The organism is Agrobacterium tumefaciens str. B6 (assembly GCF_001541315.1).
In the GTDB taxonomy this organism is placed as follows: Bacteria; Pseudomonadota; Alphaproteobacteria; order Rhizobiales; family Rhizobiaceae; genus Agrobacterium; species Agrobacterium radiobacter.
Genome location: NZ_LMVK01000001.1, coordinates 339,977 through 570,662, shown reverse-complemented (window position 1 = coordinate 570,662; position 230,686 = coordinate 339,977). Strand labels below are relative to the sequence as shown.

Annotated in this window: 209 protein-coding genes, 5 tRNA genes, 3 pseudogenes and 1 riboswitch (1 of these 218 only partly in view); of the genes and pseudogenes, 89 read left to right on the top strand and 128 right to left on the bottom strand. The window is 59.8% G+C overall.

The genetic code is table 11. From position 1 onward, the window contains the following. Together ASB65_RS02760 and ASB65_RS02755 are read right to left on the bottom strand one after the other, a co-directional pair. Positions 1-9: the start of a hypothetical protein gene (locus tag ASB65_RS02760; RefSeq protein ID WP_060722952.1), read on the bottom strand. Its footprint begins 438 nt before the window's first position; only the first 9 of its 447 coding nucleotides appear in the window; its start codon is at positions 7-9; its stop codon lies beyond the left edge, outside the window. After that, positions 6-635, bottom strand: a complete 630-nt coding sequence (locus tag ASB65_RS02755) for a DNA-3-methyladenine glycosylase I (RefSeq protein WP_060722951.1) — start codon at positions 633-635, stop codon at positions 6-8. The genes ASB65_RS02760 and ASB65_RS02755 overlap by 4 nt, the downstream gene beginning before the upstream one ends. Before the next feature lie 237 nt (positions 636-872). Here ASB65_RS02755 and ASB65_RS02750 point away from each other — a divergent pair, with 237 nt between their 5' ends. Both ASB65_RS02750 and ASB65_RS02745 read left to right on the top strand, forming a co-directional pair. After that, positions 873-1,652: a L,D-transpeptidase gene (locus ASB65_RS02750; RefSeq protein ID WP_060722950.1), complete on the top strand. Its 780-nt coding sequence runs from the start codon at positions 873-875 to the stop codon at positions 1,650-1,652. Positions 1,653-1,916: 264 nt separating this feature from the next. Further along, entirely contained in the window at positions 1,917-2,576 is a 660-nt protein-coding gene (locus tag ASB65_RS02745; RefSeq protein WP_060722949.1) for an outer membrane beta-barrel protein, read from the top strand. A gap of 224 nt (positions 2,577-2,800) precedes the next feature. Here the strand turns inward: ASB65_RS02745 and glcF are convergent, their stop codons facing one another. The 3 genes from glcF to ASB65_RS02730 form a co-directional block, all read right to left on the bottom strand. Continuing rightward, the gene (glcF, locus tag ASB65_RS02740) at positions 2,801-4,102 is read right to left on the bottom strand and encodes a glycolate oxidase subunit GlcF (RefSeq protein WP_060722948.1); all 1,302 of its coding nucleotides are present in this window, start codon (positions 4,100-4,102) and stop codon (positions 2,801-2,803) included. 3 nt (positions 4,103-4,105) lie between these two features. After that, positions 4,106-5,320: an FAD-binding protein gene (locus ASB65_RS02735; protein ID WP_060722947.1), complete on the bottom strand. Its 1,215-nt coding sequence runs from the start codon at positions 5,318-5,320 to the stop codon at positions 4,106-4,108. Positions 5,321-5,558: 238 nt separating this feature from the next. Continuing rightward, the gene (locus ASB65_RS02730; RefSeq protein WP_060722946.1) at positions 5,559-6,992 is read right to left on the bottom strand and encodes an FAD-linked oxidase C-terminal domain-containing protein; all 1,434 of its coding nucleotides are present in this window, start codon (positions 6,990-6,992) and stop codon (positions 5,559-5,561) included. Between the two features lie 110 nt (positions 6,993-7,102). On the opposite strand from ASB65_RS02730, the gene ASB65_RS02725 reads away from it, so the two are divergent. Beyond that, on the top strand, positions 7,103-8,002 hold the full coding sequence (locus tag ASB65_RS02725; RefSeq protein ID WP_003503202.1) for a LysR family transcriptional regulator: 900 nt from the start codon (positions 7,103-7,105) through the stop codon (positions 8,000-8,002). A gap of 62 nt (positions 8,003-8,064) precedes the next feature. On the opposite strand, the gene ASB65_RS02720 is transcribed toward ASB65_RS02725, so the two are convergent. After that, positions 8,065-9,339 carry a DUF3422 family protein gene (locus ASB65_RS02720; RefSeq protein WP_060722945.1) on the bottom strand — a complete coding sequence of 425 codons (1,275 nt, stop codon included), beginning with the start codon at positions 9,337-9,339 and terminating at the stop codon, positions 8,065-8,067. Between the two features lie 291 nt (positions 9,340-9,630). Here ASB65_RS02720 and ASB65_RS02715 point away from each other — a divergent pair, with 291 nt between their 5' ends. From ASB65_RS02715 to ASB65_RS02685, 7 genes and pseudogenes are all read left to right on the top strand, one after another. Beyond that, positions 9,631-10,404 (top strand): FadR/GntR family transcriptional regulator, encoded by a 774-nt coding sequence (locus tag ASB65_RS02715; protein WP_060722944.1) that lies wholly within the window; start codon positions 9,631-9,633, stop codon positions 10,402-10,404. Between the two features lie 103 nt (positions 10,405-10,507). Continuing rightward, positions 10,508-11,854, top strand: a complete 1,347-nt coding sequence (locus ASB65_RS02710) for a glycosyltransferase family 4 protein (protein ID WP_162266766.1) — start codon at positions 10,508-10,510, stop codon at positions 11,852-11,854. After that, positions 11,851-12,597 carry an HAD family hydrolase gene (locus tag ASB65_RS02705; protein ID WP_060722943.1) on the top strand — a complete coding sequence of 249 codons (747 nt, stop codon included), beginning with the start codon at positions 11,851-11,853 and terminating at the stop codon, positions 12,595-12,597. The genes ASB65_RS02710 and ASB65_RS02705 overlap by 4 nt, the downstream gene beginning before the upstream one ends. A gap of 252 nt (positions 12,598-12,849) precedes the next feature. Further along, positions 12,850-13,290, top strand: a complete 441-nt coding sequence (locus ASB65_RS02700; RefSeq protein WP_035212549.1) for an NUDIX hydrolase — start codon at positions 12,850-12,852, stop codon at positions 13,288-13,290. Between the two features lie 161 nt (positions 13,291-13,451). Continuing rightward, positions 13,452-14,958, top strand: a pseudogene (locus ASB65_RS02695) (inorganic phosphate transporter). Between the two features lie 14 nt (positions 14,959-14,972). Further along, complete coding sequence (locus tag ASB65_RS02690; RefSeq protein WP_060722942.1) at positions 14,973-15,710, top strand: 16S rRNA (uracil(1498)-N(3))-methyltransferase; 738 nt, start codon at positions 14,973-14,975, stop codon at positions 15,708-15,710. A 118-nt stretch (positions 15,711-15,828) separates the two neighbouring features. Next, the gene (locus ASB65_RS02685; RefSeq protein WP_060722941.1) at positions 15,829-17,202 is read left to right on the top strand and encodes a glutamate--cysteine ligase; all 1,374 of its coding nucleotides are present in this window, start codon (positions 15,829-15,831) and stop codon (positions 17,200-17,202) included. Positions 17,203-17,366: 164 nt separating this feature from the next. Here ASB65_RS02685 and ASB65_RS02680 read toward each other — a convergent pair whose 3' ends face one another. Then, on the bottom strand, positions 17,367-17,660 hold the full coding sequence (locus ASB65_RS02680; RefSeq protein WP_060722940.1) for a DUF1127 domain-containing protein: 294 nt from the start codon (positions 17,658-17,660) through the stop codon (positions 17,367-17,369). 203 nt (positions 17,661-17,863) lie between these two features. Here ASB65_RS02680 and ASB65_RS02675 point away from each other — a divergent pair, with 203 nt between their 5' ends. Beyond that, the gene (locus tag ASB65_RS02675) at positions 17,864-18,814 is read left to right on the top strand and encodes a LysR substrate-binding domain-containing protein (protein ID WP_060722939.1); all 951 of its coding nucleotides are present in this window, start codon (positions 17,864-17,866) and stop codon (positions 18,812-18,814) included. Between the two features lie 53 nt (positions 18,815-18,867). Here the strand turns inward: ASB65_RS02675 and ASB65_RS02670 are convergent, their stop codons facing one another. After that, positions 18,868-21,306 (bottom strand): DUF1217 domain-containing protein, encoded by a 2,439-nt coding sequence (locus tag ASB65_RS02670; protein ID WP_060722938.1) that lies wholly within the window; start codon positions 21,304-21,306, stop codon positions 18,868-18,870. Between the two features lie 367 nt (positions 21,307-21,673). Between ASB65_RS02670 and ASB65_RS02665 the strand changes: the two genes are divergently transcribed. After that, the gene (locus tag ASB65_RS02665) at positions 21,674-22,240 is read left to right on the top strand and encodes a DUF6101 family protein (RefSeq protein ID WP_003503226.1); all 567 of its coding nucleotides are present in this window, start codon (positions 21,674-21,676) and stop codon (positions 22,238-22,240) included. A gap of 77 nt (positions 22,241-22,317) precedes the next feature. Here ASB65_RS02665 and ubiA read toward each other — a convergent pair whose 3' ends face one another. From ubiA to ASB65_RS02645, 4 genes are all read right to left on the bottom strand, one after another. After that, entirely contained in the window at positions 22,318-23,271 is a 954-nt protein-coding gene (gene ubiA / locus ASB65_RS02660; RefSeq protein WP_060722937.1) for a 4-hydroxybenzoate octaprenyltransferase, read from the bottom strand. 268 nt (positions 23,272-23,539) lie between these two features. Next, a complete protein-coding gene (locus ASB65_RS02655; protein WP_003503231.1) occupies positions 23,540-24,340 on the bottom strand; it encodes a MipA/OmpV family protein in 801 nt (266 codons plus the stop codon). Between the two features lie 145 nt (positions 24,341-24,485). Then, a complete protein-coding gene (locus ASB65_RS02650) occupies positions 24,486-25,742 on the bottom strand; it encodes an SAM-dependent methyltransferase (RefSeq protein ID WP_060722936.1) in 1,257 nt (418 codons plus the stop codon). Positions 25,743-25,910: 168 nt separating this feature from the next. Further along, positions 25,911-28,235 carry a Tex family protein gene (locus tag ASB65_RS02645; RefSeq protein WP_060722935.1) on the bottom strand — a complete coding sequence of 775 codons (2,325 nt, stop codon included), beginning with the start codon at positions 28,233-28,235 and terminating at the stop codon, positions 25,911-25,913. A gap of 201 nt (positions 28,236-28,436) precedes the next feature. Between ASB65_RS02645 and purD the strand changes: the two genes are divergently transcribed. The 3 genes from purD (at position 28,437) to ASB65_RS02630 (ending at position 32,524) form a co-directional block, all read left to right on the top strand. Further along, entirely contained in the window at positions 28,437-29,708 is a 1,272-nt protein-coding gene (gene purD, locus ASB65_RS02640) for a phosphoribosylamine--glycine ligase (RefSeq protein WP_060722934.1), read from the top strand. A gap of 156 nt (positions 29,709-29,864) precedes the next feature. Beyond that, on the top strand, positions 29,865-30,374 hold the full coding sequence (locus ASB65_RS02635) for a plant virulence effector HPE1-like domain-containing protein (protein WP_060723030.1): 510 nt from the start codon (positions 29,865-29,867) through the stop codon (positions 30,372-30,374). 326 nt (positions 30,375-30,700) lie between these two features. After that, positions 30,701-32,524, top strand: a complete 1,824-nt coding sequence (locus tag ASB65_RS02630) for a methyl-accepting chemotaxis protein (RefSeq protein WP_060722933.1) — start codon at positions 30,701-30,703, stop codon at positions 32,522-32,524. Between the two features lie 215 nt (positions 32,525-32,739). Here the strand turns inward: ASB65_RS02630 and ASB65_RS02625 are convergent, their stop codons facing one another. The 11 genes from ASB65_RS02625 to ASB65_RS02575 form a co-directional block, all read right to left on the bottom strand. After that, a complete protein-coding gene (locus ASB65_RS02625) occupies positions 32,740-33,234 on the bottom strand; it encodes a DUF523 domain-containing protein (RefSeq protein ID WP_020813596.1) in 495 nt (164 codons plus the stop codon). Positions 33,235-33,464: 230 nt separating this feature from the next. After that, entirely contained in the window at positions 33,465-35,618 is a 2,154-nt protein-coding gene (glyS, locus tag ASB65_RS02620; RefSeq protein WP_060722932.1) for a glycine--tRNA ligase subunit beta, read from the bottom strand. Positions 35,619-35,718: 100 nt separating this feature from the next. Next, positions 35,719-37,656, bottom strand: a complete 1,938-nt coding sequence (locus ASB65_RS02615) for a DUF2207 domain-containing protein (protein ID WP_060722931.1) — start codon at positions 37,654-37,656, stop codon at positions 35,719-35,721. A gap of 22 nt (positions 37,657-37,678) precedes the next feature. Further along, positions 37,679-38,956, bottom strand: a complete 1,278-nt coding sequence (locus tag ASB65_RS02610) for a 3-phosphoshikimate 1-carboxyvinyltransferase (protein WP_060722930.1) — start codon at positions 38,954-38,956, stop codon at positions 37,679-37,681. 87 nt (positions 38,957-39,043) lie between these two features. Continuing rightward, positions 39,044-39,595 carry a LemA family protein gene (locus tag ASB65_RS02605; protein ID WP_020813593.1) on the bottom strand — a complete coding sequence of 184 codons (552 nt, stop codon included), beginning with the start codon at positions 39,593-39,595 and terminating at the stop codon, positions 39,044-39,046. 120 nt (positions 39,596-39,715) lie between these two features. Further along, a complete protein-coding gene (locus ASB65_RS02600; RefSeq protein ID WP_099085639.1) occupies positions 39,716-40,156 on the bottom strand; it encodes a hypothetical protein in 441 nt (146 codons plus the stop codon). A gap of 52 nt (positions 40,157-40,208) precedes the next feature. Continuing rightward, positions 40,209-41,171, bottom strand: coding sequence for a glycine--tRNA ligase subunit alpha (locus ASB65_RS02595; RefSeq protein WP_060722929.1), 963 nt, complete (start codon positions 41,169-41,171; stop codon positions 40,209-40,211). A 101-nt stretch (positions 41,172-41,272) separates the two neighbouring features. Continuing rightward, positions 41,273-41,467 (bottom strand): NfeD family protein, encoded by a 195-nt coding sequence (locus ASB65_RS02590; protein WP_020813590.1) that lies wholly within the window; start codon positions 41,465-41,467, stop codon positions 41,273-41,275. Positions 41,468-41,487: 20 nt separating this feature from the next. Then, positions 41,488-42,357 (bottom strand): S49 family peptidase, encoded by an 870-nt coding sequence (locus ASB65_RS02585; RefSeq protein WP_035212555.1) that lies wholly within the window; start codon positions 42,355-42,357, stop codon positions 41,488-41,490. Between the two features lie 88 nt (positions 42,358-42,445). Next, on the bottom strand, positions 42,446-43,246 hold the full coding sequence (locus tag ASB65_RS02580; protein WP_020813588.1) for a tRNA1(Val) (adenine(37)-N6)-methyltransferase: 801 nt from the start codon (positions 43,244-43,246) through the stop codon (positions 42,446-42,448). A 6-nt stretch (positions 43,247-43,252) separates the two neighbouring features. Beyond that, the gene (locus tag ASB65_RS02575; RefSeq protein ID WP_003503261.1) at positions 43,253-43,483 is read right to left on the bottom strand and encodes a DUF2007 domain-containing protein; all 231 of its coding nucleotides are present in this window, start codon (positions 43,481-43,483) and stop codon (positions 43,253-43,255) included. Between the two features lie 111 nt (positions 43,484-43,594). Here ASB65_RS02575 and ASB65_RS02570 point away from each other — a divergent pair, with 111 nt between their 5' ends. The 4 genes from ASB65_RS02570 to moaB all read left to right on the top strand — a co-directional run bounded on the left by ASB65_RS02570 (position 43,595) and on the right by moaB (position 48,092). Next, the gene (locus ASB65_RS02570; RefSeq protein ID WP_003503263.1) at positions 43,595-44,611 is read left to right on the top strand and encodes a polyprenyl synthetase family protein; all 1,017 of its coding nucleotides are present in this window, start codon (positions 43,595-43,597) and stop codon (positions 44,609-44,611) included. Between the two features lie 189 nt (positions 44,612-44,800). Then, positions 44,801-46,645 carry a tetratricopeptide repeat protein gene (locus tag ASB65_RS02565; protein ID WP_080868495.1) on the top strand — a complete coding sequence of 615 codons (1,845 nt, stop codon included), beginning with the start codon at positions 44,801-44,803 and terminating at the stop codon, positions 46,643-46,645. 6 nt (positions 46,646-46,651) lie between these two features. Continuing rightward, a complete protein-coding gene (locus ASB65_RS02560) occupies positions 46,652-47,536 on the top strand; it encodes a 4-(cytidine 5'-diphospho)-2-C-methyl-D-erythritol kinase (protein WP_060722927.1) in 885 nt (294 codons plus the stop codon). A 10-nt stretch (positions 47,537-47,546) separates the two neighbouring features. Next, positions 47,547-48,092, top strand: a complete 546-nt coding sequence (moaB, locus tag ASB65_RS02555) for a molybdenum cofactor biosynthesis protein B (RefSeq protein ID WP_060722926.1) — start codon at positions 47,547-47,549, stop codon at positions 48,090-48,092. A gap of 251 nt (positions 48,093-48,343) precedes the next feature. On the opposite strand, the gene ASB65_RS02550 is transcribed toward moaB, so the two are convergent. The 5 genes from ASB65_RS02550 to ASB65_RS02530 form a co-directional block, all read right to left on the bottom strand. Then, positions 48,344-49,219 carry a dienelactone hydrolase family protein gene (locus ASB65_RS02550; RefSeq protein ID WP_060722925.1) on the bottom strand — a complete coding sequence of 292 codons (876 nt, stop codon included), beginning with the start codon at positions 49,217-49,219 and terminating at the stop codon, positions 48,344-48,346. 118 nt (positions 49,220-49,337) lie between these two features. After that, entirely contained in the window at positions 49,338-50,366 is a 1,029-nt protein-coding gene (gene adhP / locus ASB65_RS02545; protein ID WP_060722924.1) for an alcohol dehydrogenase AdhP, read from the bottom strand. Positions 50,367-50,515: 149 nt separating this feature from the next. Further along, positions 50,516-50,917, bottom strand: coding sequence for an MAPEG family protein (locus ASB65_RS02540; RefSeq protein WP_031234389.1), 402 nt, complete (start codon positions 50,915-50,917; stop codon positions 50,516-50,518). A 115-nt stretch (positions 50,918-51,032) separates the two neighbouring features. After that, a complete protein-coding gene (gene guaB, locus ASB65_RS02535) occupies positions 51,033-52,538 on the bottom strand; it encodes an IMP dehydrogenase (RefSeq protein WP_020812622.1) in 1,506 nt (501 codons plus the stop codon). Positions 52,539-52,717: 179 nt separating this feature from the next. Then, entirely contained in the window at positions 52,718-53,719 is a 1,002-nt protein-coding gene (locus ASB65_RS02530) for an MBL fold metallo-hydrolase (RefSeq protein ID WP_060722923.1), read from the bottom strand. A gap of 209 nt (positions 53,720-53,928) precedes the next feature. On the opposite strand from ASB65_RS02530, the gene ASB65_RS02525 reads away from it, so the two are divergent. After that, positions 53,929-55,326 (top strand): MDR family MFS transporter, encoded by a 1,398-nt coding sequence (locus tag ASB65_RS02525; protein ID WP_060722922.1) that lies wholly within the window; start codon positions 53,929-53,931, stop codon positions 55,324-55,326. Here ASB65_RS02525 and ASB65_RS02520 read toward each other — a convergent pair whose 3' ends face one another. The 3 genes from ASB65_RS02520 to ASB65_RS02510 all read right to left on the bottom strand — a co-directional run bounded on the left by ASB65_RS02520 (position 55,327) and on the right by ASB65_RS02510 (position 58,041). Then, the gene (locus ASB65_RS02520) at positions 55,327-56,067 is read right to left on the bottom strand and encodes an RlmE family RNA methyltransferase (protein ID WP_060722921.1); all 741 of its coding nucleotides are present in this window, start codon (positions 56,065-56,067) and stop codon (positions 55,327-55,329) included. Continuing rightward, positions 56,064-57,692: a Ppx/GppA phosphatase family protein gene (locus ASB65_RS02515; RefSeq protein ID WP_060722920.1), complete on the bottom strand. Its 1,629-nt coding sequence runs from the start codon at positions 57,690-57,692 to the stop codon at positions 56,064-56,066. The genes ASB65_RS02520 and ASB65_RS02515 overlap by 4 nt, the downstream gene beginning before the upstream one ends. A 272-nt stretch (positions 57,693-57,964) precedes the next feature. After that, positions 57,965-58,041: transfer RNA gene (locus ASB65_RS02510), tRNA-His, on the bottom strand. 315 nt (positions 58,042-58,356) lie between these two features. Between ASB65_RS02510 and ASB65_RS02505 the strand changes: the two genes are divergently transcribed. Both ASB65_RS02505 and ASB65_RS02500 read left to right on the top strand, forming a co-directional pair. Continuing rightward, a complete protein-coding gene (locus ASB65_RS02505; protein ID WP_060722919.1) occupies positions 58,357-62,142 on the top strand; it encodes an ATP-binding protein in 3,786 nt (1,261 codons plus the stop codon). A gap of 80 nt (positions 62,143-62,222) precedes the next feature. Further along, positions 62,223-63,887: an ABC transporter permease gene (locus ASB65_RS02500; RefSeq protein ID WP_060722918.1), complete on the top strand. Its 1,665-nt coding sequence runs from the start codon at positions 62,223-62,225 to the stop codon at positions 63,885-63,887. A gap of 313 nt (positions 63,888-64,200) precedes the next feature. On the opposite strand, the gene ASB65_RS02490 is transcribed toward ASB65_RS02500, so the two are convergent. The 5 genes from ASB65_RS02490 to ASB65_RS02470 all read right to left on the bottom strand — a co-directional run bounded on the left by ASB65_RS02490 (position 64,201) and on the right by ASB65_RS02470 (position 69,895). Next, entirely contained in the window at positions 64,201-65,013 is an 813-nt protein-coding gene (locus tag ASB65_RS02490) for an ABC transporter permease (protein WP_060722916.1), read from the bottom strand. A 4-nt stretch (positions 65,014-65,017) separates the two neighbouring features. Beyond that, positions 65,018-65,926, bottom strand: coding sequence for an ABC transporter permease subunit (locus tag ASB65_RS02485; protein ID WP_003503296.1), 909 nt, complete (start codon positions 65,924-65,926; stop codon positions 65,018-65,020). A gap of 11 nt (positions 65,927-65,937) precedes the next feature. After that, positions 65,938-67,095 (bottom strand): ABC transporter ATP-binding protein, encoded by a 1,158-nt coding sequence (locus tag ASB65_RS02480; RefSeq protein WP_003503297.1) that lies wholly within the window; start codon positions 67,093-67,095, stop codon positions 65,938-65,940. A 134-nt stretch (positions 67,096-67,229) separates the two neighbouring features. Then, a complete protein-coding gene (locus tag ASB65_RS02475) occupies positions 67,230-68,327 on the bottom strand; it encodes a polyamine ABC transporter substrate-binding protein (protein ID WP_003503300.1) in 1,098 nt (365 codons plus the stop codon). 152 nt (positions 68,328-68,479) lie between these two features. Next, positions 68,480-69,895 carry a helix-turn-helix domain-containing protein gene (locus tag ASB65_RS02470; protein WP_060722915.1) on the bottom strand — a complete coding sequence of 472 codons (1,416 nt, stop codon included), beginning with the start codon at positions 69,893-69,895 and terminating at the stop codon, positions 68,480-68,482. Between the two features lie 255 nt (positions 69,896-70,150). Between ASB65_RS02470 and aceA the strand changes: the two genes are divergently transcribed. Next, entirely contained in the window at positions 70,151-71,440 is a 1,290-nt protein-coding gene (aceA, locus tag ASB65_RS02465) for an isocitrate lyase (RefSeq protein WP_003503303.1), read from the top strand. A gap of 85 nt (positions 71,441-71,525) precedes the next feature. After that, positions 71,526-71,783 carry a hypothetical protein gene (locus ASB65_RS02460; protein WP_003503306.1) on the top strand — a complete coding sequence of 86 codons (258 nt, stop codon included), beginning with the start codon at positions 71,526-71,528 and terminating at the stop codon, positions 71,781-71,783. 16 nt (positions 71,784-71,799) lie between these two features. Here the strand turns inward: ASB65_RS02460 and ASB65_RS02455 are convergent, their stop codons facing one another. After that, positions 71,800-72,672, bottom strand: a complete 873-nt coding sequence (locus ASB65_RS02455; protein ID WP_060722914.1) for a LysR family transcriptional regulator — start codon at positions 72,670-72,672, stop codon at positions 71,800-71,802. 86 nt (positions 72,673-72,758) lie between these two features. Between ASB65_RS02455 and ASB65_RS02450 the strand changes: the two genes are divergently transcribed. After that, on the top strand, positions 72,759-73,106 hold the full coding sequence (locus ASB65_RS02450) for a hypothetical protein (protein WP_060722913.1): 348 nt from the start codon (positions 72,759-72,761) through the stop codon (positions 73,104-73,106). Between the two features lie 109 nt (positions 73,107-73,215). On the opposite strand, the gene ASB65_RS02445 is transcribed toward ASB65_RS02450, so the two are convergent. Further along, on the bottom strand, positions 73,216-74,400 hold the full coding sequence (locus ASB65_RS02445) for an NAD(P)/FAD-dependent oxidoreductase (protein WP_060722912.1): 1,185 nt from the start codon (positions 74,398-74,400) through the stop codon (positions 73,216-73,218). Positions 74,401-74,523: 123 nt separating this feature from the next. On the opposite strand from ASB65_RS02445, the gene ASB65_RS02440 reads away from it, so the two are divergent. The 6 genes from ASB65_RS02440 (at position 74,524) to ASB65_RS02415 (ending at position 83,088) form a co-directional block, all read left to right on the top strand. Further along, positions 74,524-75,960, top strand: a complete 1,437-nt coding sequence (locus ASB65_RS02440) for a glutamine synthetase family protein (protein ID WP_060722911.1) — start codon at positions 74,524-74,526, stop codon at positions 75,958-75,960. 12 nt (positions 75,961-75,972) lie between these two features. Then, positions 75,973-77,259, top strand: coding sequence for an NAD(P)/FAD-dependent oxidoreductase (locus tag ASB65_RS02435; protein ID WP_060722910.1), 1,287 nt, complete (start codon positions 75,973-75,975; stop codon positions 77,257-77,259). A gap of 137 nt (positions 77,260-77,396) precedes the next feature. Next, positions 77,397-78,872, top strand: coding sequence for a glucose-6-phosphate dehydrogenase (gene zwf, locus ASB65_RS02430; protein ID WP_026363666.1), 1,476 nt, complete (start codon positions 77,397-77,399; stop codon positions 78,870-78,872). Positions 78,873-78,882: 10 nt separating this feature from the next. Continuing rightward, the gene (gene pgl, locus ASB65_RS02425) at positions 78,883-79,581 is read left to right on the top strand and encodes a 6-phosphogluconolactonase (protein ID WP_060722909.1); all 699 of its coding nucleotides are present in this window, start codon (positions 78,883-78,885) and stop codon (positions 79,579-79,581) included. Between the two features lie 125 nt (positions 79,582-79,706). Next, positions 79,707-81,527 carry a phosphogluconate dehydratase gene (gene edd / locus ASB65_RS02420; RefSeq protein ID WP_060722908.1) on the top strand — a complete coding sequence of 607 codons (1,821 nt, stop codon included), beginning with the start codon at positions 79,707-79,709 and terminating at the stop codon, positions 81,525-81,527. Positions 81,528-81,723: 196 nt separating this feature from the next. Continuing rightward, positions 81,724-83,088 carry a metallophosphoesterase gene (locus tag ASB65_RS02415; protein ID WP_003503328.1) on the top strand — a complete coding sequence of 455 codons (1,365 nt, stop codon included), beginning with the start codon at positions 81,724-81,726 and terminating at the stop codon, positions 83,086-83,088. Between the two features lie 19 nt (positions 83,089-83,107). On the opposite strand, the gene ASB65_RS02410 is transcribed toward ASB65_RS02415, so the two are convergent. The 6 genes from ASB65_RS02410 to ASB65_RS02385 all read right to left on the bottom strand — a co-directional run bounded on the left by ASB65_RS02410 (position 83,108) and on the right by ASB65_RS02385 (position 90,199). Further along, positions 83,108-83,464 (bottom strand): hypothetical protein, encoded by a 357-nt coding sequence (locus ASB65_RS02410; RefSeq protein ID WP_034501163.1) that lies wholly within the window; start codon positions 83,462-83,464, stop codon positions 83,108-83,110. A 240-nt stretch (positions 83,465-83,704) separates the two neighbouring features. Further along, complete coding sequence (locus tag ASB65_RS02405) at positions 83,705-84,793, bottom strand: ABC transporter ATP-binding protein (RefSeq protein WP_060722907.1); 1,089 nt, start codon at positions 84,791-84,793, stop codon at positions 83,705-83,707. Positions 84,794-84,814: 21 nt separating this feature from the next. After that, positions 84,815-86,470 carry an alpha-glucosidase family protein gene (locus tag ASB65_RS02400; RefSeq protein WP_003503333.1) on the bottom strand — a complete coding sequence of 552 codons (1,656 nt, stop codon included), beginning with the start codon at positions 86,468-86,470 and terminating at the stop codon, positions 84,815-84,817. 37 nt (positions 86,471-86,507) lie between these two features. Further along, positions 86,508-87,668, bottom strand: a complete 1,161-nt coding sequence (locus tag ASB65_RS02395) for a carbohydrate ABC transporter permease (RefSeq protein WP_003503335.1) — start codon at positions 87,666-87,668, stop codon at positions 86,508-86,510. Between the two features lies 1 nt (position 87,669). Then, entirely contained in the window at positions 87,670-88,683 is a 1,014-nt protein-coding gene (locus ASB65_RS02390; protein ID WP_003503337.1) for a carbohydrate ABC transporter permease, read from the bottom strand. Between the two features lie 154 nt (positions 88,684-88,837). Next, positions 88,838-90,199 carry an ABC transporter substrate-binding protein gene (locus ASB65_RS02385; protein ID WP_060722906.1) on the bottom strand — a complete coding sequence of 454 codons (1,362 nt, stop codon included), beginning with the start codon at positions 90,197-90,199 and terminating at the stop codon, positions 88,838-88,840. A gap of 273 nt (positions 90,200-90,472) precedes the next feature. Here ASB65_RS02385 and ASB65_RS02380 point away from each other — a divergent pair, with 273 nt between their 5' ends. Further along, positions 90,473-91,498, top strand: coding sequence for a LacI family DNA-binding transcriptional regulator (locus tag ASB65_RS02380; RefSeq protein WP_003503341.1), 1,026 nt, complete (start codon positions 90,473-90,475; stop codon positions 91,496-91,498). A gap of 18 nt (positions 91,499-91,516) precedes the next feature. On the opposite strand, the gene folD is transcribed toward ASB65_RS02380, so the two are convergent. The 29 genes from folD to motA all read right to left on the bottom strand — a co-directional run bounded on the left by folD (position 91,517) and on the right by motA (position 119,017). Beyond that, a complete protein-coding gene (folD, locus tag ASB65_RS02375; protein ID WP_060722905.1) occupies positions 91,517-92,416 on the bottom strand; it encodes a bifunctional methylenetetrahydrofolate dehydrogenase/methenyltetrahydrofolate cyclohydrolase FolD in 900 nt (299 codons plus the stop codon). 77 nt (positions 92,417-92,493) lie between these two features. Continuing rightward, complete coding sequence (locus tag ASB65_RS02370; protein ID WP_060722904.1) at positions 92,494-94,269, bottom strand: hypothetical protein; 1,776 nt, start codon at positions 94,267-94,269, stop codon at positions 92,494-92,496. Positions 94,270-94,383: 114 nt separating this feature from the next. Next, on the bottom strand, positions 94,384-95,058 hold the full coding sequence (locus ASB65_RS02365) for a WecB/TagA/CpsF family glycosyltransferase (protein WP_035212561.1): 675 nt from the start codon (positions 95,056-95,058) through the stop codon (positions 94,384-94,386). Positions 95,059-95,260: 202 nt separating this feature from the next. Further along, complete coding sequence (locus ASB65_RS02360) at positions 95,261-95,800, bottom strand: flagellar basal body-associated FliL family protein (RefSeq protein ID WP_003503346.1); 540 nt, start codon at positions 95,798-95,800, stop codon at positions 95,261-95,263. Next, positions 95,800-96,168 carry a hypothetical protein gene (locus ASB65_RS02355; RefSeq protein ID WP_003503347.1) on the bottom strand — a complete coding sequence of 123 codons (369 nt, stop codon included), beginning with the start codon at positions 96,166-96,168 and terminating at the stop codon, positions 95,800-95,802. The genes ASB65_RS02360 and ASB65_RS02355 overlap by 1 nt, the downstream gene beginning before the upstream one ends. Before the next feature lie 29 nt (positions 96,169-96,197). Then, entirely contained in the window at positions 96,198-96,755 is a 558-nt protein-coding gene (locus tag ASB65_RS02350; RefSeq protein WP_003503348.1) for a rod-binding protein, read from the bottom strand. Positions 96,756-96,870: 115 nt separating this feature from the next. Beyond that, a complete protein-coding gene (locus ASB65_RS02345; protein ID WP_003503349.1) occupies positions 96,871-97,290 on the bottom strand; it encodes a hypothetical protein in 420 nt (139 codons plus the stop codon). Between the two features lie 15 nt (positions 97,291-97,305). Further along, positions 97,306-98,061, bottom strand: a complete 756-nt coding sequence (gene fliR / locus ASB65_RS02340; RefSeq protein ID WP_003503350.1) for a flagellar biosynthetic protein FliR — start codon at positions 98,059-98,061, stop codon at positions 97,306-97,308. Then, the gene (gene flhA / locus ASB65_RS02335; RefSeq protein WP_003503351.1) at positions 98,058-100,145 is read right to left on the bottom strand and encodes a flagellar biosynthesis protein FlhA; all 2,088 of its coding nucleotides are present in this window, start codon (positions 100,143-100,145) and stop codon (positions 98,058-98,060) included. Before flhA ends, fliR begins: the two co-directional genes overlap by 4 nt. A gap of 157 nt (positions 100,146-100,302) precedes the next feature. Beyond that, positions 100,303-100,569: a flagellar biosynthesis protein FliQ gene (gene fliQ / locus ASB65_RS02330; protein ID WP_003503352.1), complete on the bottom strand. Its 267-nt coding sequence runs from the start codon at positions 100,567-100,569 to the stop codon at positions 100,303-100,305. Between the two features lie 48 nt (positions 100,570-100,617). Beyond that, positions 100,618-101,088: a flagellar hook assembly protein FlgD gene (gene flgD, locus ASB65_RS02325; protein WP_003503359.1), complete on the bottom strand. Its 471-nt coding sequence runs from the start codon at positions 101,086-101,088 to the stop codon at positions 100,618-100,620. Then, positions 101,079-101,528 (bottom strand): flagellar biosynthesis repressor FlbT, encoded by a 450-nt coding sequence (flbT, locus tag ASB65_RS02320; RefSeq protein ID WP_003503362.1) that lies wholly within the window; start codon positions 101,526-101,528, stop codon positions 101,079-101,081. The genes flgD and flbT overlap by 10 nt, the downstream gene beginning before the upstream one ends. Continuing rightward, positions 101,525-101,869, bottom strand: coding sequence for a flagellar biosynthesis regulator FlaF (gene flaF, locus ASB65_RS02315; RefSeq protein ID WP_003503365.1), 345 nt, complete (start codon positions 101,867-101,869; stop codon positions 101,525-101,527). Before flaF ends, flbT begins: the two co-directional genes overlap by 4 nt. 34 nt (positions 101,870-101,903) lie before the next feature. Further along, positions 101,904-103,007, bottom strand: a complete 1,104-nt coding sequence (locus ASB65_RS02310) for a flagellar hook-associated family protein (RefSeq protein WP_020010439.1) — start codon at positions 103,005-103,007, stop codon at positions 101,904-101,906. 3 nt (positions 103,008-103,010) lie between these two features. Further along, positions 103,011-104,489 (bottom strand): flagellar hook-associated protein FlgK, encoded by a 1,479-nt coding sequence (gene flgK / locus ASB65_RS02305; protein ID WP_060722903.1) that lies wholly within the window; start codon positions 104,487-104,489, stop codon positions 103,011-103,013. Between the two features lie 22 nt (positions 104,490-104,511). Next, complete coding sequence (locus tag ASB65_RS02300; protein WP_060722902.1) at positions 104,512-105,807, bottom strand: flagellar hook protein FlgE; 1,296 nt, start codon at positions 105,805-105,807, stop codon at positions 104,512-104,514. Positions 105,808-105,911: 104 nt separating this feature from the next. After that, complete coding sequence (locus ASB65_RS02295) at positions 105,912-106,583, bottom strand: response regulator transcription factor (protein ID WP_003503381.1); 672 nt, start codon at positions 106,581-106,583, stop codon at positions 105,912-105,914. 282 nt (positions 106,584-106,865) lie between these two features. Then, positions 106,866-107,432 carry a lytic transglycosylase domain-containing protein gene (locus ASB65_RS02290; RefSeq protein WP_060722901.1) on the bottom strand — a complete coding sequence of 189 codons (567 nt, stop codon included), beginning with the start codon at positions 107,430-107,432 and terminating at the stop codon, positions 106,866-106,868. Further along, positions 107,380-108,738, bottom strand: a complete 1,359-nt coding sequence (locus ASB65_RS02285) for a flagellar hook-length control protein FliK (protein WP_060722900.1) — start codon at positions 108,736-108,738, stop codon at positions 107,380-107,382. The genes ASB65_RS02290 and ASB65_RS02285 overlap by 53 nt, the downstream gene beginning before the upstream one ends. Further along, entirely contained in the window at positions 108,735-110,012 is a 1,278-nt protein-coding gene (motC, locus tag ASB65_RS02280) for a chemotaxis protein MotC (RefSeq protein ID WP_003503386.1), read from the bottom strand. The genes ASB65_RS02285 and motC overlap by 4 nt, the downstream gene beginning before the upstream one ends. Then, entirely contained in the window at positions 110,009-111,292 is a 1,284-nt protein-coding gene (locus ASB65_RS02275) for a MotB family protein (protein ID WP_060722899.1), read from the bottom strand. Before ASB65_RS02275 ends, motC begins: the two co-directional genes overlap by 4 nt. Beyond that, entirely contained in the window at positions 111,289-111,945 is a 657-nt protein-coding gene (locus ASB65_RS02270) for a hypothetical protein (protein ID WP_060722898.1), read from the bottom strand. Before ASB65_RS02270 ends, ASB65_RS02275 begins: the two co-directional genes overlap by 4 nt. A 313-nt stretch (positions 111,946-112,258) precedes the next feature. Continuing rightward, positions 112,259-113,551 (bottom strand): flagellin, encoded by a 1,293-nt coding sequence (locus ASB65_RS02265; protein ID WP_003503391.1) that lies wholly within the window; start codon positions 113,549-113,551, stop codon positions 112,259-112,261. Positions 113,552-113,859: 308 nt separating this feature from the next. Then, positions 113,860-114,297 carry a hypothetical protein gene (locus ASB65_RS02260; RefSeq protein WP_003503394.1) on the bottom strand — a complete coding sequence of 146 codons (438 nt, stop codon included), beginning with the start codon at positions 114,295-114,297 and terminating at the stop codon, positions 113,860-113,862. A 5-nt stretch (positions 114,298-114,302) separates the two neighbouring features. Continuing rightward, on the bottom strand, positions 114,303-115,385 hold the full coding sequence (gene flhB, locus ASB65_RS02255; protein ID WP_003503396.1) for a flagellar biosynthesis protein FlhB: 1,083 nt from the start codon (positions 115,383-115,385) through the stop codon (positions 114,303-114,305). A 129-nt stretch (positions 115,386-115,514) separates the two neighbouring features. Next, complete coding sequence (fliG, locus tag ASB65_RS02250) at positions 115,515-116,558, bottom strand: flagellar motor switch protein FliG (RefSeq protein ID WP_003503398.1); 1,044 nt, start codon at positions 116,556-116,558, stop codon at positions 115,515-115,517. 27 nt (positions 116,559-116,585) lie between these two features. Continuing rightward, positions 116,586-117,125, bottom strand: a complete 540-nt coding sequence (gene fliN, locus ASB65_RS02245) for a flagellar motor switch protein FliN (RefSeq protein ID WP_003503403.1) — start codon at positions 117,123-117,125, stop codon at positions 116,586-116,588. 63 nt (positions 117,126-117,188) lie between these two features. Then, positions 117,189-118,148: a FliM/FliN family flagellar motor switch protein gene (locus ASB65_RS02240; protein ID WP_060722897.1), complete on the bottom strand. Its 960-nt coding sequence runs from the start codon at positions 118,146-118,148 to the stop codon at positions 117,189-117,191. Next, positions 118,145-119,017 (bottom strand): flagellar motor stator protein MotA, encoded by an 873-nt coding sequence (gene motA / locus ASB65_RS02235; protein ID WP_003503407.1) that lies wholly within the window; start codon positions 119,015-119,017, stop codon positions 118,145-118,147. The genes ASB65_RS02240 and motA overlap by 4 nt, the downstream gene beginning before the upstream one ends. A 185-nt stretch (positions 119,018-119,202) precedes the next feature. Between motA and ASB65_RS02230 the strand changes: the two genes are divergently transcribed. From ASB65_RS02230 to ASB65_RS02150, 17 genes and pseudogenes are all read left to right on the top strand, one after another. Continuing rightward, on the top strand, positions 119,203-119,982 hold the full coding sequence (locus ASB65_RS02230; protein ID WP_060722896.1) for a DUF1217 domain-containing protein: 780 nt from the start codon (positions 119,203-119,205) through the stop codon (positions 119,980-119,982). A gap of 1 nt (position 119,983) precedes the next feature. Continuing rightward, positions 119,984-120,718, top strand: a complete 735-nt coding sequence (gene flgF / locus ASB65_RS02225; protein WP_003503411.1) for a flagellar basal-body rod protein FlgF — start codon at positions 119,984-119,986, stop codon at positions 120,716-120,718. 11 nt (positions 120,719-120,729) lie between these two features. After that, the gene (fliI, locus tag ASB65_RS02220) at positions 120,730-122,136 is read left to right on the top strand and encodes a flagellar protein export ATPase FliI (protein WP_060722895.1); all 1,407 of its coding nucleotides are present in this window, start codon (positions 120,730-120,732) and stop codon (positions 122,134-122,136) included. Positions 122,137-122,139: 3 nt separating this feature from the next. Next, positions 122,140-122,700 carry a hypothetical protein gene (locus ASB65_RS02215; RefSeq protein ID WP_003503413.1) on the top strand — a complete coding sequence of 187 codons (561 nt, stop codon included), beginning with the start codon at positions 122,140-122,142 and terminating at the stop codon, positions 122,698-122,700. 171 nt (positions 122,701-122,871) lie between these two features. Continuing rightward, positions 122,872-123,264 (top strand): flagellar basal body rod protein FlgB, encoded by a 393-nt coding sequence (gene flgB / locus ASB65_RS02210; RefSeq protein ID WP_003503414.1) that lies wholly within the window; start codon positions 122,872-122,874, stop codon positions 123,262-123,264. 3 nt (positions 123,265-123,267) lie between these two features. Next, complete coding sequence (gene flgC / locus ASB65_RS02205; protein ID WP_003503422.1) at positions 123,268-123,687, top strand: flagellar basal body rod protein FlgC; 420 nt, start codon at positions 123,268-123,270, stop codon at positions 123,685-123,687. Then, positions 123,684-124,022, top strand: a complete 339-nt coding sequence (locus tag ASB65_RS02200) for a flagellar hook-basal body complex protein FliE (RefSeq protein WP_003503424.1) — start codon at positions 123,684-123,686, stop codon at positions 124,020-124,022. The genes flgC and ASB65_RS02200 overlap by 4 nt, the downstream gene beginning before the upstream one ends. Before the next feature lie 18 nt (positions 124,023-124,040). Next, complete coding sequence (gene flgG / locus ASB65_RS02195; protein WP_003503427.1) at positions 124,041-124,829, top strand: flagellar basal-body rod protein FlgG; 789 nt, start codon at positions 124,041-124,043, stop codon at positions 124,827-124,829. 20 nt (positions 124,830-124,849) lie between these two features. After that, entirely contained in the window at positions 124,850-125,338 is a 489-nt protein-coding gene (gene flgA, locus ASB65_RS02190; RefSeq protein WP_020811270.1) for a flagellar basal body P-ring formation chaperone FlgA, read from the top strand. A 65-nt stretch (positions 125,339-125,403) separates the two neighbouring features. Next, a pseudogene (locus ASB65_RS02185) lies at positions 125,404-126,456 on the top strand (flagellar basal body P-ring protein FlgI); the annotation flags it as partial. Then, positions 126,453-126,989, top strand: coding sequence for a MotE family protein (locus tag ASB65_RS02180; RefSeq protein WP_003503433.1), 537 nt, complete (start codon positions 126,453-126,455; stop codon positions 126,987-126,989). The pseudogene ASB65_RS02185 and the gene ASB65_RS02180, both read left to right, overlap by 4 nt. Continuing rightward, positions 126,986-127,705: a flagellar basal body L-ring protein FlgH gene (gene flgH / locus ASB65_RS02175; RefSeq protein WP_003503434.1), complete on the top strand. Its 720-nt coding sequence runs from the start codon at positions 126,986-126,988 to the stop codon at positions 127,703-127,705. Before ASB65_RS02180 ends, flgH begins: the two co-directional genes overlap by 4 nt. Before the next feature lie 27 nt (positions 127,706-127,732). Next, positions 127,733-128,233: a flagellar basal body-associated FliL family protein gene (locus ASB65_RS02170; protein ID WP_020811291.1), complete on the top strand. Its 501-nt coding sequence runs from the start codon at positions 127,733-127,735 to the stop codon at positions 128,231-128,233. Next, positions 128,230-128,967 (top strand): flagellar type III secretion system pore protein FliP, encoded by a 738-nt coding sequence (gene fliP, locus ASB65_RS02165; RefSeq protein WP_003493833.1) that lies wholly within the window; start codon positions 128,230-128,232, stop codon positions 128,965-128,967. Before ASB65_RS02170 ends, fliP begins: the two co-directional genes overlap by 4 nt. A gap of 373 nt (positions 128,968-129,340) precedes the next feature. After that, positions 129,341-130,261, top strand: coding sequence for a flagellin (locus ASB65_RS02160; protein ID WP_003503439.1), 921 nt, complete (start codon positions 129,341-129,343; stop codon positions 130,259-130,261). 407 nt (positions 130,262-130,668) lie between these two features. Further along, positions 130,669-131,634 carry a flagellin gene (locus tag ASB65_RS02155; RefSeq protein WP_003503440.1) on the top strand — a complete coding sequence of 322 codons (966 nt, stop codon included), beginning with the start codon at positions 130,669-130,671 and terminating at the stop codon, positions 131,632-131,634. 238 nt (positions 131,635-131,872) lie between these two features. Continuing rightward, entirely contained in the window at positions 131,873-132,814 is a 942-nt protein-coding gene (locus ASB65_RS02150) for a flagellin (RefSeq protein ID WP_003503441.1), read from the top strand. 186 nt (positions 132,815-133,000) lie between these two features. Here ASB65_RS02150 and ASB65_RS02145 read toward each other — a convergent pair. Then, positions 133,001-133,075: transfer RNA gene (locus tag ASB65_RS02145), tRNA-Thr, on the bottom strand. A gap of 155 nt (positions 133,076-133,230) precedes the next feature. Between ASB65_RS02145 and ASB65_RS02140 the strand changes: the two genes are divergently transcribed. The 10 genes from ASB65_RS02140 (at position 133,231) to ASB65_RS02095 (ending at position 140,078) form a co-directional block, all read left to right on the top strand. Next, on the top strand, positions 133,231-133,497 hold the full coding sequence (locus ASB65_RS02140; protein WP_060722894.1) for a hypothetical protein: 267 nt from the start codon (positions 133,231-133,233) through the stop codon (positions 133,495-133,497). A gap of 102 nt (positions 133,498-133,599) precedes the next feature. Further along, positions 133,600-134,892, top strand: a complete 1,293-nt coding sequence (gene murA / locus ASB65_RS02135) for a UDP-N-acetylglucosamine 1-carboxyvinyltransferase (protein WP_003503445.1) — start codon at positions 133,600-133,602, stop codon at positions 134,890-134,892. Between the two features lie 114 nt (positions 134,893-135,006). Beyond that, positions 135,007-135,447, top strand: a complete 441-nt coding sequence (locus ASB65_RS02130; protein ID WP_003503446.1) for a DUF2948 family protein — start codon at positions 135,007-135,009, stop codon at positions 135,445-135,447. Between the two features lie 133 nt (positions 135,448-135,580). Continuing rightward, the gene (gene hisD, locus ASB65_RS02125; protein ID WP_060722893.1) at positions 135,581-136,879 is read left to right on the top strand and encodes a histidinol dehydrogenase; all 1,299 of its coding nucleotides are present in this window, start codon (positions 135,581-135,583) and stop codon (positions 136,877-136,879) included. Between the two features lie 3 nt (positions 136,880-136,882). Beyond that, on the top strand, positions 136,883-137,356 hold the full coding sequence (locus tag ASB65_RS02120; RefSeq protein WP_003503448.1) for a UPF0262 family protein: 474 nt from the start codon (positions 136,883-136,885) through the stop codon (positions 137,354-137,356). 2 nt (positions 137,357-137,358) lie between these two features. Next, complete coding sequence (locus tag ASB65_RS02115) at positions 137,359-137,847, top strand: low molecular weight phosphatase family protein (RefSeq protein WP_003503450.1); 489 nt, start codon at positions 137,359-137,361, stop codon at positions 137,845-137,847. A 143-nt stretch (positions 137,848-137,990) separates the two neighbouring features. Next, positions 137,991-138,209: a translation initiation factor IF-1 gene (infA, locus tag ASB65_RS02110; protein WP_003503453.1), complete on the top strand. Its 219-nt coding sequence runs from the start codon at positions 137,991-137,993 to the stop codon at positions 138,207-138,209. 33 nt (positions 138,210-138,242) lie between these two features. Beyond that, the gene (locus ASB65_RS02105) at positions 138,243-138,866 is read left to right on the top strand and encodes a Maf-like protein (protein ID WP_060722892.1); all 624 of its coding nucleotides are present in this window, start codon (positions 138,243-138,245) and stop codon (positions 138,864-138,866) included. A 3-nt stretch (positions 138,867-138,869) separates the two neighbouring features. Further along, entirely contained in the window at positions 138,870-139,094 is a 225-nt protein-coding gene (gene yacG / locus ASB65_RS02100; RefSeq protein WP_003503455.1) for a DNA gyrase inhibitor YacG, read from the top strand. A 147-nt stretch (positions 139,095-139,241) separates the two neighbouring features. After that, positions 139,242-140,078, top strand: coding sequence for a DUF6030 family protein (locus ASB65_RS02095; RefSeq protein WP_060722891.1), 837 nt, complete (start codon positions 139,242-139,244; stop codon positions 140,076-140,078). A 12-nt stretch (positions 140,079-140,090) separates the two neighbouring features. Here the strand turns inward: ASB65_RS02095 and galE are convergent, their stop codons facing one another. The 3 genes from galE to mscL form a co-directional block, all read right to left on the bottom strand. Then, positions 140,091-141,122 (bottom strand): UDP-glucose 4-epimerase GalE, encoded by a 1,032-nt coding sequence (galE, locus tag ASB65_RS02090; protein WP_060722890.1) that lies wholly within the window; start codon positions 141,120-141,122, stop codon positions 140,091-140,093. Between the two features lie 328 nt (positions 141,123-141,450). Further along, positions 141,451-142,617 (bottom strand): pyridoxal phosphate-dependent aminotransferase, encoded by a 1,167-nt coding sequence (locus ASB65_RS02085; protein WP_060722889.1) that lies wholly within the window; start codon positions 142,615-142,617, stop codon positions 141,451-141,453. Positions 142,618-142,771: 154 nt separating this feature from the next. Next, on the bottom strand, positions 142,772-143,200 hold the full coding sequence (gene mscL, locus ASB65_RS02080; RefSeq protein ID WP_003503459.1) for a large conductance mechanosensitive channel protein MscL: 429 nt from the start codon (positions 143,198-143,200) through the stop codon (positions 142,772-142,774). Positions 143,201-143,418: 218 nt separating this feature from the next. Here mscL and ASB65_RS02075 point away from each other — a divergent pair, with 218 nt between their 5' ends. Next, positions 143,419-146,928 carry a hybrid sensor histidine kinase/response regulator gene (locus ASB65_RS02075; RefSeq protein ID WP_060722888.1) on the top strand — a complete coding sequence of 1,170 codons (3,510 nt, stop codon included), beginning with the start codon at positions 143,419-143,421 and terminating at the stop codon, positions 146,926-146,928. Positions 146,929-146,978: 50 nt separating this feature from the next. On the opposite strand, the gene ASB65_RS02070 is transcribed toward ASB65_RS02075, so the two are convergent. From ASB65_RS02070 to ASB65_RS02010, 13 genes are all read right to left on the bottom strand, one after another. After that, on the bottom strand, positions 146,979-148,826 hold the full coding sequence (locus ASB65_RS02070) for a methyl-accepting chemotaxis protein (RefSeq protein WP_060722887.1): 1,848 nt from the start codon (positions 148,824-148,826) through the stop codon (positions 146,979-146,981). A gap of 145 nt (positions 148,827-148,971) precedes the next feature. Next, entirely contained in the window at positions 148,972-149,673 is a 702-nt protein-coding gene (visR, locus tag ASB65_RS02065; protein ID WP_003522758.1) for a transcriptional regulator VisR, read from the bottom strand. A gap of 53 nt (positions 149,674-149,726) precedes the next feature. Then, positions 149,727-150,458 (bottom strand): transcriptional regulator VisN, encoded by a 732-nt coding sequence (visN, locus tag ASB65_RS02060; RefSeq protein ID WP_003503463.1) that lies wholly within the window; start codon positions 150,456-150,458, stop codon positions 149,727-149,729. A 370-nt stretch (positions 150,459-150,828) separates the two neighbouring features. Continuing rightward, positions 150,829-152,511, bottom strand: coding sequence for a flagellar basal-body MS-ring/collar protein FliF (fliF, locus tag ASB65_RS02055; RefSeq protein WP_003503464.1), 1,683 nt, complete (start codon positions 152,509-152,511; stop codon positions 150,829-150,831). Positions 152,512-152,639: 128 nt separating this feature from the next. Continuing rightward, positions 152,640-153,023, bottom strand: coding sequence for a chemotaxis protein CheT (cheT, locus tag ASB65_RS02050; protein ID WP_003503465.1), 384 nt, complete (start codon positions 153,021-153,023; stop codon positions 152,640-152,642). Between the two features lie 14 nt (positions 153,024-153,037). Beyond that, on the bottom strand, positions 153,038-153,583 hold the full coding sequence (gene cheD, locus ASB65_RS02045; protein ID WP_060722886.1) for a chemoreceptor glutamine deamidase CheD: 546 nt from the start codon (positions 153,581-153,583) through the stop codon (positions 153,038-153,040). Beyond that, positions 153,580-153,969 carry a chemotaxis response regulator CheY2 gene (cheY2, locus tag ASB65_RS02040; RefSeq protein WP_003503467.1) on the bottom strand — a complete coding sequence of 130 codons (390 nt, stop codon included), beginning with the start codon at positions 153,967-153,969 and terminating at the stop codon, positions 153,580-153,582. The genes cheD and cheY2 overlap by 4 nt, the downstream gene beginning before the upstream one ends. Further along, the gene (gene cheB, locus ASB65_RS02035; RefSeq protein WP_003522763.1) at positions 153,969-155,024 is read right to left on the bottom strand and encodes a protein-glutamate O-methylesterase CheB; all 1,056 of its coding nucleotides are present in this window, start codon (positions 155,022-155,024) and stop codon (positions 153,969-153,971) included. Before cheB ends, cheY2 begins: the two co-directional genes overlap by 1 nt. Continuing rightward, positions 155,021-155,929: a protein-glutamate O-methyltransferase CheR gene (cheR, locus tag ASB65_RS02030; protein WP_060722885.1), complete on the bottom strand. Its 909-nt coding sequence runs from the start codon at positions 155,927-155,929 to the stop codon at positions 155,021-155,023. Before cheR ends, cheB begins: the two co-directional genes overlap by 4 nt. A 13-nt stretch (positions 155,930-155,942) precedes the next feature. Continuing rightward, positions 155,943-158,204 (bottom strand): chemotaxis protein CheA, encoded by a 2,262-nt coding sequence (locus ASB65_RS02025; RefSeq protein ID WP_003503479.1) that lies wholly within the window; start codon positions 158,202-158,204, stop codon positions 155,943-155,945. A 16-nt stretch (positions 158,205-158,220) separates the two neighbouring features. Beyond that, positions 158,221-158,586 carry a chemotaxis response regulator CheY1 gene (gene cheY1, locus ASB65_RS02020; protein ID WP_003493773.1) on the bottom strand — a complete coding sequence of 122 codons (366 nt, stop codon included), beginning with the start codon at positions 158,584-158,586 and terminating at the stop codon, positions 158,221-158,223. Further along, positions 158,583-158,882 (bottom strand): STAS domain-containing protein, encoded by a 300-nt coding sequence (locus tag ASB65_RS02015; protein WP_003503483.1) that lies wholly within the window; start codon positions 158,880-158,882, stop codon positions 158,583-158,585. The genes cheY1 and ASB65_RS02015 overlap by 4 nt, the downstream gene beginning before the upstream one ends. Next, positions 158,882-160,477, bottom strand: coding sequence for a globin-coupled sensor protein (locus ASB65_RS02010; RefSeq protein WP_233282984.1), 1,596 nt, complete (start codon positions 160,475-160,477; stop codon positions 158,882-158,884). Before ASB65_RS02010 ends, ASB65_RS02015 begins: the two co-directional genes overlap by 1 nt. 518 nt (positions 160,478-160,995) lie before the next feature. Here ASB65_RS02010 and ASB65_RS02005 point away from each other — a divergent pair. The 9 genes from ASB65_RS02005 (at position 160,996) to ASB65_RS01965 (ending at position 168,478) form a co-directional block, all read left to right on the top strand. Further along, positions 160,996-161,373: a hypothetical protein gene (locus ASB65_RS02005; RefSeq protein WP_003503485.1), complete on the top strand. Its 378-nt coding sequence runs from the start codon at positions 160,996-160,998 to the stop codon at positions 161,371-161,373. A gap of 106 nt (positions 161,374-161,479) precedes the next feature. Next, a complete protein-coding gene (locus ASB65_RS02000) occupies positions 161,480-164,398 on the top strand; it encodes a monovalent cation/H+ antiporter subunit A (protein ID WP_060722883.1) in 2,919 nt (972 codons plus the stop codon). Then, the gene (locus tag ASB65_RS01995; protein ID WP_003503487.1) at positions 164,398-164,733 is read left to right on the top strand and encodes a Na+/H+ antiporter subunit C; all 336 of its coding nucleotides are present in this window, start codon (positions 164,398-164,400) and stop codon (positions 164,731-164,733) included. The genes ASB65_RS02000 and ASB65_RS01995 overlap by 1 nt, the downstream gene beginning before the upstream one ends. Next, positions 164,730-166,376, top strand: a complete 1,647-nt coding sequence (locus ASB65_RS01990) for a monovalent cation/H+ antiporter subunit D (protein WP_060722882.1) — start codon at positions 164,730-164,732, stop codon at positions 166,374-166,376. The genes ASB65_RS01995 and ASB65_RS01990 overlap by 4 nt, the downstream gene beginning before the upstream one ends. After that, positions 166,373-166,861, top strand: coding sequence for a Na+/H+ antiporter subunit E (locus ASB65_RS01985; RefSeq protein WP_003503489.1), 489 nt, complete (start codon positions 166,373-166,375; stop codon positions 166,859-166,861). The genes ASB65_RS01990 and ASB65_RS01985 overlap by 4 nt, the downstream gene beginning before the upstream one ends. Continuing rightward, the gene (locus ASB65_RS01980; protein WP_003503490.1) at positions 166,858-167,139 is read left to right on the top strand and encodes a K+/H+ antiporter subunit F; all 282 of its coding nucleotides are present in this window, start codon (positions 166,858-166,860) and stop codon (positions 167,137-167,139) included. Before ASB65_RS01985 ends, ASB65_RS01980 begins: the two co-directional genes overlap by 4 nt. Next, positions 167,136-167,480, top strand: a complete 345-nt coding sequence (gene mnhG / locus ASB65_RS01975) for a monovalent cation/H(+) antiporter subunit G (RefSeq protein WP_035227592.1) — start codon at positions 167,136-167,138, stop codon at positions 167,478-167,480. Before ASB65_RS01980 ends, mnhG begins: the two co-directional genes overlap by 4 nt. A gap of 172 nt (positions 167,481-167,652) precedes the next feature. Continuing rightward, the gene (locus tag ASB65_RS01970; protein WP_153463473.1) at positions 167,653-167,871 is read left to right on the top strand and encodes a hypothetical protein; all 219 of its coding nucleotides are present in this window, start codon (positions 167,653-167,655) and stop codon (positions 167,869-167,871) included. Positions 167,872-167,893: 22 nt separating this feature from the next. Then, positions 167,894-168,478 carry a hypothetical protein gene (locus tag ASB65_RS01965; protein ID WP_060722880.1) on the top strand — a complete coding sequence of 195 codons (585 nt, stop codon included), beginning with the start codon at positions 167,894-167,896 and terminating at the stop codon, positions 168,476-168,478. A 79-nt stretch (positions 168,479-168,557) separates the two neighbouring features. Here ASB65_RS01965 and ASB65_RS01960 read toward each other — a convergent pair. The 5 genes and pseudogenes from ASB65_RS01960 to ASB65_RS01935 all read right to left on the bottom strand — a co-directional run bounded on the left by ASB65_RS01960 (position 168,558) and on the right by ASB65_RS01935 (position 175,013). Then, positions 168,558-168,633: transfer RNA gene (locus tag ASB65_RS01960), tRNA-Phe, on the bottom strand. A gap of 282 nt (positions 168,634-168,915) precedes the next feature. Then, positions 168,916-169,348, bottom strand: a pseudogene (locus tag ASB65_RS01955) (hypothetical protein). 149 nt (positions 169,349-169,497) lie between these two features. Beyond that, positions 169,498-171,714, bottom strand: coding sequence for a 3-hydroxyacyl-CoA dehydrogenase NAD-binding domain-containing protein (locus tag ASB65_RS01950; protein ID WP_060722879.1), 2,217 nt, complete (start codon positions 171,712-171,714; stop codon positions 169,498-169,500). A gap of 256 nt (positions 171,715-171,970) precedes the next feature. Then, positions 171,971-173,179 carry an acetyl-CoA C-acetyltransferase gene (locus ASB65_RS01940; RefSeq protein ID WP_060722877.1) on the bottom strand — a complete coding sequence of 403 codons (1,209 nt, stop codon included), beginning with the start codon at positions 173,177-173,179 and terminating at the stop codon, positions 171,971-171,973. 37 nt (positions 173,180-173,216) lie between these two features. Then, positions 173,217-175,013, bottom strand: coding sequence for an acyl-CoA dehydrogenase C-terminal domain-containing protein (locus ASB65_RS01935; RefSeq protein ID WP_060722876.1), 1,797 nt, complete (start codon positions 175,011-175,013; stop codon positions 173,217-173,219). Between the two features lie 377 nt (positions 175,014-175,390). Between ASB65_RS01935 and podJ the strand changes: the two genes are divergently transcribed. The 4 genes from podJ to ASB65_RS01915 all read left to right on the top strand — a co-directional run bounded on the left by podJ (position 175,391) and on the right by ASB65_RS01915 (position 181,744). Further along, positions 175,391-179,140 carry a cell division protein PodJ gene (podJ, locus tag ASB65_RS01930; protein ID WP_081088392.1) on the top strand — a complete coding sequence of 1,250 codons (3,750 nt, stop codon included), beginning with the start codon at positions 175,391-175,393 and terminating at the stop codon, positions 179,138-179,140. A gap of 265 nt (positions 179,141-179,405) precedes the next feature. Next, positions 179,406-180,332, top strand: a complete 927-nt coding sequence (locus ASB65_RS01925; RefSeq protein WP_035212569.1) for a sulfite exporter TauE/SafE family protein — start codon at positions 179,406-179,408, stop codon at positions 180,330-180,332. Continuing rightward, complete coding sequence (locus ASB65_RS01920; protein ID WP_003503505.1) at positions 180,329-181,156, top strand: TIGR02186 family protein; 828 nt, start codon at positions 180,329-180,331, stop codon at positions 181,154-181,156. Before ASB65_RS01925 ends, ASB65_RS01920 begins: the two co-directional genes overlap by 4 nt. A 159-nt stretch (positions 181,157-181,315) precedes the next feature. Continuing rightward, positions 181,316-181,744: a universal stress protein gene (locus ASB65_RS01915; protein ID WP_060722874.1), complete on the top strand. Its 429-nt coding sequence runs from the start codon at positions 181,316-181,318 to the stop codon at positions 181,742-181,744. Positions 181,745-181,822: 78 nt separating this feature from the next. Here the strand turns inward: ASB65_RS01915 and pdeM are convergent, their stop codons facing one another. Then, positions 181,823-182,551, bottom strand: a complete 729-nt coding sequence (pdeM, locus tag ASB65_RS01910) for a ligase-associated DNA damage response endonuclease PdeM (protein WP_003503509.1) — start codon at positions 182,549-182,551, stop codon at positions 181,823-181,825. A gap of 28 nt (positions 182,552-182,579) precedes the next feature. Continuing rightward, a complete protein-coding gene (locus tag ASB65_RS01905) occupies positions 182,580-185,171 on the bottom strand; it encodes a ligase-associated DNA damage response DEXH box helicase (RefSeq protein ID WP_245301381.1) in 2,592 nt (863 codons plus the stop codon). Positions 185,172-185,221: 50 nt separating this feature from the next. On the opposite strand from ASB65_RS01905, the gene ASB65_RS01900 reads away from it, so the two are divergent. Both ASB65_RS01900 and ASB65_RS01895 read left to right on the top strand, forming a co-directional pair. Beyond that, complete coding sequence (locus tag ASB65_RS01900; RefSeq protein WP_060722873.1) at positions 185,222-185,725, top strand: RrF2 family transcriptional regulator; 504 nt, start codon at positions 185,222-185,224, stop codon at positions 185,723-185,725. A 99-nt stretch (positions 185,726-185,824) separates the two neighbouring features. Then, the gene (locus ASB65_RS01895; protein WP_060722872.1) at positions 185,825-186,286 is read left to right on the top strand and encodes a carboxymuconolactone decarboxylase family protein; all 462 of its coding nucleotides are present in this window, start codon (positions 185,825-185,827) and stop codon (positions 186,284-186,286) included. A 26-nt stretch (positions 186,287-186,312) separates the two neighbouring features. Here ASB65_RS01895 and ASB65_RS01890 read toward each other — a convergent pair whose 3' ends face one another. The 3 genes from ASB65_RS01890 to ASB65_RS01880 form a co-directional block, all read right to left on the bottom strand. Continuing rightward, positions 186,313-186,954, bottom strand: a complete 642-nt coding sequence (locus tag ASB65_RS01890; protein WP_020010974.1) for a YitT family protein — start codon at positions 186,952-186,954, stop codon at positions 186,313-186,315. 72 nt (positions 186,955-187,026) lie between these two features. Continuing rightward, positions 187,027-187,638: a YitT family protein gene (locus ASB65_RS01885; protein WP_003503514.1), complete on the bottom strand. Its 612-nt coding sequence runs from the start codon at positions 187,636-187,638 to the stop codon at positions 187,027-187,029. A 134-nt stretch (positions 187,639-187,772) separates the two neighbouring features. After that, positions 187,773-188,714, bottom strand: a complete 942-nt coding sequence (locus ASB65_RS01880) for a class I SAM-dependent DNA methyltransferase (RefSeq protein ID WP_060722871.1) — start codon at positions 188,712-188,714, stop codon at positions 187,773-187,775. Positions 188,715-188,883: 169 nt separating this feature from the next. Here ASB65_RS01880 and ASB65_RS01875 point away from each other — a divergent pair, with 169 nt between their 5' ends. Then, entirely contained in the window at positions 188,884-189,150 is a 267-nt protein-coding gene (locus tag ASB65_RS01875; RefSeq protein ID WP_003493739.1) for a DUF6460 domain-containing protein, read from the top strand. A gap of 1 nt (position 189,151) precedes the next feature. Beyond that, the gene (locus tag ASB65_RS01870; protein ID WP_003503518.1) at positions 189,152-189,649 is read left to right on the top strand and encodes a CAP domain-containing protein; all 498 of its coding nucleotides are present in this window, start codon (positions 189,152-189,154) and stop codon (positions 189,647-189,649) included. Between the two features lie 173 nt (positions 189,650-189,822). Here the strand turns inward: ASB65_RS01870 and ASB65_RS01865 are convergent, their stop codons facing one another. Next, positions 189,823-190,914 (bottom strand): quinone-dependent dihydroorotate dehydrogenase, encoded by a 1,092-nt coding sequence (locus ASB65_RS01865; protein ID WP_060722870.1) that lies wholly within the window; start codon positions 190,912-190,914, stop codon positions 189,823-189,825. Next, positions 190,914-191,267 (bottom strand): DUF952 domain-containing protein, encoded by a 354-nt coding sequence (locus ASB65_RS01860; RefSeq protein ID WP_060722869.1) that lies wholly within the window; start codon positions 191,265-191,267, stop codon positions 190,914-190,916. The genes ASB65_RS01865 and ASB65_RS01860 overlap by 1 nt, the downstream gene beginning before the upstream one ends. Positions 191,268-191,519: 252 nt before the next feature. Between ASB65_RS01860 and ASB65_RS01855 the strand changes: the two genes are divergently transcribed. Then, entirely contained in the window at positions 191,520-192,170 is a 651-nt protein-coding gene (locus ASB65_RS01855) for a response regulator (protein ID WP_060722868.1), read from the top strand. 112 nt (positions 192,171-192,282) lie between these two features. Next, positions 192,283-192,933: a S24 family peptidase gene (locus ASB65_RS01850; RefSeq protein WP_003503527.1), complete on the top strand. Its 651-nt coding sequence runs from the start codon at positions 192,283-192,285 to the stop codon at positions 192,931-192,933. A 68-nt stretch (positions 192,934-193,001) separates the two neighbouring features. On the opposite strand, the gene ASB65_RS01845 is transcribed toward ASB65_RS01850, so the two are convergent. Then, a complete protein-coding gene (locus ASB65_RS01845) occupies positions 193,002-193,754 on the bottom strand; it encodes a polysaccharide deacetylase family protein (RefSeq protein ID WP_060722867.1) in 753 nt (250 codons plus the stop codon). Positions 193,755-193,780: 26 nt separating this feature from the next. Then, a complete protein-coding gene (gene uppY, locus ASB65_RS01840; RefSeq protein WP_060722866.1) occupies positions 193,781-195,076 on the bottom strand; it encodes a Wzy-type polysaccharide biosynthesis protein UppY in 1,296 nt (431 codons plus the stop codon). A 286-nt stretch (positions 195,077-195,362) separates the two neighbouring features. Between uppY and uppX the strand changes: the two genes are divergently transcribed. Further along, positions 195,363-196,655: a Wzx-type polysaccharide biosynthesis protein UppX gene (gene uppX / locus ASB65_RS01835; protein ID WP_060722865.1), complete on the top strand. Its 1,293-nt coding sequence runs from the start codon at positions 195,363-195,365 to the stop codon at positions 196,653-196,655. A 37-nt stretch (positions 196,656-196,692) separates the two neighbouring features. Here the strand turns inward: uppX and ASB65_RS01830 are convergent, their stop codons facing one another. Continuing rightward, positions 196,693-197,454 carry a transporter substrate-binding domain-containing protein gene (locus tag ASB65_RS01830; RefSeq protein WP_060722864.1) on the bottom strand — a complete coding sequence of 254 codons (762 nt, stop codon included), beginning with the start codon at positions 197,452-197,454 and terminating at the stop codon, positions 196,693-196,695. 170 nt (positions 197,455-197,624) lie between these two features. Between ASB65_RS01830 and ASB65_RS01825 the strand changes: the two genes are divergently transcribed. Next, positions 197,625-199,556, top strand: coding sequence for a glycosyltransferase family 2 protein (locus ASB65_RS01825; RefSeq protein ID WP_060722863.1), 1,932 nt, complete (start codon positions 197,625-197,627; stop codon positions 199,554-199,556). Positions 199,557-199,768: 212 nt separating this feature from the next. On the opposite strand, the gene ASB65_RS01820 is transcribed toward ASB65_RS01825, so the two are convergent. The 5 genes from ASB65_RS01820 to ASB65_RS01800 form a co-directional block, all read right to left on the bottom strand. Further along, positions 199,769-200,062 carry a hypothetical protein gene (locus tag ASB65_RS01820; protein WP_035212595.1) on the bottom strand — a complete coding sequence of 98 codons (294 nt, stop codon included), beginning with the start codon at positions 200,060-200,062 and terminating at the stop codon, positions 199,769-199,771. Positions 200,063-200,113: 51 nt separating this feature from the next. Continuing rightward, positions 200,114-200,839 carry an aquaporin Z gene (gene aqpZ, locus ASB65_RS01815; RefSeq protein ID WP_003503541.1) on the bottom strand — a complete coding sequence of 242 codons (726 nt, stop codon included), beginning with the start codon at positions 200,837-200,839 and terminating at the stop codon, positions 200,114-200,116. A 154-nt stretch (positions 200,840-200,993) separates the two neighbouring features. Then, on the bottom strand, positions 200,994-201,542 hold the full coding sequence (locus ASB65_RS01810; RefSeq protein WP_060722862.1) for an RNA 2'-phosphotransferase: 549 nt from the start codon (positions 201,540-201,542) through the stop codon (positions 200,994-200,996). 58 nt (positions 201,543-201,600) lie between these two features. Further along, positions 201,601-201,674 (bottom strand) — tRNA-Gly (locus ASB65_RS01805). Positions 201,675-201,729: 55 nt separating this feature from the next. Beyond that, on the bottom strand, positions 201,730-202,827 hold the full coding sequence (locus ASB65_RS01800) for a 2'-deoxycytidine 5'-triphosphate deaminase (RefSeq protein WP_060723028.1): 1,098 nt from the start codon (positions 202,825-202,827) through the stop codon (positions 201,730-201,732). A gap of 73 nt (positions 202,828-202,900) precedes the next feature. Beyond that, positions 202,901-202,979: riboswitch (SAM riboswitch) on the top strand. 43 nt (positions 202,980-203,022) lie between these two features. On the opposite strand from ASB65_RS01800, the gene ASB65_RS01795 reads away from it, so the two are divergent. Continuing rightward, positions 203,023-204,207, top strand: a complete 1,185-nt coding sequence (locus ASB65_RS01795) for an O-succinylhomoserine sulfhydrylase (protein WP_003503544.1) — start codon at positions 203,023-203,025, stop codon at positions 204,205-204,207. A gap of 233 nt (positions 204,208-204,440) precedes the next feature. Then, positions 204,441-204,833: a Co2+/Mg2+ efflux protein ApaG gene (gene apaG, locus ASB65_RS01790; protein WP_003503545.1), complete on the top strand. Its 393-nt coding sequence runs from the start codon at positions 204,441-204,443 to the stop codon at positions 204,831-204,833. Positions 204,834-204,886: 53 nt separating this feature from the next. Here the strand turns inward: apaG and ASB65_RS01785 are convergent, their stop codons facing one another. The 3 genes from ASB65_RS01785 to ASB65_RS01775 all read right to left on the bottom strand — a co-directional run bounded on the left by ASB65_RS01785 (position 204,887) and on the right by ASB65_RS01775 (position 208,288). Then, positions 204,887-205,876 (bottom strand): Hsp33 family molecular chaperone, encoded by a 990-nt coding sequence (locus ASB65_RS01785; RefSeq protein ID WP_060722861.1) that lies wholly within the window; start codon positions 205,874-205,876, stop codon positions 204,887-204,889. Between the two features lie 238 nt (positions 205,877-206,114). After that, positions 206,115-207,032, bottom strand: a complete 918-nt coding sequence (gene argF, locus ASB65_RS01780; protein WP_003503550.1) for an ornithine carbamoyltransferase — start codon at positions 207,030-207,032, stop codon at positions 206,115-206,117. Between the two features lie 56 nt (positions 207,033-207,088). Beyond that, complete coding sequence (locus ASB65_RS01775; protein WP_003503552.1) at positions 207,089-208,288, bottom strand: aspartate aminotransferase family protein; 1,200 nt, start codon at positions 208,286-208,288, stop codon at positions 207,089-207,091. 431 nt (positions 208,289-208,719) lie between these two features. On the opposite strand from ASB65_RS01775, the gene ASB65_RS01770 reads away from it, so the two are divergent. Further along, positions 208,720-209,253 carry a GcrA family cell cycle regulator gene (locus tag ASB65_RS01770; RefSeq protein ID WP_003503553.1) on the top strand — a complete coding sequence of 178 codons (534 nt, stop codon included), beginning with the start codon at positions 208,720-208,722 and terminating at the stop codon, positions 209,251-209,253. Between the two features lie 315 nt (positions 209,254-209,568). Here the strand turns inward: ASB65_RS01770 and phoB are convergent, their stop codons facing one another. The 7 genes from phoB to phoR all read right to left on the bottom strand — a co-directional run bounded on the left by phoB (position 209,569) and on the right by phoR (position 217,492). Then, entirely contained in the window at positions 209,569-210,252 is a 684-nt protein-coding gene (gene phoB / locus ASB65_RS01765) for a phosphate regulon transcriptional regulator PhoB (protein ID WP_003493692.1), read from the bottom strand. 30 nt (positions 210,253-210,282) lie between these two features. Continuing rightward, positions 210,283-211,008 carry a phosphate signaling complex protein PhoU gene (gene phoU, locus ASB65_RS01760; protein WP_003503555.1) on the bottom strand — a complete coding sequence of 242 codons (726 nt, stop codon included), beginning with the start codon at positions 211,006-211,008 and terminating at the stop codon, positions 210,283-210,285. Between the two features lie 96 nt (positions 211,009-211,104). Next, positions 211,105-211,920 (bottom strand): phosphate ABC transporter ATP-binding protein PstB, encoded by an 816-nt coding sequence (gene pstB, locus ASB65_RS01755; protein ID WP_003503557.1) that lies wholly within the window; start codon positions 211,918-211,920, stop codon positions 211,105-211,107. 14 nt (positions 211,921-211,934) lie between these two features. Beyond that, on the bottom strand, positions 211,935-213,257 hold the full coding sequence (gene pstA, locus ASB65_RS01750; RefSeq protein ID WP_003503558.1) for a phosphate ABC transporter permease PstA: 1,323 nt from the start codon (positions 213,255-213,257) through the stop codon (positions 211,935-211,937). Then, on the bottom strand, positions 213,254-214,738 hold the full coding sequence (gene pstC / locus ASB65_RS01745) for a phosphate ABC transporter permease subunit PstC (RefSeq protein WP_060722860.1): 1,485 nt from the start codon (positions 214,736-214,738) through the stop codon (positions 213,254-213,256). Before pstC ends, pstA begins: the two co-directional genes overlap by 4 nt. A gap of 261 nt (positions 214,739-214,999) precedes the next feature. Next, a complete protein-coding gene (locus tag ASB65_RS01740) occupies positions 215,000-216,034 on the bottom strand; it encodes a substrate-binding domain-containing protein (protein WP_060722859.1) in 1,035 nt (344 codons plus the stop codon). 195 nt (positions 216,035-216,229) lie between these two features. After that, positions 216,230-217,492 carry a phosphate regulon sensor histidine kinase PhoR gene (gene phoR, locus ASB65_RS01735; protein ID WP_050816415.1) on the bottom strand — a complete coding sequence of 421 codons (1,263 nt, stop codon included), beginning with the start codon at positions 217,490-217,492 and terminating at the stop codon, positions 216,230-216,232. 242 nt (positions 217,493-217,734) lie between these two features. Between phoR and ppk2 the strand changes: the two genes are divergently transcribed. After that, positions 217,735-218,616: a polyphosphate kinase 2 gene (ppk2, locus tag ASB65_RS01730; RefSeq protein ID WP_060722858.1), complete on the top strand. Its 882-nt coding sequence runs from the start codon at positions 217,735-217,737 to the stop codon at positions 218,614-218,616. Positions 218,617-218,668: 52 nt separating this feature from the next. Here ppk2 and ASB65_RS01725 read toward each other — a convergent pair whose 3' ends face one another. Beyond that, positions 218,669-219,814: a hypothetical protein gene (locus tag ASB65_RS01725; RefSeq protein WP_060722857.1), complete on the bottom strand. Its 1,146-nt coding sequence runs from the start codon at positions 219,812-219,814 to the stop codon at positions 218,669-218,671. A gap of 255 nt (positions 219,815-220,069) precedes the next feature. Between ASB65_RS01725 and ASB65_RS01720 the strand changes: the two genes are divergently transcribed. Next, entirely contained in the window at positions 220,070-221,032 is a 963-nt protein-coding gene (locus ASB65_RS01720; protein WP_060722856.1) for an NAD(P)H-dependent flavin oxidoreductase, read from the top strand. A 136-nt stretch (positions 221,033-221,168) separates the two neighbouring features. Beyond that, positions 221,169-221,244, top strand: a tRNA-Thr gene (locus ASB65_RS01715). Between the two features lie 109 nt (positions 221,245-221,353). Here the strand turns inward: ASB65_RS01715 and ASB65_RS01710 are convergent. Then, on the bottom strand, positions 221,354-221,542 hold the full coding sequence (locus ASB65_RS01710; RefSeq protein ID WP_060722855.1) for a hypothetical protein: 189 nt from the start codon (positions 221,540-221,542) through the stop codon (positions 221,354-221,356). Between the two features lie 323 nt (positions 221,543-221,865). Here ASB65_RS01710 and ASB65_RS26950 point away from each other — a divergent pair, with 323 nt between their 5' ends. Both ASB65_RS26950 and ASB65_RS01705 read left to right on the top strand, forming a co-directional pair. After that, entirely contained in the window at positions 221,866-222,024 is a 159-nt protein-coding gene (locus ASB65_RS26950; protein WP_003503579.1) for a YqaE/Pmp3 family membrane protein, read from the top strand. Between the two features lie 317 nt (positions 222,025-222,341). Next, complete coding sequence (locus ASB65_RS01705) at positions 222,342-222,584, top strand: DUF982 domain-containing protein (protein ID WP_003503584.1); 243 nt, start codon at positions 222,342-222,344, stop codon at positions 222,582-222,584. Between the two features lie 94 nt (positions 222,585-222,678). On the opposite strand, the gene ASB65_RS01700 is transcribed toward ASB65_RS01705, so the two are convergent. From ASB65_RS01700 to ASB65_RS01675, 6 genes are all read right to left on the bottom strand, one after another. Next, entirely contained in the window at positions 222,679-223,071 is a 393-nt protein-coding gene (locus ASB65_RS01700) for a PRC-barrel domain-containing protein (RefSeq protein WP_003503587.1), read from the bottom strand. Between the two features lie 129 nt (positions 223,072-223,200). Then, positions 223,201-224,082 carry a helix-turn-helix transcriptional regulator gene (locus ASB65_RS01695; RefSeq protein WP_060722854.1) on the bottom strand — a complete coding sequence of 294 codons (882 nt, stop codon included), beginning with the start codon at positions 224,080-224,082 and terminating at the stop codon, positions 223,201-223,203. Between the two features lie 107 nt (positions 224,083-224,189). Further along, entirely contained in the window at positions 224,190-226,379 is a 2,190-nt protein-coding gene (locus ASB65_RS01690) for a TonB-dependent siderophore receptor (RefSeq protein WP_081088391.1), read from the bottom strand. Positions 226,380-226,558: 179 nt separating this feature from the next. Then, positions 226,559-228,235 (bottom strand): ABC transporter permease, encoded by a 1,677-nt coding sequence (locus tag ASB65_RS01685; RefSeq protein ID WP_060722852.1) that lies wholly within the window; start codon positions 228,233-228,235, stop codon positions 226,559-226,561. Between the two features lie 73 nt (positions 228,236-228,308). Next, entirely contained in the window at positions 228,309-229,325 is a 1,017-nt protein-coding gene (locus ASB65_RS01680) for an extracellular solute-binding protein (protein ID WP_020810558.1), read from the bottom strand. Between the two features lie 155 nt (positions 229,326-229,480). Then, the gene (locus ASB65_RS01675) at positions 229,481-230,530 is read right to left on the bottom strand and encodes an ABC transporter ATP-binding protein (protein WP_060722851.1); all 1,050 of its coding nucleotides are present in this window, start codon (positions 230,528-230,530) and stop codon (positions 229,481-229,483) included. Positions 230,531-230,686 lie beyond the last annotated feature (156 nt).

The following is a 230,686-nucleotide window of genomic DNA, read 5'->3' as shown; positions in this document are numbered from 1 at the left end:
TACCTTCATGGACGTACAAACTCCCGCCGCATGACCTCTATCGGCTGGCGGCAATGACAGCCTTCGATATGATCGTTGACCATACCCATGGCCTGCATGAATGCATAGACGGTCGTCGGGCCGACGAAAGTCCAGCCCCGCTTCTTCAGATCCCTGGAAAGACGAGTGGAGGCGGCGCTGGTGGGGTTAGCCCTTAACGTCGCATAGTCGAGCCTTTGCGGCCTTTCTGCGGCGGCGGGTTCGAAACCCCAGAAATAACGCGCGAGCGAACCGAATTCGTCGCGCAGCACCACGGCGCGGCGGGCATTGTTGATGGTCGAAACGATCTTGCCGCGATGGCGGATGATGCCCTTGTCGGCAAGGCAGCGCTCGATATCGGCCTCGCCGAACTCAGCCACCTTTTCGAATTCGAAATTGGCGAAGGCAAGACGGAAAGCCTCGCGCTTGCGCAGAACCGTCAGCCAGGAAAGGCCGGACTGAAAACCTTCCAGACAGATCTTCTCGAACAGGCGGCGATCATCGGTGACGGGATAACCCCATTCCTCGTCGTGATAACGGCTGTAATCCTCCAGCCCCTGCTGCCAGAAACACCGCACAAGGCCATCCGCGCCCGTTTCAAGTCCCGCTTCGCTCATTGTGCCGACAATCCCTTTCGCTACCGCTCGCAAGCGGTGTGAACCTGCGCGCTTACCACTCATTCACCACGTTTCAAAACCGGGCGCTAACCTTAAATCCAGCTTTCCCTAATCAAGCGCTTTTTAATGAACAGCCATTTACGATTCGCTGGCGTCGAGGTGCGAACGTGTCCGGCAAAGCGGACGAACAGTCCCGCAAATTCATAGTTGCGACATCCCGCAGAGAGAGTCCACCCGATGCCGATGAAGTCCGTTTTTCTGGCGCTGAGCCTCGTTTCCACCCTCGCCGTCCCGGCCGCCATGGCCAATGAGCGTTATCGCGAGCGTCCGCCCGTCGTCGTCAGCCCGGACCTTTCTGCCCCTTGGGTAACCCAGCTCGGTGGCCGCGGCAATGTCCGACCCGTGGTCTATCCGCGCGCACCTGCCGCACGCCAGCCGCTGTTCCAGCAGCGCCAGGCGGCCGCCATGCCGCAGCGACCCAGCTCCGGCGTCACATCGCAGCGCCCGGCACGGGTGCAGAATGCCGCCGTCCGCCCGAACGCGCCGGTGCGCACCCAGATCGCGCCGCAATTCCTGCCGCAGATCGTGAGCTATGACACCGCTGAGAAGCCGGGCACCATCGTCATCGATACGCCGAACCGCTTCCTCTATCTCGTGCTCGCCGATGGCAAGGCCCGGCGTTACGGCGTCGGCGTCGGCAAGCCCGGTTTCGAATGGGCCGGAACCCACAAGGTGACCCGCAAAGCGGAGTGGCCGAGCTGGACCCCGCCGAAGGAAATGATCACCCGCGAGGCGGCCAAGGGACATTACCTGCCGGCCTTCATGGAAGGCGGCCCGGCCAACCCGATGGGCGCGCGCGCCATGTATCTCGGCTCGACTCTTTACCGCATTCACGGCACCAACCAGCCCTGGACGATCGGCAGCAACAATTCCTCCGGCTGCATCCGCATGCGCAACGAGGATGTCACCGATCTTTACGAGCGCGTGAATGTGGGAACCAGGGTCATAGTGATATGATGGCAACGGTTCAGTCATTCCGGCCGCTGCAGGGCCGGAATGGCGGCGTATCCGCTTGAATTGCCGCCTTGCAGCGGTACAATCCGGCTCACTTCAATGAAATTGAAACTTGGCGGGGGACGCCAGGCGCCGGACCTCTCTCAGGGGGATGACGGAACGGCCTTAAAACGGGTGGTCAATAGACCGCCCGTTTTTCGTTTCTGTCATTCAAATGTTATCAAAAAACGCTTTGGTGAATTACTGATATCAATCTGGATTCACTTCATGTCGCGCCATACTTTATTTGTTTGCGCCCTGCTCTGCAGCGGCGTTTCCTTCTCTGCCGCAATAGCGGGCGAATTTGAAATTTCCGGTTACGGCGGCTGGCAAAGCGCGCCGCACAGCGATGTGAAGGTTTCCGACGGGTCGGATTTCCGGGCCGGATGGGAAGGCAAGTCCTTTTCCAACCCGCCCTATTGGGGCGTGCGCGGCACCTACTGGTTTGATGAAGGCCAGCTCCGGAATTTCGGTATTTCGCTCGATTTCACACATGACAAGGTCTATGCCGACGACCAGACGCTTGCCCGTTCCGGCTGGTCGCATTTCGAATTCACCGACGGCCTGAACCTTTTGACGCTGAACGCGCTCTACCGCTTTCCGCTGGAATCCCTGCCGATCACCCCTTACGTCGGCGCCGGCGTCGGCATCAACGTGCCGCATGTGGAAGTATATCGTCCCTCGGGCAAGACCTTCGAATACCAGTTCGGCGGCGCAACCCTGCAGGCGCAGGCCGGCCTCAGCTACCGCATCACCGACAATTGGTCGACCTTCGTGGAATATAAGGGCACCTATTCCTTCGTCGACGTCGATATCGACAATGGCGGCTCGTTGAAGACCGACATCATCACCAATGCGGTGAATTTCGGCGTGGCGTATAAGTTCTAGTATCGGAGTAACCACCCTCTTCCCTCATTCCTGTGCTCGCCACAGGAATCCAGCCGTCGCGCGCGTCTGCGCGGCGGGGAGAGTCCTTTCAGCCCAAGTCCTTGGGCTGGCTGGATCCCTGTGACAAGCACAGGGATGAGGAGAAGCCTCCGAAAGGCGCACCGGCCCCGACCTGTCGTCACGCGCCGTCATTCCGGATCGCTGCCTTATCGGCAAACGGCGCTCTAAACCGAAAGCCTCGCCGGTTTCGGCCCGCCATAAGCCCAGTCCAGCAGTTCCACCGTATGCAGGATCGGCATATCAGTGCCGGTTCCGATCTGCGTGATGCAGCCGATATTGCCGGTGGCGATGACATCCGCCCGTGTGGCCTCGATGTTCTTCACCTTGCGGGCCTTCAGCTTGCCGGAAATCTCCGGCTGCAGGATGTTGTAGGTCCCTGCTGAGCCGCAGCACAGATGCCCCTCCGCCGGATCACGCACTATGAAACCCGCCGCCTTCAGCAGCTGTTTCGGTGCGAGCGTTATCTTCTGGCCGTGCTGCATGGAGCAGGCGGAATGATAGGCAACCGTCAGGCCCTGGCTCTGCCTTTGCGGCAGATCGAGACGGGCGAGATATTCGGTGATGTCCTTCGCCAGCGCCGAAACCCGCGCGGCTTTTTCCGCATAGGCGGGGTCAAGCCGCAGCATGTGGCCGGAATCCTTGATGGTGGTGCCGCAACCCGACGCGGTGATGGTGATAGCGTCAAGGCCGCCATTTTCCATCTCCCGGGTCCAGACATCGACATTACGCCTTGCTTGAGCGAGCGCCTCTTCCTCCCGGCCCATATGATGCACCAGCGAGCCGCAGCAGCCCTCGCCCTTCGGCACCACAACCTCAATGCCGAGCCGCGCGAGAAGCCGCAGCGTTGCCTCATTGATACCGGGGTCGAGCACCGGCTGGGCGCAACCGGTGAGGATGGCGACGCGCCCGCGCTTTTCGCCCTCCGCCGGTCTTTCTCCCGGACGGGTGGAGGCGGAGGCAGGAGGCACGGCAGCAGGGGCGAGTGCGAGCATGGATTGCAGCGGTTTCAGCGCCGGGGCTTTGGCAAGCAGGCCCGCGAAAGGCCGCGCCAGCCTTGCCAGCTGCAAGGCCAGCCGGAAACGGGTGGGATGGGGCAGAACCGCGACCAGAAGATTGCGGATCAGCCGATCCATGAAGGGGCGCTTGTACGTCTGTTCGATATGGGCGCGGGCATGATCAACCAGATGCATGTAATCCACGCCGGAGGGACAGGTGGTGGTGCAGGCAAGACAGGAAAGACAGCGGTCGATATGGGTGACGACCTCACGGTCGGCCGGGCGGCTGTTTTCCAGCATGTCCTTGATGAGGTAAATGCGGCCGCGCGGGCTGTCCAGCTCGTTGCCGAGTGTCACATAGGTGGGACAGGTGGCAGTGCAGAAACCGCAATGCACGCATTTGCGCAGGATTTTTTCGGATTCCGCCACATGCGGATCGGCCAGTTGCTGCGGCGTGAAGGATGTTTGCATGGTTCAGACCGCCCTTTGCATCGTTACGGCCATCTTGCCGGGATTAAAGATGCCCGTCGGATCGAGTTTTTCCCTGATACGCGCCGACAACAAGGCCTCCGCCGCCGGGCGCGGTTCGAAGGCCGCCACAGTGGCGCGCACGGCATCGCTTGCCCTCACCAGCGTGGCATGGCCGCCGCCCAGCGCCTTGATAGCGCCGCGCAGCAAAGCGGCCTCCGGGTCCGCCTCCATCTGCATCCAGACAAGACCACCCTGCCAGTCATAAAAGGCATCGATGCCCGCTTCCATGCGCAGCGCAGCGACGAGTCGGTGGCCGGCGGCAGGTGCAACGGAGACTTTCCACAGCGGCTTGGTATTCTGACCGGCATAGGGCGCGACATCACGCACCTGCCGCCATAAAAGCCCGCTCTCTTCGCCCTCCAGCAGCGCCCATGGCCCGACCCGGTCCATGACGGAGAGGAGCTTGCGGGCGCGCGCTTCCACCGAGGCGGGCAGCCCTTCCAGCCGCAGAATTGTCGCCGGACCTTCCGGCAGGTTGCCATCGATGAAGCGGGAACGCACGCTTTCCGGCAGATGCGCCGCTCCGGAGACCTCGACGCTCAGCGCCATCGCCGCGGCCATGATGCGTGTCGCCGCCTCATCGTCGAGACCGGAAACGACCACGGTTTTTTCTGCAAGCGGTTTCGGCAATACGCGGAAAGTCACCTCCGTGAGAAAACCGAGCGTGCCGAAAGATCCGGCAAGGAACTTCGACAGGTCGAGCCCGGGGACATTCTTCATCACCCGGCCGCCGGCCTTGATGATCTCGCCGCTGCCATTGACGAAACGGATGCCGAGCAGGCTGTCGCGGGCGGCACCCGCCACATAACGGCGCGGGCCGGAGGCATTGGCGGCAAAGACGCCGCCGATGGTCGGCTCACCTTCTGTGCCCATGATCGGGCGGTGGTCCATCGGCTCGAAGGCCATCGTCTGCCGGTTTTGTGCAAGGGCGGCTTCGATGGTGGCAAGTGGCGTGCCGGCCCTGACGGTCATGACCATTTCGGCGGGGACGTAGGAAACGATGCCAGCCATTGCGCGGGAGCTCAGCCCGGTTTCCGCCGCCACGGCATTGCCGAAACCGGAGCGGGTATTGCCGCCGAAGATTTTCAGCGGGATTCTTCGGGTCGCGTGGTCGCGGATGATATCGGCGACCTGGGTTTCTGCGTACGGCGTCAGCATGGGGTTGCGGGCTCCGGGCATGGGACAGCGAAGTTTTCGCAAGGGATACCCCCCTCCGCCCTGCCGGGCATCTCCCCCTCAAGGGGGGAGATCGGCAAGGCGCACCTGCGTCGCTTTATCTCGACCGATAAGAAAGACGAGACCTTGCTGCGAGTCGATCTCCCCCCTTGAGGGGGAGATGCCCGGCAGGGCAGAGGGGGGTAAACCACACCCGTCAACGTCACAAAACTCAAACCCATCATCCCCTCCCCTCCAGCGGAAACACCTTGGAAGGGTTCATCAACCAACCCTCGTCAAAAGCCGCCCGCACCGCCATCTGCTGGGCAAGATCGGCCTCACCATATTGGTGGCGCATCAGATCGCGTTTTTCGATGCCGACACCATGCTCGCCGGTCAAACAGCCACCCGCATCCACACAGAGCTTCAATATTTCATTGCCTGCCTCTTCCGCGCGGGCCGCGTCTTCAGGATCATTGGCATTGAACAGGATGAGCGGATGCATGTTGCCATCACCGGCATGGAAGACGTTTGCGACGCGCAGGCCGAGACGGTCGGTGATCTCGCTCGTCTTTTTCAGCACATAAGAAAGCTGGGAAAGCGGCACCGTGCCATCCATGCAGATATAATCCGCGATGCGGCCCGTTGCGCCGAAGGCGGATTTGCGGCCTTTCCAGATCGCCGCAGCCTCCATGGCCGACTGGCATTCCTTCACCGTCTTCACGCCATGTTTTCGGGCAATGGTGACGATATCGGCAAGCATGGCGTCCATTTCCGCCTCGGAGCCTTCGACCTCCACGATCAGAAGCGCGCCGACATCCAGCGGATATCCCGCTTTGGCGAAGGCCTCGCAGATCTCGATGGCCGGCTTGTCCATGAACTCAATGGCAACAGGGATGATGCCCGCACCGATGATATCGGCCACGCATGAACCCGCTTCTTCCGAGGTTTCGAAACCGAACAGCACCGGGCGCGCGCCTTCCGGCTTGGCGATCAGCCGTACCGTCGCCTCGGTGACGATGCCGAGCTGGCCTTCCGAGCCGCAGACGAGGGCGAGCAGGTCGTAACCGCCGGCATCGAGATATTTACCGCCCAGTTCGAGAACAGTGCCATCCACCAGCACCATTTTCACGCCGAGCAGATTATTGGTGGTGACGCCATATTTCAGGCAATGCGCGCCGCCGGAATTCATGCCGATATTGCCGCCGATGGTGCAGGCAAGCTGCGAGCTTGGGTCCGGCGCATAAAAGAAACCTTCAGCGCCGGCCGCATCGGAAATGGAGAGATTGGTGACGCCCGCCTGCACCCGCGCCGTGCGATTGTAAAAATCAAGCTCAAGGATCGCGCTCATCTTCGAAAGGCCGATCACCACCGCATCCTCCTGCGGGATCGCCCCGCCGGCGAGCGAGGTGCCGGCGCCGCGCGGCACGACCGGAATGCCGTAGCGATGACAATATTTCATCACCGCCGCCACGTCCTCGGTCGTCTTCGGCAGCGCCACGGCAAGCGGCAGGCGGCGATAAGAGACAAAGGCATCGGTTTCAAAAGGCACGAGTTCGCGCGGCTCGTGCACAAGACAGTCCGCCGGCAGAATATCCTTGAGATCAGCTATGATGCGGTCGCGATCTGCGACCACCTTCGCGCGCGGCTCCAGAAACTTTATCGGCTGTGTCACCGCCCCTCCTCCATGCCATTTCACCAACTGGTATTGTTTCTTTACCACTTTGAAACGGCGCAATCAAATGATATGGATTTTTTCCATTCTGGAAATAATCAAGGGCAACTATGACAAATCTGGGCGATCTGGAAGTCTTCGCAAGCGTTGCCGCCTCCGGCAGCATGTCGCTCGCCGCCAAGGAGCTTGGCTATTCGCCCGCCGTCATTTCCAAGCGCATCAAGCGGCTGGAAGAAAAGCTCGGCGCACGACTTTTCCAGCGCACCACGCGGCAGATTTCTTTGACCGAAGCGGGACAGGGCTTTTACGAGCGAGTGCTGGCCGTACTGGAAGGGCTGGAGGAAGCGGAGGATTTCGTCTCCGGCCGCGCCAACACCGTCAACGGCACACTGAAGGTTTCCGCACCCACCTCCTTCGGGCGCATGCATATCGCGCCGCATCTGAAGACATTCATGGAGCGGCATCCGGACCTCTCGGTCCATCTGGTGCTCAGCGACGAGTTCATCGATATCATCGAGGGTGGTTACGACCTGGCTATCCGTATTGCCGATCTCAACTCCTCCAGCCTCGTCGCCCGCCGTCTGGCGCCGGTGCGCCGCGTGCTCTGCGCCTCGGCGGACTATGTGGCGGCCCACGGCATGCCGGCGACAATCGAGGATCTGAAGAAACACCGCTGCCTGCCGGCGCACAATAACGACGTGTGGCGACTGGAGGGGCCGGGCGGTGCGCTCAGCATCCGGCCGGAGGGAATGCTGGTCACCAATTCGAGCGAAGTGATCCGCGAGGCGGTGATATCAGGACTTGGCATTGCGCTGCGTTCCACCTGGGATATCGGCCATGAATTGCGCAGCGGGAAGCTGGTACAAGTGCTGCCCGGTTATGAGGGATCGCGCAATGTCACGCTGTCGGCGGTTTATCCGAGCCGGCAGTTCCTACCCGCGAAGGTGCGGCTGTTCATCGACTATCTGGCCGGACTTTATGGGCCTTCGCCCTATTGGGAGCAGGGTTGAAGGCGCCGCCGCCTTCCTCATCCCTGTGACAAGCACAGGAATGAGGGAGACTAGGTGGTCCCTTAGTGCCCGCCCTCTGCATGGGAGCGGCGGATGCGGCGCACGACCCACCACACGCCAAGCACGGCGAAGGGAACGGAGATACCGGTGACCACGGCCGGATCAACCGGAAGCACATCATGGCTGATCGCCTTGGTGAGATAACCGATGAGGCCGACGACATAATAGGAGATGGCGGCGACCGAGAGGCCTTCGACCGTCTGCTGCAGGCGAAGCTGCATGGCGGCGCGTTTGTTCATGGTGTTGAGCAACACCGTGTTCTGCCGCTCCAGTTCCACATCGATCCAGCTTCGAACCAGAGCCGTGGCGCGATAGAGCTTGCGCGACAGGTTGGCCTGCCGCTCCTCCACCGACTGGCAGGTGCGCATGGCGGGCGCCATGCGCCGTTCCAGAAAGCTGCCCATGGTCTCATGGCCCTGCACCGGCGTTTCCGCCAGCGCCCGGATGCGTTCGCGCACGATGCCGTCATAGGCGCGGCTGGCGCCGAAACGATAGAGACTGAGCGCGGCATTGGCTTCGAGTTCCGCCGCAAGCCGGGTCATCTCCGCCAGCAGCGCATCGGCCTCGTCGCGCGCACCGTTTTTCATGCGTTGGGTGATGCCGGTCAGACCATCCTCGATGCGGCGGATTTCCGGCGACAGCGTCTGCGCCATCGGCAGGCCCAGCATGGCGAGCGTGCGGTAGGTCTCGATATCCAGCAGCCGCTGCACCAGCGCGCCGCGGCTGTAATCGGTGAGGCCCCGGTCGATCACCAATATCTGCGTCAGCCCGTCGCGATCCTGGCGGAAATCGGTGAGGATAGCGGCCTGCCCGTTGCGCACATCGCTGTGACAGAGGCTGGTCGGTTCGAACATCGCTTCCGCCTGGGAGGTGACACCGTTCTCAGGACGGATTTCCAGCCGCACGCCCGAGATTAGCGAGCCGGGTGGCGAAAAGCCGTCGCCGAAGGGATCGCCCGCGATTTCGCCGCCAAATTTTTCCGGTGCGGGGCCATCCCAGAACCAGGTCGAGAACTCGGTATGCCGCTCCCAGCGAAGAGTCCCCTGCCCCCAGGGCATTGCATGGTGGCGGGCATCTCGTTCCGGTGGTGCGACACCACGGCTGCGCGACATTTCCGCGATGACCGAGTGATGCACGGCCGAGCCGCCATCCATCATGAAGGCGAGCTGGATGATGATGCGCGATGGGGCGAGCAGCACGGTCGGCCGCGCATGCACCTCGCCCAGTGCCAGCGACCTTTCCGGCGCGCTTGCGAATGCAAATCTACCCTTGGCCATTGCGATATCGTCCCCGCTTCTTGTCCCGGATTTCTAAGCCATCGATCGCAATGAAAACACCGCAATCGAAGCCAATGTAATTGTTTTGATCCATCTGGCGGAAAAATCCGCCATCATCACCCTGTCCAGCTGCTGCTTTAACAAAAGCCAGTTTCAAAGGGCAGATGCCGTGTTGCCGCAGGCAGGAAAAGGCACACGAAGAACTGGATAGAATATTTGACCAGTGCGACGCTTCGCTGGTACTTTGCACGGCATCAAATACGGGGCGGCATCTCGCCGGAGACTTCTGCGATGGACGAAACGCTTTTTGCGCGCATCGAGCACAGCCGCACATCGCAGGAGGTCGTGCTGCGGTTTGAGGAACTGATCCTCGACGGCATCTTGCGGGATGGCGACCGGCTGCCGGGCGAACGGGAACTGGCGCAGAAGCTGGATGTATCACGCCCGATCCTGCGGGAAGCGCTGAAGGAGCTTGAGACCCGCGGCCTTCTCGTGAGCAGGCATGGCGGCGGCACCTATGTCGCCGATATCGTCGGCGCGGTCTTTTCAGACCCGTTGAGCGCACTGATTACCCGCCACAGCCGGGCGACGCGGGATTTCCTCGAATATCGCCGTTATATCGAAGGCATGACCGCCGAACTTGCCGCACAGCGGGCGACGGAACCGGACAGGCGCAACCTTGCCGCCATCGTCGACCGAATGCGTGAGGCGCATGAGGCGGGCCGCTTCGAAGAGGAACTGTCAGGCGATGTGGAATTTCACAATGCCATCGGCGAGGCAGCGCATAATATCGTGCTGATGCACACGCTGCGCTCCTGCTACAAGCTTCTGAGCGACGACATCTTCTATAATCGCCATCTCATCTTCACCGTCGCGGGCGCCCATGACGAGGTGTTGAGGCAACATATCGCCATCCACGATGCCATCGCCGCCGGCAATCCGGCAGCAGCGAGGGCGGCGGCGGAAGCCCATATCGACTTCATCGTGGAGACAACCTCCAAGGCCCATCAGGCGCGGGAATGGGACCGGATTTCCCGTTTGCGACAGCAGCAGCGCAGCGGCTGAAAACACCGTCTGGTGAAATGCGCCATCCATTTTATTCGGTTTTTGATGGAACCTTTTGTGCTCTTCGGTCTTTTTATCGGGTTAATTGGAAAAATTTACCAAGATGGGACCCATGACAACCACGAGCGAAACTGAACGCTATCCGCGGATAGCTCTCATATCGACGCATGGCTATGTCGCCGCGCATCCGCCACTGGGCGCGGCCGATACCGGGGGACAGGTGGTTTATGTGCTTGAGCTTGCACGCAAACTCGGCCAGCTCGGTTACACCGTCGATCTTTATACCCGCCGCTTCGAAGACCAGCCGGAATTCGACGAGGTTGACGAGCGCGTCCGCGTGGTGCGCATTCCCTGCGGCGGACGCGATTTCATTCCCAAGGAATATCTGCACCGGCACCTTATGGAATGGTGCGAAAACGCGCTGCGTTTCATCAAGAAGAACGACCTGAATTATTCTTTCATCAACAGCCATTACTGGGACGCCGGCGTGGCAGGCCAGAGGCTCTCCGAAGCGCTCAAAATCCCGCATCTGCACACGCCGCATTCGCTTGGCATCTGGAAGAAGCGCCAGATGGAGACGGACTATCCGGAAAAGGCCGACACGTTCGAACTGGAGTTCAACTTCAGGGAGCGCATCCAGCACGAACTGATCATCTATCGAAGCTGCGACATGGTTATCGCAACCACTCCGGTACAGCTGGATGTCCTGATCGAGGATTACGGGCAAAAACGCAAGCATATCCACATGATCCCGCCGGGTTATGACGACAACCGTTTCTTCCCGGTTTCGGATGCGACGCGGCAGATGATCCGGCAGCGTTTCGGCTTCGAGGGCAAGGTGGTGCTGGCGCTCGGGCGGCTCGCCACCAACAAGGGTTATGATCTGCTGATCGACGGCTTCTCCGTTCTTGCGGAGCGTGAACCGGAAGCCCGTCTGCATCTCGCCGTTGGCGGTGAGAATATGGACGAACAGGAAACCACGATCCTCAACCAGCTGAAGGAGCGGGTGAAAGCGCTCGGTCTGGAAGACAAGGTGGCCTTTTCCGGTTATGTCGCGGACGAGGACCTGCCGGATATCTATCGCGCTGCCGATCTTTTCGTGCTTTCCAGCCGCTACGAGCCGTTCGGCATGACCGCGATCGAGGCGATGGCGAGCGGCACGCCAACTGTCGTCACCATCCATGGCGGGTTGTTCCGGGCCGTGAGCTATGGCCGCCATGCGCTGTTTGCCGATCCTTTCGACAAGGAAGACCTCGGCATCACCATGATGAAACCGTTCAAGCACGAGCGGCTTTACGGGCGGCTTTCCCGCATGGGGGCACACAAGGCGCGCAGCCTGTTCACCTGGACCGGCATTGCCCAGCAGTTGCTCGCCCTTGTGGAAGGCAGGACCATGATGCCGGTTCTGGAAGAAGCCGACTGGGCCGAACCATGGAATGACGGCGATTGAAACCGCTTCGTCTTTTTTCCACCGATCTCGACGGAACCGTTGTCGGCGACAATGACGCCACGCGGCGGTTTCGCGATTTCTGGCACTCATTGCCGGAGGCAAAGCGTCCCCTCCTCGTTTTCAACAGCGGCAGGCTGATCGACGACCAGCTTGCCCTCCTGGAAGAGGTGCCGCTGCCGCAGCCGGACTACATCATCGGCGGCGTCGGCACGATGCTGCACGCCAAAAAGCGAAGCGAACTGGAAAGCGCCTACACACAGTCCCTCGGCACCGGTTTCGACCCGCGGAAGATTGCCGAGGTCATGGCCGGAATTCCCGGTGTGACGATGCAGGAGGAGCGTTACCAGCACGGCTTGAAATCGAGCTGGTTCCTGCATGACGCCGATGACGCCACGCTCGGGGAGATCGAAGCAGCGCTTGTAGCGGCTGATATCGACGCCCGTCTCGTCTACTCCAGCGATCGCGACCTCGACATCTTGCCGAAAGCCGCGGACAAGGGCGCAGCGCTCACATGGTTATGTGGACAATTACGCATCGGCCTCGACGAATCAGTGGTTGCGGGCGATACTGGCAATGATCGGGCGATGTTCGAGTTGAAGAATATTCGCGGCGTGATCGTCGGCAATGCCCTGCCGGAGCTTGTCTCGCTGGCACATCAGGATACGCGCTTTTTTCACGCGGCTGCGAGAGAAGCGGACGGTGTGGTCCAGGGCCTCCGGCACTGGGGTATAACCCCTGATTAAAGCAGCCCCGGCCACAATTCATAGCGGCTTTGCATTCTGAATGGCTTGAAGGCAGGCAGAGAGAGTATTACCGCATCGGCTGTCCGGCCGCGGGGAACCGCCCGGTCAGAACTTTGTTCGCAAATCTACCACATGGGTAAAGGGGGATTGGCGGAATCTGCGGCATCTCTATATTAGCAATTATCACTACCCGGCAAAGAGGATTTATTCGGATTGAAGATTTTGAATCGATTGGCGACAGATGTTGGCTTGATGTTGCGCAGACCGCCGCGACAGCAATATGCGGCGCTGTGCTATCGATTGTCGAAAAAAAATCCGGGGCCGGAAGTCTTGCTGCTGACCAGCAGGGATACGGGCCGATGGGTCATTCCCAAGGGCTGGCCGATGGCCAACAAGAAGGCCCATGCGGTGGCCGAGCAGGAAGCCTATGAGGAAGCCGGTGTCAAAGGCACGGTGGAAAAGGCGCCCTTCGGTTATTACGACTACGAGAAAAAGCTGAACAGCGGCGTCAACGTGCCATGCAGGGTGCAGGTGCATCTGCTCGAAGTTTCGGAAATGCAGGAAAGCTTTCCCGAGAAGGAATCGAGACGTTTGGAATGGGTCAGTCCGCAAGAAGCCGGCAAGCGCGTCAACGAGCCGGAACTGAAGGCGCTTATGCTCGCTTTCGACAAGCGGATGGCGCATTCGAAATAGCGCGCCCGCCCCTGATGTGGCAATGTGCAGTTTGTTTTTCCAACATGGCTTTTATCGTCTTTCCTTTTGGAAAGATGTGCGAGATGTAACAGTCTTTCTGTAAATTGCCTTCAACCTGCGACGCTGCCGGACGAAAGGGAATGCTGGCAAACGAGGTGTGAATGGCAACGAAGCCGCCATCAAACATGAAGCCGACGCTCGACAAGGATCTCGACAAGTTCACCCGTGTCGAGGAGGCGACGCTGCACGTCACGCAGCAGCTTGCCGGCCTTGGCGCGGGGTTCATGTTCGTTGTTCTCGCGGCTGTCTTCGCAGGCGCTTTCGTCACGGGCACCGCGGGTGCCGTCATCATCATCGCCGCCGTCGCCATCGGCGCCTATATGGCCATCAATATCGGCGCGAACGACGTGACGAACAATGTCGGCCCGGCGGTCGGCGCCAAGGCCATGCCGCTTGCCGTTGCGCTCATCGTCGCCGCCATCTGCGAGATTGCCGGGGCATTGATCACCGGCGGCAATGTCGTGGAGACCATTTCCAGCGGCATCATCAACGTCGAGACCATCCCCGACAGGACCGCCTTTTCCTGGGCGATGCTGTCGGCGCTTCTCGCCGCCGGCCTTCTCGTCAATATCTCGACCTGGACAAGAGCGCCGATCTCCACCACCCATACGGTGGTCGGCGGGGTTGCGGGCGCCGGAATGGCCGCCTATGGGGCGAAAGCGGTCGACTGGCTTTCGCTCGGCAGCATCGCCTTCGCATGGGTACTCGCACCCTTCATCAGCGCCTTCATCGCCGTCGCCATCCTTGCTTTCATCAAGGAATTCATCATTTACCGCAAGGATAAGATCGGCTCGGCCCGGCTGTGGGTTCCGGTTCTCATCGGCCTGATGGCGGGCGTCTTCATGGCCTATCTCATCTGGGTCGGATTGCGGCAGCTCATGCATGTGTCGCTTGGCCATGCCAGCCTCATAGGGCTGGTGACCGGGCTTGTGGCGTGGCGGCTTTGTGTGCCGATCATCCCCAAACAATCGGGAGGGCTGGGGAACCGCAACCGTCGCCTCGAATCCTGTTCCAATGGCCGCCCGTTCTCGCCGCCGCCTTGATGTCCTTCGCGCATGGGGCCAATGACGTTTCGAACGCCATCGGCCCTGTCGTGGCCATCGTGCGCGCCCTGCATGCTGAGGCGGTGGGCACCCCGCCCGCGCCCCGCTGTGGGTGATGCTGGTCGGCGCCTTCGGGCTTTCCTGCGGTATTCTTCTTTATGGCCCGCGCCTCATCCGCCTCGTCGGTGAACAGATCACCAAGCTCAATCCGATGCGCGCGTTTTGCGTTTCCGTGGCCACGGCGCTCACTGTCCTCGTTGCATCGCGCTTCGGCCTGCCGGTCAGCACCACCCACACCGCCATCGGCGCGGTGTTCGGCGTTGGCTTCTTCCGTGAATGGTATACGCAATCGTCACGGCGGCGGCAGGAGCTCGTTCAGGCGGGAGCCGGCCAGACAATCCGCCGCGCCCAAAAATATGCCGACAATCCCTCGGAGGTGCGCCGCCGTTATCTCGTCCGGCGCTCCCACTTCATGACGATCATCGCCGCCTGGCTGGTCACCGTTCCCTTAAGTGCAACGCTTGCGGCGCTGCTCTATTGGCTCATGTCCTTCCTCTTTCTCTGAAACCGAAAAATCCCATGCGCGCTAATTTCCGGATGCAACGCCTGTACATCGAAGCCAATCTTGCCGAAGGCGTCGCGCAGGAGGCAACAACCGAACAGTTCAACTATCTCGTCAATGTGCTGCGCATGACCGACGGCGCGGAAATCCTGCTGTTCAACGGGCGGGACGGCGAATGGAAAACGGGCCTTTCCTTTCCGAGCCGCAAGAAGATCATTCTCGTGCCCCTCGAGCAGACACGTCCGCAGCCGGATGCACCTGACCTGCATTATCTTTTCGCACCGCTGAAAGTCGGGCGCATGGATTATGTGGTGCAGAAGGCGGTGGAAATGGGCGCCGGCCTGTTGCAGCCGGTGATGACGCAGCATGTTCAGGGCAAGATTCACAACACCGAAAAACTGCGCGCCAACGCCATCGAGGCGGCCGAGCAGTGCGGCATACTGTCCCTGCCCGACGTGGCCGAACCTGTGAAACTGAAGGACATGCTCGAGTCCTGGCCTCACGACCGGCGCATCATCTATTGTGACGAAGGCGATGCGGGGCAAAATCCGTTGCCAATCCTGCAATCCGTCACGGAACGCAAAATTGCCCTGCTGGTCGGCCCGGAAGGCGGATTTTCCGAAGAGGAGCGGGAGCTTCTGCGCGGCCTTTCCTTCGTCACCCCCATTCCGCTCGGGCCGCGAATCCTGAGGGCCGACACGGCCGCCGTCGCCGCACTTGCAGTCATTCAGGCTGTTATCGGCGACTGGAACTGAGAGGCACCATTGCGCTTCATGCATCTTTAAAAGAAATTCATTTGCCTCCGGATACGATCCGGCCCTATCTGCCAATCATATGCCTCGCCGCAACAGAGACGTCATAACAAGGTAAGCCATGGCACGCGACACGACCGACCAGACACCCCTCTCCTCCGTCACGGAGCTTACAGATTATCTGGCAGGCGGTTGCAAAGCTGAAGCCGATTTCCGCATCGGCACCGAACACGAAAAATTCGCCTTTTTCCGCAAGGATAACAGTCCCGTTCCCTATTTCGGCGAAGCCAGCATTTCGGCCCTTTTGAAGGGCATGCAGGAAAAGCTCGGCTGGGAGCCGATCATGGACGGTGAGAACATCATCGGCCTTGGCGAACAGCACGGCATGGGGGCCATCTCCATCGAGCCGGGCGGCCAGTTCGAACTGTCAGGCGCGCCGCTCGAAAACCTGCATCAGACCTGCAAGGAATCCAATCAGCATCTGGCGACCGTGCGCGAAGTGGCCGAGCCGATGGGCATTCGTTTCCTCGGCATCGGCGGCAGCCCGTTGTGGAGCTATGACGAAACGCCGCATATGCCGAAATCGCGTTACGCGATCATGACGCGCTATATGCCGAAGGTCGGGACCAAAGGTCTCGACATGATGTACCGCACCTGCACCATTCAGGTTAATCTCGATTTCTCCTCTGAAGCCGACATGCGCCAGAAGATGCGCGTTTCCATGAAGCTGCAGTCGCTGGCAACCGCGCTCTTTGCCTCTTCGCCCTTCACCGAAGGCAAGCCGAACGGTCTGCTCTCCTGGCGCGGCGATATCTGGCGCGACACCGACAATCGCCGCTCGGGCGTGCTGCCCTTCACCTTCAAAGATGACTTCGGCTTCAAGGACTATGTGGAATGGGCGCTTGATGTGCCGATGTATTTCATCGTGCGCGACGGCAAATATCACGATTGCACCCATGTCACCTTCCGTCAGTTCATGAATGGCGCGCTAAAGGGCGAAATCGCCGAGTGGCAGCCGACAATGGGCGACTGGACGAACCATCTTTCCACCCTGTTCCCGGATGTGCGCCTGAAGCGCTTCCTCGAAATGCGCGGTGCGGATGGCGGCCCGTGGAGGCGCATCTGCGCCCTGCCGGCGTTCTGGGTCGGACTTCTCTATGATCAGGAAGCGCTTGATGCTGCCGATGCACTGACGGCCGGCTGGAGTTTCGATGAGGTCATTGCGCTACGCGACGCCGTACCGGCCGAGGGTCTGGCCGCAGAGATCGCCGGCAAGCCACTCCTCGGCATCGCCCGTGAGGTGCTCGACATTTCCCGCACCGGCCTGAAAAACCGCAAACGCCTGAATGGCGAAGGCCAGGATGAGACCGTGTTCCTGTCCTCGCTGGATGAGGTTCTGGCCAAGAAGACCACCCTCGCCGAAGACCTGCTTGCGCTTTATAATGGCCGCTGGGGCGGTTCGGTGCTGCCGGTCTTCGAGGAATATCAATATTGAGGCATTGGCACTAAAGCTGCACCGCCATTAAAAAAGCCCGGCGCGGCCGAGGGGCCTGACACCGGGCAAAGGCAGGGCTATTGGCAAATCACCCTGCGGGGAAAACTTTTCAGCTCGGAGCAGTTCCGGCAGCTGGAGGTCTGCCGGAGTTGCGCGAACAAAACTTAGAGCGCCTCAAACCGCGTGACCGAGCGTAGCTGTGCAGCCCGGGTCAGATGGGCGGTCGGGTCATCGAAAAGGCCGGTATTGAGCGCGTTCGTCACATCCGATCGCACCAGGCCGACATCCGCAAGCAGGCGGTCATCGAGTTCCGTCAGCTCATTGGCGCAGATACGGTTATAGATGCGCTGCAGAAAGGTTTTCACGGTCGAAGCAACACCGACAACGAGGCGACGAAGCGCATCGCTTTCCCTGCCGGTTGCGAGTTCCAGTTCCATTCTCCGTTCTGCCGTGCGCATGACACTTATCCTTCCGTAACGGCACGATGCGGCACCGCTCCCGGCGCACCACGCGCGAGAAGCTGCCTCGGGTTGAGGGCTCGACATCTCGTCGGCCCGGGGTTGATATTGATTTGCTTGGTGTCAAAATGTCGCAAGACTATTGATCAGTCCAACGAATGTTTCTAATGTGAGGCATCAATCATTCTGATGGATGACCATCCATGTCCGCACCTCTCGACATAGACCAGCTGCACACCTTCATCGCCATCGTTGATACGGGCAGCTTCACCAAGGCCGCAGATCGCGTCTTCAAGACGCAATCCGCCGTCTCCATGCAGATGCGCCGGCTTGAGGAACGCATCGGCAAGCAGCTTTTCGCCAAGGACGGGCGCGGCAACCGCCTGACGGCGGAGGGCGAAAAACTGATGAATTACGCCCGCCGCATCATCCGCCTTAATAACGAGGCAATCGCCGCCTTCGACGACAACAGGCTGGAAGGCACGCTGCGCATCGGCACACCTGATGACTATGCCGACCGCTACATGCCTGAGATCATCGGGCGTTTTGCCAAGACTCACCCCAATGTCGAGCTCTATATCGTCTGCGAACCCTCGGTCAGCCTGGCCGAAAAAATGGCGCGCGGGGAACTGGATATTGCCCTCGTCACCCATAATCCACGCGCGCGCTCTTCGGATGTGGTGCGCACTGAACCGCTCTGCTGGGTGGCCTCCGCCAACCATCCGCTGAAGGATGACGCGCCGGTGCCGCTCGCCGTGGGCCGGCGCGACTGCCACTGGCGTCAGCTCGCCTGTTCGGCCCTCGATGCCGATGGGCGGGATTATCAGGTACTGTTTACCAGCTGGTCTTCCACCGTGGTCGCCGCCGCCGTGCTGGCCGGTATGGCCGTCTCGGTGCTGCCGGAATCGGCGCGGCCCCCCGGCATGAAGGTTCTGACTGCCGCCGATGTTTCCCCGCCGCTGCCGCCGGTGCAGATCGGCCTGATGAAACGCCCCGGTCTCTCGCCTTCGCTGGTGAATGCCATTCCCGCCCACATCACCGCCTGCCTCGACAATATCTCGCCGATGAGCGTTGCCGACGAGATGGACAATGATGTGAAGACCTACCCCAAGATGCCGCGCCTGCGCGCCGGGCATATGCTGCCGGGGTGGTGAGGGGATAGTGGGTATGGCAAAGGCCGGACATGTCCGGCCTTCCTCTTTTCGAGCTATCGTGCCCGTAGCGTCGCGACCGCCAGCAACGTATCGCCGCTGATACCCACCGAGCCGCTGCCATTGAACAGGGTCATGATGGGATCGGCGACGTTCTGCTGATTGTCGTACATGATGGTGAAACGGGCGATCAGCTTCTTGACCTTATCCGGGTCCTGAAAATCCTTGATGTCGAAATATTTCTTCATCATCGCCACCTGGGTATCGACGCCGGCATTACCGAGTTCATCGGGAATGCCAAAGGTAGTCTTGATGAAGTTCTGGATCGCGGTATCGGCAAGGATCGAATAATAGGATGTCGTCCCGGCCGCCATGCGCTTGAAATAGAGCGCCAGTCGCACGCCGGCGTTTTCTTCGCCCGCCTGCGTTTCCAGCGTCTGGGTCAGATAATTGTCGAGCGTTTCATAAAGTCCGCGCCGGGTCTGGATCAGGCTGCGGTCTTCATGAAGGAGCTTGCCGTCCGTGTCGAAATTGAAGGCGGTGACGAGGCGGCGGAAGACCGGATCCATCTCCTTGTTGACGTAGCTGTCCTTGTCATCAAGATTTGACGTGAATATCTTCTGCAGCTGTTCTTTCGTCACGCTCGTGGGGTCAATGCCGAGCGATTCCATCGCGAATTTGGTCAGGCGGTCATTGGCCAGAAATTCACTGAGCGTCTTGATCTTCTGCATTTCGCCCGAGAAATATTTCGCCTCGGCCGTGGCGGCCTCCTTGTCCTTAGCTGTACCGAAAGCCGATTTCTTCTTGATGTAGTCGGCCGACATGGTCTGCAGCTCGATTTCCGACTGCGCGAGAATGGGTGCACCGACCGAACCGTCCTTGGTGAAGTTGAAGAGTTCGGCAAGCTTCACATACCGATCATCCTTCAACGTATAAACGTAGCTCTTCTTGTCCTGCAGGTCGCTGGTCAGCACCCTCTGGATATCGGAGATGTTCACCTTGGCGGGATCGAGGCCGACAGCCTTCAGCGCATAGGTATAGACCGCATTGGTTCCGAGGAAATCATTGACGCTTGTGACCTTGCCAATGCTGCTCTTGAACAGCGTGAGCGCCTTTGCGTCAGCTGCCTCGTCCGCATCATTGTAATGGGTCATGTAACCGCTGGTGGTCGTCGCGGTCTGTGTCGTTGTCTGCGGCGTCGTGCCGGCCGCGAGCGTCCCGTCGGGTAGAAAGTTGAACGCGTTTTTCAGGGCGAGGTAACGCTTGTCGTTCTTGCCCATGGTCGCGATATAATTGTTCGGATCGCTGAGATCGCTTGTGAGGATGTTCTTGATCGTTGCCGGCACGATGGTCAGGTCGTTCAGGTCGAAGGCCGTTCTGATGTAATTGACAAGCCGCGCATCCGACATCAGTTCCTCTACTGTCGTGATGGAACCAATCTTCGATTCGAAGTAATCGCGGTTCAGCGTCGCGACGGTCGGCGTCACACGCGCTGCGCTGCCGATATAGGAGTCCGTGATGGCTTTCAGATTGTCCGCCGTCTGTGCCCCGCCAGCAGTTACCGTGCCGTCATTCTTGAACTCGAAGGCGTTAGCGATCTGCGCCATCTTGTTATATTGGGTGACGGTGTTCGACAGCGTCGTCTGTTCCGCCTTGATCGCCGCAAGCTTCGCCTCCCACTCATCCTTTGGTGGCAAAACGGCCTCAAGCTGGGTCAGCTGGTCCTGGCGGGTCACCTTTTCCGCCTCGAGTTTCGTGCGCTCTTCGTTTGTCAGACCCGTGCCCGCAAGTTCGGTATCGATGGCCGTAATCCGGGTGGTGACCTGCGCATGCAGTTCGATATTACCCTTCATCGTCAGTTTTTCGACCGCGTCATTATAGGCCGCGCCGTATTTTTGGTTGATGTAGCTATTGGGATCGTTGACGTCGCTCGTCATCAATCCCTTGATATGGGCATAGGAATAGGTCTTCTCATCGACGCCGAAGACCTGGAAGATATAGGCGCGGGTGCGGTCGTTGCGCAGCAGCTGGTCGGCATTCGTCACCGTGCCGATGATTGCCTTGTAATAACGTGTCTCTTCCGCAAGGCTGCTGTTCAGATTGGTGATCGACGTATCATAAAGCCCGATCATCTTGTCGAGCTGTGCGTCTGTCTGCACGGTCTTTGTCGAAGAGCTGAAATTGAAGGCGGCGGCGAATTCCCGATAACGCTCGTCGGTCAGCTTGTTGGCGAAGCTGTTCTGGTCGTTCAGGTCGCTGTCGAGCACCTTTTTCATGAAGGCCTTGGCATAGGTCATCTCGCCCAGACCGAAGGCATCCATGGCATAGGAATAGAGCTGGTAGTTATCGAGGAATTCATCGACGCTTTTCACATTGCCGATGTTTTCCTTGTAATATTTCGTCTGCCGCTCCACGAGCCCCTGCTGCGACACGCGCGAGATGCTTGCCTTCATATCGCGGTTGATGAGGTCGTAGCTGAGATAAGTCGATACCATCCGTATGCCCCCTGGAGCACAGCGCATCCCCTCGGGGACACCAAAAGCTCCGGTTTTGAACCACCCATCGCGCGCCCATCCGGACGCACGGCAAGCCTTGGCATGACTATGCATGACGCGCCTTGCCCGTAGCTTGAAAGAGCACAATTCCGATCGGGATAAAAACCGCATTGTCTCGATCTGCTTTACCTAAGCGAAACCATGCCACAGTGTGTTTTGCTAACCATTTGGGAATGCAAAGTTTTCTTAACCGCGATTTTTAAGCAGTCTCGAACATGCGGCGGATATTCTCCCGACATCAGAGGACGAAAAGTCCCGATGAGAAGACCGGAAACCGGCTCTCAGGTAAAACAAGGGTAGAATAAACATGACCAAGACCGTTCTGAAGCCCGACTGGGCCGTCGCCACTCTCAGACTCGACCCGGCACGTTTTCCGCAACAGGTCACCTATGGAAAAGGCAATGGCGCGACCGATGTCGCCGTCACTCTCGATGAACGGGGCGCCGTTCTGCGAAAGGTTCTGTCCTCTTCCGGCCTGCCTCTGTCCTTCGCCCTGCCTGCCCGCGCTTTCAAGGGTGTTGCCGCCCGCGCCATCGACCATGGCGACGGACAGGTGACGGTGACCCTGGAACTGCACCATGACGATCCGGATCTCTGCGTTCCGCTTCTCGTCGCTCACGATCTCTGCGATATCGCCGCCGACTGGCGCAGCTGGTCTGAAGCCTACCGCATTCCCATGCTGATGGTGGAAGCCGATGGCGTTGCCCGTCCGCTGGAAGAACATCTCGGCAAGGTGCGCACCCAGAATACCCGTCCGCGCCGCCGCCATTCCTATTTCGCGGAACGCCGTCCCCGCTTCCTCGTTCGCCGCTCCACCGGTTCGCTCGGCATGAGCATGAAGATCGAGGGCAAGGAAATCATCGCCCGCAGCTGATAATCTTCAGCCAGACAAATCAAAAAGCCCGGCGCGGATGACGCGGCCGGGCTTTTTCCATTCCGTATTTTCACGGCTTACGCCAGCAACAGCGACAGGATCAGGCCTGCGAAAATCAGCACGCCGACGCGGTTGTTGGATTTGAACAGCACGAGGCACTGGTCCACGTCATCGATATCGAGCACCCAGACCTGGCGGAACAGCATGAGCGCGGCAGCGGCAAGGCCGCTATAGGCAATGATGTTAACGTCCGCCATCCAGAACGACAGGAACATCATGGCAAGGGCTGTGCCATAAAGGAAAACCAGCCAGCGATGTGTGTTCTCGCCAAACAGCAGGGCGGTCGAACCGATGCCCACCGCGGTGTCATCTTCCTTGTCCTGATGGGCGTAGATTGTATCATAACCGATCGTCCAGGCGATGGAGCCGACATAAAGCAGGACAGCCGGCCAGGCGAGCGATCCGAATTGCCCGGCCCAGCCCATCAGCGCGCCCCAGGAAAAGGCAAGGCCGAGGAAAAATTGCGGCCAGTTGGTGAAGCGCTTGGCGAAGGGATAGATCGCCACGAAAACCAGCGAGAATATGCCGGTCGCGATTGCGAAACTGTTGAACTGCAAAAGCACGACGAGCCCGGCAAGCGCCTGCAGGACGATGAAGACCTTGGCCTGCATCCGGCTCACGCGGCCGGAAGGCAGCGGCCGCGAACGGGTGCGCGCCACGGCCATGTCGATCTTGTGGTCGGCCAGATCATTATAGGTGCAGCCCGCACCACGCATCGCCACCGACCCGATGAAGAACAACGCCAGATGCCAGATCAGTGTCGCCCAGGAAAAGCCGCCGCTTGCCACCGCCACATTGGCCGCAAGGGCCGCGGACCAGAAACACGGCCACATCAACAATTGCCAGCCGATGGGGCGATCCCATCGTGCAAGCTGCGCATAGGGCCAGAGGGACCTCGGCAAAATCCGATAGACCCAGTTGTTGGATGGCGCGTCGGAAACGCGGTCTGACAAATCGCTGTGGTGAACCATAAGGATGGTTCTACAGCATCGGCGGAAAAATCGGAACGGTTTTCAAAGTGCAAAGATGCGCGGTTCTTGGCGGATTGCAACACGCCACCGGCAAAGCGAAAACCTCACCGACGTCATCCTCGAGCTTGACCCTAGGATCCACAACCCGTTGAAATCAATGGATCCTCGGGTCAAGCCCGAGGATGACGTCGAACGCGGATTGGCAGAAACATCAAGGCCCGCAACGGTTTCCTGCGGGCCATCAACCTCAGACATTCGGTTTCTTGTCTCAGGGCAGCGAAAAATTGAATTTATAGCTTGCCTGAACACCGATGATGAACTGGTTTTTCGAGCCGCGCTCGCGCACCAGCGAGCTATCGGCGGCATCACCGGTCAGGCGGCGATATTCCGCAAACGACCCGACTTCGGCGTTCTCGGTGACCTTCCAGGTGATGGCGGCGCCGATGCCGGCGGAATGCAGGCCGCCGCCCGGGCTATAGGGCGATGGCGCACCGGCGGCCGTCTGTGCGGCACTGACGCCGTAATAACGCTCATTGTACTTGCTGCTCACCCACGTGGCGCGCGGGCCGGCGGAAATCTGGATACCGGGGGCGATATCGGTGAAGGCATCGACGGCAACATCGCCGACCACGCCGCTATGGCTGCGGATACCCTGACGGACTTCGCCGCGAACGCGCAGCCAGTCGGTCGGATAAGCCTCGGCGAAACCACCAAGCTCGCCGCCGCGCTTGATGCGGGTCATGCCCTTGAGATCGGCGGAATCGCCCTCGTCACGTGGGGAAACCAGCTTGCCGGCCAGACCCATGCTGATCGGGCCATTGTCCAGAAGCGAAATCGAGGCGCTGTCGTTGCGCGAGGTAAAACGTGCGCCCTGCCCCTGACGGCCGAGCGAAATGATGGGCGAAAAGCCGAATTCATTCTTGTTGTCGCCCTGATATTTCGGCGCGGTGAAACCCGCACCACCGAGCTTCAGATACCAGTCGCCCGAAAACCAGCCTTCCGCATGGGCATTGCCCACGGCAAAAAGCGACAGGACACAGGCGGCGGCGGCCGCTGATGGCTTGAACATGAAAGAACCCCAGAAACGCAATACAGACAAGGTGCCCGTAGAATTAGAGGGATTGTCTTTCCATTTCATTAACCAGAGCGGGAAAGCAAACCGGCGGCTACTTCCCCGTCATTCCGGCCCTGAGCCGGCATGACGGGGAAACACCTTAGAACGTCACCTTCTCGAGTGGCGCACGGGTCTTCTCGAACTCCAGCAGCTTCGCCTCGTTCTGCGCAATGTAGTCGCGATTATGCGGAACGGCATCGCGGTCCTTGGCGAGCTGGATCTGGAAGATATGGAAATTTTCGTGGGTAAAGGCCATTTCCGACCCCGCCAGATAAAATTCCCACATGCGGAAGAAACGTTCGTCGTAAAGCGCTATCGCTTCCGCCTTGCGCGCCACGAAACGCTCACGCCAATGCCTGAGCGTATGCGCATAATGCATGGGCAGGATTTCGATATCCTTCACCAGCAGCCCGGATTTCTGGATCGACGGCAGCACCTCGGCAAGCGAGGGTATGTACCCACCGGGGAAAATATATTTTTCGATGAAGGGATTGGTCGCCAGTGCAGGGCTGGGCTGGCCGATGGAATGCAGCACCATCACGCCCCTGTCGTCCAGCACCTCCGCCACCTTGTCGAAATAATCGCGATAATGCGTCGGCCCGACATGTTCGAACATGCCGACGGAAACGATGCGGTCATATTTCTTCGAGGCCGGCAGATAGCGGTAATCCTGCAATTCGAAGCGGACATTACCGGCAAGGCCCCGTTTTGCCGCACGATCGCGGGAAACGCGCAGCTGTTCCTCGCTGAGCGTGATGCCGGTCACGTCGGCACCGGCGCTTTCAGCGATATACATCGCCATACCGCCCCAGCCGGAGCCGATTTCCAGCACGCTCTGGCCCGGCTCGGTCATCAGCTTGGCCGCTATATGCCGTTTCTTGGCGACCTGCGCCTCATAAAGGCTGATGCCGGGCGGATTGAAATAGGCGCAGGAATATTGCCAGTCCTCATCAAGGAAGAGATCGAACAGCTTGGCGCTCAGGTCATAATGATGGGCGACATTGCTCTTGTTGTGATTGACCGGCAGATGCATCTTGATGCGGGCGGCGATGATGCGCGCCATGCCGCGCCAGACCATGCCGAAGGACAGCGCCTCGCTCAGCGTGTTGCCTTTGACCAGTGCGAGGAAATCGTAGATGTCGCCTTCTGCGACCTTCGCCCGGCCCTCCATGTACATTTCAGCGAGCTTCAGCGCCGGATCGGCGGCTATCTCCTGCATGGCGGCTTCATCGGTGAAGTTCAGAACCACCTTTTTTCCCGTGCCGTTGCCGAAAGTGCGGCTGCCGCCCGGGCTGTTGACGGTGAGATCACCGATCTTGATTATCTTTTCGAGAAGAACATGCAGAGACGACGCCATGGCACCCCCAATTGCTAAGTCTCACTTATCAATTTTGCAGACCGTATTCCTTTCGGCACAAGTTTCAAGATAGTCTTATTTCAAAAAAATTGAACGATTTCATCAAGGAAAAAGCCCCGCCGGGGTATACGGCGAGGCTTTTTGGTAAAAAATCATTTCAACCCAGGGTCAGCGCCGCTTCATGGCTTCAGCCAGCGCGGCGGCAAGCGCACCACCGGTTTGCGACCCCTCGTTGCGCTCTTTCGGTTTTGATGTCGCGTGGCGCATGGCGCTGGCATTGCCCTTTTCACGCATCGGCTGCGGCGCTGCCTCGCCGCCATCCTTACGCATGGTGAGGCCGATGCGCTTGCGCTTCACGTCCACTTCCACGACTCGTACCTTGACGACATCGCCCGCCTTGACGACCTCATGCGGGTCTTTCACGAAACGATCGGCAAGCTGCGACACATGCACAAGCCCGTCCTGATGCACGCCGATATCCACGAAGGCGCCAAAGGCGGCGACATTGGTGACCGTACCCTCCAGCAGCATGCCCGGTTTCAGATCGGTGATCTCGTCCACACCTTCGGCAAAGGTCGCGGTCTTGAAGCTCGGGCGCGGGTCGCGGCCGGGCTTTTCCAGTTCGGCGATGATGTCTTTTACGGTGGGCAGACCGAATTGCTCGTCGATGAACGTCTTCGGATCAAGCGCCTTCAGCGCGGCGCTGTCGCCCATCAGCGAACGCAGATCGCGGCCGCAGGCGGCAACGATCTTTTTCGCCACGCCATAGGCCTCCGGGTGAACCGAGGAAGCATCCAGCGGCTCCTTGCCGTTCGGGATGCGCAGGAAGCCCGCGCATTGCTCGAAGGTGCGCTGGCCGAGGCGCGGCACCTTCAGCAATTCCTTGCGGCTGGCAAACGGCCCGGTCTGGTCACGATGGGCGACGATGGCATCGGCAATCGAGCTGCCGAGACCGGAGACCCGCGCCAGAAGCGGCGACGAGGCCGTGTTGAGATCGACGCCGACGGCGTTCACCGCATCTTCCACCACAGCATCGAGTGAGCGGCTGAGACGGCCCTGATCGACATCATGTTGGTACTGGCCGACACCGATGGATTTTGGCTCGATCTTCACCAGTTCCGCCAGCGGATCCTGAAGACGGCGGGCGATGGAAACGGCGCCGCGCAACGAAACGTCGAGATTGGGGAACTCCGCTGCCGCCCGCTCCGAAGCGGAATAAACGGATGCGCCCGCTTCCGAGACGATGACCTTGGTGGGCTTTGCACCGGAAGCGGAAGCCGGCATCTGCGCCAGAAGATCGGCCACCAGCTTTTCCGTCTCGCGGCTGCCCGTGCCGTTGCCGATGGCGATCAGCTCGACATTGTGTTTGCGAATGAGCAAAGCGAGTTCCGCCTGCGTACCGCGCACGTCATTCTTCGGCGGGAAGGGATAGACCGTGCTGGTGTCCAGGAGCTTGCCGGTACCATCCACGATCGCAACCTTCACGCCGGTGCGGATGCCGGGATCAAGCCCCATGGTGGCGCGGGAGCCGGCGGGGGCTGCCAGCAGCAGGTCCTTCAGATTGCGGGCGAAGACATTGATCGCCTCCTCTTCCGCCCGCTCGCGCAACTCGCGCATCAGATCGAGCGACAGCGACATAGAAAGCTTCACCCGCCAGGTCCAGCCAGCGACCTCCATCAGCCATTGATCGGCAGGCCCCGCATTGCGGATATCGAAGGCGGCGGCGATGGTGCGCTGCGCGGGTTTCACCGGTGAGGGATCATCCGCATCGACATCGATCGTCAGCGTCAGAATTTCTTCGTTCCAGCCGCGCAGCATGGCCAGCGCGCGGTGGCCGGGCACCGTCGCCCAGCGCTCGAAATGATCGAAATAATCGGAGAATTTTTCGCCCGTCGCCTGTTTGCCGTCCACGACCTTGGCGCGGAAGGTGGCGTTCTGGCGCATGTAATCACGCAGGCGGCCGAGCAGATCGGCATTTTCCGTCATGGTTTCAGCCACGATGTCGCGCGCGCCCTCAAGCGCCGCCTTCACATCGGCCACTTCGCCCTGCACATAAGCTTCCGCCAATTTCGCCGGATCGGCAGCGCGGTTTTCCCAGATGGCTTCCGCAAGCGGGCCGAGACCGCGTTCACGGGCGATTTCCGCGCGGGTGCGGCGCTTCGGCTTATAGGGCAGGTAGAGGTCTTCCAGCTCCGCCTTGGTCCCGGCCTGCATGATCTTGACCATCAGCTCGTCGGTCATCTTGCCCTGACCGGTGATGGAATCGACGATGGAGGCGCGGCGCGCATTGAGTTCGCGCAGATAGACGAGACGTTCCGAAAGCGTGCGCAGCTGGGTATCATCAAGTCCTCCGGTCACTTCCTTGCGGTAACGGGCGATGAAGGGAACGGTCGCGCCCTCGTCCAGCAGGGCCACCGCCGCCTTCACCTGATCGGCGCGGGCGTTGATTTCGGAGGCGATGAGCGTGGTGAGGCGGGCATTATCTGCGGTCATGAGGTTCTCTGATGTCACATCTGGAGCGGCGAACATAATGTCTGATTGTGGCGTGACAACAAGAGGCGGGAACGATTCCACAGGAAAGGCTGACTTCAAGGGAAAGACGGGCATTTGCGGCGCTTTCTCCTTGACCTTTCGCCCCCCTGCCCTTAACGCCCCTGACACAAGGTTACTGGCGAATTTGCAGGGGTATTGACCATGAAAGTTCTGTTGATCGGTTCCGGCGGACGCGAACATGCGCTGGCGTGGAAAATCGCCCAGTCTCCCTTGCTTGAAGAATTTTATGCCGCCCCCGGCAATCCCGGCATCGCCGACCACGCGACACTCGTTTCGCTTGATGTGGAAGACCATGCGGCCGTCATCGCCTTTACGAAAGAAAAGGCAATCGACTTCGTTGTCGTCGGCCCGGAAGCGCCGCTGGTTGCGGGTCTGGCGGATGATCTGCGTGCCGCCGGCATCGCCACCTTCGGACCGTCGAAAGCGGCGGCCCAGCTTGAAGGCTCCAAGGGCTTCACCAAGGATCTCTGTGCGCGCTACGATATTCCGACCGGCGCTTACCAGCGTTTCAAGACTGCCGAACCGGCCAAGGACTATGTTCGTGCACAGGGTGCGCCGATCGTCATCAAGGCGGACGGACTTGCCGCCGGCAAGGGCGTAACCGTGGCTATGACGGAAGCGGAAGCGCTTACCGCGATCGACGACTGTTTCGACGGCGCTTTCGGTGCAGCTGGCGCCGAAGTGGTGGTGGAGGCCTTCCTCGACGGCGAAGAAGCCAGCTTCTTCTGCCTTTCCGACGGCAAGACCGCGCTGGCGCTCGCCACCGCGCAGGATCACAAGCGTGTCGGCGATGGCGATACCGGCCCGAATACCGGCGGCATGGGCGCCTATTCTCCCGCCCCCGTCATGACATCGGCCATGGTGGAGCGCACTATGAAGGAAATCATCGAGCCGACGATCTCGGGCATGGCCAAGGATGGTAATCCCTTCTCCGGCGTGTTCTTCGCCGGCCTGATGATTACCGCCAAGGGCCCGGAACTCATCGAATATAACGTCCGTTTCGGCGATCCCGAATGCCAGGTGCTGATGATGCGCCTGAAAAGCGATCTGCTGCCGATCCTCTACGCCACCGCCACCGGCACGCTGGACAAGGTTGAGGCGGAATGGAGCGACGACGCAGCGCTGACTGTCGTTCTTGCCTCGAAGGGTTATCCCGGCGCTTACGACAAGAATACGCCGATCGCCCATATTCCCGAGGCGAGCGAAGAGGCGAAGGTCTTCCATGCCGGAACCGCGCTGAAGGACGGCAGTCTGGTGGCGACGGGTGGACGCGTGCTGAACGTCACCGCCCTTGGAAAGACAGTGACGGAAGCGCAGGCCCGCGCCTATGCGCTGGCGGACAAGGTGGAGTGGGAAAACGGCTTTTGCCGCCGCGATATCGGCTGGCAGGCTGTCGCGCGCGAAAAGGCCTGATCCTTAAGGAAAATGGGGTTGGGAGCGAATATTTCGTTCAATTTTTACCAAGTTTGCTGACCCGATGGAAACGAAACATCGGTAATACTTGCCGGAATATTGAATGGCGCACTGTGCCTCGATCACGAGGCCGCGCCGTCATTTCGGGGGTTTTCGATGCGTCGTCTTTTTCTGACAGCTGTTATCGCGCTGACCGGCGGGTCGGCGATGGCATCTTCCATCGAATATATAAACGGCGTGCACGTGGCCAATGGCAGCTTCGTTCGCCGCGATTGCGCGGGCTGCCAGCCCGTGAAGGGCAAAGCCGTAACGCAGGGTTATGCGGTTCCCTCCATTGAGCCTGGCACGCAGCACACGGAAATGCGCGAAGTCGACGGCAAGCGCACCCTGGTGCGCACCGAAGCCTGGCTTGGCGGTGCGCCCGTCACCTTCGTCAGCACCAATCCCGCATGGATGACGGAAACCTCCAGCACCGCCATCGCGACCTATGACGAGTCGGAACCCGCGGCACATCCGGTTGAGACGGTTTCGACACCGGCCGGCATCGACGTGACGACGACCACGGCAGCCGTCAAGGAACTTTCCACCGAAAATGCAGCCGAGCCTGCCAGCGCCTCGGTGATCGGCGCGCCCCAGTTCCCGGATTTCAAATTGCGCGGCAACTGACCGGCCGAAGACGTTTTTGATGACGAACGTCAAATAATCGCGTCATCGCTGTATTCCCGAAATGACGCTGCAACCATGCGGGGAATGTTGCTTTCTCCGCCGCGTATTCTGCCTATAAGGCCTGATAAAGCCTTCGCTAATTAAATATTTATTCAAATTTTTAGCCGCTAAGTGGGTTTATAGTGCGATGCAGCACAGGATGAGGCCACGGCGGGGACACGCGCTTTTCTGGCCTTTTATCGCGCATCATGCGCCTCTCCCTTCTCTGAAACATCGGTACCGCGCGGCATTTTCAGGCGCGCGATTCCAAACGCTTGTGAGCGCCCATGAAGAACCTTTCCATTTCCCGTCAACTGATCGTTCTCGTGGTGGCCCTGATGGCCGCCTTCGCCGTGGCGACGTTTTACCAGCTGAAATCCGCCACCGATGCTATCTATGAGGAACGCTACGGCATGCTGCGGACGCAGGTGCAATCGGCGATCTCCATCCTGCAATCCTTCCACGACAAGGAAAAGGCCGGAACGCTTTCGCGCGACGAGGCCATGAAGCAGGCTTACGCGACTGTCAGCGCCATGCGCTTCACTCCCGACGGCTATCTCTTCGGTTACGACTACGACGTGACGATGAAGTTCCACCCCGATGCCAAGCGCGTCGGCGAAAGCTTCAAGGGCAAGCCTGACAGCAAGGGTTTCGCCTATCGTGACGAATTGGTGCGGCTTGGCCGCAATGGCGGCGGCCCAACGGATTTCTACGGTCCGAAGCCCGGTATGGAAGGCAATGATTACGCCAAGAGCTCCTATGCCCTTGCCTTTGAGCCCTGGCAGGTGGTGGTCGTGACCGGCGTTTACATCGATGATCTGAACGCGCAGGTTCGCGGCGATGTGATGAAGGCGCTGTCGATCGGCGCGCTGATCTTCGTGCTGGCGCTTGCCGCCGCTTTCTACGTCATCCGTGGCATTTCGAAGCCGCTCGGCGACATCCACCGCGCGCTTGGCGAAGTGGCCAATGAGAACGTCTCGCTTGCCATTCCCCATACCGGCCTCACCAACGAAGTGGGCATGATGGCGAAGGCCACCGCCTCGCTTCAGGACAAGGTGCGCGAGCGCCACGCCATGCAGCGCCGTGAGGAAGAACAGCAGCGGCAGCTCAATGCCGAGCGCCAGAACAATCTCGACATGCAGCGTGACGAGGCCGAATTGCAGGCACGCGTCGTCGCCACCATCGGCGAGTCCCTGGAGAAGCTCGCTGGCGGCGATCTGACCGTGCGTTGCGGCGATCTTGGCAGCCGTTACGCGGCGCTGCGCGACAATTTCAACGAGGCGCTGACCCATCTCGATGCCGCCATGGCCAAGGTGAACTCCAAGAGCATCGATATTGGCGGCTCCAAGGAAGAAATCCGCAAGGCTTCAAACGAGCTTTCACAGCGTACCGAACGGCAGGCCGCCAATCTGGAAGAAACCTCCGCAGCGCTCGACGAGCTGACCGTTGCGGTGCGCCAGACGGCGGAAGGGGCGGCCGACGCTGCCAAGCGCGTCACCACCGTCAGCTCCGAAGCCATGCGCAGCGACCGGGTGGTGGAAGAAGCGATTACCGCGATGAGCGGTATCGAGCAGTCCTCCGACCAGATTTCGAACATCATCGGCGTGATCGACGACATCGCCTTCCAGACCAACCTTCTGGCGCTGAATGCCGGTGTTGAAGCGGCGCGTGCCGGTGAGGCTGGCAAGGGCTTTGCCGTGGTGGCGCAGGAAGTGCGCGAATTGGCGCAGAAATCCGCCGCCGCCGCCAAGGAGATCAAGGACCAGATCGCCCGCTCTTCCGCCCAGGTGGAAAATGGCGTGCGGCTTGTCGGCGAGGCCGGCGATGCGCTGAAGCGCATCTCGGACCAGATCAAATCCGCCAACGAGATCGTCAGCAAGATCGCCCACTCGGCTGCCGAACAGGATACGACGCTACGATCGATCTCTTCGTCGCTCAACCAGCTCGATGTTGCCACCCAGCACAATGCCGCCATGGCGGAAGAAACCACGGCTTCGGCGGAAGCGCTGGCGGTGGATACCGAAGAGCTGCTGAACCTCATCCGCGGCTTCCGCGTCTCCTCCGGCCATCAGCTTCATGGCATGGCGCACGAGATGCGCATGGCGGGGTGACCACGAACGGTCTCATGCGATTGAAACAAAAATGCCGGGCACAGACCCGGCATTTTTACGTGCTCCAACATGTTCCCCACACATTCGGCGTCATCCTCGGGCTCGACCCACCCACATCTTCAGCGGGGAATGGATCTCGCCTCAAGGGCGAGAATGACGGAGGAGAGTATCAGCACGTTCGGAAATGAGCCATGCCATGTCTGCGTGGCCTCGTCTCAACGAGAAAGCGCATCCAGCCGGTCGATATCGGCAGGTGAAAATACGGCAATACCGGCCTTTTCGAGCAGGGCGGCCGTCACGCCATTGCCTGCGTGCTTGATACCCGAAAACGAACCATCGTAAATCGCAAGCGACCCGCATGACGGGCTGCCGTCGATCAGAAGCGCGTGGGTGCAGCCATTGGCCCTGGCGAAGGCGAGCGCCTTTTCCGCACCGGCGATGAACTCAGCCGTGACATCGCCACCGGTTACTTCCAGCACACGGGCGCGGCCTTCGAGCACATCGAGGCCGGAGGCCCCTTTCTCGATTTCCGCCGGCGGGCGCGGCACGGGCATGCCGCCCGCCATTTCCGGACAGATTGTCACCAGCCTGCCCTCGCTCTGCCAGCGCTCGATTGCCGGGTGAGAGAAGGGTTTGCCTTTTCCGTCATAGCGTACGGGTTGGCCGAGGAGGCAGGCGCTGATGAGAATTTTGGGAGGCGCGTGGGTCAATGGTAAGTCATCCTGCGAAAGCGCAAGCCTCAAAGTACCCCCTCTGTCCTGCCGGACATCTCCCCAACAAGGGGGGAGATCGGCAAGTGGGACGCTCCCCGCCAAAGCCGTAACATAAAGATAATCGAGAGGTCGCCACGATTCGATCTCCCCCCTTGTGGGGGAGATGTCCGGCAGGACAGAGGGGGGTGAACCGCGCACACTGACATGTACGGCTACCCCGAAACCCCTCACCCCGTGATCTTCGAAAAATCCGCAACCGTTCCGGTGGCTTCACGGATGGCCTTCAGCAACGCCAGACGGTTTGCACGGATGGCCGCATCCTCGTCATTGACGAGCACATCCTCGAAGAACTTGTCCACGGGCGCGCGCAACGTCGAAAGCGCCTGCATGGCCGAGCGGAAATCTTCGCCCGCAACAGCCTTCGCAGCATCTGCAGACGCGGTCCTGATCGCCGCATAGAGCGCCTTTTCAGCATCGAGTTTCAACAACTCTTCCGAAACGCCATCGGCTACCACGGTGCCCTTCTTTTCCTCGGCGGCCAGAAGCTGGGTGGCCCGCTTGGCGCCTGCCAGAAGGTTGCGGCCATCCTCGCCGGTGATGAAGGCGGTGAGCGCCTCGACACGGCGAGCGATCATCAGCAGATCGTCGGACTCAGGTGTGAGGACGGCGTCAATCAGGTCGTAACGCGCGCCGAGGTCGCGCAAGTAGACTTTCAGGCGGTCATGGAAGAAGGAGAGAAGGTCCGCATCCTTCGCAACGCTCAGCAGCGAAAGGCGCACGTTTTTCTCGAGCAGAATGCGCACGACGCCGAGCGCAGCGCGGCGCAGCGCGAAGGGGTCCTTCGAACCCGTCGGCTTTTCATCAATGGCCCAGAAACCGACGAGCGTGTCGAGCTTATCGGCCAGAGCGACCGTGATCGCCACCTTATCGGCCGGCAGGCGGTCGGAGGGACCCTGCGGCTTGTAATGGTCTTCGATCGCGGCGGCCACGCTCTCGTTTTCACCCTGCAGCGTCGCATATTTGCGGCCCATCAGGCCCTGAAGCTCGGGGAATTCGCCGACAGCTTCGGTACGCAGGTCGGCTTTCGCCAGCACCACAGCGCGGTCCACCAGAGCGGCATCGGCGCCGACGACCGGGGCCAGCGCCTTCGCCAGTTCGCGAATTCGCGTTACACGCTCGCCCTGCGATCCAAGTTTGGCATGGAAGGTGACATTGAGCGCATCGAGCTTCGCCATGCGCTGGTCGAGCGGCTTCTTGAGATCGAGGCCGAACTTCGCAGCCGATTCCTTCAGCGTTTCCAGATCGGGCAGATCGCCCTGGTCGCGGTTCCAGAAATGGCGGGCATCCGAAAGGCGGGCGCGCACGACCTTGCCATTGCCATGGATGATTTCCTTACCGCCGTCGCTTGCCTCGATATTCGAGATCAGGATGAAGCGGTTGGAAAGCCCCTCTTCCGCACCCTGATTACGGGTGACGAAACACTTCTGGTTGGTCTTGATGGTAAGCCGGATGATTTCCGCCGGAATTTGCAGATAGTCTTCCTCGAAGGTGCCCATCAGCACCTGTGGCCATTCGACGAGGCCGGAAACTTCTTCCAGCAGGCCTTCGTCTTCCACCAGGTCGAGACCATTGGCGAAAGCAAGGTCCTTGGCGTCGTGCAGGATGATATCCTTGCGGCGCTCGGCATCGAGAATGACCTTCGCCTTTTCAAGGCTCGAGACATAGTCCTCGAAACGGCGCACGGTGATCGGGCCGGGCGCATGGAAACGGTGGCCATAGGTGACGTTGCCGGCAACGATGCCGTCGATCACAAAGGGAATGACCTGCGTTTCGTCATGTTCGGGGCCGAACAGGCAGACGATGGATTGCAGCGGGCGCACCCAGCGCAGGCTCTCCGAGCCCTTGCCTTCAATGCCAGCATAGCTCGAGCCCTTCGGCATGGAGGCCGGGCCGGAGCGCATGGATTTCGGCCAGGGGAAAGAGCGGATGATGCCGGGCATCACCTCGGCGATGATCTCTTCCGCCGGGCGGCCGGGTTTGTTGATGATGGCGATATAGAAATCGCCCTTCTTCGGATCGGAAACGACCTGCGCTTCCGAGATATCGTTGAGGCCAGCGCCGCGCAGAAAGCCCTCGATGGCCTTTTCATTGGCATCGGTGCGCGGCCCCTTCTTTTCCTCGCGCACATCGGCGGAGCGGGCGTTGAGGCCGCGAATATCCAGTGTCAGACGGCGCGGCGTCCAATATTCGCGCGCACCCTCATAGGTCAGCCCTCTCTCCACAAGCGCGTCGGTGACGAGTTTCTTCAGATCGCCAGCCGCCTTGCGCTGCATGCGGGCGGGGATTTCCTCGGAGCGGAGTTCAAGCAGAAGATCAGGCATGGGATCAGGACTTTATCTGTTGTCGGACGATTGCGGTCGGCTTAGCAAGCAACGCGGCAAAAGTCACCAAGGCATTCGGTTAAATTACCGCCGGCGGGCGTTACCAGCCGCCGCCACCACCGCCGCCGCCGCCCGAGCCGGAGAAACCACCACCGCCACCGCCGGAAAAGCTGGAACTGGAGGAACTGACGGGCTGGGGAATGGTGGAGGCGATGGTATTTGCCATGGAGGTGGAGAAGCCGCCGATCCTGTCGCCAAAGCTGCCGTAATTGCCGCCCAAATACCAGCCGGGCGCATAACTTGCAGCAACGGCACCGGCAGCGGCTGTCGCAAGCCAGGTCTCGAAAGTGCGGCTCCACGGTTTTTCGACGCCGAGCGCCACCGCATAGGGCAGCAATTTCTCGAAATGCTGCGGCGACATGGCGGGGGCGCCAGCGGGGTTCATCCAGTCCTTTTCCGCCAGCGGCAGATAGGTTCTGAGACCTTCGATGCCATCCATCAGCTTGCGGCCAAGCGGCGTCGGCGCGCCCATCAGGAACAGGAAAAGCGCATTGGTGAGCACGATGCCGCCAATGGCGGCCAGCGCCAGCGACTTGGTGTCATGTGTCACATCCAGCAGGATTTGCGTGGCAATGCCGCCGATGGCGGAAAAGGCCACAAAACCGGCAAAGGCCAGCATGACGATGCCGCCGATGCGTTTGCGCAGCGGTGCGCCACGCGAGAACTGCCGGCCGATGCCGATCGACAGGATGCTGAAGAAGAATGCGAAAAAGCCGAAGACCAGAACGGCGGCAATGGCGCTTTCATCGAGATCGCCGAACACCAGCGTCGCAACGATGATGGCGATGCTGAAGAAGATGCCGAACACGGTGTAACCGGCGTTGCTGCGGTAATATTTGCCGCGATGTTCTTTCTCTATCGCCGCGCGGAACTGCGTTCCGACCTTTTCGACCTCCGCACCATGGGCCTTGTCGATGGTCAGCGTCTCCCCCGCACCGCCGATGGAGGCAAGCAGCGTCTTCTGCCCGGTCGGCAGATCGGCAGCGGTTGCCTTTTCCGTGCGCCTGATGACGATGGCGTTCTTCAGGTCTTCCAGAACGACGAAACCCTTCACCGCAAGATCAAGGGCCGAGGCGGAGAGCGCCGTCCAGCCCGCGCCGGAAAAACCGCGGTTATCGACATAGTTGACCAGAGCCGGGGAAAGCCCCTCCGGCGCATCCCAGCGCGGCACGACTACGCCTTTTGCGGGATCACGGCCGACGGCGAACCAGGCCCTCAGATAATAGAGGAGCACGGCGAAAAGCCCGCCGCCCGAAAGCAGAATGGCGAGATTATCCCGCAGCCACCAGCCTGCCTCCTGCGAGGTATCAGGTGCGGCGATGGCGCCCTTGGGCAGCTTGACGGCAACCGTCATGCCCTCGCCCACCGAAAACGGGCGGGTGGAGGCGAAGAACACCTCGTTGCCTTCGTTCAGAATCCGCGCATCCTTGCCCTTGGCGCCAAGCGGGCCGGTGAAGACGGCGGTATCCGTGGCCTTGACCCCCTGCGGCAGAGTGATGGTCGCGGAAATCTCGCCCATGGGGAATTGCCAGCCATTACCGGTGACGTTCCAGGTCAGCTCGTCATAATCGCTGAAATAACGGATCTGCCGGGCGGTGGTATAGGTGATCTGGAAGATATGCTCACCAGTCGGCAGAAAGCGGTCGGCGCTGCCGGTATAGATGCGGATGCCGCCATCGATATTTTCGGTGCGCCAGTTTTCAGGCGCGCCATCGCGCTCCACCGAAACGACGTTGAAATCCACCTTGGTGCGGCGGTTGTTCGCATCCAACGCATAAAGCGGGAAATCGCGGAAGATGCCGCGCTTGATGTTCCGGCCCTCGGCGCGGGCGGTGATGGTTTCCGTCACCGCCAGCTTGCCATCCGCCGCCACCTCGATGACGGAATGGTAGGAGCGGATGAATTCCTCCGCAAAAGCCGGGAAGGCCGCGCCCAGGAAGACGAACAACGCGAGAAGTCTTGCGGCGATGGTCTTCACGGGCGGTCCCTCCTCAATGGCTTCAGTGCTGCGGCTCGGCAGCGCTTTCCTTTTCGGTATAGTCGACGCCCAGCGAGGCGAGCGCTTTCCAGTAGGCGGGATAGGTTTTGCGCACGCAGGCGGGGTTCTGGATGGCGATACCACCGATCTTCAGCGCCGCGAGCGCAAAGCTCATGGCGATGCGGTGGTCGGCAAAGGTATCGATGGAAGCATCGACCGTCTGGCCCGCGAGAGCCGGATCGGAATGCACGATCAGGTCGTCGCCTTCTTCATGCGCCAGACCGTCGCGGATTTCATTGAGGCCGAGCGAGACAGCGCGGATGCGGTCGCATTCCTTGACGCGCAGATTGGCGATGCCGACGAAACGCACTGGCGTCTCGTTGAAGGCGGCCAGAACCGCGATGGTGGGAATAGCGTCCTGCATCTGCGAGCCGTCGATTTCGGCGGGCAGATGCGGGAACTTTGCCATGACCTCATAGGCCTTGGCATCCGGCTGGGTGAATTTGTCGGCGGGCGTGCCGATATCGATGGCACCGCCGGTCAGAAGTTCCGCGCCCCAGAGATAGGTGGCGGCGGAGGCATCCGGCTCGATGTGGAAATCGGTTGCCGTGTAACCCGTCGGATGCACGCGCCAGATGGCGTTGCTGACCCGCTCAATCTTCGCGCCGAAAGCTTCCATGGCGGATGTAGTGAGATCGATATAGCCCTTCGCGCCGATTTCCTCGCCTTTGAGAATGATATCGACAGGCTTGTCGCCGCAGGCAGCAGCCATCAGAAGTGCCGACACATACTGGCTGGAGAGGTTGGCGTCGATGGTGACGCTGCCTTTCGGGAACCCTGTGCCCTTGCCGCAGACGGTGACGGGCGGGCAGCCGGTCGGCGCTTCCGCTTCGACGCCGAGGGAGCGCAGGGCTTCCACCAGCGGCATGATCGGGCGTTTGCGCATGTGCTCGTCGCCATCGATGATGACGGCGCCATCCACAAGTGCTGCCGCCGCAGTGAGGAACCGCGTGGCGGTGCCGGCATTGCCAAGGAAAAGCGGCTTTTCCGGCTGCTGCAAAACACCGGTGCCTTCCACCACGAAGGTGGTGGCATCCGGTTCGGTTACCTTGACGCCCATCTCGCGCAGGGCTTCGGCCATATAAAGCGTGTCATCGCTTTTCAGCGCACCGGTCAGCCGGCTTTTGCCCTTGGCGAGGCCAGCCAGCAGAAGCGCGCGGTTGGTGATGGATTTGGAGCCGGGCGGCTCGACCTTGCCGGAAAGCGGGTGGCCGGGCGGTGTAATGGTCAGTTCGATCATGATTGTCGTCTTGTCAAAGAATGCGGCGAAGAGCCGGATTATCGGAATTTGAACGGGAGGTTTTAAGCCGCCGAAGAAGCAATGCGCTTAGAATTTCACGGTCGGCACGGCGCGGTCGGCCGGGTTCTCGATCTCGAAATAGGGCGCCTTGGAAAATCCGAACTGGCCTGCAACCAGATTGGACGGGAAGCTTTCCACCTTGACGTTGAGATCGCGGGCAGCGCCATTGTAATAACGGCGCGACATCTGGAGTTCACCTTCGATGGTTTCCAGCGACCGCTGCAATTCCAGAAAGTTCGTATTGGCCTTGAGATCGGGATAGGCTTCGGCCAGCGCAAAGAGCTTGCCGAGCGCCTGCGACAGCAGCCCTTCGGCCTGGGCACGACCTTCAACATCCCCCGCCGGCACGGCCTGCGCCCGGTTGCGCATGGCGATCACCTCTTCGAAGGTGCTTTTTTCATGCGCCGCGTAACCCTTCACGGTCTCGATGAGGTTGGGAATGAGATCGGCTCGGCGCTTCAGCTGCACGTCGATGCCCGACCACGCCTCTTCCTTCATCTGCCGCGCCTTGACCAGACCGTTATAGATGAAGACGACATAAAGCGCGATTGCCGCGATGATTGCCAGCGTGATGAACATGAATTGCGATTCCCAGCTTCGTTGCGCGCACGATAGCCGCTCATTACCGCAAAGTCATGGGGCTTCGCTCATTCTGTCCGTTTTTGCCGGAAGCGACACGCTGCGGTAAGCAAACACCCGTTATTTATAAAAGACGGTACAATATAATTTCAGACCGGATACCTTGCGTACAAAAAGAGTATAGGAGGCAAGCCTGTAGCCTCGCTCGGCCCAATACTCCTTGTTTCCCTCCAGATGATTCCAGCCGTCTATGACCCAGTCGAGCATTTTCGTATTGCGCGTGTAGTGCATGCGGACGAGCGCGCTGCCCACATCGAGAGAGCGCTGGCCGCTGTCCTTGCACTCCATGCGGGTGACGATCATTCCGAAAGAACGCAGCTTGTCGGCGCGGGCAAAGGCATCGTTGCCGCTCATCCAGTCCGTCGTTTCCGCAGCCGCGCTGTTGCCGAGAATGGATCCGAGTGTAAGCACAAATAAAAAACAGAAATTTCTAATATTATTCACGGTTAAACCCATCGTTATATTCAGCATACCAATCCACACAAAATAAAAGGCCGTCAAGATCGGCCTTTCAAATTCATCAAAACTTTGGACAACAGCTTACCACCAAAAATCAGGCAGCCCGGTTCCAGTTCAGCCCGCCCGCATCCGTCAGCAGGAAGGCCTCGCCGCAGGATTTCGCCAGCGTGCGCACGCGCAGGATATAGCTCTGGCGTTCCGTGACCGAAATTACGCCGCGCGCATCCAGAAGGTTGAAGACATGGCTTGCCTTGATGCACTGGTCATAGGCCGGGAACACGCATTTATGCAGGCGCTGATTGTCGTTATCACCGGGCGCACCGGCAGCGAGAAGCGCCAGGCACTCCTTTTCGGCGTCGATGAAATGGCGATGCAGCATGGCCGTATCGGCAAATTCGAAATTATGGCGGGGATATTCCTGCTCGGCCTGCAGGAAGACATCGCCATAGGAAATCTTCTCTTCACCCTCGCGGCCGTTAAAATTCAGGTCGTAGACATTGTCGACGCCCTGAACATACATGGCGAGGCGTTCCAGACCATAGGTCAGCTCGCCCGCAACCGGCGAGCATTCGATGCCGCAGACCTGCTGGAAGTAGGTGAACTGCGACACTTCCATGCCGTCGCACCAGCATTCCCAACCGAGACCCCAGGCGCCGAGCGTCGGGCTTTCCCAGTCGTCTTCGACAAAGCGCACGTCATGCAGCAGCGGATCGAGGCCGATCGCCTTCAGCGAACCGAGATAGAGTTCCTGCAGGTTGGACGGGTTGGGCTTCAGGATGACCTGATACTGGTAATAGTGCTGCAGGCGGTTGGGGTTTTCGCCGTAACGGCCGTCGGACGGGCGGCGCGAAGGCTGCACATAAGCGGCCTTCCACGGCTTGGGCCCAAGCGCACGCAGGGTCGTCGCCGGATGAAACGTGCCCGCGCCCACTTCCATATCGTAGGGCTGCAGCACCGCGCAGCCCTTGTCGGCCCAGTAGTTGTGCAGCGTCAGGATCAGCGCCTGAAAGGAACGCTTCGGGTTCATGTGGTCGGGAACATCGGTCATTGCAGTCATCGCGGCGTTAGGAGGACAAGTAAGCATTTGACTTACTTCGGATGCGGACTGGTGCCACGGCATGGCGTAAGGGTCAAGGTTTTATGCGTGGAGACGCCGCCTTACGTCTCATCCTCGCGCTTCACGCGGTATTCGCCGGTTTCCGGGTCCTTGATCAGCGTGCCAATGGCGCCGGTTTCTCGTTCCTTCTCGCGCTGTTTCGATTTCGCGGAAAGCTTTTCCGCATCGCGGACGAAGCGGCGGTAAAGGATGACGGATCCCACCACCAGAAGAATGATTGTAATAATCTGCGCCATAAGGCTCTATTCCCGCGACATCATAGACCGAAACGCGACCACAATGCCTTTTCTTCGGCAACTTCCGCAAGCCCCGAGACGGCGCCTGCCGCAAGCCTTTCGGCATTGAGGCCGAGGGCCGTATTCACGCCCGGCACTTTTTTGCCGAACAGGCTGCGCCCGCCGCTAACGAGCTGGAGCTTGACCTTTTCACCGTAACGGCGGCGCAGAATCTCGCGCATGTCGCCCAGCCCGTCGATCAGCCCGAGGTCGAGACCACGCATGCCGGTCCAGAACAGGCCGGAGAATATCGCCTCATCGTCCTTCAGCTTCGAGCCGCGGCGCATCTTGACCATGTCGATGAAAACATTGTGGATTTCGACCTGGAGCGACTTCAGGTAGTCGATATCGCCTTCCTTTTCCGGCTGGAAGGGATCAAGGATGACCTTGTTCTCGCCGGCCGTATAGACACGGCGCTCCACGCCGAGCTTCTTCAGCATTTCCGGAAAACCGAAGCCACCGGAAACGACACCGATCGAACCGACGATGGAGGTGGGATCGGCGATGATCTCGTCGCCGGCAAGCGCGATCATGTAACCGCCGGAGGCTGCAACGTCCTCCACGAAGATCAGAACCTTCTTTTCCTTCTCCTCGGCAAGCTGGCGGATGCGGTTATAGATCATCCTTGCCTGCACCGGCGAACCGCCGGGCGAGTTGAGCGAAATGGCGACGGCCGGCGCATCCTTGACGGCGAAGGCCTTCTCCAGAAGGGGGGCGTAGGAAGCGAGATTGAGCGCGGGGCGGAACTGGTTGCCGCCGGCCATGATCGCGCCATGCATGCGCACCACCGGGATGACGAGCTCTTTTTTACGAAAGCGTTTCGGCACCAGATACTTCAAAAAACCCACTATTCAATCCTCGCAGCATTTATCCGTTCGTCACGGATGTATGTATCGCCCCGCAAAACACAATGGTTTGCGGCTGGCGGAACCCCGATATTTATGGCGCCGGCCGGATTGCCCTTACATTACGCGAATAGGCGGCGCGGCCATTGTTCAGGTCATCCACGAAGGGGGTGAAGGCGTGACTGCCGTTTTCATGCATGATGAGCGGTGCGCGGAAGGACAGCCGCGCACGCGAACCCTTGATGGCGGTGACGAGCATGCGCACCGCGTCCTCACGGGCACGCGGATGGATGAGGGTGATTTCGATGCCGCCGAAACGGCTGCCGCAGGCGGCGATGATCTCCGCCACCGATTGCGGCCTTGAAATCAGGGAAAGCTGCCCGCCCGAAACCATGATCGCACCCGCGGTCCTGATCCAGTCTTCAAACAGACCCTCCGTCATGGCGTGGGCCTCGGCCTTCAGGGCATCCGGCGTGCGGCGGTCGCCTGCGTCATTATAGGGCGGGTTCATGATGACGTGATGGAAATAGTCATCGGGCAATCCCGCCTCAATGCGTGCTTTCGCTCGCAGGGTCACATCGGCCTCGCGCACGCTGACACGGGCGGAAAAAGCAGCATTTTCGGGCAATTCGAGACTGCGATGGGCAAATTGCGCCATTTCCGGCGCGCGTTCGTAGAGCGTCACCTCGGCCTTTTCGAGCCGCGCCGCAACTGCCATGCCGGCAGCTCCCGCACCCGCGCCGAGATCGGCGATCCGGCAGGCGCGATCGTCCGCCACCAGTGACGCCAGAAGCATGGCGTCCATTCCGGCCCGGTGCCCCCTGCCCTTCGGCTGGATGATGTGAAACCGGCCCCGGTGAAAGGCATCGATCGTTTCAGAAATGCCGCCGCCCACCGCCGTTCAAGCCTCTTCGTTGCGCAACTCGTCGCCCAGCCCGGCATCGATGAGAATGCGGCGGGCCTGGTCCGCCCGATCTTCCTCCACCAGAAACCGACGGGGCAAAAGGCCGAGCGATCCCTCCAGAATACTCATCGCCTGATCGGCAATGAGGCAGTGGATGCCGGCATCCTTCATCAGGCTTTCAGCGAAGGACAGAAGCACTGCATCGTTGGTACGGATCAGTTCACGCATGGATAAGCCCTAAATTCCCATCTTTTTGAATGGCTAGCGGCAATTCGCCCCTTGCCGCGCAAGGCGTCAGTTTTTATTGTCGAATTCAAATTCGAACTGGAGTCCTGTCCCTTGGGCGTCGTCATACCGCTTGAAGAAAGCAAAAACAAACTCGCATCCGTCAAGCCGCTTGTCGACCTGACCCGCCCCGACATGGAACGGGTGAACCAGCTTATCCTTTCCAAGGCCGGTTCCGATGTCCAGATGATACCCGAAGTGGCCAATCATCTCATCTCCTCCGGCGGCAAGCGCCTGAGGCCGATGCTGACGCTCGCCTCGGCCTCGATGTTCGGTTACGAGGGCGACAACCACATCAAGCTCGCCACCAGCGTGGAATTCATGCATACGGCGACGCTTCTGCATGACGATGTGGTCGATGAGAGCGATCTGCGCCGCGGCAAATCCACAGCCCGCACCATCTGGGGCAACCAGGCGAGCGTTCTCGTCGGCGACTTCCTGCTCGGCCAGGCGTTTCGCATGATGGTGGATGTCGGCTCTCTCGATGCGCTCGACGTGCTGTCCACCGCCGCCTCCGTCATCGCCGAGGGCGAAGTGCTGCAGCTTTCGGTCGCCAAGAACATGGAAACGACCGAAGACGATTATCTGCAGGTGATTCGCGCCAAGACGGCCGCACTTTTCGCGGCGGCGGCGGAAGTCGGCCCCATCGTCGCCAAAACCGACAAGGCGACCCGCAGCGCGCTGAAATCCTACGGCATGAATCTCGGCCTCGCCTTCCAGCTTGTCGACGATGTGCTGGATTACGGTGGAAAGTCCGCCGATCTCGGCAAGAATACCGGCGACGATTTCCGCGAAGGCAAGATCACGCTGCCGGTCATACTGTCCTATCGCCGCGGCACGCAGGATGAGCGCGCCTTCTGGCGCACCGCCATTGAAAAAGGCGAAAGCAGCGACGAGAACCTCGAAAAGGCGCTTGGGCTGATCACCAAATATAACGGTCTTGGCGATACGATCGGCCGCGCCACGCATTATGGCACCATTGCCCGTGACGCGCTCGCGCCGCTGCCGCAGAGCCCGTGGAAAGACGCGCTTCTGGAAGTGATCGACTTCTGCATCGAGCGTCTGAACTGACGCTAGAGGCCGGGCAAACGGCGGATGGAAAAGACCATCCGCCCGAGGTTCCGGGCCAGCTTCTCCGCAAGGTGTGATTGTGGCCGAGGCCATAATTTCTTGCGGCGTTGCTTCAAAAAAGCCATTCTATCGTGACCAACAATGGAAACTGATTTTTCCGTGCTTCTGCACAAAGGCAAAGGTTCCCTCATGCGGCGTAAACCAGCACTCCGTCTTCTCTGCAGCGCGGCTCTCGCCGCTGCTCTCGCAATCGGCGCGGGTGCAAGCCCCGGCTTTGCGGAGACGAAGGCGAAACCGGAAGACAAAGCCGTTACGTTCGATCCCGGCAAGGTAAATACCTTCTCCGGCGCCTTCCTCGCCGGGCGCAATGCCGATGTCGATCAGGACTATCCGACCGCGATTTCGCTCTACAAGAAGGCGCTTGAATTCGATCCGGCCAATACGGAAATCCGCCAGCGGCTGATGATCGCCGAACTTCTGAGCGGCAATTTCGAAGCCGGCGCCAAGATCGCCGATTCGATGAAGGACGATACCTCGGTGGAGCGTGTCACGACCATCGTGCGCGGTCTGGACGCCATCAAGGACAAGGAATTCGCCAAGGCCGAGAAGATCCTGAAATATACCGGTCCGAACGATCTCGACCGCATGGTCAATACGCTTTTGACCGCCTGGGCGCGTGCCGGTTCCGGCAAGCCGAAGGAAGCGCTGGCGCTCGTCAACAATATGAAGGGCCCGGGCTGGATTTCGATCTTCCAGAAATACAATGCGGCGGCCATCGCCCTTGTTTCCGGCAATACTGAAGCCGCCCGCAAGAGCCTGAACGAAGCGGTGACGGACCGCGAAGGCGGGGCAACCGCCTCCGACACCTATATGCGGGCGGTCATGGCGCTTGCCCGGCTCGAAGCTTCCGCCGGCAACAAGCAGAAGGCGCTGGACGCGATTGCGGTCGGCGACACTTTCGCGCCGAACTACGCGCCGCTGAAAGCACTTCGCCAGTCCATCGAAAATGGTGAAAAGCCGGAGCAGCAGATCACCAATGCCGTGGAAGGTGCGGCCAGCGTCATGTTCTCCATCGCCGGCGCGTTGAACCGCGAAGGCGCCGAAGAGATAGTGACGCTTTATCTGCAGACGTCGCGCGCGCTCGATCCCAAGAGCCCGGATACGCTCATCCTTCTCGGCGGCCTTTCTGAAGCCCTGAAACAGCCTGACCGCGCCATTGCGTTCTACCGCGAGGTGCCGAAAGATTCCCCGATGTATCGCATCTCCGAGCTGCAGCTCGGATTGACGCTTGCGCAGACGGGCAAGGTGGATGAGGCGCGCAAGCATCTCAAATCCCTCCTCGAATCCGATCCGAAGGACATCCGTTCCTATCTCGCCTATGGCAGCGTGCTTTCCGATGCCAAGGACTACAGGGCAATGGCCGAAAACTACGACAAGGCCATCGAGGTGATCGGCTCCGTGCCGCAGAAATCCGACTGGACGGTCTTCTTCCAGCGCGGCATCGCCTATGAGCGGTTGAAGCAATGGGACAAGGCCGAACCGAATTTCAAGCGGGCGCTGGAGCTGAACCCCGAGCAGCCGCAGGTTCTGAACTATCTGGGGTATTCCTGGGTGGACAAGGGCATCAATCTCGATGAAGCCATGAAGATGATCAGCCGCGCGGTCGAGCTTCGGCCGAATGACGGCTATATCGTCGATTCGCTCGGCTGGGCGCATTATCGCCTCGGCGCTTTCGATGAGGCGGTAACCGAGCTGGAACGGGCAATCGAGCTCAAGGCCGGCGATCCGACCATTAACGACCACCTTGGCGACGCCTATTGGCGCGTCGGCCGCAAGATCGAGGCGGTCTATCAATGGAACCGCGCGCTGATCGGCGACAATGATGATGTGGACAAGGCCAAGGTGAAGGAAAAGATCGCCAACGGCCTGCCGCCGGTGGAGAAGGACGCCGAAAATACCGCCAAGAAGGATGCAGCGCCGCAACCGCCGGCTCCTCCTGCCCCGGCGGCCCCTGCTCCGGACAAGAAATCCTGACGCCATATGCCGACGCAGGGCATCACCGGGGCGGCTGAGACAATCGAGGCGGCCCCGGCCAAGATCAATCTGGCGCTGCATGTGACCGGCCAGAGAGCGGATGGTTATCATCTGCTTGAAACGCTGGTGACCTTCACCGAAGCCGGCGATACGATCCGCATCCGCGACGCCGATGCCGATAGTTTCTCCATCTCAGGCCCCTTCGGCGATCTTCTGCGCGCCGGGGATGGCGGCGACAATCTCGTCACCCGCGCCAGAGATTTGTTGCGCGATAGACTTGCGTCGACGGGTCAGCCAGCACGCCCGGTCGCCATTCACCTTGAAAAGAACCTGCCGGTGGCATCGGGCATCGGCGGCGGTTCGGCGGACGCGGCGGCGACGCTGCGAGGGCTTTTGCGGCACTGGCGCGCCGGGGTGGCACCGGATGCGCTTTCCTCCATGGCCCTGAAGCTTGGAGCGGATGTGCCGATGTGCCTTGAGAGCCGACCCCTGATCGCGCGCGGCATTGGCGAGGACATTGAACCGGTCACCAATTTGCCGGAACTGTTCCTGGTTCTGGCCAATCCGCTGAAGGCCGTCTCTACACCGGAGATTTTCCGGCGATTGCGGAACAAGGCCAATCCGCCCCTGCCCGCCCATGCGACAATTGGCTGGATGGATTTTCTCGCCCGGAGCCGTAACGATCTGCAACCACCAGCACAGGCGCTGCTTCCGGAAATTGGGGAGATTGCCGGGTTACTCTCGCAGGAAGGTGCTGCGCTTGTCCGCATGTCCGGTTCGGGTGCAACCTGTTTCGGGATTTTTCATTCCCTTGAAGCGGCCCTGATAGCGCAAACATCGCTTCGAAAGAAACGCCCCGGCTGGTACTTTCAGGCGACTCGGACCATTTGAGGATTAGGCTATGGCAGGCGAACGACCCTTCATCCCCTTGGGCATTGCGGTTTTGACCGTTTCGGACAGCCGCACGCTGGAGAATGACAAATCCGGCGATACGCTCGTCGCAAGGCTGGAAGATGCGGGCCACAGGCTTGCCGCCCGCGCCATCGTGCCTGATGACAAGGAAGCGATTGCCGGCACCGTGCGCGAGTGGACGCTCTCTGAAGGCGTGGATGTGGTCATCACGACGGGCGGCACCGGCTTTACCGGCCGCGATGTGACGCCAGAAGCGCTGGAACCGCTGTTCGAAAAGCGCATGGACGGGTTTTCCGCCCTCTTTCACCGTATCTCCTATGACAAGATCGGCACCGCCACCATCCAGTCACGCGCGACCGGCGGCGTGGCGAACGCGACCTTCATCTTTGTGCTGCCCGGCTCTCCGGGGGCGTGCAAGGATGCGTGGGACGGCATCCTCAAGGCTCAGCTCGATTATCGCCACCTGCCCTGCAATTTCGTGGAAATCATGCCAAGACTTGACGAGCATTTGAAGCGCGGGGCTGGCGGCGTTTAGAGCGGGATTTCAGGGGTTGTCCGTTCACAGCGGATCGAGGTGCACGGGGTTTTACCCCCTCTGCCTTGCCGGGCATCTCCCCCTCAAGGGGGGAGATCGACCCGAGGCTAGGTCTCGGCCATCTTCAAGGTTGAGAGAGAACCGGCGATAGCGCGTCTTTCCGATCTCCCCCCTTGAGGGGGAGATGCCCGGCAGGGCAGAGGGGGGTAAGCCCCACGCATCTTCGGTCCGCTACGTGGCCAAAACCCCCATCACGCCAGATATTTCTTGAAGAACTCCGTCGTCCGGCCCCAGGCGAGATCGGCCGCCGCCTTGTCGTAACGCGCCGAGGACGTGTCATTATTGAAGGCGTGGTTGACGCCGTCATAAACGAAGATTTCGAAGGTCTTGCCGTTTTCCTCCAGCGCCTTCTTGTAGGCGTCGATGCCGGCATTGATGCGCTCGTCGAGACCCGCGTAATGCAAAAGCAGCGGCGCTTTGATGGCAGGCACATCGGCCGCCGGGGCCTGCTGGCCGTAATACGCGACGCCGGCATTCAAACCTGCCGACTTGGTCGCGAAACGATTGACCAGCCCGCCGCCCCAGCAGAAACCGACTGCACCGACCTTGCCATTCGCCCCCTGCCGAGCCGACAGCCACACCCGGCCCGCTTCGGCATTGGCGACGGTCGCATCCATGTCGAGACCGCTGAACATCTGCCGTGCCTTCTCCTCGTCAGCGGGCGTGCCGCCCTGCGGGGAGAGGAAATCGACCGCAAGCGCCCGGAAACCGGCAAGCGCCACCCGTCTGGCCACGTCACGGATATGGTCGTTCAGACCGCGGTTCTCATGGATGACAATGACCGAGCCGATGGGGCCGGACGCCGATTTCGGTGTAACGAGGTAACCCTTCATCTCGCCGGCGGGGCCGGGATATGTCACCTCTTCCGCGACGATCCCCGCATCATCGGGTGCTACGATTGCCGCACGGGCGCTGTTGGCGGAAAGCAGCGGGGCGATTGCCGCGGCGGCCGCACCGGAGCCGGCCAGCACGGTGAGCTTTTCCATGAATTTGCGGCGGTCGAGGCTGAGATGGGTATATTCATCATAAGCGTCGATCATGGCCTGCGTAATCTTGGGCTTGTCCATCGCTCTATCCTCCTTGAACGCACGGATGCGGAAGGATAGCGCAGATCGCCCCGCGGGGAACGATGCGGGCGGAAGCGGCGTCACACATTTGCGTGAGCGCCGCGGCCGCATTTTCACATCAGGCGGCGAGGTCCACGACAATACGGCCGTCGATCTTGCCCTCTTCCATGCGGTGGAAGATATCGTTGATGTTTTCGAGCTTGTCCCACGAGAAGTGGGCGGCGACCTTGCCTTCTCCGGCAAAGGTCAGCGCCTCCTCCAGATCCTGCCGTGTGCCGACGATGGAGCCGCGCACCGTGATGCGCTTCAGCACCGTGTCGAAAACCGGAATGGAGATAAAGCCCGGCGGCAGGCCGACAAGCGCCATCGTCCCCTTGGAGCGGAGGAAACCGTAGGCCTGCTCCATGGCCTTGGGCGAAACCGCCGTCACCAGCGCGCCATGGACACCGCCGGTTGCCTTCTGCACCTGCTCAACTGCGTCAGGCGCACGGCCATTGACGACGACATCGGCTCCGAGTTTTTTCGCAAGCGCCAGCTTTTCGGCGAAAATATCGGCAGCAACGACATGCATGCCCATCGCCTTCGCATATTGCACGGCCATGTGGCCAAGCCCGCCAATGCCTGAAATGACCACCCACTCACCGGGCCTGACTTCGGTTTCCTTCAGACCCTTGTAGACGGTGACACCGGCGCAGAGCACGGGTGCGGCGGGACCGAATTCTAGATTATCCGGCAGGCGGCCGACGAATTTCGGATCGGCAAGGCCATATTCGGCAAAGCTGCCATTGACAGAATAACCCGAATTCTTCTGGCTTGGGCAAAGGGTCTCCCAGCCGGTACGGCAGGGAATGCAGCATCCGCAGGCGGTGTAGAGCCACGGTGTGCCGGCGCGGTCGCCTTCCTTGATACCGGTGACGCCTGCGCCGATCTTGGCGACATAACCGACACCTTCATGGCCGGGAATGAAGGGCGGGTTGGGCTTGACCGACCAGTCGCCCGTTGCTGCGTGCAGGTCGGTGTGGCAAATGCCCGTCGCCTTGTAGTTGATGAGAATTTCACCGGGACCGGGATCCGGTATCGCCACTTCCTCGATGGTCAGCGGTTTTCCAAATGCGCGGACAACCGCCGCCTTCATTGTCTTAGCCATGACATACTCCCTAATCTCTGCTCGCCTGAAATCCTCGACGGCAGGCAGAGATTAACGGGGATGCGGCGTCATGGAATTGACCCATCGCAAATCGGAGTATTTTGCCAGGCGGGATTGTCTCACTTATGAGGCAACCTCACGGTGCTGATTTATTCCAGCGCCAACCATATGGCGAGCCATGCCCACAGGCAGACGACCAGTGCAAAGCCGATGCCGAACAATGCGCCGCGCTGACGCAGGCGATTGCTGGTGACGTGGACATAGGAATGGGCGTAGCGCGAAAGCACGAACAGCCATGCCAGAACAACGGTGACGACATTATCCGCATCCGTGATGTAAAGCAGCAGGCAGGCGATGTGGAACAGGACCGGCAGCTCGAACTGGTTGGCAATATTGCGGTTCACCAAACGGCTTTCGTGCGCCTCCTCGCCGTGATCACGCAGCTTGATCGCCGATTCGCGATCCTTGAAGGTGTATTTGTTGCGCCGGATGATCAGCAGGCCGTAAAGCAAGAAGACGAGAAAGACATGGGCGATCATCGGCCAGAACATTGCGGTCGTTGGTGACATGCTTTCTCCCCCAATCGTGAAAACGCTCCCCGATCCGGCTTGAGATCGGGGAGCGCCAAATAACTAGCCTATCTTTTTACGGATTCGGCTCGAAAGATCAAACCGCGCCGGGATAGTTCGGGCTTTCGCGGGTGATCGTCACGTCATGGGCATGGCTTTCGCGCAGGCCCGCGCTGGAGATGCGAACGAAGGTGGCGCGCTCCTGGAATTCCTTGATGTTGCTGCCGCCGACATAACCCATGGCGGCCTTGAGGCCACCGGCCAGCTGGTGCAGCACGCCGGAAACCGGACCCTTATAGGGAACCTGGCCTTCGATGCCCTCGGGAACGAGCTTCAGCGTGTCGCGCACTTCCGCCTGGAAATAGCGGTCGGCGGAACCGCGGGCCATGGCGCCAACGGAACCCATGCCGCGATAGGCCTTGAAGGAGCGGCCCTGGTAGAGGAACACCTCGCCCGGGCTTTCATCCGTACCTGCCAACAGCGAGCCGATCATGACGGCGGAAGCACCGGCGGCGATTGCCTTGGCCAGATCGCCCGAGAACTTGATGCCGCCATCGGCGATGACAGGAATGTCAGCCGCATTGGCCACCTCGACCGACGACATGATCGCGGCAAGCTGCGGAACGCCGACGCCGGCGACGATGCGGGTGGTGCAGATGGAACCGGGGCCGATACCGACCTTGACGCCATCGGCGCCGGCATCGATCAGCGCCTTGGTGCCGTCAGCGGTTGCGACATTGCCGGCGATGATGCGAACCGAGTTCGACATCTTCTTGACCACCGAAACGGCATCGAGCACGCGCTGCGAATGGCCGTGTGCGGTATCGACGACCAGAAGGTCTACACCAGCATCGATGAGGCGCTCGGCGCGCTCGATGGCATCGGCACCAACGCTGATGGCGGCGGCGGCGCGAAGACGGCCCTGCGCATCCTTGGTGGCATTGGGATTAAGCTGCGATTTTTCGATATCCTTGACGGTGATGAGGCCGACGCAATTGCCCTTTCCGTCCACAACCAGCAGCTTTTCAATGCGGTGCTTGTGCAGCAGGCGGCGCGCTTCCTGCTGATCGACGCTGCTTTCCTTGACCGTGACCAGATTTTCGCGGGTCATCAGTTCATAGATTTTCTGCTGCGGATCGGAAGCGAAGCGCACGTCGCGGTTCGTCAGAATGCCGACGAGGCGGCCGTTCTTGTGGCCGCCGGAGCCGCCATTTTCAACCACCGGAATACCGGAAATGCCATGCGCCTTCATCAGCGCCTGCGCTTCTGCAAGCGTCGCATCCGGGCCTATCGTGACCGGGTTGACGACCATGCCGCTTTCGAACTTCTTCACCTGCCGAACTTCTTCAGCCTGTTCGATGGGGGTGAGGTTGCGGTGGATAACGCCGATGCCGCCGGCCTGGGCCATGGCGATAGCGAGACGGCCTTCGGTCACCGTGTCCATGGCGGAAGAGAGGATTGGAAGATTGAGATCGATATCGCGGGCGATGCGGGTGGCGATATTCGTCTGTCCCGGCATAACCTCGGAATGTCCGGGTTGCAGCAACACATCGTCAAATGTGAGAGCGTCCAAACCAGTGGGTGTTTGAATGATGCGTGCCATGACCAAATTCCTTCATAATGAAAATGCGTGGCCGTTCCGGAACGAAAAGTTCACCCCGGCGCCCTGCAAGGATTGCTTGGAAGTTGGCGAGGGCTGGTAACACGTTCATGACAGGAAGGGAATAGAAAAAACCCGGAATTGCCTTCCGGGTCCCCTCTGTTGCTGCATTGCAGCAGATATCAGATATCGAACTGATAGGATTTCGGCACGAAACGGTAACCCGTCTCCAGCTTTTCCGCGTAACCGACAGCCGGAAAAGGCATGTGATACCCGAGGAAGGGCAGCCGGTCGGTAGCGATCATGTCATAGACTTTCTTGCGGGTCGCGGCCGCCGCCGCCTTGTCCATGTCGAACTTGACCTCCCAGTCCGGCCTTTGCAGTGACAGGACAAAATGATTGGCCGTGTCCGCCGTCAGGATCAGCTGTTTGCCTTCCGATTCGACACGGAAGATCATATGGCCAGGCGAATGGCCGAAAGCCGCAATGCCGGTGATGCCCGACACCACATTGGCGCCATCGCCAATGAAGGTCGCCTTTTCCGCCAGCGGCTTGACGCTGGCCAGAACACCCTTATGGCCGCCCTCGGCAGGTGTGCCGACACGCTTCTCGTCCGCCCAGAAATCATATTCCGCCTGTCCGAAAACATAACGCGCCTTGGAGAACGCAGGCGCCCCCTTTTCCATCAGCCCGCCTATGTGGTCGCCATGCATATGGGTCAGCACCACCACGGTTACATCTTCAGGCGAATAACCGGCCGCCGCCATGCCCTCGGTCAGGCGGCCATTGCCGGCGCCGCGACCGGCCTCACCAAAACCGGTGTCGAACAGCACGAGGTCCGTGCCTGTATTGACGAGAACCGGCGAGAAGGAATTGACGAATTGGTCCTTCGGCAAAAAATTGTCTTCCAGCAATTTGCCGACCGTTTCCGCCGACTGATCCGTGCCGAAGGTCTCGCCGGGATTGGGTGCGGCGCGCGAGCCGTCCTTCACCACGAGCACTTCGAAATTGCCGAGCTTGAAGCGGTTGGTTTCCGGCGGCATGGCGTGTTTGATCTCCATGGAGGTCTGCGGCTGGTTGGTCTGGGCATTTGCGCTGCGCGCCATCAAAAGCGGCGCGCCGAGAACGCTTGCACCGGCCGCACCGATGAGGCCGCGTCTGCTCATGCTCAAGGATTGGGTCATCATCTTTCTCCCGATATCGCCAACTGGCCGTGATCGCCAACTGAACTCACCCAACGGACAATAGAGCGAGAAAGTTGCAAGGAAACCGGCCTCACGCAGGTTTGATCGGAACTTGAGAAATTGATAATTAACGTGTTGGCAAGCCCGCTTATCAGGCGTAGGAGGAACGGCGATATCCTTTGTCGCAGCGGAAAGCCGCAGGCAGCCTCATGAACCGCATCATTCCCCTCATCCTGGCAGTCGCTCTCTTCATGGAGCAGATGGACTCCACCGTCATTGCAACCTCGCTTCCGGCGATTGCAGCCGACCTCAATGTCGGCCCGATCACGCTGAAGCTCGCGCTGACCGCCTATATGGTGGCGCTGGCGATCTTCATTCCCATCAGCGGCTGGATGGCCGACAAATACGGTGCGAAGAAAATCTTCCGTTTCGCCATCGGCGTCTTCGTCGTGGGGTCGATCTGCTGCGCGGTGTCCTCGTCGGTGTTCGAATTCGTGCTTTCGCGTTTCCTGCAGGGCATGGGCGGTGCGATGATGACGCCCGTCGGCCGCCTCGTGCTGCTGCGCACGACCAAGCGCAGCGAGCTCGTCTCAGCCATGGCGCTGCTGACGATACCCGGACTTGTGGGGCCACTCACCGGCCCGCCCATCGGCGGCTTCATCACCACCTATTTTTCATGGCACTGGATTTTCCTGATCAACGTGCCCATCGGCGTCATCGGCATCTGGCTCTCGACGATCTTCCTGCCGGAAATCGAAACCACCAACCCACCGCCGATGGACGGCAAAGGGTTCGTGCTCTCCGGCATCGCCGCTTCCGGGGTCGTATTCGGCCTCTCGGTCGTCAGCCTTCCGGCCCTGCCGCCCGCCATCGGCATCGCCTCGACGATCATCGGTTTCATCTGCGGTTTTCTTTACATGCGCCACGCCGCACGCCACCCTGCCCCCATTCTGGATTTCCGCATATTCCAGAACGCGACCTTCCGGGCGGCTTCTGTTGGCGGCACCGTTTTCCGCATTTCCACGGGCGCCATTCCCTTCCTGATGCCACTGATGCTGCAGATCGGTTTCGGGTTGAACCCGTTCCAGTCAGGCATGATCACCTTTGCAGGCGCGATCGGTGCGATCACCACGAAATTCATGGCCACGCGGGTCTTTGCGGCGACAGGCTTCCGATCAACGCTGATTGGGGCCGGCATCGTCGGCGCCTTCACAACGCTCGCCAACAGCTTCTTCACGCCGGAAACGCCCTATCCGCTGATCATGATCTTCCTTGTCACGGCGGGGTTTGCCCGTTCCTTCTTTTTCACGGGGTCAAACGCGCTCAGCTATTCCGATATCGAGGACAGCCAGGCCAGTCAGGCGACCTCAATGGCGTCTGTACTGCAGCAGATCAGCCTGGCGCTGGGCGTGGCTTTCGCCGCCTCCATTCTGGAAGTCAGCAGCATGATGTCAGGCTCGCATCTGCAGCTTGCCGATTTCCACGTCGCCTTCACCATCGTGGCGCTGGTATCGCTGTTCGCCATCGTGCCGATCATCCGCATGGACGGCAATGCCGGGGCGGCCGTCTCCGGCCACCGCGGCAAGGTCTCGCAACCGGCGGAGTAATCAGTCTTCCGCCGCCTCGTCGGCTTCGGATGCGTCAACCGGCTCGCTCTTGCGGCCCTTGAAGTGCTTGGCAAGCAGGAACATTTCCACCGATTCCGAGCGTGAGGACGCCGGCTTGACGTGCAACACCTGCTTGAAGTTCTTCTTCAGCATGTCCAGCAACTGCTTTTCCGTGCCGCCCTGGAAGGTCTTGGCAAGGAAATGGCCGCCTTCCGCCAGCACCTGAACGGCGAAATCGGCAGCGACTTCACACAGATGCATGGTGCGGATATGGTCGGTCTTCTGGTGCCCGGTGGTGGGCGCCGCCATATCCGACAATACCAGATCAGGCGTGCCGCCAACGGCCTCCATCAGCTTTTCGGGTGCTGTCGGATCAAGGAAGTCGAGCTGCAGGATTTTTACGCCGGGAATGGGGTCGATTTCGAGAAAATCGATCGCCGCGACGCGGATATCGTCCTCGGTGGAATCCGTCACCTTCGAAGCGATCTGCGACCAGCTTCCTGGTGCCGCACCAAGGTCGATGATGCGGGTCGCGCCCTTCAATATCTGATGCTTGTCGTTGATTTCCAGCAGCTTGAAGGCGGCGCGGGCGCGATAGCCTTCAAGCTTGGCGCGCTGCACATAGGGGTCATTGATATGACGTTCAAGCCAACGGCGCGATGAGGCCTTGAGCTTGGTCTTCTTGACCTTCTGGCCGATCTTTCGGCCGGTGCGATTGGTGCTTGTCGGCGCCTTGCTCATGTCAAACCTTCCGTCCTGTCCTGCCGTGTCATCTGCATGCGCCTTATGCGGTTACGCCGCCATGCGCCGTCATCCGCCATCATATCCGTCAAGAGGCCTTCGCGCAGACCGCGATCGGCCACCCGCATACGCCGCGCCGGCCAGCGGCGGCGAATGGCCTCGAGAATGGCGCAGCCGGCCAGAACCAGATCGGCCCTGTCAGGCCCGATGCAGGCATTGGCGGCGCGGCCGGCGAAATCCCAGGCCAGAAGCTTGTCCTGCATCGCCGTCACCTCGGCGTCGGAAAGCCAGAGGCCATCCACCTTGCGGCGATCGTATCGTGGCAGATCGAGATGGACGCCGGCAAGCGTCGTCACCGTGCCCGACGTTCCGATCAGGTGAAAATCCTCGTGATGCATCTGCGGCGCCAGAGGCGGGCAATGGAAGGCATCGAGCAGCCCTTCGACTTCCCGCACCATGGCGGCAAAGACATCCGGCGTCACATCACGGCCGCCGTGACGTTCCGAAAGCGTGACGACGCCAACCGGCAGCGAGGTCCAGTGGGTGATGTGATTGGCGAGCCGGTTCGAGCGATTTTCCCCGACCTTGATAACGGCGATTTCCGAGGATCCGCCACCGATATCGAACAGCACGACGGAGCGTGCTTCACGCCCGACGAGCGAGGCGCAGCCAGACACCGCAAGGCGGGCTTCCGTCTCGCGGCTGATGATTTCAAGCTTCAGTCCCGTTTCCCGCGTGACACGCGCCAGAAACTCTTCGCCATTCGACGCAGCGCGGCAGGCCTCGGTGGCGATGGGACGCATGCGCCTGATCGGGCGGCCCGAGAGTTTCGCGGAGCAGACTTTCAGCGCCTCGACAGCACGATCCATGGCATCGTCGGACAGCCGGCCGCTCGACACCAGCCCCTCACCCAGCCGGACGATACGCGAAAAGGCATCGACGACTCGGAACTGACCGGGCCGCGTCGGCTGCGCAATCAGGAGGCGGCAATTATTGGTGCCGAGATCGAGCGCGGCATACATATCCGCCGGCGGCTCCTGGCCATGCTCGTGCTGGCGGCCTGCGTGGCGGGCGGATATTTCGGATTGCCGGTGCGGTTCCTGTCCAGCCCCGTTGGCCCGGCCATTCTGCTTGCCGACATGTTTCGGCGCATGGGTAGGAACCAGCGGACGACCCTGTGGATCACGGCTACGCGGATCGCGATGCCCACGCTTGCGGTGGCGCGACTTTCGCCCGCCGCCCGGCGGCACGGAGGATGGATTGGCCGCATCTGTTGCGGCTGGAGCCTGCGGCTGCGCGCTGGAAGCTGGGGCAGCCTGTTGAGACGTCCCCTTGCCGCGGGAGCGCCTGCGGCGCTTTCTCTTGCGCGGCTCGGCATCCGGCTCGAGAGCCGATACGTAGGAGGAACCGGCCGGAACATCCGCGGCAACATCATGCGACAGCACAACAGCGTCACGGGGCTGACCGTCACGCTTGTGTTTCTTGCCACGACGGGATCGCTTCGCTTTCCCTTTGTTCGCCACCGACGCCCCTTGTTCCGACGGCTTTGGGCCGTTTCCGGGGTCGATCACTGTCTTGTCCATTTCGCCGCGCACAAGCGTAGACGCTATGCTGCTGGCTTTCATAAGGTTTCGTTGGGCGGACAATACCAGCGCAAGAGATTTTAGCCAAATGGTTTTTGCCGGGCTGCATGTGGCCCAGGGTTCATGCGTTACCCATGCTGCATGGGAACGACACGGTCACGACAATTATTTTGAGGGTTTTCGGAAATCGGAAGCAGCCTGCGCGGCGGCAGGGCTTCAGGAGGGATCCGCAGGCATGAACAACATCAGAGGAAGACAATGTTCCCCTCTCCCGGTAAGTCACTGTGACATATAGACTTATCGGGAGAGGGGAATGGTACGGTTGAGTGGGGTCGAACCACCGACCTCAGGTGCCACAAACCTGCGCTCTAACCAACTGAGCTACAACCGCACATGAAACGCCGAAGCGGCGTCACGGGGGGTGACATAAAAGGTGTTTCCCCCATTTGCAAGTGCCTCTTCGAATTTTGCGAAAAAAGGCGTCGAAAGGCAAGTGCTTTTCGATTGGCCGGGCTGGCATGAGGAGGCGGAAGCCACCTGTTGATGTTAACTCTATTTGGCGATTCATCCCGCAGATGGTGGACCCGGCAGCGCTGTGAAGTTATTTAAAATTCTGTTAACGTGATGCCTCGGCGGGTTTACGTTTCGGGCTTCATGAGGAAGCCGAAAGCCCGCAAGGTCCGGTAGTGCCAGAATAGGTTTCGACATGCCCGCCGTCCAGTATCCCTTTATCGATATAGCAGTACATGAACGGGTGCGTGAAGGTTTCGGGCGTGGCGCGGCCATGGCGCTGTTCTCGCTGGACCTTAAAAATGCGCTTTGGGCCAATGGCCGGGGTGCGGCGCTGTTCGGCACGCCGATGGTTTATGATTTTCTGGAACAGGGCCCGAAACCGCAGGACGTGACCTTTCGGCAACTGGCGGCCACGGCGGCGCGGCTTTCCAAAGCGGGCGACAGCCTGCCGTTTACCATTCGCATCACATCGGGTTTCCGCAGCCTTGCCGTCACCGCGCGCGTAGAGATCATCGAGGCCGAGCCCGGTCAGCCGGCCATCCTGTTTTCGGCCCTTACCGATCAGGCCGCACCCGACACGGCAGAATGCGCCCGGCGCATGATCGAAGGTTTTGACGATCCCGATATCCATATGGCGGTTCTGAACGGCGAGAACGAGATTATCGCCGCCTCGCCCGGCTTTTCGTCGCTCGGTATTACGCCGCACACGGCGCGGACGCTGGTGAAAATGGCAGCCGGCCAGTCCGGCCATCTCGTCAAGCGGCCGGTGCCGACCGGCAAGGGCTATCTGCCCGCCGCCACCGGCCAGATCGCGGCATCGCCCGAACTGAACCTGATGTTCGTGGTCGAAACCGCGCTGGGCACACTCGACCCTGTTAATGGTTTTGCGGAAGACAGGCCGCAGGAAACCCCAGCCGCCGCGGAGCCCGCCTTGCCGGTTGCGGAGACCGCGCCTGTTGTCGCAACAGCCGCCTCCTTTGATTCCGTGCTCGATGCCGTTGCGGGCATCGAGGATATGGAAGAGGTGCAGGAACTGCCGGCCGATCCCGAAGACGAAGTGGCCGCGGAGCAGGATGAGGACAGCCTCCTAACGTTGCCGGAAGACGGAGCGGAGACCCCGGCGGAGCTTTCCGCACAGGATGCCGACGCCGCTGCTGATATGGCGATGACTGACGACATCGCCGATCTTTTCGAACTTGATGAAGATGAAGCAGAGGCTCCCTTAACTGAGCGGGCGATCGTCGGCGCCCCTGCCGAAGAGGCCCGGGCCGAAGAAAGCGCAGTTGCGAACGATGAAATCCTCGAAACCGCAGCGGCAGAGGCTGCTCCTGCGGCGGATGAGGAGATAACGACGGAGACGGAGACGGAAGCGGAGACCGACCTCGGCGCTGGCGCGGAAGCGCAACCTTTTGTTTTCAATGCCGGTGCGCGCGCCTCCCGTTTCGTCTGGAAAATCGATGCGGAAGGGCGCTTCAGCTCCATCTCGCATGAGTTTGCAGAAGCCGTGGGCGCGAAGGCTGCTGCCGTGGAAGGCATGGGCTTTGCCGATGTCGCGGCCCTGTTCAATCTCGATCCCGACGGCAAGATCCGCGAGCTTCTCGGCCGTCGCGACACCTGGTCGGGCAAGACGATCTATTGGCCGGTGGAAGGCACATCGCTGATGGTGCCGATCGATCTCGCCGCCCTGCCCACCTATACGCGCTCACGCGAATTCGACGGTTTCCGCGGTTTCGGTATCGTGCGGCTTGCCGATGCCACCGAAGACCCGCATGCCACGGGCCTTACCTTCCTTGATGGCGAAGAGGCCGATCCGGCAGAAGCACTACCGCAGCCGTCTATCGAGGATGAAAGCCACGAATTGCTGGCCTTTATCGATGAGGATGACGACGAAGGCGGCGATTCCGGTGAGGATGAGGCCCCGGCAACGGACCTCGATGCGGCAGACGGCGCATCGGATGCGGTCCCTGTCGAAGAACCGCACCTTGATTATACCCCGCCGGAATTCGAAGCGCCTGTCATAGCGCCGGCGCTGGAGCCAACCTATTCCGACAAGGTCGTCCATCTGGAGGAGCGCCGTTCCCGCTCCCGCGAGGGCCTGACCGCAGGCGAGCAGGCCGCCTTCCGCGAAATCGGCCGGGCCCTGGCGCCTGCGGATTCTGCTTCGGAGGAAAATTCGGACGCGGATGCGGGGATCATTTCCGCCGAACCGGCAGGACAGGATATCCAGCAGGATATCGTTGCGGATGCGCCGGAAAGCGCACCCTCAGACACGGAAACCGACGAAAAGACGACCGAACCGCCTGATGAAGACGATCTTTTTGCGGACTACGTTCGTGGCGAGCAGCCCGCGGCTATTCGCGCAGCGGCGGGTGAAAGCGGCTCTGAAGAAAAGCAGGAGACTGCAATTGACGAGCAGCCGACTGCCGATATTGCCGCCTCCATGGTCAGCCCGTCCGTTCGCCCCGCAAATGCGTTGACGGCCGAAACGCTGGACCAGATGCCGGTTGCGCTTCTGGTGCATGCCGGCGACAGGCTGATCCACGCCAATCCGGATTTCCTGCGCTTGACGGGCTATGGGTCTCTCGCCGAACTGCAAGATGTTGGCGGGCTGGAAGCGTTGCTGCAGCGGCAGGATCTGGAACAGATGCCTGACAATGAGGGCGGCATGGTCGTCGTCAGCGCCGAAAACGACATCATTCCGGTCAAGGCGCGGCTGCAATCCATCCGCTGGGAAGAAACCAAGGCGCTGATGCTGTCGCTGGTGCCGCTCGAAGAAAAGCAGGCGCCGGTTGCGGCCGCCAACGAAAATATTGCGGCCGGTGACGTCGAAAATGCGGAAGCAGGCAGCCTCTCCCTCCTGCAGGGCGAAGTGGAGGAACTGCACTCCATTCTGGAAACCGCCACCGATGGCGTGGTGCTTCTGGGAGACGAAGGCGAAATCCGCTCGCTCAACCGTTCCGCCAGCGCGCTGTTCAATTATGATAATGGTGAAATCGCCGGAAAACCTTTCGTCACCCTCTTTGCCCATGAGAGCCAGCGCGCCGTGCTGGATTATCTTTCCGGCCTTGCCAATAACGGTGTCGCGAGCGTGCTGAATGATGGCCGCGAAGTGATCGGCCGCGAGGCATCCGGCGGCTTCCTGCCGCTGTTCATGACCATCGGCCGGCTTAAATCCTCGCATGGCTATTGCGTTGTCATCCGTGACATCACCCAGTGGAAGCGCACGGAAGAGGAACTGCGCAACGCCAAGCGCGCGGCGGAAACCGCCAATGCCCACAAGACCGATTTCCTCGCGCGCGTCAGCCATGAAATCCGCACGCCGCTCAACGCCATCATCGGCTTTGCCGACATGATGGCGACTGAACGCTTCGGGCCTATCGGCCATTCGCGCTATGTGGAATATTCCAATGATATCGGCCGCTCCGGCCGGCATGTGCTCGATATCGTCAATGATCTCCTCGATATTTCGAAGATCGAGGCCGGGCAGATGGATGTGGATTTCATCGCCGTGCCGCTGAACGAGACGGTGGCCGAGGCGGTGTCGCTGGTGCAGCCGCAAGCCAATAACCAGCGTGTCATTATCCGCACGGCCCTTGCGCAATCTGTGCCGCAGATCGTCGCCGACCTGCGCTCGATCAAGCAGATCGTGCTGAACATCCTGTCGAACGCCATCCGTTTCACGCCATCAGGCGGCCAGATCGTCGTTTCCACAGCCTATGAAGCCAATGGCAGCGTGTCGCTGCGTATCCGCGATACCGGCATCGGCATGACGCGCGCAGAACTGGAGCAGGCCATGAAGCCGTTCCGGCAGGTGGCCTCTTCCGGCAAACGTGTGCGGGGCGACGGCACCGGACTCGGCCTGCCGCTGACCAAGGCCATGGTGGACGCCAACCGTGCGAATTTCTCCATCACCTCAACGCCGAATGAGGGCACGCTGGTGGAAATCAGCTTTCCGTCACAGCGGGTTCTTGCCAACTGAGGTCATGCGGGCGTAGCAATGCGAAAGCCGCCGGCTGAAGGATCAGCCGGTTAAGGCTTTTTGCAAGACAGCAGGCTCGCATGCCCATGACGGCTCCCCTTCCCGCGACAAAACGCGTTTCGCTATTGCCGATTGCGGCCATCATTGTCGCAGCCATTGCCGCCATGCCCATTCTGGCGATCTTCTGGCTGGCGCTGACCGGCAGCACGGAGGGGTGGCAGCATCTTCTCGCCAATGTTCTGCCGCGCGCCGGCTTTCGCACCTTCATGCTGCTGGGGATGACGGCCGCGACGACGGCATTTTTCGGCATTGCCTGCGCCTGGCTCGTCACTACATTCGAGTTTCCGCTGCGGCGGCTGTTGTCCGCAGCACTTGTCCTGCCGCTTGCCATTCCGTCCTACCTGGCAGCCTATGCGTTCGGTGAGTTTCTCGACTTTACCGGCCCGGTGCAGAGCGCCCTTCGCGCGGCCTTCGGTTATCACAGCATCCGCGATTACTGGTTTCCGGATATACGCTCGCTCGGCGGTGCTGTCATCGTTCTGAGCTCGGTACTCTATCCGTATGTATATCTCTCGGCGCGCGCCGCCTTTTCCATGCAGGGACGTTTTGCGGCTGACGCGGCCCGCACGCTTGGCGCAAGGCCTCTGAACGTGTTCTTCTCCGTGCAATTGCCGATGGCGCGGCCGGCGATTGCCATTGGCCTGTCTCTGGTCTTGATGGAGACGCTGAACGATATCGGCGCGGTCGAATATCTTGGCGTCCAGACGCTGACCTTCACCATTTACGAGACCTGGCTTAACCGCGGCAATCTTGCCAATGCGACCCAGATCGCCGCCGTCATCCTCATCATCGTCGGTGCACTGATCGTCATCGAACGCAACGCCCGCGAAAAACAGCGCTTCGGCGCGCCGAAGGCGACAAGCATGGCGCAGCGCCATCGGCTGAAGGCGCTGACCGGCTGGCGGCGCTGGTGCGCCGGCCTGTTCTGCTTCGTACCCGTGGCGAGCGGATTCTTCATTCCGGTGATCGTGCTCGGCGGTTACGCAGCAAAGAGGCTCGATGCGCTGTTCTCCCCGAAGCTTCTGAAAGCGCTCGGACACAGTCTCGAAGTCTCGCTTTCCGCCGCCTTCGTGACGCTGATTGCCGCTTTTGTGTTTTCCTATGCCATCCGCACCGAGCGCTCGCGTACCTCCAAGGTCGCCGCCCGCTTCGGCTCAATGGGATATGGCGTGCCGGGAACCGTGCTCGCCATTGGCGTGCTCATTCCGCTGGCCAGCCTCGATAACGGCGTCGACGGGTTCATCCGTTCCCATTTCGGCTTTTCCAGCGGCTTGCTGCTATCAGGCACCGCCTTCGCCATCATCTATGCCCATGCCGTGCGCTTCATGACCATGGCGGAAGGCACGCTCGATGCCGGTTTCCAGAAGCTCTCGCCGCATATCGACATGGCCTCGCGAACGCTTGGGCGCAACCGGGCACAGACGCTGTTCAAGGTGCTGTTGCCGAACATGCGGCCGGCCGCGCTGACTGCTTTTCTTCTGGTGCTGATCGAATCCATGAAGGAATTGCCGGCCACCATCCTGCTCCGGCCTTTCGGTTTCAACACGCTGGCAACGCTGGTCTATGAGGATGCATCCCGCTCAAAGGTGCAGGATGCTGCCGTACCGGCGATCATCATCATTATCGCCGGGCTTGTTCCTGTGCTGCTGGTCTCGAAATCGATGGATCATCCGGAAAATCGCTGAATGGCATCGGCCGTCGCGGCAAAAAGAAAGGCGGCCTTGCGACCGCCTGTATTAGTTGTGCTTTTTTTCAACGAGAGAAAGGGGGACAACCTCGCGATATGGAAATTATCAATCCCGGCCATCAGAAATTTGACAGCCCTGCGTTGGGTTTACTTTCCGCCAACTCCTATTAACAAGCGGTTAAAACCAAAATCGAGCAATTACCGACGAAAATTCCTATTCTGAGACCGTAAAGCGCCGAAACTAAATTAAAAGTTCCTGAATTAATCGCGATTTCAACAGTAACGCGAGAAAATCGAAGAGGTCCGTTTGATCAGTGTCGGGCGGCGGCGTGTTCATCCCGCATCCGCTGCAACTCCGTGCGTTTGGATGCGATGGAGGCAACGATAACGCCGATGGTCACAAGCCCGATGAGGATCGTGCAGATGGCGTTGATTTCCGGTGTCACGCCAAGGCGGACCTGCGAGTAGATCTTGATCGGCAGCGTCGTCGCACCGGGGCCGGTGGCGAAGCTGGCGATGACAAGATCATCAAGCGACAGGGTAAAGGCCAGCATCCAGCCGGCGATAACGGCGGGGAAGATCAAAGGCAGGGTGATGCGGAAGAAGGTCTTGACCGGCGGGCAACCGAGATCGAGCGCCGCCTCCTCCAGACTGCGATCGAAGGTCAAAAGACGAGACTGCACGACGATCGCCACGTAACACATGGTGAAGGTGGTGTGCGCAATGACCACGGTCCAGAACCCGCGATCCCCCCCGACCGCCACGAAGAGCAGCAGCAGCGACAGGCCGGTAATCACCTCCGGCATGACGAGCGGCGCATAGATCATGCCGGAAAACAGTACCCGACCCGGGAAGCGGGCAAAGCGGGTGAGCGACAGCGCCGCCAGAGTGCCGAGGATGGTGCCGATGGTGGCGCTGAGGATACCGACGCGCAGCGTCACCCAGGCAGCGTCCATCAGCCCCTGGTTCGACCACATGGAGCGATACCATTGCAGCGAAAACCCGCCCCAGACGGTGACCAGCTTGGAGGCGTTGAAGGAATAAACGATCAGGATGATGATCGGGATATAGAGAAAGGCAAAACCAAGGGTGAGGACGGTGATGTCGAATTTTCCGCGCTTCATGGCCTCACCCCACCTTCTTCTGCTGGTTCTGGAAGATGGCGATGGGCACCACCAGCAACAGCAGAAGCAGCACGGCGACGGCGGATGCCAAAGGCCAGTCGCGGTTGCCGAAGAATTCCGTCCACAGCGTCTTGCCGATCATCAGCGTCTGCGCGCCGCCCAGGAGATCGGGGATGACGAACTCGCCTGTTATCGGGATGAAGCAGATCATCGAACCGGCCACGACGCCCGGCAGGGAGAGCGGAAACGTGATCTTCCAGAAGGCCTTCCATGGCGGGCAACCAAGATCGGCGGCGGCTTCCAGGAGCGTATTGTCGAGCTTTTCCAGCGCCGAATAAAGCGGCAGCACCATGAAGGGCAGATAGGAATAAACAATGCCGATGAAGATCGCCGTCTCGGTGCGGAAGATATTGACCTGCTGGTCCGGCCCCAGAAGGCCGATCGACTGGAACAGCACCGTCAACAGGCCTTCGGGCTTCAGAATGCCGATCCAGGCGTAAACGCGGATCAGGAACGAAGTCCAGAACGGCAGGATCACCAGCATCACCAGCGTCGGGCGAATGGATGACGGTGCGCGCGCCATCGCCAGCGCCATGGGATAACCGATCAGCAGCAGCAGGAAGGTGGAGATGAAGGCGATGCGCAGCGACGACAGATAGGCGTCGATGTAGAGCGGGTCTTCCGTCAGGAACAGGTAATTTTCGAAATCCAGCTGCGAAAAGAATTCGCCGAGCTTCGAAAACCCTTCGAAGACCGGCGTATAGGGCGGCATGGAGATCGCCGTATCCGACAGCGAGATCTTGAAGATGATTAAGAAGGGTGCTGCGAAAAACAGCAGCAGCCAGAAATAGGGAACCGCGACGACCAGCCAGCGCCAGGGGCTTTGCCGGTTTTCGGGAGTGGTGATCGCCATGAAAGCCTCCCTCAGCGCGTCAGGACAAGGCCGGAATCCGGCCTCCAGTTCAGCCACACCATGTCGCCGAAGGTGATCGGGCGATCCACGAGACGCGAGACATTCGCCTGCGCTGCACGGATGACGCGGCCATCGGCAAGCTTGACGATGAAGACCGAGAAGTCGCCGAGATAACCGATATCCCAGACCTCGCCATAGGCGGAGTTGACGCTGCTGTCGGCGGGCTGGTCTAGCGAGATGCGAACCTTTTCCGGGCGGATGGCGTAAGCGACCTGACTGCCGGTCGCGGCAGCACATTCCTGCTCCACCGCCACTTTCAGCCCTTCGCAATCCAGCGTCACCAGGCCAGGCTTGCCGATATCCGAGGCATTGGCGACGACCTTCGCGTCGAAAATATTGATGTCGCCGATGAAGTCAGCCACGTAGCGGCTGTTCGGCGCCTCGTAAATCTCGGCCGGTGTCGCCACCTGCACGACATTGCCCTTGTCCATGACAGCGATCCGGTCCGAAACCGTCATCGCCTCCTCCTGGTCATGGGTGACGATGAGGAAGGTGAGGCCGAGATTGGTCTGGATATCCATCAGCTCGAACTGCGTTTCTTCGCGCAGCTTCTTGTCGAGCGCGCCGAGAGGCTCATCGAGAAGAAGCACCTTCGGCCGCTTGGCAAGCGAACGCGCGAGCGCCACGCGCTGGCGCTGGCCGCCGGAAAGCTGGCTGGGCTTGCGCTTGGCGAATTCCGTGAGCTTGACGAGGCGCAGCATTTCCTCGACGCGGGCGGCGACGTCCGCCTTGGGCAGACCATCCTGCTCCAGACCGAAAGCGACGTTCTTTTCCACCGACATATGCGGGAAAAGCGCATAGGACTGGAACATCATGTTGGTGGGGCGCTTATAGGGCGGAACGCCGGAAATATCCTTTCCCTGCAGCAGGATGCGGCCCTCAGTCGGTTCCTCGAAACCGGCGAGCATGCGCATCAGCGTGGTCTTGCCACAGCCGGAGGGACCAAGCAGCGAGAAGAACTCGCGCTCGTAAATATCGAGCGTCAGATTATTGACGGCGACAAAATCGCCGAAACGTTTGGTGACGTTTTCAAAGCGGATGAAGGGCACCGCATCGGGATTGTCCCAAGGGCTAAATTTGCGTTTGACCGGCCCCAGAGTTTTCGCCATTCACCCACCCTCAAATCCCGTTGGTCTTTCGAACGATGCTTCGGGGCGGGCGACACCGGCAGGTCGTGGGACCTGCCGGCAAAGGATTTGAGAAACAGGCCCGCCGGCCGTTCCTCAACCAGCGGGCGGAGGTCTTAGCTGCCGGTCTTGATCTGCGTCCAGACGCGGTTCAGCACACGCTGTTCCTTCGGTCCGTAGGGCGAGATGGTGAAGAGCTTCTTCATCGTCTCCGCATTGGGATAGACCGCCGGGTTCTTGGCGACGGACTCATCCATCAGCGCCTGCGAAGCGAGGTTGCCATTGGCATACTGAACGTAGTTGGACGCCTTGGCGATGACTTCCGGCCGCATCAGATAGTTGATGAAGGTGTGGGCTTCCTCGACATTCTTGGCATCCGCGGGGATGGCAAGGTTGTCGAACCACATATAGGTGCCTTCCTTCGGGATGATGTAGTTCACCTCGACGCCGTTCTTGGCTTCCTCGGCACGGCTCTTCGCCTGGAGGATGTCACCCGACCAGCCGATGGTGATGCAGCTGTCACCATTCGCGAGTTCGTCGATATAGGCGGAGGAGTTGAAGGTCTTCACGAAAGGACGGATCTTCGAATAGACCTCGCCGCCGGCTTCCAGGTCGGCCGTTTCCTTGCTGTCGGGATTCTTGCCGAGATAATTCATGGCGATGGCGAAGGTTTCGTCCGACGCATCGAGAATATTGATGCCGCAGGATTTCAGCTTTTCGGCATTTTCCGGCTTGAAGAGAATATCCCAGCTATCGACGGGAACATCGCCAAGCGCAGCCTTCACCTTGGCGACGTTATAACCGATGCCAGTGGTGCCCCACATGTAGTTCACGGCATATTCGTTGCCGGGGTCGTATTTCGCCAGACGCTCGGAGACCTCGGGCCACAGGTTCTTCAGATTCGGCAACTTGGACTTGTCGAGTTTCTGGAACACGCCGGCATTGATCTGGCGGGCGAGGAAGGGGCCGGTCGGCACCACGACATCATAACCGGAGCTGCCGGCCAGAAGCTTGGTTTCCACAAGTTCGTTGCTGTCGAACACGTCATAGACGACCTTGATACCGGTTTCCTTGGTGAAATCGGTAAGGATCGATTCGTCGATATAATCCGACCAGTTATAGACGTGGACGACCTTCTCCTGGGCCATTGCCGAGCCTGCTGCAACGAGCGCGGTGGTGAGAGCCAAGGTCAGACGGAGAGAACGGTTTTTCATGATGTCTCCTGTTAACGCATCCTCACGGTGGAAGCGTGATCCCCTTTTTTTGGAGAGACTAGAAAGGAAAACAAAAGGGAGCAAGCGGGAAATGTGCAGCACAGCATTTTCAACCAAATGTGTTCCGGCCGCAAAAAAGCGGATGGAAACACCTACTGGAAGTCGAAAACACTAAGGCCGGTCACCATTTCATCCAGCCCCAGCGGCCGTGTCAGCGGCGCTTCGGCGCGCGACAGACAGCCCTGTCTTTCGCACAGCCGGCACGAGGGGCCGACGGCAACAGGCGACGCACCCGAGGCGGCTGGGCCATAGACCGTCTCTCCCGCCTGAGCGAGATCGCAGCCGACAAGCACGGCCGTTCGCCGCACCCTCTCGCCGAAACCCGCCTGCGGGCCTTCCAGTGTGCGCGAAACCGTGAGGAAGGCATCACCGTCAGGCATCTCCACCGCCTCCACCAGCACCTGCCCCGGCTGGGCGAAGGCGGCATGGATATTGAGCCGCGGACAGAGGCCGCCGAACCGCGCCCTCGGAAAACCACCGGCCCCTGCGAGGCGGAACCGGTTGCCGGCATTGTCGATCTCCATCAGGAAAAACGGTATTGCCGCAGCCGTTGGCCGTTGCAGGCTGACGAGGCGATTGGCGGCCTGCTCGAACGACACGTTGAAGCGCGACCGCAAAACATCAAGATCGTATTTCGCGCGCTGGGCGGCAGCAAGGAATGCGCCATAAGGCATCATCAGGGCATGGGCGGCATAACGCGCCAGCTCGAAGCGGGCGATGCGCTTTGCCTCCTCCCCTTTCAAACCAAGCCCGTGAAGCTCCGCGCCTATCTCTTCGCGAAGGGCCAGAAGACAGGTCTCCATGGCCATTTCCCTCAGCTGATCCGGCTGCGACAGGCGCTCGGATAAAAACAGCCGCATCGAATGGCGGTCATAACGCCTCCTGAGGTTCGGCATGGCGTGTACAGGCAAGGGTCTGACCACGATACCGTGGTTTTTCTGCAGCCATGCCCTCAGCCCGGAGGCGAGATCATCGCCCGCCGCCAATTGTTTATGGAGCTCTTCCACCGCCGCATCGATGGCGTGGAAATAGGCCGACCGGTTTTCAAAGACATGCCGCACCTCGTCGATCGGCAGGCGGGTGGAGGAGAGCGCCGTTTCGTGCCCTTCCCGCGCCAGAAGATCGGAAAGGTCGGAAAGGCGCTGCGCCTGTTCCCGGTAGGCCCGGTAAAGCTTGAGGACACCGCTTGCCGCATTGGGCGCCGCATCTGCGACCTCGATCAGCTCCTGCGGCGACGGCACCTCACCCACCAGCAGCGGATCGGCGAAGACTTCACGCAATTGTCCGGCGGAACCGGCGCTCTCGCCCTGCAGATCATCAAGATCGACCTTATAGACAGAGGCGAGCTTCAAAAGCAGCTGCACGGTCAGCGGTCGCTGGTTGCGCTCGATGAGATTGAGATAGGACGGCGAAATCGCCAGCGCCTCGGCCATGGCCGTCTGCGTCAGCCCCAGACCATTGCGAATGCGGCGCACGCGCGGGCCTGCAAAAATCTTGTTTTCCGACACCGTCTTGCCTCTCCATCCCGACGACTCATACAAGCCTGTTACAAACTCTCGGGGTGAATAGCTTTTACAAAATTTACAATTTTACAGCTCCACCCTGTCATGCATCCTACAGGATAACCTCTTTCAAGTCACTGTTTTTATGTTTGTTCTGGTGCTCAAATCTCCAAAAATGTAAATGTAGTCACATCGAACGGCGCTTCACAAAGTTGAAGGCAGCGCGTTTCCGAAACGGCATTTGTCAAGGGAGAGAGAAGTATGACGGATTTTTACAAACTTGTTCCGGGTGCACCGCAGGGACGCTTCGACGGCATCGAGCGCACTTACACCGCCGCGGATGTGGAGCGGCTGCGCGGCTCCGTCGAAATCCGCCATTCGCTGGCCGAAATGGGCGCGAACCGGCTGTGGAAGCTGATCAACGAGGAAAATTTCGTCAATGCGCTCGGCGCGCTTTCCGGCAACCAGGCCATGCAGATGGTTCGCGCCGGGCTGAAGGCGATCTATCTCTCGGGCTGGCAGGTTGCGGCGGATGCCAATACGGCGTCGGCCATGTATCCGGACCAGTCGCTTTATCCCGCCAATGCGGCGCCGGAGCTTGCAAAGCGCATCAACCGCACCCTGCAGCGCGCCGACCAGATCGAGACGGCGGAGGGCAAGGGCCTTTCGGTCGATACCTGGTTCGCGCCGATCGTTGCCGATGCGGAGGCCGGTTTCGGCGGGCCGCTCAACGCTTTCGAAATCATGAAGGCCTTCATCGAGGCGGGTGCGGCGGGTGTTCACTATGAAGACCAGCTGGCATCGGAAAAGAAGTGCGGCCATCTCGGCGGCAAGGTCCTGATCCCGACGGCGGCGCATATCCGCAACCTCACGGCGGCGCGGCTTGCGGCTGACGTCATGGGTGTGCCAACGCTGGTCATCGCCCGCACGGATGCGGAGGCCGCCAAGCTTCTGACCTCCGATATCGATGAGCGCGACCGTCCCTTCGTGGATTACGATGCCGGCCGCACCGTCGAGGGCTTTTATCAGGTCAAGAACGGTCTTGAGCCCTGTATTGCCCGCGCGGTGGCCTATGCACCCTATTGCGACCTGATCTGGTGCGAGACATCAAAGCCGGATCTCGAGCAGGCGCGCAGGTTTGCGGAAGGCGTGCACAAGGTGCATCCCGGCAAGAAGCTCGCCTACAATTGCTCGCCGTCGTTCAACTGGAAAAAGAACCTCGACGACGCGACGATTGCCAAGTTCCAGCGGGAACTGGGCGCAATGGGCTACAAGTTCCAGTTCATTACGCTCGCCGGTTTTCACCAGCTGAATTTCGGCATGTTCGAACTGGCGCGCGGTTACAAGGACCGGCAGATGGCGGCTTATTCCGAGCTTCAGGAAGCGGAATTCGCAGCAGAGGCCAATGGTTACACCGCCACCAAACACCAGCGCGAAGTCGGCACCGGCTATTTCGACGCCGTGTCGCTCGCAATCTCCGGCGGCACGTCTTCGACGACAGCCATGAAGGAATCCACCGAGCACGACCAGTTCCGGCCGGCGGCCGAATAAACCTGCAAAAAACGCCCTTCCCGGCCGCGGGAAGGGCTTGCAAACCGGATCAAGAACCCCAACCAATAATGAGAGGAGAAATGCCATGAATGCCCACAACCCCATCAAGACCCACGTCAAGGAACGCGCCGAGGAGCAGTCCTCCGCCATGACGCAGGAGCAGCAGGCCGCCATCCGCATGCTGGCCAATGATCTGCACCGCCTCAACCAGGCCGTCATGAAAGCCGTCGAGGCCGGTGTTTCCGTCGAGCTGGTCCGCTCGGCCCGCCACCATGGCGGCGGCGGCAACTGGGGAGATCTTCTGATTCCCGTCATCGTCGCGCAAGGGCGTGACGCCGCCTGAAGCGACAGCCTTTCTTTTATGCCGGGCGGCTCTTGCGCCCGGCATAAAGATCGGAATGCCCCTTGATCAGACGGGTCATCCGATCCGCCACCGTCCTGATATCGCGGCGGTGGCGATCGTCATTGTTCATGACGATCCATTGATTGTGGCGAAGGGTTTCCATCTCGTCACCTTCCCGGGCAAGCCGCGCATCCGCATCGCCCACGAAGCATGGAAGCACGGCGACGCCTGCCCCAGCCAGCACAAGATCGAGAAGCGCCGTCGGCCGGTTCACCGTTACCGCGATATCATTGCGGCGGTTCTCATGCGGCCAGCGCAGATAGGTTGAAATGGCGTTTTCCTCCGCCACCGCCAGCCAGCGGTCGGCGACGGCAGTGGCGGCGTTGCGCAGCCTGTAGGGCGCATAAGCCACCTCTCCCGTCTTGATGGCGGCGAGGTTCTTTTCCTGCGGCTCGAAAGCGCGAATGCCGATGTCATTCTCGCGATGCGCCAGAGACGCCCTCTGTTCGGCAATGAAAAGATCGATGCGGAAATCGTCGCGGTCGGTGCAGATGGCGGAGAAGTTGCCGGTCAGCAGCCAGGCGTTCCAGGTGCCGACGGCGATGCGCACCACGGATGAGGCGGACGACGCCTTCTGCCATCCCTCGATATCCCTGGCTGCATTCTCCATTGCCATAAGCCGGTCGAACAGCGCACGGCCATCCGCCGTCAGGGCGTATCCCGTCTGGCTGCGCAGAAACAGAGCCTTGCCGATACGCTCCTCCAGTTCGATCATGCGCCGTCCGATGGTCGCGGGGCTCAAACCCGTTATCACCGCGGCCCCGGTCAGGCCGCCGCTGCGTGACACATCGAGGAAAAGCTGGTAGGAATCCCAGGTGACGTTTTTCATGGATGAAAAACGTAGCGCATTTTCTTGCGCAGATAAATCAAAAAACGGCGCGCATCATGGCCCCTCCGCATTAGAAGGAGAGCGACATGCATGCGATTTTTGCAGCACGGGCCATCATCGAAAACCAGCAGCCGCGCACGCGGCGCGAAGCCATTCTGCAGGAAGAGAAATTTTATGCCGATATGGCCGAGGCATCTCGGCCGTGGCGGTTTTTCCGCACAGTCATCGGCTTGATGAAGACGACGAGCCGCCGATCAATAAAAGAGGGCGATCAGGGCTGCCATAGCACCGGCTGCGATAAGGCTCAAGCGAAAGGCCAGCTGCCGGCTCTCGCTTTCGGCGCGGGCGATGGCAATGGCGTGAGGGCGGCGATGTGCTGTTCTGTTCATGCGCGGGTTCCTGACGAAAAACTCAACCGACCCATGCCCTGTTAAGGCGTCCAGCATGACTTCATGTGCAGCGGGATCATAGGGCGATCCGGCTTTGCTGGCATCTGGTCAGGATGCCCCCACGCCCGTTAACAAGGTCTTAACGGGTAAGGTCTCAGGCGAATTCGCCTGCCGCCTGACCGGAAGCCCAGGCCCACTGAAAATTATAACCGCCGAGCCATCCGGTCACATCAACACATTCGCCAATGAAATAAAGCCCGGCCACGGATTTCGCCGCCATGCTGCGGGAATCGAGGCCGGTCGTATCCCCCCCGCCGAGTGTGACTTCCGCCGTGCGATAACCTTCGGAACCGGCGGGCTTGATCTGCCAGTCCTGCACCTCGCCCGCAAGCTTCGCCAGCACCTTGTCGGACATATCGGCCAGATGGCCGGTGAGGCCGGATTGTTCGACGACATGCTGGGCAAGACGCTTCGGCAGGATTTCCGACAAAGCGGTCTGGGGTGACTGCCGACCGTTCTTCTGTTTCGCCTGCTTCAGAAGCGCGGCTATATCGCGATGCGGCTCAAGCTTCAGGCTGACCACATCACCCTCGCGCCAGTAGGATGAGATTTGCAGGATCGAGGGTCCGCTCAAACCGCGATGGGTGAAGAGCAGTGCTTCCTCAAACGAGGTCTTGCCATGGAAAACCTCGGCCGGAACGGCAACGCCGGCAAGCGGGCTCAGCTTTTCCAGCAAAGCGGGATCGAGCGTCAGCGGCACGAGGCCGGGGCGCGTCTCGATGAGCTTGAGGCCGAATTGCTCGGCGATCTGGTAGGCGAAACCGGTCGCGCCCATTTTCGGGATCGACTTACCGCCCGTCGCCACAACGACGCTTTCCGCCTCGATGACGCCGCCTGATGTCGTGACGCGAAACCGCCCGCCGTCATGGGTGACGGCCGAGACTGACGTTTCGAGCCGCAGCTTCGCATTGACTGCCTGCATTTCGCCAAGCAGCATGCGGATGATATCCTTGGCGCTGTCGTCACAGAAAAGCTGGCCGAGCGTCTTTTCATGCCAGGCGATGCGGTGTTTTTCGACAAGGGCAATGAAATCGCGCGGCGTATAACGAGCTAGAGCGGATTTGGCGAAATGCGGATTGGCGGAGAGATAATTCTTCGGCCCGGCATGGATATTGGTGAAGTTGCAGCGGCCGCCGCCGGAGATACGAATCTTTTCGCCCGGCGCCTTCGCGTGGTCGAGAATTATGACGGAGCGGCCGCGCTGGCCGGCGCGGATGGCGCACATCATGCCGGCGGCGCCCGCCCCCAAAATCAGCACGTCACATTTCTCTGTCATCATTCCATCCGATCCGTTTCCTTTCCTCTTTTCGAAGTGCCGCCGCTTGTCAATGGCGCTTTCCCCCTCGCCAATTGCCAAACTACGGTTATGATGGCGCCAGTCGAAACACAGACCCGGTGATACATGCCCCCGAAGAAAACCATGCTCCGCCCGAAGAAACAGGCAACCATGGCAAAGACACCTCCCCTCGACCTCTCCTCCACCCGTGGCGTTTCCTCCTGGCGCGAAGCCGCGCAATGGCTGAGGGCGCGCGGTATCGAAGACATAGAATGCATCACCCCCGATCTTGCCGGCGTTGCGCGCGGCAAGATGATGCCGACGGCAAAGTTCACGGGCGACACCTCGCTTGCCCTGCCCTCCGCGCTCTACCGCCATACGATTTCAGGCGAATATCCTGATGAGACCGCGAATTTCCGTTACGAGCCGCGCGACAGCGACCTGAAGCTGGTGCCTGATCTTTCCACACTCTCCGTCGTGCCGTGGGAGAGCGACCCGACCGCGCAGGTGATCTGCGACGTCGTGGATGCGGAAGGCAATTTCGTCCCCTATACGCCGCGCAACGTGCTGAAGAACGTGCTGTCGCTTTATACGGAAAAGGGCTGGAAGCCGGTCGTCGCACCCGAAATCGAATTCTACCTCGTCGCCATGAATGACGACCCGGATTATCCGCTGCATCCGCCGAAGGGCCGGTCCGGCCGCTCCATTGTCGGCGGGCAGAGCTATTCCATCGCCGGCATCAACGAGTTCGACGAGCTGATCGACGATATCTATCACTTCTCGGAAAAGCAGGGCCTCGAGATCGACACGCTCATCCACGAGGAAGGCCCGGCGCAGCTGGAGATCAACCTGCGCCACGGCGACCCCATCGAGCTTGCCGATCAGGTTTTCCTGTTCAAGCGCACCATCCGCGAGGCGGCGCTGAAGCACGGCATCTACGCCACCTTCATGGCCAAGCCGATGCAGGGCCAGCCGGGTTCTGCCATGCATATTCACCAGTCGGTGGTGGAAATCGACAGCGGCCGCAATATTTTCTCGAACAAGGATGGCGGCCCTTCCAAGGAGTTCTTCTCCTTCGTCGGCGGCATGCAGCGTTACGTTCCGAACGCGCTTGTCATGCTCGCGCCCTATGTGAATTCCTATCGCCGCCTGACGCCTGATATGGCCTGCCCGGTCAACAATGCCTGGGGTTACGACAACCGCACGACCGCCTTCCGCGTGCCGATTTCCGGCCCGCAGGCGCGGCGCGTCGAAAACCGCCTGCCGAGTTCGGACGCCAATCCCTACCTCGCGCTTGCCGCCTCGCTCGGCTGCGGCTGGCTCGGCATCGTCAACAATATCGAACCGACCGAACCAACCGCCGAGACGGCCAATGAAGGCTCCATCGACCTGCCGCGCGGGCTTCTGGAGGCCGTGGCGCTGCTGGCAGGCGAAGAACAGTTCGAGCGGGTGTTTGGCCATGAATTCGTGGGCCTTTATGCGGGCCTGAAACGCGGGGAGTTCGAGACCTTCATGCAGGTCATCAGCCCCTGGGAGCGCGAGTTCCTGCTTCTCAACGTGTGAGGAACCACGAGCATGACATGGCAAAGCCCGATTGCGCCGGGAATTTCCTGGTATCAGGCAACCGTCGGCGAGCGGCCGGACTATCCTGCCCTCGATGGATCGAAGCAAGTTGATGTCGCGATCATCGGCGGCGGTTATACCGGCCTTCAGGCCGCCTGTAACCTCGCCGAAAACGGCGTCTCCGTCGCCCTCATCGAGGCGCATCGTTTTGGTGATGGCGCTTCCGGCCGCAACGGCGGCCAGTTCGGCACCGGCCAGCGCTCCTTTCCGGACGAAATGGAGGCCGAGATCGGCTTCGAGCAATCGAAGCTGCTGTTCGACATTGCCGAGGACGCCAAGAATTACGTGCGCGATTTCGCAAGCAGCCGCGGCATCGACATGGAATATCTGCCGGGGCAGCTCTATGTGGCGCACAAGGCGGCTTACGAGGACGATTATCGCAGAAGCGCGGACGCGATGAACAATCGCTACGGCTATCCGCATATTTCCTATATGGAGCGTGGTGAAGCGCGCAAACGCGTCGGCTCCACCCATTATTTCGGCGGCACGCGCGACACCGGCACCGGCCACATTCACCCGCTGAAGCTGCTGGTCGGGCTGGCGAAGGCGGCGCAAGCGGCAGGTGCCGCCATTTATGAGATGACCCCCGCCAAGTCCATCCGGCAGGCGGGCGGCAAGACCATCATCGAGACGCCCTTCGGCACGATCACCGCGCCGCGGGTACTGATCGCCACCAATGCCTATATTGGCAATCTGGAACCGGTAACGGCCGCCCACATCATGCCGATCCGCTCCTTCATCGGCGCCACCGCACCGCTCGACGCCTATCCTGATATCATCCCCGGCAAGGAAGCGGTCGCCGATTCCCGCTTCGTGGTGCGTTATTTCCGCAAGACGGCTGACAACCGGCTGCTGTTCGGCGGGCGCGAGGCCTATACGGCCGATGCGCCACGCGATATTTCCAGCCATATCCGCCGGCAGATCGCCGAGATTTATCCCGAGCTGAAGGCTGTCGAAATCACCCATTCCTGGGGCGGCTCCGTCGGCATTACCCTGCCGCGCAAGGTCTTCGTGCGCGACGTCATGCCCGGCGTCACTTCCATCGGCGGTTATTCTGGCCATGGGGTGATGCTGTCGAATTATTGCGGCAAGCTCTATGCCGATCTGGTTCTCGGCAAAAAGGACATGCTGGCGCCCTTCGCACGGCTGAAGGTGCCGTCTTTCCCCGGCGGGGCATCGCTGCGTGCGCCGCTGCTTTTCCTGGCGCTCTCGTGGTACGCGCTGCGAGACAGGTTTTAGGGCAATGTTTATAGACTGTTACCGGCGGCGGGCGAGTTGGCGGAAGCAAAATTCATAATTTCACATAACTGAGTCTGGCATTTTTAAATCGATTAGATTATTGATGCCCCCAACCCTTGAAGATCGAGAGAATCGATATGAGCAGTCAGATCATTCCTGTTGAACCTTTTGATTGTGTCGTTTTCGGCGGCACGGGCGATCTTGCCGAGCGCAAGCTTCTGCCGGCCCTTTATCACCGGCAGGTCGAAGGCCAGTTCACGGAGCCGACCCGCATCATCGGTGCGTCGCGTTCGGTCATGACCCATGAGGAATATCGCAAATTCGCGCAGGACGCTCTGAAAGAGCACCTGAAGGCCGGCGAATATGACGACGCACAGGTTGCCGTGTTCCTGAACAGGCTTTTCTACGTGCCTGTTGATGCCAAGGGCAACAATGGCTGGGACGTGCTGAAGAAGCTGCTGGACGAAGGCAAGGAGCGCGTGCGCGCCTTCTATCTGGCTGTCGCGCCGGGCATTTTCGGCGATATCGCCGACAAGATCCGCGAACACAAGCTGATCACCCGCTCGACCCGCATCGTCGTTGAAAAGCCGATCGGCCGCGATCTGGCCTCTGCCCAGGAACTCAACGACACGATCGGTCACGTCTTCAAGGAAGAGCAGATCTTCCGTATCGACCACTATCTCGGCAAGGAGACGGTGCAGAACCTGATGGCGCTGCGTTTCGCCAACGCGCTTTATGAGCCGCTGTGGAATTCCGCCCATATCGACCACGTCCAGATCACCGTTGCCGAAGCGGTGGGCCTCGAAGGCCGCGCCGGTTATTACGACAAGGCCGGCGCGCTGCGCGACATGGTGCAGAACCACATTCTGCAATTGCTTTGCCTCGTCGCCATGGAACCGCCCGCTTCCATGAAATCGGAGGCGGTGCGCGACGAGAAGCTGAAGGTCCTGCGCTCGCTGAAGCCGATCGACACCAGCAACGTCGAAAAGCTGACTGTGCGCGGCCAGTACCGCGCTGGCGCTTCCGCAGGTGGCCCGGTCAAGGGCTATCTGGAAGAGCTCGAAGGCGGCGTTTCCAACACCGAAACCTTTGTCGCCATCAAAGCTGAAATCGCCAACTGGCGCTGGGCCGGCGTTCCCTTCTACATCCGCACCGGCAAGCGACTTGCGACCCGCGTTTCGGAAATCGTCGTCACCTTCAAGCAGATCCCGCATTCGATCTTCGACGATGCGGCCGGCAAGATCGAGGCCAACAAGCTGGTCATTCGCCTGCAGCCGGATGAAGGCGTCAAACAGTCGCTCCTCATCAAGGACCCCGGCCCGGGCGGCATGCGCCTGCGTCAGGTTTCGCTGGACATGAGCTTTGCCGAAGCCTTCAACGTACGCAGCCCCGATGCCTATGAGCGGCTGTTGATGGACACCATCCGCTCCAACCAGACGCTGTTCATGCGCCGCGACGAGGTCGAGGCCGCGTGGGACTGGATCGATCCCATTCTCAAGAGCTGGGAAGAGCTGGGACAGGGCGTGCAGGGTTATACCGCTGGCACCTGGGGCCCGAGCGGCTCGATCGCACTGATCGAGCGTGACGGTCGCACCTGGCACGATGCCGATTGAGGGCGCACCGATGAGCGAAACGATCCACGTCTTCGACACCGCCGCCGAACTGGCAACCGCGCTTGCGGTGGAGGTTGCCAAACGCCTTGATGCGGCAACGAAGGATCGCGGTACGGCGAGCATCGCCGTATCCGGCGGTTCGACGCCCAAGCTGTTCTTTCAGGCGCTTTCCAAACACGATCTCGACTGGCCGAATATCAGCGTGACGCTGGTGGACGAACGTTTCGTGCCACCGGAAAGCGACCGTTCGAACCACCGTCTCGTTGCGGAGAACCTGCTGCAGGACAAGGCGAAGTCGGCCTATTTCGTGCCGCTGTTCCAGCCGGCGGCCTCGCCCGAGGATGCGGCGACGCTTGCGACCGTCAAGACCGAGGCGATCTGCGATCCCTTCGATGTCGTCATTCTCGGCATGGGAACGGATGGCCATACGGCATCGTTCTTCCCCGGTGGAGACAATCTCTACGAAGCGCTCGACCTTGATGAACCGCGCGGCGTCCTGACCATGGCGGCGGAGAATGCGGGAGAGGAGCGGTTGACCTTCAACTTCTCCAGCCTGCACGATGCCGATTTCCTCGTGCTGCATATCGAAGGTGCGGCCAAGAAGGCGACGCTGGAGAAGGCGCAGTCTGGCGAGGATGAGGATGAAATGCCGATCCGCGCCGTGCTGAACCGGGCCGAGACGCCTGTGGATATATACTGGGCGCCATGAGCCAACGCGGTTGCCGCCTCTGCGGCCCCGCGACAAGCGCCCGAAGACATGAAGACTGAAACACGACAACCGGCCGCTCACCTCCCGGAACGCCGGTTGCCGACCAACGAACAGGATGAACGCCCATGTCCGCCGATTCCCGCATTCAGGCCATCACCGCCCGCATCGTCGAACGTTCCAAGCCCTACCGCGAGACCTATCTCGAGCGGCTGCGGCTGCAGGTTTCAAAAGGCGTTCACCGTTCCGTTCTGTCCTGCGGCAATCTCGCGCATGGATTTGCCGTCTGTTCCCCCGCCGACAAGGACATCCTTGCCGGCGACCGGGTTCCCAATCTCGGCATCATCACCGCCTATAACGACATGCTTTCGGCGCATCAGCCCTATGAGACCTTCCCGGCGATCATCCGCGATGCGGCAAAAGAAGCGGGCGGCATAGCACAGGTGGCGGGCGCGGTTCCCGCCATGTGCGACGGTGTAACCCAGGGCCAGCCCGGCATGGAGCTTTCGCTGTTTTCCCGCGACGCCATCGCCATGGCGGCCGGCATCGGCCTGTCGCATAACATGTTCGACGCCACCGTCTATCTCGGCGTCTGCGACAAGATCGTGCCCGGCCTCGTCATTGCCGCACTCGCCTTCGGTCACCTGCCCGCCGTCTTCGTTCCTGCCGGCCCGATGACATCGGGCCTGCCGAATGACGAGAAGTCGCGCATCCGCCAGCTTTATGCGGAAGGCAAGGTCGGCCGCGCCGAGCTCCTGGAAGCGGAATCGAAATCCTATCACGGTCCCGGCACCTGCACCTTCTACGGCACCGCCAATTCCAACCAGATGCTGATGGAGATCATGGGCTTCCATATGCCCGGTTCCTCCTTCATCAATCCCGGCACGCCGCTGCGCGATGCGCTGACGCGTGAAGCTGCAAAGCGCGCACTGGCGATTACGGCGCAGGGCAATGAATTTACCCCGGCCGGCGAGATGATCGATGAAAGGTCTGTTGTCAACGGCGTCGTCGGCCTGCATGCGACGGGCGGTTCCACCAACCACACCATGCATCTGATCGCCATGGCGCGCGCCGCCGGCATCATCCTTACCTGGCAGGATATTTCCGATCTCTCGGACATCGTGCCGCTGCTCGCCCGCGTTTACCCCAACGGTCTTGCCGATGTGAACCATTTCCACGCCGCCGGCGGCATGGGTTTCCTCATCAAGCAGCTTCTGAAACAGGGCTTCGTGCATGACGATGTGCGCACCGTCTTCGGACAGGGGCTAGAGGCTTACACCGTGGATGCCATGCTTGATGAGAAGGGCGCAGTTGTCCGCCAGCCCTCCCCCGAGCAGAGCCATGATCCGAAGGTTCTCTCCAGCGTCGAAACACCGTTCCAGCCGACGGGCGGCCTGAAGATGCTGACCGGCAATCTCGGCAAATCGGTCATCAAGATTTCCGCCGTCAAACCGGAGCGCCACATCATCGAGGCACCGGCGATCGTCTTTAACGATCAGCAGGAGCTTCAGGACGCGTTCAAGGATGGCAAGCTCAACCGCGACTTCATTGCGGTCGTCCGCTTCCAGGGCCCGAAGGCCAACGGCATGCCGGAACTGCACCGCCTGACGCCGCCGCTTGGCGTGCTGCAGGATCGCGGCTTCAAGGTGGCGCTGGTGACCGATGGGCGCATGTCCGGCGCCTCCGGCAAGGTGCCGGCGGCCATCCACGTTACGCCTGAGGCTTCCGATTGCGGGCCGATCTCGCTCATCCGCGACGGCGACATCATCCGTCTCGACGCCATTTCCGGCTCGCTCGAGGTGCTGGTTTCCGCCGCCGAGCTGGCAAAACGCGAACCGGCGCGCGCCGACCTCTCCGGCAATGAATGGGGCATGGGCCGCGAACTTTTCGCCCCCTTCCGCCGCAATGCCGGCCCGGCCGATCAGGGCGCCAGCGTCCTCTTCCATTGATTTTGTGGAGGCGATGGCCTGATGCGGCCTTCGCCTTTCAACCCTACTTTGCGGTGTCACCCGGATGCCGCCAGAAACCGCTTTATTTCCCATATCTTAAACGTCAAACTTGTCATGCGACTGTGATGATCGCCCTATAGGGCCTTCTCCAGCCAGCCGTGGGACGACGGCGCAGTTTCGGATGATGGGGCCTGACATGACGATTTTCTCAAGCAAACGCCGCGATGTGCTGAAGCTTATGGCCGGCACCGCCATGCTGCCGCTGATGGTGGCGGCAACGTCTGTCATGGCGCAGGACGTGGCCCTGCGTGCAATCGTCATCTCCGACCTGCATTCGGCCTATGAGCGCATCGGCCAGCTTCTCGCGGCCATCGAAACGCGCATCGCCGCTGACAAGGCGCCCCACATCATCCTGCTGAATGGCGATCTTTTCGAACTGGGCAACGCGGTGGCTACACGTTCGGCCGGCGAGATCGAATGGACCTTCCTCACGGCGCTGGCCAAGCTCGCTCCCACGGTCATCAATATCGGCAATCATGAGCCCGATATCGACAATGACCTTGCCAATTTCGTCAGCCGCGCCCGTGCGCTCGGCATCACCGTGCTTTCCAACATCATCGACAAGCGCAGCGGCAAACCCTATGCGCCCGAAAGTGCCGAGGTGAGCGTTGGCCAGCGGAAGGTCATCCTCACGGGTCTCGCCACCAATGCGATCAACACCTACCCGAAGGCCACGCGCGAAATGCTCGACATTCCGCAGCCTGTCGAGTGGGCCAAGGCCAATCTTCCCGGTATCGTCAAACCGGACGCGATCAACATCGTTCTCAGCCATGCCGGCGTCGTCGCAGACCGCGATATCCTGCCGCTGCTGCCGGATGGCACCCTGCTTGTCGGCGGCCATGACCATCTGAACTTCGTGCATGAACAGGGTGCTACCCGCTATGTCCACACCGGCTCATGGTGCACCTCCATGACGGTGGCGACCTTTGCGGCTCCCGGCAAGGCTGCGGCCATCGAGACGATCGCCATCGATCGCGGCGCTCCCGCATCCCCTGCCCTCAAGGCCCTGATCGAGCAGACGCTTGAAAAACACCTGACTGCGGAAGAACGGGAAGTTGTCGGCAAATCGGCGAAGGCGATGACCGTCGACGAGGCGGGCCGCCATGTGGCGCAGCTTATCGCCGCAAAAACCGGCGCAGATGTCGGTTTCGTCGGCCACACCTCCTTCGGCGCGGGCCTACCTGAGGGCGATATTCGCCGTTATGATTTCAACGCCTCGCTGCGTTTCGACGGCAAGCTGATGGTCACGGAAGTGGACGGCGAGGCGCTGGCGCAAATCCTCAAACGATGCAACCAGGATGGCGACATTCCGCTCGCCGCACGTACCGGCGACTATCTCTACGCCATGCCGGAGAAGCCCGGGAAGAAAGAGCGCTACAAGCTGGTCTGCAACGACTGGTCCGCGACCAACCAGAAATCCTATTTCGGGCGCGGTGACCTTACCTTCACCGAGGTGCCCGATGTGAAGCTGAAGCAGACGGCTCTGGGCGGGCTTTCTTAAGGCCGCAGATCATCAGGTCTCAGAACGACCTGATATCGAGCTTCCGGTCCCTGTGTGCCGGATGTGTGCTGAACACGAAAATGCGGTCCAGTTCCTTCTGCGTCAGCATGCGCAGGAAACGGACATGGATCGTGTTGTTGGCGTTGACGCGCAACATCACGCAGCCGATCTTGGTGATGCGGGCGTCGGGAATATCGAGATAGAACTGGTTCGGCAGGTTATATTTCGTCAGCAGCGCCAGCACCGCTTCCGTCTGGGAGATGCGGATGACGTCGCAGCGACGCGCCGCCATGTGCATCACGGCCTTTTCGGTATATTCGATGCGTGCGGCGTTCATGGTATCTTCCATGCGGAACCGGTTTTCGCGGTCATACATGAAGGATTCTTCCTTGCTCAGGTAATGGTTCCTGATGACACCCGTACCGCTCTGCACGCCCAGACTCCCATGCTCAGTCAATGGATCGAGACTAGGCCATAGTCTTTAACAATTCATATCAGCGCAGGCTTAAACAGACCGGACGCGGGACATTTCCGACATTTTTCCACAGCCGTAAAAAGGTCAGAAAAAACCCCGGAACGCGAACGTTCCGGGGGATGTTTTTGAGGTCGATAGCAATTAGACGCGGTAGGTCTTGCCCTCGGCATTAAAGAGGTGAAGCTTTTCCTGCGGAGCGGCGAAACGCAGGGTTTGCCCCTTGGCGACCGAAACAATGCCCGGCGCCTTGACGATGATGGGCTCCTGCCCCTTGGGTGCTTCGAGATAAAGCAGGGTCACTTCACCGAGAGCCTCGACGATCGATACTTTCCCTTCGAAAAGATAATCATCGCCGGTGACGATGCTCAGATCTTCCGGCCGCACGCCAAAGCTGGCGGACTTGCCCCGCTCGGTGGCGGGGGTCGGAACATTGAGGGCGAGCGTCTTGCCACCCGCCAGTTCGATCGACGTCCGCTCCCCGGTCCCGACAATCTTCCCAGCGATGATGTTCATGGCGGGCGAGCCGATGAAGCGCGCCACGAAGAGGTTGGCGGGGTTTTCGTAAAGTTCGAGCGGCGCACCGACCTGCTCCACGCGACCCGCATTCAAAACGACGATACGGTCCGCCAGCGTCATCGCCTCCACCTGGTCGTGGGTGACGTAGATCATCGTCGTATCGGCCATCTGCTCATTGAGCTTGGCGATCTCGATACGGGTTGCGACGCGCAGTGCGGCATCAAGGTTCGAAAGCGGCTCGTCGAACAGGAAGACCTTCGGATTGCGGCAGATCGCGCGGCCGATGGCAACACGCTGGCGCTGGCCGCCGGACAGAGCCTTCGGCAAACGCTCCAGATATTGCGTCAGCTGCAGGATTTCAGCGGCGGCGCGGACGCGGCGGTCGATCTCCTGCTTGTTTTCCTTGGCGATCTTCATGCCGAAGGCCATGTTGTCGTAAACAGTCATATGCGGATAAAGCGCATAGGACTGGAACACCATGGCAATGCCCCGACGCGAGGGCGGGATTTCATTGACCAGCTGTCCGTCGATGAACATTTCGCCGCCGGTGATTTCCTCCAGACCCGCAATCATGCGCAGCAACGTCGATTTCCCGCAGCCGGACGGCCCGACGAAAACGATGAATTCGCCCTGTTCGATCTCCAGATCGATGCCGTGCAGGACTTTTACCTGCCCGTATGATTTGCGGATATCCTTGAGAACGAGACTTGTCATGGGTTGTTCCTCCCTGCTCTATCAGGCGTAACGGGCGAAGAAAGCGCCCCATGCCGGAAGTTCTACGCTTCTGCCGTCCACACCGCTTGTAAAGCCGTGGCCTTCGAGAATCTCCCAGTTCCCTTCCGGCAACGTCGCCTTTGCTGACGTCGCGGACAGATTGAAGAGGCACAGAACGGTTTCGTTGCCGAGCGTGCGGGTGTAGCTCAGCACATCGCCCTCCACTGGCTGGAATTCGATGCCGCCCTTGGCAAAGGCGGGATGCTTTTTGCGGAAGGAAAGGAAGCGGCGGTAGTGCTCCAGCACGGATGCCTCATTGCCCTGCTGGGCGCTGACGGCGCGCTGCTTGTGTTCGGCCGGAATGGGCAGCCAGGTCTTGTCCGAGGTCGAGAAGCCGGCCTGCGCATGGCCCGCATCCCACACCATCGGCGTGCGGCAACCGTCGCGGCCCTTAAATTCCGGCCAGAACTGGATGCCGTAGGGGTCCTGCAAATCCTCAAAAGCAATATCGGCTTCAGTAAGGCCCAGCTCTTCACCCTCATAGATGCAGACGGAGCCGCGCTGCGTCATCAACAACGCCGAGAGCACCTTGGCGAAAGCATCCTTATCCTCGACATGCTCGCCCCAGCGGCTGACATGGCGAACGACATCGTGATTGGAGAAAGCCCAGCAGGCCCAGCCTTCCGGTGCGGCCCTGGCAAAATCCGCCTGCACATCGGCAACACGCTGCGGCGTGAGCGCATCCGGCGCCAGGAATTCGAAGGCGTAGCACATCTGCATCTTGTCGTCGCCGGAGGTGTATTCACCGACGATTTCGAGTCCGCGCTGGCTGTCGCCCACTTCGCCGACGGCGGCGATGTCCGGAAACTCGTCCAGCACGGCGCGGAAGCGTTTCAGGAAGGCGATGTTTTCGGGGCGGTTCTTGTCGTAGAGATGTTCCTGGAAATTGTAGGGATTGACCGCAGGTGCCGTAGAGGCGTTGCGGCGCTCCGGCGCCAGCGCCGGGTTGTCGCGCAATTCCAGATCATGGAAATAGAAATTGATGGTATCGAGGCGGAAACCATCGACGCCGCGCTTCAGCCAGAAGCGGGTGATATTGAGCAGTTCTTCCTGCACTTCCGGATTATGCAGGTTGAGATCCGGCTGCGAGGTCAGGAAGTTGTGCATATAATATTGCATGCGGGTGGGGTCCCACTGCCAGCCGGAGCCGCCGAAGATCGACAGCCAGTTGTTGGGCGGCGTGCCATCCGGCTTGCTGTCCGACCAGACATACCAGTCCGATTTCGGATTGTTGCGGCTGGCGCGGCTTTCCACGAACCACGGATGCTGGTCCGAGGTATGCGACATGACGAGATCGATCATGACGCGGACGCCGAGACGGTGGGCCTCAGCAATCAGCCCGTCGAAATCGGCAAGCGTGCCGAACATCGGATCGACATCGACATAGTTCGAGACGTCGTAACCGAAATCCTTCATCGGCGAGGTGAAGAACGGCGAAATCCAGATGGCGTCGGCACCGAGATCGGCAATATGCGCCAGCCGGTCGGTGATGCCCTTGAGATCGCCGATGCCGTCGCCATTGGAGTCCTGATAGGAGCGCGGGTAGATCTGATAGATCACGGCGCCGCGCCACCAATCCTTGTTGGGCGTCAAAGCGGAAGTCACCGGAGCGGTCATAGTCTCATCCTGTCTGGTATGGGCGTTCATGGAATTATCAGCCTCCCTTGACGGAGCCGGCGAGCAGGCCACGCACGAGATAACGTTGAAGGGCGAAGAAGACGCCAAGCGGCACAACGATGGTGACGAAGGCCGAGGCAGTGAGGATTTCCCAGTTGCCGCCGCGCGAACCGAGCAGCGCGTTCAAGGCACCGGTCAGCACCAGCTCGTCCTTCTGCGTACCGAGGAAGACCATGGCGACGAGCAGGTCGTTCCAGGTCCACAGGAACTGGAAGATGGCGAAGGAGGCGAGTGCCGGGAATGACAGCGGCAGGATGATCTTGACGAAGATTTCGAAGTCGCTCGCGCCATCGACACGGGCGCTTTCGATGATCTCTTTCGGCAGGCCGGAAATGTAGTTGCGCAGCAGGTAGATGGCGAGCGGCAGACCGAAGGCGGTATGCGCCAGCCAGATGCCGGCATAGGTCTTGGACGGCACGCCGAAGATGTTGCCGATTTCGTTGTAGAGTTTCAAAAGCGGGATCAGCGACATCTGCAACGGCACGACGATCAGGCCCACCACCATCGCAATCAGAAAATTGCGGCCGGAAAAGCTCATCCATGACAGCGCATAGGCGGCAAAGGCAGCGATGAGAATGGGGATGACAGTCGCGGGCACGGCCACCGTCAGCGAGTTGACGAAGGACTGGCCGATGCCTTCCGAGGTCAGGACCGTTCGATAATTATCGAGCGTGAAGACCGGTGGCGTTCCAACGGAAATATAGACACGCTTGCCACGGGAACCCTCGAAGCTCGAAGCCTTGCTGTATTCATAGGTGCCATCAGCATTGACGAGAAGCGTCTCGCCATCGCCGATATCGGCCGCCTCGCCAGCTTTGAAGGCTCTCGGCTCCTGCACGCGCACGCCGAAGGCGGAGACCTTTCCGCCGGCGCCGTTTTCGAAGACATTGCCTGATATGACATAGCGGCTGCCGTCCTGCTTCTGCACGGAAGCATCAGCGAGACGCACGGCCGCCGTCTGTTCGGAGCTGGAGAAGGCCGTCCACCAGCCGGATACGGTGATCTGGTCCTTGTCGCGCAGCGAGCTGACGAGAATGCCGAGCGTGGGCAAAAGCCAGAGAAGCACGACGACGAGGACGCTGGCGTGGACGATGAGGCGCGGCAGGCCGACGCGGCGAAGGCGTTTTACGATATTCATCTCAGCGGCCCTCCATCTCGCGGTTGGCCTGGCGGATGTTCCAGACCATGATCGGGGTCACGGCCGCCATGATGATGAGTGCTATGACCGCACTTCGGCCACTGTCGCCGCCACCACGGAACATCCAGTCGAACATGAGATTGGCGAGAACCATGGTGTTCCACTGGCCGTTGGTCATGGTCAGCACGATGTCGAAAACCTTGAGCACGAGAATGGTGATCGTGGTCCAGACAACGGCGATGGTGCCCCAGATTTGCGGAACCATGATCTTCCAGAAAATCTGCCAGCCATTGGCGCCATCGATGACCGCCGCCTCAATGGTCTCCTCGGGAATGCCCCGCAGCGCCGCCGACAGGATGACCATGGCGAAACCAGTCTGAATCCAGATGAGGATGACCATCAGGAAGAAGTTGTTCCAGAGCGGCATGGAAATCCACACCTCCGGGCTACCGCCAAAGAACTCGACGACCGCGTTCAAAAGGCCGATCTGCACCTGACCTTCGGCGCGATATTCATAGATGAACTTCCAGATGACGGAGGCACCGACGAAAGAGATCGCCATCGGCATGAAGACGATGGATTTGGCGATATTGCCCCACCAGATGCGGTCGGTCATGACGGCGATGACGAGGCCGAAGAAGGTGCAGGCGGCCGGCACGACGGCCAGCCAGAGAATATTGTTGAAGATCGACTGGCGGAAACCGGCGTCAAAAAACGCCCAGCGATAATTGGCGAGACCGACGAATTCGCTGCCTGTGCGGTCATAAAAGGACAGGATCAGCGTCGCGATAACGGGATAGACCAGATAAACGAGCAGAAGGATCAGCGCCGGGCCGATGAACAGCCACGGCCGGACGGCGGCGCGGCGGTTGAGGTTGCGGGAGGCATGAATGACGTCTCCCGAGCGGACGGGAAAGATTGCCTGCAGCGCCTTGTCGGATAGCCAGTAATAGGCAGCGCAGGCGAAAACACCTGCTACCATGACGCCGATGGCAGACACGAGTTGTTGAGCCATGTTCCCTCCCTTGATCCTCTCCGCGCCGCGCTGATTTATACGGTCGTCGGGCCGTTCCGTTGGTAAGGCCCGGCAGCGAGCCGCCGGGCCTTTTTACCGCAGATTCTGATCGGAAAACCGCAGAACACTTTTCCGGAATCTGTTCGGCCGATTGTTACTTCAGGCCGTCCCAGGCCTTCTGGATATCGGAAGCGACCTGATCGGCGGACTTGCCGCCGACGAAATCGATCATGCCGGTCCAGAATGCGCCGGCGCCGATCTTGCCGGGCATCAGGTCGGAACCGTCGAAACCGAAGCTTGTCGCGGTCGTCAGGATTTCGCCCTGGCGCTTCATCTGCTCGTTGGCATAAGTCTCGACATTCACGCCCTTATACGGCGTCAGGAAGCTGGACTGCGCCATCCACACTTCGTGCGCGATCGGGGTCTGCAGGAATTCGACGAACGCCTTGGCGGCCGGTGCTTCCTTGGTGATGGTGACGAGCGTGCCGGCGCCGAGAACCGGCTTGCCGAGTTCAGGCTTGGACGCGTAGGTCGGCATGTAGAAGAAATCCGCATCCGTCCCCACCTTGGTGCCCTCAGGGAAGAAGGACGGAATGAACGACGCCTGATGGTGCAGGTAGCACTTCGGCGGAATGTCGAAGAGGCCCTTCGGGCTGTCGCGGAAGTCGGTGGAGGCCACGGCCGCAACACCGCCGCTCACATATTTTTCGTTCTTGGCGAATTTGCCGAACTCGTTGATCGCCTCGACCACGGCCGGATCGGTGAATTTGACCTCGTTCGTCGTCCATTTCTGGTAGACATCGAGCGGCTGCGTGCGCAGCATCAGCTCTTCCACCCAGTCGGTTGCCGGCCAGCCGGTCGCGCCGCCAGAACCGAGACCGATACACCAGGGCGTGCCGCCATCGGCAACGATCTGGTCCGTGAGCTTGAGCAGGTCTTCCATGCTCTCGGGCACCTTGTAGCCCGCTTCCTCAAAGTTCTCAGGCACGTACCAGACGAGCGACTTCACATCGGCCTTGAAGGGGAAAGCGAAATAGGCCTTGTTGCCGTCCTTGCCCTTGTAGCTGCCGAGGTCGACCCAGGACTGGCCCGCACCGTAATTTTCCTTGACCCAGCTGGCGGTCACATCGCCGAGCGGCACGAGGAAGCCCTTGGCGGCGAGATCGGCCAGAAGGCCGGGCTGCGGCAAAATGGCGATATTGGGCGGCGAACCTGCCTGCGTATCGATGACGATCTGCTGCTCGTAGTTTTCCGACGAGGAATAACGGACATTCACGCCGGTCGCGTCAGCGAAATAGGCGAGCACCGACTGGAACAGAGCCTCGTCCTCACCACGCCAGGGGCCGAAAATCGTCAGCGTCTGGCCCTTCAGGTCGGCATGGGCCGCCTTGAAGTCCTCGTAGCTTTTCCAGTTGAACTTGGCGTCCCCGCCGGGTGCAAATTTCAGGTCGGCGGCAAAGGCCGCACCGGACAGCAATGCCATGACAGCAGCCGTCGCCAAAAGAGTCTTCCGCATGTGATTTACCTCCCATCACATAAAAGGCTCAAAGCGTCCTCTCCAATCAAAGCGCTTTGGCTGCCTATTCATCTCATTGTCATTAAGACAGAGTCAAGAGGCTCTTTATTCGGAAACGTTGCAGCACCTTATGAATAGTCATATTTAATTAGGAAGGCGGCTATCCTTTTCGATTGAGAAATGCGGTGGAGGCTGGTAAAAATCTAAAGCGCTTTGGGAAGTGAGGAGCGGCCTTGCCGTATTCTCGGGCGCGCGCATGGAGGAATGACAGACATGAACCTGAAACAGTTGTCGCAACTGCTGGGCATTTCGCAGACGACCATCAGCAGGGCGCTCAACGGCTATCCGGAAGTCAGCGCCGAAACGCGCCGCCGTGTCATGGAGGCTGCCGAAAAAACCGGATATCGCCCGAATGCGGCAGCGCAACGGCTGGCGACAGGCAAGGTTGGCTCCATCGGACTTGTGATGCCGATTGGCGAGCATCATCGTTCGGATGTGCATTTCGGCGAATTCCTGAGCGGCCTCGGTGAGGAAGCGTCGCGCAGCGGCTTTCATCTTGTCATCATGCCGACGGAGCCGGAAAAGGAGCGCGAAGCCCTGCGGGGTCTGGCGGCCAGCGGCAGCGTCGACGGCATCTATCTCGCCTATATGAAGAATAACGATCCACGCATCGCCATGATGCAGTCGCTCTCCCTGCCCTTCCTCGTGCATGGCCGCTCCATCGGCGTGGAGGAGGACTATCCCTATCTCGACGTGGACAATGAGGGCGCCTTCCGCGATGCGACCCAGCTTCTCCTCCAACTCGGCCATACGCGCATCGGGCTGCTGAACGGCCCGGCGGGTTATGATTTCACCTTCCGCCGCTGTCTCGGGGTGGAAAAGGCGATGGCGGCAAATGGTCTGGCATTGCATGCGGAAAATGTAAGGCACGGCAGCATGACCGACGAGGAAGGTTATCTCGGCATGGAGGCGCTGCTGTCACGCCCGGAAAAACCGACCGCCATCCTCTGCGCCAGTACCGCGCTCGCGCTCGGCGCGATCCGCTCGCTCAATCAGCGGGGCTTAAAACCCGGCAAGGATATTTCGCTGATCGCCCATGACGACGTGCTGCCGCTGCTGAAACCCGATAATTTTTCTGTGCCGCTCACCACCACCCGCTCGTCGCTGAGGGCTGCGGGGGTGCGTGTGGGCCAGCGCCTGATCAACCGGATCAAGCTCAACCAGACGGAACCTCATCAGGAACTCTGGAAGGCGGAACTGGTGGTCCGCGCGTCGACGGGGCCGGCTCCGAAAGCGTAGCTGGCCATTTTAAACCGCTTAGAACTTCGGCGCGGTCAAACCCTCTGCGCGATGGGCGGCGATGACGGTGTTGGCCATCAGCATGGCGATTGTCATCGGGCCGACACCGCCGGGAACGGGCGTGATGGCCGCGGCAACGGCGCTTGCTTCATCATAGGCGACATCGCCCACCAGCTTCGACTTGCCTTCACCTTTTTCCGGTGCGGGGATGCGGTTGATGCCGACATCGATGACGGTCGCGCCTGATTTCACCCAGTCGCCCTTCACCATCGCCGCCCGGCCGACCGCCGCGACGAGAATATCGGCCGTCTTGCAGACGGTGGCGAGATCCTTGGTGCGCGAATGCGCCATCGTCACCGTAGCGTTGGCATTCAGCAGCAGCTGGCCCATGGGCTTGCCGAACAGGTTCGAGCGACCGATGACAACAGCGTTCAGGCCAGAGAGATCATCGCCGTGAATGCCGCGCACCAGAAGCATGGCGCCGGCGGGCGTGCAGGAGATGAGACCGGTGGCGAGATCGCCGGTCGCGAGCTTGCCGGCATTCAATACGCTCAGACCATCCACATCCTTTTCGGGCAGGATCGACTGGATGATTTCATCGGAATTGAAGTGTTTCGGCAGCGGCAGCTGCACCAGAATGCCGTGAATGGAGGCATCGGCGTTCAGTTCGCCGACCAGCTTCAGAAGGTCAGCTTGCGTGGTTTCTTCAGGCAGCGTGTGCTGGATGGAGTTGAAACCGCATTGCTTGGCCATCTTGCTTTTGGAGTTCACGTAAGCGTGGCTGGCCGGATCATTTCCGACGATGACAACCGCGAGACCGGGCTTTGTGCCCTTTTCCGCCTCAAGCGCTTCTGCCGATTTGCGGACCGCCTCCGTTACCGAAGCCGCCTTCGCCTTCCCGTCAATCACAACTGCCATGCGTCCTGCTCCTGCTGGGTTACGTAGGCTCCGTATGGTGCCCCCTTCGCAGGAATGCAAGCTAAAATGCGGCGTTTTCAGGCTGTTTTGCGGTAGTCTTCGCGGTGATCGGCGTAATCGGTAAGACGCTCTCTCAGGAACGCCAATTGACGTCGCAATTCCATCAGTTCCTCGGCTTCGGCCTGAGCATGATCGAAGCGCCCGGCAAGGGCTTCCGCCAGGAGCGGAGGAAGCCCGGAGGATACCGGATCAGCAGCCCTGACCGTGCGGCTGCCCATCAGGACCTGCCGCACACGCTCGTCCAGCGGCATATCGTCGTCGTCATTGACGGCCTCGCCGTAATAATCGGCAAAGCTGTCTTCCTCCGGCTCGATGTTACCCTCTGCGGCAAGATCCGGCAGATCTTCAAACACAGCCGGCTCGATCGGTTCGAATTCCGAAATCTGCAGAAACTGGACCGGTGGCTCGACGGAGGATGGAAGTTGCGCGCCGTCTTCGACGATCAATGCGCCCTCTTCTTCTTCGTCATGGCGACGGTAGCTCAGGAGATAGAGACTGCCCAACAGGCCAATTAATGCGCCGCCGCCCGCCAGCATGGCGGCCTGAGTCAGGTCGCGGGTCAATTCTCCCGGCGCTGCCTTCTTGGTCAAACGCGTTTCGACCGCAGGCGTGGCGGATGCGGACAGGTCACGGCGTTCGCTTGCCTCCAGATAGGCATTTCGCGCTGTTTCCAGTTCACCCTGTAATCTCGAGAATTCGCCGGGGGCGACACCGAGTTCGCTCAGGCGGTCTAGGTATTTTCTGTGCTCGCCATTGGCGGTCGTGACCTCCTGAGCGATGCGCTTTTCATCCGCCCGCAGGCCTTCGAGTAACTGTCGCAATGCGGGGGCAGCAAGTGCCTGTGCCGCGTCCACGGCATTCTGGGCGGCGATGCTGCGGGGATGTTTCGGGCCATAATCGACCGAAACGGCAGCAAGCGCCATGCTGGCGCTCGCATGCTTTTGCCTGACATCCTCAAGCGCCGAAAAAGCCACGCCGGCCGGCAGAGGCTTCACAAAGACATCATTCGGCTTCAGGGCCGAAGCCGCCGTCAAATCAGCCTGGACGGACTGTTGCTGCGGGGTAATTCCGGCAAGCCTGTCGTTTACATCGCGCAGCTGCTGCTCAAGTTGCTGCACCTCGGACATCACGGCATCACCGTGACGCATCTGGAAACCGTTCAGTGCGGCTTCCGCCTCATCGAGCCTTGTCCGCGCCCTCTCCGTCTCGCGCATGGCTGGTGTCATCGTGCCGGCCTTGCCATCCGCGATCACGCGCATCGAAAGATAGTCAGTCAGCCGCATGGCGGTTTCCGGCGTCGCGGCCTTGCCGGTCACGATCAGCGTATTTTCATCCGGTGTCAGTTCCAGCCGGATCGCCTGGCCCACCGCACCGTTCAACGCCTCACGCGCGGACAGCGGACGCGCATCCGCGCCGGTCAGAAGGTCGAAAAGCAGGCCAAGCTCACCCTGATTGCGAACGCCGACCATATCGGCGGACTTCAGTTTGAGATCGGCGGTTATACGGTCAAGCCCGGAGGGTGAAAGCAGGGTGCGGCGTGCCATCGCCAGAAAACGGGCCGCGTCGGGGGCATCGTAAGCGGTCTGGGAGACCTCGATCCGGGCCTGCGAAACATAACCGCGAAAGCCGGAATCGATGAGCAGAAGCGGAAGGGCTGCCCCGGCAACGGTGGCGGCGGCGATGCAGCCGGACGTCAGGAGCCGCAGCCAATGTCTGCGCCATTGCGATACGGGCGCGGCGACATCATCCTCGTCAGGGCGGATCGCCATCATGTCCGGATTGTCATCAACCATCTGAAGCCGTCTGCCGCTCTCGGTGCCGCCCGCCACGGGCGACTGTCAAAACCTTACGAGAGGTTAAAGGATCGTGGCAAACAAATGGTTAACGCGGCGCTTGCGGACGTTGTCTCAGCTCTTGCCGAGCGCGATGTGCCAGGGTTCAGCGCAGAGGCTGTAGAGCCAGCTCATGTGAAGCTTGCGGAAAATTTCCGGCATGCCGGCCACTTCCGATGACAGGACCTTGAACAGGGGCCCAACCGCGATGGTGACCCGCGCATTCTCGCGACTGACGGTGCGGTGCAGCCATGTCTCCTGGTTTTCCTTCAACATTCCCGCCAGCAGAACATCCACCTTAACGCCCGATGCATCGCGGTTCAGCATGACGAAATCGTGCCAGGGCGCGTGCGCCCGCAACTTGGCGAGAACCTCGCCGATCTGCGCCGCATCATCTCCCGCCACACCGATCCGCTTCGGCACCGCCATATAGGTCAGAAGCGCCATGGTAAAGGCGACGCCGTCGATGGCGGCAGGCAGAGGCTCGCCATTCTCGTTGCGCGCGGCGGCCCTCATTGCCTTGCCCTGCGGCAGAAGCAGGCAGCTTTCCAGAATCTGTCGGTAGGCATTGTCCTTGAGCGAAAGCTTGGCTTTTTCGAGAGTAAGAAAGGACAGCATCGTGTGCCCTTCACAGGCTGAAGCCCTGCCGCTGACCAATTCCAGCGCCCCATTCCAATCGAGATCACAGACGCGCAGTCCGTGGATATTCCGTTGCGATCCCGGCCGCGCGAAACCTGACGCGAAACTCATTGCCAACCCCCAATACCAAACCCATCGCCACCGATCCGAAGCATGGCCTGCGGGATGGTGGTTCATGGGTCTGTTTATACAGGTGCAGGTTGAATTTAGCTTGAAAGCAATCTCTCGAATGCTTGGGGATACGGCAAGAGACAATTAACCAGAAAGATGCTCCGCATCCTGCAGCAGGCCGAAGCCCCTCGCCCCTTGGCCATCAATGACTTGGCGCCGCAGCCGCTTCTTTTCCGACTTCGGCCTTCTCGCCCTCTACCAGCTTGACCGAGCGGGGCGTACCGTTACCGTTCTGCTCGCGAATATCGGCCTTCGACAGATAATCGAGCTGTTCGATCAGCACATCCTCGACCACCTCGTCATCGAGCCTCTTGTTCAGCCCCTCGCGGATGCGCTGCTTGAAGGCTTCGGGATCGAAGGTGGAGATGTTGGCAATGTTGACCATGGAAGAACCCGCGAGCAGCGTGAACAATTCATCGGTCATCAGCTGCGTTGCCGGCAGCTCGATCTTCGCCATCTTGGTCTTGTCGACGCGGAGCGAAATCCGGCTGAGGAAATAGCCGTTCACCCCGCCGTCATTGATGACGGGGATCGTGATGCTTTCGCCCTTGACCAGTTGCAGACTGGCTTTTTTCGCCCCCGCCTCATCCGGCGCGGGCGCCGTCGCCAACTGGACGGAGAAATACACCGCGCCGAGCGTGACGGCGCAAACCCAGACGCCGGTGAGAAGAAGCTTCAACATCAGGAGGCAGCGCCGTACATGAACTGTTCCTGCGAATAGGTGCCGTCCGTATCGGCCTCCTGGATCGCGCTCTTCAAGAGGTCCGCAACGGCGCGAACCGCGTTCAGATGCGCCTCGACGCGGCTGGCATTGGTCGCAAGCTTGGACTTGATGCCCTTGACCTGTTCCATATAGCCAGCGGCGATTTCCTCGCGCGGCGTATCGCGGAACAGCATCGTCAGCTCATAAAGGCAACGGCTCTTATGGGCATTGGAGACCTTGAAGTCGAACTGTGGGTCCTTACCGATATTGTCGTTCTCATTGTCGATGATCATCTCAAGGCGGCCGAGAACGGATTGGATACGGTGGTCGTTCGACATAAGGTCCATGCTTGTCTCCTCGTTAAGGTTTTTCATTCTCAAGCCTCGTCTGTTTTCTCATTGGAAACACCGAGGACCTGCCGCTCGAACTCCGCCACCATCCGAATTGCAGCATTATGGTCTTTTTCATTCATCGATACGTCGGTAATACCTTTGCTTTCGGCCTTCCGCAGCGCATCCTTGTAAGCTTGTTCCGCAATGCCGACGCCGCCATTTCTGGAGATCGTGTCGGCAAACTGTTCGGCCATCATGCTTTTCCAGATCTCGCCGGCATTACCCTTGCCGTAAACTTCCTCGCTGTCTTTCGGCAGCATGTTGGCCACGAAGGTCTGGAGTACCGAGGCTTCATATTTGCGATAGGTTTCCGGGATTTCGGTGCGGGCCGCGCGGATATTGGTGTCGCCGAGGCCAGCCTTCGAGGAAGCGCCATCCAGCATGTCGACCGCGGCGCCAAAACCCTTGCCGGCATCGGCAAGGCTGGTCGCGGCAAAAGCCGCCTTGTTCGCCTTGAGTTTCTCCTGGGCAACCTGAACTTCCTGGGGATCCGCAGCGCGAACCACATCCATCACCAGATCACTTATCACCGATATCGCCACGTCCAGATCTCCCGAGCTGACGAATGGGCGGCACAGAAAGCCGGCACATCCGCTCAATCAAGAAACATCGCCGGAGGCGTCCTCAAAAACGCCCGCGATGCAACAATGGGACAGATTATGGATCGCCAACCTTGCTGGAGGCTGGTGTGTGGGAAACATTCGTAATTTCTAACAAATCATAGATTGCATTATCATCGGCCTCGCGATCTTCTAGATCGCGGGCAATATGCATCCTGTCCTCGAGCCTGTCGGCCTTGGTCTTTTCCTTCAGGACCTTGTTTTCCTGAAATTGCTGGACGCCTTCAAGCTGGCGGTCCTGGACAACGAGACGGCCGTAGCGGTCCGAATAATGCTTGGAGAATGTCTGATGCACCGGCTCCATGGAACTCATCGCCTCCAGCACGTTCTCCATGGATTGCGCCACTTCGGTGCGGGTGCGGGTGGTGTCGGCCAGCTCCACCTCGGCCATTTTCTCCATGTGCCGCTGAACCGTTACCAGACGTTTGAGTTTGGCCGAGCGCTTGTCCGAAGCCATGGCGTTTTCTCCCGATCAAAAGCCGATGAAGACCGGGCCGAAACCATCCACGAATTGCCGGATGAGGGCCGCGACCGACAGATAAAGCATGAAAATGCCGCCCGCGAGAATGAAGGGCGTCGATATGAAGAAGACCGGGATCTGCGGCGCAAGCTTGTTGATGAGGCCAACCGCGACGTTGAACATCAGGCCGTAAATCACGAAGGGGCTGGCGAGCCGCAGCATGATCGAGAAGGAGGCTCTCAGCGTATCGGTCAGCGTAATCAGCATCTTCTGGCCGCTGATGAGCGCGCCGACCGGTGTGGCGGTGTAGGAATCCACCAGCGCCTTGAGAACGATGTGATGGAAATCGAATATGAACAGCACCAGCAGGCCGCCCAAAGTGATGAAGTTGGATATCTGGTTTTCCTGCACGTCTTCGATGACATCGGCACCGCCAGGCGCACTGAGGCCAATGGAAGCGCCGATGAGCGCGCCGGTAAACTGAAAACCCAGCGTGTAGAACCGCGCGATCAGGCCATACATCGAACCGATGACGACCTCGGTGAAGATGAGGCCGACGACCGTACCCTGGCTTGCGCCGGAGACTTTCGGATAGATCGTGTCCCATAGCACCGGCAGAAGCGCCATGGATACCGCGACGCACAGAAGCATGCGAATCTGCGGCGAGATGCGCGAACTGGAAAAGCCCGGCATGGTCATGAAACAGGCGCCGATACGGCAAATAGCAAGGAACAATGCGATAATTGTCCCTTGCGGGTCGGTTATCATGAAATGGCGCCCAGAATCTTGATCTCGAGACCCTTGGCAAGTTCCACGTGCGAGAGAACCGGCAGGGTCGCAAAGAGTCGCTCGATAATCATGCGCACATAGGACCGCGTTTCCGGTGAGGTTACAAGGACAAAGGGCAGGCCGCGATCCATGAATTCACGGATAACTTTCGAGGCCTGCTCCGAAAACTCCTCGAGATGGCGGGGATCGATGTCGAATTCGACGATTTCGCCCTTCTGGTCACGCTTGAGCGCCTGATGGAAAACCATGTCCCACTTGTTGCCGAGACGCAGGACACGCAACACGCCATTGTCGGCCAGATCGCCGCAGAGCTGCTGCGACATGCGCACCCGCACATGTTCGACGATCTGTTCCGTCTTGCGCACATGCGGCGCGAGTTCGGCGACGGCTTCGAGAATGAGATGCAGGTTGCGGATCGACACGCGCTCGGCGAGCAGCAGTTTCAACACCGCCTGCAGGCCGGAATAGGACATATGCGACGAGCAAATCTCGTCGGCCAGCTTCTTGTATTCGGGATCAAGCCTGTCGATGAGGATTTTGACGTCCTTATAGGACAGGAGCTGCGGCAGGTTGTTGCGGATGACTTCGCTCAGATGCGTCAGCACCACCGAGACGTTGTCGATCGGGTGGAAACCTTCGCGCTTCAGATCCTCGGTGAAGGTTTCGAGGATGGAGACGGCGGGCATGCCGAAAGCGGGTTCGCGGATTTCGTCGCCCGGAATGCTCGGCTTGCGCCCTGCACCCGTCACGACAAGAACATCGCCGACGCGCAGGCTGCTGGAGGCGATGGTCGTGCCGTGGACGCGGATCTGATAGGCCTTTTCCGGGATCATGATGTCGTCGGCGACCTTGATCTCGGGCACCACGAAACCGTATTGGCTCGCGAATTTCTTGCGCATCTTGCCGACGCGGAAAGCCAGCTCCTGATGCGCGCCGAGAAGACGGGTGGAAACCTGCTTGCCGAGCGCCAATTCGATCTCGGCCGTCTTCAGCACCTGCTTGACTGAATCCTTTTCCGCCTCGGTGGTCTGGAGAACCTTGTTCTCCTCTTCCTGACGCCGCAGCGCGCTTTCGGCTTCCGCCTGGCGTGGAATATACCAGCTGCCGAAGGCCATGATGCCGCCGAGGAAGATGAAGGGCAGGAAGGGAAGGCCCGGAATGACGGCGAGCAGTCCCATCAACATGGCCGAGACCATCAGCGCGCGCGGATAACCGCTCAGCTGATTGACGACCGCCTGATCCGTCGAGCCGGCGGTGCCGCCGCGTGATACCAGAAGGCCGGCGGCCAGCGATACGATCAGGGCCGGGATCTGCGAGACGATACCATCACCGACCGAAAGCTTGACGAAGACGTCGGCCGCTTCGCCGATCGGCATGCCGTGGCGGAAATAACCGATGATGATGCCGCCGAAAATATTGATCGCGGTGATGATGAGACCGGCGATCGCGTCGCCGCGCACGAATTTCGAGGCACCGTCCATCGAACCGAAGAAGGAGCTTTCCTCTTCCAGTTCGCGGCGGCGGCGCTGCGCTTCCTTTTCGTCGATGATGCCGGCGGACAGATCCGCATCGATCGACATCTGCTTGCCGGGGATGGCGTCCAGCGTGAAGCGGGCGCCGACTTCGGCGATACGCGTTGCGCCCTTGGTGATGACGATGAAGTTGACGGTGATCAGGATCAGAAAGACGATGAGACCGATGACGAAGTCGCCGGACATGACGAGGCTGGAGAAGCCCGCAATCACGCCGCCGGCCGCCGTCGGCCCTTCATTGCCGTGGGACAGGATGACACGCGTCGTCGCAATGTTCAGCGACAGGCGGATCATGGTCGCGATCAGCAGCACGGTCGGGAAAGACGAGAAATCCAGCGGCCGCTGAATCCAGAGCGCCACCATGAGGATGAGCACCGAAAGCGCAATCGAAAACGCCAGGCCAATATCCACCAGAATGACCGGAATGGGCAGGAAGAGAACGCAGAGGATCGCCACAATGCCCAATGCGAAACCGATGTCTCGCATGCTCGGACTTACCTTGGGCAAGGAGATGACTGGTGGTTGCGCCATAAAATCGTCCTGTCTCTTCATGAGAAGGGCGACGGAAAAGCCGCCGCACGGTTCCGCGGCACCGGTTTTCGAAAAGCGAACGCAATTCGGCCCGATGCTTCAACCTATCCCTAGCCGCCGAAGCTTGCGCGAAGGTGGCATCCATAGCGGACGGGCGTCAGAAGCCAGATTGAATGCGGGAAAAGACGAGATTGGAAAAGAGCGATATCTGCGCGCCCACGAAGGGGGCGGCGACACCGAGGACAAGCATGATCGTGACGATCTTGGGAACGAAGGTCAGCGTCATTTCCTGAACCTGGGTCAGGGCCTGAATGAAGGCAATGACGACACCGACGATCATGGCGGCGAGAACCGCCGGACCGGCCGCGACGAGAACCGTCCAGACTGCCGCCTGCATGATATCAAGCGCATCGGCCTCGTTCATCGTCGCATCCTTATTCCGGAAAGGCGGCGTCATGCCGCCTCTTCAATATCAGGAACCAGCCGGCTTATTCGAATCGGTCCCACCATCAGCTGTACTCTTGATTGGACCATTCGAGAAGGTCACGCCGGCCTGCAGCAGTACCTTGTCACCAGCTTCGGTGATGGCGACAACGCCGTCCGAATAGACCTGCACTTCCTTGACCACGCCGGTGACCTTGTCGTCGGAGCTCATGACGGTCTTGCCGACGAGATCGGACGCGCGCGTCAGGGCTTCCGCCTGCAGCATGCTCTTCAGGTGGGTGTTGGTCTTGATGGTCTGCTCGACCTGCGAGAAGCTTGCCAGCTGCGACATCTGCTGACCCGCATCCATCGGGCTGGTCGGATCCTGGTTCTTCATCTGGGCGATGAGGAGTTTCAGGAAGCTGTCATAGTTCAGCGAGGCCGCGTTCTTGTCACTGCTGCTCGCCCCGGCATTCGCCCAGGGGTTTGCCGCTGCCGCATTGACTGCATCTACCGCCATGGTGCGATCTCCTTGCGAATCTGTTCAATCGTTGCCGGGGTCATCTCCTGATTGTTGAGGATTTTTTCCTCGATCGGATAAAGACCGCGAATAGCTTTGAGCGCTTCGAAAGCCTTGCCTGACGCAACCAGCCCGTCGATCCGCTTGAGTTCCGCCAGAACCTCGTCATGCTGGAAGCAATTCAGCAGCATGCTGACCGACTTGCGGAACATGTTGGTCGACTGATCGCGCCCTTCCGGGTTGATGAGGATCATCTGCGCGATGAAATAAAGCTGTCTGAGCGGCGTCGTCGCCTGGTCGGGCTGCAGAACGTGGTTTTCAAGCAGGAACGTGACATCGTTCAGGAATTCAAGCGCCACCTTGCGATCCACACGCAGAACCGCGCCGTTGATGAAAATCTTTTCGCCCGATTTCAGCGAAATTCGAAGTGTACTTTTCATTTCAGTCCATCCCTGATGATGGTTGTCACGTCAATTATGCCCTGGAAATTCGTCGACTGACGTTTCCGGATCAGTTCGCACTCTTTCAAAATCCAGATCGCGATGGAGATCAGATTGGCTCTGAGTTCCATGGCCAGCTGGTTGTCGGGTTGCTTGAGATCCTCAATGAAGCGGATCCAGACCCGTCGAGTGTAAAAAAGTGCTTCGATCGTGGGCCGCTGCGAGGAGGAGTCCCTTGCCTCCACCAGAAGGTCGATCGATTTGGTCAACGCCTGCCGCTCGCGATCTTTCGCGTTGGCGACACCATCCTCCATGATTTCGGCGTAGGAAAACTGGTACATTCATGTATCCTTTATCTGCCGCCACCTCTGTTCATCAGAGGTAGTTTACCAGACTCATTTTTTGCAGACGCGACGTGAGGCTGTATGCGATTTCAATCTGCTGCTGCAGCAGATCGAGACGGGTCTTCGCCTCGTAGGTATCGATCCCCTCAATATCCAGCAGATGCGTTTCGATGATCTTCTTCTGGGCCTCCAGCGAATCATTGGCTTTCGAGACACGGCTTTCGGAAAGACCGAGCTGGCTTTGCTGCTGGTTCAGACCGTTGATGGCGGTGCCGATATTGGTCACCGACTTCATCGCCACCATTTCGCGGATGCCGCTGTCCACCTTCGCGTCGAGGAAGGTCATGGACGTCATCGCGGTCAATGCGAAATAACGCATGCCCTGCGAATTGCTGTTGCTCGACGTTTCGACAACCTCGTTCTGGCTGATGCGGCTCGTCATGTTGGTGTCGCTCGCCTTCGAACCGAAGGTCGTCCAGAAATCATAGTTCTGGCCGGCCGTCAGGCTGCTATGCGGCGGGTTCGTGACCGTGGTCGTGCCGTTGAACACGCCTTCGATATGGGTCATGAACGCTTCGACCTGCGGTTTCGACAGGCTGGCGAAATCACCCACCGGCGGCGTCTGCGCCGCCATGAATGCGTTCAGCTCCGTCTCATAGGCTTCCTTCAGCGGAGATCCATCCGCGAAATAGTCATCGACAGGCTTCACATCCGTATTGATGCCGGAGAACAGATACTCGCCATTGACCGCTGTATTGGCGAAGCTGGTGAAGTTGTTGAACGCATTCGAGATGGTCTGGGCGACCGTCGACAGCGTCGGTGCTTCACTGCTGGTATTGGGGACCAGAACCTTCTGAATCTCCTGCGCGGCCTTCGCCATGCCGTCCAGCGCCGTCTGCGAGGATTTGAGGCGTTGCGTTGCAATCGAATTGACGCTGACCAGCGAGGTGATGCGGTCGATATCGCGATTGAGATCGAGGCTGCGGGCGGTATTGGCGCCCAGCGTCACGCCGAGATCGGCATGCTTGCCCGTCGTCAGCTCGGTATTGAGATTGGTCATCTCAAGCTGAGCCTTGAGGATGGTGCTGCGCATGCTGTTCTGCATCGCCAGCGATGAAATGAATGACGTTTTCATCGTTTACCTCACCATGTCCATCAAGGACTTGAGCATTTCATCAACGGTCGTCACCAGTTTGGTCGCGGCCTTGTAAGATTGCTCGATATCCATGAGCAGTGACAGTTCCTCGTCCAGGCTGACCGCCGTGCTGTTCGAATAGGAAGTGGCGGAGCGCTCATAAAGCGCGCTTTTCGCTTCGTTTGCCGAAGTCGCGCCGGAACGTTCCTGTTCGAGCCACCCCATCGAGTTGGTGCCGTATTTCAGGATGCTGGTATTCGTATCGATACGTGTCGACGCGGCAAAATTCATGGGCGCGTCAAAAGCAGTGACATAGCTGCGGATCAGGGCGGAGAAACCGGTTCCACCCGATGTTGCGGTATTGATCACGTAATCGGTACCGTTGATACCGCCGTCACGCAACAATTCCGGATTGCCACCTTTGGAAATAATTAACGCCGGGTTGACGGTAATGCTGGCCGCGAGCCCCGGAGAGACAGTTCCGTCCGGCGGAATTGTCGTCGCCAACGGCGAACCGTAGGTGAAGAGGCCAGGCATGTCTGGCAGACCGCTGGTCGGGTCCGCGGGCTTTTCCGCAAACATGGTGATGAGGCCGCGCGCGATTTCGTCGAGCTGGCTCTGCATCGTCGGCGCCAGATCATCACGCACCTGCATCAGGCCCTGAAGCGATCCTTCCGCCGTTGTGTTGCTGCCGCTGCCCGCCTTCAGCGTTACGCCATCGACATAAATGGCGTTGCCCGTGGTCGTCGCATCGTAGCCCGGCTGCGTCTTGAAGGTCACGCTGCGCGGCACGATCTCGAACAGCGTCGCACCGTCAGTCGTATAAAGCGCCACATCGTTGTTGGGGCGATTGACGACATTGATGCCGATGATGGAGGAGATGTCCTTCAGAAGCGCTTCGCGCTGATCGAGAGCGTCGCTTGGATCGCCGCCGATCGCCGTCTGCGCCTTGACCTCGTTATTGGCTTCCTCGAACTTCGCGAGCAGCCCGTTCAGCTTGTCGACCTGGAGGGAGATTTCCTTGTCGGCGCGCAGACGCATCGCCTGCAATTCGCTCGAAGCCTTGTTCAGGGAACTGGCGACATCCGTGGCCGAGGTGACGGCCGTCGCCGCCAGAGCGGCATCGCTCGGCTTGGCCGCGTAAGCGTCCAGGCTTTTCAGCAGTTCCTTCATATAGGTGGCCGGCGAACTCTCGTAATCGTTGCCGCCGAAAACGCTCTTCATTTCCTGAAGGCCGTTGAGCACGGTGCTCTGGCCGGAAGCAAGAGAAGAGCTGGAGATTGTCTGCCTGAGAAGACTTTCATTCTGGGCACGACCGTTGGAGACGATACTCGCTCCAGCCATGGTCGTGCCGAGAATGGCGGTTCGCTTGACGTAGTTCGCATTGCCGACATTGGCAATGTTTTTCGAGGTAACGTCCGTCTGCTTACCTGTATTATTGAAAATCGACTGCGCAGTATTCATTGCTGACGTGAGCGACATTCATCTGTCCTCGTGAGAAGTATTATCTCTTCAGATTGATCAGGACGTCCATCAAATCCGATCCAGTCTGGAAGACTTTCGAATTCGCTGTGTAGATACGCTGGGATTCAATCATGTCGGTGAGTTCGCTGGCGATATCGACGTTCGACCCTTCCAGCGCACCCTTCTGGATGTAACCGAAGCTGCCCGACTGCGGGAAGCCGATGGTGACGACACCCGACTCGTTGCTCGGCAGATAGACGTTGCCGTTCTGCGGGCTCAGATTGTCGACGCTCGGTACGGTGGCCAGCGCCAGCTGGTAGATGTTGCGGCGACCGCCATCCTGATAGACCGCCGTCACCAAACCATCCTTGCCGATTTCGACATCCTTGATCTGGCTCGGACCGTTACCGTTCAGAACGGCCGTACCGGGCGTGAACTTCGAGGAAAACTGCGTCATCTGCGACATGTCGATATCGATCGCCTGCGCCACACCGCTGTTGCTGTCGTTGATCGTTATCGATTTATCGGATCCGCTGGTGAGCTTATTGGTAGCCGGGTCGAAGGTCAGCGTGACACTTTCCTTGACAAGCGTCGCCGGCGCGGTTGCCGTATAAGGGAAGCCGCCATCCGTTGACTGGTCCTGACGATATACGCTGACTTCCCACTGGGGGTTACCGGAAGCGTCGTTGTCGATCCGCGTGTAATAGAAGTCGTAGAGAACCTTGGCGCCGCCGCTATCAAAAGCTGTCAGCGAAGTCTTTGCGCCAACCGTCGAGGTCGCAACGTTGTCGCTCGGACGCGATCCCGCGGCAACGATTGCCTCGTCACGATTGAGGTTGGCCGGGAAACTGCCCTGCGTGGAAGGCGAAGCCGTCAAACCGAAGTCGTTGATGTTTATGGCTTCGAGGCCGGTAAAGCCGTTGACGACGGCAGCCGGCGGATTGGCTCCGTAGGGATAGCCCATCAGCTTGAAGCCGGCCGCATTCTCCAGGAAGCCTTCGGAATTCTTCTGGAAGGAGCCCGCACGTGTGAGATAAGGCGTGCCTGCACCATCCTGAACCACGAAAAAGCCGTTGCCCTGAACCGCAAGATCAGTGCTCGAGGTGGTGTAGGAGAGGTTTCCCTGCTCCGAAATGCTGTAGCGAACATTGGACTGTACGCCGCCTGAGGCGTAGCTGCCCGATGAGGAGGGCAGAACGAGCGAGGAGAACGACGTGGATGCACGCTTGTAACCGGTGGTGCTTGCGTTGGCGATGTTGTCGCCCACGGTCCCCAGCTTGTTCGCCTGCGCATTCATGCCGGACACACCGGTTCGCATAGTGCCGAAAATACTCATTCAAAAACCCTCGTGGTCATCTTCAGGGAGAAGGTAAAGCGTTTGGCTTGCGTGAAGCTGTCGGAAATACCGCGTTTGAAAAAGACCACGCGGGTCAATGAAAATCATTGCCAATCAATGCTGTAGCCGAGGAACCGCTTGGAATCGACCGGATCGTAGCCAAGCTTCTTGCGCAGCTTCTTGCGCAGCTTGCTGATGTGGCTTTCGACAACGTTTTCTTCGACGTCGTCATCAAAGATGCCGTAGATGGCATTGAAAATCTGCGCCTTGGAAACGCGGCGTCCGCGATTGGCGATCAAATATTCGAGGATACGGCGCTCACGGCGCGGCAAGGGAAATACCTCGCCACCCACTTCGGGGTCGCGGCCGTCGGAGAAAACCCGAATCGGCCCCGCATCTGTGAAGTTCGAGATGACCTGCAGCCGGCGGCGGATAGCCGCCGCACGTGCAAGGATTTCACGGGGATGAACCGGCTTGCGCACGACGTCGTCGACGCCGCTGTCGAAAAGCGCCAGCGTGGATTCCAGCGAGGGTTGGTCGCTGACCGCGATGACAGGCGCCGTCGTGCGATCCCTGATCGCCTTCGGCAAAGCAAAGCTCCGGTCGCCCTGGCCGATCAGGAAGGCTTCCACAGCCGCCAGATCGCTTTCCGCTGCCGTCGAGACCCACTCCCCGAATTCGACCGGATCGAACCCGGTCGAGGGAATGCCCTCACGCCCAAATAGAGATGTATAGCCGTCTTTAACGAGCTCGCGCTCATCAACCACTACGATCATTCGTCCGCCTCCGAATCAGTGTGGTGTTTTCCAATGAGGCATTGGTACGAATCGGGGGATTCAGCGACAACTGTAGGAAATCATCGATAGTTATTAATAATTGATTAACCATTTTGTGCCGATTTGATCTATATATAGTGGGTATTAACCATATATGGCACAAAATTTTTGTGTAGAAATTTCAAAATTCCGAAAAAACCGCTTGAAATGCCTTTTTTTGATCAATCTATCGCCACATTTCAAAATACGAGTCCTGCGGCGCCTGAAGGCAATTTCAGGTTGTTACCCGTCGCAGAAATTTTTCGCGTTGGGAGTCCATTTCCCGTAGCCCGTCGCCACCAGATTAGCGATGACGCGGCAAACATATTTCTTCTGCGCCGGGTCATTGTTGGGGCCGGCGTGATAACGGGCGACCGCCATGGTCCAGGTTTCATGCCTGTTGTGAAGGTTGCGAAGGAACATGGCGGCATATTCCACATTGCGACGCGGATCGAACATTTCCCGCGGGGATGAGAAGTTTTCGCCGTGGAAATAATGATTTATCTGCATGCAGCCGAGGTCGATCAGCTTGGCGCCGTTGCGCTTCGCCGCCTCGAAAGTCATCAGGGCTTCCTCGGTGGAGGTCGCAAATACCGGTTTTCCCTCGATATTCATGGCATTGGGGTCGAGCCGCCCCTTGCGGCCCGTCTCGGTCAGGCCCACCGAATAGAGAATTCCCTCCGGCACGCCATATTTGCGTGCCGCCGACTGGATCTCTCTTTCACAGACGCCTGATGTCGCCGAGGCCGACGCGTTTTCAGAGGTAGACGCCATTGTCAGCAGAAGAGCGGGCAGAGCCAGGAGCGCCATCCATGCCTTCATTATGCACCCCCAAATTATCGCCATTGCCTTGCCGACTGCCCCGTGCTCCGGACTCGTCACGGTTGCGCCCGGCGGCGGCCTGCTGGCCCTGCTGCTGCGCCTGCTGATTTTGCTGATTGTTGCCCTGTGTGCCCGTTTGGTCACTCTTGTCGGAAGAAGCGATGCTGATGGTGATGTTATCGACCGTCAGACCCTGCGCCTTGAGACCCTCAAGGATGTTCTTGCTGTCGTCCTGAAGCTTTTTATAGGCTGCAACGCTCTCCACCGTCATGTGAACGGCAAGCTCGTCACCGGCAAGACGCAGCGACATCGTCACCGATCCGAGCTCGATCGGCGTCATGTGCAGCTTCAGCGTATGCACAACCTTGCCGGTGCTGCTCTGGGCCGCCGCATTGGAAAGCGACGAGCCGGGCTGCATGGCGCTCACCCATTCCGGATCATTGACGATCAGGCCGGTCAGGGCCGAAGCGTTGGTCGAAGGCGCCAGACCGATGAAACGCCGCGAATCGAGGACCGTGATGGTTTCTGCCGCTTTGCCGGTGCTTTCCCGTGCATCGAACTCGACCCGCCCCTCACGCTGCACCGTGCTCATATCGAGAGCCCGGGCCGCGCCCGAACGCGGAGACGAGAACCGGAATGCCGAGGCATCGCCTTCGTTTTCGGAAGCCGAACCCGCCTCGTTACCGGCAGGGGCAATGCCTGTCGGCGGGGCCTTGACCAGATGCACGGCCTGGCCCCGGACAGGTTCAGCCCGGGCTGTTTTCACCGTGTCGGTCTTGCCGGCAATCGCCTGTGCAATTTCCTCAACCGGCGTCTTGGCTGTCGCCCCATCGGCGGCGTTGGCCACACCCAGCTGCGGTTCCGCCAGCTTCGGATCGATCACATCGGCTACCGCCTCGGCATCCTTGTCGGTGTCGTCCTTGGGCTTCTTGCCTGTTTTGCCGTTATCGGGTGTGCGAGCCGTTTTCACGGCGTTCTGAAATTCGGCCAAAGTCTCATGGGCACGACCTTCGCCGGCATGCTCGTTGACGATCGCATTCAGAAAGGTTGCGGGCCGCTTGACCGGGACATCCATCTTTTCCGCCTCGCTATCAGCCTGTGCCTGCTGTTCTTCAGCCGGGTTCTTGTCCTGCTGATGCCGCGAATGCAGCGCCTGCGGCGGCCGCTCGTCCCGGACCGTGGAAAGGGCATCGCCGAAACTGCCGCCCTTGGCGTCGTCCCTGACGCTGGCGCTGCCGGCGCGCGGATCGGATGGTGGCGCATTCATTATCGCGTTGATGGTTGCGTCGATCATGGTGCCCCCTCGCCTTTCTTCAACAGGCTGTCGATTTCATCGAGCTTGCTACGGCCGCTCGTCACGAGTTGCCGGACGTTATCGCCCTCATCGTCAGCCTTCTGGGTTTCGACCCGCCATATGCTCTTTGCATCAGCAGCGGTCGCCTCGTTTTCGGGCGCATTCCGCCCGGTATCCTTCGTAGCCGCAGTGTCTGCACCGACACCGGACTGCAGGGAAGGAGGACGAACCACCTGCTCTGCAATCGCCCTTGCCGCCTCCCGCAGGGCCCTGTCCCGATCCGAAAGCTGCGCTTCGGGGATTTGCCCGATTGTCTCGATCGCGCTCACCACATCTGGTGTGCCGATGTTGGAAAGGCTTTCATAGAGATTTGCCTGGACTTCAGGCTCACCCGGCAGCGACGGAGACAGCGCCTTCGCCTTCAACGCCGCCATACGCGCCAGCGAATCCTTGCCGCTGATCGCCGCGAGGCGAGAAAGGCGCAGATAGGCTTCCTTCTGCCTCTCGGTATCCATCATGGCGAAGGTTTCCTGTATCGCCTCCTCACCGATGGAATCGGCGCGTTTGACCACCAGCGAGACCAGAAGGTCGGCAAACTGGCTGGCATAGGGCGAATGCAGGAAGCGCCGCGCATAACGCTGCGCATAGTCGACGCCGCGCGCAGCATCGCCGTCTTCAACCGCGATAGCGAGCGAGCGGCGCAATGCCGCCTCCTCAACGATTGTGCCGGGCGCTTCGAGCCGGGCTATGTCGTAAAAGCCGAGTGCAGCCAGCGGATCGCGCGGTATCGTCACATTGCCGCCGATCAGCGCCAGATAGGCGCCAATCCGCTTGCCGCGATATTCAGGCACCATGGCCGCGATGCTCTGTGCGACCAGCGTTCCCTTGCCGGACAGGTATTTGCGCAGGATATCGGCAACGCGGCTATCGAAATTGCCATCCACATCGCGCGCGACCAGCAATTCCAGCGTCGCCGGGTTGCCGCCGCTCATCGCATAGATGAGCGCCGCATCGACATTGCGCGGATCCTTGAAGATCGCCGAGGGCGCGCTCTTCAGCCGCTCATCGATCGTCTGCAGCAGAAACCGCTGCATTTCAGCGGCGGAATGGTCGCCCATGGCCACCGAATCCTGCACGAACTGCAGGGAGCGCAGCATGGCATAGGGCATCAGATTGTCCTGCGACTGCGAAAACGCCTTGCTCGGCTCGGAGCCGAGACCGCAAAGCGTCGCCGCAAGAAGAAGCCAGCGTTTCGAGGTTTTCGTCACACTCACCCCCGATCGGCCTCAAGCAGAATTTCGATGCGGCGGTTGGCGTCTGCCAGAGGGTCCGCCGGCACCTGCAATCTGCGGTCCGCGAAACCCGAGACCTGCTTTACCCGCTCTTCCGACAGGCCGCCGCGCACCAGCATGTAATAGGCGCTGTGCGCACGGTCCATGGAGAGCCGCCAGTTGTCATTGGCCTCGCCCTTGAACTGCCGTCCGTCGGTATGGCCGCGGATCACCACGCTGCCGCCCCGCTCCTGAAGCAGTTTGCCGATTTTTTCCATGGCCAGAACCATTTCACGCCGGGGAACGGCCGATCCGATATTGAACATCGGCGTTTCCGTCTGGTCGGAAATGGTAAGCAGCAATCCGCCTTCGGCCGGCGTCACCACCAGACCTTCGGAAAGCTTGCCGGTAATGCCTGAGATCTGCTTCTCGATTTCCTCGCGCAGGGTATCGGCCTTTTCCCACTCGGCATCGCTGGCCTTTTGCTGCTCCGGCTTGGGCTGAGAAAGCGCTGCCTGCTCTGCGGCGTCCGGACGCTGCTGCGGCACCACGGCGGCGACTTCCATCGGCTTGCCGTCTTCCGTCTTGTCGGCCGGTGTCTCGGACGACTTAAGCGCGACCGCCTGAGCGTTTTTGGCCGCATCCTCCTGCTTGTTCTCCGCGAGCTGCTGCTGTTCAACCGGCTTCTGCGGCTGATCGGCGCGGGTGATTTTCACCTGCTGGGTCCAGAAATCGGGATCGAAGGGGTCGCGATAGGCTTCACCGCCGCTCGCGCCCGTCGCCGGGCCGGAATCAGCAGCGCCGCCCTCGCCCTTGGCGCTGACATTGGCCTGCTGCCCCACCTGCTGGGCAATTTCAGCCAGCACGGAATAGGGATTTTCGAAGAAGTCCGCTTCGGAGAAATTCGACTGCTCACCGGTCTGGGAGGTCAGATCTTCGCCCGTCGCCGCGGCGGAGCCTTTGGTGACTTTTTCCGCCTGGATGTTGGACTGATCCTTCTTCTGGACGCCCTCTTCCTTATCGACAGGCTTTTCCAGTCCCTTGGACGAGGGTTTCTCATCGGACAGCTTGATCGGATTGAAATAGCTGGCGACCGAGGCTTTGGTTTCCTCGTTGGCGGCATTGACCAGCCACATGACGAGGAAGAACGCCATCATCGCCGTCATGAAGTCGGCATAGGCGATCTTCCAGGCGCCGCCATGGGCGCCGTCGTGCCCGCCCTTGTGGCGCTTGACGATGATGATCTCGTTCTTGCCGTGGTGGTGGTTCTCGCCTTCACTCATTTCATCACCTTGCGAAGACTGGAGGCCCAGGCGGACATGCGCGTCACGAACACGCTTTCACCCAACTCGACGGAAAGATCGATATCGGTGGTCTCGGTAAATTTCATCGTTTCTTCTTCAAAGCCCGGCTGCGTCATCAGTCGCTCGAACAGATCTTTCGGGCCTTTCACGACAAGCGTAACCCCTTCGCCATCCGGCATGGCGGCGCGCACCACATCGGCCAGCGCCGTAACCGCCTTGAGCGACAGCTTTTCCGTCAGGAGGGGGGCAAGGATATTGGCTGTCTGTTCGCTGAGATTGGCCGCGATCGCGTCGATACCCTCGCGCAGACCACGGGACAGGGACGCCGCAATTTCTTCAAGATGGCCCGAACGCAGGGTCTCCAGCTCGGCCGCATGGGCAGCGATCAGCTCTTCCCGCTCCGCCTGCATCTTCTCGGTGATCTCGCGGGTGGCGTCTTCGCGGCCGCGGTCGTAGGCCGCCTGTTTCTCGCTCTCCACGTCAACGGGGGCAAATTCGTCGAAAGCGGAAGCGCCATCGGCAAAACCGGACAGGAAATCGTTGTCGGCCAACGGGTCGCCGAAGGCCGGCGCCGCCGATTGCGGTTGCGCTTCACCGAAGTCCTTGAGAAACCGTGCAATGGACGCGCTCATGCCTGCCTCCGGCAAAACAGGAGAAAGGGGCCAGACATGTTTTGTTGCCCGCGCGAATCGCAAAAGCCTCGCCGCATTTCCAGACGGAAAACCGGGGTCCACTTTTCCTGGAAATGCTCTAAGCCGTTTGGCGGCACCACCGTCATCCTTGCTACCCTGCCCGTCTCTTCCACGTTTCCCGGCCGGATCACGCCATGTGATCCGCCCCATACTGACCCGACGTTAGGTGTTCAAACTTGTGCGAGGATGAAGGCGGGCATGATCGGCAAGCCTGCGCCCATTCATCCCCGCGCGCCCACGCCGGTCGAACCCGTTACTTGAAGAGCTGGAGGATATTTTCCGCGTTGGCATTGGCGATGGAGAGAGCCTGGATGCCGAGCTGCTGCTGCGTCTGCAGCGCTTTCAGCCTGGTCGATTCCTCATTCATGTCGGCATCGACAAGACGGCCGATGCCCTTGTCGATCACATCCATAAGGCTGGAAACGAAGTTATCCTGCATGCTGATGCGGCTCTGCAGCGAACCCAGGCTGGAAGCCGTGCTGGTCATCGCCTCAAGCTGCCCGTCGACGAAGGACATCATCATGTCGATGGCGTCGGCATCCGTATAGGTCGTGCCACCACCGGCAAAACCGCCCATGGCTGCGGCGACAACATCGAGATTGCCGAGATTGAGGGTGGATACGGAAAACCCGAGGGAACGATCGGCGGAAGCCGCCCCGCCGCTGAGGTCGTAAAACCAGTCGTTGCTGCTGGTGTCGCGATAGGCGGGAGAAACAGTGGTGCCACCGCTCGACGGATCTGTCGCCGTCACCTTCACCCATACGTTTTCGGCAAGGCGGAGATAATTGGCGGTCCCGTCACTATAGATATTCGGATCCGTATTCGTATCCGCAGTCGCGGCATTCAGCGCGCCGATCTGCGCATCACTGAGCTTCTCGACGACATGACCGGCGTTCGTCGCCTTACCCGCAGTCGTCGAGGTCTGAGTGACTTCATATTCCGTTTTGCTGACGAAAACGGCGTTCTTGTCGAGAATCCCGAGCTTTCCACCACTGAGGTCGAAAAGCACCGTACTGCCATCGAGCACATAATCAACGGTGGTAACGCCGACATTGCCTGCGCCCGTGCGGGTGAAGGATGCAACGACCTTTTTCGTGATCGATTCTTCAACCGGCGGCGTGCCACCGTTGCTGATGCTGGCCTGCAGCCAGTTTTCGCCCGAGAAGGAGGCCGATTCGGAGATGCTCTTCAGCTGTTCCTGAAGCTGCTTGATTTCATCCTGGATCTTGCCGCGGTCGGCGCCAACGCCGTAAGCGGCGACGAGCTTGGCCTTGATCTGCTTGACGACCTCGATCGTGCTTTCAAGCGCGTCGTAGGCGGTGTCGACTTTGGCGGCTCCCAGACCCAAAGCGTCCTGCACGGCCGAAAGCGCGTTATTGTCGGAGCGCATCGTCGTTGCAATGGACCAGTAGGCCGCGTTATCCGCCGCAGTCTCGACACGGTAGCCGGAAGACACGCGCGCCTGTGTTGTCTCGAGGCTCTTGTCGATCATGCGCAGGGTTTGCAGCGCGGCCATCGCCGCCGCATTGGTCAAAATGCTGGTCATGGGGTCCACCCAACTCAAAATTTAAGAAAAAATCCGGCGCTGTGCCGACAACGAGCAGAAGCATCATGCGAATCGGCAATGGCCTGAACCGACCACCGCGACCTGCTGTTCGTTAACAAATCGTTAATGCGATAGGTAACAAACAACAGGACTGATTTGCAAGGCGTTCCTGCCTTTCACAGCCGGGTTTCGCATAAACCGGCAGGCTTCAGGCAAGCTCTGGTCAAAACGCACCGGAACGAGGCCGTTGCGCCCGCGATTTCGGCGGGCGCAACGGACATGACGGCAATATTCAGCGGATGATCCGGTTAAGCCGCTTCACCCTGACGGGTGGGCACGAATCGGGCAGCCGTCAGGCTTTTCCGAAGAAACTCGGTGTTTTCGTCCGGGTTTTCGGAAGGGTTCTGAAACGAGACGTGATTGATCTCAACCGCTGCATGTTCGTTGGCGAGCGTCAACCGCGCATAGACCGTGGCGCCCTTTGGCTTGAGCTCGAGATCGAGGACGATCTCCGGCGCGCCTTCCCATTCGAGCTTGTATTCGCCGCCGGCGCCGAAATTGATCGTACCGGGATGATAATAAAGCTCAGCCGCCGACGAAACGAGGTCGGCGATACTGCTATAGCACTCAAATCTGAGCAGCGAAATCAGGTCGGCCGGGTCTAACAATCGAAGTTCGGTGGCGATCGGGTTGATCGCCTCTGCGACGATCATTTCCCGCTGTTCGGAATAGGCGGATTTTTTCATTGGTTTTATTGAACCCGTATTTTCGATGACTTCATGGCGTAAACCCGATGAACGAGCTCAGCCACAGCCTTGTAAAAGACTGGTGGAATCACACTATCTACCGAGACTTGCGCAAACATGGAGCGTGCAAGCGGAGGGTCCTCAAAAACGGGGATATTGTTTTCTTCCGCAATCTCGCGGATTTTCAATGCGATAAGGTCCTGGCCCTTGGCCACGACAACAGGTGCGTCGCCTTCTTCGCGAACATAACGCAGCGCCACCGCAAAGTGTGTGGGGTTGGCGATGACAAGCGTTGCGCGCGGCACATTGTTGATCATGCGACGGCGGGCACGGTCGCGGGCGATGGAACGCTGGCGGGATTTGACCACGGGGTCGCCCTGCGACTGCTTGTATTCTTCCTTCACCTCATGCTTCGTCATTTTCAACTGGCTGAACCAGTGATGGCGCGTCCACAAAACGTCGACGGCAGCAAGCAGCGCGGTGGAAAGCAGAATAACGACCATCATTTTTTTGACGATCTCGACCACCCGGACGAAAATGACCTGCGGATCGGAGAACATCAGATCGATGAGGCTGTAAAAATCGCCACGCAAAGCAAAGAACATGATGACCGAGACGATCATGATCTTGAATACGGATTTGCCGAATTCCACAAAACCCTGCTTGCTGTAGATGCGCGTGAAGCCCTTCGCCGGTGAGACGCGTGACCATTGCGGACGCACCCGCTCAAGCACCGGCGACGGCAGGTTCTGGAAAAACGACGAAGCAAGCCCGAAAACCATGAACATGATCATCGCCGGCATGAGCAGATAGGCAATCGACGTGCCGAGAAAATACAACAGCGACAGGGCATCCGGCCGGGTGCTGAGGTCCCACTGTTCGGGCTGGCCGAACAGGTCCTTCAATGTGACGCCAAGGCGACCGGCGCCATCGGGCAGGAAGAAGACCAGGTAACAATAAAAAGCGAGTGAGGAGGCAAAGATCGGCACTTCGCGGGAAAAGGGAAGATTGCCCTTTTCCGCCGCATCGCGGAGTTTTTTCTCCGTCGGGGCTTCTGTTTTACTGTCCTTGTCCTGATCGTCTGCCAAGGCACGTTCCCGGGATCAAAAAAAAGGGCCCGCCGATCCCGGCAGGCCGTCATCCCGAAACTAGCGTCCGTGACCGGCCATCGCAATGGCCGGTTCCGCCGTAAGGGCGGGTTATCAACCGGCTTCCGCTTAAGCGGCGGCCGGTTGTTCCTCCGCAGAGGCTTCCTTCAGCTGGATCTGGCCGGAATTGGCCAGCCGGATCGCCTCCTGCGCCACCGCGCGGCGGGCAATCGCCACTTCGCGGGTGTTGATCGAGGCCTGCGGCACCGCAAGGTCCGATTCGATCATGCGGCGCTGGCGCGGGCTGATGCTGGAGAGCACACATTCCTTGATTTCCATCGTGGCGCCGCGCAGCGCCATCGTCATGACATCGGCCGAAACATCGTTGAGCAGCAGGACGCGGCTGCGCTGCGGCATGAACATGAGGTCGTCGAAGAGGAAGATCTTCGGCTTCACCTTGTTTGCGGCTTCCTTGCTGAGCGTCTCGAGAGAGCTGAGCAGCGTATCGACCTGCGGCTTGTCCAGTTCGTTCATCAGATCCGCAACCTTCGTGGAACCGCCCGCATTGCGCTCGGCCTCTATTTCGTTGATGAGGTTGACCACACGCTTCTCGATGATCTGGGCAGCCGTCGGGCTGACTTCCTTCATGTTGACGGTACGGTTCATGATATCGGCGCGCTGCTCTTCCGGAATGGTGAGGAGAACCTTAGCGCCGAAGGAGGAAGGCAGCATGGAGAGAATATAAGCGATGGTCTGCGGATGTTCGCGCAGCAGGAACTTGCCGACGAATTCCGGCTCGGCTTCCTGCAGGCGGTCCCAGATCGATGCTTCATAGGCCTGGAAAGCCGCGCGGCGGCCGAGAAGGCTGTCCACCTCTTCAGGGGTCAGGCCCTCTTCGAGAATGCTCTCGATGGCCTTGGCATTGTCCATCAGACCCGTTCCTTCGGTGAACAGGTCCTCGAACTCGGCTACGATCTGTGCAAGCTCATCGGGAGGAATGACGCGCAGGGTCTGGGCCGAGGAAATGATCATCTGCAGTTCGTGCTGGGTGAAAAACTTCAGCAGCTTGCCGGCGACGCCCTTGCCCATGGCAAGAAGCACCGCGGCCGCCTTGTCGGCCTGAGACAACGGCTTGCCCGCAAGGGGGTTACCGAAATCCTCGAAGTCCATCATGGTCTTTCCTCTCCGTCCCCACAGGGATCAGGCTTTTCGCGTACTCAGTACTTCAATCAATTTTACGCCGAAGCGCGTATCGTCGTCTTCCAGAACCGTTATTTCACCGCGCGCAATACGGCGGCCATTCACCATGATCTCGACCGGCTCGCCAATCTTGCGATCAAGCGCGATCGTTGCGCCCTCTTCGAGGCTCATCAGCCCCGAAACGAGCATTCTGCTGGTGCCGAGAACGATCTGGACATCGATCGGGATATCCATGATCATTTCCATATTCTCGGACAATCCGCTGCCAAGCGGCGCCTTCACGCCCGCAACCTGCGGGGCGGCGGCAAAATCGTCCATCGCAAAGTCGGCCGCTCCGCCACCAAAGGCGGAAAGGTCGGTTTCGGTCGAAACCTCGTCCGTGCTTCCGAAATCGCCGAAGTCGCCAAAATCGGAGAGCGAGCCTTCCGCATCCGTCTTGAGGACGCCACGCAGATCGCCGATAGCCTGGTCGAGGTCGCCGCCGTCTTCAAACGACGGCAACGCCGCATCATCGGTCACAGGTGTTTTCTTCGTAGCCATGCGCTGATTATTCCCTTTGAAACTTGCGTCAGCCTGCCCAGAACCCGAAAGGCCGGGCAGGATTTAACCCATCAAATGTCGTAAGATCTCGTCGTCCGTGCTGACATTGTTCTTCACCCGAACCATGTAGCGGTCGCCGGACTTGCCGAATTCGCAATTATAGAGCTTGGAACCGTTGGCGCTGACCTCGACGCCGATATCGTCCTGCTTCAGAGCCTGGAACGGAATGACATCACCGGCCACCAGCTTGGAAATTGTCCTGAGCGTCAGCGTTTCGAGCTTGATGCGCGCCTCGAGCGTTACCTGCGATCGCTTCACCTGCTCCGAAATCATCTCCATCCATTCCTCCTGCTTCTTCAGCGCCTGGGCGGAAGCCTTGGGAGCGACGATGGAGGTTCTTAGCAGGGGGCGCTGCGGCACGATGAGGGTAAATTCCGACGAGACCTTGCCGATATCGATCTTCATGCGGATGGTCACGCCGTAAAGACCGGCGATCATTTCCTCGAAGGCGCTTTTACCGTTGGAGTTGAACGGCGGCTCGATCGTCGCCTCAAAACCGCCGGGCGCGTTGACGCCGGAGCGCAGGGCACCGGCGATGCGGCCAAGAACCATGGCCGCGAGGTCGAGCTCGATATGGGACAGGCTGCGCTCATCCGGTTCGCCGATCATGTCCGGCGACGCGCCCAGCATGCGCTCCATGAGCGCGATGACGAAGCCGTTGCCGACAGTCATCATGAAATTGGGGCACCAGTTGCGCAGGGAACAATCGGCAACCGCGACATTGCTCCCAACATTGGCGATGAGATCGGTCATCAGGCCCGATTCGGAGCTGACATATTCCACATCGATCGCGATGCCGGTCTCGCTGTGGAAGATGTCAGGCAGGAATTCGCTGTAGAGATGGCCGATATCGGAACCGATCTTGGCGATCGTCTTGCGGTCAGACAGCCCTCCCGTCAATTTTGCGAGAAGGGCGGTGTCGATGGCGGGTGCTTGTTGCGCTGCAGCTTTTGCCATCGTCATGCCGCCTTGTTTTCGCCGCCGGGGTTCATCATCTCCTGTTCGACGGCGTCAATGGACGGCCGCTCGTAGTTGGAGATGGTCTTGCGGCCGTATTCGAGCGCGACCTGCGGCACCGAGCCGTTCATGTAAGCGATCAGCGTCTGCTTGACGATGATGTAGAGGCGGTGCTGCTTGGTGCGGACGATCTTGACCTGCGAAGCGAGCGGGTTGCAGATCGAATAGGACAGGATGATGCCGAGCATGGTGCCGACGAGTGCGGCGCCGATCAGGCCGCCGAGCACTTCAGGCGATTCGTTGATCTTGCCCATGGCCTTGATGACGCCGAGAACCGCCGCGACGATACCGATGGCGGGGAAGGAATCGCCCATGGTGGTGATCGCGTGATAGGGCTTCAGCTTGTCATGCAAGATGGTTTCGATTTCTTCATCCATCAGCGCCTCGATTTCGTGGCTGCGGGCATTGCCGATGATGATGAGACGGACATAGTCACAGATGAACGAGGTCAGTTCCTTGTTCTTCAGGACCGACGGCGCGCTCTGGAAGATCGAGGATTCCTCGGGATTGTCGATATGGGCCTCGATCTCGTTGCGCGATTTCGTGCGCAGATCGCGCATCAGCGAATAAAGCACGCCGAGCACGTCGAGATAGTTTCGCTCCTTCGGGACCGAATGCTTGAAGGCCTCGCCGAGCGCCTTGCCCGAATCCTTCACGACCTTCATGGGGTTTGCCATGATGAAGCCGCCGAGGCCGGCGCCGCCAATGATCATCAATTCGAACGGCTGAACCAGCACGTCCAGATGACCGCCCATCGCCATATAGCCGCCGATGATGCAGCCGAAGGTGATTATAAGTCCAATTACAATATTCATTGATCGACCACGCCCGAACAGTGTTCCATGCCGCCATGTCTAGAAAATGTGGCTTGCGTGAACCTGTCCGCAAAGCCTCCCCATGCTCCCGCCTCCAGCCAGTTTCGCACAAGCAAGCCACGGCAATATGCCGGCAAAGGCGGACGTGCGCCTTGAGATCGGGATCAAACGAGAGCGGCGGTTCAGTGACTTCCACCTATACCAGCTACAGACTGATCAGTCAGGATATCGGCAAATCGCTTGAGCGGGTGTCGAAGCAGCCCGACGTGGCGCGCGAGACCGAATATTACCGTGCAAAGATCGGCGATGTGAAATCCATCGACGACTTCATGGCCGATACGCGCCTTTATAATTACGCCCTGAAAGCCCACGGGCTCGAGGATATGGCCTATGCGAAGGCCTTCATCCGCAAGGTGCTGACGGAAGGCGCCTCGGACAAGAACGCCTTCGCCAACAAGCTTTCCGACAACCGGTATGCAGAGCTTGCAAAGTCCCTGGATTTCGCAGGCCTGGGTGCGGCAGCGACCTCCACCGAGGCAGCCAAATCAGGTGTCGTCAGTAAATACACGCGCCAGACGCTGGAACAGGAAGCGGGCGACGACAATAACGGCGTCCGGCTTGCCCTTTATTTCGAGCGCAAGGCGCCGACAATAAAATCCGGCCTCGATTTCCTCGCCGACGACGCGCTTGCGCAGGTATTCCGCACAACGTTCAACCTGCCCGACGCATTTGCGGCGGCCGATGTCGACAAGCAGGCCGCGCTCATCGAAAAAAGCATCGATATCAAGGATCTGCAGGATCCTGAAAAGGTCGGCAAGCTGCTCGAGCGTTTCACCATCATGTGGGAAATGCAAAATCCCTCTACGACCTATGACCCCTTGGCCGTTTTCGGCTCCTCCAGCGGCTACGGCATTTCCCCCGACCTGCTGATCTCCATCAACTCCCTGAAACTCGGAGGCAAATGATATGCAATCCGGACTATACGTCGCCCTGTCCTCGCAGATCGCGCTGGAGCGCCGTCTTACCACCATTTCCGACAATATGGCGAATGTGAACACGGTCGGCTTCCGCGGCTCCGAAGTGAAATTCGATGAGATGGTCGCCAAGAACCACAATGACATGAACGCCAGGGTGGCTTTCGTTTCCCAGGGCAACGACTATCTCTCCACCCGCCAGGGTGCATTCGAGCAGACCGGCAATTCCTTCGATTTCGCCATCAAGGGCGATGCCTGGTTCTCGCTGGATACGCCTGATGGTCAGATCTTGACCCGCGACGGCCGTTTCACCATGCGTCCGGACGGCGCGCTCATCTCCTCGAGCGGTTATCCCGTTCTCGATGCCGGCGGCGGCCCGATCCAGCTCAATCCGAATGGCGGTCCTATCACCGTCGGTCTCGACGGAGCCATCCGCCAGAACGAGAACATCGTCGCCACGCTCGGCATCTACCAGGCGGATTTTTCGCAAGGCTTCCTGCGTCATCCCAATAGCGGCGTGAAGCCGGTGGCGCAGCCGGTTCCGGTCGTCAACAATCATGAAGTCGGCGTCGTTCAGGGTTACCTCGAGCAGTCGAACGTCAACGGCATTTCCCAGATGACGCAGCTCATTCAGGTCAACCGCGCCTTTGAAAGCATCTCCTCGCTGATGCGCGACACCGAATCGACCTTCGGCGAGGGCATCAAGACGCTTGGCGGCGCGCGTTGAGGAACTGAGTGATGACAATGCCGGAATCCATGCTCTCGGCTGGGGCCATTTCACCGAAGCTCGCGCAGCTGGCGAGCCTTGCCGGGCATTATGCCGATCCGGAGTTCTCGGTGGCGCATGGCGGTCATGTCCGCACCATCGCCGCCGGGCACTATACGGTTTCCGGCCTGTCGCGGCATGTGAGGCTCGGCGAATTCGTCGCCCATCGCAGCACGACCGGCATCCATCTCGGCGAAGTGGTGCGCGTGGAACCGGATATCTGTTACGTCTGCCCCATCGAACCGGGCGAGCCTATCGGCATTCACGACACCGTCATCCGCAAGGGCGCCTTCCGCGTCTCGCCCGACGACAGCTGGTGCGGACGCACCATCAATGCGCTCGGCGAGCCGATTGACGGCCAGGGGCCTCTTGCCGCCGGCATTGAGCGCCGTTCGATTTCCAACAATGCGCCGCCCTCGATGACGCGCAAAAGGGTGGAGACACCCTTCAAGACGGGTGTGCGGGCAATCGATATCTTTTCGCCGCTTTGCCTCGGCCAGCGCCTCGGCATTTTCGCAGGTTCCGGCGTCGGTAAATCCACGCTGCTGTCCATGCTCGCCAAGGCAGACGCCTTCGACAAGGTGGTGATTGCGCTTGTCGGCGAACGTGGCCGCGAAGTGCGCGAATTCATCGAAGACACGATGGGCGAGAATATGAGCAAGTCCATCGCCGTCGTCGCGACGAGCGATGAGAGCCCGATGCTGCGCAAGTTGGCCCCGCTTTCCGCCGTTACCATCGCCGAGCATTTCCGCGATCAGGGCGACAATGTCCTTCTCATCATCGACAGCGTGACGCGATTTGCCCATGCGATCCGCGAAGTGGCGGTCGCTTCGGGCGAGCCGCCGGTGGCGCGCGGCTATCCCGCCTCGGTCTTTACCGAACTGCCGCGACTGCTGGAACGGGCGGGACCGGGCGCGGAAGGCACCGGCACCATCACCGCCATCGTCTCCATTCTGGTGGATGGCGACAATCACAACGATCCGATTGCCGATTCGACCCGCGGTATTCTCGACGGCCATATCGTGCTGGACCGCAGCCTTGCGGAAGAAGGCCGTTATCCGCCGATCAATCCCCTCGCCTCGATCTCCCGTCTCGCCAAGAAGGCCTGGACGCCGGATCAGGAAAAGCTGGTGTCACGCCTCAAGGCGCTGGTGCACCGCTTCGAGGAAACGCGGGATCTTCGCCTTATCGGCGGTTATCGGCCCCGCCCCGCCCCCGATCTCGACATGGCGGTGAAGCAGGTCCCGATCATCTATGAAACGCTGAAACAGCTGCCGAGCGAACCGGCAGCGCAAGACGCCTATGCCGACCTGGCGACCGCGCTGCGCGGGGGAGCACAGAATGGCCAGCCCCAGGTAAACCCGAGAGTGAGAGGCTGACCCGTGAACAAGCGGAATGACAATAGCCATGATGAAGACGTGCTGCCCAAGCCTGTTTTCTTTACGCCTGACCGTATTCTCGCATGGACGGGCATCGGACTCGCCGCTGCAGCAGCCTTTTTCCCATGGTACGTGTTCTTCAACGAAGACAAATTCGGCATGAAAGTGGCGGGCGGCGACCGCACCCGCGATCTGCCCCATACCGGCCCGCGGGAAGTCTTCAGCGTTTCGCCGATGGCCATGACCAACCGCAACAAGGAAGACACCCCGCCGCCGGCGGAGCTGCCCGACATGCTGACGACGGCAACCGTCAACGCGGGCGGCAAGGAAAAACAGAACAATCTGGCAGCCGGGATCGAGGACCAGCCCTTCCCCGGCCAGACATCCTTCCGTCTGCTGCATGTTTCCAATGGCCGCGCCCTGATCGAGGACGGTTCGGGCATGTATATGGTGCGAGTCGGTTCGACCCTGCCGGACAATGCATTGCTGACAAAGATCGAGCAGCGCAACGGCGAGTGGCTGATAGAGACCTCCTCCGGCAAGACCTACCACCCCGAAAAATAACGGTTTTTCTCTCAACGGAAGGGCGCGCCGCATCTGCCGGCGCGCCTTTTTTGTTTTGTGCGGGCCGCCTGCGCACGCCCCTTTCTCCGTCGTTATGCAGCGCCATCCCTCCCCGCAAGTCTGACGCAAGATTAGCCCCGTAGGTTCGGGCCATACGAGATGGAGAAGTCTATGCAACCGATTCAACTGTTCGAACTGGCATCCCGCCAAGCGGAATGGCTGAGCGTGCGGCAGGAAGTCGTGGCGACCAACATCGCCAACGCCAACACACCCAAGTTCCACGCCAAGGATGTCAACCCCTTCGAAGCGGTCATGCAGGCCACCAGCCAGCAGGTCGGTATGGCGAAGACTCATCCCGCCCATTTCGGGGCGAGCGAGCTAAGCGAAAATATCGCGGTGCGCGACAACCCGATCAATAACGAGATCGGCATGCAGGAGTCCGGCAATTCGGTCGCGCTTGCTGAAGAAATGACCAAGACCGGCGAGATCAAGCGGCAGTACGACCTGAACGCCAATCTCGTCAAATCCTTCCATCGCATGATGCTGATGACGGTAAAGAGGTAATCCATGGATCCCTTGAGTGCGGCGAGCAAAATCGCCGGCAGCGGTCTCGAAGTGCAGTCCACACGCCTGCGCATTGTTTCGGAAAACATTGCCAACGCCAGATCCACCGGCGACACCCCCGGCGCCGACCCCTATCGCCGCAAGACCGTCACCTTCGGCTCCGAGCTCGACCGTGTCAGCGGTGTGGAGCGCGTGACGGTGAAGAAGCTCGGCGTGGACCGTGGTGATTTCGTCAACGAATACGATCCCGGCAATCCGGCCGCCGATAGCAACGGCATGGTGAAGATGCCGAACGTCAATATCCTGATCGAAATGGCTGACATGCGCGAAGCCAACCGCAGCTACGACGCCAATCTTCAGGTCATCCGCCAGACACGCGACCTCGTCGCCTCCACAATCGACCTTCTGAAGGCATCGCAATGATCGACGGTATCAAGCAAGTCAGTTCCCTCTCGCTTACCCGCGGCGCAAGCGGCGTCTCCTCGCTGACGGAAAGCCTTTTCGGCGATCAGCAGCAGACGACACCCGCGCAGCAGACAGGCGCAAGCTTCGCCAGCGTTCTCGGCAACGTATCGATTGATGCGATGAACAATCTGAAGAAGGCGGAAGTCGCTTCCTTCGAAGGCATTCAGGGCAAGGCGAATACGCGTGAAGTGGTCGATGCCATGCTTTCGGCCGAACAGTCACTGCAAACCGCCATCGCGCTCCGAGACAAGATCGTGTCGGCCTATCTCGACATTACCAAGATGCAGATCTAGCCCAGCAGGAATATTGACATGAGAGCTCTTGCCATCGCTGCCACCGGTATGGACGCCCAGCAGACCAATCTGGAAGTCATTGCCAACAACATCGCCAACATCAACACCACCGGCTACAAGCGCGCGCGTGCGGAGTTCACCGATCTTCTCTACCAGACCGAGCGCATGCAGGGTGTGCCGAACCGCGCCAATCAGGCGATCGTGCCCGAAGGCGCCAATATCGGTCTCGGCGTGCAGACCTCGGCGGTGCGTAACATCCACACCCAGGGTAACCTGATCGAGACCGGCAACAAGCTGGACGTTGCGATCATCGGTCAGGGCTGGTTCCAGATCGAAGCAGCTGACGGTTCGACGCTCTACAGCCGCGCCGGCGCCTTCAACAAGAATGCCGACGGCAATCTGGTGACTGTCGATGGCTACAACGTCATTCCCAACATCAATATCCCGACCGACGCGCAGGACATCACCGTTACCCGCACGGGTCAGGTGACGGCCCGTATCGGCAACGCCGCCGACTTCACCGAGCTTGGCCAGCTGACCATTGCCAACTTCGCCAACGAAGCCGGCCTGAAGCCGCTCGGCGACAACCTCTTTGCCCAGACGCCGGCATCCGGCGACGCTGTCATCGGCGTGCCTGACGATCCGAGCTACGGCTACATCAAGCAATCCTACCTCGAAGGCTCGAACGTCGATGCCGTCAAGGAAATCACCGACCTGATCACGGCGCAGCGCGCTTATGAGATGAATTCCAAGGTCATCACCACCGCTGACGAAATGGCTTCGATTGTCAGCAAGAACCTGAAGTAAGAACGGAAAGGCAGGCGAACATGAGGTTTGTCCGGAACAATAGCAGCTGCAGAACGGCGCTCGTCCGTATGTGCCTGGCGTCTGCCTTTTCACTGGGGGCTCTGGCTCCCGCGCTTGCTCAGGCGCCGATGGCGCTGGTTCCGACGCGCACCATCTATCCGGGCGAGACAATCACGCCTGAACAGGTGAAGCCGGTGGAAGTGACCAATCCCAATATTTCCTCGGGTTATGCGAGCGACATCAGCGAAGTGGAAGGCATGATCTCCAAGCAGACCCTGCTTCCCGGCCGCACGATCCCCGTTGCCGCCTTGCGCGAACCGTCGCTCGTCACGCGCGGCACCAGCGTCAAACTCGTCTTCACAATCGGCAACATGACGCTGATGGCTTCGGGAACGCCAATGACCGACGGCTCGCTTGGCGAAGTCGTCCGGGTACGCAACATCGATTCCGGCGTGATGGTCAGCGGCACGGTCATGAAGGACGGAACCATTCAGGTGATGGCGAAATGAGAGTGATTCGTATCCTGGCCGCGGCCATCCTGTTTTCGGCCCAGCCTTTCCTCTCCCTCCCCGCAGCCCATGCGGATACATCCCGCATCAAGGATATCGCATCGCTGCAGGCGGGGCGCGACAACCAGCTGATCGGTTATGGTCTCGTGGTCGGCCTGCAGGGCACGGGCGACAGCCTGCGCTCCTCGCCGTTTACCGAGCAATCCATGCGCGCAATGCTGCAGAACCTCGGCATCACCACACAGGGCGGTCAGTCCAACGCCAAGAACATCGCCGCTGTCATGGTGACGGCCAACCTGCCGCCCTTCGCCAGCCCCGGCAGCCGTGTCGACGTGACGGTCAGCTCGCTGGGCGATGCCACCTCACTTCGTGGCGGTACACTGATCATGACCTCGCTTTCCGGCGCGGACGGACAGATTTACGCGGTCGCCCAGGGAGCGCTGATCGTCAACGGCTTTTCCGCCCAGGGTGACGCTGCAACGCTGACGCAGGGCGTCACGACTTCGGCACGCGTGCCGAACGGCGCGATCATCGAGCGCGAGCTGCCGTCCAAATTCAAGGATTCGGTCAATCTGGTCCTTCAGCTGCGCAATCCCGATTTTTCGACCGCGGTGCGCGTAGCCGATGTCGTCAACGCCTTTGCCCGCGCCCGTTATGGCGATCCGATCGCCGAGCCGCGCGATTCGCAGGAAATCGCGGTGCAGAAGCCCCGCGTGGCTGATCTCACCCGGCTGATGGCGGAAATCGAAAACCTGACGGTGGAGACGGATACGCCGGCCAAGGTCGTGATCAACGAACGCACCGGCACGATCGTCATCGGTGCTGATGTGCGCATTTCCCGCGTGGCAGTGAGCTATGGCACGCTGACCGTGCAGGTGACGGAATCGCCGCAGGTCATCCAGCCCGCACCCTTCTCGCGCGGTCAGACGGCGGTGCAGCCGCAGACGGATATCATGGCAATGCAGGAAGGCAGCAAGGTCGCCATCGTCGAAGGTCCTGATCTTCGCACGCTGGTTGCCGGTCTCAACAGCATCGGGCTCAAGGCGGATGGTATCATCGCCATTCTGCAAGGCATCAAATCCGCCGGCGCCCTTCAAGCGGAGCTTGTGCTGCAATGATGGACAATCAGAAGAAAAACGCTTTCCCGAATGGCCTTGTCCGCTTCGCGGCTGTCGCCTCGCTGCTTTTCCTGCTTCCCGCCGCTGGCGCCGAAAGCCAGCAGAACGTGGTCTCGGAACTCAGCACGCAGGATGAAATCCAGAAATTCTGCACCAACATCGCCGATGCGGCCCGCGACCAGCGTTATCTCATGCAGAAGCAGGAGCTGGAAAAGCTGCAGTCCGACGTCAATGAGCGCATTGCCGTGCTGGAAGACCGCAAGGCGGAATATGAGGACTGGCTGGCGCGCCGCGAGCATTTCCTCAATCAGGCGAAAAGCAATCTCGTCGACATCTACAAGACGATGAAGGCCGATGCCGCCGCACCGCAGCTTGAGAAGATGCATGTGGAGATTGCGGCCGCCATCATCATGCAGCTGCCGCCGCGCCAATCGGGTCTCATTCTCAGTGAGATGGATGCGCAGAAAGCCGCCACTGTCGCCGGCATCATGTCGCAGGCAACCGATAAAAACACTTCGAAGGATCCTTCATGAGCACGCGTCGTCTTCCGGCCCTCCTCCTGCCGCTCGCTCTGCTTGCCGGCTGCCAGAACAACCAGACCCTGAAGGAAATAGGCAACGCACCTGCGATGAGCCCGATCGGCAGCGGCCTGCAATTCAGCCAGACGCCGCAGATGGGTATGTATCCCAAGCAGCCGAAGCACATGGCCAGCGGCTATTCGCTGTGGAGCGACAGTCAGGGCGCGCTGTTCAAGGATCTGCGCGCGCTCAACATCGGCGACATCCTGACCGTCAACATCCAGATCAACGACAAGGCCGATTTCGACAACGAGACCGAGCGCAACCGCACCAATGCCAGCGGCCTGAACTGGAAGGCCAAGGCCGAAATCTTCGGCTGGACCCCGGAAGCGGACTCGAGCATCAAATACGGCTCCGACACCGACACCCAGGCGAAGGGCAAGACCAAGCGTTCCGAAAAGCTGACGCTGCTGGTGGCCGCCGTGGTGACCGGCATTCTGGAAAACGGCAATCTCATCATCAGCGGCTCGCAGGAAGTGCGCGTGAACCACGAAATCCGCATCCTCAACGTCGGCGGTATCGTCCGTCCGCAGGATGTCGATGCACAGAACATCATCTCCTACGAGCGCATCGCCGAAGCACGCATCTCCTATGGCGGTCGCGGACGTCTGACGGAAGTACAGCAGCCCCCGGTCGGGCAGCAGGTCGTCGACCTGTTCTCGCCGCTCTGACGCCGGTACACGGGAACGGACTGACCCATGGAAAACGAACAGGTAGAGGGCAAGAAAAAATCCTCCCCTCTGGTCATGACCATCGCAGGCGTTGCGATCCTCACCCTGCTCGGTGCGGGGGGCGGCTGGCTCGTGGGTGGCATGATCGCGCCGAAGATCGCCGGCGCGGAGGCGCATGCACCGGCTGCTGCCGGCGGGCACGGTGAGAAAAAGGAAGAGGGTATCGAGAAAATCTCGGCTGAGGCGAACGGCATCGTCCAGCTTGATCCCATCACCACCAACCTCGCTTATCCCTCGACGAACTGGGTGCGGCTGGAAGTAGCGCTGATGTTCAAGGGACCGGTCGAGGTGGGTCTGGCGGAAGATATCCACCAGGACATCATGGCCTATATCCGCACCGTTTCCCTTCAGCAGCTGGAAGGGCCGCGCGGCTTTCAATATCTTAAGGATGACATTCAGGAACGAGTTGACCTGCGCTCTCAAGGGCGCGTATCCAAGGTCATGTTCCGGACCTTTGTCATCGAATGATTCGATTTCTTGTAACCATCGCCGTCCTCCTTGCTTTGCCGGGCCTTGCCAATGCCCAGCAATTTCCGTCCGATCTGTTCAACACGCAGATAGACGGCTCTGTTGCGGCATGGATCATCCGCACCTTCGGTCTTCTGACGGTTCTCTCCGTCGCACCGGGCATCCTGATCATGGTCACGAGCTTTCCGCGCTTCGTGATCGCCTTCTCGATCCTACGGTCCGGCATGGGGCTTGCCTCGACACCTTCCAACATGATCCTGCTGTCGATGGCGATGTTCATGACCTTCTATGTCATGTCGCCCACCTTCGACAAAGCCTGGACCGACGGCGTGCAGCCGCTGCTGCAGAACCAGATCAACGAGCAGCAGGCGGTAGAGCGCATCGCCGAACCCTTCCGCACCTTCATGAACGCCAATACGCGTGACAAGGATCTGAAACTGTTCGTCGACATTGCCCGCGAGCGCGGACAGGAAGTCATGACCAACAACGTCGTCGACTATCGAGTGCTCGTTCCGGCCTTCATGCTGTCGGAAATCCGGCGCGGTTTCGAGATCGGTTTCCTCATCATCCTGCCGTTTCTGGTCATCGATCTCATCGTCGCCACCATCACCATGGCCATGGGCATGATGATGCTGCCGCCCACCTCCATTTCCCTGCCGTTCAAGATCCTGTTCTTCGTGCTGATCGACGGCTGGAACCTGCTCGTCGGCAGTCTCGTCAGATCGTTCAACTGACGGGCATTCGTGCCGGATTGACACCCGTTAACCCTGTTTTTTAACCCCGCGCGCCCAAGGCCGCGGGGTTTGCGCGTTTTAACGCTTTGATTACCAGTTTTTCTGGCGACTTGGTAACTATCTTTCTAAATAGAAAAGTTACTATTTAAATAAATCGAAAAATAACCATAAGTATCTTCCAATTTTTCTTAGCGCTCAAATTAATAATTGTGCAATTTTTCGCTGCGAATTTCTTTTCACACGCAGCGGGTTTGGTTTCTGAAACTAAGTATTTCCGAACCGAGTGACATGAAGCCGAAACGTTGCGACCGGTAATACCAAACCCGGTATGTCCCCACTCCAGTATCTCGTAAAAACAAGGGACACATTTATTATGGCAAGCATTCTCACCAACACCAACGCAATGGCCGCTCTCTCGACCCTGCGTTCCATCGCTTCCGACCTTTCGAGCACGCAGGACCGCATTTCTTCCGGCCTGAAGGTTGGCTCGGCTTCGGACAACGCTGCCTACTGGTCGATCGCGACCACCATGCGTTCCGACAACAAGGCTCTCGGCGCCGTCTCCGACGCGCTGGGCATGGGCGCCGCCAAGGTTGACACCGCGTCTGCCGGTATGGACGCCGCCATCAAGGTCGTCACCGACATCAAGGCAAAGGTCGTTGCCGCCAAGGAACAGGGCGTTGACAAGGCCAAGGTTCAGGAAGAAGTCACGCAGCTGCTCGACCAGCTGAAGTCGATCGGCACAAGCGCGTCTTTCAACGGTGAAAACTGGCTCGTTTCCAGCGCCAACGCCACCAAGACGGTTGTTTCCGGCTTCGTTCGTGACGCCAGCGGCAACGTCAGCGTCAAGACGACGGACTACGCTCTCGACGCCGCCTCCATGCTTTACACGGAAGCTACGCCCGGCACGATCGACGCAAACTCCGGTATCCTGAACGCTACCGGTGCGACGACGACTGTCGGCGCCAAGACCTACACCCAGATCTCCGTTCTCGACATGAACGTCACCACCGACGATCTCGACAACGCCCTCTACTCCGTTGAAACCGCTCTGACGAAGATGACCAGCGCCGGCGCCAAGCTCGGTTCGCTGTCTGCCCGTATCGACCTGCAGACCGACTTCGCCGACAAGCTGTCCGACACCATCGAAAAGGGCGTTGGCCGTCTCGTTGACGCCGACATGAACGAAGAGTCCACCAAGCTGAAGGCTCTCCAGACGCAGCAGCAGCTGGCAATCCAGGCTCTGTCGATCGCCAACAGCGACTCGCAGAACATCCTGTCGCTCTTCCGTTAAGAGCTGAGCTTCTCATAGCCCTTCGGGGCTGGGGGACAGATTTCTTCCCACAGGCAATCGGGGGCTGACCGAGCGCAGACTGGGATAGAAGGCATAAAGGTCCGAAAGGCTGAATCGGACTGAATGCATCAATGAGGCCGCATCCGGAAACGGGTGCGGCCTTATCTTTTTTTTAAACTTTTGGCGATACGCGCGCGTGCGCGCGAGGGTTGCATTTTTTAATTTTGACGACGCTGAATTTCTTTCTCCACTTATCAATTCATTAACCAAACCCGCGTTACCTAATGCTCATCGAAACGGCGAGCTAACGTTAAAAATCAGCCAGTTAGCAGGCATGATGCTGTGCGCCGTTCCCGGTGAAACCGGAATGTCCCTTCTTTAATCAGCCATTCAAGGGGCACACTACTATGACGAGCATTATCACGAATGTCGCAGCAATGTCTGCGCTCCAGACCCTGCGCTCTATCGGCCAGAACATGGAATCCACTCAGGCACGCGTTTCCTCCGGCCTTCGCGTTGGCGAAGCTGCTGACAACGCTGCTTACTGGTCGATCGCAACCACGATGCGCTCCGACAACATGGCTCTCTCCTCCGTTTCCGACGCTCTCGGCCTCGGCGCCGCCAAGGTAGACACCGCTTCTGCCGGCATGGAATCGGCAATCGAAGTCGTCAAGGAAATCAAGGCAAAGCTGGTCACGGCAACTGAAGAAGGCGTCGACCGCACCAAGGTTCAGGAAGAAATCGGCCAGCTCCAGAAGCAGCTCGCATCGATCGCACAGGGCGCTTCCTTCTACGGTGAAAACTGGCTCGTCGGCGTTTCGACGCTCGGTGCGACGACCCCCGGCACGGACCCGGACAAGTCGGTCGTTGCCGGCTTCGTTCGCTCCACCGGTGGCGCCGTTAACGTCACGACCACGAAATACGCTCTCGACAACACCGCAACCGGCAACACCCTGTTCGGCTCGGTCGACTCCGCTACGGGCGTTCCCGACACGACAGGCATTCTCGGCACGACCGGCACGTTCACGACCGTCGCTGCCCAGTCCGTCTACACGCTTGATATCACCCAGTATGCAGCCGCTGACCGCGCCACGAACATGGCCGAAGCCCTGACGCTGGTTGAAAACTCCCTGAAGGCCATGACCAGCGCTGCCGCAAAGCTCGGCTCGCTCTCCATGCGTATCGGCCTGCAGGAAGATTTCGCTTCCAAGCTGTCCGACTCCGTCGAAAAGGGTATCGGCCGCCTCGTGGACGCCGACATGAACGAAGAGTCCACCCGCCTCAAGGCCCTGCAGACCCAGCAGCAGCTCGGCGTTCAGGCTCTCTCGATCGCCAACAGCAACTCCGAAAGCATCCTGTCGCTCTTCCGTTAATCGGAAGCTTCAGCCGAAAAAATCAACCGCGCCGAAAGGCGCGGTTTTTTTGTTTAGTCGCCTGCGAAACTAAGAGATTTTTTGATTAAGAGTTCGTTAACCAAATCACGGCTAAATCAGCGCATCGAAACGACTCGTTAACCAAGACGAAAAAGAGGTTAACAGGCATCACGCCGCTCAGTCGTTTCCGGCGATCCCGGAATGTCCCTTCCCATTTAGCCAGCTCAGAGGGGCAATTATGACAAGTATTCTGACGAACACCGCCGCCATGTCGGCGCTTCAGACCTTGCGCGCAATCAGCGGCCAGCTCGAAGATACCCAATCCAGAGTGTCTTCGGGTCTGCGGGTCAAGACCGCATCCGACAATGCCGCTTATTGGTCGATCGCGACGACGATGCGCTCCGACAACATGGCCCTTTCCGCGGTTCAGGATGCGCTGGGCCTCGGCGCGGCGAAGATCGATGTCGCCTATTCCGCAATGGAAAGCTCGGTCGAAGTCATCAAGGAAATCAAATCGAAAATCGTTGCCGCCACCGAAGAAGGTGTGGACAAGACCAAGATCCAGGAAGAGATCGACCAGCTGAAAAAGCAGCTTGAATCGATCGCGCAGGGCGCATCCTTCAGCGGCGAGAACTGGCTGCTGGGCACCGGCGCCAAGACTGTCGTTTCCGGCTTTGTTCGCGACGGCGGCGGCACTGTCAGCGTGACGAAAACAGACTATACGCTTGTCGATACCACTGCCGGCACGACGACCGCCAATGTGCTTTTCGGCCTGACCGGCTCGCCCGCGACGCTCGACACCACGAGGGGCATCATCGGACAACCCGGAACAGCCTCCGGCATTTCCGTATGGGACATCGATCTCAAGCTGTTCGCTTCTGCAACGCCGCCGGCCTACACCATCGGTAATCTTCTCACCGATGTCGAAACCGCATTTCAATCCCTGAGCAGCGCTTCCGCCGCTCTCGGCTCGATCAAGATGCGCATCGGCCTTCAGGAAGACTTCGTGTCGAAGCTCACCGACTCCATCGACAGCGGCATCGGCCGCCTTGTGGATGCGGACATGAACGAAGAATCGACCCGCCTCAAGGCGCTGCAGACACAGCAGCAGCTGGGCATCCAGTCGCTCTCCATCGCCAATACCAGTTCCGAAAATATCCTGTCGCTATTCCGTCAGTAAGCGGCGCCCGATGGCTACGGGCGGTTTCGTCCCGCTCTGGCAGCAACAGAATATTCGGATATGGAAACCGCGCTTCGCAAGGGGCGCGGTTTTCCATTTGCCGCGGGCTGCGCGGCGCGGGCATACATCACATGCCGCATGCGAACGGTGTAGGCTATTACGTAAGTATTTGAAATTGTGTGGAAATGGTGCTGCTAGAGAGATTTGAACTCTCGGCCTCTCCCTTACCAAGGGAGTGCTCTACCCCTGAGCTATAGCAGCATCCGGTGCCGAAGCGTTTGCTTCAGCATCAAGCGTGGCGGCCTATTGCCATAGGTTTTTGACGAGCGCAAGTCGCAAAACGATATTCTTCATCAAGCGGGGCAAAAAAGCGTGCCCCCTGTTGAAAAATGCATTTTTCAGATATTGCTGAATCTATGAACGAACATCATGACAAACAGGCAAAGGCAGCGGTTTCCGCCGGCGCTTCCGCAGAAGCATACGCCCCGGTGGCCGACGGCAAGCCGCAGGCGGGGCCTGGCGAAAAGGCGCGGCAGCGCGAGGTGGAGCGCAAGGCCCGGGCGGCCAAGAAGCTTCGTGAAAATCTTTTGAAGCGCAAACAGCAGGTTCGTGCGCGCCGTGCCGGCGAAGAGGACGATACTATTGGCCTGCCTGCCGCAAAAACGGACGAATCATCCTCTTAGAGAATTCATCAGCATAAAATTGAAACGCCGCGGAAATTCGTCTAAGGACGCGCCTTTCCGCAAGGCACTATAAGAAAGGCGGGCACAGGCCCGTAGGGACGCATGGATCGCATCAGAATTACGGGTGGCAACAAGCTAAACGGCATCATTCCCATCTCCGGCGCTAAAAATGCCGCCCTGCCTTTGATGATCGCATCGCTTCTCACCAGCGACACGCTGACGCTCGAAAACGTGCCGCATCTGGCCGACGTGGAGCAGCTCATCCGCATTCTCGGCAATCACGGCGTCGATATTTCCGTGAACGGCCGCCGCGAAAGCCAGGGCGAAGCCTATTCCCGCACCGTGCATTTCACCTGCCGCACCATTGTAGACACCACAGCGCCTTACGAGCTGGTTTCCAAGATGCGCGCGAGCTTCTGGGTCATCGGCCCGCTTCTGGCGCGCGAGGGCCGCGCCCGCGTTTCGCTGCCCGGCGGCTGCGCCATCGGCACACGCCCGGTCGACCTGTTCATCGAGGGCCTTGAAGCACTCGGTGCGACGATGGAGATCGATGGCGGTTACATCAACGCCACTGCGCCCAAGGGCGGCCTGATCGGTGCCGTCTACACCTTCCCGAAAGTTTCCGTCGGCGCGACGCATGTGATGCTGATGGCGGCAAGCCTTGCCCGCGGCACCACCGTTATCCACAACGCCGCGCGCGAACCGGAAGTGGTCGATCTGGCCCAGTGCCTGACTGCCATGGGCGCGAAGATCGAAGGCGCCGGCACCTCCACCATCACCATTGAAGGCGTCACCTCGCTTTCCGGCGCACGCCACCGGGTTCTGCCGGATCGTATCGAAACCGGCACCTATGCCATGGCGGTCGCCATGGCCGGTGGTGACGTGGTGCTGGAAGGCACACGCGCATCGCTGCTCGACAACGCGCTCGATACGCTGCGGCTCGCAGGCGCTACCATCAGCGATACGGAGACAGGCCTGCGCGTCGTGCGCAACGGCAATGGCATCCAGCCGGTCGATATCGTGACGGAGCCCTTCCCCGGCTTCCCAACCGACCTGCAGGCGCAGTTCATGGCGCTGATGACCCGTTCGCAGGGCGTCTCGCATATCACCGAAACCATCTTTGAAAACCGCTTCATGCATGTGCAGGAACTGGCCCGCCTCGGCGCGAAGATTTCGCTCTCCGGCCAGATGGCCCGCATCGAAGGCGTCTCCCGTCTGAAGGGTGCGCCAGTGATGGCGACCGACCTGCGCGCTTCCGTCTCGCTGGTCATTGCCGGCCTCGTGGCGGAAGGTGAGACCATGGTTTCGCGGGTCTACCACCTCGATCGCGGCTTCGAACGCCTCGAAGAAAAGCTCACCCGCTGCGGTGCGCTGGTCGAACGCGTCAGCGATTGATCCTTTCATCACCGCTCATCCGTTTTCTACCCGTTGCAGAGTGGCCCCGGACTGCCTATTTCCATTGTAATTCATGGAAATAGCGGTCCGCACCGCAGAAGAAGGAAGAAAACGATGAGCGGCCTGAAATTGCTGGCGCTGGATACTGAAGATCTCTCCGTCATTTCGACGCATATGCAGGACAGCGTCTTCAAGCTGAAGGACGTTGCCTTCGAGCCGAAACACGGGCAATTCACGCTTTCCGCCAACCGTTTCGTCTGGGAAAGCACTGAGAAAAAGAGCCTGCCGCCGGAGCGCTGCCGCAGCGTGGTTTTCCTGAAGCGCGTCTCCGCTGTCCGCTCGCACGGCATCAACCGCGACGACAAGGAACAGGTGCTTTCGCTTCTCGCCATCCGCTTCGTCCAGAATGGCGAAGGGCCTGATGGCGCGGTGGAACTGACGCTGTCCGGCGGCGGCGCCATCGCACTCGACGTCGAATGCATCGAGGCGCAGCTGACCGATGTGAGCGGCGCCTGGGAAACCACTACCAAACCGCATCATCCCGACAGCGAATAAACGTTGCAAGCCTTCGCAACGGTTGCCTTTCCTTGCCGTTTCGATTTATGCCACATACCAGAGCCGCAATTTTTCTGCGGCAAGTTCGTGCACCTCGCGGGATTTCCCGCGGGGACAATGAAAGGGTAATGGCGTGGCAATCTGGCTGGAGCGGGCATCGGCTGATTTCGAACAGAAATTCGCGGCTTTCCTGACAACCAAGAGAGAAGTTTCCGAAGACGTCAACGCGACCGTTCGCGACATCATCAACGATGTCCGCCATCGCGGCGATGCCGCCCTTGCCCATTATTCCCAGAAATTCGACGGCATCGATTTTTCCAAGGTTTCGATGCGGGTGACAGTGGACGAAATCGACGCCGCCTTTTCAGCGGTCGATGCGAGCGTCATCGAAGCCCTCGAACTCGCGGCCCGGCGCATCGAAAAACACCATGCGCGGCAAATGCCGAAGGACGATATCTATGAGGATGAGATCGGCGTGGGCCTCGGCTCGCGCTGGACGGCGATCGAAGCCGTCGGCCTCTATGTCCCTGGTGGCACCGCCAGCTATCCAAGCTCCGTTCTGATGAACGCCGTGCCGGCCAAGGTTGCCGGTGTCGAGCGCATCGTCATGGTGGTGCCGGCGAATGGCGGCGTGATAAACCCCGCCGTGCTTGCCGCCGCGCGCATCGCGGGCGTTGAGGAAATCTACCGCATTGGCGGCGCGCAGGCCGTCGCCGCACTCGCCTATGGCACGGAAAGCATCGCGCCGGTCGCCAAGATCGTCGGCCCCGGCAATGCCTATGTGGCCGCCGCAAAGCGCCAGGTCTTCGGCACTGTCGGCATCGACATGATCGCCGGGCCTTCTGAAGTGCTTGTCATTGCCGACAAGGACAATGATCCGGACTGGCTGGCTGCCGATCTTCTGGCGCAGGCGGAACATGACCGCGGCGCGCAATCGATCCTGATCACCGACAATGCCGAACTCGGCAAGGCCGTTGAAGCGGCCGTCGAGCGGCAGCTGAAGCGCCTGTCGCGTTCCGAAACGGCGGCGGCAAGCTGGGCCGATTTCGGCGCGATCATTCTGGTCGAAAAGCTCGCCGACGCCATTCCGCTCGCCAACCGCATCGCCGCCGAGCATCTGGAACTTGCCGTCGATGATCCGGATGCCCTGATGGCCCACATTCGCAATGCGGGTGCGATCTTCGTCGGACGCCACACGCCGGAGGTGATCGGCGATTATGTCGGCGGCTCTAACCATGTTCTTCCGACGGCGCGCTCGGCGCGCTTCTCCTCCGGCCTTTCAGTGCTGGATTTCGTCAAGCGCACCTCGATCCTGCGGCTTGGGCCCGAGCAGCTGCGCCAGCTTGCGCCGGCAGCGATTACCCTTGCCCGTTCCGAAGGGCTGGACGCACATGCGCGTTCGGTCTCCATTCGCCTCAATCCGGAAAGTTAAGCGATGGCTTCAGGCGATTTCCGGCTCTGCGACGTGGTACTGGACGATAGCATCGGCCGGTCCACGCCCGACGTGGAGCATGAACGCGCCGTCGCCATTTTCGATCTGATCGAGGAAAACACCTTTGAGCCGCTTGGCCATGCCGGCGGGCCATACCGGCTGCACATCTCGCTCGTCGACGCCAAGCTGGTTTTCTCGATCAGAACGGAAGACGAGAAGGATGTCGCGATCCATATCCTGTCGCTGACGCCGTTCCGCCGCATCATCAAGGATTATTTCCTGATCTGCGAAAGCTATTACGAGGCTATCCGCTCCTCCACGCCGAGCCAGATCGAGGCAATCGACATGGGCAGGCGCGGTATTCACAATGACGGCTCGCAAACGCTGATGGATCGGCTTTCTGGCAAGATCAAGGTGGATTTTGATACCGCGCGCCGCCTCTTCACCCTTGTCTGCGTGCTTTATTGGCGGGGTTAGAGATGATCGATCCTGCCGCAGCGCCAAACGAGGGACGAGCGCCCAAATCGGTCCTCTTCATGTGCGGCATGAACTCCATTCGCTCCCCCATGGCGGAGGTCATCGCCAAACGGCTGGTGGCGCCCGGCATCTATATACAGTCGGCGGGCGTGCGCGCCGGCGAGCGCGATCCTTTCGTGGATGCCGTACTGGAAGAACAGGGATTTTCGCTCGGCAAGCACAAACCGCGCACTTTGGACGAGATCGAGGATGATTTTTTCGATCTGATCATTACATTGACACCCGAAGCCCATCACGCCGCACTGGAACTGACGCGCTCGAATTCGCTCGACGTGGTCTATTGGCCGACCATGGACCCGACGGTAATAACAGGCACGCGCGAGCAGATCCTCGACGCCTATCGCGAGGTGCGGGACCATCTGGCAAAGCTGATCTCGGAACGCCTGCCGGGACGGCAGCAGCCGGTGGCGGATACGCTTTCAAAAGACTGAAAACCGCCTCAGCCTGTTAAAATCGATCGCGATTTTCAAGCCGATGCTTTAGAGGTTCACAAATGTGCCGGGATTGTGTAGTTTCCGCGCAATTTTCCCGGACAGGACACGTCCGGCACTATCAACAGGAAGAAAACCCTTACATGACAAAAGAAGAAGTCCTTGAATTCCCGGGCATCGTAACCGAATTGCTGCCGAACGCAACATTCCGCGTGAAGCTTGAGAACGACCACGAAATCATCGCCCACACCGCGGGCCGCATGCGCAAGAACCGTATCCGCGTTCTCGCCGGCGACAAGGTGCTGGTCGAAATGACGCCTTACGACCTCACCAAGGGCCGCATCACCTATCGCTTCAAGTAATCCACGTTCCGCAACGGACGCCCGGGCAGCGCAATGACCAATTCAAAACAAAAGCTCGTTCTGGCATCCGGCTCGCCGCGGCGTTTGGAACTGCTGCATCAGATCGGTATCGAACCGGCACGTCTGATGCCGATGGATATCGACGAGACCCCGGCCAAGCTTGAGCATCCGCGCACGCTCTGCGGTCGTCTGTCATTGCAGAAGGCAGAAGCCGCGCAGGCGGCGCTGAAGAACGAACAGGCGTGGAAAGACTCCTATGTTCTGGGGTCAGATACGGTGGTCGCCGTTGGTCGCCGCATCGTCGGCAAGGCCGAATATACGGAAGAGGCCTCGGCTGCGCTGCATCTTCTTTCGGGACGCAGCCACTGGGTCTATACCGGCATCTGCCTCGTCACCCCCGGCGGCAAGATCCGACAGAAGGTGGCGGAGACAAAGGTGCGTTTCAAGCGCCTCTCCACGCGCGAAATCGAGGCCTATATCGCCTCCGGCCAGTGGCGCGGCAAGGCGGGAGCCTATGGCATCCAGGGCATTGCCGGCGCATTCGTGCAAAAGCTGACCGGTTCTTATACCAATGTCGTCGGCCTGCCGCTTTATGAGACGATGTCGCTTCTTTCCGGAGAAGGATTTGAGGTGACTTCGGGCTGGCTCGAAGGATAGGCCATGGCAAAATCTCCCGAAGGCGCCGGAAACGTCACGCCGCTGCGCAAATCCCAGCCATGCCCTGAATGCGGGCGGCCCTCGACACGGGAAGACTATCCTTTCTGTTCGGATCGCTGCCGCTCGCTTGATCTCGCCCGCTGGCTGAACGGCTCCTACGCCATTCCGGTCGCAGACGATGAAAGCAGCGCTGTTGGACAGGACACGGCCAAGAACAACGGCGAATAAGACCTGCACCGCCGGAAACTTCGGCGGTGAGTTGCATAAGATTTTCAGAGCCTTCGCTCACACCATATATTCACCGGGCTGCCGATAGTCCGAAAAGCCATATCAAAACCGGCTGACGCCTTTCCGCCAGCCCCTTAAGGTCTTGCGATGGACGCAGGCTTGCAGAAAAGAGTGAGCTCCGGCGCGCTGCTGTTTGCGGTGCTGGCCGTTTGTCTTGCCATCGGGGCGACGGTGCTACTGGCCAATGACAAGAAGCATCTCAAAAGCCTGCTGATTTATCTCAATCTGGCATCCGCGACACGCTCCGCGGCCCCCCCGCCGAAGATGAAGCCCGTCAAGCGGCAGAAACTAGTCGCCCAAAAAGTCTCTCTGCCGCCCCATCTTCTGAAATTCGAGCAAGGGGGTGACAGGGCATCTTTCGCACGCGATTTCGTTCTTTCCGGCAAGGAGCTTTGCGACCGCTTTACTGCCGCAGGTTTTTCCAACCCGCATGGCTGGCACGCAAGCCCGGTCAACATCCGCAATTTCGAGTGCATGGCCGATCTTGCGGTGGCGAACGCCGCAGGCCCGGCCGAGCGGGCCTCGCTCTTCCTCGAGATCAGGGGCGAAGCGTCCGGCGAGGTTCGCTCCATCAGGATGAAGGCCGTTGCGCCGAAGACGCTGGATGGGACTGCCGTTCTGACAAAGCTTGATGAAGCACTCGCCATGATCGTGGAACAAACCCGGTGGGCTGATCTGGCGAACATACTTGAACCGGCAGGCCGGATGCAGCCCTATCAGGCACAACATTTCGGTATTTCGGTTTCCATAAAACCGGAACCGACGGCACCCCATCGCCTGAACGTGATTTTGCACACAAGCGAACAATCGCCGGGGTTGAAGCTGACACGCAGCTTCTTTGACAGGGATCACTGGCTTCGACCGGCCGCTCCACTGGATCGGCCGGCGCTCTATCCTTCCCTCAGGAAAGACCGCTTTCGGTAACGCAGAGTCCGCTCAGCCTATTGCCGCCAGCTTGCGCCGCACCGGCGGAATCCTGTCGCTTTGCTGGGCCTGGCGTTTGGCCTCCCACTGGAGCGCAGTGCGAACGATGGTCACCAGATCGTTGAAGCGAGGACGCCAGCCCAGCTCCGACTGGATGCGCGCCGAATCCGCCACCATGGCCGCAATATCGCCCGGGCGACGCGGACAATGGATGATCGGGAAATCGCACCCCGATTCCTGCTGCACGGCCTGCAGGACATCAAGAACCGAATAACCAACGCCATAACCGCAATTGAGCGTGCGTGTGCCGCCGCCTGCGCGCAGATGCGCCATGGCCAGCATATGCGCGTCGATCAGGTCGCTTACATGAATATAATCGCGAACGCCGGTGCCATCCGCGGTCGGGTAATCCGTTCCGTAGACTTCCACCCGGTCGCGGCGACCGGTAGCAGCTTCACAGGCGACCTTGATGAGGTTTGCCACACCCGTGGGAGATGGCCCGGCGCGCCCCTGCGGGTCGGCTCCGGCGACGTTGAAATACCGCAACGCCACGTAATTGAAATCATGCGCCTGCACGACATCGCGCAGCATGATTTCGGAGGCGAGCTTCGACAGGCCGTAGGGGTTTTCTGGGCTGAGGATCGCGGTTTCGGGAACCGGGCCATCAAAGGGCTGGTTTCCATAGACGGCGGCTGTCGACGAGAAGATGAAATTGCGAATACCGTGGCCGACTGCCGCCGCCACGAGGGCGCGGGTCGTGCCCGTGTTGTTTTCGTAATATTCGAGCGGCTGGCTGATCGATTCAGGAACGCTGACGGAGCCCGCGAAATGGAAGATGGTCTCGATCTGGTTTTCTTCGAAAATCTGGTCGAGCAAGGCGCGATCCGCCGCATCGCCGAGATAAAAACGCGCCGCCGGCGCGACCGCCCAGCGCGACCCCGTCGAAAGCCGGTCGACAACAACGACCTCTTCCCCGGCATCGAGCAAAGCCCACACCATGTGGCTTCCTATATAGCCGGCCCCACCCGTGACCAGAACAGCCATGACACTACTTCCCTGTTTGCTTTTCTTGAGCCCATCAAAGCCAATAATTCTTCATCATTGATTACTTGCACAGCGAATACGCGACCGAACCCCCGCCCCATTAAAAAGGTGGCTTACGATTGGTTAGCGCAATGAGGTGTTTTTTATTTATTAGATGAAAATGTTCTCATAAATGGAACAAGGAGCGCATATCACAGAAAATCCGCCACGTCGATGGTTGCGCCGTGGGGTTGCAGTTTTAGGTCTTCGCTGTGATTTTGTTGCCGATTTCCCTACCGCAGCGCGATCCCGGCGCGGCAGGGGAAACCATTATACGCAAAGACGCCGCTTACCTGCCGAGGATATAGGATGCTAGCCGCTCGGCCGCATCTTCTATCTGCCTTGGGTTGCGAAGGAAACAGGCACGGAGAAACAGCTCCCCTCCTGGGCCGAAGGCCGTGCCGGGCGCAAGGCCGACCCCTGTTTTGTCGACGATATCGAGCGCCGTGGCCCGGCTGTCCGTCACGCCGTCTATCTTGAGAAAGGCATAGAGAGCGCCGTCGGGTTTCAGGGTTTCCACACGGTTCGTCGCGATGAGCGCATCGCAGAGAATGTCACGGGATGTCAGAGCGCGCTCGTAATTCTCGCGGACGAAACCATCACCGTGATCAAGGGCGGCGACTGCGCCGCGCTGCATGAACTGCGCCACACCCGAGGTGGAATATTGAATGAGGTTTTCGATGACTTGACCGATGGCCGGCGGGGCGACAAGCCAGCCGACACGCCAGCCGGTCATTGACCAGTTCTTCGAAAAGGAATTGGCGAAAACGATCTTGTCATCCGGCTCCATGACGTCGAGGAAGGATGGCGCACGGCTGCCGGAATAATGATAAAGCGCATAAATCTCGTCGGCGACGATCCACAGATCGTGTTTGCGGGCGAGCGCCAGAACATCACGAAGATTATCGAGCGTCGCCGTCCATCCGGTCGGGTTGGAGGGCGTATTGATGAAAAGCGCCTTCGTCTTGCCGGTGATCGCGCTTTCCAGCCTGTTGATATCGAGATCCCAGCGGCCGTCGCGGAAATCGATACCCACCGGAACCGCCTTCGCGCCTGCCACACCGATGGCGGCAACGATATTCGGCCATGTCGGAGACAGATAGACCATTTCGTCGCCGGGCGAGGTCAGCGCCTGCACGGCAAGCACAATCGCCTGCATGCCGGAACCGGTAGCGTAAAAATGCTCCGGCGGCAGCGATGCCGCGAAATGGCGTTCGTAATAACGGCTCAGCGCCTGGCGCAATTCTGGAATGCCACGCTGCCAGGTGTAGAAAGTTTCGCCATTGTTGAGCCCATCGATGGCGGCCTGATTGATGAAGTCCGGGCTCGGCAGATCACCTTCGCCGACCCAGAGCGGCAGGAGATTGTCTCGCCCCCGGGCATAATTCACGACTTCAACAATGCCGCTCTCGGGAGCCGCCAGAGAGCGCGCACTCAGACTGTTCAAAATGGACATTAAAGACACTCCGTTTGGTGCCTTCTTATCGCATCGAACCAGCCATGTGCATGATATTCCGTGAGGCGATCATGGATTTTCTTTATGGATCACCCCCGGCAGCAGACCGCCGGCCGCGTGAGCCGGCAAATCAGGCCGGGGATAATGCCGGCAATCAACGCGTCTTCAGCAGATCGCGGATTTCGGTGAGGAGCTTGACGTCTTCCGGCGGCGGAGCTGCTTCCGCCTTTTCCTCAACCTTCTTGCGCTCAACCGAATCGCGCAGCTTGTTGACGCCCTTGACCATCAGGAAAATGATCCAGGCGAGGATAAGGAAGTTGATGAGAACCGTCAGAAAGCTGCCATAAGCGAAGACGGCGCCCTGATCGCGGGCGGCGGCGAGCGAGGTGGCATTGACGCTGGAGCTCAGCGGCAGGAAGTAGTTCGAAAAATCGAACCCGCCGAAGATCGCCCCCACGATCGGCATGATGAGATCGTTGACGACGGAGTCGACGATCTTGCTGAAAGCCGCACCGATAATAACACCCACGGCCAGATCCATGACATTGCCGCGGGCAATGAAGGTTTTAAATTCGTTAAGCATTCAGATTGTCCCTCTCTCCTGCTTCGCGAGCTGAAGCTATGTGACTGTCCCTACGCGCTCAACCATATAGGGTCCGGGCATCATTTGGAATCCGCGGGATTGCATTTATTAGCTTTTTTGCACGCGCGCCTTGAACTTTATGATCAGACCGCGCTCATTCTCAACGGCCCGGAATTCGCCTATGCTGATATCAGGGAACTCTTGCACGGGGAGGATGCGTGCTTCCTGGGTGGATCATATTCGGTTCGGCCTTCGCTTATGTCCTGCTGCTGTTTGCGGTTGCAAGCTATGGGGACAGGAACAGCCGCAACAGAAACGCTCCGAAAAAGGGGCGTCCGTTCGTCTATGCGCTCAGCCTGGCAATCTATTGCACGTCCTGGACCTATTTCGGCGGTGTGGGGCTCGCGGCAGACAGGGGGCTGGAATTTCTCGGCATCTATACCGGGCCGATCCTCGCCTTCACCATCGGCATGCCGATCATTCGCCGCATCGTTGAACTGGCGAAAACGGAAAAACTGACTTCCGTCGCAGATTTCATCGCCGCCCGATACGGCAAGAATTCCACCGTGGCGATGATCGTCGCGATCATCGCGCTCGTCGGCGCCATTCCCTATATCGCGCTGCAGCTGAAAGCCGTTTCCAGCTCGGTGGCGACAATGGTCGATCCCGGCGATTACGGCATTGGCAGCGGCAATCTTTATTTCCTCGATCTGCCACTGGTCGTCACCATCGTCATGGCGGGGGTTGCCGTCCTGTTCGGCCCCCGCCACACCGATGCCACCGAACATCAGGACGGGCTTATTCTGGCGATTTCGATGGAATCGCTGGTCAAGCTCGTCGCCATGTGCACCGTCGGTTTTTACGTACTCTTCGTCCTCTTCGACGGTCCCGCGCATCTGTGGCAGCTTGCCACGGATAATGAGCAGGCCATGCGGGCCATATCCTATCACACGCCCGTCAGCCGCTGGATCGTGATGACGCTGCTTTCCGGTTTCGCCATCATCCTGCTGCCGCGCCAGTTCCACGTCACGGTGGTTGAAAACCGCACGCCGGAAGAGCTGCGTATGGCCGGGTTCCTGCTGCCGCTCTACCTCATCGCGATCAACATCTTCGTGCTGCCGATCGCGCTTGCCGGCATTCTGATGCTCGGCGCCAATGGCGATGCCGATCTCTACGTGCTGCAATTGCCGCTCAATCATCAGATGCCGGTCGTGTCGCTGATCACCTTCATCGGCGGCTTTTCGGCGGCGACCGCGATGGTGATCGTCGCTTCGGTGGCGCTGTCGATCATGATTTCCAACGATATCGTCATGCCGATCTTCCTGCGGCAGAAGTTGTTGAACCGCTCACCGCACCGGGACGATTTCGCCAAGACGCTGCTCAACATCCGCCGAACGGCGATCTTTGCCGTGCTGCTGCTGGGTTATGGCTATTATCGCGCCGCCGACAGTGCCACGGGCCTCGCCTCCATCGGCCTTCTGGCATTCGCCGCCATTGCGCAGATGGCCCCTGCCCTTTTCGGCGGGCTGTTCTGGCGGCGCGCCAATGCCCGCGGTGCGATCGCGGGGCTGAGTTCGGGCTTCTTCGTTTGGGCCTACCTGCTGTTTCTGCCAAGCTTCGGCGGGCCCGACAATTCCGAGGTGGCGGCCAATATTCTCGGTTTCCTGCTTTCCGGCAGCCCGGGATTCAACGGGCCGGAAGCCGACCCATTCGTGAATGCGGTCATTCTCAGCCTGCTCGTCAACAGCCTCTCCTTCGTGCTCGGCTCGCTTTCGCGCAATCCGAGGCCGGTGGAGCGCATCCAGTCCGGCATCTTCGTCAAGCGTCACTCGAAATCGCAATTCGCCACGCGCGGCTGGAAAACCCGCGTCAGCGTCGGTGATCTCAAAAGCGCGGTCGCCCGTTATCTCGGCGAGGAGCGCATGCTGCGGTCACTCGCGACCTATGAAAAGACGGCGGGCAGGAAGCTCAACGACGACCAGCCGGCGGACATGGCGCTGATCCATTTCTCTGAACAGCTGCTGGGCAGCGCCATCGGCTCCTCCTCCGCCCGCCTGGTGCTCTCGATCATTCTTCAGAAGGCGGAAGACACCAGTGCGGATACGGCATGGCTGCTCGATCAGGCGAGCGAGGCCCTGCAATATAACCAGGACATGCTGCAGACCGCGCTCGCCCAGATGGATCAGGGCATTGCCGTTTTCGACAGTTCGCAGCAGCTGACCATCTGGAACCGGCGTTTCCGCACCCTTCTCGATCTACCCGAGCAGTTCGGGCAGGTGGGCGTACCGCTCACGGATATCGTTTCGATGCTGCAGGAACGCGGCGATATGCCCGCCGGTGACACGAATGAACTGATCACCAGCTTCCTGACCATGGATCTGCCCTTCTCGCTGGTGCTGGCGGGCGGGGAGCGCATCATCGAAGTGCGCTCCAACACCATGCCGGACAAAGGCATCGTCGCCACCTTCACCGATATCACCCAGCGGGTGGCGAGCGATCAGGCGCTGAAACAGGCAAACGAAACGCTGGAGCAGCGCGTGGCGGAGCGAACCGTTGAGCTTACCCGCGTCAACCGCGAACTGGCGGAGGCAAGAGCCTCCGCCGACGAGGCGAATATCGGCAAGACACGCTTTTTCGCCGCCGCCGGTCATGACATTCTCCAACCCCTGAACGCCGCCCGCCTCTATTCCTCCTCGCTGGTCGAACGGCTTGGCGCTTCTGGCGAAAGCGATCTCGTCCACAATATCGATTCGGCGCTGGAATCGGTGGAGACCATTCTTGGTGCTGTCCTCGATATTTCCCGTCTCGACACCGGCTCTATGAAGGCGCGCATGACATCCGTGCCGCTGAATGAGTTGCTGAAACGCATCGAGACCGACTTCGCACCGATGGCGCAGGAGAAGAACCTGGACCTCGTGGTCATGCCAACCTCGCTGACCGTCCGCTCCGACCCCAACCTCCTGCGGCGCCTGATACAGAATCTCGTTTCCAACGCCATTAAATATACGCTGAAGGGCAAGGTGGTCGTCGGTGCGCGCCGCCGGGGCGGTGAAGTCGTCATTCAGGTGACTGATTCCGGTATCGGCATCCCCTCATCCAAATTTCGCACCGTTTTCAAGGAATTCGCCCGGCTGGACGAGGGTGCAAGAACGGCATCCGGCCTCGGGCTCGGCCTTTCCATCGTCGACCGGCTGTCGCGCATGCTGCACCATCCGGTGCAGCTGATCTCCACCCCCGGAAAAGGCACGACCTTCCGCATCCATCTGCCGCGCGAGGCGGATCGCCTCGTGCCGGCCAAAGCCGTTGGCGGGATAACCAGTCCCGCAGCCAGCGACCGCCTTCAGGGCGTCCGGGTTCTGTGCATCGACAACGAGCCGAAAATCCTCGAGGGCATGACACTACTGCTGACGGGATGGGGCTGCGAGGTGTTGCCCGCAGGTTCCGTGGCGACGCTGGAGGAACCCTTCCTCAACTTGGCCGCAGCACCCGATGTCATCGTCGCCGATTATCATCTGGACGATGGCGACGGCATCAGCGCCATCCGCCTCATCAGGACATTTTACGGCAAGACGATCCCTGCCCTGCTTGTAACGGCGGACCGCAGCCCGGAAGGGCGCAGCGATGCGGAAAAATACGGGATTTCCGTCCAGCACAAGCCGGTCAAACCGGCAGCGCTGCGGGCCTACATCAACCAGATATCCAGCACGGCCCGCGCGGCGGCAGAATAAAAACTCCCGGATGTTGCGATCCGGGAGGTGTTTACGTCTGAATAAGCGTGTCAGGCCGCACGGCTCAATCGATCCCTGCCGGTCGCCGAGCCATGTTCCATCTGGAAACGCTGAACGAGATCGAGCAGCGCTTCCACCTCGCCGGACAATATGCTGCTGGCCGCACTCGACTGTTCGGCAAGGGCCGCGTTCTGCTGGGTCATCTGATCCATCTGGTTGACGGAACTGTTGACGTTATGAAGTGCCGAGGACTGGTCCTGCGTTGCCGTGGCGATGGTTTCGACATGCTGGCTGACGGTGACGATCTGCCGGCTGATGGCGGAAAGCACGGTGCCCGCCTCCTGCACCAGCTTCGATCCGGAACTGACTTCCTGCGTCGACTGGTTGATGAGCTGCTTGATTTCACGCGCCGCGTCGGCAGAGCGTTGTGCAAGCTCGCGCACTTCCTGCGCCACGACGGCAAAACCCTTGCCCGCTTCGCCCGCACGCGCCGCCTCGATGCCGGCATTCAGGGCAAGAAGATTGGTCTGGAAGGCAATGTCGTCGATGACCTCGATGATCTGCTCGATCTTGCGCGAGGCATCTTCGATGCGGCCCATGGCGTCGACGGCGTTGCTGACGACCGAACCGGAACTGTCGGCGCTCTGCTTGGTGATGCGCACGGCCTCATTGGCCTCCCGCGCACGCTCGGCCGAGGATCTGACGGTGACAGTGATTTCGTCTACAGCGGCAGCGGTCTCTTCCAGCGAGGCGGCCTGATTCTCGGTGCGCTTCGACAGATCGACCGACGACTGCTCGATTTCAAAGCCGCTATGCTGGATGATGAGCGTGCGCTCACGAATCTGCCCCAGCGCATCGCGCAGGTTGAGGAGGGATTCGTTGAAATCCGTGCGCAGACGGTCGAGACGGCCAGCGAAAGGCGTCTCGATCGTGCGGCTCAGATCGCCACGCGACAGCCTGCCGAGACCAGAGGCGATCTCGCCGACCGCAAATTCGATCTGGCTGTCGAGTTCCTGTTTCTCGGCGTCGTTGCGGTAACGCTCGGACTCCGCCGCAGAGCGTTCTTCGGCGCTTTTGCCCTCGATCGCCAGTTTCTCAAGCGCATTTTCGCGGAAAATCACCAGCGCGCGGGCGATGTTGCCAAATTCATTGGTGTTGGTGGCGTAAGGGATCGGCGTATCGAGATTGCCGTCCGAAAGGGACTTCACCGCATCGGTCAACTTGCCAAGGGGTTGAAGCGTGCGCTTGATGACAAAGTAGGCGAGCAGTCCGACGCCAAGCATGGCGAGCGCGCCGCAGATGAGCATCATGTCGCGCAGGCTGTATATCTGCGCATCGTAGACGTCCATGGGAACACCCACGAACAGGATGCCGACGGTTGCGCCGGTCTTGTTCGTGACAGGCATGTAACCGGTCATGTAGCTGGTGCCGAACAGCGTGGCGGTGCCAAAATAGGCCTCACCCTTGGAGACTTTCGCAAAAGCGGGATGATCGGTAGCAAGCTTGGTGCCGGCTGCTCTCTCGCCCTTTTCGTTCTTCAGATTGGTGGTCATGCGAATGAATTCGCCGCCCTTGGCTTCAAACACGGTAGAAATACCGCCGTTACCGGCTGCGGTGCGGTCGACGAGATCATTGTCGCGCATCGTTCCGATGCTGGCGCGACCCACACTTTTGAGGTCCCCATCCACCATTTCGAGGGCGACGCCGCCGACCTTCAGTTCGTAAAGGATCGCCATGCTGCGCATTGCGCTGTGCGTATCGCGCAGCGCGGTGGTGATGATATTGTCCTTCAAGCGGATATAGGTCGAAAAACCAACTGCCGCCACGCTGAGCGTGATCAGGCCGATCGTCAGCGCGACAACCTTGCCAGCAACGGACTTAAAGAGCCGGTTGTGCATGAAACAGTTCCCCAAAGCCAAACTTATAAAAGTTCTAGTAGGCAACTGTTAAAAAAACGCGAAGTGACGATAGCGCCTTTTAGGGAGGCGCAAATGCCGGTTCGGGGCCGCCGGCCTGGGAGGGGCGGGGAAAACCCGCCCGCCATCAATGGATGTAACCGAGCCTGATAGCCTTGGCGATCGCCTGGATACGGTTGACGGAATCGAGCTTGATCGTCGCCGAACCGAGATAGGCGTTGACGGTGTGCACGGAAAGCCCGAGCTTGACCGCGATTTCTTCGCTGATACGGCCATCCCCCGCCAGTTGCAGGCAGGCGATTTCCCTCTCGCTCAAGGCTTCGGAGGGTGCCGCCTTGCGCTCGTCCAGCGCCAGCATGTCCACCATGATCTCGCAGCATTTGATGTGCTGCTCGATCACGACCTCATTGTCGAGAACGAGGTTGGTGCCGCAGAAGACGATATAACCGTTGCCGATGGTGCCAAGCCGCACCGGCAGGGCGAGCCCCGCATAGGGCAATGTGTCGTTCTCGATGCGGCGCAGAAGTGCGGGCACATCGGGAAGATCGGCAAAGCCGCCGGCATTCTTGTTGCGCCAGATGACCGGCAAAAGCGATGTCTCGATATGATCGAGAAGAATATCGCCGACGGCGCGGATGAACTGCGCGCTCTGTTCTGCGGCATTCATGCCCCAGTTTTCGAGCTCGCAGGTCAGCTTCTTCTTGTTCGGGAAACCGGAAGCGGCAGCTTTCGTCACCACGAAATTGCGCGCGCCGACCAGCTTCTGCATGGCGACAAGCTTCGGAAACAGATCCGACCGGCTCGTCACGACAGGGCTGCGGTAAAACATGCCCATATGACCTGTACCCTCATTGTCTTTCGTCTGTACCATCCGTCCGACCATTATACGAGGTTGTTGCGCACGGCGTAGGCAATTGCCTCCGAGCGGGTTTTTGTCGCGGTTTTCCGCATCACGCTTGTGATGTAATTATTGATCGTATTGCGTGAAATGCCAAGGATCATCGCAATTTCGTCACTTGTCTTGCCTTCCGCGATCCAGAACAGGCACTCAAGCTCACGCTCCGTGAGATCGATATCGCGCACGGTCTTTGCTTCGCTGGCAATGCCGAAACTGACGCAATAACCCGTCAGCAGGGCGATTTCGCGCAGTCTTTCCGGCGAAGGCACCGCTTCTTCGGGAAACAGCAGCAGCAGAGAAAGCCGGATGCGGCCCACGCAGAAGGAGAGTGCCGAATATTGCCGGTCTATGCCGTAGGGAACAGCAACATCATCGGGAAGGAAAAGCAGCCGTGGCTGCAGAAGCGAAAGGCATTTCTCCATTTCGCTTGATCTGTTCTGGCTGTTGGCCAGTTCAAGGCCAAGCCTGCGGACCAGATCAAAAGGCCAGTCGGAGGTGACGATGAATTTCAGTCCGGTTTCTTCGAGAAGATCATCCCGCGCCAGCAGATAATGCGAGGCGCCAGCATAGGTTACGAGCAGATCCAGTGCGCCTGCAACGTTACCGGCAGCAGCCGTGGCTGCGACGTTTTTAGCAAGCTGATCGCGTGGCAAGGGCTTACCCATGCCCTCCATAGGCTTGGCAGACAGCCTGCGGATATCAACATCGACTTTCAATCGCCTACGCCCTCTTGCTCCCAGTGGGAGATTATACCTCGGGATGGAATCATTCCATTCGAGAAGCTTACCAAAATGGGACGGCAAGCCCCCGGAGACCGAATCACTTCATTTTATGGAACGGACTGGGATTTGCCATTACCTGACACCAGCCTTTCCACGTATTTCACTGTTCGTCTATTGCTAAAAAAACATACTGAAAAGCTGTTCAATCCATAAACGGCATTCTCAGCCAATTCCCAGCAAACTGTATCGTTGCTGAATTTTTTGTAAACACTGTCCTAAAACGAGATTGCCACGATGCGCCCGCCAAGGATAGCAAAAAGCCCGAAAACAGAAAAAAGGCCGGGTAAAACCGGCCTTTTTGATATTATGCTGCTTTTTCCACCGCCCATTTGCGCAGGATCTTGGCGGCTCGTTCCTCGCTGATTTCCACCATGCGGGAGAGCCTGCGTTCGGGTCCTTCGCGAACCCGGCGGTTGAATGTGCCCTCGCCATCGCCGCCTGCAAGAAGATCGTCGGTGCTGTCGAAGCCGAAATCCGCCCCGAAACCTTCCATGAGACCACCTGCGCCCGCATCCATGCCGGGAGAGAAGTCCGGCAGTTCCAGACCGGCGGTCTCCTGGCTGAGCTGACCCGCTGCCGCACCGTTGGCGGTAACCGTGCGGACCAGAGGACGCACACCGAGCCAGATGACGAGGAAGGCGACGGCGACGAAGGCGAGCGAGTTGATGATGCCGGCCGAATTGCGGCTCAGCACTTCCATGATGCCCGGCCCACTTACGGCTTCATCAAGCAGCTGCGTTTCGAGGAAGTCCATAGCGGTGAGCGTCACCATATCGCCGCGATCGGAAGAAATACCGGCCGCCGAGGTTACGATCTTCTGCATCTCGGCGAGATAGGCGTCGATCTTGGCCTGATCGGCGGGTTCGCCGACCATCTTGGCGATGCGACCCTTGTTGACGACCACGGCAACCGAAATCTTCTCGACGGTATAGCCGTTCTTGACCGTGGCGACCGTCTTGGAATTGATCTCGTAGTTGGTCTGCTCTTCCTTCTTGGCCGATTGGTCGGAAGACTGCGGGCCGCTGCCGCCGCCCTGGGGCGCTGCCTGCGGTACGTTCTGCTCCACGGTTGCGGCCGTATCCGGCTGCGTTTCCTGGGATTTCTGGTCTTCCTTCACCGTGCGGATGGAGCGCTCGACGCGTGATTCCGGGTCGTAGACGGTTTCCTGAATCTGGCGGCTGTCGGTATTGAGCTGCGCCGTCACGCTGGAGCGGAAATTGTCCATGCCGAGGAAAGGCGCCAGCGCCTTGTCGATGTTGGTCGTGATTTCCTGCTGAACATTCTGCGCCAGTGTCAGCGAGCGGTTCATGGCGGCGTTGGTGACGTCGTCGCCGGAGGCCAGAAGCTGGCCGGTCGAATCGAGGAGAGTCACATCATCGACCTCAAGGCCGGGAACGGCCGAGGCGACGAGGTGACGGATGGAAGCCGATGCCTTGCGCCCTGCGGTGGCGCTGGCGCGGATCATGACCGATGCGGTGGGCTTCTGTTCGCCACGGCGGAAATTGCCGACGTCAGGCATGACGATATGGACGCGTGCAGCGGCAATGCCGTCAATCTGCTGGATGGAGCGGCTGATCTCGCCCTCAAGGGCGCGAACGCGCGTCACTTCCTGCATGAAGGAGGTCAGGCCGAGAGAACCGACATTGTCGAAAAGCTCATAACCGGCATTGGCGCTATCAGGCAGGCCGCGCTCGGCCAGAAGCAGCCGTGCCTTGCTGGTGAGCCCGACGGGAACCTGAAGGCTGGAACCATCGGTCCCTACCTGAAAGTCCAGACCCGATTCGGCGAGCGCAATGCTGATCTTGTTGAGGTCGCTTTTTTCAAGCCCCACATAAAGGGTCTCGTAAGCGGGACGGTTCACGTAGAGCGCTGCTGCAAGGATAATGGCCATGGACAAAACGCCCACGCCGCCCAGCATCAAAAGCCGCGTCTGCCCCAGCGCAGCAACATTCTTCAAGACCTGAGGGATTTGATTTAACAGATTCATTCTGTTCCGCACCGTCATTCATAGAGTCCGAGACCTTTTGGCCCCGTAATGACAATAGGGTGCGAAGCTTGCGCGAGCGTTGCCTTTCTCCGCATTCCGCGAAGAGGCAGGCAACGGCGGAAATGCCGCTAGAAGAGGTCGAAGTCGCCGGAGGCCTTGTCGAGCGGCTGGGAATGGCCATGGCGGAAGGCGGCGCCGAGCGCCTTCTGCATTTCCGCAAGCTTGACGAGGCTGAGCGCGGTAGAGACATCCACGATCCAGTCTCCGGGAATGGAGCCGGTGACGGTATCGATGAATTCGGCAAGGCCACGGGTCTTCTGGACGGCAAGGTCGATGCCCTGCAGGAGCTTGACGCCGTCGCTCGACAATTGACCGTTGGTCACTTCAAGCAATTGCGGTTCGATGCGCTCTATAAGGTAGGCGACATCGTGCAATTCCGATACCACGCGCATCAGAACATCCGGCAGGGCTTCTTCGAACGGAGTGGTGGCGGTGTGCTCTGCAAGCTGCATTGGAAACTCCGTGACTAGAAAAATTCGATGTCGTTGGCGGCGGGCTTTGGGGCCGGCACCGGACGCGTTTCCAAGGCAACCGTCTTCTGGGTTTCCGCACCGCTGAGCGGATGCTGACGTGCACGACCGGAGACCGGCCAGAATTCGATCTTGCGGCCGTGTTCCCCGCCCGTGGAGGAGCTTATGACCGGAATACCTTCATCCTTCAGAAACTGCATGGCGAAGATGGCATTCTGCTCGCCGACATTGGAAAAGCTGGCGATCGTCTTCGCGCCGCCGAAAACCTTGGCTTCCAGCCGGTCACGCCGCGCGCCCTGCTTCAGGAGGCCGTTGATCAGGAGCTCCATGAGATGCACGCCGTAACGCGTCGCATCTCCGCCGGTCACATTGCCCGTTCCCGGCAGCAGGAAGTGGTTCATGCCTCCGAGGCCGGCAACGGGGTCTCTCAGACAGGCGGCCACGCACGAACCGAGTATCGTCGTCATGACCACGTCGGGATCGCTGATGACCTTGTACTCGCCCTGAATGATATGTACGCGCTTGGCCGCAGCTTCAATCATTTCAGCGATCCGAAAACCGCCTCGATGGCAGCGCGCATCTTGTCAATCGTGAAGGGCTTGGCCAGCACGTTGTTGGCGCCGAGCTGGGCTGCCTTCTGCACCAGCGCGCGGTCGCCCTGCGCGGTGAGGATGATGAAGGCGGCCTTCTTGGTGGTCGGGTTGGCCCGCACGGCGTGCAGGAAACCGAGACCATCCATCTTCGGCATGTTGAAATCGGAGATGACGAGATGATGGGGCTGCTGCTCCATGATCTTCATTCCCTGCTCGCCGTCGCCGGCGGCGGTGATCTGCTTGAAGCCGAGCTGTGTCAGCGCATCGCTGAGGAGCAGCCGGCTGGTCACCTGATCGTCGACGATCAGAACTTTGATCTTTTCTGCGAGAGACATTAGTCAGCACCTTCTTTGCGGGCAGTGGTTAGTTTCAGGATTTCTTCACCGATGGAGGCCAACGGCAATTGCTGTTCCACCGCGCCAAGCTCATAGGCCACGCGGGGCATGCCATAGACGACACATGTTTTTTCGTTCTGGCCGACGGTGCGCGCACCGGCATGACGCATTTTCAAGAGCCCGGCCGCACCATCGCGGCCCATGCCCGTCAAGATGACGCCGACGGCGTTGCGGCCGGCAAGCTCGGCGACAGAATCGAAGAGCACATCGACCGAGGGGCGATGGCCGTTGACGGGATCGCGCTCGACAAGCCGGCAGCAGGGTGCAGACCGGTTGGCGATCTGCAGATGGCGTTCGCCGCCCGGCGCAAGATAGATCTTGCCGGTCTGCAGGCGCGCGCCATCAGTCGCCTCTTCCACGACGGGGGCGCAGATGCGGTTCAGCCGTTCGGCGAAGCTCTTGGTGAAGGTCGGCGGCATGTGCTGGGTGATGACGGTCGGCGGGCAGTTGGCCGGGAATTTCTGCAGCACGGCGATCAGCGCTTCGACACCACCCGTGGAGGAGCCGATGGCGACGACCTTGCGACCCGCCCGATATTCGCTGACCGGGACCGGCTGCGGCGCGGCAGCGGCTTCCGGGCGCGCAGCGCGGTAAGCGGCATGCTGCGAGCGGGCAGCAGCCTTCACCTTGTCGGCGAGATCGCCGAACGGGCGTGCATCGCCCGGCGCCGGTTTGCCGACACAGTCGAAAGCGCCGATTTCAAGCGCGGCCAGCGAAGCGTCCGCGCCGCGGTGGGTGAGCGACGAGACCATGATGACCGGCATGGGGCGCAGGCGCATGATCTTTTCGAGAAATTCCAGCCCGTTCATTTCCGGCATCTCGATGTCGAGCGTCACGACATCGGGATTGAGCTGCTTGATGGCGGCGCGCGCCTCCATGGCGTTGCCGGCCTGACCGACCACCTCGACTTCGGGATCGGCCTTGAGAACGGCCGAAATCAGGCCGCGCATCGTCGGAGAATCATCGACGACGAGTACCCGTGCGAGTGCGCTCATGCCTTCCTCCCGGATGCGTGACCAATGTAGCGGTAGGTGGTGATGCCCGTATTGTCGAACAGGTTCTTTGCGTCACCGGACACACGTTCGGAATGGCCGATATAAAGATGACCACCTTCCGGCAGCAGCCCGGCGAAACGCGACCAGATGCGCATCTGCGTCGGCTCGTCAAAATAAATGACGACGTTGCGGCAGAAGATCACGTCGAAATTGCCCTTGAAGGGCCACTGCGTCATCAGGTTCAACTCGTTGAACGTAATGAGGCGCTTGACCTTGTCGTCAATGCGGAACTTGCGGCGACCACCGGCATCGACTTCCGCGAACCATTGCTTGCGCATGGCGGGAGACACGGTTTCGAGCGCGTTGTCGTCATAGACCCCGGCGCGGGCCTGCGCCAAAATCTTCGGGTCGATATCCGTCGCGAGGATTTTGAAATCGTAATCCGCCGCATTCGGAAACATGGCGAGCACGGTGAGCGCAATCGAATAGGGCTCCTGCCCGTCGGAACAGGCCGCCGACCAGATGCGGACGCGCCCGCCGGATTTCGCCCGGGCGATGAGGCCCGGCAGGACGTCATCACGCAGATGTTCGAAATGATGGTTTTCGCGGAAGAAGCGGGTGAAATTCGTCGTCAGGTGCGACAGCATTTCGCGCCGCGCCGGCGCGCCCTCCGGTGAGGATACAAGGGCGCAATATTCGCGGAACCCTGACAGGCCGAGATTGCGGATATGCTTCGAGAGGCGGGAATAGACCAGCGACGCCTTGGGGTCGTTGAGATAGATGCCCGCATCGGCATAGATCATCGCCGCGATTTCCGACAGGTCGCGTCTCGTCAGCGGATATTCACCGCTGGCAAGGACGTCGTCGGGAGACTGGCGCTGGTCGCTGAAATTAAGTGCTGCCATGGATGATCCGCTTTCAACCTGTCGCCGCAAGCGACATTTCCTGCTTCAGTGGCTGTCCGCGCGAGGCGCTGACGATGGCATCGACATCCAGAATGAGAGCGACGCGCCCGTCACCGAGGATAGTGGCGGCGGCAATGCCCTGAACATGGGTATAGTTTGCCTCCAACGATTTGATGACGACCTGGCGCTGGCCCTGGATCGCATCGACCATCAGGGCACGCTGGCCACCGCCTTCCGATTCCACCAGAAGGGCGACACCTTCGACCGGATCGGCCTGGGTCGGACGGAAGTTCAACACGCGACCGACATCCACCAGCGGGCAGAAGGAGTTGCGGATGGAGATCAGCCGCTGGTTGGCGCCGAAGGAGTGAATGTTCTTCGCTTCCGGCTGCAGGGTTTCCACGATCGCGGTCAGCGGCACCACCAGCGTCTGGCCGGCAACAGTCACCACCATGCCGTCGAGAACGGCAAGCGTCAGCGGCAGGCTCATGGTGAAAGTCGAACCGTGGCCCGGGCGCGAGGAGATGCTGATGCGGCCGCCAAGCGCCTGAATGGAGCGCTTGACCACATCCATGCCGACGCCGCGGCCGGAAATGTCGGAAATCTTGTCTGCCGTGGAGAAGCCCGGCGCGAAGATCAGATTGTCGATCTCCTCGTCGGTCAGGTTTGCATCGGCGGCGATCAGATCGTTGTCGATCGCCTTCTGGCGAACACGCTCGCGGTTGATGCCGGCGCCGTCGTCCTGCAGTTCGATCAGGATGCGACCCGAACGGTGCTTGGCCGAAAGCTTGATGGTGCCTTCGGGGTTCTTGCCCGCAGCCTCGCGCTTTTCCGGCGTTTCGATGCCGTGGTCGACGGCATTGCGGATCATGTGCGTCAGAGGTTCCGCCAGCTTGTCGATGACCGTCTTGTCGACTTCGGTGTTTTCACCTTCGGTGATGAGGCGGATCTGCTTGCCGATCATGTCGGCGACTTCGCGGACGATACGCGACATGCGCTGGAACACCGGCTTTACCGGCTGCGCGCGGATCGCCATGACGCTGTCCTGGATTTCGCGCGTCAGCTGCTGCAGCTCGTCGAGGCCCATATTGACGGCCGACGTGCCACTTGCGTCGTTTTCGATGACACTCTGCGACAGCATCGCCTGATTGATGACGAGCTCGCCGACAAGGTTGATCAGGCGGTCGACGCGATCGAGATCGACACGGATGGTCTGGCCGGCGCTGGCATTGGCCGCTGCGTTGGCGTTCGCCTGCGTTGCCGCAGGCGCGGCCGCAGCCTCGCGCTTTTCGATGGCGGCATTGACGCTCTGGGCGATCTGCGTCGTCGCGACGGCCGTTTCGACGGCTGCTGCAGCATAAGACGCTTCCGCCGTAGCGATTTCAACGATGGGCTGCTCTTCCGATCCGCTATCGAGAGCCGAAAGGTCGAACGGCACCGGGATCATCGGAAGCTCTTCATCGCCGCCTGCGACGGCCGAAACATCAGGCACGATTTCCAGATCGCAATCCCATTCGGCAAATTCGAAGACGCTGCGGATACCCTCTTCGCCCTTGTCGGTCGCGATCGAAACCGTCCAGGAGAGATAGGATGCTTCAGGATCGAGCTTGTCGAGCGAAGGCAGCTCCGACATGTCGCAATTGATGCTCATCTCGCCGATGCGCGAGAGATCGCGCAGCAGAAGTGCCGCCTCGTTGCCCTTCGAATAAAGCGACGCATGCGGCTTGAAGGTGATCTGGAAGGACGGCACTTCCATCAGCGGCGTGGTTTCGTCGGCAAAGTCCGTAAAGGAGAACGGGATCGGCTCAAAGCCGCTCTCATCCGTCGGCTTGGCCTTCACGGGTTCCGGTGCCTTTACGGCGACGGGAGCCGGCGCGGATGCCGGAACGGCTTCGCCGTTTGCCAGCGCTTCCAGTTCCTTCACGAGGCCACGGGTGCGGCTTTCATCGACGCTGCCGCCGTCTCTTGCCGCGTTGGTCAGGTCCGCCAGCACGTCGGCGGAGCGCAGCATGACTTTCAGAACATCCTGGGTCGGCTCCAGCTTGTTGGAGCGGACGCAGTCGAGGGTCGTTTCAAAAACGTGGGCGAAAGCCACGAGATCATCGAGACCGAAGGCACCAGCCCCGCCCTTGATGGAATGAACGGCACGGAAAACGGCGTTGACGGTTTCCGGATCACGGTCGCCGTCATTCAATTTAAGAAGCCCCGATTCCAGTTCGGCGAGCTGCTCCTCGCATTCCTGGAAAAAGATTTCCTTGATTTCGTTCATATCCATCGTGAAATGTCCCGTATCAGGCGGTTACGCGTTCAATGGCATCGATGAGTTTTGCAGGGTCGAACGGCTTGACGATCCAGCCGGTCGCACCGGCCTGACGGGCGCGGTTCTTCTTTTCTGCATCGCTTTCGGTCGTCAGAACGAGGATCGGGATCGCCCGGTACTTTTCGTTGCGACGCACACCCTCGATGAAGCCGAAACCATCGAGACGGGGCATGTTGATATCAGTCACGATGACATCGGGGTTGCTCTGCTCGAGCACTTCGAGGCCCTCGATGCCGTCTTCGGCCTGAATGGTTTCGAAACCGGCATTGTTAAGCGTGACCAGGAGCATGTTCCTGATCGTCCGGGAATCATCCACGGTAAGAACTTTTTTCTTCACTTTTGCATCTCCTTGGGGAGCAAATGGTCAATATCGACGCCTATCAGTTTCATGGTCTTGTCGAATGCATCGGACACCCTGGCAAAACCGAAGGGCTTGCCATCCTCCTCCCAGGACTTCGCGCCGGCCATGAGGACCTGGGCGCAAAGTGCACCGATACGCTCCACCTCGGACGCGTCGACCGACAACGGTGCTCCTCTCAGCGTCATCAGCTTGCCGTGCAGGGCCGATGCTTCGTTGAGATCCAGCACCGGTGACAGTTTCAGCGTCGCCTCAGCTGCTTTTCTGGCTGCCATTACATGACTCCTTGGCGTCTGAATTGTTGGTAATCCTGGCCGTAATCCGTGCGGTTATCCGCACGGGCCATAAATGAAGTGTCCTGCCGGTCCGCACCGGACGCCGCCTTCGCCTGCCCCTGACGGGCAATGCGGAATTCGCGGATGGTGCGGCCGAGTTCCAGAATGACGGTTTGAAGCGCGTCGGCCTCGGAGGCGCTCGCACTGATATCGACGGCATTCCGGTCCGCCTGCCGTTGCTGCCCGCCAATATCGGCGGCAACCGATTGCAGTTCGCCGGCCTGCTCGGCCGTATGCCGGGAGACTTCCGCGATCATGTCGTTGATGCCTGAAACCTGCCGGACGACGCCGCCGATTGCGTCCTGTGTGCGGTTGACCATGCGCACGCCGCCCTCAACCTGCGTCTTCGTGGTGCCGACGAGGCTCTTGATCTCTCTTGCGGCATCTGCAGACCGCTGGGCGAGCGCCCGGACTTCCTGCGCGACGACGGCGAAACCACGGCCGCTATCACCCGCGCGCGCCGCCTCGATGCCGGCATTGAGGGCCAGAAGATTTGTCTGAAAAGCAATCTCGTCAATCGTGCCGATGATCCTGCCGATCTGCTCGGCGGATTGTTCGATGTCCGACATGGCGTCGATCGCCTCGCCGATCGCCCGGCCGCTTTCGACAGCCGCATCGCGAGCGCTGGAAACCGCCTTTTCCGTCGCCGCTATGCGGGCGCCGTTTTCGGCAACGTTACCGATCATCGCCTGGATCGCACGGGAGGTCTCGGCAAGGGCTTCGGCCTGCTGGCGGGAACGCTCCGCGATGGAGCGGCCCATATCGGCAAACCGCGCGCCGAGCGCCTCAGCCTCGCCGATGTTGTTTTGCGCCGCGATCAGCGATGCGCCGATCGTTTCCAGCGCCGTATTGAAGGAAGCCGCAACGTCGCGATAGGCTTCAGGTACATCGCCGCCGATGCGGGCCTGCAAATCGCCTGCAGCAAAGGCCGTCAATGCGGTGCCCAGCAACGTCGCCGCTTCCGAGCGGTCACTGTCACGCTGCTCGGCCAGCTCCCGGCCATGGCGCAGGCGCAATTCGTTAAAACGCAGCGAGACGGCGATTTCCGTGTCAACCATCACCAGACGGACGACGTTCTTCACGGCTTCCGCCAGTTCACGGGTTTTCTTGCGGTTGCCGGGCAGGATGGAGCGCGGCGCATGTTCGGCCACCAGTCCGCCGACAAGATGTTCCAGAACCACCGCGTGGCTGGCGATCTGCCAGCGCGGATCAAGCCCCATGCGGCTGGAATTATCGGAGAGAACCTTCACCCGCTCGGCATAAAGCGCATCGAAACGCGCATCCGTCAAAACGCTCCAGTGCGAGGATTGCAGATCGTGCAGTCGGTCGAGCTGATTTTCACTTTCGAAGGACGGGGAACAGTCCGGCATGGACTGGAAACGGGTCATCACGTCCCGCAGGCCGGCCTTGACGTAAGGCTCCAGCATGCTGCGATAGCTGCGCAGGAAATCGGATTGCGTCTCATCGAGGCCGGCAAAACGCAACCGTCCCGCCAGGCTTCCGCCTGCCGACCTGCGCGCTTGATCTGATGGCAAGTCCTGCCCCAACCGACGTCCCCAATAACATGACGGCCGGTAAAACCCGGCCAAATTGGCCAAGGTTCAGAACGCCAGCACCCTAAAGGGGATTTTTGAACGAACATACCCATCGCGGACGATGCGGCATCGACGCTTGCCAGACCTTCTTGAACCAAGAAACGAAAATACCGGATCGGCACCGGTACGGCAGTGCGGCGTCATGCCTGGAAGGGGAGAGAACCCCATTCCGCCGTGGAAATACCATCAATCTTTATGGTTAATTCCTTGCTTGAAAGTTAAGAAACACAGGCGTCGGCGTCAAACGGTAAAATTTGTAAAAGCTTTTAGCCAATGCCGCCCTCACTTTGCCGCAAACGGGCAAAAACGAAAAGGAATCGGACGCTGCGGGCGGTTTTTCCCGCCTGCGCGCTGGACAAGCATGTCCGGCTTCCCCTAAAACAAATCAACAGGATATTCGCTCAACGGTGATGCTTTAAAGAGACCTTTACGATCAAGGAGATGCCAACTTGCCATGGATGGAGAAAGGCCGCAGTTCAAGGCGCCATCCGCAAGTGCTGATCGGTCTCGTGGTCGCGAGCCTGCTCGTCATGATCGGCTTTCAGGCGCCCTCCGGCATCAAGCCCCTTTCCAAAACCAGCCGCCTCGAGCGATTGCAGAGCGTCGATCCGGGCCGTTCCGTTTCCCTTCGCGAAAAAGCTTGCGATAGCGGCAACGATGTCGGCTGCAGGACCGGCGATGCCGGTTCGGGCCTTCGCTACAGCGAGTTCGCTTCATTCGCCCCGAACCTCAGGGATCACGCCGAAGCCTCGCTCGCTGCTGTTGCCATCGTGCCACAAACTTCCCGAGACTTTGCCAGCGTGGTTCCACGCGCGCCTCCGCATATTATGTATTAGTCATTCCGGCGGTCATCATCATCGGGTTCATTGCGAACCTTGAGGGATCGGAGGCGTCGGAACCCCGCCGTAGGCTCCCATTCCAGAGAGAAAACCGCCGCCGCATATGACACTTGCAATCATTCTCCCATTTATTGTCGCATTGCCCTTCGTTGGCGCGCTCCTGACGGCTTTCATGCCGCGCGAGGGTGTAGCCGCAGCCCCCGCCTCCGTCGCGGGCGCAGTCGCCCTTTTCGGGCTTGTCAGCAGCATCTTTCTTTATACGAGCGTCAGTGGCGGCGCGGTTCTTAAATATGATGTGGAATGGCTGCCCCAGCTCGGCCTGAACTTTACCCTGCGGCTGGACGGGTTCGCCTGGATTTTCTCAATGCTGATTACCGGCATCGGCCTACTGGTGGTGCTGTACGCCCGTTACTACATGTCGGCTGCAGATCCGATCCCGCGTTTTTTCGCCTTCTTCCTCGCCTTCATGGGCTCAATGCTCGGCGTGGTCCTCTCTGGCAACGTCATCCTGCTGTCGATCTTCTGGGAAATGACGAGTATCTTCTCGTTCCTGCTGATCGGCTACTGGCACCAGAATGCCGGCGCTCGCGACGGTGCGCGCATGGCGTTGACCGTGACCGGCATCGGCGGGTTCAGCCTTCTGGCCGGACTGCTGATCCTCGGCCATATGGCGGGAAGCTACGATCTCGACAAGATCATCGAGGCCGGTGCCGCCATTCGCGCCCATTCCCTCTATTTGCCGGCGCTTATCCTTATTCTCGGCGGCGCGCTGACCAAGAGCGCGCAGTTTCCGTTCCATTTCTGGCTGCCCAACGCCATGGCGGCGCCCACACCCGTTTCCGCCTATCTGCACTCCGCCACCATGGTGAAAGCAGGGGTATTTCTGCTCGCACGGTTCTGGCCGGTACTGGCAGGCACGCCGGAATGGTTCTGGCTGGTGGGTGCGGCCGGCATCATCACGCTGCTGCTTGGCGCTTATTTCGCCATGTTCCAGCAGGATCTGAAGGGGCTGCTGGCCTATTCCACCATCAGCCACCTCGGCCTCATCACCACGCTGCTCAGCCTCGGCAGCCCGCTTGCGGCGGTTGCGGCCATCTTCCACATGGTCAACCACGCCACCTTCAAGGCTTCGCTTTTCATGGCCGCCGGCATTATCGACCATGAAACCGGCACCCGCGACATGCGGCGGCTGAGCGGACTTTATACCTATATGCCCGCGACCGCGACGCTCGCCATGGCGGCGAGCGCGGCCATGGCCGGCGTGCCGCTGTTCAACGGCTTCCTCTCCAAGGAAATGTTCTTTGCCGAGGCCGTCGAAACCCATGCCGACTCGCTGCTCGACCGCGCGCTGCCCTATGTCGCGACGCTTTCCGGCGCATTCGCCGTCGCCTCTTCGCTGCGCTTCATCCACCCGGTCTTCTTCGGCCCCAACCCCGTCGATCTGCCGAACCCCAATCCACACGAACCGCCGCGCTGGATGCGTTTCCCGATCGAGTTCCTGGTTTTCGCCTGCCTGATCGTCGGCATCGTTCCGAGCCTGTCCATCGGCCCGTTCCTGCATTCGGCCGTGCTTTCCGTTCTCGGTCCGCAGCCACCCGTCTACAGCCTGTCGATCTGGCCCGGTTTCACCCTGCCGCTCATCATGAGTATTGCGGCGCTGATCGGTGGCGTTACCATCTATGTCCTGCTTGGCGGTTATTTCTCGCGCTGCGACGACGGCCCGCCGGTCTTCCGGCATTTGCGGGGACAGCGCATCTTCGAGCGCATTCTCGTCACCGTGTCCTGGAAATGGGCGCGGTGGCTGGAAAGCACGCTCGGCACGCGGCGTCTGCAGCCGCAGCTGAGGCTTCTGATCCTTGTCGCGCTTCTTGCCGGTTTCTCGCCGCTCTTCCTCTCGGAATTCTCCCTATCGCTACCGCGCGTGACGACCTTCGATCCGATCTTCGCCATCCTCTGGCTGATCGGCATGATCGCCGCGATGGGGGCTGCCTGGCAGGCGAAATATCACCGCCTCGCCGCCCTCGTGATGCTTGGCGTCTCGGGGCTCGTCACCTGCCTTACCTTCGTCTGGCTTTCCGCGCCGGATCTCGCCATCACCCAGCTACTGGTGGAAATCGTCACCACGGTTCTCATCCTGCTCGGCCTCAGATGGCTGCCGAAACGCTTCGAGAAAGTCGACAGCAGCAACGAGTTCCCGGCGCAGCTTCGCCGCGCCCGTGACTTCCTGCTGGCGGCCGCAAGCGGCATCGGCATGTCCGTCATCGCCTATGCCGTGATGACGCTGCCCGTGCCGAACGCGATTGCGACCTATTTCCTGGAGCGCGCCTATACGGAAGGCGGCGGCACCAATGTCGTCAACGTCATCCTTGTCGACTTCCGCGGCTTCGATACATTTGGCGAAATCGCTGTTCTGGCCATCGTGGCGCTCACCGTCTTTGCGCTGCTTCGCCGTTTCCGCCCTGCCCATGAAAGCATCGGGGTGCCGGAACAGCAGCAGATGCAGAACGCCTTCGATGCGGAAAGACCCGACCGCAGCAATGGGGACACGGTTCGCGACTATCTCTACGTGCCATCAATCGTGATGCAGTGGATGTTCCCTGTCATCATCACCTTCTCGATCTTCCTGTTCATGCGCGGCCACGATATGCCGGGCGGCGGCTTTGCGGCCGGCATCACCATGGCGATTGGCTTCCTGCTGCAATATCTCGCTGGCGGCGCACGCTGGGCGGAAGACCGCATCCGCATCCTGCCGTTGCGCTGGATGGGCTTCGGCCTTCTGATGGCGGCGGCGACGGGCATCGGCTCGTGGTATTTCGGCTACCCGTTCCTGACGTCCTATTTCCAATATACGGAAATACCCTATATCGGCAAAATGCCCACGGCATCCGCCCTGCTGTTCGATCTCGGCGTCTTCTCGCTGGTCGTCGGCTCCACCGTTCTTATCCTGATAGCACTGGCACACCAATCGTTGCGTAACTACCGCGTTCGCACGCCTGAAGCCGCAAAAGCGGAGGACGTGTAATGGAACTCATTCTTGCAATCGGCATCGGCATCATGACCGGCTCCGGCGTCTGGCTGGTGCTGCGTCCGCGCACCTATCAGGTCATTGTCGGGCTGTCGCTGCTGTCCTATGCCGTCAATCTCTTCATCTTCGGCGTCGGCGGCATCAAGACCAATGCACCGCCGGTGCTGGTCAACGGTGTCGACAGCTCTACGCTCGCCGACCCCGTGCCGCAGGCGCTGGTGCTGACGGCCATCGTCATCGGCTTTGCCACCACCGCATTGTTCCTCGTCGTGCTGCTCGCCGCCCGCGGCCTCACCGGCACCGACCATGTGGACGGGAGGGAGTCGAAATGATGTCGTTCCCCTTCCACATCGTTATTGCCCCCATTCTGGTGCCGCTGATCACAGCAGCCCTGCTGCTATTCTTCGACGAGCGCCAGCGCGTGGCGAAAGCCGCCATCAGCCTCACCTCTACCGTGCTGTTGCTGGTGGTCGCCATCCTGCTGTTCCGCGAGGTGAACTCGACGGTCAATACCGAGATCGCCGCGGTAGTTTCGAGCGGCGTCTACCTGCTCGGCAACTGGCCGGCCCCGTTCGGCATCGTGCTCGTCGCCGATCGCCTCTCCGGCCTGATGGTGCTGTTGACGGCGCTGCTTGCCATCCCGTCTTTGATCTATTCCATGGCCAAGTGGCACAAGTCCGGCGCGCATTTCCATTCGCTGTTCCAGATGATGCTGATGGGCGTCAACGGTGCGTTCCTGACCGGCGACCTCTTCAATCTCTTCGTCTTCTTCGAAGTGATGCTGGCGGCCTCTTATGGTTTGCTGCTGCACGGTTCCGGCCAGCAGCGCGTCAAGGCGGGGCTGCATTATATCGCCATCAACCTCGTTGCCGCCCTGTTCTTCCTGATCGGCGTCAGCCTCATCTATGGTGTGACCGGCACGCTGAACATGGGTGACCTCGCCCATCGTATCGAAGGCCTCAACTCCGACCAGCGTATGCTGCTGGAGACCGGAGCGGCGGTTCTGGGCGTTGCGTTTCTGGTCAAGGCCGGCATGTGGCCACTGAATTTCTGGCTGCCTTCCGCCTATGGTGCGGCGTCGGCCCCGGTCGGCGGGCTCTTCGCGATCATGAGCAAGGTCGGCATTTATGTCATCGCCCGCCTGTCCTTCCTGCTTTTCGGGCAGACGGCAGGGGAATCCGCCGGTTTCGGCCATGACGCCCTGCTTGTCGGCGGCATCGCCACCATCATCTTCGGGGCCATCGGCGTTCTTGCGTCACAGGCGCTGGGGCGGCTCGCCGGCTTTTCGGTTCTCGTCTCATCGGGAACGCTTCTTGCCGCCATGGGCACCGGCAATCCGACGGTTGCGGCCGGTGCGCTTTATTACATGGTCAGCTCCACCCTCACCATCAGCGCCTTCTTCATGCTGATCGAGCTGGTGGAACGCGGGCAGGATGCGGGCGCGAACGTTCTTGCCGTGACCATGGAAGCCTATGGCGAGGGCGAAGACGAGGATGAGGAGGAAGAAGTCGGCGTGACCATGCCCGCCACCATGGCGGTGCTCGGCGCCTGTTTTGCCGCCTGCGGCATTCTTCTCGCCGGCCTGCCGCCGCTCTCAGGCTTCATCGCCAAATTCTCGATGCTGACCGCCATTCTCAACCCTTCCGGGCTTGGCGCCAATGACAGCGTTTCCACGCTTTCCTGGTGGCTTGTCTTCCTGATCGTCTTTGCCGGTTTCGCCTCGCTGATCTCGATGACGCGCGCCGGCATCCGCACCTTCTGGGCCTCCATCGAAGGAACCGTGCCGCGCGTGCTCGTCATCGAAATCGCGCCGATCATGCTGCTGCTCGGCCTGACGCTTGCCATGACCGTGCAGGCAGGACCAGTGATGCGTTACATGCAGGAAACGGCGCGTATTCTCGATCTGCCGGCAAGCTATATTCAGGGTGTCATTTCCGCCCCGAGAGCGGGAACGAACCCGGAGGCGGAACCATGATGAGCCGTATCCTGCCTTATCCGCTGCTGACGATCTCGCTGATCTTCTTCTGGATGACGATCAACAGCTTTTCGCCGGGGCACCTGCTGCTTGGCACCTGTGTCGCGCTTATCGCCTCCTGGGCGATGGCGTCGCTGAGGCCAGCCAAGCCGCGCATCCGCAACTGGCACAGGCTGGTGCAGCTGATCTTCATCGTGCTTTATGATATCGTCAGGTCCAACCTCTCGGTCGTGAGGATCATCCTGTTCGAGCGCGAAAAGAACCGCAAATCCGGCTTCCTCGCGGTGCCGCTCGATATTCGCGACCCCATGGCGCTGGCCGTTCTCGCGACGATCCTGACCTCGACGCCGGGAAGCGCATGGCTCGAATATAATTCCAGCCAGGGCACGCTTCTGATTCACGTTCTCGATGATGTGGATGAGGCTGCCTGGATAAGCCTCATCAAGAACCGTTATGAAAAACTGCTGATGGAGATATTCGAATGAGTTCGATTATCCTTTTCTGGTCCTTTTCGCTGGCACAGTTCATGCTCGCCATCGCAATGACGATATCAGTCTATCGCATCGCCATCGGCCCGCGTGCGCAGGACCGCGTGCTGGGCGTGGATACGCTTTATGTCAACGCCATGCTGCTTCTCCTGACCTTCGGCCTGCGCACCGGCAACGACATCTATTTCGAGGCATCGCTGCTGATCGCCATTCTGGGCTTCGTCTCCACCGTCGCCCTCTCCAAATTCCTGATGCGCGGCGAGGTGATCGAATGAACAATGCTGCAGAATTTCCGCTCTGGGCCGCCATCCTGGTGGCGTTCTTCGTCCTCCTCGGCGCCTCGCTGACGCTGATCGGCACGATCGGCTTTGCCAGGCTCAACAGCTTCTATGAGCGCCTGCATGCGCCAACCCTCGGCACCAGCTGGGGCACCGGCGGCATCGTCATGGCATCGATCATCTATTTCTCAGTGTCCGGCGACCGCTTCGCCTTCCACGAAATCTTCATCGGCATTTTCATGACGGTGACGACCCCGGTTTCCCTGATGCTGCTCGGCCGCGCGGCACTTTATCGGGATCGGGCGGAGCAGAATACGGACAATCGGGAGCATTTGTAGGTCTGTGAAGGATACCCGATTTCGACTATCCTTTATTTGACCGTCATTGTCGTCCAATGGCTTCATATATCTGCTAAAAAAACGACTTAAGAAACGCTCGAGTGGAAAACAAGATGCTGGGCTCTTGTTTCCAACAAGCCGGAATTAATCCGACCATACTTGGAGCGTTATCATGTCTGAACTGGATGAACTCCTTCGTCAGAAAGCTGAAATCGAAGCGCGGATCGTTGAGGTCAGAGCGCATGAAATTGACCGGCTCAAACTGGAGTTCGCCAACCTGGCTTATAAACTCCGAGAATTGAACGGCCTGCCGAAAGCTATCGCGGAAAACTTCACCGACAAGGCGGGAACGTTTAATCCGTTTCGCGTTATGAACGTGAAAAAGGCTTAGCTCCCCGGTTGTTGAGATTACCATGGATCTAGCCTATCTGGCGAGGAACGCTGTTTCGGCAGAGCGCGCGCGGTCAAGAATTCTGCGTTCGGGATTTACGATCAGCGGCCACAAGCTTTGGACGGACAAAGAAGACTTGGTCTGCAGGATATTTTATCCTGACTACTTTGCCCTATGTCAGGTTCTGGATACGCGAACCAAAAAGGCGATCCAGACGCGCTGTCAAAAGCTGGGCTTGGTTCCACGCAAGCAATCTTGGGAGTGGCCAGCAAGACAAAAGCTGCGGAAACTCTATCCAGAAGCCAGCCGAGAAGAGATTTGCAGATTTTTCCCTGGCGTAGAATGGCAGAAAATTCAGTCTGCGGCCCGCTATTACGGATATCGTCGCAAGAAAAAACCTTACAAAATCACGGGTATTCTGGCACTCGATCAATTTCGGGGCCGTTGCTACGATACACGCTGGACTATGCGGGATGCCGACGAGGAGGCCGGAACAGGGCGTTACTTTCAGACACGCGGTTACCGCAGCAAGTCCCCCAACTTCAAAGCCATTAATAGAGGAGTGAGGGCCCTCGGCGGTCAATTGGAAGTCCGATGGGATGAATGAAATTTGATCGTTTCCTTTATCGCGGAAAACCAGCGAACATCTTACTGAACACCAATACAATAAAGAAATTTGAGAAGAATGGTGCCCGGAGGCGGATTTGAACCACCGACACGCGGATTTTCAATCCGCTGCTCTACCAACTGAGCTATCCGGGCACTTCAGGTCCTTGAAGAACCTCCGCTTTTGGCGGGCGGGGCCGTTTGGTGCCCCGAAAGTGAGCGGGGTTATAACATCTTGTTCGGACATGGCAAGCGCCATAGCGAAGTTTTTTGACAGTTTTTTCACGGCGGCTGTGGATGGCTGGAATGCGTGTCCGGCAGAGGCCGGATCCTGGCTGGAAATCCACTCTCCGCCATCAGCCGGGCCTGATCGGCGTTCGACGGGCGGACGCGTTCGGAAAGGGTCGCAAGGTTACGAGAGGGCGCAGCGTGGGGCGGCTATGCCCCTTCACTGCGCCGCGCGGCAAGGCCCAAGCGCGAAAGGCACCACGGCCACCAGCGCCGCCATGACGGGCGAAGACGCGAAGATGCGGCTGGCAAGCGAGGTGACGGCGACGGAGCGCACCACCGTCATCAGTCGGGAATTCTCGCGGTCGCGCTCATGGTGGGGCTGTGCGGGTCTGTGACGGGAATGTTGGGCCGCCTCCAGCCGTTTGACATCGCGGCGGATATTGTCGACCTGTTTGCGAAGCTCGTCCAGTTCGGCGCGTAGCGCCGGGTCGATGATATTGGCGGCACGCGTTCTCCTCGCTGCGGGTTTTGCCACCTTTGCTTCGGCGGCCACAGCCTCGGCCTCTTCGTCCAGTTCGGCCAGTTCGTCGTCAAGGTCGGATGGCTTGTCGAAACCGTGGGATCGCAGTGGTGCTTTCATCGCTGTCTCCTGAGGCGTGCTGAATTGCGGCGGCGGGCGTCTTTCGCCCGGTCACGCCCTTTCAACGCCTCAGCCGGGCAAAGGATGCACGGAAAGCGGCATAATAAAACAGGCCCCGAAGGGCCTGTTCAGTAATCTCTCCGGAAACCTTACGCCGCCTTGGCGGCGCTGGCGTAAGGATCGAAACGACCGTAGAAGGTTTCGCCCTTGGCGGCCATCTCCTTCAGGAGTGGCGTCGGCTTGAAGCGTGGGCCATAGGCCTCGCTGAGCTTTTCGGCCAGCGCCACGAAGGTCTTCACGCCCATACCGTCGATGTAAGACAGCGCACCGCCGGTGTAAGGCGCAAAGCCGAAACCGAGGATGGAGCCGACATCGGCCTCACGCGGATCGGTGACGATGCCTTCTTCCACCGTGCGGGCGGCTTCCAGAGCCACCGTGACGAGGAAGCGCTGTTTCAGCACTTCCATATCCACATCCTCCGGCTTCTGTTGCGGATAAAGATTTTTCAGGCCGGGCCAGAGGGACTTCTTGGCGGGCTTTGGCGGGTAGTCGTAAAAGCCCTTGGCGTTCTTGCGGCCAAAACGGCCCTCGCCTTCCACCAGTTTCTTCACCAGCTCCATATGGCGCGGATCGACGGCCTTTTCGCCGAGATCGGCGACGGTGGCTTTGAGGATCTTGTAGGAAAGATCGATCGCCACCTCGTCATTCAGCGCCAGCGGGCCGACCGGCATACCGGCGAATTTCGCGGCATTTTCAATCATGGCGGCGGGTACGCCTTCGATCAGCATGTCGTAGCTTTCGGCCATGTAGCGCAGCACGCAGCGATTGACGAAGAAGCCGCGCGTATCGTTGACGACGATCGGCGTCTTCCTGATCTTCGCCACGTAATCGAGCGCGACGGCCAGCGCCTTGTCACCGGTTTCCTTGCCGAGGATCACTTCCGTCAGCATCATCTTCTCGACCGGCGAGAAGAAGTGAATGCCGATGAAATCGGTCGGGCGCTTCGAGTTCTTCGCAAGCCCGGTGATCGGCAAAGTGGAGGTGTTGGAGGCGAAGATCGCGCCTTGGGGCAACACGGCTTCCACGGCCTCGATGACGGCCTTCTTCACGTCGCGGTCTTCGAAGACAGCCTCGATGACGAGATCGGCATCGGCGAGCGCCTTGTAATCCGCCGTCGGAGTAACGAGGTCGAGCAGGGCCTTGCCCTCATCCTGCGTCAGCCTGCCCTTGCCGATGGCCGCCTTGACGCTTTCCTCGCAATGGCCCTTGCCCTTGTCCGCCGCTTCCTGATCGCGATCGACCAGCGTGACGGGGATGCCGGCTGCGGCGGTAACATAAGCGACAGCTGCGCCCATGAAGCCCGCGCCGACGACGCCCACCTTCTTGAACTCCGTCTTCGGCTGGCCGGCCGGGCGGCGCGCGCCCTTGCCCAGTTCCTGCATGGAAATGAACAGCGAGCGGATCATGCCGAAGGCTTCCTTCGAGCGAAGGATTTCGGTGAAATAACGCTGCTCCACCTTAAGCGCCGTATCGAAGGGCAATTGCAGGCCTTCATAGACACATTTGAGGATGGCAAGCGCGGCCGGATAGTTGCCGGCGCTTTCACGACGCAGGATGGCGGGAGCGGCAGGCCACAGCTGGGCTGCGGCAGGCGTCCAGATGCCGCCGCCAGGGGCCTTGAAGCCCTTTTCATCCCAGGGTGCGACCGGCTTCAGGCCGTCCTTGATCATCTGCTTTGCGGTGGCGACCAGCTGATCCGGCTCGACCACCTGATGCACCAGCCCCATGGCCTTGGCGCGCGCGCCGGTCAGCGACTGGCCCGTCGTCATCATCTGCAGTGCCGATTGCGCATCCGTCAGGCGCGGCACGCGCTGGGTGCCGCCGGCACCGGGGAAGATGCCGACCTTGACTTCCGGCAGGGCGATCTTGAGGCTCTTGGCGCTGGAGGCCACGCGGCCGTGGCAGGCGAGCGAGAGTTCGAAAGCGCCGCCCATGCAGGTGCCGTTGATGGCTGAAACCCAGGGCTTGCCATTGGTCTCGATCTTGCGGAACAGGCCCGTCATGCGGCCGACGAGTTCGAACAGCTTTGCCGCCGCCTGATCCGGGTTCTTCGCCTTCTCGTCATTATAGAAGGAGAACATCGACTTGATCATCGAAAGATCGGCGCCGCCGGAAAAGGTGCTCTTGCCTGACGTGAAAACCACGCCCTTGACGGCGCTGTCGGCGACGGTGGCGTCAACAATGGCGTTCAGCTCGTCCATCACTTCAGAGGTGAAGACGTTCATGGATTTTTCCGGCATGTCCCAGGTAACGAGGGCAATGCCGTCTGCGTCCGTCTCGATGGTGAAATTGGTATAAGTGCTCATTTGGGATTCCTCTTCCCTCAAATTTCCCTGCGGTTACGACAGTCCGATTGCGAGGCCGACACAACCGGCCACAAGAACGAGAAACACGATCAAACCCCAACGCTCTGCCCGGAGCCGCCGGACGTGGACGGGAGAAACAGGACGGATGGACGCCCTATGATCCTGTGCCATGTCCTTTTCCAGATTCTGCCGAGCCAGCTGCTGTTCGATCTCGTTCTTGGGTCGCTCGTAAACCTCGCGCCTCATAACCAGCCTCTCAAACGCGCTCGATAACCGTCGCCGTGCCCATGCCCGCGCCGATGCAGAGCGTGACGAGCGCGGTGTTCAGATCGCGCCGCTCCAGCTCATCCAGCACAGTGCCGAGGATCATCGCACCTGTTGCACCCAGCGGATGGCCCATGGCGATTGCGCCGCCATTGACGTTCATCCGCTCGTGGTCGATATCGAAAGCCTGCATGTAACGCAGCACGACGGCAGCGAAGGCTTCGTTGAGCTCGAAAAGATCGATATCGGCAAGCTTCATGCCGGTCTTTTTCAGGAGCTTTTCGGTTACATCCACCGGGCCGGTCAGCATCAGCGCCGGATCGGAGCCGATATTGGCGAAAGCCTTGATGCGGGCGCGCGGCTTTACGCCCATCGCCTCGCCGCCAGCCCTGGAGCCAACCAGCACAGCCGCCGCGCCATCGACGATACCAGATGAATTGCCGGCGTGATGGACGTAGTTGATCCGCTCCACTTCCGGATGCGCCATGATACCGACGGCTTCGAAGCCGCCCATTTCACCCGGCATCTGGAAGGAGGGGTTGAGGGAAGCCAGCGCCTGCATGTCCGTGCCGGGGCGCATATGCTCGTCGCGGTCGAGGATCGTCAGACCGTTTGAGTCCTTCACCGGAATGACTGATTTGTTGAAATAGCCCTTTTCCCAGGCATGCGCCGCACGCCTCTGGCTCTCGACGGCATAGGCATCGACATCGTCACGAGAGAAACCATACTTTGTGGCGATGAGATCGGCCGAAACGCCCTGCGGCATGAAGAAGGCCGGGAAATTGACCGAGGGATCCATGTACCAGGCGCCGCCCGACATGCCCATGCCGACGCGCGACATGCTTTCCACGCCGCCGGCAATGACGATATCGTCCGAACCGGCCTTGACCTTGCCGGCCGCGAAGTTGATGGCGTCCAGACCCGAAGCGCAGAAGCGCGAGATCTGCATGCCCGGCGCCCTGTTGGAATAACCGGCTTCGAAGGCGGCGGCTTTCGGGATCACCGCACCTGCATCCATGACCGGATCGACGCAGCCCATGATGATGTCATCGACAGCGGATGTATCCAGCCCGTTGCGGTCGCGGATGGCTTCCAGCGTCTTGGCGGCAAGGCGAACGGAAGGCACCTCATGCAAGCTGCCATCCTTCTTGCCGCGCCCGCGTGGGGTGCGGACATGGTCGTAGATATAAACGTCGGTCATAAACTCTCTCCCTGCGGCGTGTTTACCGCCAACCTTCTCAGAATGCTTCCGCAGCCAGTTCCATCATGGTGTCCGCGCCGGTTTCGATCTGGGCCTTGCGCAGCGCCGTTTCCGGCATGATGCGCTCCATATAAAACTTCGCCGTGACAAGCTTGGTCTTGAGGTAATCCTCGTCCGAAGCGCTGCCGGCCGCAAGCGCTTCGCTCGCGGCTTTCGCCATGCGCGCCTGCATGTAACCCAGCACCACGATGCCGAAGAGGTGCATGTAGTCGGTCGAACCGGCACCGGCATTGTCGGGCTTGGCCATGGCGTTCTGCATGAACCACATGGTTGCGGCCTGCAGGTCGTTCAAGCCCTTCTTCAGACCCTTGGTGTAAAGGCTGAGCTTTTCATCGGCGCGGTTTTCCTCGCAGAAATCGCCGATTTCCTTGAACAGCGCCATGACGGCGCGGCCGCCATTCATGCCGAGCTTGCGGCCGACCAGATCGAGCGCCTGAATGCCGTTCGCGCCCTCATAGATCATGGTGATACGGGCATCGCGGACATATTGGCTCATGCCATGTTCCTCGATGTAGCCGTGACCACCGAAGACCTGCTGCGCCATGACCGCATGGTCGAAGCCCTTGTCGGTCAGCACGCCCTTGAGGATCGGGGTGACGAGGCCGAGCAGATCGTCTGCCGCCTGCCGCTGCTTTTCGTCAGCGGCGCGGTGGGCGATATCGGATTGCAGCGCCGTCCAGAGGAGGAAGGCGCGGCCGGCCTCGTTGTAAGCCTTGATGGTCATCAGCGTGCGGCGGATATCGGGATGCACGATGATCGGATCGGCCTTCCTGTCCGGGAACTTGGCGCCGGAAAGCGAGCGGCCCTGAATACGTTCACGGGCATATTCGACCGCGTTCTGATAGGCGATTTCACCAACGGAGAGGCCCTGCAGACCGACGCCGAGGCGGGCCTCGTTCATCATCACGAACATGGCCGAAAGGCCCTTGTTCTCCGCGCCCAGCAGATAACCCGTCGCATCGTCATAGTTCATGACGCAGGTGGCGTTGCCGTGGATGCCCATCTTGTGTTCGATCGCGCCACAGGTGACGCCGTTACGCTCGCCAAGCGTGCCGTCTTCCTTCACGAGGAATTTCGGCACGATGAAGAGCGAAATGCCCTTGGTGCCTTCCGGCGCACCTTCGATGCGGGCAATCACCAGATGGACGATATTGTCAGTCATGGAATGTTCGCCGGCGGAGATGAAGATCTTCTGGCCGGAAATCTTATAGCTGCCGTCGCCCTGCGGAACCGCCTTGGTGCGCAGCAGGCCGAGATCGGTGCCGCAATGGGGTTCTGTGAGGTTCATGGTGCCGGACCAGGAGCCTTCGACCATCTTCGGCAGATAGGTTTCCTTCTGCTCCTGCGTGCCATGCACGAGAACGGCGGCAATCGCGCCCTGCGTGAGGCCCGGATACATCATCAGCGACAGGTTGGCCGACGACATATATTCGCCGATAGCTGCATGCAGCGTATAGGGCAGGCCCTGCCCGCCGAACTCCGGCGGAACGGCAAGGCCGATCCAGCCGCCTTCACAATAGGCGTCATAAGCGTCCTTGAAACCATCGGGCACGGAGACCGAACCGTCATCGGCGCGCTTGCAGCCTTGGCTGTCGCCGGAAAGGTTGAGCGGGAAAAGCCGCTCCTCGGCAAGCTTTGCGGCCTCGCCGGTGATCGCCTCGATCATGTCCGGGGTTGCATCCTCAAAGCCGGGCAGGTTGTTATACCGCTCCAGGCCGAGAACGTCGTTCAGGATAAAAAGCGTGTCTTTAACTGGGGCCTTGTAAACAGGCATTACCGATGTTCCTCCGCATCGTGGGCGCCGGCGATAATCCGGCCGATATGGGATGACAATATTTGACGTGCGCGTAAACGTCAAACAAATTTCGGCGGAATATCGCCTCCCCTTTTCCGCGGAATGGATGGCCGGCGCTGCTCATGGCTCTCACGCGCCACAAAAGTTAAAAAATTCCAACCATAGTTAACCACTTCTTTACCACGTTTCGTGAATTCTCCCGAAAGAGGTAACTGCTTCGTACTCCGGCGCATTTTCCTCAACGGGGGCAAATACCGGCTCTGGAATTGCTGCATGTTGCGGCGACGGCGTGTTCAGGCAGGCAACGTCGCGACAGATAACCGGGCACGGCGGGCGGAAGCGAAGCGAGCGAAAAGATGAACGGATTGCGATCGAAAAACCAACAGCCAAGCGACAGATCGTCTCTTGATGCTCTCAATCGCACCATTGAAGGCCTTGAAGCCCGTATCGAAGGGTTGATGAGCCAGAAGTTCCCGCGCGACCCTCGGGGTGCGAGCACTCAGGTCGAGCCCAAATCCGAAGCTTATGCCGCGCCCCGCGAGCCACGCGCCAGCGTTACCCCGCCGCAGCTCGACCCCGTCAACGAAATCCGCCAGCGCCAGCGCCTCCTCGAAGCAAGCTTCCAGCGCCCGCAGGAACCCACCGCCCGCCCGGAACGGACGATTACCAGACCGCTTGCGCCGGAATACCGTCCGAGGGACGCGCAGCAGGCCGCCGCCGCCCCCGCCCCGCGTGCGCGTTCCATCCCGTCCTATCAGGAACCGCAGCGCAACGACGCGGCACTGCAGGAGATTGCGCAGGCGCTCGTGAACCTGCGGCATGAGCTGAAGCACGATATTGCCGAGGGCGTTGCGCGCGAAGCGCAGGGCCTGCGCGCCGAAATCCGCAATATTCGCGCAGTAGCGGAAGACCAGCAGTTCATTGGCGACCTGCGCGAAGACATCGCACGGCTGGCCGGCAGCATCGACCAGCTCGGCAATCTGGCATCGCCTGACGCCTATGGGCTGCGCAATGAGTTCGAGGACCTGCGCCTGACGATCGACCAGCTTGCACGCGAAGACAGCGTGCACCGGATCGAAAGCCGCTGGAACAATGTGGAAGACACGCTGCGCGGTTTCGACGCCGGCGCGCTGCAGGATGAGATCGTTTCGCTCGCCTATCGTCTCGATGACATCAAGACTCAGCTTGGCGGCATGAGCAACAATCCGGCCGTGCGCGTGCTCGAAGACAAGCTGATCGCGATTGCCAGCGCCGTGGAGCAGCTCGGCAAACATATGAAGCCGAACGAGGCCGCCTTTAGCGAACAGTTTTCCGGTCTCGACCAGCGGCTGGATGAAATCAGCCGCGCCATAGCCGCCACCGGCGCGCGCGCCAATGCGCAGGCAACGGACAATGCGCTGGCGCAGCGGCTGGAAAACCGGCTGAACGGTCTTTCCGAACAGCTCGGCGACATCAACCGCCTTGCCGCCGCCAAGCCGGAACCGACGCTCGATCTCACCGCGCGTCTTGAAGCGCTGGCCGGCAAGATCGATGAGCTCAGCACCGCCCGCGACGCCGCCCAGCTGCACGAGCGGCTGGACCAGCTCTCCCTGCTGCTGGAGCGTTCGCAACGTCCCTCGCAGCAGGCGGAGCTGACATCTTTCCTCAGCGACATTTCCCGTAAGATCGATGCGCTGGATCACGGCGTCGTCAATGACGGTCTGGCCGAACGGCTCGACACGCTGTCGCGCCGGATCGAGGACCTCGATTATCGTTACAGCCAGCCGCAGGCCGCATCCGGGCTCAGCGAAAGCGCCTTTTCGCGTCTGGAAGAGCGGCTCGGCCATATTGCCGCCCGCCTGGCCGAGCCCCCCCACGCCGCGCCCGCCGACAGCCATGCGCCGGCCAGCCTCGAAAACCAGAGCGCCCATCCCTCCCCGCTGATCAGCCAGCCGGTGCAGATGCAGGCGACAGGCATGTCGCCGGAACTCGACGCCCGTATGGCGGCGATCGAAGACTACATGGCGTCGAACGATGAATATATCATCGAAGCGGCGCGGCAGGCTGCCGAAGCCGTTCTGGATGCCTATACCCGCAACAATCTCTCGGCCGGCGCAAACATCGCCGACATGACGATGCTGACCGATCTTGCGACCGACCTGCGCAGTCTCGAAGCGCTGAGCCGCAATACCGAAGAGCGCACGCACCGTACCTTCGAAGCGCTGCACGAAACGCTGGTGCAGATTGCCGGCCGGCTCGACAGCCTCGACAACGCCCCCGCTTATCGTAACGAAGCTCCCCGCAACGTCGCGCAGCAGATGGTCGCCCCCGCCCGCGAAGAAGCGCCCATGCCGGCCGCCATCTTCCCGGAGGAAGGCTATATTGCCGAAGAACAGGCCATTCTCGACGATAGCAGCGAAAACGACGCGGCAACGATCGTACCACCTGCTGCCGCAAAGCCCGCAAAAGCGGAAAAGAAAAGCCTGCTTGCAGGCCTGACGAAGCGTTTCAAGACTGGCACGGCGAAGACCGCCAAAACAGCTGAAGAGCCCATATCCGCCTCCTCCACCCGCACCCAGGTCGAGCCCGCTCCCTCGCTCGATCCGATCGATGTGCTGCCCGCAGGTCAGGAGAACGAACTTCTGGAGCCGGGTTCGGGTGCGCCCGATATCAAGAAAATCCTGGAACGCGTGCGCGCTAGCCAGGTGGCCGCCAGCGGCAAGGCTGCGGATGCCGAAGGACGGACGGATTTCATCGCCGCCGCCCGCCGCGCAGCGCAGGCCGCCGCCATGGAAACATCGCCGGAAAAGCTTGAAACCGGCAAGAAGAGCCGCAAGGCCGACACCTCGGCACTTTCCCGCTATCGCCGCCCGCTGCTGCTTGGCATCGGCGCCATTCTTCTTGCCATGATGGCCATGCCGCTCGTCAAGACGCTGATCGGCGGCGCGGAAGCCCCCGCACCGGTCATCGAGCAGAAGATGGACAATGGCCCGCTTTCAGCACTTCCCGACACCGGCGAAAAGGCCGTAACCATTCCGTCCGGTCTCGCCATCGATCCGGAACAGTCGGCATCGGCCGACAGCATCGAAAATACCGCCCCGGCGCAAAATACCATTGATAACCGCACCATAGGCGGTGCGCCGCTGCCGGACGAGCCGCCGGTTGCCGATGTTCCCGCTGTGGATCCCGCAAATTCCGGCGCCGTCGCGCAGAACGAAGCTCCGAAACCGGCCGAAACCGCTGCCCCGGTTGCTCCTGCCCAGGACGCCATCGCGGTTCCCGCTGGCATCGAGCCCGCATCGCTTGCCGAAGCCGCCGCCAAGGGCGATACGCAGGCGCTGTTCGAGATCGCAGCGCGCTACACCGACGGCCGCGGCGTTGCCGCCGACCGTGCGGAAGCGGCAAAGTGGTACAAGCTGGCTGCTGATCGTGGTCTTGCGCCCGCGCAATATCGTCTTGCCAATCTTTACGAGAAGGCGAACGGCGTCGAACGTAACCTTGCCGAAGCCAAGCGCTATTACACGCTGGCAGCCGAACAGGGCAATGCCGGCGCGATGCACAATCTCGCGGTCCTGCAGGCCTCCGACGCGGCCGGTCAGCCGGATTTCGCCGCCGCCGCACAATGGTTCATCAAGGCCTCCGACCTCGGTGTGCGCGACAGCCAGTTCAACCTCGCCATTCTCTACGCCCGTGGCAGCGGCGTGAAGCAGGATATCGAAGAATCCTACAAGTGGTTCGCCATCGCCGCCAGAGACGGTGACGCGGACGCCGCCCAGAAGCGCGACGAAGTGGCAGGGGCCCTGAACCCGCAGCAGCTTCAGAGTGCGAAGGCCAAGGTGGACGCCTGGAAGGTCAAGCCGCTTTCGGAAGACGCCAACAGCGTCAACCCGCCCGAGGAATGGGCCGGCAAGGAGGGTGTGAAGACCGCCTCCGTGGACATGGAAAAGGCGATCCGCAACATTCAGGCGATCCTGAACAAGAACGGTTTCGACGCCGGCCAGCCCGACGGCAAGCTTGGCAAGAACACCGTAACCGCCATCAGGGACTTCCAGAAGTCCGTGGGTCAGACACCCGACGGGCGCATCACCAACGAACTGGTGACCGCGCTTCTCGCCCGCAACAAGTAAGCGTTCTGGAACTGGCGAAGCGGCCCCCCTTGGTCGCTTCCGGGCAACCCGGCGCAGGAATGTGGCGGCCTGCCCACGCACGACCGCTATCTTTCCAAATTATCAACGTATTTACCGTTGAATGTTGACAGGTCAGGCCCTCGCGGGCATGACGGATGAAGGTCGGGCATGCCCGGTCTTTTCAGACAGAAAGTGTAAATCGCGGCGCGGCCCCCTCACCCGGACAAGCCCTGCCGCCCGGAACCATTTGCCCGAGGTCCGAGCCGTGACTGTCTATCTGCCGATCGCAGAACTGTCGGTGAATATTTTCATCATTCTCGGCATGGGCGCGGCCGTCGGTTTTCTTTCCGGCATGTTCGGCGTGGGCGGCGGCTTTCTGATCACGCCGCTTCTGATTTTCTACAATATTCCCCCCGTGGTGGCTGTGGCGACCGGCGCAAACCAGGTGGTCGCTTCCTCCGTGTCAGGCTCGATCACGCATTTCCGGCGCGGAACGCTGGACGTGAAGCTCGGCAGCGTGCTGCTTGTGGGCGGTCTTGTGGGTGCGACGGTCGGCGTGTGGATATTCTCCTTCCTGCGCAGTATCGGCCAGCTCGATCTCATCGTTTCGCTGCTCTACGTCATCCTGCTCGGCACCGTTGGCGTGCTGATGCTGAAGGAAAGCATTTCGGCGCTTCGCCGCGCCGCCCGCAATGAAGCCGTGACGCTGCGCCGGCCGGGCCACCACAACTGGGTGCATCGCCTGCCGCTGAAAATGCGGTTCAAGAAATCGAAGATCTATCTCAGCATCATTCCCGTCGTCACACTGGGTTTCGGCATCGGCATCCTCACCTCGATCATGGGTGTCGGCGGCGGGTTCATCATGGTGCCGGCGATGATCTATCTGCTGCGCATCCCCACCAGCGTGGTTGTCGGCACTTCCCTGTTCCAGATCATTTTCGTGACCGCCTATACGACCGTCGTTCAGGCCGCGACCAACTATTCCGTCGACGTGGTGCTGGCCTTCATCCTGATGGTGGCGGGCGTCATCGGCGCGCAATATGGTGTGCGCGTCGGCCAGAAACTGCGTGGCGAACAGTTGCGCGCGCTTCTGGCGCTGCTGGTGCTTGCGGTCGCCCTCCGCCTTGCCGTAGCGCTGGTGGTGCGGCCGGAAGACCTGTTTTCGGTGGCCGTCGGAGGGTTAGGTTATTGACCCGCCATTTGCTGCTTGCCCCCCTTGCCCTGCTCTCATGTCTTGCCCTCGGGCAAACTGCTTCGGCGCAGACGCCGCCACTTGCCCTGCCGCCCGGTCCGCAGCAGCGGTCTCTGCTGGAAAATATCGAAATCGGCGCATCGACGACGGAAATTCCCATCGCGTCGGATTTTCGCGGGGCGGATTTCACGCTTTTCGGCGCGCTCAACAATACCGATCAGCTGCTGCTCGCCATCGGGCAATATGATATCGTCGTGACGCTGGAAGGGCCGAGCGACTATATGACCGTGCGCAAGAAGGAGCGTGTGGCGGGCATCTGGATCAATACCAGCGCCATCACCTTCACGCCGCTGCCGGAATCCTATTCCATGGCCAGCACGCGCAATATCAGCGACATCGCTTCGCCCGGCACGCTCAGGGCCATGGGGCTCGGTGTCGACCATCTGTCGCTGAAAAGCGCGGTGTTTTCCGGCGTGCCCGACAATGTCTTCGATTTTCAGGAGGCCTACCGTCGGCTCAAGCTTTCAAGCGGCATCTATCGCAATGACACGACCGGTGTGAGGCTGGAACGCACCGGCCTGTTCTGGGCGACACTTCGTCTGCCCGCCAACGTGCCGAACGGCGTGCACACCGCCCGCGCCTATCTCTTCAAGAGCGGCAAATTCATCGCCCAGCGTGAATTGAAACTGCGCGTCGTCAAGACCGGCATGGAGCAGGCGATCACCGATGCGGCGCATCAGACGCCGCTTGCCTATGGCGCGCTCTGCGTTCTGCTCGCCGTCGTGACCGGCTGGGGCGCCAGCATCATCTTCCGCAAGGACTGACCCGCTCTTCCTCCTGCAAATCGGGCGCAGGCGACCCTCTGCGTCAAAGATAGCATTCGCTTCCGTCATCGGTTTGCGGTAAAATTCAAGGCGTTACAACCACGCACACAGCTCTTGGCGGCCAGTGTGGCTGTGACCGGGATGAAAAGGAGAAATGTCATGTTCAAGCACATTCTCATTCCCACCGATGGCTCGCCGCTGGCGCAAATCGCAATCGACCAAGGGTTCGCTCTCGCCAAGGAGGCAGGCGCAAAGGTGACCGTGGTGACGGTATCGGAACCCTTTCATGTGATTGCCAGCGATGTCGAGGACATTGCCGAAGAGGAATTTCACCGTTGTGAGGAGGCGGAGCATCTGCTGCGCGATACGCAGGCACAGGCCACGTCCATGGGATTGGATTGTGAAGCGCTGCTGGCGCGGGCGGGAAGGCCCGACGAGGCGATCATCGAAGCCGCCAACAGGAGCGGCTGCGATCTCATCGCCATGGCCTCGCACCGGCGCAGGAGCTTCTTGGAAATGCTGCTCGGCAGCGTCACGGCCAAGGTGCTGAAGAATTCGAAGATACCGGTGCTGGTCTACCGGCAATAGAGCATTTCCAGTAAAAGTGCGTAGCGGTTTTACGTCCGGACAATGCGTAAAAACAAAGAGATAACGGCGACGATGCGCTCAGCCGATGAGATTTGAAAATCGCACCGAATAGATGCGATCCCTCCCCATCAGATGCGCGACAAGAGCGGCATGATCGAACAGGCCGCGCATCGCCTTGTGCCGCAAATCCAGCCCGCCGCTCATCACCCCGAATGCCGGCATCAAAAGCCGTGAACCATCGGTGGCGAAACAGGGGCGTCGCACCGTTTTCTCGCGACGGCGCACGGTTGCAGAAGGATGCAGGTGCCCTGCAATTTCGCCGGCGGCATCTCCCAGCTTCGGCTCGTGGCGGAAGACGAGATTGCCATAAAACATCTCGTCCACCGAAGAGCCCGGCAGATCGACCGTACCGTCGGGGTCGTGGTTGCCGTTGATCCATATCCACTCGCGGCCGCGGGCCATCTCGCGGATGAGTTCGCGCAGCGGCAGCGGCAGATGCTCGGAACCGACGCGATCGTGGAAATTATCGCCGAGACTGACGACGATCTTCGGATCATAGCGGCTGACGAGGGAGGACAGGATTTTAAGCGTGGCGATGGTGTCATAGGGTGGCAGCATGCGGCCACGCCGGGCGAAGGCCGCGCCCTTTTCCAGATGCAGATCAGAGACGACGAGCAATGACAGGTCCGGCAGGTAGAGGCCGCCCAACGGGTCGCACCAGGCGGCGACGCCGTTGATGGCGGTTTCGCTGCCAAGGCATTCGAAGCCATTGGAAAACCTGTCGCTCAATGTCAGCCGGCTCAGCACTTTTATCGTTGTTCCTTCATTGCGTATGTCAGGACATGGCCTCGGCGATAAGCTCGTCGGCGGCCTCGGCCAGCACATCGTCCATCGCCTCGCCCGCCACCGTCTCACGGCCGATTTCCAACATGACCGGAACGGCGAGCGGCGAGACATGTTCCAGCGCGCGGTGGGTGGTGTGACCCTTGATTCGCTTCAGCATATCGCCAAGACGGCCAATGTCCAAAAGTCCAGCCGCGGCATCGCGCCGCGTCGCTTCCAGCAGGATATGATCCGGCTCATGGCTGCGAAGAACGTCATAAATAAGATCGGCAGACACCGTGACCTGACGGCCGGTCTTTTCCTTGCCGGGATGACGGCGTTCGATCAGCCCGGAAATGACGGCGCAGTTGCGGAAGGTGCGCTTCAGCATGAAGGATTCGTCCAGCCATGCTTCCAGATCGTCGCCGAGCATGTCCTCGTCCAGCAGGTCGGCCAGTGACAGGCGGCGGGATTTCAGCCACATGCCAATATCCTCCATCGCCCAGATGGCCAGCGAATAATCGGTGGCGACGAAGCCCATGGGTTTTGCGCCCGCACGCTCCAGCCGGCGCGTCAAAAGCATGCCGAGCGTCTGGTGCGCCAAGCGTCCCTCGAAGGGATACATGACCATGAAGAAGCGCTTGCGGAAGGGGAAGGTCTCCACCAGCAGCTCGTCGCGCCTGGGAATAATCGACTTCTCCTTCTGGATCGCCAGCCAGTCGCGCACCTGATCCGGCAGCGCCTGCCAGCGGGCGGGATCGGAGAGCATGGAGCGCACCTGATCCGCGAGGTAGGTGGAAAGCGGAAACTTGCCGCCGGCATAGGAGGGTATCTTCGGGTCCATGGAAAAGGCCTGCGAGACCAGACATTCATTCTCGCGGATACCTTCAAAACGCAGCACCTTGCCGGCAAAAAGGAACGTATCGCCCTGCACCAGCTGCTCGAGGAAATATTCCTCGACCTTGCCGAGCGACATGCCGCCGCGCCCGACCGTGCCCTTGGGATTGCGCTTGACCATGCGGACATTCAGTTCCGCCGCCTCGACGATGGTGCCGAGGTTCAGCCGATATTGCTGTGCGACGGCGGGATTGGAGACCCGCCAGCGACCGTCCTTCATCTGGCGGATGCGGGCGTAACGCTCATAGGTGCGCAGCGCGTAGCCGCCGGTGGCGGTGAAATCCACCACCCGGTCGAAGGTGGCGCGCGGCAGATCGGCATAGGGCGGGGCGCTGGTCACTTCGCGGTAAAGATCGTCCGCATCGAAGGGTTCGGCGCAGGCCATGCCGAGAACATGCTGGGCGAGAACATCGAGCGCGCCTTCGGCAATCGGCGGCGTATCCTGCGCGCCGATATAATTGGCATCCAGTGCAGCGCGACACTCCATCACCTCGAAACGGTTGGCCGGAACGAGAATTGCCTTTGATGGCTCGTCCATGCGGTGATTGGCGCGGCCGATGCGCTGGGCCAGGCGGCTTGCGCCCTTCGGCGCGCCGACATGCACGACAAGGTCGACGTCGCCCCAGTCTATCCCGAGATCGAGCGTGGAGGTGGCGACGACGGCGCGCAGCCGGTTTTCGGCCATGGCGGCCTCCACCCTGCGACGCTGAGCAGCATCCAGCGAACCGTGATGCAGGGCAATCGGCAGATTGTCGTCATTGATGGTCCAGAGTTCCTGGAAGATCAGCTCCGCCTGCGAGCGGGTATTGACGAAGATCAGCGTCGTCTGGTGGTCCTTCAGCGCAGAGTACAAATCCTTCATGGCGTAACGCGCCGAATGGCCGGACCATGGGATGCGCTCTTCCGTGTTCAGGATGGAAATATCCGGTTTTGCGCCGCCCTCGACGGTGATGAGGCCAGCGGGTGGCTCACCCTGCCCCTGCGGCGCAAGATAACGGCGCAAATCCATCGGCTCCGCCACCGTAGCCGAAAGACCGATGAAACGCACATCGGGCGCGTGCCGGCGCACACGGGCAAGCGCCAGCGACAGCAGGTGGCCACGTTTGGAGGTGACGAGCGAATGTAATTCGTCGAGCACCACATATTTCAGGTCACGGAAAAAGCGCTCGGCCTCCTTGTTGGCGAGCAGCAGCGAGACCTGTTCCGGCGTCGTCAGCAGAATATCCGGCGGCTTGATCTTCTGGCGCTGGCGTTTGCCCTGCGGTGTATCGCCCGTGCGGGTCTCGATGGAAATCGGCAGGCCCATTTCGGAAACGGGCCTTGTGAGGTTGCGCTCGATATCGACGGCCAGCGCCTTGAGCGGCGAGATATAGAGCGTGTGCACGCCGACAAAGCCCGAGCCCGGCGACACCTTGCCGCGCTCTGCCAGATCGGTGAGCGAGGCCATGAAGCCGCCCAGCGTCTTGCCGGCGCCCGTGGGCGCAATCAGCAGCATGTTCTCGCCGCCCCGCGCCCGCGCCATCAGCTCCAATTGATGGGCGCGCGGAGACCACCCATTTTGCGCAAACCATTTCTGGAATGGAAGGGGCAAGGAACCGACATGCGTGCCGGAGATGGGAGACTCAGCGTGTTTCACGCTTTCAAGGTAGTGAGAAACCTTGAAAAAAGAAGAGCGGAACAGGACCGCTTGACAGGAATGCATAATCATGGATAAATTCTATCCACGATACTTAAGCGAACCACAAAAGAGCAAAACGGATGAAACTCGGCGACGGCGTTGAACAGGCCATTCACAGTGTAGGCATGCTGGCGGGACTTTCCGAAGGCGGCGTGCTTTCAGCGGCGGCGCTTGCGGAATTTCACGGCGTTTCCACGAGCTATCTCTTGAAACACCTGCAATCGCTGTCGAGCGCCGGAATAGTCGCCACCGTGCCGGGGCCGAAGGGCGGCTATCGTCTTGCCCGGACGACCGACAGGATTACGCTGCTCGATATCGTTCTTGCCGTGGAGGGGCCGCAGCCTGCCTTTCGCTGTGCGGAAATTCGCCAGCGGGGCCCCAACCCCTTGCCGGGACGTTATTTCACCAAGCCCTGCGGCATCAATGCCGCGATGCTGAAAGCGGAGAAGGCCTATCGGGCGGAACTCGCCAAAACCACCATCGCCGATATTCTGGGCGACCTTGCCGCCAATGACGACGGTGGCATTGCCGCACGCGGCTGTGCCTTTCTGGCGCTGAACGAGCGCAAGACGGCGGCGCGCTAAGACCCAAAAGAACCAATCACCCGAAATACCGGAAGCGTCACCGCTTTCCGGAACGATGACGCATACCCTTAAACAGACCCAACCAATGGAGAGAGACCCATGAAAACCCGTTTGAACTATGCCAAAGCATCCCCCGAAGCCTTCAAGGCCGTAATGGCGCTGGAAAATTACGTCCAGAGCAGCGGCCTCGAGCGCCGCTTCGTTCACCTCATCAAGCTGCGCGCCTCGATTATCAACGGCTGCGCCTTCTGTGTAGACATGCATGTGAAGGAAAGCCGTCATGACGGGCTTTCCGAACAATGGATCAACCTGATGAGCGTGTGGCGGGAATCCCCCGTTTATACTCAGCAGGAACGCGCGCTGCTCGGCTGGGTGGACGCGGTGACGAAGATTGCTGAAACCGGCGCTCCGGATGACGCCTTCGAGACGCTGAAGGCGCATTTCTCCGATGAGGACATCGTGAAGATCACCGTCGCCATCGGCGCGATCAACACCTGGAACCGCATCGCCGTCGGTTTCCGCTCGCAGCATCCGGTCGATGCGGCTGCGAAGGCGGCCTGACCTCTTAACCCCAGAACGGGCGGCCGCTACATGGCGATGTAGCGGTCGTTCCTGTGATTGATGGCAAGCGTGAGGTTCATGACCAACGCGCCAAGGATGGAGCAGAGGATGACGAAAGGTGTGGCCACGAAGAACGAGCAGGCCAGCACCATGCCGTCAAAAGCGAGCTGCACGAGGCCCGCGCGCCAGCCGAAACGATCCTGCAGATAAAGCGCCAAGATGCCGAAACCGCCGAGGCTGGTGCGATGGCGAAACAGCGCCAGCATGCCGGCCGCAACCGTCAGCCCGCCAAAAAGCGCTGCGGCAACCGGATTGATACTCTGAAAGGCGAAAAAGCCGGGCATATATTCGGAAAGCAGCGCCGTCATCGCGATAGCGCAGAAGGTCTTGACCGTGAAGGCGAGGCCGAGCCGGCGGAAGGCGAGATAATAGAACGGCAGATTGGCAAGGAAAAACACCACGCCGAAGCTGAAGCCGGTGGAATAATGCGCCAGGAAGGCAAGCCCCACCACGCCGCCCGTCAAAAGGCCCGCGGACGAAAACAGCGTGACGCCCAGCGAAACCAGCATGCTGCCCGCCAGAACGCCCTGCGCGTCTTCCAGCAGCGAATGACGATCCGGCGCGGAGGCCCAAAGGTTCAGGCGCCTGCGCGCAGTCGTATCGTCCATGCCTTTTCCCCTGATTTTCAGGCCCTTGCCGAGCTATTGCACTCAAGCAGGACGGATTTCAAGCATGCTTATTCAGCGCACGACGATATATCTGTCCGAGCGGTGATTGATGGCCAGAAACATGTTGAGGACAAAAGCGCCGACAATCGAATAGGCGACCGTGGCCGGATCGATGACGAGGAAGGCGCAGAGCATCACGAAGGCGTCGAAGGCCAGCTGGATCAGACCGGCGCGGATGCCGAAACGATCCTGAATATAGATGGCGAGAATACCGATACCGCCCAAGCTGGCGCGGTGACGATAGAGCGCCAGCAATCCGTAGCCCAGAAGCAGACCGCCGAGCAGCGCCGCCCAGAGCGGATTGATGCTGTCAATCACCATCCAGCGCGCCTCCACTTCCGTCAGCACCGAAACAAGGCCGATAGCGATGAAGGTCTTGAAGGAAAAGGCAAGACCGAGACGGCGGAAGGACAGATAATAGAACGGCAGATTAACGACGAAGAACAGAAGGCCGAAGCTGATGCCGAAGGCATAATGAAGGAGGAAGGCGACGCCGGCGGTGCCGCCGGTCAGAAGGCCGACCTTGTTCAGGAGATAAAAGCCGAGCGCCGAGACGATGGCGCCGGTGACGATGCCCTGCACGTCTTCCACCGGCGCATGTCTGGCCGGATCGGAACTCCACATGCCGTAAACGCTTCTCGTTATGCTCACGCTTTTTTCCTCTGGTTCAGACATATTTTGCACTGCAAAAAACAGCTGATCAAGATGGATAAGTAAGCAAGACTGACCTATCGTGAAAAAGGCAAGAAACGGAATGTTCAGGCTTTAGCGCGGGCAAGAAAAAGAATGCCGGAAAGGGGTTTTCCGGCATCCTTGCGAATGGTGGTTTTGCGTATTTCGAGGAGGGAAAAGCCAGTCCGCTCAAGAAGGTCGGTCACATAGCTTTTGGAATGGGCGTAACGAAGGGATTCCCGCAGGATAAAACCGTCCTCATCCCCCGCATCCTCCACCGAGAAGGCAAAAAAGCCTGAAGGCCTGAGCAGGGCGGAAACAAGCGGCATGACGGCTTCGAGGCTGCCGAGATACATCATCACATCGGCGGCGGCGACGAGATCGGCGCGGTGCTCCGCCAGCGTCGTTGTGAACAGGCCGGAGGCCTCTGCTTCCAGCGAAAGATCGGCCTGACCCAGATAATCGTAAAGCCCCTTTTCCTCCGCCTTGGCCAGCATGTTCTGGGAAATATCGAAACCTTCAAGCCGTCTTGCAAGGGCGCGGATTTCGACACCGAGGAGACCCGTGCCGCAGCCGATATCGACAATGGTATCGAAGACGCCGCCATCCGCCACCTTGCCTATCAGTTCCGCCAGCTTTTGCGGCACGCTGTAGTCAAGCTTCTCCACAAGCGAGGTTTCGAAACGGTCGGCATAATCGTCGAACAGCCCTTCCACATAACGGCTCGGCGGCTGCTCGGGTGTTTCCGCGGCGCCGAGAACCGCGAGCTTCAGTTCGGCTGCAAACAGCCCTTCCGTATCCAGTTCGGCGACTTTCTCGTAAGCCGCCACGGCTTTTGCGGTCTCCCCCGCCTTTTCATGATATTCCCCGAAACGAAACCAGCCCGCCGTCCACCGTGGCGCAAGTTCAAGCGCCTGTTCCATGAGTTCGGCGGCGGCGGGATAGTCACCGCCCTCCGCCAACATGCGGGCATAGTCCGCCCGGCGGTCGGCAATGACGTCACCGGAAGAAAACTGGTTTGGGGCCATCAATTATTTCCTGAGAAGATGCCGGCTGTCATTTATCAAGCCATAAAAAAACTCAAGTCCTATTTCATGGCCCCTGCGTGGAATTGACGGATATGGCGCGATATAGTGCGCGAAAACTTGCATCGAAGCGGTGCGCCCCATATGTCAGGATAAAACAGGAGACTTGCTGATGGCCGGTGAGGTCAACAAAATGCTGGGTGATACGGTGGCCCGCACCGTGGTGAAACTGCTCGTCGTTTCATTGCTCGTCGGCTTTCTGATGGCGATCTTCGGATTGACTCCGTGGAACATCATCTATGGCGCGCGCGATTTCGTGGTCGACCTGTGGCGCAGCGGTTTCCACGCGCTCGGCGCAATCGGCGACTATCTGATCCTTGGCGCAACGATCGTCATTCCCGTTTTCATCATCCTGCGCCTCCTGAGCTATCGCCGCTGACATGACCGATTCCACGTTTCAAACGCTTTCACGGCGCGGCTTCGTGCTGCTTTCCGCTGGTTCCGTTCTTTCCGCCTGCGTTTCCATGCCCACCAACAAGGGCATGCCATCGGGCACCCGCGACGAAACGGCGGCGGCACTTCCCATGGTCAATGACCTGCGCCGCACGAAGGGGCTTTCCCCGCTTTCCATCAATGGTCCAGCAAGCGGTGCTGCCGCCTATCAGGCCGGCCGCATGGTCAAGGCGCAGAAGATGGCGCATCTGATCGGCCTGACCGACAGTTTCCTTATCCGCATGAAGGACGGCAATGTCCCGCTTCCGGCGGCGGAAAACGTGGCTGCAGGGCAAGACAGTGTCGAGCGGGTGGTGAAGGCCTGGATCGGCTCCAAACACCATCTCGAAAATATGCTCGGGCCCTATAATGGTCTCGGCGTCGCGGTGGCCTATGACGCCGCCAGCCGCAACCGACCCTATTGGGCCATGGTGCTCTGCGCCTGAGAATGGGCGGAGACTAGGGTACCCCCGCGCCCTCATGCCTGCGCTCGTCACAGGAATCCAGTCGAAGCGCGTCTGCGCGGCGGAGAGACTTCTTTCAGCCCAAGGACTTGGGCTGGCTGGATTCCTGTGACAAGCACAGGGATGAGGGTAGAGAAACCCCACCCAGGTCGTACTCAACCGAGCTTACGGTCGGCCCAGCGATCCACCGCGCTGTCGCGCAGTTCACGGATCGACTCCACGCCCTCGCGGGCGACCAGCTTCGACAGTCCCTTGACGATGGCCGATGGCAGGCCGGGACCTTCATAGACCATGCAGGAATAAAGCTGCACGAGATCGGCCCCTGCCCTCACCTTTTCCAGCGCCGTTTCCGCGGAGGAAATACCGCCAACGCCGATAATCGGCAGATTGGCGCCGACGCGACGGCGCATCTTGGCGAGAACCGTGGTGGAAAGCTCGAATAGCGGCTTGCCGGACAGGCCGCCGGCCTCGCCCTTATGCGGACCGGGGCGCAGGCCTTCGCGGGAGAGCGTGGTGTTGGAGACAATCAGTCCGTCGAGATCATGGGCCAGCGCCTCTTCGGCAACATCATCCAGCCCCTCTTCGGTCAGATCGGGCGCGATCTTGAGGAAGACCGGAATGCGTTTGCCGAAACGTTCGGCTTCCGCCTTGCGGCGTTCCAGCACCGCCGTGAGAAGGGCGGCAAGGCTTTCGCGCGCCTGCAGGTCGCGCAGACCGGGCGTATTGGGCGAGGAAATATTGACGGTGAAATAGGACGCAACCGAATAAAAGGCCTCGATGCCCTGCACATAATCGGCGATGCGATCTTCGCTATCCTTGTTGGCGCCGATATTGACGCCGACAATGCCGCGCAGACGCGCCTGCTTCAGACGCTCCAGCGCAGCGGCATGACCTTCATTGTTGAAGCCGAGGCGGTTGATGACACCTTCATCTTCGACCAGGCGGAAGATGCGCGGCTTGGGATTGCCGGATTGCGCCTTCGGCGTGACGGTGCCGATTTCGGTGAAGCCGAAACCGAGCCGGAGAAGCGGCCCCGGCACTTCCGCATTCTTGTCGTAACCCGCCGCCATGCCGAGCGGATTGGGGAACACGAGACCCGCCACGGTCTGCTGCAGACGCGGATCGTGCGGCACCATGCAGGTGGGCAGAAAGCCGCTTTTCAACGCCGCGATGGACAGGCCATGCGCCTTTTCCGGATCGACGAGAAACAAACCCTTGCGGCCGACAGAGGAAAATAATCCGCTCATCACAAAATCTCCGGAAACTGGTGCTGGCCGTCGTGGCCGAGTGAAAGCGGCGTTTCCCAAAGCACGGCGGTCAAGGGAAGAGACGCGTAGAGATGCGGGAAAAGATCGCCGCCTCTGGAGGGTTCATAGACCAGCTTGTCGCCAAGGGCCGCGCCATCGACTGCAATCAGAAACAGATCGACCTGGCCGGAAAAATGCCGTGCGGCGGTCTCGGTCACCTGTTTTGCCGTTGAAAAATGAATGAAACCATCGGTCAGATCGATGGCTGCGCCTTCGAAGACGCCCTTCGCCCTGGCCGCACTCCACAACGTCTCCGGCACGATTTTATAGATGATCGCGGGCGTTTCCTGCATGGGGCTCTCCAAGGCTTTCCAGCACTTTCCTGTCCGGGCGGTTTGCCGCAAAGCATGGCAATTGTCCACAGTTTCCACGGCATTTTTATTACGGAAGCCCTGAAAGACCGCCTGTCCACAAGCTTTTCCTTGTAATGCGGGAGCGATTGGCGCAACCTTTGGCAAAGGAGCCGGAAGCGTTCGACCGCCGGCAAATGGGAGTGCGCCAGTACCCAAAAAAGAACCGCATAACGCCCTTGGGAGGGGGCCAGAATGTCGGAACTTGTCATTATCATAGCAGATGACCACCCGCTTTTTCGCGGCGCCCTGAAACAGGCCGTATCCGGCCTCGACGGGCGGCAGACCATTGTTGAAGCCGGAGATTTCGAGGCTGCCCGAAGTGCGGCCGCAGCGCGCAACGACGCCGATCTCATGCTGCTCGACCTCGCCATGCCGGGGGTCAGCGGATTTTCAGGCCTGATGGCCCTGAGGGCGGAATTTTCCAGCCTGCCGATCGTCATCGTTTCGGCAACGGACGATGCGACCACGGTTCGCCGGTCCATCGAACTTGGCGCTTCCGGTTTCATTTCCAAGTCCTCTGGTATCGATGATATCAGAGACGGCATCCGCGCGGTTCTGGAGGGCGATGTCTGGATACCGGCAGGTCATCAGGGCGATAAGGAACAGGATCCTGACGTGGCCGATCTCATCGGCCGGCTCAGAACACTGACGCCGCAGCAAAGCCGGGTTCTGGGCATGCTGGCCGAAGGGTTGCTGAACAAGCAGATCGCCTATGAGCTCAATGTTTCCGAAGCCACCATCAAGGCGCATGTCTCCGCGATCCTGCTGAAGCTCAAGGTCGACAGCCGCACGCAGGCGGTGATCCAGCTGGCCAAGATAAATACGTCGGCCATGGTGGCGTAGAGCAAGGATTTTATTCCTTTCCTTGCTTTACTCCTGACCGGATATGGTCTAGATTCCGGTCAATATACGACAGGAGCTTTCCGCTATCGGCTCCACTTGCGGGCTTTCTATCATGCTTTCACACGAGACGATCTGGAGCGCCATCGATACGCTTGCTAAACGCCATCAGCTGACGCCTTCGGCATTGGCGAAGCGCGCCGGTCTCGATCCCACCTCGTTCAACAAATCGAAACGTTTCGGGCCGGATGGCCGCAAACGCTGGCCTTCGACGGAATCCGTCTCCAAGGTGCTGGAAGCGACGGGGGCAAGCGTCGACCAGTTTTTCGGTTATGCTTTCGGCAGGGCGCAGACGATGCAGCCTTCGGGCGCGGACAACGCCATTCCCCTGCTCGGTTTCGCCCAGGCAGGCTCCGGCGGCTTTTTCGATGATGGCGGTTTTCCGGCCGGTCAGGGCTGGGATGTGGTAGAATTCCCCTCCTCTCCCGAGCGCAAACAGGGCGTCTATGCGCTGGAAGTACAGGGCGAGAGCATGATGCCGCTTTACCGTGACGGCGACATCCTCATCGTGGAGCCGGGCGCACAGGTGCGGCGCGGTGACCGCGTGGTGCTGAAAAGCCGCGACGGCGAAGTGATGGCCAAGGTGCTGGCGCGGCAAAGCCCCAAGAACATCGAGCTTCTTTCGCTCAACCCGGAACATCCCAACCGCAGCTTCGACATGGCCGATGTGGAGTGGATTGCCCGCATCATCTGGGCCAGCCAGTAGCCCGCAATTGCGGACACGGGCCTGCCGTTTCAGCCGTTGCAGCTCGGGAAACGCGCCGAGAATTTCCTCTACAGGCCGAGCGCCGTTGCCGCGGCATCGACCGTCATGATCTTCGCACCACCGGATACCGCCCTGCGGACGAGGCTCTGAAATCTGTCTTCAGGACAACCGTAAAAGCTTGGTGTGCGCGAAACATCATGGGTGAAGATGATGAGCCAGCCGCCTTTTTGCAAAACATCTTCCAGCCAGTGGTCGGCGGCGTCGAGGTAGTTCTGATCCGCACGCAACTCGACTGCGGCAAGATTATACGGGTCGACGCTGCCCCTGTTGATGCCAGGCATGATGCCGCGCGCAGTCCTGAACCGGCGCCGCAGCAGCGGCTGCATGACCGGTGAGGCCATGCCGAAGGGAACGGAGAAATTACGCCCGTGGCGGCCTCCATCGAATGATCCGAGCACGGTGTCATTACGATCGAGGTCCGCCTCGAGCCCCCGTCGTGAAATGCTCGAAAGTTTGCGATGGGAAAAGGTGTGGCAGGCAAGTTCATGGCCGGCCGCTGCCAGTTCCGAACAGCCTTTCGTGGAAATCATCTGCTGTTGTTCATCGTATTTGTCGATGAACACGCCGGCGATATAAAACGTCCCGCAGACGCCCTCGTTTTCCAGAATGCGTGCACCCGCCGTCCAGGCACTTGCCGGCACATCGTCGAATGTGAAGGACACGATCGGTTCGGATGTTTCGATCCGCGCCGCCGGTCCCGGAAAATAGCGCACCAGCCGGTTATTGATCCGGTCTGCAAAAGTCCCGATTTTTTGCGTCATACAAAGCCCCCCGGCCTGTCTGCAAATTACTGCCCCTGTTCAAGTATGTCGTAAGCCTGATGCCTCAAACAATAGATTGCGATCAGCAGAGAAGACCAGATAGGCCCGGTTCCGGTAAAGAAATTACTCTCAAGACACGAAGAAAGTAACGCATACACCCAAATTCGCGCAAAAAGTCGGGTCAGGCCCGGATCCGTACCCTTGTCCACCGCAGTGCGGAAATCGTTCGCGGGGATGATGACCAGCCAGATGACGGTGAGAATGAAGGCCGGCAAGCCGCCATTCAGCAGGCTTTCGATATAGCCATTATGGGCATGGAAGGCTGTAACGGCCCAGGTGCCAGCTATATCGGCCTGCGACAGGAGCCGGTCGCTCGCCCAGAATGCCTGGAACCCCGGCCCGAAGATCGGCGATTGCGCAAAAGTGTCGAAGGACAGCCGCCATATGTCCGTGCGGCCGGTGAAGGTGGAATCGATGCCCAGGCTTTCGACAAAATTCTGTATGCTCGGGAAATAAGTGGAGCCAACCGCGGATATGTTGATGAAGGCGAGAAGACCGCCGATCATCAACAGCGTGCGGTGGGCATGCCTTTCCATGACCCAGATCAGCGCCAAGGTGACCGGCAAAAGCATGGCCGCGGTTTTTCCATTGGTCTTCCACAGGAAGAAACCGGCCAGCAGCGTGATGGCGATGCCGCCCAGCGTCGACCAGGCGTTACGCAGGTAAAGCCCGATCATGAAAAGAATGATCATGGCCGGAGCGGCGGCGTTCTTGTGGTTGAAAATGCCGCGCCAGTCTCCCGCGAGCGCTTTCTCATCGAGATCATAGGGCTGATGGATCGAGCGCGAGCTGAGGAAGATCACCCCCAGATAGCACAGCGCCAGGAGAATGATGGCGAAAATGGCCATCATCCGGTCGAACTGCCGCCGGTCGCGCGGCATGACGACGAGAACGCTGGTGATGAAGCACAGGAGCGCCGTGAAGACCAGACGTTGCAGCGACGTGCCGGGCTGGGTTCCAACCACGGAGCATATCGCCAGCCAGAAGAACAGCAGCAGAATGGGCAGTCGCGGCCGCAGCAGAAGCCCCGTCAGGCGGTGGCGCAGCGCAAAAACGCCGAGGATCAATGCGATCACGAGGCCGGTCAGCTGGTTTGCGGCGGCGTGCGGCACCGGCGGCGCTGCCAGATTTTCGAAAGGGGCGACGGAAATCCAGATATAGAGCATGGTGGCGACGAAAAAAATCGCGTCGCGCCGGCCGCCGGCAAGTGATATGGCGCTGCCCTGTGCAGAAATGGGCTGCGTATCAGCCAAACGCGGCATGGTCGCCTGCACCTGATATGGATGATCGGATCATTGGCCTGCCTCGTGACGAACAACGAAACCCTTCTGAAAGAGGGCCATGTCCAAATAACCATAAACAGTCATTATCGTCATTATTATGCAATTGCTTTAACCCTCTCTTACCTCAAGAGGGATAAGACAGGATAAACTGCCATTCATTCGGGTCGCGGACCTTCACATTATTGGCCGGTTGCGGCTTTTTCAGTTCGCCAGATTTTAAAAACAGCGCAGTCATTTTTGAATCCCCCCGGCAATGCCGGAAAACATGGAGAATGAGGTGTCGTTCAATACGCCGCGGCTCGGCCATCTAGTCAGACTGGGATTGACCTACATGGCGTCAGGCGGAGCGCTCCTCATGTCCAGCGCCGCCCAGCTTTTGACCTTCGCGTTGCTTGCCCGCCATCTCGGTGTCGAACAATTCGCGCTTTACGCCTCCATCACGGCCGTCACCAATCTCGGTGTCCAGATTTGCGGTATCGGTTCGCAGGAATCGCTGATCCGCCGCGTCGCGCAGGATCGCAGCATGTTTCCCGTCATGCTCGGCCACAGCTATCTCCTGAGCGCCGCGACAGGCGTGGTGCTGACAATCATCGGCATGGTGACGATCCCGGTATTTTTCCCGACCTCGGAAACCCTGCTGCACACGCTGATCACCACCTTCCTGATCCTGTTCACCAACCTCGTCCTCCTGAAAGTCATCTCGCTTTCCACGCAGAGCTTCATCGCCCATTCCGACTTCGCCTCCGCCAACAAGCTGGAAGTGATGTTTGCCGTCGCCCGCACCATTGCCGCAGTGGTCGCCTGCCTCATCTTCAAGGTGGAAACCGTGGAGGCCTGGGCACTGTGGAACCTCGCAGCCCACACGATTGCGGCCATGATTTCGGTGAAGGCGATCGCGAGACTCGGCCGCCCGGTGTTCCGCATCGTGCGCGAGGAAATCCGCATCGGCATCCTGTTCTCCACCCAGTTCCTGTTCAAGGCCGTGCGCGGCAATGCCGATATTCTCGTTCTCGGCGCCATTGCCAGCGCCGAGGTGCTGGGCAGTTATTCCATCGCCCGGCGCATTCTCGACAGTTCCTATCTCTCCGTCGAGGCCCTCAACCGGCTGATCTATCCGGGTTCGGCCTCCGCCGCCCTGCAGGGCATCACCAAGACCATAGAACGCGCCTATAATGTGCTGAAGGCTGCACTTTTCATCGCGACCGGCAGTGCGCTCGTCATTTTCATCATCGCACCCTTCCTGCCGCTTTTGTTCGGCGATGAATATGTCTCGCTGCCCGTCATCACCCGCGTGCTTTGCTGGGCGGTTCTGCCCATGGCCGTTGCCGCCACCGCGCTTGAGGCGCTGGGCGCATCCGGACGGCAGGATATTCGCGCGAAGATCTGGAACAGCGGCAATCTCATCGGCTCCGTCGTCGTCGCCTTCTTCACCTGGTCCTTCAGCATTTCGGGAACGATCGGCAGCTATTTCATGGTGGAAACCGCCATCGCCGCCGCCGTGTGGATCGCGCTGCTGCGCCTGCGCCGAAACGAAGAGGTTTTCGCGCCGGCCAAATAAGAGCTGGCGTCAGAACCGATCTGGTGGCCGGCTCTCTCTAATAGAGCCCGTAAGGGAAATAACGCCGGTATATTTCTTCCAGCCGGCCGTTGCGGGAAAGGGCCGCCAGCGCCTGATCGAAAGCCGGAACAAGCACGTTGTCGGGATCGACGGTCATGATGGACAGGCCTTCGCCGAGAAACCTGTCGGACATATAGGGACCACCGAAGAGCGCGCAGCAGCCTTCGGACGCGCTTCCCGAAACCCAGAAAGGCAGGCGCAGACCGTCGGCGAGGATGGCGTCCACCTTGCCTTTCTTCAACGCGTCATACATGGGTTCATAGCCCTCGAAACCCTCGGCCGCGGCCTTTGGAAAGAAAGCTTTCAGCATCTGTTCGTGCCGAGAACCGGCAACCACACCCACCTTCTTTCCAGAAAGCGCATCAGCGCCGGAGCCGGTGAATTTCGCCGCCTTGTTCACCGCAAGACGGGCAGGCATCAACAGATAGGGCCGCGAGAAAGTGAAACTCTTGCGCAGATCGGCAGTGGTGGCGAGGCCGGAAATGACCGCTTCGCCCTCCCCCATTTCAAGCGCCGCCTCCAGCTCGTCAAACGGCAGCGCCTGCACCTGGCATTTGCTTTCGACCTTCAACTGGGCGCAGATTTCACGCACCAGATCGACATGGAAACCTGCAAGCCGGCCTTCCTGATCGGTAAAATTGAACGGCGGAAAATCGACCGACATCAGAAATCTGATGCGGGGAACTGAAGAAAGGTCGCCGCCCGGAAATCGCTCCTGCGCATCGAACAACACCGGCATCCGGTTTCCGTCCGACAATCCCTCCGCACGAACTTCACCAATAAAACCAGTCAATTGTAAAGCGAGAGCTAAAGTAAAACCGATACCTATATTCCGCGTTACATTCGTCATTCTCATCTATACTATCCGTGACAGAAAGTGGGGCGGCACCATGACGGCGGCGGCGATGCATGGATTATTTTAGGCAATATACACGAGATTCGTTTTGTACGACGCCGGCGACACGAAAAATTGCATTTTCCCGTACCAGCGATGATCCGCTTTGGGCCGCTTCCGAACAGGACCAGGCCGAACAAGCCCGCTTTCTCTCTTCGCTGGGATTTGGCAAGCCCTATATCGAGGCATTCGAACAGCGGGCGCTGGAAAATGGCTCGACTGTAGAAGACGAATTGCTGGCAAGCAGTCTCGTAACGGCGGATGCCTATTTCAGCGCTTTCGCCAGATTGCTGCGGTTGCCATTTCTTCCGGAAATAAGCCCGGGCCGGGTGGTGGACCTGAACCGACTGGACACTCAACTTGCCGAACCAAGGTTGCTGCGGCTGACACCGCTACACGGCACGCCGACGCTGCTGATCGTGCCGGAACTGGCGCGGATGGCGTCTCTGAAAAACATGCTGGATCAGCGCCCGCGTCTTCTCGACGAATTTGCCGTAACCACACCGCAAGCCATGCGCAACGCAATCTGGAAAGCGGGCGAGGCCCGCCGCCTGGCGGAAACCCAGCAGCGGCTTTTCAATACGGCGCCACACCATTCCGCCAGGATCACGCTGCACGGCCAGCAGGGTTTCTGCAGTGGCGTTCTCGTTACCCTGCTCATTCTATCGCTGCTGTTTTATACGGAAGCGGCATTTGCCTATCTGCATGTTACCCTGACGCTTCTTTACCTCTTTACCCTGCTTTTCAGGCTGTTCGCCCTCGTCCATGCACCCACGGAAAACGGTGCTGTCTCGCTTCCTCGGCAGGAAAACGAACCGCCTGTCTATACCGTTCTGGTGGCGCTTTATCGAGAAGAGGCCGTCGTCGGGCAGCTCATCGGCGCATTGGAACGTCTGGACTGGCCCAGATCCCGACTGGACATCAAGCTTGTCTGCGAGGCTGACGACGACGCAACGATCGAGGCGATCCGGCGGATAAACCCCGGCCCACATATAGAGGTTGTCAGGGTGCCGCCTTCCCTGCCGCGCACGAAACCCAAAGCCCTCACCTATGCGCTTTCCGGCGCGCGCGGCGCATTCGTTGTGGTCTATGATGCCGAGGACCGGCCCCATCCGCAGCAATTGCGTGAAGCCTATACCGCCTTCCGCAATGAGCCAGACGAGGTGGCCTGCCTGCAGGCGCCGCTTATCATCAGCAATGCCTCTTCCTCCTGGCTCAGCGCCTGTTTCGCCTTGGAATATTCCGGTCTCTTCCGCTGCATGTTACCTGTGCTATCCACACACGGCTTGCCGCTGCCGCTTGGCGGCACCTCCAATCATTTCCGGACCGCCGTGCTGCGGCGGGCCGGCGCCTGGGATCCCTATAATGTAACCGAGGACGCCGATCTCGGACTCAGGCTGCATCGGCTCGGTTATCGTTGCGGCGTCATCCGGCGACAGACGCTGGAGGACGCGCCGACCTCGCTGCCCGTGTGGCTGAACCAGCGAACACGCTGGTACAAGGGTTGGCTGCAAAGCTGGCTGGTGATGACCCGTGCGCCTTTTACGACCGCGCGCGACATGGGATGGTTTGCCTATATGGTTTTTCAGCTGCTGATCGGCGGCATGCTTCTGTCGTCGCTTGCCCATCCCCTGCTCTTCGTTTCCCTGGCATTCATGATTATCGCCATCCGGGAAAACGGTGCTGATCTGCTACTCACCTGGCAAGGTCTGCTGTTTTTTATCGATGTGCTGAATATCGCCGGGAGCTACACGATCTTCGTGCTGATGGGTCGAAGCAGAATGATCGCCTATGAAAGACGACATGTCGGAAGGCGATGGCTGGCGATGCCCGCATATTGGCTGATGTTATCAGTCGCGGCCTGGCGGGCCGTGGTGGAGCTCAAAACCAAACCCTTCACATGGAACAAGACACCACACGCGCCGGTCGTCAAAAAAACCGACTGACCCGGCATTTTCGAAAACAGTCAAAATAGGTTTGGTGCTTATTTCGGCCAACCGCGGCGACGCTTCATGGTTTCAGCGACATGCTGTTATCCGCAAAGCCGCTTCAGGCCTTGCATTACCGGTGTCATCAATAATAGAAGCCAATGCCTTGCCGAACGAAGCTCCTCCTTCGGCAAGGTCCGTCATTTCATCCTGAAGGCGACCGAACCGCTCTACTTGGCAACGAGCTTGTTCTTGATCAGGCCGACGATGATCTGCACGATCAGACCACCGACACCGCCGCCAACGAGCTGACCGGCAAGAGCGCCGATATCCACGCCGCCAGCTGCTGCACCTCCGGCCGCGCCGAGCAGCGATCCGAGCACGGTTCCGCCGCCGAGGCCGCCAATGGCGCCGGCAATCAGGTTGCCGAGCGAACCAAGATCGGAGTCCTTCACTATCTTTCCACCGGCCGTGCCGCCTACCGCACCGCCAACGATTTGGGCCAATATCGAAGCAAGATCCATGTCATCCTCCTCAGTCGTTCCTCGACCATTCGAGGAAACAAAGCCTCTTATTCATGTCTGCGCAGGTTGAACCGAACCGGTGTGGCCGGCCTTCTCTTCCTCGCCGAAAATTTTCCAGATCACGGCCCCGATGGCGCCGCCAAGGATCGGAGCGAGCCAGAACAGCCAGAGCTGCTGCAGCGCCCATCCGCCGACGAACAACGCCTGTCCCGTCGAGCGGGCCGGATTGACGGATGTGTTGGTGACCGGAATGGAAATCAAATGAATAAGGGTAAGGGCAAGACCGATGGCGATCGGCGCGAAGCCGGCCGGAACCCTGCCATGCGTCGACCCCAGAATGACGATAAGGAAAAATGCCGTCAGAATGACTTCGATCAGCAGCGCCGATACGAGAGAATATCCGCCCGGCGAATGTTCGCCATAACCATTGGCGGCAAAACCGCCAATGTCAGCCCCTGCCTTGCCGGTGAGGATGACATAAAGCGCCGCAGCCGCGACGATCGCCCCCAGAACCTGCGCCACGATATAAGGCACGAGGCTTGCCGCCGGGAATTTACCGGCAACCGTGAGGCCAACTGAAACAGCCGGATTGAAGTGACCGCCTGAAATGCCGCCAACCGCGTAGGCCATGGTCAGAACGGTCAGACCAAAAGCGAAAGCGACACCAAGGAAGCCGATGCCGAGTTCGGGAAAGGCGGCGGCAAAAACCGCGCTGCCGCATCCTCCGAACACGAGCCAAAAGGTTCCCAGAAATTCCGAAAGAAGTTTGCGACTCATAACACTTCCCCTATGTTACGACTGCATCAACTATTACGTGCAATTTAATCGTAGTCAAGCTAAATTGTGTACTACTCCCAAAAGCCGGCTCCACGACGATCCGGCCAAGACCGTATCCCCACCATTTCAGGATGTTCCGCGGAAAATAGTGGCTTCAGCCCACCTCTTCCGGCAGCCCCGGAAGAGAGCCCGGCTCTATCTCATTCGTAAGCCAGACACCATTTTTGGCCTGAAAGAAACGATGGCCTCCCTGATGCAGCGCCAGGGCGGAGATCGTCAGAATGACGGGTTTTCCGTGCCTTTCTCCAACTCTTCTCGCTGTTTCTTTATCAGCGGAGAGATGGACATATTGCCGGTTCTGCGGGAGCAATCCCTTTTCCCTGATGCTGCCGAGAAAACGGGTGGCTGTGCCGTGATAGAGCAAAACGGGTGGCTCGACAGGCTCGAGACCGAGATCCACCACCACCGAATGGCCCTGATTGGCCCGGATGAATTGCCCATCGGCAGAAATGGCGAACCGCTTCTTGTCGCTGGTATCGACAATCTCAAGCAGCAACTCATGCGTAAGGGGAATATCGGCTCTTGCTATCAACTCGTCGATATTGGCCCACCCTTCCGCGTCGAGTTCGATACTGATCGCATCCGGTTTGTGACGAAGGACATAGCTTAGAAATTTACTGATCTCGCTGAGGGACTGCGCCATCGGGATGCGGCTTTCTCTTATGACCTTTAATATTCCGGCACATGGATCGCGGCATCGCTGGAGCGGGTGAAGGGAATCGAACCCTCGTATTCAGCTTGGGAAGCTGCTGCTCTACCATTGAGCTACACCCGCGCGCGCATAAGACATCGGATAGTTCGCAGCGGGTGTCAAGCACCCGCCGGTTTCGTTATTCGGTGCGAAAATGCTTGGAAAGCTTCAGCCCCTGGGCCTGATAGTTGGAGCCGAGGCCGCTGCCATAGAGGCCTTCCGGTTTCTGCAGCATGTGCTCGTAAACAAGCCGGCCAACGATCTGCCCGTGTTCCAGAATGAAGGGCACCTCGTGGCTGCGCACTTCGAGCACGGCGCGGCTGCCGGTGCCGCCCGCCTGCGCATGGCCGAAGCCCGGATCGAAGAAGCCGGCGTAATGCACACGGAACTCGCCCACCAACGGGTCGAAGGGCGTCATTTCAGCCGCGTAAAGCGGCGGAACGTGGACAGCTTCGCGTGAGACGAGAATATAGAATTCATCCGGGTCGAGGATCAATTCGGCGCGGCCGCGTGCGTAGAGCGGTTCCCAGAAATCGAGAACGTCGTGCTGGGCCTTCTTGTCGACATCCACCACCGCGGTGTGATGTTTGCCGCGATAACCGATCAGCCCGTTTTCACCGAAACCCTTGAGGTCGATCGAAAGCGCGATGCCGCCGCCGGTCACGTTGGGCGTTTCGCTTGCGACCAGCATTTCCGTCTCGTGCAGCTTCAGCAGTTCACTTTCATTGAGCAGCGAATGGCCAATGCGGAAGCGGATCTGCGACAGGCGTGAGCCGCGGCGCACCACGATGGGGAATGTGCGCGGGCTGATTTCCAGATAGAGCGGGCCGACATAACCGGCCGGTATCTTGTCGAATTCCTGCGCATTATCGGTCATCACGCGGGTGAAGATATCGAGACGGCCGGTCGAGCTTTTCGGATTGGCCGAGGCAGACATGTCCGCCGGCAGCGCAAGGCTTTCCATCAAGGGAACGATATAAACGCAACCGGTTTCTAGCACCGCGCCCTGGGTGAGGTCGATCTCGTGCAGGCTGAGACGATTGAGCTTGTCGAGGACGTGGGTTCCGGGGCCGGGCATAAAGCTGGCGCGCACGCGATAGGCCTTCGAGCCGAGCCTGAGATCAAGGCTGGCAGGCTGCACCTGATCAGCATCGAGATCGGCCTCGCTCTTCAGCTTGCCGCCTGCAAACAGCGCCTTGATCGCGCCATCCGCCAAAATGCCCGTGGTTCTCGTCATGGTCATCATTCCTTTTTACGGCGACAAAACCAAAAGGAAAGCATTGACGCAAGCCGGTAACGGCAGTATGGCAAGCTTATCCCGTGGTGATTTGGCCGGTCGGCTTGCAGCCACGTTAAACAAGTGGCTAAAAAGACCGGGTGCTAGGAACCGGTCTGCTTTTGCGGCCGGTTTTTTTGTTTTGAAGGTGATCACATGAGCAATAAATGGCGCCCGGCAACCCAGCTCGTTCACGGCGGTACGCTACGCTCCCCTTACGGTGAAACGTCGGAAGCGATCTATCTGACCCAGGGTTTCGTATACGAAAACTCCGAAGCCGCCGAAGCGCGCTTCAAGGGTGAAACGGACGGGTTCATCTACGCCCGTTATGCGAGCCCTACCAACGACATGTTCGAAAAGCGCATGTGCCTGCTGGAAGGCGCTGAAGACGCCCGCGCACTTGCGTCGGGCATGGCCGCCGTCACCGCCGCCATCATGTGCCAGCTGCGCGCCGGCGACCATATCGTTGCTGCCCGCGCCCTTTTCGGCTCCTGCCGCTGGGTGGTCGAAACGCTCGCGCCGAAATACGGCATCGAATGCACGCTGATCGACGGTCGCGATCTCGGCAATTGGGAAAAGGCGATCCAGCCGAACACCAAGCTGTTCTTCCTCGAAAGCCCGACCAATCCGACGCTCGAAGTGGTGGATATTGCCGGCGTGGCGAAGCTCGCCAACCAGATCGGCGCCAAGGTAGTGGTCGACAACGTCTTTGCGACGCCGCTTTTCCAGAAGCCGCTCGAACTCGGCGCCCATATCGTTGTTTATTCGGCCACCAAACATATTGACGGCCAGGGCCGCTGCCTCGGTGGCGTGATCCTTTCCGACAAGAAGTGGATTGAAGAAGAGCTGCAGGATTATTTCCGCCATACCGGCCCGGCCATGTCGCCGTTCAATGCCTGGACGCTACTGAAAGGCATCGAGACCCTGCCGCTGCGTGTGAAACAGCAGACGGCCAATGCCGGCAAAATCGCCGATTTTCTCGCCGATAACGGCAAGGTCGCCAAGGTCATCTATCCCGGCCGCGCCGACCATCCGCAGGCCGACATCATCGCACGGCAGATGTCCGGCGGTTCGACGCTGGTGGCCTTCGAGTTGAAGGGTGGCAAGGAAGCGGCCTTCAAGCTGCAGAACGCGTTGGAAATCGTGAAGATTTCCAACAACCTCGGCGACGCCAAGAGCCTTATCACCCATCCCGGCACGACGACGCACAAGAACCTCTCCGACGAGGCGCGTGCTGAACTCGGTATTTCCGGCGGCACCCTGCGCCTTTCCTGCGGCATCGAGGATACCGACGATCTGCTGGAAGATCTGGCGAAGGGTCTGGCGGCCGTTTCGGCCTGAAAATTCAATCGGCAAATCGCCATGGCCTGACCGCGTGTCGGGCCATGGTTCGCCGGTGCGGTCCGAAAAGACCCTATCAGGCAACCAATATTTACCTTTCCCGTTATCCCTAACGGTGGAAAGCAGCGCAACAGGAGATGCCCCCTGCCCGTCAAGTCATTCATTTTCTTGACGATAGCCAGAACCTATAGTGTAGGATGTGGCGGCAGGCATAATATCGAGGTGTGGCGCGTATGTATCGTGCTCTGACAAGGGATATCGAGGTAACGGTCGACCCGTATTATCTCGAGGAACAATCCGACCCGGATGACGATCGTTACGTCTGGGGCTACAAAGTCGTGATCGCGAACAACTCCGATATTCCGGTTACCCTCGTCAATCGCTATTGGCACATCACCGATCAGAACGGACAGGTCGATGAGGTCTATGGGCCTGGCGTCGTGGGTGAGAAGCCACATCTTAAACCCGGCGACAGCTACGAATATTCCTCCGGTTGCCCGCTGGACACACCTTCGGGCCTGATGTTCGGCCACTATGAAATGGAAACGGAAAATGGCGAGGTGTTCAACGTCACCATACCCGCCTTTTCGCTGGATTCACCGGGCCTGATGCGGGTTCTGAACTAACCACTCGCCCGGCAATGAAAAAGCCGCACCCTTTGTGGGGCACGGCTCTCTATTCAGGCATTTTCAAATTCGCTGACATCGTAGCGATAGGTGGTGGAGCAGAACTCGCAGGTCACGGCAATGGCGCCGTCTTCCTCGCTCGCCTTGATCTCTTCGGCGGTGAAGCCTGACAGCACACCCTTGATCTTGTCCCGCGAGCAGCTGCAACGGTCGAAAACCGCCTGCGGATCATAGATGCGCACGCCGCTCTCATGGAAAAGCCTGAAGAGCAGGCGTTCCACCGGCACCTGCGGATCAGTCAGCTCGTCGGTATCCACCGTGTTCAACAGCGTGACGGCTTCCATCCAGGCATCATCCTCCTGCACCTCGTGACCGCTTTCATCGCCGTCGCCGCCATGCAGGTCACGCATACGCAGCCGCTCGGGCGCCTGCGGCAGGAACTGCACGATAACGCCGCCCGCACGCCAGCCATGACGCGGCTTGCCTTCGCCATCACGGTCGAAGAACTCGGCAACGCCCAGCCGCACGCGGGTAGGCAGCTGTTCCGACTGACGGAAATAAACCCCGGCAATGTCTTCCAGCGACGAGCCATCGAGCGGCACGATGCCCTGATAGGGCTGCATGCCCGCGCCCTGATCGATCGTGAAGGCCAGAATGCCGGTGCCGAGCAATTGCTCCGGCGAGGTTGCGCCTTCCGCAATCGCCGCCGCCAGCCGCTCCTCATCGAAACGGGCGTAAGCGCGCATGCTTTCAGGCGCGGTAAAATCCGCGACCAGCAGGTCAACCGGGCCGTCGCCCTTGGTCTGGAGGGTCAGCTTGCCGGAAAACTTGAGCGACGTGCCGATCAGCGCCGTCAGAACAGTCGCTTCCGCCAGCAGGCGGGCGACGGCGGCAGGATAATCGTGCCGCTCGAGAATGGCATTCAGCAGCGGCCCAACCTGTACGGCGCGGCCGCGCACATCCAGACCTTCGACCTGAAAGGGCACAACCTTGTCGTCGCCAGCAAAATCGAGATCGTCCAGTTCAACCGTTACATCTGCCATGTCATACTCCTTGGCGCAGCCGTCGCGCCGCTACCGTCCAAAAGTCCGGCTTTTAAAATGTGCTTTTTCCGCTTGTCGCACAGAGACCCGGGAAGAGAAACCGCTTCCGGGAAAAACGTGCAAATCGTGATGATGGCCCGCCAGCAAAACCGACGAGCCTCTTCGAAGTCCCACAGATGGTAATCTATGCGGGCAAGTTCAAGCACCCGGCGTGAGGCGTGTCAGGCCGGGGGATTGCTCAGATGGCGCCCATGCACCAGGCAATGATGGACTTCTGCGCGTGGAGGCGGTTTTCCGCCTCGTCGAAGACCACCGATTGCGGACCGTCGATCACGGCATCCGTCACTTCTTCACCGCGATGGGCCGGCAGGCAATGCATGAACAGCGCGTCTTTTTCCGCCTTGGCCATCAGGGCTTCGTTGACTTGATAGGGCTGGAAGATGTTGTGGCCGCGCGCCTTGTGTTCCTGGTTCATGGAAACCCAGGTATCGGTGACGACGCAATCGGCCCCGGCCACGGCCTTGTCGGCATCGTGGCACAACATGATTTCGCCGCCATTGTTGCGGGCCCAGTTCAGGAACTTGTCATGGGGTTCGGAACCCATCGGCACCGCCATTGTCATGCGGTAACCGAAGCGGGCCGAGCCTTCCACGAAGGAATGCAGGACGTTGTTGCCGTCACCCGTCCAGGCAATGGTCTTGCCTTTGACCGGGCCGCGATGTTCCTCGAAGGTCATGATGTCAGCCATGATCTGGCAGGGATGCGTGTCGTCAGTCAGGGCGTTTATAACTGGCACGGTTGCGTGCTCGGCAAGCTCCAGCAGGCGCGAATGATCCGTCGTGCGGATCATGATGGCGTCGACATAACGCGACAGCACCTTGGCCGTATCGCCGATCGTTTCGGCACGACCGAGCTGCATTTCAGTACCGGAGAGGAAAAGCGTCTCGCCACCAAGCTGGCGCATGCCGACATCAAAGGAGACGCGGGTGCGGGTGGAGGGCTTTTCGAAGATCATTGCCAGCATCTTGCCGGCAAGCGGCTTTTCCGCCGTTCCGGCCTTGGTTGCGGCCTTGCGCGCGCGGGCATCGTCGAGAATTGCCCGCAGGTCCTGCGAGCTGACGGCCGACAGGTCAAGAAAATGTTTAGGTGAAGCCATTTCAAACGTCCCATGCTCGCGAGCCTCCGGGAAGAGGCCCGCCCTTTATTGTTTCCTCAGGCGATTTTTGCCTGTTTCGCTGTCAGGGAAGCGGCGGCCGCTTCCACGCGTGCCAGCCCCTCACGGGCTTCTTCCGCCGTGGTAACGAGCGGCGGCAGGAGACGGATGACGTTGTCGCCCGCGGGCACGCCGAGCAGATGCTCGCCGCGCATGGCCTGCAGCAGTTCGCCCGACGGGACCTTCGCCTTGATGCCGAGAAGCAGGCCTTCGCCGCGAATTTCCTCGATGACATCAGGATAACGATCCTTCAGCGAAGCAAGGCCCTGGCGGAAGACCAGCGCGACATCACGGACCTTCTCCAGAAAGCCCTCGGAGAGGACGACATCGAGCACGGCATTGCCCACAGCCATGGCCAGCGGGTTGCCGCCATAGGTGGTGCCGTGCACGCCCGCCGTCATGCCGGAAGCGGCATCCGCCGTCGCAAGGCATGCGCCGAGCGGGAAACCGCCGCCGATACCCTTGGCCACCGCCATGATATCGGGCGCGACACCCGTCTGCTCATAGGCAAACAGCTTGCCCGTGCGGCCGACGCCGGTCTGGACCTCATCGAAAATCAGCAGCATGCCATGCTCATCGCAGAGCGACCGCAGCAGCTGCAGGAATTCCTTGCTGGGCGCACGGATGCCGCCCTCGCCCTGAATGGGCTCGATCAGAAGTGCAGCCGTCTCGGCCGTGATGGCGGCTTTCAGCGCATCAACGTCACCGAAGGGCACCTGGTCGAAACCTTCGACCTTGGGACCGAAACCTTCGAGATATTTCTGCTGGCCGCCGGCGGCGATCGTCGCCAGCGTACGCCCATGAAAGGCGCCTTCGAAGGTGATGATCCGGAACTTTTCCGGATGCCCCTTGGAATAATGATAACGGCGCGCGGTCTTGATCGCGCATTCCAGCGCTTCCGCACCGGAATTGGTGAAGAAGACCTTGTCTGCGAAGGTCGCTTCCGTCAGGCGCTTGGCGAGCTTTTCCTGGCCCGGCACTTCATAAAGGTTCGAGACGTGCCAGACCTTCTCGGCCTGGGTCTTGATCGCTTCCACGAGGTGCGGATGGGCGTGGCCCAGCGAATTGACCGCTACGCCGGCCGCAAAATCCAGATATCGTTCGCCGCTCTCCGTGAACAGCCAGACGCCCTCGCCTCGCTCGAAGCGCAGGGGGGCTCTTGCAAACGTATCGAACAATGGCGCGGCGGCTTCGGCCATGGCTGTATCACTCCTTGCGCGGATGCGCTGTCAGACGGTTGTCAATAGGCTCTGAGGGTTATCCCTCGCCTGAAAATCAAAAATGCCGCCTCGCGGCGGCAGGGGCACTATTGTCACTTCGCCTGCCGATGTCAACAAAAGTCCGTATTTCCCGGGCTTCTCAAGCCCTAGTAGGTGGCGGCCTGCGAGGCCCAAGGTGTTGCCTTTCAGACTCAACTCGCCAGCAAGTTGGGGAAAACCGGAAAATCGATTCGAGATGAATCCCGCGACTCTTGCCACGGAGTCTGCGTGGCACTAGGTTAATCGCTAATTACTAGACTGCATTGCGGCGGAACTAGTCACCAAAAATCCGGCAGAAACCACGCTCGCGGCACGCCCGCGAGACGGAGAAGGATTCTGCCGACATTATACGCGACGAGCGGAGAAGCGGCATGAACTGGACAGACGAACGAGTCGAGAAACTCAAGAAATTATGGTCCGAGGGCCTTAGCGCCAGCCAGATTGCAGCGCAGCTCGGCGGCGTCAGCCGTAATGCCGTGATCGGCAAGGTCCATCGCCTCAATCTGCCGGGACGCGTCAAGGCTGGCGGTCCGGTCACTTCGGCGCGCTCTGCGCCCAAGCGCACCGCTGCACCTGCCCCACGCGCGACAACCTTTGCAGGCCGCGTCAATGCAGCGCCGGCGCGGATTCTCACCCGTTCGAACGCGGCAACCGCGCTGAATGAGGAGATCGACATCGAGACCGCACAGGTTCTCGATTACGTTCCTTCCAAAAACGTGGTCTCGCCGATTTCCCGTCGCCTGACGCTGACGGAACTGACGGAGCGCACCTGCAAGTGGCCGGTCGGCGATCCGCTGAAGGATGATTTCCATTTCTGCGGTTGTGAAGCGCTGGAATCTTCGCCCTATTGCAAGTTCCATGCGAAACTCGCCTATCAGCCGGTAAGCGAGCGCCGCAAGGCTTGAGTGTTGCGGCACGCATTCGACACTCAAAAACTACGGGCCTTCGGGCCCGTTTTTTTATGACAAAATTCAGGCGGTTCCGGGGGTCAACTCACGGGCGAAGCGCCGAACCCTATCCTCCATCGCTGTCGAACCCGACCCACAATCCCGATTGAGCGGGCGGGATTTCAGCCAATTGTCCGTCATCCCATCAAGAAGGATGAAGCCGTCGTGGTTGGGGACGTCCAAAAACCGAAAGGCCCGACACCATTCCGGTTTCGGGCCTTTCGGTTTTTGGCGGGATGTTGCCCCGAGTCTAACTCGTCGGTCGAGTCTTGCTCAGGCTTCCATCGAATATCCGGCGCCGCGCACGGTACGGATGACATCCTGCATATGCGAAAAATTGAGCGCTTTGCGCAGGCGCCCGACATGCACGTCGACGGTGCGCTCATCCACATAGATATCGTGACCCCACACGCCATCCAGCAATTGCGAGCGGGAGAAAACCCGGCCTGGAGAGGTCATCAGGAATTCCAGCAGGCGGAACTCCGTCGGGCCGAGGCGCACTTCGCGGCTCTTGCGGTGAACGCGATGGGTCTCGCGATCCAGCTCGATATCACCGCACTTCAGCACCGAGGAGAGAACCTCGGGACGGGCCCGGCGCAGCATGGCCTTGACCCGGGCCATGAGTTCCGGTGTCGAAAACGGCTTGACGACATAGTCGTCGGCGCCGGTGGCAAGGCCGCGAACCCGTTCGCTTTCTTCGCCGCGCGCCGTCAGCATGATGATGGGCAGGCGTTCTGTTTCCGGCCGCATTCTGAGCCGACGGCACAGTTCGATACCGGAAACGCCGGGAAGCATCCAATCCAGGATAAGAAGGTCCGGAATACGTTCCTGCAGCCTGATTTCTGCTTCGTCTCCACGGGGTATCGTGTCGACGTCATATCCCTCAGCCTCGAGATTGTAACGAAGGAGGACGCTCAGCGCTTCCTCGTCTTCCACAACTGCAATCTTGGGCACCATATGCTAACTCCGCAAGCCGCTGCTCGTCTGTTACTCGGTCACCGAACCGAGCGTGTTGGAACTGTCGTCCTTCGGACGCTCACCTTCCGGCTGGCTGCCGGTGGTCATGTAATAGATCGTCTCGGCGATATTGGTGGCGTGGTCGCCGATACGCTCGATGTTCTTGGCGCAGAACAGAAGATGCGTGCAGGTGGTGATGTTGCGCGGATCTTCCATCATGTAGGTCAGAAGCTCACGGAAGAGCGACGTATACATGGCGTCGATTTCCTCGTCGCGCTCGCGGATGGCATTGGCCTTCTCGGCGGAACGCGTGGAATAGACGTCGAGGACTTCCTTGAGCTGCACCAGCGCAAGCTCCGACAGGTGCTCTATGCCGCGGGCGAGCTTGCGCGGCACACCGGTTCCGGCAACCGCGATCACACGCTTGGCAGTGTTCTTGCCAAGGTCGCCAACGCGTTCAAGGTCGCCGGCGATACGCAGCGTGCCGATGATCTCGCGAAGGTCGGCCGCCATCGGCTGGCGTCTGGCGATGGTGACGATGGCCTTGTCGCCGATCTCGCGCTCGGAATGATCGAGGATCGCGTCATCGGAAATGACCTTCTGAGCGAGCGCGGCGTCGGAATTGACGAGCGCACGCACGGCATCGGCACACATCTGTTCCGCGAGACCGCCCATTTCGGCGATGCGGCGCGTCAGGAATTTCAGTTCGTCGTCATAGGCCGACAGGATATGCGAATGGGTCGTTGTCTGTGTCATGGTCTAGTCCTCCGGCTTGGCCTGCATGCGCGTACCCGGAAGCGGGCACGGCAGAGGCACCAGTCTTGTTCGGTTTCGATAAAGCGCCGGCCGGGATCAGCCGAAGCGGCCCATGATGTAGTCCTGCGTGCGCTGGTCGTCCGGATTGGTGAACATCTTGTCGGTTTCGTTTTCTTCGACAAGATGACCAAGGTGGAACATGGCCGTGCGCTGGGAAACACGCGCCGCCTGCTGCATGGAGTGCGTAACGATGACGATCGTGTAATTGGTACGCAGCTCGTGGATCAATTCCTCGACCTTGGCGGTCGCGATCGGGTCCAGCGCCGAGCAGGGCTCGTCCATCAGGATCACTTCCGGGCTGACGGCAACCGCGCGCGCGATGCACAGGCGCTGCTGCTGACCGCCGGAAAGGCCGGTGCCGGACTCCAGCAGGCGATCCTTCACTTCGTTCCAGAGACCCGCCTTCTGCAGGCTGTGCTCGACGATCTGGTCCATATCCGCCTTGTTGCGGGCAAGGCCGTGGATACGCGGGCCATAGGCGATGTTCTCGTAGATCGACTTCGGGAAGGGGTTCGGCTTCTGGAACACCATGCCGACGCGGGCGCGCAATTCCACAACGTCGATCGCCTGATCGTAGATATCGTCGGTATCGAGCGTGATCTTGCCGGTGACCCGGCAACCGTCGATCGTGTCGTTCATACGGTTCAGGGTGCGCAGGAAGGTGGATTTACCGCAGCCGGACGGGCCGATAAGCGCGGTCACCGTATTTTCCCGAACGTTGAGGTTCACGTCGTAAAGCGCGCGCTTTTCGCCGTAATAAACCGAAACGTCCTTGCCGATCATCTTGTATGAGACTTCATTCATTTTCTTGTCCAGCGCCTTTTCAACTGCTGCTTCCGACAACATGTTCATTGCTCAATCTCCCTCTACCAGCGCCGCTCGAAGCGGCGACGCAACAGGATTGCGCCAACATTCATGACGATGAGGAACAAAAGCAGGATGATGATAGCGCCGGATGTCCTTTCGACAAAGGCGCGCTCGGCTTCGTTCGCCCACATGTAAATCTGCACCGGCAGGGCCGTGGACGGATCCATCGGCGTCGTCGGGTAATTCGCAACGAATGCCACCATGCCGATCAGGAGCAGCGGCGCCGTTTCGCCCAGCGCGTGGGCGAGACCGATGATGGTGCCGGTCAGAATGCCGGGCATGGCGAGCGGCAGCACATGGTGGAAGATCGTCTGCATCTTGGAAGCGCCGAGGCCGAGGGCTGCGGCGCGGATAGACGGCGGCACGGCTTTCAGGGCAGCGCGGGTCGCGATGATAATCGTCGGCAGGGTCATCAGCGTCAGGACGAGACCGCCGACCAGCGAAGCCGAGCGCGGAAAGCCCATGAAGTTGATGAAGACGGAGAGGCCGAGCAGACCGTAAACGATCGAAGGAACAGCCGCGAGATTGTTGATATTCACCTCGATAAGATCCGTCAGACGGTTCTTCGGGGCGAATTCCTCGAGATAGATCGAGGCCGCGACGCCGATCGGCAATGACAGCACCAGCACGATCAGCATCATGTAGAAGGAACCGATCAGCGCCACGCCGACACCCGCCGCTTCCGGACGGCTCGAAGCGCCGTTGACGAAAATGCCGGTGTTGAAATGTTTGCCGAGCTGGCCGCTTTCGGCGAGCTGGTTCATCCAGCCGAGCTGCTGGTTCGAGATACGCCGATTGGCTTCATCGGCGGTCATATCGACCTGGCCCTTGAAGGCGCTGTCGACGTCGCCCGAGGCCAGGAGCGTGACCGTGCGCGTGGTGCCGATGACGGCGGGATCGGCGACGACGATGTCGCGAAGCTGCGTGCGCACGCTGTCGGAGATCAAGAGGTTGACGGCACGAAGACCGGCGCGGTCCGTCGGCGCAACACCAAGGACCTTGGCGACCGCGTCACGGGCAACAACGGGATAATTGGCCGTCATCAGCTTCGCCGGATTGGTGGCGCGCTCATTTTTCGGATCGATGATCTGTTCGGAAAACTCGACCGGAACGGTGATCATCGTCTGCTGGAAGGCGGTGTAACCCTTGGAAACCACCGAGAAGAGCAGCAAGAAGAGAAAGATGAGGCCGAAGGAAATCGCTGCCATGCCGTAAGCACGGAAGCGGCGTTCGGCGGCATAACGGCGCTTGATGCCGATATCACGGCGCGTGGCCCTGTTCGCGGCGTTCGCGCCGGCTGCGGGAGAGACGATGTCGGTCATTCATATTGCTCCCGGTATTTGCGCACGATGTAAAGCGCGTAGATATTCAGGCAAAGCGTGATGGCGAAAAGCGTGATGCCGAGCGCAAAGGCGACCAGCGTCTGCGGCGAGGTGAATTCAAGGTCGCCGGTCAGCTGGCTGACGATCTTGACCGTCACGGTGGTCATGGGCTCGAATGGATTGAGCTGCAGGCGGGCCGCAACGCCGGCCGCGAGAACCACGATCATGGTTTCGCCGATGGCGCGCGATGCCGTCATCAGCACAGCGCCGACGATGCCGGGAAGAGCGGCGGGAACGATGACCCTCTTGATGGTTTCGGACCGCGTGGCGCCGAGACCGAGGGAACCGTCACGCAGCGAGCGTGGCACGGCGGTGATGATATCGTCCGACAGCGACGAGACATAGGGGATCAGCATGATGCCCATGACGAAGCCGGCGGTGATGACGCTCTGCGCCTGGATGAAGTTGGCGTAATTACCCGTCGCGAGACCATTGATCTGCGTGGAAATGTCTCTGAGGAAAGGACCAACCGTCGTCAGCGCGAAGAAGCCGTAGACGATGGTGGGGATGCCGGCGAGCACTTCGAGCAGCGGCTTTGCCACGGAGCGCAGACGCGGCGAGGCATATTCGGACATGTATATCGCCGAAAACAGACCCACGGGAACCGCGACCAGCATGGCGACGAAGCCGATGTAAAGCGTACCTGCGAGCAGCGGGATCAGGCCGAACTGGCCGGAGGAGTCGGTCGCACCGGCTGCCGCAAAACGCGGATCCCATACCGTTCCGAAGAAGAACTGGTGCGCCGGGACCATGGTGAAGAACTGGATCGCCTCCGTCAGCATCGACAGGACGATACCGATGGTCGTGAGGATAGCGATGGACGAGGCGACGAGCAGGGCCGCAAGAATGACCTTCTCGACCTGGTTGCGCGCCCGGAAGCGCGGCGCGATCGCACGCAGCGCATAGGCGCCCCCGCCGAGCGCGGCTAGCAGCACGACGGCAATCATCGCGATGCGGCTGGTGGAGGTCATGCCGTTGAGCGTCTGGGCGGCATCAACCATGAAGCGCTCGGGATCACCGGCGATCGCCACACCCTTCGATGCCAGAAGAGGCCGGACCGCAGCCGTATCGGCCTCAACCTGAGCGGTTTCTTCCGGCGTCAGCCGCTGAAGACCGCGGGCGATGGAGGTCACCATACCATAGGTCAGGCTCTGCTGCGCTTCGGATTGCGCCCGCACGTCCTCGGGGAAATTACCGCGCACCGCCGATGTGACGAACAGGGGGCTGATAACGAGCCAGGCACAGAGAATGAACGCCGCGGGCAAAACAGCCCAGACGACCGCGTAAGAGCCGTGATAACCGACACGGGAATGCATGCTGGAGGGGCGACCACCAGACAGGGCAACGGCGCGGCGGCTGCCGAGCAGATAGCTGCCGATGCCGATGAGCGCCAGTATCAGCAAAAGGATCGATGTGTTCATTAGAGTTCCCTCGGCGTGCCTCAAGAGCACGGTGCGATATCGGGCAAATCAAAAAGTCATCAAAACGAGACCGCTGGACCATCCCATGATGCCTGCCGCCTGACTGTATCATCGTCTGGCAAGCGTCAAGGTTGATACATCCTATCCATCTGTAATCCATCGACAATCATGTGGATGGCGATGAGTAGGAACTGTCAACCGCGGATAACGGCCTCAGCGAAGTGGAATGAGGGGCACGGCAGAGCCGCACCCCTCTTTCTATTACATCGTGGAACCGGCCGAGAACTTCGAGCGGATTTCTTCGCGCTCTGCGTCCGGGGCGGCAACCAGGCCGTAGTTGGCGAGCGGGGAATCCGGGCCGATCATCTCGTCGGAAACGAAGAACTCGACATATTCCTTAAGGCCCGGGATAACGCCCAGGTGAGCCTTCTTCACGTAGAAGAACAGCGGGCGGGAAACCGGGTACTTGCCGCTGGCAACGGTTTCGGTGGACGGAACGACGCCCGAAACGGTCGCGACCTTCAGACGGTCAGCGTTGTTTTCATAGAAAGCCAGGCCGAAAACGCCAAGGCCGGTCTTGTTGGCATCGATACGAGCGAGCGTTTCGGTGTAGTCGCCGTCGATGTCGACAGCTGCGCCGTCCTTACGGACTGCAACGCACTTTGCAGCAGCCTGCTTGGCGTCGGTGATGAGCGTCTTGATGACGTCGGTCGCCTTGGCTTCCTTGCAGCCGTCAGCCATGATCTTCTCTTCGAAGACTTCGCGCGTGCCGTGCTTGGAACCCGGGATGTAAGCGGCGATCGCTACGTCAGGCAGTTCCTTGTTGATTTCCGACCACTTCTTGTAGGGGTTGGCAACGAGCTTGCCGTCCTTGACGACTTCAGCAGCGAGCGCGAGGTAAAGATCCTTCGGCTCGAGCTTGATGTCCTTGTTGGAAGAGTCCATCGCAAAGACGATACCGTCGTAACCGATCTTCACTTCCTGAACGTCGGTGACGCCAGCAGCCTTACAGGCAGCCAGTTCGTCGCTCTTGATCTTGCGCGAAGCGTTTGCAATGTCGATGGTGCCTTCGCCCACGCCCGAGCAGAATGCCTTCAGACCACCGCCCGTGCCGCCGGACTCAACAACCGGAGCCTTGAAGTTCGGGAAGGTTTCGGCAAAAGTCTCGGCAACGATCTTGGCGTAGGGCAGAACCGTGGAGGAACCGGCAACCTGGATCTGGTCGCGAGCAGCGGCGGCGCCAGCGAAGGCGACAGAAGCCACCAGAGCTGCTGCGGAAAATTTAACGATGTTCATTTGTCTCTCCCGTCGTGGGCTTTGTTGTGGACGCAGCCGATAGCGACACTCGCTCTTAGCTTGCGCTCGGCGACCTTTTCTTAACCACCGTAGCCACATCCTTTTATGTCACTTTGACGAAAGATTTGTGACAGTCTAAATTACTGATTTAATTTATAAATATTCACGACGTTAAAAGCAGATGCATATTTTATGTCAGAATCTCACGGTGAAGTCCGTGCCGCTGCCCAATTCCGATTTAATGATGAGGCGGGCGCGGTGGCGGGTGAGGATGTGCTTGACGATGGCAAGCCCGAGGCCCGTGCCCTTTTTCGAGCGGCTGTCGGCGACGCTGACACGATAAAAACGCTCCGTCAGGCGCGGCACATGTTCGGCGGGAATGCCCGGCCCCTTGTCGATGACACTCACCTCCACCGGCTTGCCGGGTTCGGCGCGCAGCCAGACATCCACGACCTTGCCTTCCTGACCATATTTGCAAGCATTTTCAACTAGGTTCTGGAATACCTGCACCAGTTCGTCGCGATCCCCCTGCACTTCCGCCGGCCGGTCCGGCAGGTGCAGCGTGATGGTTACATCAAGCTCGTCGGCAAGGGGCAGCAGCGTATCGCGCACATGGCCGATGACGGGAACGAGATTGACTTTCTGGTCGGGCGCGATGTTTGCGCGCAGTTCCAGCCGCGAAAGGGACATGAGATCGTCCACCAGCCTGCTCATGCGGGTTGCCTGATCCAGCATGATGGCAAGGAAACGCTCTTGTGCCTTCGGGTCGTTGCGCGCCGGCCCCTGCATGGTTTCGATGAAACCGCGGAGCGAGGCGAGCGGGGTGCGCAATTCATGGCTCGCATTGGCGACGAAGTCGCTACGCATGCGGTCGATGCGACGCAGCTCCGAAACGTCGCGGAACGACAGGATGTAGAACGGCGGACTGGCCCCCTCTCCTACATCCGCACGGGCGATGCGGACGATAAAGACCCGTTCGGAAGGAAAGCGCTCCGAATGTTCGACCTGGTTGGGTTGGCCGGTGGTGATGGTTTCGCGAATGACATCCAGCAGGCCGGGAGAGCGCAGCCGGGCGGAAATATGTGCACCGGCAAGCAGCTGGCCGAAGGCGCGTTCGGCCGCACCGTTCTGAAACAGCACGCTGGCGTTCTTGTCGAGAATGAAAACGGGGGTATCCAGAACCGCGAGGCCCGCCCTTACGCCCGAAATGACGTTTTCGCCGGGCACTTCCGGCTCATCCGTCTCCGCCGCCGCAACTCCGTCCTTTGCGGAGGCGGCCGCCGGGCCCTCCGCAACGGCCAGAATGGCAATGACGGCGCAAAGCCAAAGGGCGGCGGGCATATAGGGTGTATGGAGTTCCGCAACGGCCACGATGGCGAGCATGCTGACGATGAGAACGGGCAACCAGTTCCGGCCGAGCTTCCTTCCCAAAAGCCTTAATCCACCATCGCCTTTCATGACTGCCATTTCAGCCTGCTCTTTCCATTCTCATCTGACAGCGCATCGAAATCTCATAGGCCAGCTTCATGACAGAGATTCATCATCGCGCATTTTCCACAACGTATATGCGCAAAATCGACGCGGCAATCGCTCCCGCCGCCGCATCCCCGTCAACCGGTCCTGTTTCACTTGAATTCTGGCAATGGATGTGAACTCATTGGCGGTGAGTTGCCTTTACACAACAACATCTGGAGGAACCCATGGGCGAAGAAACGAAGAAGCGGACGGTCGAGATCACCATTGGCGGCAAACTGCGCAGCTTCGACATCGACAATCCGGTTCTTCCTGAATGGGTTGAGGAAAAGAAACTTTCCGCCGGCAATTTTCCCTACGACAAGAAGATGAAGCGGGAGGACTACGACACCGCTCTCGAGGCGCTGCAGGTGGAACTGGTCAAGGTTCAGTTCTGGCTGCAGGCGACCGGCAAAAGGGTCATGGCGGTTTTCGAAGGCCGCGATGCGGCGGGCAAGGGTGGCGCGATCTTCGCGGCCCGGGCCTATCTCAACCCCCGCTATGCCCGCGTGGTGGCGCTGACCAAACCCACGGAAACCGAGCGCGGCCAATGGTATTTCCAGCGCTATATCTCGCATTTTCCGACCGCCGGCGAATTCGTTCTCTTCGACCGCTCATGGTATAACCGCGCCGGGGTCGAGCCGGTCATGGGTTTCTGCACGCCGGAAGAACACAAGCTCTTCCTCAAGGAAACGCCGCGTCTGGAAAAGATGCTGGCCCATGAAGACATCAATCTTTTCAAATTCTGGCTCGACATCGGTCGCGAAACGCAGATCGAGCGCTTCCATGATCGCCGCCACAGCCCGCTGAAGTGCTGGAAGCTTTCGGATATGGACATAGCCGCGCTGACGAAATGGGACGACTACACGCAAAAGCGCGACGAGATGCTGGAAAAGACCCACACCGATGCCGCCCCCTGGACAGTGGTGCGCGCCAACGACAAGCGCCGCGCGCGGGTGAACCTCATCCGCCACATTCTTCTTGCGCTCGACTATGAGGGCAAGGACGAGAAGGCGATCGGCGAAATCGACGACAAGATATTGGGATCAGGCCCGGCTTTTCTCAAGTGAGGCCGGCAGGCGATGACAGGCGCCGCCACTCGAGGCGCCTGTCGTTTTTCCGTTACTGGCCCGGCAGAATGCGCACGGAATAAAGATTAACCGGGCGGCCGCTGCCGTCGATATCGCTGTTGATGAAGATCTTCCCCGGCGCATTGGGGGCGAGAGATCGTTCGAATGTCGTGTTCAGCAGCATGTCCGCGCGCTCGGCCGTGGCGGTGAAGCGGTGGCGGGAGCAATCGCCAAGGGTTGCGAAATCGCAGGCCACGGAAACCTGGGTCTGCCGGTCGCTGGAGGATTGCAGCGTGATCGATATGGTCGAGGACTTGCCCGCCATATCCCGCATCACCTCCACCGGAACCTCGACACTGACGGCGCCATCCTGCGCCACACTTCTCGAGGTTATCTTTATAGCCTTGCCGGCGGGTGTGGCGATGTTTTCGACATTGGCGCGCTGGCCGGCCGAAACGCCGGAACTGCCACGCTCGGCATTGAAGACCTCAACCCAGTCGTCGGAAAAACCGCGACCGGCCGAAAGGCTCGGCGCAGGCTCCGTCCCGTTGAAGTCCTCCGACTGCACCTGCGCCGGCGGATTGGGTACGCTGGTATCACGTTGTTCCGGCGACAGCAGGAGGCCGGAAGAATAAACCCACCAGGCGCCAAAACCGATAAAGGCCAGAAGCGTCACGTAGATAAAAAGGCGGGCGAAAAGCCCCCGGCGCTTGCGGCGGCCAACCGCGCCTTCCGGACGGAAGGCAAGCGAGGAATCGCTGGTGCGGGAGCCTCTCTTCGGCGGCTTTCCATTGCGCTGGCCCGCATTCAGCGGCGCCGGAGCGACGGCAGCACCCGGTCGCACATCGCGCGTTTCACCACGCAGTTCCGGCTCAACACCCAAATCGCCGTGGTGAGGCGTCTGCGAAACGGGATCGACCGCGTGATCATCCTGTGCCGGACTTTCCGCTGCTGGCGGGCGCAATTGCTGCTCCACCCTGTCCAGAAGACTGTTGCGCTCTTCATTCTCGATCTGGTGGATCAGGCCTTCAAGCCGCTGCCGCTGCTGGGCGACGACCTGTGGATCGTCTATGCCCTGCTTGCGCAGCCCTGCTTCCAGTGCCTGACGGGACGATTGGTAAATCCGTGCACGAACTTCGGCGTTCGATCTGTCCGATTTTTCCAGAGCATTTCTAATTGCCGTTTCCAGTCCGCTCACGACCGATCCTTGTTCTATTACGCTTTGCAAAAAATATGCGGCGCTGCGCCATGGGTTCACGATTCGGTAACGGCTATACCGCCCCTCCGCAAGCTTCGTTTATGATAAAGACCGGATTGCTTTCAGGAAAATCGATCCATTGTGGCGCTACGAACGCAGATTCGAGATGCAAGTGCCACGCTGTTTTCGCTTTCAATCTGCTCCCGAACGCGATATTGACTTACGTGCGCGTAAACGTAATTCGTGGGAGGAGACATGCTACCGTCCGTGCTGAAAGACAATCTGCGTCTTCCGGTCATAGCATCACCGCTATTCATTATTTCACATCCGCAACTGACGCTGGCGCAATGCAAGGCCGGCGTCATCGGCGCTTTCCCGGCGCTCAACGCGCGACCCGAAAGCCAGCTCGACGAGTGGCTGGCGATGATCACCGAGGAACTCGACGCGCACAACCGTGCCAATCCCGAGCGCCCGGCCGCACCCTTCGCGGTCAACCAGATCGTGCACATGTCCAACCGGCGGCTGGAACACGATCTCGGCCTTTGCGTGAAATACAAAGTGCCGGTGGTGATTTCTTCGCTTGGCGCGGTGCCAGAGGTCAATGCAGCCGTGCATTCCTATGGCGGCATCGTGCTACATGACGTCATCAACGACCGCCATGCCCGCTCTGCCATCCGCAAGGGTGCGGATGGGCTGATTGCGGTCGCGGCGGGTGCCGGCGGACATGCGGGCACACTTTCGCCCTTCGCCCTCGTTCAGGAAATCCGCGAGTGGTTCGACGGCCCGCTGCTGTTGGCCGGCGCCATCGCCAATGGCGGCTCCATTCCCGCCGCGCCGGCCATGGGTGCTGACATGGCCTATATCGGCACCCCCTTCATCGCCACTCAGGAAGCGCGCGCTTCCGAAGGTTACAAGCAGGCGATTGTGGAAGCCCAGGCCAAGGATATCGTTTATTCGAACTATTTCACGGGCGTGCACGGAAACTACCTGAAAAGCTCGATCGTCGCCTCCGGCATGGACCCCGACAATCTGCCCGAAGCCGACCCCTCGAAGATGGACTTTGAAACCGCCACCGGTGGCGCAAAGGCCTGGAAGGACATCTGGGGCGCTGGGCAAGGCATCGGCGCCGTGAAAACGGTGGAACCCGTGGCAGCACTCGTCGATCGTCTGGCAAATGAATATGAAACGGCCAAAAACCGCATCTGCGGGAAAGGCTGACGCCACCGCCAAACAACGGACAGGCAAAGCTTTTTGCGGAAATTTCAAAACCGGTACATTCAAGGCTTGAAATCCGTCAGCATTGCCTGTATCAGCCCGCCATGAAGCTGATCCGCAACAAACGGGTCACAATCGGGCCGCTTTAGCTCAGTTGGTAGAGCACGTCATTCGTAATGACGGGGTCACGTGTTCGAGTCACGTAAGCGGCACCATTTTTCTCCCAGACTATTATCTAAATAGACGCGCGCTGTCGGGAATCACCCGAATCACATGGCCGGCCATGCAGACCGGCGCGATAAGAACGCCGCCGTTAACGAACAATCACACCATATTGACCGTAAGACGGTGGGCGCGGGCGGTGACGATAGTCACCGCGCCAATCCCTGCGATCCCGCCACTCTCTGTGTTGTCGCCAGTTCCGGCGGTCGTAATCCCGGTAATATCTGTCTCGATCATAAGATCGATAATAGACGCCGGACGAGTAATATCCGCCTGTGCGGTAACCACCATCGTCAACGCATCCGCTCAGGATGCCGACCGATAGGAGGCAGATTGCTGCGGTTAGAATCTTCATGATCTCATCTCCCAATGACGGACCTCAACGTCTGTCTGTGTCCTCGGTTCCGTGAGCAAGAGTGATGCGGCAGGCCTGAACGAGGGCTGAATGGTGCTGAGCCCGCTCGCCTAATGCATCACACGGGAGTGGATCCCTCAGAATTGGCGGCTTCCGGTTGCCAGATGAAGGAAGGTATTCGTCATCAATAGGACGTTGAAACCAACCGGGCTCCACTTACGTTGATTGTCTAGTCTTGGTTAACTTGAAAGCACCCACCGTGGACGTCATCCGTATCCTGATCGCCATCATCCTTCCGCCCGTCGGCGTTTTTCTTCAGGTCGGGCTCGGCCTGCATTTCTGGATCAACATTCTCCTGACACTCTGCGGCTATGTTCCCGGCATCATTCACGCCATCTGGGTAATCCTGCGCAGGTGACATAGCCTTTTATCGACGATGAGATGTTCGCAACATTTTAGTACGTGATTAAATTCTCATTGGCCGCTGGAACCTCGTCTTCTCCCTCACGTTATGGTGATGACACCAGCCAAGGAGAAAATCATGAACCAGATCATCTACATCGTCGGCCTCGTCGTCATCGTTCTGGCGATCCTGTCGTTTTTCGGCTTCCGCTGATCCCCGTTGTCAATTCGATCGCTTGCGCATATCCTAAGCAGCAGTGACACACGACTGCGTTCATGGGTTGCTTCGCTGTCGGGTGTATTTCGGGATCGCGTTGCTCTGGGAGGTGCACGATGAAGAACGAGAGATGGACAGAACCTGTAGAGGTCAATCTTGAGGCGAATGGCAAGAGTGTCATCGCCGGCCCCTTCGAAGCACTGACATTGTTGACCGAAGGCTGGCCCAAAATCGGGGGGTTGAGCTTCGTAAGAGCGAGAAGCGCCTGCCGCGCCGCTCTTGACGGGCGCAAATCGCCCGAAGAGGCACGCAAGTGCTTTACCGATGCGGTTTCCGAGATGCAGAACAACACGCATTGACGCGCCAAACGAAAAACGGCTCCTGAAAAGGAGCCGTTCCTTTATGTGAGACACTTCCGGAGATAGAACAGCCGGAAGCGCCTTTTAGCAGATTTTACATCCAGTACGGAGCGACGCCGTAATAGTCGTAGACCTTGCGGTCCCTGGCGTTCAGCAGGTCATTATCATCCAGATTGGCAAAGTGCGGCGCGTTTTCGATCTCTTCCTTGGTAAGATCGATACGGTAGCCGTCGAGTTCTTCGTCATAATGCAGCTTTTCCCAGGGCAGTGGGTAATAGTCGTCGCCGATTCCGAGAAAGCCACCGAAGCTCAATACCGCATAGGCGACGCGGCCGCCGCGTTTTTCCAGAATGATGCGCTGGATCGAGCCGATATGCTTGCCATCAGCACCATAAACGCGGGTGCCTTCCACCTTGTCGCTGGCGATCAGGCTCGGCGTATCCTTGACATAGGGGTCCTGTCCGGCGCGGGGTTCCTGATGCATCATGTGCCTTTCCTCCTTGTTTTTCCTCTTTGATGTCACGTCTGGTAAACCCCGCGACGGACAATTCGTTCCGCCGCGTTTCAGACGCCTCGGCGGGAATTTTTTTGGAGGAAAATGGAACGAAATCCGTGCCTACTGACGGATCTTCTGCCAGACGGAGGGGGAAACACCGACCATCTTGCGAAAGACGCGGGAGAAATGCGCCTGGTCCGAAAAACCGGCAGCGATGGCGATGTCGGTCAACGCCATGTCGGTCCGCATCATCAATTCCTTGACGCGATCAATGCGCGCCTGCATCTGCCACTGGTGTGGGGGCACGCCGGTAGAGGCCTTGAAGGCATGGCTGAAATGGGATTGCGAGAGGTTGGTGAGTTCCGCCAGCTCCTCCAGCCGGATCGACCGCAGGCAATGTTCGCGGATATAGTCCGTCGCCGCCCTTAATTGCCAGGCGGCGAGCTTGCTGCGTTTCTTGACCGGTTCCCGCTTCACTTTCAGGAAATCCGTGAGCAGCGCCAGCACGAGGCTTTCGCCATAGAGGTCGTGCAGCGGATCGGGATTATCGCATTCGGCAGCAATCAGTCGCGCCAGCGCCAGCAGGCGCTCATCCTCGAACATCAGATGCGGATCGAGCAGCCCGTGCGGATCGAAGCCCTGTACCAGCCGGGCACCCAGCAATCCCGCATCGAAATGCAGATCGAGGTGGCGCACGAAGGAGACATTGCTCAGTTCCGCATGAACATCCAGATCGGCGGGAACGAAGGAAATCCGGTTCGCCTTTGACGACCCGTAATTATCGCGGCGGCAGCGGTTCATCATGAAGCGGCCGTCATCCGTCCCATCCATATCGAGCAGGAAAACGAAACGCGGGTCCTTGCCGACATAACGGCCACCCGCCTTCGGGGCGCAGCGCACGTCCCAGAGATCGGCGACGATGCCGTTCCACACCCTCGAGCGCGGGCCGCCAATGACGGCAAAACCCTCGATCTCATTTTCCATCCGCACGCGGAAAGCCATGGCCTCTCGATCCCGCAGGGCGCCATGGCGCCACTATAACATGATAAATCTATTCATGTTTATAGTGGCAAACCAATTTTCCCGCAACTACGGCCTTTGGCCGCCCATCACCACTTCTTGGAAAGCTTGAAAGTGATGGTGCGGCTATCGCCCCAGCCGCAGACGGAGACCCCGGCGCAGCTCTTCACATATTCCTTGTCGAAGACATTGGCGACGTTGATCGATGCGGTCCAGTCGTTCTTCTCATAACGGATTGCGGCGTCGAAGACGGCGGCATCCGGCACGCGCAGCGTATTGGCCGCATCCGCCCAGGATTTGCCCTGATACCGCACGCCGCCGCCAAGGCTTAGGCCTTCCAGCGCATCATTGGTGAAGGCGTAATCCAGCCACAGCGAGGCGGTGTGGGCGGGCACGATCCATGGTGATTTGCCGATCAGGTTGGGATTGGCATCCTTGGTGATATCGAGATCGGTATAGGAATAGGACGCGATGGTCTTCCAGTTATCACTGAGATTGGCCTTGGCCTCCAGCTCGAGGCCGGTGGATTCCACCTGCCCGAACTGGCCGCTCGTGGTCACGCCGCCCGCCGTATAGGACACGATGGCATTGTCCTTGACCAGCTTGAAGACGGAGGCGGTGATGCTGCCGTCAAAGAAGGTCGGCTCATATTTGATACCCGCCTCGAACTGGTGTCCCTCCTCCGGTACGGCGGGGGGGCCGTCGGCAAGCGTATCGATGAGGGGATTGAAGAAGGTGGCAGCCGAGACATAGGGCGTCAGGCCATTGTCGAATTCATAGGCGAGACCGGCGCGGCCGCTTAACGCATCGTCATTGGAGCGGCGGGACAGGCCGGCAGGCAGCCTGTTGTTCAGTTCCGTATCGACATAATCGTAACGGCCGTTCAGCGTGACCAGCCAGCCATCGCCGAAACGCAGCTGATCCTGGGCGTAGATGCCGATCTGCTGCTGGGTCACGATATTGTCGGCATAAACGAAATTCGTTCCCTGCGTCGAGCCATAGACCGGGTTGAGCGCGCCGATCGAATTCGATCCGCAGCAGGCCTGCACCTGATCCAGCCGGTAATATTTATAGTCGAGGCCAAAGAGCAGCGAATGGTTGACCGCGCCGGTATCGAACTCGCCTTCAACACGGTTATCCACGCCGAAGCTGTCGACCTTCGACACGCCGTCATAACCGAAGCGGGTCAGCATATAGTCGTTGGTGGTGGCATCGAGGATCGGCTGGCCATTAGCGTCCGCATTGGCCCAGCCGCCCGCATAGGGTCCGGTCTCGTGCTTGTAGAGGTGGCCGTAACGGGCGTTCTGGCTGATCTTCCAGCCATTGTCGAATTCATGGCTGACTTCGTAACCCACCATCGACTGGTAGACACGGCCATTATCGATATCCGGCTCACCATAAAAGGCCTTGCGATCGAGCTTGCCGAAGGGCGCGTCCACGACCGTGCCGACATAGGGCAGGAAGCCGTTGCCGATATGGACCTGATCGAGCGCCGAGAAATAGCCGTAGAGCGTAGCGCTTGTCTGCGCATCCGGCTCGAAGGTGATCTGCGGCATGATGAAGCCGCGCAAATCCTCGGAATAGTCGGTGTAATTGTCGCCGCCGGAGACCTTGCCGGTGACGCGGTATTTCCACACGCCTTGCTCATCGACCTTGTCGCCGAGATCGAAGCCGAAGAAGGCATTGCCGAAATTATTGATGCCGATTTCCGTTTCCCGCACCGACTCATCCTGCGTGCGCTTGCGGACCATCTGCACAATGCCGCCGGGATTGGCGCCGCCGTAAAGCACCGAGGCGGGGCCTTTCAGGACCTCCACGCGCTCCAGACCGTAGGCATCCATCTGGAAACCGCCGAAACCGTAGCTGAACAGGTTCAGCCCATCGAGGAACACGCCGGTCTGGGTTGCCTGAAAACCGCGAATATAAATCCAGTCCGTGTCCGGGTCCGTGCCGAAGGGTTCCGCCGTCACACCGGGGGTGTAACGCAGCACTTCATCGATTTTCGTCACCGCGCCGCGGTCGTTCATTTCCTGGCGGCCGACGACCGATACGGATTGCGGAATATCCTTGGTTTCCGTCTCGGTTTTCGAACCGGTGGCGCTTTTCTTCGCGACATAACCGCGGACCGGGCCAGTCGCGTTTCCCGCGCCCTGCCCTTCAACGGTAATCTGCTGCAGAACGGTCGTGTCCTGCGCGTGGCCCATCGCTGGCGCCAGCAAAACAATGGCGGCCGTGCCCAAAGCCAGACGGCTCAAAAACATCCCATGCAAATTTTTCAAGATATGCCCCGAAACAGATCGCGGTCGATGTCCCTATCCGACAGGCCGCAGCACCTCAATTAAGATGAGTGTTTACATCATGATTAAGTGGGGATGCTTGTCGTTTTCGGGGCGGATTTGAAGCTTATTGGCTTCTCGCACAGTTTTGCGCCCGTCATTTATCGGGCTAAGCTTCGATGTCAGCCCTTACGCCGGCCGATCCTCGCAAGCAGCACCACGGGAAGCATGCCGATGACGACAATTGCCAGGGCTGTGATAGACGCCTCTTCATAGGTGCCGCGCGCCGCTTCGCCATAAAGATGAGTTGCGAAGGTTTCGAAGTTGAGCGGCCGCAGGAGAAGCGTGGCGGGAAGCTCCTTGACGCAATCGACAAAGATCAGCAGTGCCGCAGCCGCAAGCGACGCCTTGGAAAGCGGCAGATGAATCTGGCGGAATGTCTGCGTCGCGGATCGCCCGAGCGTACGCGCGGCGTGATCGAAGGATTGCGGGATGCGGCTGAGGCCGGCATCGACGCCGCCCGCGGCAATGGTGAGGAAACGCGCCGAATAGGCATAGATGAGGGCCGCGCCGCTGCCGATGAAGATCAGGCCGGTGGAGATGCCGAACCAGTCACGCATGGTCTGGTCGACAAACCGGTCGAAACCGCCGAGTGCAATCAGTACCCCGATGGCGATGACCGTGCCGGGGGCAGCATAACCCACTGTCGAAAGACGATAGGACCAGAGCGCGAGACGTCCCGGTGCAACGCGCATGGCGTAAGCAACGGCAAGGCCCAGGATAAGCGTGATCACCGTCGCCAGCCCGGCAAAGAGGATGGTGTTAAGAGCCTCATCGGCGAAACGGGCCGACAGGCCGCTGAAGCGGAAGCGCTTCCAAGCCTCAATGACGAGATAGCTCGCGGGTGCTACGAAGCCGATCAGGACCGGCAGACTGCCGAGCACGAAGGCGACCCAGCCCTTCAGGCCGGTGAGCCGCAGCGGTTCCAGTTCCCTGCTTTTCTGTGCAGAAACCGCGTAACGTTGCTTGCGCCGCGCCCAGCGCTCGAGCGCCACAAGGGCGACAACGATGAACAGCATGGAGAGCGCGATCTGTGCCGCACCCGGAAGGTCGGATTTCGTGACCCATGTGGTGTAGACGGAAACGGTGAGGGTGCGGACGCCGAGGAATTCCGATGCGCCGATATCATTCAGCGCTTCCATCAAGGCTAGGCTGATACCGACCGCGATCGCCGGGCGCGCCAGCGGCACCGCGACCTTGAAAAAAGCCGCGCGTCTTGAAACGCCGAGCGTGCGGGCCGCTTCCAGCAGGTTGCCCGCTTGCGTCAGGAACATGGCGCGCACGGGAATATAGACATAGGGAAACAGCACGAAGCCGAGGAGAACGATGCAGCCCGTCATCGACCTTATGTCCGGCAGGCGGAATTCTCGTGGGCTTGAATAACCGAGCAGCCAGCGGATCGCACCCTGCACCGGCCCGATGGGATGCAGGATATCGAGATAGGCATAGGCAACGATATAGGTGGGCATGGCCAGCGGCAGCAGCAGTGCCCATTCCAATAATCTGCGGCCGGGAAAATCATAGGCGGTGACCAGCCAGGCGGCATAGGTTCCAATGACACCGGCCAGCAGCCCGACACCAGCGAGAAGGATCGCCGTATCCGGAAGCGCCGTCCAGAGCACGGTCGAGCCAAGATGCGCCCAAAGGCCTTCAGACCCCTGCAAAGCCTGTGAGACGAGCGCCAGAACCGGCACCATGGCGCCACAGACCGCCAGCACGGAGAGACACAGCCACCAGAAGGTGGATGAAAACCTGGCTCGGGCACGAGGTGTCAATGGCTGGATGGCGTCTGGATTCATGTGCTTTTGGAAAATACGCGGAAAGGCGCCCGCAGATGCGAACGCCTTCCACCATGTTATCGCTGATTGGCCTTTACTTGTCGAAACCGACCTTGTCGACCAGCTCGCTCGCCTGCTTGCGATGCGAGACGATTTCCGTCAGCGGCTTGTTATCGATCTTCAGCGTGCCGAAGGAAGCGATGATCTCGTTGAGAGCAGCACCCTGCTTGACCGGATATTCGTAGTTGGCTTCAGCATAGATCTTCTGGGCTTCGTCCGAAACGAGATATTCCAGCAGCTTGACGGCTTCCGCCTTGTTCGGAGCATTCTTGGCCACAGCCGCGCCGCTGATATTGACCTGCGTGCCGCCGTTCTTGAAGGTCGGCAGAACCACCTTGATGGCGTCGCCCCACTTCACCTGCTCCTCGCCGCCCTTGCCCGAGCGCATCAGGCCGACATAATAGGAGTTGGCGATGCCGATGTCGCAAATGCCACCGAGGATGTCCTTGGCAACGTCGCGGTCGCCGCCGCCTGCCTTGCGGGCCAGGTTTTCCTTGACGCCGGCAAGCCACTTCTCGGTGTCCGCAGCGCCGTAATGGGCGATGTAATCGGCAAACAGCGCCGTGTTATAGGGATGCTGGCCGGCGCGAATGCAAACCTTGCCCTTCCACTTCGCATCCGCCAGATCTTCATAGTTGAAGGAGGCGAGATCGACATCCTTCGCCGCGTAGAGAACGCGGGCGCGCATGGAAAGCGCGAACCAATGGCCCTTGGCGTCGCGAAGCTCGGCGGGAATAGCCTTCGTCAGGGTTTCGGATTCAACCGCCTGGGTGACGCCCTTTTCAGCGAGATCAACGAGGTTGCCGGCATCCACGGTCATCAGAACGTCGGCCGGCGAGCTTGCGCCTTCGCTCAGAACGCGCTCCGCAAGACCGTCCTTCAGGAACACGGTGTTGACCTTGACGCCGCTCGAAGCGGTGAAGGATTCCAGCAGGGGCTGGATCAGGCCCGGTTCGCGGGTAGTGTAGATGTTGAGTTCAGCAGCGCTGGCCGTTCCGGCCGCAAAGGCAACCGTGCTGGCAAGCAGGGTAAATCTCGTAAATTTCGTCATGTTTTGTCTCCCTCTCCGATAGCGGCAATATAGGGGGAGCAGACATCATACATGACGGCCCAAATCAAGTTTTATTTCCTGGTTTTTTGAGCCGCTGCGATCACCAAGAGTTGAAAATAGACAGGGAATAAAAGCGCCAGTCCATTCATTCAACCTCAGGTAAAGATGAGAACCCCTTTGGGGTCTATACCGAAGCGCACCGCCGTGGTCCGGGCGGGTGTGCGCTGCATCGTCCTGACCCGCAGGTCGGAAGGCAGTCCGGGCACGGCTATGCCAAGCTGCTCGATCTCGCCGAGAAAAACGCGGCTCGATATTTCGCCGGCAATCCCCTCTTTCGCGGCGCCGTCCTCGATGATCGAAATCGCATTGGGGCGAACATAAGCGACGGCGGCGAGACCATCGGGCAGATCGGAGGCGTCACCCAACAGCCCGAGCGGCGTTTCGACGCGACCCTCTCTCACCCGGCCCTCGATCTTGTTGAAGGCACAGAAAAAATCGGCGGCATAGCGGGTTTTGGGATTGTCGTGGATTTCGTAACCCGTGCCGCTCTGCACGATACGTCCGCGCTGCATCAGAACCACACGGTCACCTGCGGAAAGCGCCTCCTCCGGATCATGGGTGACCATGATCGCCGTCGTGCCCCGTTGCCGCAGGAGGCCGAGCGTTTCCTCGCGCACGCTGTCGCGCAATCCCCTGTCCAGATTGGAAAAGGGCTCGTCCATCAACAGCAGGCCGGGCTGTGGTGCAAGCGCGCGGGCAAGCGCCACGCGCTGCTGCTCACCGCCCGAAAGCGTATGCGGATAACGTTTTGCCAGCGCCTGCAGGTGAACATGTTCGATCATCTCGGCAGCGCGGCGGCGGGCTTCTACCTTCGGCAAAGTGCGAAGACCGAACATGACATTCTGCTCGACGGTGAGATGCGGAAACAGCGCGTAATCCTGAAAGACAAAACCGATATTGCGCTTTTCCGGCTCCACGAAAACAGCGGGGCCGGCAACGACAGCGCCGTTCAGGGAAACGCTGCCATGATCCGGCGTCTCCACGCCCGCCACAATGCGCAGCAGGGTCGATTTTCCACAGCCGGAGCGCCCCACCAGACAAATGATTTCGCCACGTTCGACGGAAAGATCGATATCGGACAGCACGTCCGTATCGCCGAATCTTTTCCCAACCGATTTCAGTTCAAGCGCTGCCCTGCCTGCCATTTCCAATCCTGCCCTGCTTTGCGAATTATGTTGATCGCTCAAATCAGGATTAAAGTCAAAAAAGCCGGGAAAAATGTATTTCCCTTCACGAGTTGGCGAGATGTGCGGCAGCAATATTGACGTTTACGTTAGAGTTAAATAGGTTTTGCCGACGAG

Coding starts and splice junctions, on each gene's coding strand:
- ASB65_RS02690 (WP_060722942.1), top strand. CDS start 14,973: ATGCGCGCTAATTTCCGGATGCAACGCCTGTACATCGAAGCCAATCTT.
- ASB65_RS02720 (WP_060722945.1), bottom strand. CDS start 9,339: ATGGCCAAGGGTAGATTTGCATTCGCAAGCGCGCCGGAAAGGTCGCTG.
- ASB65_RS02670 (WP_060722938.1), bottom strand. CDS start 21,306: ATGGTATCGACTTATCTCAGCTACGACCTCATCAACCGCGATATGAAG.
- ASB65_RS02750 (WP_060722950.1), top strand. CDS start 873: ATGCCGATGAAGTCCGTTTTTCTGGCGCTGAGCCTCGTTTCCACCCTC.
- ASB65_RS02355 (WP_003503347.1), bottom strand. CDS start 96,168: ATGGACCTTATGTCGAACGACCACCGTATCCAATCCGTTCTCGGCCGC.
- ASB65_RS02360 (WP_003503346.1), bottom strand. CDS start 95,800: ATGTTGAAGCTTCTTCTCACCGGCGTCTGGGTTTGCGCCGTCACGCTC.
- fliI (WP_060722895.1), top strand. CDS start 120,730: ATGACAATGCCGGAATCCATGCTCTCGGCTGGGGCCATTTCACCGAAG.
- ASB65_RS01980 (WP_003503490.1), top strand. CDS start 166,858: ATGAGTTCGATTATCCTTTTCTGGTCCTTTTCGCTGGCACAGTTCATG.
- ASB65_RS02440 (WP_060722911.1), top strand. CDS start 74,524: ATGCCCCCGAAGAAAACCATGCTCCGCCCGAAGAAACAGGCAACCATG.
- ASB65_RS01695 (WP_060722854.1), bottom strand. CDS start 224,082: ATGGCTTTCCGCGTGCGGATGGAAAATGAGATCGAGGGTTTTGCCGTC.
- ASB65_RS02155 (WP_003503440.1), top strand. CDS start 130,669: ATGACGAGCATTATCACGAATGTCGCAGCAATGTCTGCGCTCCAGACC.
- ASB65_RS02450 (WP_060722913.1), top strand. CDS start 72,759: ATGCATGCGATTTTTGCAGCACGGGCCATCATCGAAAACCAGCAGCCG.
- aqpZ (WP_003503541.1), bottom strand. CDS start 200,839: ATGAGTCGCAAACTTCTTTCGGAATTTCTGGGAACCTTTTGGCTCGTG.
- ASB65_RS02275 (WP_060722899.1), bottom strand. CDS start 111,292: ATGAGTGAAGGCGAGAACCACCACCACGGCAAGAACGAGATCATCATC.
- ASB65_RS01850 (WP_003503527.1), top strand. CDS start 192,283: ATGCTTTCACACGAGACGATCTGGAGCGCCATCGATACGCTTGCTAAA.
- ASB65_RS01905 (WP_245301381.1), bottom strand. CDS start 185,171: ATGATTATGCATTCCTGTCAAGCGGTCCTGTTCCGCTCTTCTTTTTTC.
- ASB65_RS01825 (WP_060722863.1), top strand. CDS start 197,625: ATGGATTATTTTAGGCAATATACACGAGATTCGTTTTGTACGACGCCG.
- ASB65_RS02525 (WP_060722922.1), top strand. CDS start 53,929: ATGAACCGCATCATTCCCCTCATCCTGGCAGTCGCTCTCTTCATGGAG.
- ASB65_RS02270 (WP_060722898.1), bottom strand. CDS start 111,945: ATGAGCGCGTCCATTGCACGGTTTCTCAAGGACTTCGGTGAAGCGCAA.
- ASB65_RS02515 (WP_060722920.1), bottom strand. CDS start 57,692: ATGAAAGCCAGCAGCATAGCGTCTACGCTTGTGCGCGGCGAAATGGAC.
- fliP (WP_003493833.1), top strand. CDS start 128,230: ATGATTCGATTTCTTGTAACCATCGCCGTCCTCCTTGCTTTGCCGGGC.
- ASB65_RS02115 (WP_003503450.1), top strand. CDS start 137,359: ATGATCGATCCTGCCGCAGCGCCAAACGAGGGACGAGCGCCCAAATCG.
- ASB65_RS02170 (WP_020811291.1), top strand. CDS start 127,733: ATGGAAAACGAACAGGTAGAGGGCAAGAAAAAATCCTCCCCTCTGGTC.
- ASB65_RS02550 (WP_060722925.1), bottom strand. CDS start 49,219: ATGGACAAGCCCAAGATTACGCAGGCCATGATCGACGCTTATGATGAA.
- flgF (WP_003503411.1), top strand. CDS start 119,984: ATGCAATCCGGACTATACGTCGCCCTGTCCTCGCAGATCGCGCTGGAG.
- ASB65_RS02435 (WP_060722910.1), top strand. CDS start 75,973: ATGACATGGCAAAGCCCGATTGCGCCGGGAATTTCCTGGTATCAGGCA.
- ASB65_RS01795 (WP_003503544.1), top strand. CDS start 203,023: ATGAGCAATAAATGGCGCCCGGCAACCCAGCTCGTTCACGGCGGTACG.
- ASB65_RS02310 (WP_020010439.1), bottom strand. CDS start 103,007: ATGAAAACGTCATTCATTTCATCGCTGGCGATGCAGAACAGCATGCGC.
- cheT (WP_003503465.1), bottom strand. CDS start 153,023: ATGCAGCTTGCAGAGCACACCGCCACCACTCCGTTCGAAGAAGCCCTG.
- ASB65_RS02590 (WP_020813590.1), bottom strand. CDS start 41,467: ATGGCGCAGATTATTACAATCATTCTTCTGGTGGTGGGATCCGTCATC.
- infA (WP_003503453.1), top strand. CDS start 137,991: ATGACAAAAGAAGAAGTCCTTGAATTCCCGGGCATCGTAACCGAATTG.
- ASB65_RS02295 (WP_003503381.1), bottom strand. CDS start 106,583: ATGATCGTAGTGGTTGATGAGCGCGAGCTCGTTAAAGACGGCTATACA.
- ASB65_RS01700 (WP_003503587.1), bottom strand. CDS start 223,071: ATGATGCATCAGGAACCCCGCGCCGGACAGGACCCCTATGTCAAGGAT.
- glcF (WP_060722948.1), bottom strand. CDS start 4,102: ATGCAAACATCCTTCACGCCGCAGCAACTGGCCGATCCGCATGTGGCG.
- galE (WP_060722890.1), bottom strand. CDS start 141,122: ATGGCTGTTCTGGTCACGGGTGGGGCCGGCTATATAGGAAGCCACATG.
- fliN (WP_003503403.1), bottom strand. CDS start 117,125: ATGGCTACGAAGAAAACACCTGTGACCGATGATGCGGCGTTGCCGTCG.
- ASB65_RS02725 (WP_003503202.1), top strand. CDS start 7,103: ATGACAAATCTGGGCGATCTGGAAGTCTTCGCAAGCGTTGCCGCCTCC.
- ASB65_RS02455 (WP_060722914.1), bottom strand. CDS start 72,672: ATGAAAAACGTCACCTGGGATTCCTACCAGCTTTTCCTCGATGTGTCA.
- ASB65_RS01890 (WP_020010974.1), bottom strand. CDS start 186,954: ATGGACGATACGACTGCGCGCAGGCGCCTGAACCTTTGGGCCTCCGCG.
- ASB65_RS02460 (WP_003503306.1), top strand. CDS start 71,526: ATGAATGCCCACAACCCCATCAAGACCCACGTCAAGGAACGCGCCGAG.
- pstA (WP_003503558.1), bottom strand. CDS start 213,257: ATGACCGACATCGTCTCTCCCGCAGCCGGCGCGAACGCCGCGAACAGG.
- ASB65_RS02715 (WP_060722944.1), top strand. CDS start 9,631: ATGGACGAAACGCTTTTTGCGCGCATCGAGCACAGCCGCACATCGCAG.
- ASB65_RS02240 (WP_060722897.1), bottom strand. CDS start 118,148: ATGACGATGGCAAAAGCTGCAGCGCAACAAGCACCCGCCATCGACACC.
- phoU (WP_003503555.1), bottom strand. CDS start 211,008: ATGACACAGACAACGACCCATTCGCATATCCTGTCGGCCTATGACGAC.
- ASB65_RS02745 (WP_060722949.1), top strand. CDS start 1,917: ATGTCGCGCCATACTTTATTTGTTTGCGCCCTGCTCTGCAGCGGCGTT.
- ASB65_RS02635 (WP_060723030.1), top strand. CDS start 29,865: ATGCGTCGTCTTTTTCTGACAGCTGTTATCGCGCTGACCGGCGGGTCG.
- ASB65_RS01830 (WP_060722864.1), bottom strand. CDS start 197,454: ATGCCGGTGTTGTTCGATGCGCAGGAGCGATTTCCGGGCGGCGACCTT.
- ASB65_RS02700 (WP_035212549.1), top strand. CDS start 12,850: ATGTTGCGCAGACCGCCGCGACAGCAATATGCGGCGCTGTGCTATCGA.
- ASB65_RS01900 (WP_060722873.1), top strand. CDS start 185,222: ATGAAACTCGGCGACGGCGTTGAACAGGCCATTCACAGTGTAGGCATG.
- ASB65_RS02675 (WP_060722939.1), top strand. CDS start 17,864: ATGTCCGCACCTCTCGACATAGACCAGCTGCACACCTTCATCGCCATC.
- ASB65_RS02015 (WP_003503483.1), bottom strand. CDS start 158,882: ATGGCAGCCAGAAAAGCAGCTGAGGCGACGCTGAAACTGTCACCGGTG.
- flgK (WP_060722903.1), bottom strand. CDS start 104,489: ATGTCGCTCACGTCAGCAATGAATACTGCGCAGTCGATTTTCAATAAT.
- ASB65_RS02390 (WP_003503337.1), bottom strand. CDS start 88,683: ATGGCTCAACAACTCGTGTCTGCCATCGGCGTCATGGTAGCAGGTGTT.
- ASB65_RS02140 (WP_060722894.1), top strand. CDS start 133,231: ATGAACGAACATCATGACAAACAGGCAAAGGCAGCGGTTTCCGCCGGC.
- murA (WP_003503445.1), top strand. CDS start 133,600: ATGGATCGCATCAGAATTACGGGTGGCAACAAGCTAAACGGCATCATT.
- cheD (WP_060722886.1), bottom strand. CDS start 153,583: ATGATTGAAGCTGCGGCCAAGCGCGTACATATCATTCAGGGCGAGTAC.
- cheY2 (WP_003503467.1), bottom strand. CDS start 153,969: ATGTCTCTCGCAGAAAAGATCAAAGTTCTGATCGTCGACGATCAGGTG.
- flgG (WP_003503427.1), top strand. CDS start 124,041: ATGAGAGCTCTTGCCATCGCTGCCACCGGTATGGACGCCCAGCAGACC.
- ASB65_RS02500 (WP_060722918.1), top strand. CDS start 62,223: ATGCCCATGACGGCTCCCCTTCCCGCGACAAAACGCGTTTCGCTATTG.
- uppY (WP_060722866.1), bottom strand. CDS start 195,076: ATGCCGCGTTTGGCTGATACGCAGCCCATTTCTGCACAGGGCAGCGCC.
- ASB65_RS02370 (WP_060722904.1), bottom strand. CDS start 94,269: ATGGTTGATGACAATCCGGACATGATGGCGATCCGCCCTGACGAGGAT.
- ASB65_RS02665 (WP_003503226.1), top strand. CDS start 21,674: ATGACCAAGACCGTTCTGAAGCCCGACTGGGCCGTCGCCACTCTCAGA.
- ASB65_RS02655 (WP_003503231.1), bottom strand. CDS start 24,340: ATGTTCAAGCCATCAGCGGCCGCCGCCGCCTGTGTCCTGTCGCTTTTT.
- aceA (WP_003503303.1), top strand. CDS start 70,151: ATGACGGATTTTTACAAACTTGTTCCGGGTGCACCGCAGGGACGCTTC.
- ASB65_RS02105 (WP_060722892.1), top strand. CDS start 138,243: ATGACCAATTCAAAACAAAAGCTCGTTCTGGCATCCGGCTCGCCGCGG.
- ASB65_RS02680 (WP_060722940.1), bottom strand. CDS start 17,660: ATGCGCACGGCAGAACGGAGAATGGAACTGGAACTCGCAACCGGCAGG.
- ASB65_RS02380 (WP_003503341.1), top strand. CDS start 90,473: ATGAACCTGAAACAGTTGTCGCAACTGCTGGGCATTTCGCAGACGACC.
- ASB65_RS02285 (WP_060722900.1), bottom strand. CDS start 108,738: ATGATCGACGCAACCATCAACGCGATAATGAATGCGCCACCATCCGAT.
- ASB65_RS02410 (WP_034501163.1), bottom strand. CDS start 83,464: ATGTATGACCGCGAAAACCGGTTCCGCATGGAAGATACCATGAACGCC.
- adhP (WP_060722924.1), bottom strand. CDS start 50,366: ATGGCTAAGACAATGAAGGCGGCGGTTGTCCGCGCATTTGGAAAACCG.
- flbT (WP_003503362.1), bottom strand. CDS start 101,528: ATGAAAAGTACACTTCGAATTTCGCTGAAATCGGGCGAAAAGATTTTC.
- ASB65_RS01770 (WP_003503553.1), top strand. CDS start 208,720: ATGAACTGGACAGACGAACGAGTCGAGAAACTCAAGAAATTATGGTCC.
- ASB65_RS02130 (WP_003503446.1), top strand. CDS start 135,007: ATGAGCGGCCTGAAATTGCTGGCGCTGGATACTGAAGATCTCTCCGTC.
- ASB65_RS02610 (WP_060722930.1), bottom strand. CDS start 38,956: ATGATCGAACTGACCATTACACCGCCCGGCCACCCGCTTTCCGGCAAG.
- ASB65_RS02365 (WP_035212561.1), bottom strand. CDS start 95,058: ATGAGTTTCGCGTCAGGTTTCGCGCGGCCGGGATCGCAACGGAATATC.
- ASB65_RS02520 (WP_060722921.1), bottom strand. CDS start 56,067: ATGAGCAAGGCGCCGACAAGCACCAATCGCACCGGCCGAAAGATCGGC.
- ASB65_RS02160 (WP_003503439.1), top strand. CDS start 129,341: ATGGCAAGCATTCTCACCAACACCAACGCAATGGCCGCTCTCTCGACC.
- ASB65_RS02735 (WP_060722947.1), bottom strand. CDS start 5,320: ATGCTGACGCCGTACGCAGAAACCCAGGTCGCCGATATCATCCGCGAC.
- ASB65_RS01970 (WP_153463473.1), top strand. CDS start 167,653: ATGTCTGAACTGGATGAACTCCTTCGTCAGAAAGCTGAAATCGAAGCG.
- pstB (WP_003503557.1), bottom strand. CDS start 211,920: ATGAACATGTTGTCGGAAGCAGCAGTTGAAAAGGCGCTGGACAAGAAA.
- moaB (WP_060722926.1), top strand. CDS start 47,547: ATGGCAGGCGAACGACCCTTCATCCCCTTGGGCATTGCGGTTTTGACC.
- ASB65_RS02650 (WP_060722936.1), bottom strand. CDS start 25,742: ATGGCGTCGTCTCTGCATGTTCTTCTCGAAAAGATAATCAAGATCGGT.
- glyS (WP_060722932.1), bottom strand. CDS start 35,618: ATGCCTGATCTTCTGCTTGAACTCCGCTCCGAGGAAATCCCCGCCCGC.
- ASB65_RS01680 (WP_020810558.1), bottom strand. CDS start 229,325: ATGACGAAATTTACGAGATTTACCCTGCTTGCCAGCACGGTTGCCTTT.
- ASB65_RS02540 (WP_031234389.1), bottom strand. CDS start 50,917: ATGTTCTGGCCGATGATCGCCCATGTCTTTCTCGTCTTCTTGCTTTAC.
- apaG (WP_003503545.1), top strand. CDS start 204,441: ATGTATCGTGCTCTGACAAGGGATATCGAGGTAACGGTCGACCCGTAT.
- ASB65_RS02595 (WP_060722929.1), bottom strand. CDS start 41,171: ATGACTGCAATGACCGATGTTCCCGACCACATGAACCCGAAGCGTTCC.
- ASB65_RS02560 (WP_060722927.1), top strand. CDS start 46,652: ATGCCGACGCAGGGCATCACCGGGGCGGCTGAGACAATCGAGGCGGCC.
- ASB65_RS02480 (WP_003503297.1), bottom strand. CDS start 67,095: ATGGCGAAAACTCTGGGGCCGGTCAAACGCAAATTTAGCCCTTGGGAC.
- ASB65_RS02095 (WP_060722891.1), top strand. CDS start 139,242: ATGGACGCAGGCTTGCAGAAAAGAGTGAGCTCCGGCGCGCTGCTGTTT.
- fliG (WP_003503398.1), bottom strand. CDS start 116,558: ATGATGGACTTCGAGGATTTCGGTAACCCCCTTGCGGGCAAGCCGTTG.
- ASB65_RS01865 (WP_060722870.1), bottom strand. CDS start 190,914: ATGAGCGGATTATTTTCCTCTGTCGGCCGCAAGGGTTTGTTTCTCGTC.
- ASB65_RS02400 (WP_003503333.1), bottom strand. CDS start 86,470: ATGACCGCTCCGGTGACTTCCGCTTTGACGCCCAACAAGGATTGGTGG.
- purD (WP_060722934.1), top strand. CDS start 28,437: ATGAAAGTTCTGTTGATCGGTTCCGGCGGACGCGAACATGCGCTGGCG.
- podJ (WP_081088392.1), top strand. CDS start 175,391: ATGAACGGATTGCGATCGAAAAACCAACAGCCAAGCGACAGATCGTCT.
- ASB65_RS02505 (WP_060722919.1), top strand. CDS start 58,357: ATGCCCGCCGTCCAGTATCCCTTTATCGATATAGCAGTACATGAACGG.
- ppk2 (WP_060722858.1), top strand. CDS start 217,735: ATGGGCGAAGAAACGAAGAAGCGGACGGTCGAGATCACCATTGGCGGC.
- ASB65_RS02290 (WP_060722901.1), bottom strand. CDS start 107,432: ATGGCGCTCCTGGCTCTGCCCGCTCTTCTGCTGACAATGGCGTCTACC.
- ASB65_RS01720 (WP_060722856.1), top strand. CDS start 220,070: ATGCTACCGTCCGTGCTGAAAGACAATCTGCGTCTTCCGGTCATAGCA.
- ASB65_RS01675 (WP_060722851.1), bottom strand. CDS start 230,530: ATGGCAGGCAGGGCAGCGCTTGAACTGAAATCGGTTGGGAAAAGATTC.
- ASB65_RS01895 (WP_060722872.1), top strand. CDS start 185,825: ATGAAAACCCGTTTGAACTATGCCAAAGCATCCCCCGAAGCCTTCAAG.
- flhA (WP_003503351.1), bottom strand. CDS start 100,145: ATGGCGCAACCACCAGTCATCTCCTTGCCCAAGGTAAGTCCGAGCATG.
- uppX (WP_060722865.1), top strand. CDS start 195,363: ATGGAGAATGAGGTGTCGTTCAATACGCCGCGGCTCGGCCATCTAGTC.
- ASB65_RS02385 (WP_060722906.1), bottom strand. CDS start 90,199: ATGCGGAAGACTCTTTTGGCGACGGCTGCTGTCATGGCATTGCTGTCC.
- fliF (WP_003503464.1), bottom strand. CDS start 152,511: ATGAATCTGTTAAATCAAATCCCTCAGGTCTTGAAGAATGTTGCTGCG.
- pstC (WP_060722860.1), bottom strand. CDS start 214,738: ATGAACACATCGATCCTTTTGCTGATACTGGCGCTCATCGGCATCGGC.
- ASB65_RS02605 (WP_020813593.1), bottom strand. CDS start 39,595: ATGTTCATCACGCTGGCAATCATCGCGGCAATCGCGCTTTATGTCGTC.
- pgl (WP_060722909.1), top strand. CDS start 78,883: ATGAGCGAAACGATCCACGTCTTCGACACCGCCGCCGAACTGGCAACC.
- ASB65_RS02150 (WP_003503441.1), top strand. CDS start 131,873: ATGACAAGTATTCTGACGAACACCGCCGCCATGTCGGCGCTTCAGACC.
- ASB65_RS02260 (WP_003503394.1), bottom strand. CDS start 114,297: ATGAAAAAATCCGCCTATTCCGAACAGCGGGAAATGATCGTCGCAGAG.
- ASB65_RS02300 (WP_060722902.1), bottom strand. CDS start 105,807: ATGAGTATTTTCGGCACTATGCGAACCGGTGTGTCCGGCATGAATGCG.
- ASB65_RS02490 (WP_060722916.1), bottom strand. CDS start 65,013: ATGAAGCGCGGAAAATTCGACATCACCGTCCTCACCCTTGGTTTTGCC.
- ASB65_RS01990 (WP_060722882.1), top strand. CDS start 164,730: ATGATGTCGTTCCCCTTCCACATCGTTATTGCCCCCATTCTGGTGCCG.
- cheR (WP_060722885.1), bottom strand. CDS start 155,929: ATGGCAGCACTTAATTTCAGCGACCAGCGCCAGTCTCCCGACGACGTC.
- mscL (WP_003503459.1), bottom strand. CDS start 143,200: ATGCTTAACGAATTTAAAACCTTCATTGCCCGCGGCAATGTCATGGAT.
- motA (WP_003503407.1), bottom strand. CDS start 119,017: ATGAATATTGTAATTGGACTTATAATCACCTTCGGCTGCATCATCGGC.
- ASB65_RS02025 (WP_003503479.1), bottom strand. CDS start 158,204: ATGGATATGAACGAAATCAAGGAAATCTTTTTCCAGGAATGCGAGGAG.
- ASB65_RS02485 (WP_003503296.1), bottom strand. CDS start 65,926: ATGGCGATCACCACTCCCGAAAACCGGCAAAGCCCCTGGCGCTGGCTG.
- ASB65_RS01935 (WP_060722876.1), bottom strand. CDS start 175,013: ATGCCTGTTTACAAGGCCCCAGTTAAAGACACGCTTTTTATCCTGAAC.
- ASB65_RS01885 (WP_003503514.1), bottom strand. CDS start 187,638: ATGTGGAGTTCCGATCCGGCCAGACATGCGCCGGTGGAAGACGTGCAG.
- ASB65_RS01775 (WP_003503552.1), bottom strand. CDS start 208,288: ATGGCCGAAGCCGCCGCGCCATTGTTCGATACGTTTGCAAGAGCCCCC.
- flgA (WP_020811270.1), top strand. CDS start 124,850: ATGAGGTTTGTCCGGAACAATAGCAGCTGCAGAACGGCGCTCGTCCGT.
- ASB65_RS01785 (WP_060722861.1), bottom strand. CDS start 205,876: ATGGCAGATGTAACGGTTGAACTGGACGATCTCGATTTTGCTGGCGAC.
- yacG (WP_003503455.1), top strand. CDS start 138,870: ATGGCAAAATCTCCCGAAGGCGCCGGAAACGTCACGCCGCTGCGCAAA.
- ASB65_RS02415 (WP_003503328.1), top strand. CDS start 81,724: ATGACGATTTTCTCAAGCAAACGCCGCGATGTGCTGAAGCTTATGGCC.
- fliQ (WP_003503352.1), bottom strand. CDS start 100,569: ATGAACGAGGCCGATGCGCTTGATATCATGCAGGCGGCAGTCTGGACG.
- ASB65_RS01880 (WP_060722871.1), bottom strand. CDS start 188,714: ATGGCCCCAAACCAGTTTTCTTCCGGTGACGTCATTGCCGACCGCCGG.
- ASB65_RS02180 (WP_003503433.1), top strand. CDS start 126,453: ATGATGGACAATCAGAAGAAAAACGCTTTCCCGAATGGCCTTGTCCGC.
- zwf (WP_026363666.1), top strand. CDS start 77,397: ATGAGCAGTCAGATCATTCCTGTTGAACCTTTTGATTGTGTCGTTTTC.
- fliR (WP_003503350.1), bottom strand. CDS start 98,061: ATGATAACCGACCCGCAAGGGACAATTATCGCATTGTTCCTTGCTATT.
- ASB65_RS02445 (WP_060722912.1), bottom strand. CDS start 74,400: ATGATGACAGAGAAATGTGACGTGCTGATTTTGGGGGCGGGCGCCGCC.
- ASB65_RS02475 (WP_003503300.1), bottom strand. CDS start 68,327: ATGAAAAACCGTTCTCTCCGTCTGACCTTGGCTCTCACCACCGCGCTC.
- ASB65_RS02565 (WP_080868495.1), top strand. CDS start 44,801: ATGCGGCGTAAACCAGCACTCCGTCTTCTCTGCAGCGCGGCTCTCGCC.
- flgD (WP_003503359.1), bottom strand. CDS start 101,088: ATGGCGGTAGATGCAGTCAATGCGGCAGCGGCAAACCCCTGGGCGAAT.
- visR (WP_003522758.1), bottom strand. CDS start 149,673: ATGTTTTACCGCAGCCCTGTCGTGACGAGCCGGTCGGATCTGTTTCCG.
- folD (WP_060722905.1), bottom strand. CDS start 92,416: ATGGCAGTTGTGATTGACGGGAAGGCGAAGGCGGCTTCGGTAACGGAG.
- ASB65_RS02200 (WP_003503424.1), top strand. CDS start 123,684: ATGATCGACGGTATCAAGCAAGTCAGTTCCCTCTCGCTTACCCGCGGC.
- ASB65_RS02645 (WP_060722935.1), bottom strand. CDS start 28,235: ATGACCGCAGATAATGCCCGCCTCACCACGCTCATCGCCTCCGAAATC.
- ASB65_RS02070 (WP_060722887.1), bottom strand. CDS start 148,826: ATGCACAACCGGCTCTTTAAGTCCGTTGCTGGCAAGGTTGTCGCGCTG.
- ASB65_RS02395 (WP_003503335.1), bottom strand. CDS start 87,668: ATGAATATCGTAAAACGCCTTCGCCGCGTCGGCCTGCCGCGCCTCATC.
- edd (WP_060722908.1), top strand. CDS start 79,707: ATGTCCGCCGATTCCCGCATTCAGGCCATCACCGCCCGCATCGTCGAA.
- phoR (WP_050816415.1), bottom strand. CDS start 217,492: ATGAAAGGCGATGGTGGATTAAGGCTTTTGGGAAGGAAGCTCGGCCGG.
- ASB65_RS01965 (WP_060722880.1), top strand. CDS start 167,894: ATGGATCTAGCCTATCTGGCGAGGAACGCTGTTTCGGCAGAGCGCGCG.
- ASB65_RS01995 (WP_003503487.1), top strand. CDS start 164,398: ATGGAACTCATTCTTGCAATCGGCATCGGCATCATGACCGGCTCCGGC.
- ASB65_RS02000 (WP_060722883.1), top strand. CDS start 161,480: ATGACACTTGCAATCATTCTCCCATTTATTGTCGCATTGCCCTTCGTT.
- ASB65_RS01855 (WP_060722868.1), top strand. CDS start 191,520: ATGTCGGAACTTGTCATTATCATAGCAGATGACCACCCGCTTTTTCGC.
- ASB65_RS01940 (WP_060722877.1), bottom strand. CDS start 173,179: ATGACCGACGTTTATATCTACGACCATGTCCGCACCCCACGCGGGCGC.
- ASB65_RS01870 (WP_003503518.1), top strand. CDS start 189,152: ATGACCGATTCCACGTTTCAAACGCTTTCACGGCGCGGCTTCGTGCTG.
- ASB65_RS01740 (WP_060722859.1), bottom strand. CDS start 216,034: ATGAACATCGTTAAATTTTCCGCAGCAGCTCTGGTGGCTTCTGTCGCC.
- ASB65_RS01985 (WP_003503489.1), top strand. CDS start 166,373: ATGATGAGCCGTATCCTGCCTTATCCGCTGCTGACGATCTCGCTGATC.
- ASB65_RS02630 (WP_060722933.1), top strand. CDS start 30,701: ATGAAGAACCTTTCCATTTCCCGTCAACTGATCGTTCTCGTGGTGGCC.
- ASB65_RS02265 (WP_003503391.1), bottom strand. CDS start 113,551: ATGACCAGCATTTTGACCAATGCGGCGGCGATGGCCGCGCTGCAAACC.
- ASB65_RS01950 (WP_060722879.1), bottom strand. CDS start 171,714: ATGAGCACTTATACCAATTTCACCATCGAGACGGACGCAGACGGCATT.
- ASB65_RS01705 (WP_003503584.1), top strand. CDS start 222,342: ATGAAGAACGAGAGATGGACAGAACCTGTAGAGGTCAATCTTGAGGCG.
- ASB65_RS02530 (WP_060722923.1), bottom strand. CDS start 53,719: ATGACCCAATCCTTGAGCATGAGCAGACGCGGCCTCATCGGTGCGGCC.
- flgC (WP_003503422.1), top strand. CDS start 123,268: ATGGATCCCTTGAGTGCGGCGAGCAAAATCGCCGGCAGCGGTCTCGAA.
- ASB65_RS01710 (WP_060722855.1), bottom strand. CDS start 221,542: ATGGTGGTTACCGCACAGGCGGATATTACTCGTCCGGCGTCTATTATC.
- flgB (WP_003503414.1), top strand. CDS start 122,872: ATGCAACCGATTCAACTGTTCGAACTGGCATCCCGCCAAGCGGAATGG.
- ASB65_RS01845 (WP_060722867.1), bottom strand. CDS start 193,754: ATGACGCAAAAAATCGGGACTTTTGCAGACCGGATCAATAACCGGCTG.
- ASB65_RS01820 (WP_035212595.1), bottom strand. CDS start 200,062: ATGGATCTTGCTTCGATATTGGCCCAAATCGTTGGCGGTGCGGTAGGC.
- flgH (WP_003503434.1), top strand. CDS start 126,986: ATGAGCACGCGTCGTCTTCCGGCCCTCCTCCTGCCGCTCGCTCTGCTT.
- ASB65_RS02575 (WP_003503261.1), bottom strand. CDS start 43,483: ATGCGTGAACTGATCCGTACCAACGATGCAGTGCTTCTGTCCTTCGCT.
- ubiA (WP_060722937.1), bottom strand. CDS start 23,271: ATGGTTCACCACAGCGATTTGTCAGACCGCGTTTCCGACGCGCCATCC.
- ASB65_RS01860 (WP_060722869.1), bottom strand. CDS start 191,267: ATGCAGGAAACGCCCGCGATCATCTATAAAATCGTGCCGGAGACGTTG.
- ASB65_RS02005 (WP_003503485.1), top strand. CDS start 160,996: ATGGAGAAAGGCCGCAGTTCAAGGCGCCATCCGCAAGTGCTGATCGGT.
- mnhG (WP_035227592.1), top strand. CDS start 167,136: ATGAACAATGCTGCAGAATTTCCGCTCTGGGCCGCCATCCTGGTGGCG.
- ASB65_RS01875 (WP_003493739.1), top strand. CDS start 188,884: ATGGCCGGTGAGGTCAACAAAATGCTGGGTGATACGGTGGCCCGCACC.
- ASB65_RS02345 (WP_003503349.1), bottom strand. CDS start 97,290: ATGGCTTCGGACAAGCGCTCGGCCAAACTCAAACGTCTGGTAACGGTT.
- ASB65_RS02405 (WP_060722907.1), bottom strand. CDS start 84,793: ATGACAAGTCTCGTTCTCAAGGATATCCGCAAATCATACGGGCAGGTA.
- guaB (WP_020812622.1), bottom strand. CDS start 52,538: ATGGCACGCATCATTCAAACACCCACTGGTTTGGACGCTCTCACATTT.
- argF (WP_003503550.1), bottom strand. CDS start 207,032: ATGGCTTCACCTAAACATTTTCTTGACCTGTCGGCCGTCAGCTCGCAG.
- cheB (WP_003522763.1), bottom strand. CDS start 155,024: ATGAGCGCACTCGCACGGGTACTCGTCGTCGATGATTCTCCGACGATG.
- ASB65_RS02085 (WP_060722889.1), bottom strand. CDS start 142,617: ATGTCCATTTTGAACAGTCTGAGTGCGCGCTCTCTGGCGGCTCCCGAG.
- ASB65_RS01685 (WP_060722852.1), bottom strand. CDS start 228,235: ATGAATCCAGACGCCATCCAGCCATTGACACCTCGTGCCCGAGCCAGG.
- flaF (WP_003503365.1), bottom strand. CDS start 101,869: ATGTACCAGTTTTCCTACGCCGAAATCATGGAGGATGGTGTCGCCAAC.
- ASB65_RS02755 (WP_060722951.1), bottom strand. CDS start 635: ATGAGCGAAGCGGGACTTGAAACGGGCGCGGATGGCCTTGTGCGGTGT.
- phoB (WP_003493692.1), bottom strand. CDS start 210,252: ATGGTGCCCAAGATTGCAGTTGTGGAAGACGAGGAAGCGCTGAGCGTC.
- ASB65_RS02120 (WP_003503448.1), top strand. CDS start 136,883: ATGGCTTCAGGCGATTTCCGGCTCTGCGACGTGGTACTGGACGATAGC.
- ASB65_RS02710 (WP_162266766.1), top strand. CDS start 10,508: ATGGGACCCATGACAACCACGAGCGAAACTGAACGCTATCCGCGGATA.
- ASB65_RS01810 (WP_060722862.1), bottom strand. CDS start 201,542: ATGGCGCAGTCCCTCAGCGAGATCAGTAAATTTCTAAGCTATGTCCTT.
- ASB65_RS02685 (WP_060722941.1), top strand. CDS start 15,829: ATGGCACGCGACACGACCGACCAGACACCCCTCTCCTCCGTCACGGAG.
- ASB65_RS01915 (WP_060722874.1), top strand. CDS start 181,316: ATGTTCAAGCACATTCTCATTCCCACCGATGGCTCGCCGCTGGCGCAA.
- ASB65_RS01800 (WP_060723028.1), bottom strand. CDS start 202,827: ATGACGAGAACCACGGGCATTTTGGCGGATGGCGCGATCAAGGCGCTG.